The 201,510-nt window shown below is 67.1% G+C and carries 172 protein-coding genes and 2 pseudogenes; 82 read left to right on the top strand and 92 right to left on the bottom strand.

Features of this window, described 5'->3' with window-relative positions; genetic code table 11:
- Positions 1-282 (top strand): acyl-CoA dehydrogenase family protein (locus tag J2T47_RS23860; RefSeq protein ID WP_253452492.1); only part of this gene is annotated, 282 nt, incomplete at its 5' end.
- A gap of 13 nt (positions 283-295) precedes the next feature.
- A complete protein-coding gene (locus tag J2T47_RS23855) occupies positions 296-1,111 on the top strand; it encodes an HpcH/HpaI aldolase/citrate lyase family protein (protein ID WP_253452491.1) in 816 nt (271 codons plus the stop codon).
- A gap of 271 nt (positions 1,112-1,382) precedes the next feature.
- On the opposite strand, the gene J2T47_RS23850 is transcribed toward J2T47_RS23855, so the two are convergent.
- The gene (locus J2T47_RS23850) at positions 1,383-2,621 is read right to left on the bottom strand and encodes an OprD family porin (RefSeq protein ID WP_253452489.1); all 1,239 of its coding nucleotides are present in this window, start codon (positions 2,619-2,621) and stop codon (positions 1,383-1,385) included.
- Positions 2,622-2,910: 289 nt separating this feature from the next.
- Between J2T47_RS23850 and J2T47_RS23845 the strand changes: the two genes are divergently transcribed.
- From J2T47_RS23845 to J2T47_RS23790, 12 genes are all read left to right on the top strand, one after another.
- Positions 2,911-4,107, top strand: a complete 1,197-nt coding sequence (locus tag J2T47_RS23845) for an acetyl-CoA C-acetyltransferase (RefSeq protein ID WP_253452487.1) — start codon at positions 2,911-2,913, stop codon at positions 4,105-4,107.
- A 7-nt stretch (positions 4,108-4,114) separates the two neighbouring features.
- Positions 4,115-4,996 (top strand): alpha/beta fold hydrolase, encoded by an 882-nt coding sequence (locus J2T47_RS23840; RefSeq protein ID WP_253452485.1) that lies wholly within the window; start codon positions 4,115-4,117, stop codon positions 4,994-4,996.
- Positions 4,997-5,080: 84 nt separating this feature from the next.
- On the top strand, positions 5,081-5,971 hold the full coding sequence (locus J2T47_RS23835) for an MBL fold metallo-hydrolase (RefSeq protein WP_253452483.1): 891 nt from the start codon (positions 5,081-5,083) through the stop codon (positions 5,969-5,971).
- Between the two features lie 138 nt (positions 5,972-6,109).
- Positions 6,110-7,012 carry a LysR substrate-binding domain-containing protein gene (locus tag J2T47_RS23830; RefSeq protein ID WP_253452481.1) on the top strand — a complete coding sequence of 301 codons (903 nt, stop codon included), beginning with the start codon at positions 6,110-6,112 and terminating at the stop codon, positions 7,010-7,012.
- A 127-nt stretch (positions 7,013-7,139) separates the two neighbouring features.
- Positions 7,140-8,192 (top strand): cyclase family protein, encoded by a 1,053-nt coding sequence (locus tag J2T47_RS23825; protein ID WP_253452479.1) that lies wholly within the window; start codon positions 7,140-7,142, stop codon positions 8,190-8,192.
- A 12-nt stretch (positions 8,193-8,204) separates the two neighbouring features.
- Complete coding sequence (locus tag J2T47_RS23820) at positions 8,205-8,906, top strand: SDR family oxidoreductase (protein ID WP_253452477.1); 702 nt, start codon at positions 8,205-8,207, stop codon at positions 8,904-8,906.
- 189 nt (positions 8,907-9,095) lie between these two features.
- The gene (locus tag J2T47_RS23815; RefSeq protein ID WP_253452475.1) at positions 9,096-9,785 is read left to right on the top strand and encodes a 3-oxoacid CoA-transferase subunit A; all 690 of its coding nucleotides are present in this window, start codon (positions 9,096-9,098) and stop codon (positions 9,783-9,785) included.
- A 2-nt stretch (positions 9,786-9,787) separates the two neighbouring features.
- Positions 9,788-10,492, top strand: a complete 705-nt coding sequence (locus J2T47_RS23810) for a 3-oxoacid CoA-transferase subunit B (protein ID WP_301295666.1) — start codon at positions 9,788-9,790, stop codon at positions 10,490-10,492.
- 10 nt (positions 10,493-10,502) lie between these two features.
- Positions 10,503-11,390, top strand: coding sequence for an acyl-CoA thioesterase (locus J2T47_RS23805; RefSeq protein ID WP_253452471.1), 888 nt, complete (start codon positions 10,503-10,505; stop codon positions 11,388-11,390).
- Between the two features lie 192 nt (positions 11,391-11,582).
- Positions 11,583-12,881: an MFS transporter gene (locus tag J2T47_RS23800; protein WP_253452469.1), complete on the top strand. Its 1,299-nt coding sequence runs from the start codon at positions 11,583-11,585 to the stop codon at positions 12,879-12,881.
- 16 nt (positions 12,882-12,897) lie between these two features.
- Positions 12,898-13,176 carry a muconolactone Delta-isomerase gene (gene catC, locus J2T47_RS23795; RefSeq protein WP_253452467.1) on the top strand — a complete coding sequence of 93 codons (279 nt, stop codon included), beginning with the start codon at positions 12,898-12,900 and terminating at the stop codon, positions 13,174-13,176.
- A gap of 81 nt (positions 13,177-13,257) precedes the next feature.
- On the top strand, positions 13,258-14,514 hold the full coding sequence (locus J2T47_RS23790) for an acetyl-CoA hydrolase/transferase family protein (RefSeq protein ID WP_253452465.1): 1,257 nt from the start codon (positions 13,258-13,260) through the stop codon (positions 14,512-14,514).
- A 12-nt stretch (positions 14,515-14,526) separates the two neighbouring features.
- Here the strand turns inward: J2T47_RS23790 and mrdA are convergent, their stop codons facing one another.
- From mrdA to J2T47_RS23760, 6 genes are all read right to left on the bottom strand, one after another.
- Positions 14,527-16,419: a penicillin-binding protein 2 gene (mrdA, locus tag J2T47_RS23785; RefSeq protein WP_253452463.1), complete on the bottom strand. Its 1,893-nt coding sequence runs from the start codon at positions 16,417-16,419 to the stop codon at positions 14,527-14,529.
- Between the two features lie 794 nt (positions 16,420-17,213).
- On the bottom strand, positions 17,214-17,618 hold the full coding sequence (locus J2T47_RS23780; protein WP_253452460.1) for a heme-binding protein: 405 nt from the start codon (positions 17,616-17,618) through the stop codon (positions 17,214-17,216).
- Between the two features lie 80 nt (positions 17,619-17,698).
- Positions 17,699-18,598, bottom strand: coding sequence for a DMT family transporter (locus tag J2T47_RS23775; protein WP_253452457.1), 900 nt, complete (start codon positions 18,596-18,598; stop codon positions 17,699-17,701).
- Positions 18,599-18,646: 48 nt separating this feature from the next.
- Positions 18,647-19,915: an NAD(P)/FAD-dependent oxidoreductase gene (locus tag J2T47_RS23770; protein WP_253452454.1), complete on the bottom strand. Its 1,269-nt coding sequence runs from the start codon at positions 19,913-19,915 to the stop codon at positions 18,647-18,649.
- On the bottom strand, positions 19,912-21,018 hold the full coding sequence (locus J2T47_RS23765; protein WP_253452453.1) for a polyamine ABC transporter substrate-binding protein: 1,107 nt from the start codon (positions 21,016-21,018) through the stop codon (positions 19,912-19,914). Before J2T47_RS23765 ends, J2T47_RS23770 begins: the two co-directional genes overlap by 4 nt.
- Positions 21,019-21,097: 79 nt before the next feature.
- The gene (locus J2T47_RS23760; RefSeq protein ID WP_253452450.1) at positions 21,098-22,396 is read right to left on the bottom strand and encodes an NAD(P)/FAD-dependent oxidoreductase; all 1,299 of its coding nucleotides are present in this window, start codon (positions 22,394-22,396) and stop codon (positions 21,098-21,100) included.
- Between the two features lie 171 nt (positions 22,397-22,567).
- Here J2T47_RS23760 and J2T47_RS23755 point away from each other — a divergent pair, with 171 nt between their 5' ends.
- On the top strand, positions 22,568-23,476 hold the full coding sequence (locus J2T47_RS23755) for a LysR substrate-binding domain-containing protein (RefSeq protein ID WP_253452447.1): 909 nt from the start codon (positions 22,568-22,570) through the stop codon (positions 23,474-23,476).
- A 10-nt stretch (positions 23,477-23,486) separates the two neighbouring features.
- Here the strand turns inward: J2T47_RS23755 and J2T47_RS23750 are convergent, their stop codons facing one another.
- The 4 genes from J2T47_RS23750 to J2T47_RS23735 form a co-directional block, all read right to left on the bottom strand.
- The gene (locus J2T47_RS23750) at positions 23,487-24,587 is read right to left on the bottom strand and encodes a M14 family metallopeptidase (protein WP_253452444.1); all 1,101 of its coding nucleotides are present in this window, start codon (positions 24,585-24,587) and stop codon (positions 23,487-23,489) included.
- Positions 24,588-24,694: 107 nt separating this feature from the next.
- Positions 24,695-25,588: a LysR family transcriptional regulator gene (locus J2T47_RS23745; RefSeq protein WP_253452441.1), complete on the bottom strand. Its 894-nt coding sequence runs from the start codon at positions 25,586-25,588 to the stop codon at positions 24,695-24,697.
- Positions 25,589-25,687: 99 nt separating this feature from the next.
- A complete protein-coding gene (locus tag J2T47_RS23740; protein ID WP_253452439.1) occupies positions 25,688-27,067 on the bottom strand; it encodes an APC family permease in 1,380 nt (459 codons plus the stop codon).
- Between the two features lie 137 nt (positions 27,068-27,204).
- Entirely contained in the window at positions 27,205-27,375 is a 171-nt protein-coding gene (locus J2T47_RS23735; protein WP_253452436.1) for a hypothetical protein, read from the bottom strand.
- Between the two features lie 412 nt (positions 27,376-27,787).
- Between J2T47_RS23735 and J2T47_RS23730 the strand changes: the two genes are divergently transcribed.
- On the top strand, positions 27,788-28,765 hold the full coding sequence (locus J2T47_RS23730) for an alpha/beta fold hydrolase (protein ID WP_253452433.1): 978 nt from the start codon (positions 27,788-27,790) through the stop codon (positions 28,763-28,765).
- A gap of 51 nt (positions 28,766-28,816) precedes the next feature.
- Here the strand turns inward: J2T47_RS23730 and J2T47_RS23725 are convergent, their stop codons facing one another.
- The 4 genes from J2T47_RS23725 to J2T47_RS23710 form a co-directional block, all read right to left on the bottom strand.
- Positions 28,817-29,566, bottom strand: a complete 750-nt coding sequence (locus J2T47_RS23725) for an SDR family NAD(P)-dependent oxidoreductase (protein ID WP_253452430.1) — start codon at positions 29,564-29,566, stop codon at positions 28,817-28,819.
- Positions 29,566-29,988, bottom strand: a complete 423-nt coding sequence (locus J2T47_RS23720) for a MerR family transcriptional regulator (protein ID WP_253452428.1) — start codon at positions 29,986-29,988, stop codon at positions 29,566-29,568. Before J2T47_RS23720 ends, J2T47_RS23725 begins: the two co-directional genes overlap by 1 nt.
- A 70-nt stretch (positions 29,989-30,058) precedes the next feature.
- Positions 30,059-35,554 (bottom strand): trifunctional serine/threonine-protein kinase/ATP-binding protein/sensor histidine kinase, encoded by a 5,496-nt coding sequence (locus tag J2T47_RS23715; RefSeq protein ID WP_253452425.1) that lies wholly within the window; start codon positions 35,552-35,554, stop codon positions 30,059-30,061.
- Between the two features lie 69 nt (positions 35,555-35,623).
- Complete coding sequence (locus tag J2T47_RS23710) at positions 35,624-36,286, bottom strand: response regulator transcription factor (protein ID WP_253452422.1); 663 nt, start codon at positions 36,284-36,286, stop codon at positions 35,624-35,626.
- Between the two features lie 261 nt (positions 36,287-36,547).
- Here J2T47_RS23710 and J2T47_RS23705 point away from each other — a divergent pair, with 261 nt between their 5' ends.
- The gene (locus tag J2T47_RS23705; protein WP_253452419.1) at positions 36,548-37,561 is read left to right on the top strand and encodes a GlxA family transcriptional regulator; all 1,014 of its coding nucleotides are present in this window, start codon (positions 36,548-36,550) and stop codon (positions 37,559-37,561) included.
- 15 nt (positions 37,562-37,576) lie between these two features.
- On the opposite strand, the gene J2T47_RS23700 is transcribed toward J2T47_RS23705, so the two are convergent.
- Positions 37,577-38,512, bottom strand: coding sequence for a LysR family transcriptional regulator (locus tag J2T47_RS23700; protein ID WP_253452416.1), 936 nt, complete (start codon positions 38,510-38,512; stop codon positions 37,577-37,579).
- A 326-nt stretch (positions 38,513-38,838) separates the two neighbouring features.
- Here J2T47_RS23700 and J2T47_RS23695 point away from each other — a divergent pair, with 326 nt between their 5' ends.
- From J2T47_RS23695 to J2T47_RS23685, 3 genes are all read left to right on the top strand, one after another.
- Positions 38,839-39,228: a response regulator transcription factor gene (locus tag J2T47_RS23695; protein ID WP_253452413.1), complete on the top strand. Its 390-nt coding sequence runs from the start codon at positions 38,839-38,841 to the stop codon at positions 39,226-39,228.
- Between the two features lie 296 nt (positions 39,229-39,524).
- Positions 39,525-40,727 carry an NAD(P)/FAD-dependent oxidoreductase gene (locus J2T47_RS23690; RefSeq protein WP_253452410.1) on the top strand — a complete coding sequence of 401 codons (1,203 nt, stop codon included), beginning with the start codon at positions 39,525-39,527 and terminating at the stop codon, positions 40,725-40,727.
- An 84-nt stretch (positions 40,728-40,811) separates the two neighbouring features.
- Positions 40,812-41,735: an MBL fold metallo-hydrolase gene (locus J2T47_RS23685; protein WP_253452407.1), complete on the top strand. Its 924-nt coding sequence runs from the start codon at positions 40,812-40,814 to the stop codon at positions 41,733-41,735.
- Between the two features lie 67 nt (positions 41,736-41,802).
- On the opposite strand, the gene J2T47_RS23680 is transcribed toward J2T47_RS23685, so the two are convergent.
- Positions 41,803-42,831: an SDR family oxidoreductase gene (locus tag J2T47_RS23680; protein ID WP_253452405.1), complete on the bottom strand. Its 1,029-nt coding sequence runs from the start codon at positions 42,829-42,831 to the stop codon at positions 41,803-41,805.
- A 194-nt stretch (positions 42,832-43,025) separates the two neighbouring features.
- On the opposite strand from J2T47_RS23680, the gene J2T47_RS23675 reads away from it, so the two are divergent.
- Positions 43,026-43,973, top strand: coding sequence for an AraC family transcriptional regulator (locus J2T47_RS23675; protein ID WP_253452402.1), 948 nt, complete (start codon positions 43,026-43,028; stop codon positions 43,971-43,973).
- A gap of 96 nt (positions 43,974-44,069) precedes the next feature.
- Entirely contained in the window at positions 44,070-44,813 is a 744-nt protein-coding gene (locus J2T47_RS23670; protein WP_253452399.1) for a class I SAM-dependent DNA methyltransferase, read from the top strand.
- Between the two features lie 30 nt (positions 44,814-44,843).
- On the opposite strand, the gene J2T47_RS23665 is transcribed toward J2T47_RS23670, so the two are convergent.
- Positions 44,844-45,896, bottom strand: a complete 1,053-nt coding sequence (locus tag J2T47_RS23665; RefSeq protein ID WP_253452396.1) for a DUF2235 domain-containing protein — start codon at positions 45,894-45,896, stop codon at positions 44,844-44,846.
- Between the two features lie 299 nt (positions 45,897-46,195).
- On the opposite strand from J2T47_RS23665, the gene J2T47_RS23660 reads away from it, so the two are divergent.
- Together J2T47_RS23660 and J2T47_RS23655 are read left to right on the top strand one after the other, a co-directional pair.
- Entirely contained in the window at positions 46,196-47,359 is a 1,164-nt protein-coding gene (locus J2T47_RS23660) for a GGDEF domain-containing protein (RefSeq protein WP_253452393.1), read from the top strand.
- A 78-nt stretch (positions 47,360-47,437) separates the two neighbouring features.
- Positions 47,438-48,886: a PucR family transcriptional regulator gene (locus J2T47_RS23655; protein WP_253452391.1), complete on the top strand. Its 1,449-nt coding sequence runs from the start codon at positions 47,438-47,440 to the stop codon at positions 48,884-48,886.
- A gap of 57 nt (positions 48,887-48,943) precedes the next feature.
- On the opposite strand, the gene J2T47_RS23650 is transcribed toward J2T47_RS23655, so the two are convergent.
- The 12 genes from J2T47_RS23650 to J2T47_RS23595 form a co-directional block, all read right to left on the bottom strand.
- Positions 48,944-50,455: a CoA-acylating methylmalonate-semialdehyde dehydrogenase gene (locus tag J2T47_RS23650; protein ID WP_253452389.1), complete on the bottom strand. Its 1,512-nt coding sequence runs from the start codon at positions 50,453-50,455 to the stop codon at positions 48,944-48,946.
- Positions 50,456-50,541: 86 nt separating this feature from the next.
- Positions 50,542-50,892 (bottom strand): cupin domain-containing protein, encoded by a 351-nt coding sequence (locus J2T47_RS23645; protein WP_253452387.1) that lies wholly within the window; start codon positions 50,890-50,892, stop codon positions 50,542-50,544.
- A 12-nt stretch (positions 50,893-50,904) separates the two neighbouring features.
- On the bottom strand, positions 50,905-52,302 hold the full coding sequence (locus J2T47_RS23640) for an NAD(P)/FAD-dependent oxidoreductase (protein ID WP_253452385.1): 1,398 nt from the start codon (positions 52,300-52,302) through the stop codon (positions 50,905-50,907).
- Between the two features lie 78 nt (positions 52,303-52,380).
- The gene (locus J2T47_RS23635; protein ID WP_253452383.1) at positions 52,381-53,775 is read right to left on the bottom strand and encodes an amino acid permease; all 1,395 of its coding nucleotides are present in this window, start codon (positions 53,773-53,775) and stop codon (positions 52,381-52,383) included.
- A 187-nt stretch (positions 53,776-53,962) separates the two neighbouring features.
- Entirely contained in the window at positions 53,963-54,679 is a 717-nt protein-coding gene (locus J2T47_RS23630) for an SDR family NAD(P)-dependent oxidoreductase (RefSeq protein ID WP_253452381.1), read from the bottom strand.
- Positions 54,680-54,706: 27 nt separating this feature from the next.
- Positions 54,707-55,192, bottom strand: coding sequence for a DUF2165 family protein (locus J2T47_RS23625; protein ID WP_253452379.1), 486 nt, complete (start codon positions 55,190-55,192; stop codon positions 54,707-54,709).
- Positions 55,193-55,333: 141 nt separating this feature from the next.
- Positions 55,334-57,832: a TonB-dependent siderophore receptor gene (locus J2T47_RS23620; protein WP_253452377.1), complete on the bottom strand. Its 2,499-nt coding sequence runs from the start codon at positions 57,830-57,832 to the stop codon at positions 55,334-55,336.
- 134 nt (positions 57,833-57,966) lie between these two features.
- Entirely contained in the window at positions 57,967-58,953 is a 987-nt protein-coding gene (locus tag J2T47_RS23615; RefSeq protein WP_253452375.1) for a FecR domain-containing protein, read from the bottom strand.
- Between the two features lie 5 nt (positions 58,954-58,958).
- Positions 58,959-59,468: a sigma-70 family RNA polymerase sigma factor gene (locus J2T47_RS23610; RefSeq protein ID WP_253452373.1), complete on the bottom strand. Its 510-nt coding sequence runs from the start codon at positions 59,466-59,468 to the stop codon at positions 58,959-58,961.
- Positions 59,469-59,633: 165 nt separating this feature from the next.
- A complete protein-coding gene (locus J2T47_RS23605) occupies positions 59,634-60,728 on the bottom strand; it encodes an NAD(P)-dependent alcohol dehydrogenase (RefSeq protein ID WP_253452371.1) in 1,095 nt (364 codons plus the stop codon).
- Between the two features lie 248 nt (positions 60,729-60,976).
- Positions 60,977-61,645: a response regulator gene (locus tag J2T47_RS23600; RefSeq protein ID WP_253452369.1), complete on the bottom strand. Its 669-nt coding sequence runs from the start codon at positions 61,643-61,645 to the stop codon at positions 60,977-60,979.
- The gene (locus tag J2T47_RS23595) at positions 61,642-63,036 is read right to left on the bottom strand and encodes an ATP-binding protein (protein WP_253452367.1); all 1,395 of its coding nucleotides are present in this window, start codon (positions 63,034-63,036) and stop codon (positions 61,642-61,644) included. The genes J2T47_RS23600 and J2T47_RS23595 overlap by 4 nt, the downstream gene beginning before the upstream one ends.
- Before the next feature lie 154 nt (positions 63,037-63,190).
- Here J2T47_RS23595 and J2T47_RS23590 point away from each other — a divergent pair, with 154 nt between their 5' ends.
- From J2T47_RS23590 to J2T47_RS23570, 5 genes are all read left to right on the top strand, one after another.
- The gene (locus J2T47_RS23590) at positions 63,191-64,399 is read left to right on the top strand and encodes an efflux RND transporter periplasmic adaptor subunit (protein ID WP_253452365.1); all 1,209 of its coding nucleotides are present in this window, start codon (positions 63,191-63,193) and stop codon (positions 64,397-64,399) included.
- Between the two features lie 10 nt (positions 64,400-64,409).
- Positions 64,410-67,544 carry an efflux RND transporter permease subunit gene (locus J2T47_RS23585; protein ID WP_253452363.1) on the top strand — a complete coding sequence of 1,045 codons (3,135 nt, stop codon included), beginning with the start codon at positions 64,410-64,412 and terminating at the stop codon, positions 67,542-67,544.
- Entirely contained in the window at positions 67,544-68,923 is a 1,380-nt protein-coding gene (locus J2T47_RS23580; protein ID WP_253452361.1) for an efflux transporter outer membrane subunit, read from the top strand. Before J2T47_RS23585 ends, J2T47_RS23580 begins: the two co-directional genes overlap by 1 nt.
- 77 nt (positions 68,924-69,000) lie before the next feature.
- The gene (locus J2T47_RS23575) at positions 69,001-69,690 is read left to right on the top strand and encodes a GNAT family N-acetyltransferase (protein WP_253452359.1); all 690 of its coding nucleotides are present in this window, start codon (positions 69,001-69,003) and stop codon (positions 69,688-69,690) included.
- Positions 69,691-69,814: 124 nt separating this feature from the next.
- The gene (locus J2T47_RS23570; protein WP_253452357.1) at positions 69,815-70,276 is read left to right on the top strand and encodes a GNAT family N-acetyltransferase; all 462 of its coding nucleotides are present in this window, start codon (positions 69,815-69,817) and stop codon (positions 70,274-70,276) included.
- 147 nt (positions 70,277-70,423) lie between these two features.
- Here J2T47_RS23570 and J2T47_RS23565 read toward each other — a convergent pair whose 3' ends face one another.
- The 4 genes from J2T47_RS23565 to J2T47_RS23550 form a co-directional block, all read right to left on the bottom strand.
- On the bottom strand, positions 70,424-71,203 hold the full coding sequence (locus tag J2T47_RS23565) for a hypothetical protein (RefSeq protein ID WP_253452355.1): 780 nt from the start codon (positions 71,201-71,203) through the stop codon (positions 70,424-70,426).
- Positions 71,197-71,922: a hypothetical protein gene (locus J2T47_RS23560; protein ID WP_253452354.1), complete on the bottom strand. Its 726-nt coding sequence runs from the start codon at positions 71,920-71,922 to the stop codon at positions 71,197-71,199. Before J2T47_RS23560 ends, J2T47_RS23565 begins: the two co-directional genes overlap by 7 nt.
- Positions 71,923-72,321: 399 nt before the next feature.
- The gene (locus J2T47_RS23555) at positions 72,322-72,963 is read right to left on the bottom strand and encodes a DUF1109 domain-containing protein (protein ID WP_253452352.1); all 642 of its coding nucleotides are present in this window, start codon (positions 72,961-72,963) and stop codon (positions 72,322-72,324) included.
- On the bottom strand, positions 72,950-73,540 hold the full coding sequence (locus tag J2T47_RS23550; RefSeq protein ID WP_253452350.1) for a sigma-70 family RNA polymerase sigma factor: 591 nt from the start codon (positions 73,538-73,540) through the stop codon (positions 72,950-72,952). Before J2T47_RS23550 ends, J2T47_RS23555 begins: the two co-directional genes overlap by 14 nt.
- Before the next feature lie 232 nt (positions 73,541-73,772).
- On the opposite strand from J2T47_RS23550, the gene J2T47_RS23545 reads away from it, so the two are divergent.
- The 4 genes from J2T47_RS23545 to J2T47_RS23530 are packed head-to-tail and all read left to right on the top strand — an operon-like array spanning position 73,773 to position 76,140.
- Positions 73,773-74,060 (top strand): BufA1 family periplasmic bufferin-type metallophore, encoded by a 288-nt coding sequence (locus J2T47_RS23545; protein WP_253452348.1) that lies wholly within the window; start codon positions 73,773-73,775, stop codon positions 74,058-74,060.
- A 16-nt stretch (positions 74,061-74,076) separates the two neighbouring features.
- Complete coding sequence (gene bufB, locus J2T47_RS23540; RefSeq protein ID WP_253452346.1) at positions 74,077-74,910, top strand: MNIO family bufferin maturase; 834 nt, start codon at positions 74,077-74,079, stop codon at positions 74,908-74,910.
- Positions 74,907-75,662 (top strand): HvfC/BufC N-terminal domain-containing protein, encoded by a 756-nt coding sequence (locus J2T47_RS23535; RefSeq protein ID WP_253452344.1) that lies wholly within the window; start codon positions 74,907-74,909, stop codon positions 75,660-75,662. Before bufB ends, J2T47_RS23535 begins: the two co-directional genes overlap by 4 nt.
- A gap of 10 nt (positions 75,663-75,672) precedes the next feature.
- Positions 75,673-76,140: a DoxX family protein gene (locus J2T47_RS23530; RefSeq protein ID WP_253452342.1), complete on the top strand. Its 468-nt coding sequence runs from the start codon at positions 75,673-75,675 to the stop codon at positions 76,138-76,140.
- Between the two features lie 28 nt (positions 76,141-76,168).
- Here the strand turns inward: J2T47_RS23530 and J2T47_RS23525 are convergent, their stop codons facing one another.
- Entirely contained in the window at positions 76,169-77,752 is a 1,584-nt protein-coding gene (locus J2T47_RS23525; protein WP_253452340.1) for a GMC family oxidoreductase, read from the bottom strand.
- Positions 77,753-77,880: 128 nt separating this feature from the next.
- Between J2T47_RS23525 and J2T47_RS23520 the strand changes: the two genes are divergently transcribed.
- Positions 77,881-78,927 carry an AraC family transcriptional regulator gene (locus J2T47_RS23520; protein WP_253452338.1) on the top strand — a complete coding sequence of 349 codons (1,047 nt, stop codon included), beginning with the start codon at positions 77,881-77,883 and terminating at the stop codon, positions 78,925-78,927.
- A 15-nt stretch (positions 78,928-78,942) separates the two neighbouring features.
- Here J2T47_RS23520 and J2T47_RS29515 read toward each other — a convergent pair.
- The 4 genes and pseudogenes from J2T47_RS29515 to J2T47_RS23505 form a co-directional block, all read right to left on the bottom strand.
- Positions 78,943-79,131, bottom strand: a pseudogene (locus tag J2T47_RS29515) (response regulator transcription factor); the annotation flags it as partial.
- A gap of 114 nt (positions 79,132-79,245) precedes the next feature.
- Positions 79,246-80,382, bottom strand: a pseudogene (locus J2T47_RS29510) (helix-turn-helix transcriptional regulator); the annotation flags it as partial.
- Positions 80,383-81,614: 1,232 nt separating this feature from the next.
- Positions 81,615-82,985, bottom strand: a complete 1,371-nt coding sequence (locus J2T47_RS23510; RefSeq protein ID WP_253452334.1) for a DUF1329 domain-containing protein — start codon at positions 82,983-82,985, stop codon at positions 81,615-81,617.
- Between the two features lie 16 nt (positions 82,986-83,001).
- Positions 83,002-84,897 (bottom strand): DUF1302 domain-containing protein, encoded by a 1,896-nt coding sequence (locus tag J2T47_RS23505; protein ID WP_253452332.1) that lies wholly within the window; start codon positions 84,895-84,897, stop codon positions 83,002-83,004.
- 343 nt (positions 84,898-85,240) lie between these two features.
- Here J2T47_RS23505 and J2T47_RS23500 point away from each other — a divergent pair, with 343 nt between their 5' ends.
- Entirely contained in the window at positions 85,241-85,852 is a 612-nt protein-coding gene (locus tag J2T47_RS23500) for a hypothetical protein (protein WP_253452330.1), read from the top strand.
- Between the two features lie 60 nt (positions 85,853-85,912).
- Here the strand turns inward: J2T47_RS23500 and J2T47_RS23495 are convergent, their stop codons facing one another.
- The 5 genes from J2T47_RS23495 to J2T47_RS23475 form a co-directional block, all read right to left on the bottom strand.
- Positions 85,913-87,886, bottom strand: coding sequence for a BCCT family transporter (locus tag J2T47_RS23495; RefSeq protein WP_253452328.1), 1,974 nt, complete (start codon positions 87,884-87,886; stop codon positions 85,913-85,915).
- A 121-nt stretch (positions 87,887-88,007) separates the two neighbouring features.
- Entirely contained in the window at positions 88,008-88,541 is a 534-nt protein-coding gene (locus J2T47_RS23490; protein ID WP_253452326.1) for a PqiC family protein, read from the bottom strand.
- A 29-nt stretch (positions 88,542-88,570) separates the two neighbouring features.
- Positions 88,571-90,211 carry an intermembrane transport protein PqiB gene (locus J2T47_RS23485; protein ID WP_253452323.1) on the bottom strand — a complete coding sequence of 547 codons (1,641 nt, stop codon included), beginning with the start codon at positions 90,209-90,211 and terminating at the stop codon, positions 88,571-88,573.
- The gene (locus J2T47_RS23480) at positions 90,192-90,827 is read right to left on the bottom strand and encodes a paraquat-inducible protein A (protein WP_253452321.1); all 636 of its coding nucleotides are present in this window, start codon (positions 90,825-90,827) and stop codon (positions 90,192-90,194) included. Before J2T47_RS23480 ends, J2T47_RS23485 begins: the two co-directional genes overlap by 20 nt.
- A complete protein-coding gene (locus J2T47_RS23475) occupies positions 90,824-91,420 on the bottom strand; it encodes a paraquat-inducible protein A (RefSeq protein WP_253452318.1) in 597 nt (198 codons plus the stop codon). The genes J2T47_RS23480 and J2T47_RS23475 overlap by 4 nt, the downstream gene beginning before the upstream one ends.
- A 220-nt stretch (positions 91,421-91,640) precedes the next feature.
- Between J2T47_RS23475 and aspT the strand changes: the two genes are divergently transcribed.
- The gene (gene aspT, locus J2T47_RS23470; protein WP_253452315.1) at positions 91,641-93,329 is read left to right on the top strand and encodes an aspartate-alanine antiporter; all 1,689 of its coding nucleotides are present in this window, start codon (positions 91,641-91,643) and stop codon (positions 93,327-93,329) included.
- A gap of 29 nt (positions 93,330-93,358) precedes the next feature.
- Here aspT and J2T47_RS23465 read toward each other — a convergent pair whose 3' ends face one another.
- Positions 93,359-93,790, bottom strand: coding sequence for a glycine zipper domain-containing protein (locus J2T47_RS23465; RefSeq protein ID WP_253452312.1), 432 nt, complete (start codon positions 93,788-93,790; stop codon positions 93,359-93,361).
- 325 nt (positions 93,791-94,115) lie between these two features.
- Between J2T47_RS23465 and J2T47_RS23460 the strand changes: the two genes are divergently transcribed.
- Genes J2T47_RS23460 through J2T47_RS23450 form a run of 3 tightly spaced genes read left to right on the top strand, consistent with a single transcriptional unit; the run spans position 94,116 to position 96,362 of the window.
- The gene (locus tag J2T47_RS23460; RefSeq protein WP_301295664.1) at positions 94,116-94,706 is read left to right on the top strand and encodes a c-type cytochrome; all 591 of its coding nucleotides are present in this window, start codon (positions 94,116-94,118) and stop codon (positions 94,704-94,706) included.
- A 9-nt stretch (positions 94,707-94,715) separates the two neighbouring features.
- Positions 94,716-95,771 (top strand): c-type cytochrome, encoded by a 1,056-nt coding sequence (locus tag J2T47_RS23455; RefSeq protein ID WP_253452306.1) that lies wholly within the window; start codon positions 94,716-94,718, stop codon positions 95,769-95,771.
- Positions 95,772-95,831: 60 nt separating this feature from the next.
- The gene (locus J2T47_RS23450) at positions 95,832-96,362 is read left to right on the top strand and encodes a hypothetical protein (protein ID WP_253452303.1); all 531 of its coding nucleotides are present in this window, start codon (positions 95,832-95,834) and stop codon (positions 96,360-96,362) included.
- Positions 96,363-96,407: 45 nt separating this feature from the next.
- On the opposite strand, the gene J2T47_RS23445 is transcribed toward J2T47_RS23450, so the two are convergent.
- The 10 genes from J2T47_RS23445 to J2T47_RS23400 all read right to left on the bottom strand — a co-directional run bounded on the left by J2T47_RS23445 (position 96,408) and on the right by J2T47_RS23400 (position 109,215).
- Positions 96,408-98,918: a fused MFS/spermidine synthase gene (locus tag J2T47_RS23445; protein ID WP_253452496.1), complete on the bottom strand. Its 2,511-nt coding sequence runs from the start codon at positions 98,916-98,918 to the stop codon at positions 96,408-96,410.
- 124 nt (positions 98,919-99,042) lie between these two features.
- Positions 99,043-100,617, bottom strand: coding sequence for an arylsulfatase (locus J2T47_RS23440; protein WP_253452300.1), 1,575 nt, complete (start codon positions 100,615-100,617; stop codon positions 99,043-99,045).
- A 111-nt stretch (positions 100,618-100,728) separates the two neighbouring features.
- Positions 100,729-101,727 (bottom strand): HAD family hydrolase, encoded by a 999-nt coding sequence (locus J2T47_RS23435; protein WP_253452298.1) that lies wholly within the window; start codon positions 101,725-101,727, stop codon positions 100,729-100,731.
- Between the two features lie 13 nt (positions 101,728-101,740).
- Positions 101,741-103,063 (bottom strand): hypothetical protein, encoded by a 1,323-nt coding sequence (locus J2T47_RS23430; protein WP_253452295.1) that lies wholly within the window; start codon positions 103,061-103,063, stop codon positions 101,741-101,743.
- Positions 103,060-104,634 (bottom strand): VWA domain-containing protein, encoded by a 1,575-nt coding sequence (locus tag J2T47_RS23425; RefSeq protein ID WP_253452293.1) that lies wholly within the window; start codon positions 104,632-104,634, stop codon positions 103,060-103,062. Before J2T47_RS23425 ends, J2T47_RS23430 begins: the two co-directional genes overlap by 4 nt.
- Positions 104,634-105,641, bottom strand: a complete 1,008-nt coding sequence (locus J2T47_RS23420; protein WP_253452288.1) for a VWA domain-containing protein — start codon at positions 105,639-105,641, stop codon at positions 104,634-104,636. Before J2T47_RS23420 ends, J2T47_RS23425 begins: the two co-directional genes overlap by 1 nt.
- On the bottom strand, positions 105,628-106,125 hold the full coding sequence (locus J2T47_RS23415) for a DUF4381 domain-containing protein (RefSeq protein ID WP_253452286.1): 498 nt from the start codon (positions 106,123-106,125) through the stop codon (positions 105,628-105,630). Before J2T47_RS23415 ends, J2T47_RS23420 begins: the two co-directional genes overlap by 14 nt.
- A complete protein-coding gene (locus tag J2T47_RS23410) occupies positions 106,122-107,063 on the bottom strand; it encodes a DUF58 domain-containing protein (RefSeq protein WP_253452283.1) in 942 nt (313 codons plus the stop codon). Before J2T47_RS23410 ends, J2T47_RS23415 begins: the two co-directional genes overlap by 4 nt.
- 10 nt (positions 107,064-107,073) lie before the next feature.
- The gene (locus J2T47_RS23405) at positions 107,074-108,048 is read right to left on the bottom strand and encodes an AAA family ATPase (RefSeq protein ID WP_253452494.1); all 975 of its coding nucleotides are present in this window, start codon (positions 108,046-108,048) and stop codon (positions 107,074-107,076) included.
- A 219-nt stretch (positions 108,049-108,267) separates the two neighbouring features.
- A complete protein-coding gene (locus J2T47_RS23400) occupies positions 108,268-109,215 on the bottom strand; it encodes an AraC family transcriptional regulator ligand-binding domain-containing protein (RefSeq protein WP_253452280.1) in 948 nt (315 codons plus the stop codon).
- A gap of 90 nt (positions 109,216-109,305) precedes the next feature.
- Between J2T47_RS23400 and J2T47_RS23395 the strand changes: the two genes are divergently transcribed.
- Both J2T47_RS23395 and J2T47_RS23390 read left to right on the top strand, forming a co-directional pair.
- Complete coding sequence (locus tag J2T47_RS23395; protein ID WP_253452277.1) at positions 109,306-110,172, top strand: sterol desaturase family protein; 867 nt, start codon at positions 109,306-109,308, stop codon at positions 110,170-110,172.
- Positions 110,169-110,765, top strand: a complete 597-nt coding sequence (locus tag J2T47_RS23390; RefSeq protein ID WP_253452272.1) for an NADPH-dependent FMN reductase — start codon at positions 110,169-110,171, stop codon at positions 110,763-110,765. The genes J2T47_RS23395 and J2T47_RS23390 overlap by 4 nt, the downstream gene beginning before the upstream one ends.
- 62 nt (positions 110,766-110,827) lie before the next feature.
- Here J2T47_RS23390 and J2T47_RS23385 read toward each other — a convergent pair whose 3' ends face one another.
- A complete protein-coding gene (locus tag J2T47_RS23385) occupies positions 110,828-112,927 on the bottom strand; it encodes a TonB-dependent siderophore receptor (RefSeq protein WP_253452269.1) in 2,100 nt (699 codons plus the stop codon).
- A 416-nt stretch (positions 112,928-113,343) separates the two neighbouring features.
- On the opposite strand from J2T47_RS23385, the gene J2T47_RS23380 reads away from it, so the two are divergent.
- Positions 113,344-113,541 (top strand): hypothetical protein, encoded by a 198-nt coding sequence (locus J2T47_RS23380; protein ID WP_253452266.1) that lies wholly within the window; start codon positions 113,344-113,346, stop codon positions 113,539-113,541.
- Between the two features lie 173 nt (positions 113,542-113,714).
- Here the strand turns inward: J2T47_RS23380 and J2T47_RS23375 are convergent, their stop codons facing one another.
- A complete protein-coding gene (locus J2T47_RS23375) occupies positions 113,715-114,263 on the bottom strand; it encodes an AAA family ATPase (RefSeq protein WP_253452264.1) in 549 nt (182 codons plus the stop codon).
- Between the two features lie 493 nt (positions 114,264-114,756).
- On the opposite strand from J2T47_RS23375, the gene J2T47_RS23370 reads away from it, so the two are divergent.
- The 4 genes from J2T47_RS23370 (at position 114,757) to J2T47_RS23355 (ending at position 119,688) form a co-directional block, all read left to right on the top strand.
- Entirely contained in the window at positions 114,757-115,428 is a 672-nt protein-coding gene (locus J2T47_RS23370; protein ID WP_253452261.1) for an NAD(P)H-binding protein, read from the top strand.
- Between the two features lie 216 nt (positions 115,429-115,644).
- On the top strand, positions 115,645-116,154 hold the full coding sequence (locus tag J2T47_RS23365) for a sigma-70 family RNA polymerase sigma factor (RefSeq protein WP_253452258.1): 510 nt from the start codon (positions 115,645-115,647) through the stop codon (positions 116,152-116,154).
- Positions 116,151-117,107 (top strand): FecR domain-containing protein, encoded by a 957-nt coding sequence (locus tag J2T47_RS23360; protein ID WP_253452255.1) that lies wholly within the window; start codon positions 116,151-116,153, stop codon positions 117,105-117,107. Before J2T47_RS23365 ends, J2T47_RS23360 begins: the two co-directional genes overlap by 4 nt.
- A gap of 112 nt (positions 117,108-117,219) precedes the next feature.
- Positions 117,220-119,688 (top strand): TonB-dependent siderophore receptor, encoded by a 2,469-nt coding sequence (locus J2T47_RS23355; protein WP_253452252.1) that lies wholly within the window; start codon positions 117,220-117,222, stop codon positions 119,686-119,688.
- Between the two features lie 149 nt (positions 119,689-119,837).
- Here the strand turns inward: J2T47_RS23355 and J2T47_RS23350 are convergent, their stop codons facing one another.
- From J2T47_RS23350 to J2T47_RS23255, 20 genes are all read right to left on the bottom strand, one after another.
- Entirely contained in the window at positions 119,838-120,134 is a 297-nt protein-coding gene (locus J2T47_RS23350) for a YncE family protein (RefSeq protein WP_253452249.1), read from the bottom strand.
- On the bottom strand, positions 120,067-120,336 hold the full coding sequence (locus J2T47_RS23345; protein ID WP_253452246.1) for a DUF302 domain-containing protein: 270 nt from the start codon (positions 120,334-120,336) through the stop codon (positions 120,067-120,069). Before J2T47_RS23345 ends, J2T47_RS23350 begins: the two co-directional genes overlap by 68 nt.
- 164 nt (positions 120,337-120,500) lie before the next feature.
- The gene (locus J2T47_RS23340) at positions 120,501-121,166 is read right to left on the bottom strand and encodes a VIT1/CCC1 transporter family protein (RefSeq protein ID WP_253452243.1); all 666 of its coding nucleotides are present in this window, start codon (positions 121,164-121,166) and stop codon (positions 120,501-120,503) included.
- 90 nt (positions 121,167-121,256) lie between these two features.
- Positions 121,257-121,601, bottom strand: coding sequence for a cupin domain-containing protein (locus tag J2T47_RS23335; protein ID WP_253452240.1), 345 nt, complete (start codon positions 121,599-121,601; stop codon positions 121,257-121,259).
- A gap of 85 nt (positions 121,602-121,686) precedes the next feature.
- A complete protein-coding gene (locus tag J2T47_RS23330) occupies positions 121,687-122,487 on the bottom strand; it encodes a cyclase family protein (protein WP_253452237.1) in 801 nt (266 codons plus the stop codon).
- Positions 122,484-123,467 carry an NAD-dependent epimerase/dehydratase family protein gene (locus J2T47_RS23325; protein WP_253452234.1) on the bottom strand — a complete coding sequence of 328 codons (984 nt, stop codon included), beginning with the start codon at positions 123,465-123,467 and terminating at the stop codon, positions 122,484-122,486. The genes J2T47_RS23330 and J2T47_RS23325 overlap by 4 nt, the downstream gene beginning before the upstream one ends.
- Positions 123,458-124,450: a fumarylacetoacetate hydrolase family protein gene (locus J2T47_RS23320; protein ID WP_253452231.1), complete on the bottom strand. Its 993-nt coding sequence runs from the start codon at positions 124,448-124,450 to the stop codon at positions 123,458-123,460. The genes J2T47_RS23325 and J2T47_RS23320 overlap by 10 nt, the downstream gene beginning before the upstream one ends.
- Positions 124,447-125,019: a cupin domain-containing protein gene (locus J2T47_RS23315; protein ID WP_253452228.1), complete on the bottom strand. Its 573-nt coding sequence runs from the start codon at positions 125,017-125,019 to the stop codon at positions 124,447-124,449. The genes J2T47_RS23320 and J2T47_RS23315 overlap by 4 nt, the downstream gene beginning before the upstream one ends.
- A gap of 11 nt (positions 125,020-125,030) precedes the next feature.
- Entirely contained in the window at positions 125,031-125,804 is a 774-nt protein-coding gene (locus J2T47_RS23310) for an SDR family NAD(P)-dependent oxidoreductase (RefSeq protein ID WP_253452225.1), read from the bottom strand.
- Positions 125,801-126,865, bottom strand: a complete 1,065-nt coding sequence (locus J2T47_RS23305) for an aromatic ring-hydroxylating dioxygenase subunit alpha (RefSeq protein WP_253452223.1) — start codon at positions 126,863-126,865, stop codon at positions 125,801-125,803. Before J2T47_RS23305 ends, J2T47_RS23310 begins: the two co-directional genes overlap by 4 nt.
- Before the next feature lie 10 nt (positions 126,866-126,875).
- The gene (locus J2T47_RS23300) at positions 126,876-127,829 is read right to left on the bottom strand and encodes a PDR/VanB family oxidoreductase (RefSeq protein ID WP_253452221.1); all 954 of its coding nucleotides are present in this window, start codon (positions 127,827-127,829) and stop codon (positions 126,876-126,878) included.
- Positions 127,822-128,892, bottom strand: a complete 1,071-nt coding sequence (locus tag J2T47_RS23295; protein ID WP_253452218.1) for an aromatic ring-hydroxylating dioxygenase subunit alpha — start codon at positions 128,890-128,892, stop codon at positions 127,822-127,824. Before J2T47_RS23295 ends, J2T47_RS23300 begins: the two co-directional genes overlap by 8 nt.
- A gap of 22 nt (positions 128,893-128,914) precedes the next feature.
- Complete coding sequence (locus tag J2T47_RS23290; protein ID WP_253452216.1) at positions 128,915-130,099, bottom strand: MFS transporter; 1,185 nt, start codon at positions 130,097-130,099, stop codon at positions 128,915-128,917.
- A 119-nt stretch (positions 130,100-130,218) separates the two neighbouring features.
- Positions 130,219-132,705 (bottom strand): efflux RND transporter permease subunit, encoded by a 2,487-nt coding sequence (locus J2T47_RS23285; RefSeq protein ID WP_253452213.1) that lies wholly within the window; start codon positions 132,703-132,705, stop codon positions 130,219-130,221.
- A 3-nt stretch (positions 132,706-132,708) separates the two neighbouring features.
- Positions 132,709-133,770, bottom strand: coding sequence for a WD40/YVTN/BNR-like repeat-containing protein (locus J2T47_RS23280; RefSeq protein WP_253452209.1), 1,062 nt, complete (start codon positions 133,768-133,770; stop codon positions 132,709-132,711).
- A 159-nt stretch (positions 133,771-133,929) separates the two neighbouring features.
- On the bottom strand, positions 133,930-135,297 hold the full coding sequence (locus J2T47_RS23275; protein WP_253452206.1) for a DUF1329 domain-containing protein: 1,368 nt from the start codon (positions 135,295-135,297) through the stop codon (positions 133,930-133,932).
- A gap of 14 nt (positions 135,298-135,311) precedes the next feature.
- Complete coding sequence (locus tag J2T47_RS23270; protein ID WP_253452203.1) at positions 135,312-136,982, bottom strand: DUF1302 domain-containing protein; 1,671 nt, start codon at positions 136,980-136,982, stop codon at positions 135,312-135,314.
- Between the two features lie 96 nt (positions 136,983-137,078).
- Entirely contained in the window at positions 137,079-138,203 is a 1,125-nt protein-coding gene (locus tag J2T47_RS23265) for an FAD-dependent oxidoreductase (RefSeq protein ID WP_253452200.1), read from the bottom strand.
- 140 nt (positions 138,204-138,343) lie between these two features.
- Positions 138,344-138,691: a Rieske (2Fe-2S) protein gene (locus tag J2T47_RS23260; protein WP_253452197.1), complete on the bottom strand. Its 348-nt coding sequence runs from the start codon at positions 138,689-138,691 to the stop codon at positions 138,344-138,346.
- Positions 138,692-138,694: 3 nt separating this feature from the next.
- The gene (locus J2T47_RS23255) at positions 138,695-139,636 is read right to left on the bottom strand and encodes a VOC family protein (protein WP_253452194.1); all 942 of its coding nucleotides are present in this window, start codon (positions 139,634-139,636) and stop codon (positions 138,695-138,697) included.
- Positions 139,637-139,917: 281 nt separating this feature from the next.
- Between J2T47_RS23255 and J2T47_RS23250 the strand changes: the two genes are divergently transcribed.
- The gene (locus J2T47_RS23250; protein WP_253452191.1) at positions 139,918-140,856 is read left to right on the top strand and encodes a LysR family transcriptional regulator; all 939 of its coding nucleotides are present in this window, start codon (positions 139,918-139,920) and stop codon (positions 140,854-140,856) included.
- A gap of 181 nt (positions 140,857-141,037) precedes the next feature.
- The gene (locus J2T47_RS23245) at positions 141,038-142,195 is read left to right on the top strand and encodes an alpha/beta hydrolase family protein (protein WP_253452188.1); all 1,158 of its coding nucleotides are present in this window, start codon (positions 141,038-141,040) and stop codon (positions 142,193-142,195) included.
- Positions 142,196-142,443: 248 nt separating this feature from the next.
- Here J2T47_RS23245 and J2T47_RS23240 read toward each other — a convergent pair whose 3' ends face one another.
- Positions 142,444-142,824: a nuclear transport factor 2 family protein gene (locus J2T47_RS23240; RefSeq protein WP_253452185.1), complete on the bottom strand. Its 381-nt coding sequence runs from the start codon at positions 142,822-142,824 to the stop codon at positions 142,444-142,446.
- A gap of 262 nt (positions 142,825-143,086) precedes the next feature.
- Between J2T47_RS23240 and J2T47_RS23235 the strand changes: the two genes are divergently transcribed.
- Both J2T47_RS23235 and J2T47_RS23230 read left to right on the top strand, forming a co-directional pair.
- On the top strand, positions 143,087-144,430 hold the full coding sequence (locus tag J2T47_RS23235; protein ID WP_253452182.1) for a metal-dependent hydrolase family protein: 1,344 nt from the start codon (positions 143,087-143,089) through the stop codon (positions 144,428-144,430).
- A 2-nt stretch (positions 144,431-144,432) separates the two neighbouring features.
- A complete protein-coding gene (locus J2T47_RS23230; RefSeq protein WP_253452180.1) occupies positions 144,433-144,885 on the top strand; it encodes a GlcG/HbpS family heme-binding protein in 453 nt (150 codons plus the stop codon).
- On the opposite strand, the gene J2T47_RS23225 is transcribed toward J2T47_RS23230, so the two are convergent.
- Positions 144,876-145,805, bottom strand: a complete 930-nt coding sequence (locus J2T47_RS23225; protein WP_253452176.1) for a LysR family transcriptional regulator — start codon at positions 145,803-145,805, stop codon at positions 144,876-144,878. The genes J2T47_RS23230 and J2T47_RS23225 overlap by 10 nt on opposite strands.
- Before the next feature lie 88 nt (positions 145,806-145,893).
- Positions 145,894-147,822, bottom strand: a complete 1,929-nt coding sequence (locus J2T47_RS23220; protein WP_253452174.1) for an LTA synthase family protein — start codon at positions 147,820-147,822, stop codon at positions 145,894-145,896.
- Positions 147,823-148,106: 284 nt separating this feature from the next.
- Between J2T47_RS23220 and J2T47_RS23215 the strand changes: the two genes are divergently transcribed.
- From J2T47_RS23215 to J2T47_RS23195, 5 genes are all read left to right on the top strand, one after another.
- Positions 148,107-148,766, top strand: a complete 660-nt coding sequence (locus tag J2T47_RS23215) for a hypothetical protein (protein WP_253452171.1) — start codon at positions 148,107-148,109, stop codon at positions 148,764-148,766.
- A 91-nt stretch (positions 148,767-148,857) separates the two neighbouring features.
- Entirely contained in the window at positions 148,858-149,268 is a 411-nt protein-coding gene (locus J2T47_RS23210) for a hypothetical protein (RefSeq protein ID WP_253452167.1), read from the top strand.
- Positions 149,269-149,314: 46 nt separating this feature from the next.
- Positions 149,315-149,659 carry a VOC family protein gene (locus J2T47_RS23205; protein WP_253452164.1) on the top strand — a complete coding sequence of 115 codons (345 nt, stop codon included), beginning with the start codon at positions 149,315-149,317 and terminating at the stop codon, positions 149,657-149,659.
- Positions 149,660-149,773: 114 nt separating this feature from the next.
- Positions 149,774-150,748 carry a quinone oxidoreductase family protein gene (locus tag J2T47_RS23200; RefSeq protein ID WP_253452161.1) on the top strand — a complete coding sequence of 325 codons (975 nt, stop codon included), beginning with the start codon at positions 149,774-149,776 and terminating at the stop codon, positions 150,746-150,748.
- A gap of 43 nt (positions 150,749-150,791) precedes the next feature.
- A complete protein-coding gene (locus J2T47_RS23195) occupies positions 150,792-151,721 on the top strand; it encodes a LysR family transcriptional regulator (protein ID WP_253452158.1) in 930 nt (309 codons plus the stop codon).
- A 66-nt stretch (positions 151,722-151,787) separates the two neighbouring features.
- On the opposite strand, the gene J2T47_RS23190 is transcribed toward J2T47_RS23195, so the two are convergent.
- Positions 151,788-152,777 carry a zinc-dependent alcohol dehydrogenase family protein gene (locus J2T47_RS23190; RefSeq protein WP_253452154.1) on the bottom strand — a complete coding sequence of 330 codons (990 nt, stop codon included), beginning with the start codon at positions 152,775-152,777 and terminating at the stop codon, positions 151,788-151,790.
- A 170-nt stretch (positions 152,778-152,947) separates the two neighbouring features.
- On the opposite strand from J2T47_RS23190, the gene J2T47_RS23185 reads away from it, so the two are divergent.
- On the top strand, positions 152,948-153,838 hold the full coding sequence (locus J2T47_RS23185; RefSeq protein WP_253452151.1) for a LysR family transcriptional regulator: 891 nt from the start codon (positions 152,948-152,950) through the stop codon (positions 153,836-153,838).
- Positions 153,835-154,518, top strand: a complete 684-nt coding sequence (locus J2T47_RS23180) for a helix-turn-helix domain-containing protein (protein WP_253452148.1) — start codon at positions 153,835-153,837, stop codon at positions 154,516-154,518. The genes J2T47_RS23185 and J2T47_RS23180 overlap by 4 nt, the downstream gene beginning before the upstream one ends.
- Before the next feature lie 49 nt (positions 154,519-154,567).
- Here J2T47_RS23180 and J2T47_RS23175 read toward each other — a convergent pair whose 3' ends face one another.
- The 4 genes from J2T47_RS23175 to J2T47_RS23160 form a co-directional block, all read right to left on the bottom strand.
- Positions 154,568-155,464 (bottom strand): sterol desaturase family protein, encoded by an 897-nt coding sequence (locus J2T47_RS23175; RefSeq protein WP_253452145.1) that lies wholly within the window; start codon positions 155,462-155,464, stop codon positions 154,568-154,570.
- A gap of 121 nt (positions 155,465-155,585) precedes the next feature.
- Positions 155,586-155,954: a cytochrome c gene (locus tag J2T47_RS23170; RefSeq protein ID WP_253452142.1), complete on the bottom strand. Its 369-nt coding sequence runs from the start codon at positions 155,952-155,954 to the stop codon at positions 155,586-155,588.
- Between the two features lie 48 nt (positions 155,955-156,002).
- Positions 156,003-157,130 carry an MFS transporter gene (locus J2T47_RS23165; protein WP_253452139.1) on the bottom strand — a complete coding sequence of 376 codons (1,128 nt, stop codon included), beginning with the start codon at positions 157,128-157,130 and terminating at the stop codon, positions 156,003-156,005.
- A gap of 86 nt (positions 157,131-157,216) precedes the next feature.
- Entirely contained in the window at positions 157,217-158,074 is an 858-nt protein-coding gene (locus J2T47_RS23160; protein WP_253452136.1) for a LysR substrate-binding domain-containing protein, read from the bottom strand.
- Positions 158,075-158,185: 111 nt separating this feature from the next.
- Between J2T47_RS23160 and phnD the strand changes: the two genes are divergently transcribed.
- The 12 genes from phnD to J2T47_RS23100 all read left to right on the top strand — a co-directional run bounded on the left by phnD (position 158,186) and on the right by J2T47_RS23100 (position 177,419).
- A complete protein-coding gene (phnD, locus tag J2T47_RS23155; RefSeq protein ID WP_253452133.1) occupies positions 158,186-159,058 on the top strand; it encodes a phosphonate ABC transporter substrate-binding protein in 873 nt (290 codons plus the stop codon).
- Positions 159,055-159,855, top strand: a complete 801-nt coding sequence (gene phnC / locus J2T47_RS23150; RefSeq protein ID WP_253452130.1) for a phosphonate ABC transporter ATP-binding protein — start codon at positions 159,055-159,057, stop codon at positions 159,853-159,855. Before phnD ends, phnC begins: the two co-directional genes overlap by 4 nt.
- On the top strand, positions 159,852-160,670 hold the full coding sequence (phnE, locus tag J2T47_RS23145) for a phosphonate ABC transporter, permease protein PhnE (protein WP_253452127.1): 819 nt from the start codon (positions 159,852-159,854) through the stop codon (positions 160,668-160,670). Before phnC ends, phnE begins: the two co-directional genes overlap by 4 nt.
- A 216-nt stretch (positions 160,671-160,886) precedes the next feature.
- Positions 160,887-161,975 carry an iron-containing alcohol dehydrogenase PsrA gene (gene psrA / locus J2T47_RS23140; RefSeq protein WP_253452125.1) on the top strand — a complete coding sequence of 363 codons (1,089 nt, stop codon included), beginning with the start codon at positions 160,887-160,889 and terminating at the stop codon, positions 161,973-161,975.
- Positions 161,976-162,086: 111 nt separating this feature from the next.
- A complete protein-coding gene (locus tag J2T47_RS23135; protein WP_253452122.1) occupies positions 162,087-163,382 on the top strand; it encodes an MFS transporter in 1,296 nt (431 codons plus the stop codon).
- Positions 163,383-163,438: 56 nt separating this feature from the next.
- The gene (locus J2T47_RS23130; RefSeq protein ID WP_253452121.1) at positions 163,439-164,299 is read left to right on the top strand and encodes a LysR substrate-binding domain-containing protein; all 861 of its coding nucleotides are present in this window, start codon (positions 163,439-163,441) and stop codon (positions 164,297-164,299) included.
- A gap of 93 nt (positions 164,300-164,392) precedes the next feature.
- The gene (gene phnX / locus J2T47_RS23125; RefSeq protein WP_253452119.1) at positions 164,393-165,220 is read left to right on the top strand and encodes a phosphonoacetaldehyde hydrolase; all 828 of its coding nucleotides are present in this window, start codon (positions 164,393-164,395) and stop codon (positions 165,218-165,220) included.
- 437 nt (positions 165,221-165,657) lie between these two features.
- Positions 165,658-167,385, top strand: coding sequence for a ShlB/FhaC/HecB family hemolysin secretion/activation protein (locus tag J2T47_RS23120; RefSeq protein ID WP_253452117.1), 1,728 nt, complete (start codon positions 165,658-165,660; stop codon positions 167,383-167,385).
- A gap of 10 nt (positions 167,386-167,395) precedes the next feature.
- A complete protein-coding gene (locus J2T47_RS23115) occupies positions 167,396-167,914 on the top strand; it encodes a toxin-activating lysine-acyltransferase (protein ID WP_253452115.1) in 519 nt (172 codons plus the stop codon).
- A 43-nt stretch (positions 167,915-167,957) separates the two neighbouring features.
- On the top strand, positions 167,958-176,201 hold the full coding sequence (locus tag J2T47_RS23110; RefSeq protein ID WP_253452112.1) for a two-partner secretion domain-containing protein: 8,244 nt from the start codon (positions 167,958-167,960) through the stop codon (positions 176,199-176,201).
- A gap of 10 nt (positions 176,202-176,211) precedes the next feature.
- Positions 176,212-176,838, top strand: a complete 627-nt coding sequence (locus tag J2T47_RS23105; RefSeq protein ID WP_253452109.1) for a hypothetical protein — start codon at positions 176,212-176,214, stop codon at positions 176,836-176,838.
- Between the two features lie 14 nt (positions 176,839-176,852).
- Complete coding sequence (locus J2T47_RS23100) at positions 176,853-177,419, top strand: hypothetical protein (RefSeq protein WP_253452106.1); 567 nt, start codon at positions 176,853-176,855, stop codon at positions 177,417-177,419.
- A 10-nt stretch (positions 177,420-177,429) separates the two neighbouring features.
- Here the strand turns inward: J2T47_RS23100 and J2T47_RS23095 are convergent, their stop codons facing one another.
- Positions 177,430-177,720: a DUF6021 family protein gene (locus J2T47_RS23095; protein WP_253452104.1), complete on the bottom strand. Its 291-nt coding sequence runs from the start codon at positions 177,718-177,720 to the stop codon at positions 177,430-177,432.
- 194 nt (positions 177,721-177,914) lie between these two features.
- On the opposite strand from J2T47_RS23095, the gene J2T47_RS23090 reads away from it, so the two are divergent.
- Entirely contained in the window at positions 177,915-179,201 is a 1,287-nt protein-coding gene (locus J2T47_RS23090; protein WP_253452101.1) for an OprD family porin, read from the top strand.
- Positions 179,202-179,249: 48 nt separating this feature from the next.
- On the opposite strand, the gene J2T47_RS23085 is transcribed toward J2T47_RS23090, so the two are convergent.
- On the bottom strand, positions 179,250-179,819 hold the full coding sequence (locus J2T47_RS23085) for a hypothetical protein (RefSeq protein WP_253452098.1): 570 nt from the start codon (positions 179,817-179,819) through the stop codon (positions 179,250-179,252).
- A 623-nt stretch (positions 179,820-180,442) separates the two neighbouring features.
- Here J2T47_RS23085 and J2T47_RS23080 point away from each other — a divergent pair.
- Both J2T47_RS23080 and J2T47_RS23075 read left to right on the top strand, forming a co-directional pair.
- Positions 180,443-180,721 (top strand): hypothetical protein, encoded by a 279-nt coding sequence (locus J2T47_RS23080; protein WP_253452095.1) that lies wholly within the window; start codon positions 180,443-180,445, stop codon positions 180,719-180,721.
- On the top strand, positions 180,718-181,188 hold the full coding sequence (locus tag J2T47_RS23075) for a LasR-specific antiactivator QslA (protein WP_253452092.1): 471 nt from the start codon (positions 180,718-180,720) through the stop codon (positions 181,186-181,188). Before J2T47_RS23080 ends, J2T47_RS23075 begins: the two co-directional genes overlap by 4 nt.
- 53 nt (positions 181,189-181,241) lie before the next feature.
- Here the strand turns inward: J2T47_RS23075 and ycaC are convergent, their stop codons facing one another.
- On the bottom strand, positions 181,242-181,868 hold the full coding sequence (ycaC, locus tag J2T47_RS23070) for an isochorismate family cysteine hydrolase YcaC (protein ID WP_253452090.1): 627 nt from the start codon (positions 181,866-181,868) through the stop codon (positions 181,242-181,244).
- Between the two features lie 384 nt (positions 181,869-182,252).
- On the opposite strand from ycaC, the gene J2T47_RS23065 reads away from it, so the two are divergent.
- Positions 182,253-182,627 carry an NUDIX hydrolase gene (locus J2T47_RS23065; protein WP_253452086.1) on the top strand — a complete coding sequence of 125 codons (375 nt, stop codon included), beginning with the start codon at positions 182,253-182,255 and terminating at the stop codon, positions 182,625-182,627.
- Positions 182,628-182,700: 73 nt separating this feature from the next.
- Positions 182,701-183,273, top strand: a complete 573-nt coding sequence (locus J2T47_RS23060; RefSeq protein ID WP_253452083.1) for a hypothetical protein — start codon at positions 182,701-182,703, stop codon at positions 183,271-183,273.
- On the opposite strand, the gene J2T47_RS23055 is transcribed toward J2T47_RS23060, so the two are convergent.
- Positions 183,260-183,904: a histidine phosphatase family protein gene (locus tag J2T47_RS23055; RefSeq protein ID WP_253452080.1), complete on the bottom strand. Its 645-nt coding sequence runs from the start codon at positions 183,902-183,904 to the stop codon at positions 183,260-183,262. The two genes, J2T47_RS23060 and J2T47_RS23055, sit on opposite strands and share 14 nt — an antisense overlap.
- A 294-nt stretch (positions 183,905-184,198) precedes the next feature.
- Between J2T47_RS23055 and J2T47_RS23050 the strand changes: the two genes are divergently transcribed.
- From J2T47_RS23050 to J2T47_RS23030, 5 genes are all read left to right on the top strand, one after another.
- Positions 184,199-185,170 (top strand): sensor domain-containing diguanylate cyclase, encoded by a 972-nt coding sequence (locus tag J2T47_RS23050; RefSeq protein WP_253452077.1) that lies wholly within the window; start codon positions 184,199-184,201, stop codon positions 185,168-185,170.
- 196 nt (positions 185,171-185,366) lie between these two features.
- The gene (gene aceE / locus J2T47_RS23045) at positions 185,367-188,015 is read left to right on the top strand and encodes a pyruvate dehydrogenase (acetyl-transferring), homodimeric type (protein ID WP_253452074.1); all 2,649 of its coding nucleotides are present in this window, start codon (positions 185,367-185,369) and stop codon (positions 188,013-188,015) included.
- Positions 188,016-188,026: 11 nt separating this feature from the next.
- Positions 188,027-189,955: a dihydrolipoyllysine-residue acetyltransferase gene (gene aceF / locus J2T47_RS23040; protein ID WP_253452071.1), complete on the top strand. Its 1,929-nt coding sequence runs from the start codon at positions 188,027-188,029 to the stop codon at positions 189,953-189,955.
- Positions 189,956-190,912: 957 nt separating this feature from the next.
- Positions 190,913-193,690, top strand: coding sequence for an autotransporter outer membrane beta-barrel domain-containing protein (locus J2T47_RS29360; RefSeq protein ID WP_253452068.1), 2,778 nt, complete (start codon positions 190,913-190,915; stop codon positions 193,688-193,690).
- A gap of 161 nt (positions 193,691-193,851) precedes the next feature.
- The gene (locus J2T47_RS23030; protein WP_253452065.1) at positions 193,852-195,123 is read left to right on the top strand and encodes a TAXI family TRAP transporter solute-binding subunit; all 1,272 of its coding nucleotides are present in this window, start codon (positions 193,852-193,854) and stop codon (positions 195,121-195,123) included.
- Positions 195,124-195,141: 18 nt separating this feature from the next.
- Here J2T47_RS23030 and J2T47_RS23025 read toward each other — a convergent pair whose 3' ends face one another.
- The 3 genes from J2T47_RS23025 to J2T47_RS23015 form a co-directional block, all read right to left on the bottom strand.
- Entirely contained in the window at positions 195,142-196,005 is an 864-nt protein-coding gene (locus tag J2T47_RS23025) for an MBL fold metallo-hydrolase (RefSeq protein WP_253452060.1), read from the bottom strand.
- A gap of 89 nt (positions 196,006-196,094) precedes the next feature.
- Entirely contained in the window at positions 196,095-197,198 is a 1,104-nt protein-coding gene (locus J2T47_RS23020; protein WP_253452057.1) for a WD40/YVTN/BNR-like repeat-containing protein, read from the bottom strand.
- A 28-nt stretch (positions 197,199-197,226) separates the two neighbouring features.
- Entirely contained in the window at positions 197,227-197,496 is a 270-nt protein-coding gene (locus J2T47_RS23015; RefSeq protein ID WP_253452054.1) for a MoaD/ThiS family protein, read from the bottom strand.
- A gap of 232 nt (positions 197,497-197,728) precedes the next feature.
- On the opposite strand from J2T47_RS23015, the gene J2T47_RS23010 reads away from it, so the two are divergent.
- The 3 genes from J2T47_RS23010 (at position 197,729) to J2T47_RS23000 (ending at position 200,982) form a co-directional block, all read left to right on the top strand.
- A complete protein-coding gene (locus J2T47_RS23010) occupies positions 197,729-197,917 on the top strand; it encodes a hypothetical protein (protein ID WP_192432950.1) in 189 nt (62 codons plus the stop codon).
- A 173-nt stretch (positions 197,918-198,090) separates the two neighbouring features.
- Positions 198,091-199,455 carry a glutamine synthetase family protein gene (locus J2T47_RS23005; protein WP_253452052.1) on the top strand — a complete coding sequence of 455 codons (1,365 nt, stop codon included), beginning with the start codon at positions 198,091-198,093 and terminating at the stop codon, positions 199,453-199,455.
- Positions 199,456-199,668: 213 nt separating this feature from the next.
- Positions 199,669-200,982, top strand: a complete 1,314-nt coding sequence (locus J2T47_RS23000; RefSeq protein ID WP_253452049.1) for an NAD(P)/FAD-dependent oxidoreductase — start codon at positions 199,669-199,671, stop codon at positions 200,980-200,982.
- Positions 200,983-201,510 lie beyond the last annotated feature (528 nt).

The following is a 201,510-nucleotide window of genomic DNA, read 5'->3' as shown; positions in this document are numbered from 1 at the left end:
ATCGAGGCGGCCGACCTGATGCGCTGGCGCGCCTGCCAGGAATACGACAGCGGCAAGAACGCCGGCGCTGCCGCCAACATGGCCAAGTACCTGGCGGCCAAGGCCAGCTGGGAAGCGGCCAACGCCTGCCTGCAGACCCACGGCGGTTTCGGCTTCGCCAACGAATACGACGTCGAGCGCAAGTTCCGCGAGACCCGTCTGTACCAGGTAGCGCCGATCTCCACCAACCTGATCCTGTCCTACGTGGCCGAGCACCTGCTCGAACTGCCGCGCTCGTTCTAAGGGAGGCTTGCCCATGGACATGCCCCTGGAAAAACTGCGCAGCGCACTGTTCGTGCCCGGCGACCGACCGGAGCGTTTCGCCAAGGCCCTGGCCAGCGGCGCCGACGTGGTGATAGTCGACCTGGAGGACGCCGTGCAGGCGTCCGCCAAGGCCCAGGCGCGCGAACACCTGCGCGCCTTCCTCGACGCCACGCCGGACGCCGGCGTGTGGGTACGGGTGAACATGGCCGGCCATCTGGAGCACAACGACGATCTGGACCTGTGCCGCCATCGCGGCGTGCTCGGCGTGCTGCTGCCCAAGGCGGAAAGCGTCGAGCAGGTGGTCAATGCCGCCGCCCTCGGCAAGCCGGTGCTGCCGATCATCGAAAGCGCCCTGGGCCTGCTGGCCCTGCCGGAAATGGCCCGCGTGCCCGGCGTGCAGCGCCTGACCTTCGGCGGCCTCGACCTGTGCCTGGACCTGGGCATGAGCGCCGGCAGCAGCGCCGCCGCGCGCCTGCTCGACCAGGTGCGCTACGACCTGCTCCTGCACACTCGCCTGGCCGGCCTGGCGGCGCCGCTGGACACGGTGTTCCCGGACATCGCCGACCTCGACGGCCTCGCCCGCTTCGCCCGCGATGCCCGCGACACCGGCTTCGCCGGCATGCTGTGCATCCACCCGCGCCAGGTCGTCGGCGTGCACCAGGCACTGGCGCCGACCCGCGAGCAGCTGGACTGGGCGCAGAAGATCGTCAGCGCAACCCAGGGCAATGGCGCCTTCCAGCTCGACGGGCAGATGGTCGATGCACCGGTGATCGAGCGCGCTCGCCGCCTGCTCGCCCTGCACGACTGAGCTCTCCGAAACCGAGCTCACCGACCTCGCTTTTGCCGGCTCACGTGGCCGGCTTTTTTATGCCCGCGATTCATGCCTGCCAGGCCGGCGGCAAAACTGCGCAAACAACAACGCCCGGTCCATCGTGGAGACCGGGCGTTGAGGTACCGCAGGGTGGGGATTCCGGTGGCGGCGACGGATGCTTCGCCGCCCGGATGACGCACCGTGCCGCTCGCTGAAGCGGCCCGGTGGGCCGACCGGCCACCCTCTTGTGGAGGGTGGCCGGCGCGACTCATTTGAGCGGCAGCGTGTAGGAGAGGATCAGGCGATTCTCGTCCAGCTCGCCGGCGCCATCGGAGCGCACCGTGGCGTTGCGCCAGCGCACGCCGAGGTTTTTCAGCGGGCCGCTCTGCACCACGTAGGTGACGTCGAGGTTGCGCTCCCATTCCTTGCCGGACTGCCCGCCGATCTCGTAGCCATCGCCGCGGATGTAGCGGTTGATCATGGTCAGGCCAGGCACGCCGAACGCGGCGAAATCGAGGTCATGGCGCAGTTGCCAGGAGGTCTCGCGGGCGCGGGTGAAGTCGAGGATCTGCACCACGTTGGCGCCGTAGGTGTCAGCGTCCTGCAGGTAGGGGAAGGGGCTGTCGCCGCTGTTGTCCTGGTAGCCGACGCGGAAGGTCTGCGCGCCGTAGTTGGCCGAGAGCATCGCGGTGGTCAGGCCGTTGTCGATGTCGCCGCCGCGGGCTGCGCCGTTCTCGGAGGAATCGAAGTAGCCCAGGTTGGCGCTCAGCACCCAGTCGCCAGCCTTCTGGCTACCGTTGAAGCCCAGGTAGTTCTGCTGGTAGACGTCCTGCAGCTCGGCGCGCCAGTAGGCGACATTGACTGTCGGCGAGAAGGCGTAGGTGGCGCCGAGGTAGTCGAAGTGATCGCCGCTGACGCCGTAGTTGCCGGCGAGAATCTTGTCGTGGTTGCCGCTGGAATTGCGGAAGTTGACCTTGTCGAAGCGGCCCAGGTCCAGGGTCAGGTTGTCGATGTCGGTGGAGCTGACGGTCGCGCCGTTGTAGATCGGCGGCAGCAGGCGCGCATCGCTGGAGAGCAGGATCGGGGTCTTCGGGGTGAAGCCGCCGACCTTCAGTTCGGTCCTGCCGATCTTCATCTTCGCCACACCGGACAGGTCGCTGTAGCTGCCCGGCCCGGAGTCGCCGAAACGGTTGGGCAGCAGGCCGGTGCCGGCGCGCGCATCGGAGGAATCCAGCTTCACGCCCAGGGCGCTGTAGAGGTCCAGGCCAACGCCCACGGTGCCCTCGGTGTAGCCGGACTTGGCGCTGAACATGAAGCCCTGGGCCCACTCCTCGCGCTTGGATTGCGCCGCGTTGTCCTGGCGGAAGTCGCGGTTGAAGTAGACGTTGCGCAGGCTGAGGCTGACGCTGCTGTCCTTGATGAATTCGGCCTGGGCCAGGGTTGGCAGAGCGAGGGCCGGCGGCAGCGCGAGCAGACCGAAGAGCTGCGCCAGGGAAGGATTCTGCATGGGGGTATCCGTGTTGGTTGTTGTTGTTTTGCGAAACGGGAAATGACCCGGAGGGGGAACGCCGGGATGCGCAGAAGGATGCAAAGGCGAAGGCGCGAGCAGGTATTGGGTTTTGCTTAAGGAGCCGTTTCAGGAAAACGAAGAGCGCCGCGCAGCCCCGGCGGGCGCGGCGACTTAAGCAATGTCGAAGGCAGGCTTTCGCGATGCGAAATTCCCGCACCGCGTCGCCTTGCCCATGCTGGCCGGCATTCCCCTGCCCCTCCCCCTTTCCAGGAACAAGGCCGACCCCATGCACGACGCGCTGATCGTTTCCCCCCTGCGAACCCCTATCGGCAAGTTCGGCGGCGCCCTCGCCCCGCTGACCGCCGACCAGCTCGCTGCCGGCATCATCCAGGCGCTGCTGCAGCGGGTGGACATCCCGCCGGCGACCCTCGACGAGGTGATCGTCGCGCAGTCCTATGCCTCCAGCGAGGCGCCCTGCATGGGCCGCTACGCCGCGCTGGCCGCCGGCCTGCCGCTGGAAGTGCCCGGCTACACCCTCGACCGCCGCTGCGGCTCGGGGTTGCAGGCAGTGATCGACGCCGCCATGCACGTACAGACCGGCGCCGCCCAGGCGGTGCTGGTGGTGGGCGTGGAGAGCATGAGCAACATCGAGTACTACAGCACCGACATGCGCTGGGGCGCCCGCGCCGGCAGCGTGAAGTTCCACGACCGCCTGGAGCGCGGCCGCGAGCGCTCGCAGCCGCAGGAGCGCTTCGGGCGCATCTCCGGCATGCCCGAGACCGCCGAGAACCTCGCCCGCGACTACGCCATCAGCCGCGAGGAAGCCGACCGCTTCGCCGTGCGCAGCCACCAGAATGCCGCCACCGCCTGGCGTGAGGGCCGCTTCGCCAATGAAGTGGTGCCGGTGACCGTGCCGGGCAAGCGCGGCAGCCAGACCCTGGTGTCGATGGACGAAGGCATCCGCGAGGACGCCAGCCTCGACGGCATGGCCGGCCTGCGTACGCTGCTGCCCGATGGCGTGTGCACCGCCGGCAACTCCAGCCAGCAGAACGACGCCGCGGCAGCCTGCCTGGTGGTGTCGCCGGACTACGCACGGCGCCACAACCTGCAGCCGCTGGCGCGCCTGGTGGACTGGGCGGCCGCCGGTTGCGACCCGGCGCGCATGGGCATCGGCCCGGTGCCGGCGGTGGACCACCTGCTGCAACGCAGCCAGCGCACCCTGGCAGAGATGGACCTGATCGAGGTCAACGAGGCCTTCGCCGCCCAGGCCCTGGCGGTGCTCAAGGCCTGGGGCCTGGAGAACGACGAGCGGGTCAACGTCAACGGCTCGGGCATCTCCCTCGGCCACCCGATCGGCGCCACCGGCGTGCGCATCATGACCACCCTGCTCCACGAGATGCAGCGCCGCGGCTCCCGCTTCGGCCTGGAGACCATGTGCATCGGCGGCGGCCAGGGTCTGGCCGCGTTGTTCGAGCGGGTGTGAGGTCGCCATGTCGAAAAAACTGAGCTGGATCGAAGTCAACCAGACCGCCCTACGCTACCAGCTGTTGCCCGCCGACAGTGCGGACGCGCCGGTACTGGTGCTGGTACACGAGATGGGCGGCAGCCTGGAAAGCTGGGATGACCTCTGCGCCACGCTGGCCGGCGAACTCACCCTGCTGCGCTACGACACGCGTTGCGCCGGGCTGTCGGAGAAATTCCCCGGCGAGCTGGCCATCGACGACCACGTCGCCGACCTGGCCGCGCTGCTCGATGCGCTGCGCATCGAGTCACCCGTCGCGCTGATGGGCGTGGCGGTCGGTGCGGCCATCGCCATTCGCTTCGCCGCCCGCCACCCCGAGCGCTGCCAGCAGCTGATCGGCCTGGCGCCGGCCTGCGGCGTCGCCGCCACCGCTCGCGAGGCTACTCGCCAGCGTGCCGCTGCGTTGCGCAGCGAAGGCCTGGGCGAGCTGGTGCCGGCGCTGCTGGACAAGACCTGGCCCGAACCGCTGCGCACCGATTCGGAGGTCTTCGAGGCCTTCCGCCTGCGCTGGCGCGCCGCCGACCCACAGGGTTTCGCCGCCACCTTCGCCATGCTCGCCGACCTGGAACTGGAGGCCGACCTGCCGCGCCTGCCGGCGCGCACCCTGCTGGTGTCGGGCGAATACGACGCCCTGCGGCCTCCGGCGGAGATCGACCGCCTGGCCGGTTTCGCCCCACAGATCGAAGCGTTGCAGGTAGCCTCCGGGCACTTCATGCCCTTGCAGAGCCCGCGGCTGGTCGCGGCGCTGGTGCGCGGCCATGTGTGCTCCGGGCTGTCGGGCGCGGCGATCTACCGCGAGTTCATCGAGCAGCCACAGCACCGCGTCGGCGCCAGCCGCCACGCAGCCTGACTACCACCGTGAGCGGCCCTGCCCGGCCAGCCGCGCAAACAGCCCAGCAATCAAGCAAAGAACAACAATGAGGAACACCGCGCCATGATGCAGTCCCGCATGATCGGTGACATCAAGGTCACCCGCATTCTCGAGTACGCCGGCCCCACCCACGACCCGGCCTTCCTCTTTCCGCAGATGGACCAGGACGTGCTGGCCGAACACCGCGAGCTGATGGCGCCCAACCACTGGATCGAGCACATGAACAAGCTCATCGTCACCATCCAGTTCTGGATCGTGCATGTGGGCAACGAGATCGTGGTGGTCGACACCGGCGTCGGCAACTTCAAGCCGCGCCCCGGCATCGCGCGGATGAACATGCTCAACGGCCTGGTGCGCGAATGGATGATCGCCGCCGGCGCGCCGCCGGAGAAGGTCACCCACGTGGTGATCACCCACCTGCATTCGGACCACGTCGGCTGGAACACCACCTGGAAGGATGGCCGCTGGGAACCGACCTTCCCCAACGCCACCTACCACTTCCCCAGGGACGACTTCGACTTCTGCCACCAGGGCAAGAACAGGGAAGGCGGCGTCATCGACGTGTTCGGCGAATCCTTCTTCGACAGCGTGATGCCCATCGTCGATGCGGGCCTTGCGAAGATGATGCAGCCCGGCGAGGAAATCGCCGACTGCCTGCAGGTGCAGGCAGCCCCCGGCCACAGCCCCGGCCAGGTGATCTTCAAGGTGCGCTCCGGCGGCGAGGAAGGCATCTTCTGCGGCGACATCCTGCACAGCCCGGTGCAGATCGTCCGCCCGGAAATCAATTCCGGCTACTGCATCTGGGAGGATACCGCCCGTCAGACGCGCCTGGCCTTCCTCAACGAAGCGGCAGACTCCGGCGCGCTGATCCTGCCGGTGCATTTCGGCGAACCGCACTGCGGCTTCATCCGCCGCCAGGGCTCGGGCTTCGCCTTCGAGGCCGCTCACTGGTGATCCGGCAGCCCGTGCCGGCGTGCTCCCGTTGCGCGCCGGCGTGGGCTACCAGAACGGCGCCGGACTGACGAATGCCGTCTATGCAGGCTATTCGCCAGCCAGTACCGTGGTATACCACTTGGCAAGAAGTACCAGACCATGGCGATGCATTTCGATATCACGGATTTCCGGCTGTTCATCAACATCGCGGAAACCAGCAGCCTCACCCGCGGCGCGGAACGCTCCTTCCTCTCCGTGCCGGCCACCAGCAACCGCATCAAGAACCTCGAGGACAACCTCGGCATGCGACTGCTGGAGCGCTCGCCCCAGGGCGTGACCCTGACCAACGCCGGCAAGACCTACCTGCAGCACGCGCGCATCATCCTCTCCCAGCTGGAGATGCTCACCGGCGATCTGCAGCAGTACGCCGAAGGGCTCAAGGGCCAGCTGCGCCTGCTGGCCAACACCACCGCGATCACCGAATACCTGCCACCGGTGGTGGGTGAGTACCTCAAGACCCACCCCGACGTGCACATCGACATGCGCGAGCGCCTCTCCGACGACATCGTGCGCTGCATCCGCGATGGCAGCGCGGACCTGGGCATCGTCTCCGGCAGCGTGGTCACCGACGGCCTGCAGAGCGTGCCGCTGGTAAGCAGCCGGCTGATGGTCATCGCCCCGGAGGGCCACCCGATCCTCGAAGGCGGCGAAGTGCACTTCAAGGAAGCCCTGCAGTACGCCTTCGTCTCGCTGCTCGAAGGCAGCGCCATCCACGTCTTCCTCAGCCGCGCGGCGGCGGCACTGCACATCCCGCTGACCATCCGCGTGCAGGTCGCCAGCTCCGACGCGATCTTCCGCATGGTGGAAGCCGGCGCCGGCATCGCCATCGTGCCCCAGGCCGGTTTCGAACGCTTGAAGGGCAGCCAGAAGATCGGCTCCTGCAAACTGCTCGATCCCTGGGCGGTGCGCACCTTCCAGCTCTGCGCGCAGGACTTCGACGGCCTCTCGGCCTTCGCCCGCGACTTCGCCGACAGCCTGATCGACTGCTACCGCGCGGCTTAACCCTGGGTTAAAGCCGCCTTCCAAAGAGGCCAATTGTCCGCCTCCAACGAGTCTGGGAGCCTTGCCGCACAAGGACGCGCCGCCATCCCGGGCGACCCGCCACCGACAACAACAAGGACCATCGACCATGGCCGAACCACGCTGGAAGAAACGCCCCGAGGGCTCGAACTGGGGCGATTTCGGCCCAGACGACCAGAGGGGACGACTGAACCTGCTGACCCCGGAAAAGGTGCTGCAGGGCATCGCCGAGGTCCGTGAAGGCCTGGCCTTCTGCCTCAGCCTGCCGCTGGACTACCCGGGCGGCAATGCGATGAACGTCAACCGCCTGCCGCCGATCCTGCGCCCGCTGCTGCGCAAGGGCGGGGTCAACATGAACTACCAGTACCAGTGGATCCAGGAAGGCCGGCCGGACGTGCTCAGCGATGACCTGGCGATCCTCCACCTGCAGTACTCCACCCAGTGGGATGCGTTGTCCCATGTCGGTGCGCTGTTCGATGCCAACGCTGATGGCGTGCCCGAGCCGCTGTACTACAACGGCTTCAGCGCCGGCGGCGACGTCGAAGGCCCCAGCGAGCTGGAGGACTGCGGCATCGCCGGGCCGATCAAGCCGCACAGTACCTCCTGCGCCCACGCCCTGGGCATCGAACGGATGGCCGAGACCTGCGTGCAGGGCCGCGGCGTGATGATCGACCTGCACCACCACTACGGCCTGGGCCGCACCCATGTCGGCTACGACGAGCTGATGCGCGTGCTCGAAGCCGACCGCGTGGAAGTGCAAGCCGGCGACCTCGTCTGCCTGCACACCGGCTACGCCGAAGCCCTGCTGGGGATGAACCGCAACCCCGACCCGGCGGAGCTGGAACGCCTGGCTGCGGTGCTCGATGGCAACGACAGCCGCCTGCTGAACTGGATCACCGACAGCAACCTGGTGGCCATCGCCGCCGACAACTACTCGGTGGAAATCTTCCCCGCCGGCCACGCCGGCGACTGCTGCTCGGTGATGCCGCTGCACCACCACTGCCTGTTCAAGCTCGGCGTCCACCTGGGCGAGCTGTGGCACCTCACGCCGCTGGCCCAGTGGCTGCGCGCCAATGGCCGCAACCGCTTCCTGCTCACCGCCCCGCCGCTGCGCCTGCCCGGCGCCGTGGGCGCACCGCTCAACCCCATCGCCACTGTCTGACGGAGTCCCACCGTGCCCAAAGAACGCGTACTCATCACCGGAGGCGCCTCCGGTATCGGCGCCGCCATCGCCCAACGCTGCCGTGAAGACGGCTTCGAGCCGGTGATCATCGACCGCATCGGCGACGGCCTGATCGCCGACCTCACCGACACCGCCGCCACCGCCGCCGCACTGGAACAGGCGCTGGCCGACGGGCCGATCACCCGCCTGGTGAACAACGTCGGCATGGTCTGCCCGAACCCGGCGGACGAGCAGAGCTTCGAGGAGCTGGAGCGGGTCTGGGCACTCAACGTGCGCTGCTCGCTGCAGTGCATGCAGGCGCTGCTGCCAGGGATGAAGGAAGCCGGCTTCGGGCGCATCCTCAACATGTCCTCGCGCGCCGCCCTGGGCAAGGAACTGCGCACCGCCTACGCCGCCACCAAGGCCGGGCTGCTGGGCATGACCCGCGTCTGGGCGCTGGAGCTGGGCCGCCATGGCATCACCGCCAATGCCATCGGCCCGGGGCCGATCCGCACCGAGCTGTTCGAGCGCGCCAACCCACCGGACAGCCCGCGCACCCAGGCGATCATCGACAGCGTACCGGTGAAGCGCCTCGGCGTGCCGGACGACATCGCCCAGGCCGCCTCGTTCTTCCTCGATGCCCGCGCCGGTTTCGTCACCGGCCAGGTGCTCTACGTCTGCGGCGGCATGACCGTCGGCGTAGCCGCTGTATAAGCCGCTCGCGAAGCGCGCCAGGCCGCACCACACAAGGCCGGCGCGCCCTCTTAACCGGGGGTTAAACACCCCTTCCGCAGACTGAAATTGTGACCCTCCAGGCGCACTGGCAAGCTGGTTTCCAGGCGGCGACAAGGGCTTTCGAAAGCCGCGTCCGTCCGCGATAAAAACGACAAAGGACCCGCAGTCATGATCGACAAGCTTTGCCCCAGTGCCGCCCAGGCGCTGGCCGAGATTCCCGACGGCGCGACCATCGCCGTGGGCGGCTTCGGCGGTGCCGGGATGCCCGAGGACCTGATCGACGCGCTGATCGCCCAGGGCGCGCGCGACCTCACCCTGGTGAGCAACAACGCCGGCCAGGGCGATACCGGCCTGGCCGCCCTGCTCAAGGCCGGCCAGGTACGCCGGATTCTCTGCTCCTACCCGCGCATGGTCGGCTCCCACGTCTTCGAGGAGCTGTACCGCTCAGGCTTGATCGAGCTGGAGATCGTCCCCCAGGGCAACCTCGCCGAACGCCTGCGCGCCGCCGGCTGCGGCATCGGCGGCTTCTTCACCCCCACCGGCTACGGCACCCTGCTGGCCGAGGGCAAGGAAACCCGGCTGATCGACGGCCGCCACTACGTGCTGGAGTCGCCGATCCATGTCGACTACGCGCTGATCAACGCAGAACTCGGCGACCGCTGGGGCAACCTCACCTACCGCAAGACCGCGCGCAACTTCAGTCCGGTGATGGCCATGGCCGCGCGCCACACCATCGCCTCGGTGGGCCGCGTCTGCGAGCTGGGCGAGATCGACCCGGAGCACGTGGTCACCCCCGGCATCTTCGTCAAGCACATCGTGCAGCGCAGCAGCGCCGTCAGCCAGAGCAAGGCAGGTTGAGCATGGACAAACAGACCCGCAACGCCATGGCCACCCGCGTGGCCCGCGACATCCCCGAGGGCGCCTACGTCAACCTCGGCATCGGCCTGCCGACCCTGGTGGCCAACCACCTGCCGGCGGACAAGGACATCTTCCTGCACAGCGAGAACGGCGTGCTCGGCCGCTGGACCGGGGCCAGGCCCGGTGAGGAAGACTGGGACATGATCAACGCCGGCAAGGAGCCCATCTGCCTGGCGCCGGGGGCTGCGTTTTTCCACCACGCCGACTCCTTCGGCATGATGCGCGGCGGCCATCTGGACATCTGCGTGCTCGGCGCCTTCCAGGTCGCGGCCAACGGTGACCTGGCCAACTGGCACACCGGCGCGCCGGACGCCATCCCCGCCGTCGGCGGCGCCATGGACCTGGCCATCGGCGCCAAGCGCATCTTCGTGATGATGGAACACCTGGCCAAGGACGGAGCCTGCAAGCTGATCGAGCGCTGCACCTACCCGCTCACCGGCATCGGCTGCGTCAGCCGCGTCTACACCGACCTCGCCACCCTGGAGATCACTGCCGATGGCGTGCAGGTCATCGAGCTGGTGGGCGAGACCACGGCCGAGGCACTGCAAGCCGTCACGCCGATCCCGCTGGACTTCTCCAGCCTGTCCGGCCGCCCCGCACGGGCCCTGAGCCCGAGCGCCGAGCGTGCCCTGGGCAGCTCCGCCTGAGGACGACACCGTGGGCACCTTCGACCGCGCCAGAGCCTGGGACCAGGCCGATCTGACACAGCTGCTGAGCCTGGAAGACGGCCCGCAGGACACCTTCCGCGCCGCCGTCAACGACAGCAACGTCAACGGCCGCGTGTACGCCGGACAGCTGCTCGGCCAGGCTCTCTGGGCCGCCGCGCAGACCGTGCCGAACCGCGTGCCGAGCACCCTGCAGGCGACCTTCCTGCAGGGCGCCCGCCCCGAGGACGCGCTGGAGTACAAGGTGGAAGCGCTGCAGGATGGCCGGCGTTTTTCCAGCCGGCACATCTATGGCGTACAGGGCACCGCCGTGGTGCTCAGTGCCCATGCAACCTTCCAGCTCCCTGGCGAGAGTGCCGAATCGGCGCCGCGCCTGGAGGGCGATATGCCGTCGCCGGAAAGCCTGCCGGACCTGCGCGAACTGGCCGAGCGCTACCCGGGCCAGGGCGAGGCGACGCAACTGCGCTTCACCGGGCAACCGCTGCTGGATATCCGCCCGGTGAACCCCGAGGCGTATCTGGGCAAGGCACCGCCGCAGAACGAGATCGCCTACTGGGTTCGCTTGCTGCAACCACTGACGGCCGAGGGCTGCCTGCACCACGCGGCGCTGGCCTACCTCTCCGACTGCTGGTTCAACGGCGCGCTGGCGCCGCCCGCCAGCGCGAACGAACTGTGGCAGGGCCACTACATCGCCAACCTCAACCACACCCTGTGGTTCCACACCCCGGACCCCGTCTGCGACGACTGGCTGCTGTTCGTCAGCCAGGGCACCCGCAGCCTCGCCGGGCGCGGCCTGGCGCTGGCGCACATCTACCGCCGCGACGGCCGCCTGATCGCCAGCATGGCCCAGGACCTGCTGATTTCGCCAAGGACCGACTGAGAACTTAACCCGACCCAAAGGCAGGCTTTCGCAAAGGCAAATGGGCGCGCGAAGCAATCTGCCGCATGCTCGATCCACGAACTGACACCCCGCCCGCCTGGCGGTCAGCTCGCACGACGAGCACCACCCAAACGCTGCAATCGTGGCCCCGCCACGAACCGACACCCAATAACAATAAGGACGGTAATCCCCATGTTCGACTGGTACAAAACCGGCTCCCGGCAGGAGCGCAAGACCTTCTGGGCCTGCTTCTCCGGCTGGGCGCTGGATACCTACGACGCGCAGATGTTCAGCTTCCTGCTGCCGGCACTGATGGCGGTCTGGCAGATCTCCAAGGGCGAAGCCGGCATCGTCGGCACCGCCGCGCTGCTCTCGGCCTCCCTCGGCGGCTGGATCGCCGGCATCCTCAGCGACCGTTACGGCCGCGTGCGCATCCTGATCTTCACCATCTGCTGGTTCACCCTGTTCGGCTTCATCGCCGGTTTCGCCCAGAGCTACGAGCAGATGCTGGTGATCCGCACCCTGCAGGGCCTGGGTTTTGGCGGTGAATGGGCCGTCGGCGCGGCGCTGATGGCCGAGGTCATCCGCCCCGAACACCGTGGCAAGGCGCTGGGCTTCGTGCAGAGCGGCTTCGCCCTGGGCTGGGCCGCGGCTGCGGTGATCATGACCGGCCTGCTGGCCTGGCTGCCGCAGGAACTGGCCTGGCGCGTGGCCTTCTGGGTCGGCGTGATCCCGGCCGGCTTCGTACTGTTCATCCGCCGCCACGTGAAGGACCCGGAAATCTACCGGCAGGCCACCGCCAAGGTCGAAGAGAAAGCGTCGATGCTCTCCGCCTTCCGCCCCGCCGTGATCCGCCTTACCCTGCTCGCCGCCGTGCTGGTCACCGGCCTGCAGGCCGCCGCCTACACCATCATGGCCTGGCTGCCGACGCTGATGGTCTCCGAGCGCGGTCTCAAGCCCGGCCCGGTGATCTTCACCATGCTGATCATGTGCGCAGGTGCCTTCGCCGGCTTCATGGTCACTGCCTGGATCGCCGACCGCTACGGCCGCCGCCCCGCCCTGCTGCTGTTCAGCGTCGGCGCGTGGATCTTCACCGTGGTCTACATGCTGGTGCCGATGAGCACCGAGCTGCTGATGCTCATGGCCTTCCCGGTGGGCGCCTTCGCCACCGGCATCTTCGCAGTGCTCGGCCCGTTCCTCAGCGAACTGTTCCCGACCCACGTGCGTACCACCTGCATGGGTTTCTCCTACAACCTGGGCAAGTCCCTCGGCGCGCTGTCCATCGCCGGCGTCGGCGTGCTCTCCGAGAAGATCGGCCTGGCCCAGTCCATCGGCACCTTCTGCCTGGTGGCCTACGCCCTTTCCGTCACCGCCGTGCTGCTGCTCCCGGAAACCCGTGGCGTGCGCCTGCAGGACGTCGACGCGAAGATCCTGAACGACGACGACAGCGAGCCCGCCAGCGGCGCGCAGCTGTCCCAGAGCAAACTCTGAAACCCGAGGAATCACCATGCTGTACTGCGTAAGAATGGACGTGAACATTCCCCGCGATATCCCGGCCGAGGAAGTCGAGGCGATCAAGGCCGCCGAGAAGGCCCGCGCCACCGAAATCCAGCGCTCGGGGAAATGGCCGCACCTGTGGCGTGTCGTCGGCCAGTACTCGAACATCAGCGTGTTCGATGTGCAGAGCAACGACGAGCTGCACGCCCTGCTCTCCAGCCTGCCGCTGTTCCCCTACATGACGATGCAGGTCACCCCGCTGGCGAAGCACCCCTCCTCGATCATCTGACGCCTTCGCCATCTGCTGTACGGCGGCCCGCAGCGGGCCGCCGCTTCCCTCCTCCAAAGAATTTCAGGATGCGGCCCAGCCATGCCCAAGCTGCTGCAAGCGGATTCGCTCGACCTCCGTGAACTGATCCGCCCCGGCGACACCGTGCTCTGGGGCCAGGCCAACGCCGAACCCCTGCCGCTGACCGAATCGCTGATGGCCCAGCGCGCGCGCATCGGGCGCTTCCGGGTGATGCTCGGCATCGCCAACCACGCCACCTGCCGTCCCGAGCACGCCGACCAGGTCGACCTGCTCGCCTATTGCGGTGCCGGCGCCAACCGCGAACTGGGCAAGGCCGGGGTGCTCGACATCCTGCCCTGTCACTACTCGCAGCTGCCGGCAATGCTCGAAAGCGGCGCGCTGCGCATCGACGTTCTGCTGCTGCAACTGGCCCCGGCGGACGCCAATGGCCGCTACAGCCTGGGCATCGCCCACGAATACCTGCTGCCGGCGCTGGAACGCGCGCGGGTAGTCATCGCCGAGGTCAACCGCCAGGCGCCGCGCACCTTCGGCGAACGCACCCTGGGCGCGGAAGACCTCGACGCCATCCTCCACACCGACCGGCCGCCGCTGGAGAATCCGCCGGCACGCATCCGCGAGGCGGACAGCCGCATCGCCGCGCACATCGCCGGGCTGGTCGACGACGGCGCCACCCTGCAGATGGGCATCGGCGCCATCCCCGATGCAGTGCTTGGCGCCCTGCACGACCGTCGCGACCTGGGCGTGCACTCGGGCAGCCTCGGCGACAGCGTGGCGCAACTGATGCAGGCCGGAGTCATCACCAACGCGCGCAAGAGCCGCGACCGTGGCGTGAGCATCGGCGGCCTGCTGCTGGGCAGCCGGGTGATCCACGCCTATGCCCACGACAACCCGCTGATCCAGCTGCGCTCCACGGCCTACACCCACGACGCCGAGGTACTGGCGAGCCTGAACCAATTCGTGGCGATCAACTCCGCGGTGGAAGTGGACCTCAGCGGCCAGGTCAACTCGGAAGTCGCTGCCGGCAGCTACGTCGGCGCGGTGGGCGGCGCGCTGGACTTCCTCCGTGGCGCCGCGCGCAGCCGTGGCGGCCTGCCGATCATCGCCCTGCCTTCCACGGCCGGCGCCAGCAGCCGCATCGTCGCCCGGCTCAACGGCCCGGTGACGATACCGCGCAGCGATGCCGGGCTGATCGTCACCGAATTCGGCGTCGCCGACCTGCGCGGCAAGAGCCTGCGGCAGCGCACGGAGTGCATGCTGGAGATCGCCCATCCGCAGCACCGGGCGATGCTGGAAGAACAGCTGAAGGCGGCGGGCTGACCCCGCCGCGCTTCAGGCGTGCTTGCCCGAGCCGGTCTCGGCGGGCACGGCGTACTGCGGCTTGAGCTTGCCGTCCGCATCGAGCAGCCAGGCATCCATGATCTCGCGCACCACCGGGCCGGCCACGCGGCCGCCGGCCTCACCGTTCTCGATGGTCACCGAGACCACGATGGAAGGCTCGCTGGCCGGCGCGAAGCCGACGAACAGCGCGTTGTCGCGGTGGCGCTCCCTGGTCTTCAGGCGGTTGTAGCGTTCGCCCTGGCGGATCGCGACGATCTGCGCGGTACCGCTCTTGCCGGCGATGCGATACAGCGCCCCCTGCCCCGCCGCCCGCGCGCCGCCGCCCGGATCGTGCATCACCAGTTGCATGCCGTAGTTCACCGCATCCCAGTCGCGGGGGTTGCTCAGGTGGATGTCGGGCATGGGGTTGGCATCGACAACGTCCTCGCCGCCCACCGACTCGGCCAGCCGCGGACGGTGCCAGGCACCCTTGCTGGCGATCAGCGAAGTCGCCTCGGCCAGTTGCAGCGGCGTCACCTGCATGTAGCCCTGGCCGATGCCGAGGATCACCGTCTCGCCGGGGAACCAGGCCTGGCGCCGGGTGGCGCGCTTCCATTCGCGGGACGGCATCAGCCCCGGGGATTCCTCGGCCATGTCGATGGACACCTTGCTGCCCAGCCCGAAGCGGGTCAGGTAGTCGTGCATGCGGTCGATGCCCAGCTTGTGCGCGACGTCGTAGAAGTAGGTGTCGTTGGAGCGCTTGATGGCAGTGTCCAGGTCCACCCAGCCATCGCCGCTGTGGTTCCAGTTGCGGTACTTGTGGTCGTAGTTGGGCAGCTGGAAATAGCCCGGGTCGAACACCCGCGAGGCCGGCGTGATGGTGCCGGTATCCAGCCCGGCGATGGCCACCACCGGCTTGATGGTCGAGCCCGGCGAGTACAGCCCGCGCAGCGCCCGGTTGAACAGCGGCCGGTCGATGGAGTCGCGCAGCTGCGCGTACTGCGCCGAGCTGATGCCGTTGACGAACAGGTTCGGGTCGAAGCTCGGGTTGCTGACCATCGCCAGCACCTGCCCGGTGTTCGGGTCCAGCGCCACCACCGAGCCACGGCGGTCGCCCAGGGCCTTCTCGGCGGCGACCTGCAGGTCCACGTCCAGGCCCAGCACGATGTTTTCGCCGGCCACCGGCGGGACCTTCTTCAGCACGCGCATGACGCGGCCCTGGGCGTTGGTCTCGACCTCCTCGTAGCCCACGTGACCGTGCAGCTGCGGCTCATAGAAGTGCTCGACACCGGTCTTGCCGACGTACTCGGTGCCCCGGTACTCGGTGCTGTCCAGGCGCGCGGCCTCGCGCTCGTTGATGCGCCCGACGAAGCCGACCGAGTGGGCGAAGTGTTCGCCGTAGGGATAGTGGCGGACGAACTCGGCATCCACGTCGATGCCCGGCAGCTTGTAGCGATTGACCTCGACGAGGGCGATCTGCTCCTCGCTCAGGTCATGCAGGATGGTGACCGGTTCGAAGGGATGGCGGCTCTTCTTCAGCGCCTTGTCGCACTGCAGGCGCTGCTCGGGGCTCAGGTGCAGGATATCGGTGACCTGATCGAGCACCGCCTGGGAATTGCCGGCGCGCTCGCGGGTCAGGGTGAGGTCGAAGCTGGGCAGGTTCTCGGCGAGCACCTTGCCGTTGCGGTCGAAGATCAGCCCGCGTTCCGGGGGAATCGGCAGGACATGGATGCGGTTGTTCTCGGAGACCGTGGCGTTGGTCGCGTAGTCGGTGACCTGGAGGAAGTACATCCTCGCCACCAGGCTCACGCTCATCAGGGCCACCAGCGCGCCGCAGGCGATCAGCCGGCGGTTGACCAGCGCCGACTCCTGCTGGTGGTCCTTGAGTTTGATCGGATCGTGCATCGGGATTCCAGAAGGTCCATCGACCCTGTGGAAAGCGTTTCGCCCCCGCCGTGCAGGGGGCTTTCCGATCGATGCGACCTGGTTGCAGCAGAGTGGGAACGAACAGGAACCGGCACGCCGGGCGCGGGGCAAACACGCGTCATCTGGCATACCGGCGCGGCATGGTAGCAGACTGGCGGGACGGATTCTGACCGGTAGTCGAGGCGGTGCCCTGGCTTCGCATCGCGCCGGATGCCAGTCCGCTCCTGCGCAGCCGCCTAACACCGCATCAAATTGCAGGAGCGCGCCATGCGTGTGATCGCGGGCATGGCCTGCTCCTACACGACAACTCTGGCGTTGGGCGGTTCGCGAGCAAGCTCGCTCCTACGAAGAGCCGGACACCAGCTCTGGCTCTGGCTCTGGTTCTGGCTCTGGTTCTTAAGACTTCCAGAGAAATACCAGCGCACTCCGACTGCCCCGTTCAGGAGGCCTCGTTGAAGCGGAGTTTCAGGGGTTGAGCGACATGGATGTCGCGAGAGCTGCGACGGGCCAGGGATGGCCCTTCGCAGCGTGCCCCTGAAACTTCGCTTCAACGAGGGAATTTTTCGCCTAAGCGAAAAACCGGATGTCCGGGGCAAGACCTTTGCCCACTTTGGGTCGTTTGCCAAAGTGGGTCGCCCGAGGGGGCGAAACAAGAAGTCCGCGCGTACGCCGAAGCGGCGCAGAAACTCCCAAGCTAACGCAGCAATACAGGACCAACATCGGAGCAGAGGAAGGCGCCGGCCCTGCCGGCGGTTCGCGGGCAGGGCCCGCTCCTACAAGGTGAGGCTGGCGATCCCCGCCCTGGCAACCTGCGCATCCTGCTCCGCATGGACGCCGGACACCCCCACCGCGCCCACCACCTGCCCGTCCACCAGGATCGGCACACCGCCCTCCAGCGAAGTCAGCAGCGGCGCGCTGAGGAAGGCCATCCGGCCGCCATTGACCATGTTCTCGTACTCGCGGGTTTCCCGCCGGCCGATGGCCGCGCTGCGCGCCTTCTCCGTGGCGATGTAGGCGCTGGCCTGGGCGCAGCCGTCCAGGCGCACCAGCGCCAGCGGGTGGCCGCCGTCGTCGGCCACGGCAATGGTCACCGCCCAGCCCTGGCGCCGGGCCTCGTCGGAGGCGGCAGCGAGGATGCGGTTGACGTCGAGTTGGTCGAGCACGGCTTTGTGTTGCATGGAAGCTCTCTGTGGATGCGGCATCGGGCGCCGCGGGTCTTGTGAAACGGCGCGCGGCGCCGGACGGGAATCCCGGGGAGTCAGACCACCGCCCCTTCCGGCGGCTGCTCCAGCACGGCCACGACCACGGCACTGCCGACGATCAGCAGGATGCCGACCAGCGACAGCAGGCTGAGCACCTCGCCCCAGATCACGTAGCCGAACAGGCTCGCCCAGATGATGCTGGTGTAGGTGTACGGCGCCAGCGTGGCGGCATGGGCGCGGCGCACGGCGATGGTGAACAGCAACTGGCCGAGGGTTGCGAGCAGGCCGACGGCGAGCATGAAGCCGAGGTCCGGCAGGCTCGGCGTGCTCCAGGAAAACGGCAGCGTGGCGCCGGTGACCAGGGTGCCGACCACGGTGAAATACAGCACCGTGGTAGTGGAGTCGTCACTCGCGCGGATGCGGCGGATCTGGATCATCGACAGCGCGCCGAAGAACGCGCTGGCCACCAGCAGGCCCGGCCCGAGCAGGCTGGCCTCGGCGTTGTCCGGCTTGACCACCATCAGCACGCCGATGAAGCCCAGCACCGCCGCCAGCGCATTGCGCGGCAGCAGCCGCTCGCCCAGCAGCAGCGGCGCCAGCACGATCACCAGCAGCGCCTCGGAGTAGGCGATGGAGATGGCCTCGCTCAGCGGCACGTACGGCAGCCCGGCGAAGAACAGCGCCGAGGAGCCCAGCAGGGTCACCGCGCGGATGCTCTGCCCGCGCAGGTCCAGTTGCCGCCAGCGTTCGGCCAGCGGGCGACCGCGCAGGCAGAGGAGAAAGGCCGGCAGCACGCCGAAGGCCATGCGGAAGAAGGTCACCTCGTTGGCCGGGTACTTCAGCGCCACCACCTTGGCCAGCGCATCCACCAGGGCGAAACAGAACATGGACAACAGCATCAGGCCGACGCTGCGCAAGGCATGGCTGCGGGGGACGGCGAGGGTCAGCTGGGGCATGTCGTGATCTCCTGTTGTTCGGCGTGAGGCCGGGGTGAATGCCAGTGCTCAGCGCGAGCCGAAGCGACTGGCGAGGAAAGGTGTCAGCGGCACGCTGGTGACCTGGTCACTGGCCTGCTCGGCGAGCAACTGACCGGTGATGGCGCCGAGGGTCAGGCCGATGTGGCCGTGGCCGAAGTTGTAGAACACCTGCGGCAGGCGCCGGGACGGACCGAGCACCGGCATGCTGTCCGGCACCGAGGAGCGGAAGCCCATCCACTGCGATACCGGCTCGTGCTGCAGGCGCAGGAAGCGCCTCGCACCACGGGTCAGGTAGCGGTAGCGTGCCGGGCTCGGCAGCGCCTCCAGCCCGGCGAACTCCACCGTGCCGGCCACGCGCAGGCCCTGGGCCATGGGCGTCATGTAGAAGCCACCAGCACCCCAGCAGACCGGGCGATTGAGTACCTGCCCGGCGTGGCCGAAGAGCACGTGGTAACCGCGTTCGGTGTCCTGCGGCACGCTATCGCCCAACTGGTCCACCAGAGTCCGCGACCAGGCCCCGGTGCACAGCGCCACGCGGTCGGCAGGCAGCTTCTCGCCGCTCGCCAGTTGCGCGTTCACCGCGTCCCTGCCCTGCCCGGCCGGCTCCAGGCCCAGCAGTTCGCCACGGCGGAACTCGCCACCCATGGCCAGGAAGCGCTCGAACAGGCGCAGGCTCAGCGCGTACGGATCGAGGGTGCGGCTCACGCCGGGCAGCTCCACCGCGCAGCTGGCGCGGGTGTTCAACGCCGGTTCCAGCTCGCGCAGCTCGGAGCCTTCGACGAAACGGATCGGCACCTCGAAGCGCCGGTGGTAATCCACCATGGCCTGGGCGTCGCCGCGCTCATGGTTTTCGAAGATGTACAGCGAGCCGTCGTGGCGGATCAGGTCGTTGGCGCCGGCGGCGTCGAACAGCGTCTGCCAGGCGTCCATGCAGGGGCGCAGCAGGGTGTTGAGGTCGTGGCCGATGGCTTCCACCCGCTCGCGCCGCGAGGCCGCGAGGAACTGCAGCAGCCAGGGTGCGATGCGCGGCAGGTAGGCGGGGCGGATCGCCAGCGGGCTGTCCGGGCGCAGCAGCATGCCCGGCGCCTTGCGCCAGATGCCGGGAGTCGCCACCGGCTCCACCGAGTAGGTGGCGAAGGTGCAGGCGTTGCCGAACGAGGTGGCCAGGCCTGGCGGGTTGCGGTCCAGCAGGGTCACGCGCAGGCCGGCACGCTGCAGTTGCAGCGCGCTGGCCAGGCCGACCACGCCGGCGCCGACCACCAGGGCGTGGCGGCGCGTGTCGTGGGTCTGGGTCATTTGCCGCTCATCACGCGGGTCCACAGGCGGGTGCTCATGCGCATGCCGGAGGGCGACAGGGTCTTGATCGGGAACAGGGTGTCGAGCACTTCCTGCGGCGGGTAGACGGCCGGGTTGCTGCGCAGCTCGGGCTTCACGTACTGGGTCGCGGCGGCATTGCCGTTGGGGTACTGCACGGCATTGGTGATGTTGGCGATCACTTCCGGTTGCAGCAGGTAATCCATGTAGGCGTAGGCGTTATCCAGGTGCGGTGCGCCCTTGGGAATGGTCACGGTGTCCACGGCGATGGTGCTGCCTTCGCGCGGCAGGCTGTAGTTGATCTTCACCCCGTTGCCGGCCTGCTGGGCGGTGGTCATGGCCTGCAGCACGTCGCCGCTGAAGCCGATGGCGACGCAGATGTTGCCGTTGGCCAGGTCGCTGACGTACTTGGACTGGTGGAAGTAGCGGATCGACGGGCGAATGGCCTGCAGCGCGGCCTCGGCGGCCTTGAAGTCGTCCGGGTTCTGGCTGGCCGGGTCGCGGCCGAGCACCTTGAGGGTGATGGGCACCATCTGGGTGGCGTTGTCGATCACGGCGATGCCGCACTGGGCGAGTTTTTCCGCGTTCTGCGGATCGAACAGCAGCTGCCAGCTGTGGGTGACGTCGGTATTGCCGAAGATGGCCTTGATCTTGTCCTCGTTGTAGCCGATGCCCACGGTCACCCACAGGTAGGGAATCGCGTAGCGGTTACCCGGATCGCTGGTTTCGAGGATCTTCATCAGCTTCGGGTCGAGGTTGTTCCAGTGCGGCAGCTTGCTCTTGTCCAGTTCCTGGATGGCGCCGGCCTTGATCAGCCGCGGCAGGAAGTGGTTGGACGGGCTGGCCAGGTCGTAGCCGCTGGCGCCGGTCATCAGCTTGGCTTCGGTGGTCTCGTTACTGTCCACCAGGTCGTAGGTGGTCTGGATGCCGGTCTGCCGGGTGAAGTTCGCCAGGGTGTCGTCGGCGATGTAGCTGCTCCAGTTGGCAATGGTGACGGTCTGCGCCGCGTGGACGGAGCCGGTGCCTGCCGCAAGCGCGAGGCCGGCCAGGGTGAAACTGGCCAGGGACTTGGAACGATTGATCATGCTGCCCTCGTATTCTTTTTCTTGGAGATGGTCGTGGCGGATTGTCGTGATGGATCGTTTTGCGTGGGTAAACGGTTTGTCAGGCTTCGGCGCGCGCGCGGCGCACTTCCCAGGCCATGCGCAGCGAGGCGCCGATATCGAAGAACGGGCTGGGCGGCAGGTAGCCGGGGCTGGCCTGCGCCAGCACGTCGGCCAGCACGGGCGAGCTGTCGCCCGCGGCCATTTCCACCAGCAGGCGGCCCCACAGGGTGCCGCGCGCCACGCCCGAGCCATTGCAGCCGGCGACGGCATGCAAGCCGTCATCGACCCGGGCGAAGTAAGGTTCGCCAGAGCGGGTGCCGCTCAGGTGGCCAGTCCAGCTGTAGGCGATGTCCGCTTCGACGAGGCCGGGGAAACGCTTCTGCAGACCCGTGAGGTGACGGCGGCGGCGCCCGGCCAGCGCGTTGTCGTCGAGGTCGCGATGGCGGTACTCGACGGTGTTGCGGATCAGCAGCCGGCGCCCCGGCAGCAGGCGCACGGTGCCGCCGCCCGGCAACGGCGCGAGCACGCCCCATTGGTTTTCGCCGAACAGCGACTGCCAGCGCGGCTCGTCCAGCGGGCGGGTGATGCTCGCGCTCAATTCGAGTGGGAAGGCGCCGCTGTCGCGCAAGCCGGCGCGGGCTATGAAGGCGCCGAGGCAGACCAGCACCTGCGGCGCATGGACTTCGCCCTGCTCGGTACGCGCCACCCAACCCTGGCCGCTGCGGCGCAGGTCGGTCACGCCGCTCTGCTCGAAGACTTCCACCGACGCCGGCAGGTTCTCCGCCAGGCCTTTCACATAGCGCCCCGGTTGCAGCAGCGCATTGCCGCCCGAACAGTGAATGGCACGGTCATAGAAGGCGCTGCCGAGGCGTTGCTGCAGCGCCGCGCCTTCGTAGTAACGCGCGCTTGCGCCGACCGAGGCCAGCGTGGCGAGGATGCCGTCGATATCGCCCAGATGCTCGGCGCGGTGCGCGGCAAAGTGGTAGCCGTCGTCGTACAGTTCACAGTCGATGTTCAGGTCGGCAATGCGCTGGCGGACTTCCTGCGCCGCCGCGATGCCGATGCGCGAGGCGACCTGGTACGCGGCGTGGCCGGGCTGCCCGAGGCGTTCGCTGGCTGCCGGCAACTCATGGGCGACGACGAAGCCGGAATTGCGCGCCGAGGCGCCCTGGGCAATGCGCTGGCGTTCCAGCAGCACCACGCGCTGCTGCGGGAAGCGTGCCGCCAGGGCATGGGCGGCAGACAACCCGGTGATCCCGCCGCCAATGATCAGCCAGTCCGCCCGCTGGGTGCCGCTCAGCGCCGGCCGCGCGGGCAACTCGCCCGCCAGGGCGATCCAGCCACAGTGATTGTTCATTGCCCGGCACTCCTTCACAATCCATGCGCCGGGCGTATCCAAGCGATTTCCCCTGATGGCGCGTCATGACCAGAATCTACGGGCAGTTACGCTGAGCGCACCAACGCTCATTTTTCATCCTGATATTCCCATCTCGCATAGATGGGCGCATCGATCGCGGACGAGAGAACCATGGACAAACTGCTGCGCGTTCCCTCCCTGCAGGCACTGCAGGCCCTGGTGCAGGTCGCCGACTCCGGCAGCTTCACGGCCGCCGCGCAGCAGCTGCACCTGACCCAGAGCGCCATCAGCCGGCAGGTGCAACAGTTGGAGGAGTACTACCGCGTGCCGCTGTTCGACCGCACCAGCCGCAAGGTGGCGCTGACCGATGCCGGCCGCGAGGTGTACACGGTGGCCGAGGGCATGCTGCAGCAACTGCTGCGCCTGGAGGAACGCCTGGCTCCGCCCTCGGCGGAGCGGCCGTTCCGCATCCGCATCTTCGTCTCGCTGGCGGTGCGCTGGCTGCTGCCGCGCCTGAGCTCCTTCTACTCGCGGCACCCGGAACTGTGCCTGTCCATCGAGACGGTGGGCGGTGAGGTGGTGGACGATGGCGGCGACTGCGACGCCTATGTGCTCTACCTGCCCAGCGGAAGTGACCCGCAGGGCCGCACGCTGATGCCGCTGTACGACGAATACCTGATCCCGGTCTGCGCCCCGCGCCTGGACGATGGCCAGGAACCGCCGCGCTCGCTGGAGGAACTGGCGCGCCACCCGCTGATCCACGCCTCCAGCGGCGGCCTGGAATGGCCGCAGTGGCTGCGTGCGCAGCCCGCTCCGCCGCCCACGCCGTTCAAGCACATGCTCTTCAACCTCGACGACCTGGCGCTGGACGCCGCCACCCGCGGCCTGGGCGTGGCCATGACCGACCGCCTGCTGGCCCACGACGCCCTGCAGCGCGGCGACCTCATCGTGCCCTTCGGTGATGCGCTGAAAACCGGCGGCCGCTACGCCCTCTGGCTACGCGACAGCGGCGCCGCCCACCCGGCCTGCCGGCCGGTGCTCGACTGGTTCGAGGAACAGCGCAACCAGCTGGAAAGCTGACCGGCGGAACTCAGGCCAGCGGCGCCGGAATCTCGCTGCACAACCCGTCCACCGCGCGCCAGGCAGTATCCCGCGCGCGGGCCAGCACCGCGTTCTTCCACTCGTCCGTGTCGATGTAGAAGGCGTCGCGCAACTGCTGCTTGATCCGTTGCACCTTGGCCGCCGGCGCATCGGGCGTCCTGTGCAGCCACTGGTCCGCACGCAGCGCCTCGAGGACCTGCGGGCCGGGCACGGTGCCGAATTCCAGACTCATGGAGACCAGCAGCGCCTGCGGGCATTCCTCGAACGCCGCATGCACCAGCTTGCCGCTGAGCTTCACCGAGACGCTGTTGCCCTCCTCCGTCGAGCGCACTTCATCACCCCACCAGGCACGGGCGCGGACCAGCGCTTCGGGGCGCGGGTCGCCCGAGTAGATGTACTCGCCGTAGCCCGCCGGGCCGAGACCGGTGTGCACATCGATCCAGGCCATTTCGCGGCATTGCCGGCCATGCTGGCGCAGCACCTCGCGCACGGTGCGGTTGCTCCAGGTCGGCTGTGAGCCGGAGAAGAACAGACCATCGGGATGACTGGCCTGACCGGACGAGATCGCCTTCTGCAACTCCCAGCGGCCGTGGCGCAGCGCATAGCCGAGCAGCCGCAGGCGCCCCAGCGGGCTGGGCCAGCGACGGGGCGCGAGCACCGGGTCGAGCAGCGCGTAGCCGGGGTTCTGCGGCGCTGCCTGAGAGAAGTCACGGAAGTTGCGGTTGAGGTCGACGTTCTCCTGGGTCCAGCGGCGCCACCAGGAAAAGCCGTAGGGGTTGGCGGCGTGCAGGTAGAGCACCGCGCAGTCGTTGCGCCGCGCGTGCTCGCGCCATGCGGTGTCGGCCAGCAGCGCACTCTGCACGCCCGAACCGCAGAAGCCTTCGACGCCGTGGCAACCGCTGCTGATGATCAGCAGGCGCTTGGCATCCAGCGCTCCTTCACGGGCGATGTCCACCGCCAGCGTCTCGCCGTCGCGCCCGGTGAGCGGATGGACATGGGACTCCACCAGCAGGCCGGCGGCCGCACTGGCGTCGAGGAACTTGCTGCACGCCTGGGCGTAGCTCTGGGAGAAGTACGACGATGCAGTCATGGGGGCTCCGGCCGTTTCAGGTGACATTGGGCGGCCGGCAGGATGCATCAGCGCGAAAGCGCGGAGTAATGACCTCTACACATGAGCATTGAGACTGGTTATGCCGGTCACGCCGGTTCCGTACGGAAAGCGGCCACCATTTCCTCGGCCAGCAGCTGGGCTTCGCGGGTCATCAGTTGCTCCGGCCGGGTAACCAGCGAGATGTTCGCCACCGGCGTGGCCTCGGCGATCTGCAAGGGCTCCAGCACCTGGGCCACCATCGGCAGGCCGAGCATGCGCTGCGACCAGAAACTCACCGCATCGGTGTTGGCCGCCAGCTCCAGGTAGAGCAGCGACGAGGAGCATTCGGTGATGCGCTTGGGGGGCGCCACCTGGCGCTCGCGGAAGAACTGCCCGGCCAGGGCCACTTCCAGCGGGTCGGAAAGCAGCCATTCGAGGTCCAGCAGCTCGTGCAGCGATTGCGCCCCCGCCAGGGGATGGCCCTTGCGCACCGCCAGCGCCGAGGGCTGCGGTGCCAGCTCGCGCCAGACCTGCCCATCGCCCGCTTCCGCCTCGGGCTGGGTGGTCAGCACCAGGTCCAGCCGGCCTTCCTTCAACCCTTCGAACAGCTGCACCGAACGCAGCTCGAAGATCTGCAGTTGCACGTGGGGGTACAGCTCGCGGTAGCGCCGGAAGCAGTTGGCAAAGGCGCGATTGGGCGTCACCGGCGACACGCCGATGGCCACGCGGCCGGCCATCTCGCCCTTCAGGGTGTCGATCTCGTCGCGCGCGCGGCGCACTTCCTCGGTCACCAGGCGGGCCATGCTCACCAGCCGCTCGCCATAAGGCGTGACCGTCACGCCACGATTGGAGCGCACCAGCAGCGGCACGCCCAGCTCGCCTTCCAGCTCCTTCACGGCCTTGGACAGTGACGGCTGGGTGACATCGAGCAGGCGCGAGGCCTCCTGGATGCTGCCGCTCTCGGCGATGGTGCGCAGGGCGCGCAATTGATGCAGTTTCATGGCGAGATCCGGCCAGTTCCTCGAAGTCGCGCCACCTTAACCACTATCGGCCTTGCATGAAAGAAGCCGGGCAACGCCCGGCTTCGCGCAGAGCGCCGATCACTCCGCCATGTTCAGGTCCGGCAGCGGCTGCTGGAACATCCGCGTGGCGCTGGCCAGGCAGATGAAGCCCAGGCACATCCAGGCGAAACCGATCATGAAGGACATGCCCGACAGGCTCGACCACAGCCAGATGGTACTGAGGAAGCCCACCGCCGGCAGTGCGCCGTAGCGCAGGTAGTTGCCCTTGCCGGTGAGGCGCTCGTCGACCAGGTAGTGCTTGATCACCGCCAGGTTCACCGCGGAGAAGGCGAACAGCGCGCCGAAGCTGATCATGTTGGCAACGGTGTCCAGGGTGACGAACAGCGCGATCAGCGACAGCAGGCTGATCAGCATGATCGCCGTGGCCGGCACGCGCTTCTTCGTCACCAGCTTGCCGAACACGCGGGGCAGCGCACCGTCGCGGCCCATGGCGAACAGCACGCGGGAAACGCTGGCCTGGGACACCATCGCCGAGGCGAAGCAGCCGGCCACGTAGGTGGCGGTGAAGAAGGTCACCAGCCACTCGCCGCCGATACGCCGCAGTACGTCCAGCGACGCCGAGTCGGCATCGGTCAGCGCCTGCCACTCGGGGAACACCAGCTGGCCGAAATAGGCCATGACGATGAACAGCACGCCGCCGATCAGGGTCACCAGCATGATCGCCGCGGGAATCTGCCGGCGCGGTTCGGGAGTCTCCTCAGCCATGGTCGACACGGCGTCGAAGCCGAGGAACGACAGGCACAGCACTGCCGCGCCGGACATCACCAGCGGCAGGCTGAAGTGTTCGTCATAGAACGGCTGGACCAGCGGCACCGGCTCGGCCTGAGCGCCCAGGTGGCTCAGCGACAGCGCGATGAACACCACCACGAAGACCATCTGCGCGACGATCAGCACCCAGTTGACGCGGGTGATGGACTCGATGCCGACGAGGTTGAGCAGGGTCACCAGCACGATGGAGCCGAGGATCCACACCGACAGCGGCACCGAGGGGAAATAGTCGACCATGTAGATGCCGATCAGCAGGTAGCTCAGCAGCGGCAGGAAGATGTAGTCCAGCAGCAGCGTCCAGCCCGCCAGGAAGCCGAATGCCGCGCCGAAGGTCTTGCGCGTGTAGCTGTAGACCGAGCCCGAATACGGGTGTGCCTGCACCATGCGCCCATAGCTGTAGGCGGTCAGCAACATGGCCGCCAGGGTGAAGAGATAGGCCGCAGGCAGGTGGCCCTTGCTCATGCGGGTGACCAGGCCGTAGGTGGTGAACACCGCCAGCGGCACCATGTAGGCCAGGCCGAACAGCACCAGCGCCGGGATGCCCAGCGATTTGCGGAAGGACCGTGCAGACGGTTCGTGAGGTTGATGGGCAGGCAAGGAGGTATCGGTAGCGCTTGTTGTTTTTTTCATGGCTGACTCATGGACGGCGAGCGACGGGCGCTCGTTGGACAGGAACGGCGTGATGCCGGTCGAGGCTTCCTGCGCAGCGGTCGGACGCCCGGCGATATAAGCCGGACGAAGCCTTGGGCAGCCGCTGCGGGAGGGATTCAGCGGCGGTCGTTCGGGCCTGCCCGGCGCGATTGCGCGGCCAGGCAAAGCGGCAAGCGTTGCGCCCAATGCGCAGCCTCCCGCGCGGCAAATCCGGAGTCGCCGTTCACTGCGTCATCGATGAAAGTCTGCGCTGCAGAACACTGCCGCCACTCGTTGAACGCTTGCACCTGGACACTCCTGCTGGCCGCCTCGAAGGACGTTGTTGTTGGAATGGGGGCGCATGGTGCTTGAGCTCGTCGCCGAGGAAAATTAGTAAAAATATCTTCGAGCCCAATGAAAAAAATGGCCGTGCGGAACGCACCCGACGACCCGATCAGCTGTCGCGCGAGATTGCCTCACCCCCTGTCGCCACCTCTCGAAACAGGCGCTCGGATCGGTTCCGACACACTCCGGTGCAGTCCCGCGAAACCTAAGTATGGTGGTGCGATACCCATGGACGATGGTGAGGGTCCCCGGCCAGCGAATAGGGTTTGTCTACCGGCAATCCGGCCTTCGCAACGACCGCCAGGTCGCTTCGAGGGCCGCATCGGACCGGCCCCCATTCGCCGCGCGAGCGGTCCCCTGACGAGAGCTTTCACCATGACCGACGAGACCCAAGGAACCACCCGCCGCGCCCTGATGAGCGCCGGTGTAGCCGCCGCCACCCTGGCGGTGGCCGTCCCGATGCTGGCAAGCCAGGCGAGCGCTGCCCAGGCCCCGGCCGCAACAGGTGCACGGCGCAAGGAGCAAGGCTCGGGCTACCTCACCCTGCGCGACGGCACCGAGCTGTTCTACAAGGACTGGGGCAGCGGGCAACCCATCGTGTTCCACCACGGCTGGCCGCTCTCGGGGGATGACTGGGACAACCAGATGCTGTTCTTCCTCGCCAGGGGCTACCGCGTGATCGCCCATGACCGCCGCGGCCACGGTCGCTCCACGCAGACCGACAAAGGCAACGACATGGACACCTATGCCGCCGACCTTGCGGAGCTGGCTGCGCACCTGGACCTGAAGAACGCCGTGCACATCGGCCACTCCACCGGCGGTGGCGAGGTCGCCCGCTATGTTGCGCGCCATGGTGCTGGCCGCGTCGCCAAGGCGGTACTGATCGGCGCGGTACCGCCGCTCATGCTGCAAACCGCGAAGAACCCCGGTGGCCTGCCGCTGAAAGTGTTCGACGGCTTCCGCGATGCGCTCGCCGCCAGCCGTTCGAACTTCTACCGCGACGTCGCGGCGGGCCCCTTCTACGGCTTCAACCGGCCGGGCGCCAAGGTCTCCGAAGCGGTGATCGACAACTGGTGGCGTCAGGGCATGAACGGTGGCGCCAAGGCCCACTACGACTGCATCAAGGCCTTCTCGGAAACCGACTTCACCGAGGATCTGAAGCAGATCTCCGTGCCGACCCTGGTGCTGCACGGGGAAGACGACCAGATCGTCCCCATCGACGACTCCGCGCGCCTGTCCATCAAGCTGCTGCGCCACGGTACGCTGAAGACCTATCCCGGCCTGCCCCATGGCATGTGCACGACCCACGCCGACACCATCAACGCGGACCTGCTGGCCTTCATCAAGGGCTGACGCCGCTGCAAGCGAAAGCCCCGGGGCACAGTGCCCTGGGGCTTTTTCCGTTCAGAGCTGCGACAACCCGCCATCGACGCACAGGTCGACGCCGGTGATGAAGCTGCTGTCGTCCGAAGCGAGGAACAGCAAAGCATTCGCCAATTCTTCCGGGCGACCGAGCCGACCCAGCGGAATCAACCCTGCCAGCTGCTTTTCGAACGCTCCGAACTGCGCCTCACCAATGCCCATCTTGCCGATGATCGGGGTCAGCACCGGGCCGGGGCTCAGGCAATTGACGCGGATGTTGCGGCCCTTGAGTTCCGCCGCCCAGCTGCGGGCGAAGGAGCGCACCGCCGCCTTGGTCGCCGCATAGACCACGTGGGCCTCCAGCGCCTTCAGGTGGGCGATGGACGACACCAGCACGATGGAGCCGCCGTCACGCAGCAACGGCAACGCTTTCTGGATGGTGTAGAAGACGCCCTTGACGTTGATGTCGAATTGTTCGTCGAACTGTTCTTCATCGACCTGATCACCCGGTGCCGGGCGGATCACGCCGGCATTGGCGACCAGCACGTCGAGGCGGCCGAAGCGTTCGCCGATCTGCCGGTACAGGGCGTCCAGGTCCTCCAGTCGACTGGCGTCGGCACGAATGCCAACGGCGTTGTCACCGATCAACCCGACCGCCTCCTCCAGCGCGTCCGGGCGGCGCCCGGTGATGACCACCTCGGCGCCTTCCTGGGCGAATCGTTGCGCGGTGGCCAGGCCGATACCGCTGTTGCCGCCCGTGACCAGGGCAACCTTGTTGCTTAGCTTTCCCATCATCTCTCCAACGTGGCTTGTGCATGAGCTCGTTCGGGAGGTCGCAAATCGGGAGCACGCAGCAGGCCGTCCTGCAGCGGCAGATAGCGTTCGATCTTTTCCGCCAGACGTTCGCGGCGCTCGGCCAGCTGCGCCTGCAGCGCATCCAGGGCCACCAGCTTTTCCAGGTGCTGCTGCAGGCAGGCGAGGAAGCCTTCGCTGTCCTCTTCCTCCTCCAGATACTGCAGCAGGCCGTGGATCTGCCGGGTGCTGAAGCCGCATTCGAGCAGCTCGCGAACCCAGAGCACACGTTGCACCATGGCCGCGGCGTAGTCGCGATAGCCATTGTCCAGGCGCACCGATTCGATCAGCTGCCGCGACTCGTAATGGCGCAGCGCACGTGTACTGACGCCGGCGCGCAAGGCCAGCTCTCCGATTTGCATATCGACCTCCGATGGGAGAACTCTGGGGGCTTGACGCTAGTGTCAAGGTCAAGCCCCCCTTGTGCTTTTTTCAGGTGCTCGGCACGGGATGCGCCGGCAAGGTGAACTGCACCACCGCGCCGCGTGGCGGGTTGGCGCTGGCCCAGAGGCGACCGCCATGGCTGTCGATGATCGAGCGGCAGATCGACAGGCCCATGCCCATGCCGGTGGCCTTGGTGGTGTAGAACGGCGCGAAGAGCAGGTCGGCATTGTCCTCGGCGAAACCTGGCCCGCTGTCGCACACGCGCACCCGCACGCCACCTTCCTCGGGCTCGGAGCAGACCAGCAGGTGGCGCTCACCGGCAGGCACGCCGCCCATGGCCTCCAGGGCATTGATGATCAGGTTGAGCATCACCTGCTGCAACTCGACGCGATCGCCCTCCACTTCCGGCAAGCCGTCGGCCAGTTCGATGCGCACCACAGCGCCATACTTGGCTACTTCGCCACGGGTGAACTCGACCATCTCCCGCAGCGCCGCGCTGACGTCCACGGGCTGTTTCTGCGGCGGGGTCTTGCGGATCAGCTGGCGGATGCGCCCCAGCACCTCGGCGGCACGGTTGGCATCCTTGATGATGCGCCCCAGCACCTGGCTGACCTCGCCCAGCTCCGGCGGCTGCGCCCCCAGCCAGCGCAAGGCGGCATTGGCGTTGGTCACGGTGGCGGCGATCGGCTGGTTCACCTCGTGGGCGATGGACGCTGCCAGTTGCCCCATGGTCGCCACGCGGTTGGCGTGGGCCAGTTCCGTCTGCACCTCGCGGTAACGACGCTCGCCCTCGCGCACCCGCTCCTCGGCCTGCTTGCGCTCGGTGAGATCGAGCACGAAGGCCACCCCTTCCTGCAGGCTCGCCTCGAAGGCCGCCAGGCCGACGATCACCGGCACCCGGCTGCCATCCTTGCGGATGTACTCCTTCTCGAAGGGCTGCGCATGCCCGGTACGAATGGCGGTGGCCAGATGCGCCTGGCTCAGTGCCAGGGATTCGGGCGGAGTCATGTCGTGCCAGCGCACGCGCCCGGACAGCAGGTCGTCGCGCTCGTAGCCGACCATGCGCAGGAAGGCGTCGTTGGCCTCGGCGATCTCGCCGCCCGCACTCCAGACGATGATGCCGATGATGTTGGCGTCCACCAGCCGGCGGATCTTCGCCTCGCGCTCGGCGGCATCGCGGTACAGGCGCGCGTTCTCCAGGGAGATCGCCGCCTGCGAGGCCAGCAGCCGCAGCACGGCGATCCGCGCCGGGCTGAACACGCCGGCCGAGAGGTTGTTCTCCAGGTACAGCGCGCCGGTGAGCTTGGCCTGGTTCATCAGCGGCATGCAGAGGATCGAACGTGCGCCGTGCTGGCGGACATAGGGGTCGGTGGTGAACGCCGGGTCGGCCAGGGCGTCTTCCAGGCACAGGCTCTCGCCGGTGCGCAGCACCTGGTAGAGCACCGTTTCCGCCAGCGCCGCCGCGCTGATCGGTTCATTGCACAACAGCATCGCGCCGTCGCCGACAGTCGCCAGCGCCGCTATGCGCGGCTCGCCCGCCTCGGCGAGGACCAGCACGCCGCGCTCGGCGCCGGCCTGCTCGATGGCGGTGCGCATCACCATGTCGATCAGCTTCTCCAGGACGATCTCCCCCGAGGCGGCCTGGGACACCTTGAGCACCGTGGCCAGATCCAGATGCTCCACCGGGGTGGCAATGGTCGCGGTCGGCCCGGGCGCGGGCTCCTCGTTGCGCAGGTAGCGATGGCGCCCCTCAAGCTGACGCACCTTGCCGTCGGCGCCCCAGCGCAGGTAGCCGTAACGCGCGTCCTGCAGGTAGACGCGGGCGATCTTGGCCAGACCGCGCGCGCCGTAGAAGCGTCCCGCCAGCTCGTTGGCCAGCGCCTCGATCTGCACGAAACCGTTGTCCTGCGCCTGGCGGATGGCCTCTTCGTAAAGCAGCTCGGCATCGACCAACCGCCCTTCGACGCGGGCGATTTCCGCGCCCACCAGCGCCACCCGGCAGGCAAAGGATTCGGCGCACTGCTGCGCCCACTCCTGCAACTTCGCGTGATGGCCGGCCAGCTCCCGCAGAAGGCCGGGCTGCTCGCCGACGCCGATGGCATCGAAGCTGGCTGCCAGGGTCAGTGCCGCATGGAAGTGGTACTCGGCCTCCTCGGTGAAGGACTCCACCACCCACAACAGCGCCTTCGCCTGCGTCACGCACTGCATGGCCGCGGCGTAATCGCCCGCCATGCAGCGTGCCTGCAGCTTGCGCGTCCAGTACTTGGCCGCTGCCAGCGCCAGGCCCGGCGTGCTGTCCAGGTGCGCTTCGAAACGCGCCTCGTCGAACAGCTCATCATCGAAACTGCCGAAGGTCGGGGTCTGCCCGCGCAGCGTGCGGATCAGCGCCAACTGCGTGCTGATGAAATCCACCACCAGGCCGAAACGCACCTTCTGCGCATAGGCCAGGCCCTGCCCGGCTTCTTCGTGCACCTGCGCCAGCGGCTCGCCGAGGAACAATACATCGGCGATATGGCCGTTGCCGGCATAGGCGGCGTAAGCCAGGTCGCCGACCCGATTGGCCGCGACGAAAGCACGGCGCAGCAGCTCCCGGCACTCGCGCACCGGGCGCATCCAGCGCGCCACGAACATCGAGAAGCACAGGTAGGTGCGCGCCTCATGGCGATTCAGCCCGCGCCGGTCGACCAGATCGCAGCCCAGGCGACCGAAGCGGTAGCCGGCTTCGTAGTCACCGAAGCGGCGGCCGGCGACGCGCCCGACGTTCGCATAAAGCATGCAGGAAGCGTCGCAGTTGCCGCGCTCCAGACTCAGGCTGACGGCCTTGCAGATGGTCAGGCTGGCCAGGTTGGCGTCGCTCTGCAGGGCCGGGGCGAACAGCTTGCCGAGGGCATCGAGGGTCGCCAGGGTGGCGGCGTCTTCCATCAGCGGCAGGTCGATCAACTGCTCGATGCTGCGCTCGCCCAGCTGCGTCCAGATCTGCTGGTATTCCTCGCGCACCTGATCGTCGTCGGGGTGCGCCGACCAGTGGATGCCGACCGCCTCCAGGTAGGCCAGGCACACGGCGACCGCCCTGTCGCTGCGGTCCTGCAGCAGGCACACGTCCATCTGCAGGCAGGCCACCGCCGCTTGCTCCAGCGTGGTAGCGGCACGCGGCGTCAGCGCGGTGAGGCGCTCGTCGGCCTGTACCAGCTGGCCGGTGAGGAATTCGCACTCGGCGCGGTTGAGTTCCAGGCCGAAGCACAGGTCGTGGCGACGTTGCCAGCAATCGTCGTCGAGCAATTCCATACCGGCGCGCAGATAGGCCAGCGCCGAGCTGTAGGCGCTGGAGGCCTTGGCGCGCTGCCCGGCCAACAGGTTGTACTCGGCCAGCTGTTCGCGCTCGGCGCGGGCCTCGATCAGCCGGGCGCCGCGGTTGAGCTGGCCGACGATCTCGAAGATCGCCTCTTCACGCCGTTCCGCCGGCGTCTGCTCGGCGAGCAGGCGACCAATGCGCAGGTGCGCCTCGGCACGGGCCGTTTCGGCGATCAACGAGTACGCCGCTTCATGGATGCGGTCATGGGCGAAAGCGCAGGCGCCTTCCAGACGTTCCAGCAGCTCCTGGCGCACTGCCGACCAGAGTATCGAATGCACCTTCGCCGGCGGCAGGTCGAGCACGGTCGCCAGGGTATCGATCTGCGCGGTGTTGCCCAGGCAGGCCAGCTGCTGCAGCGCCTGGCGGGTTTCCAGCGGCAGCCGCGCGAGCTTGCCGACCATGAGGTCGACGACGTTGTCGGTAAAACCCTTGGCGTGGATGCGCTCCGGCTCCCAGCGCCAGCGCCGCGCCTCGTGGTCGTAGGTCAGCAGCTCCTCCTCGGCCAGCGCCTGGAGGAACTGGATGACGAAGAACGGGTTGCCGGCGGTCTTGTCCTGCACCAGCCGGGCCAGCGCCACGATGCTCGGCGGCGGACAGCGCAGGGCCTCGGCGATCAGCTGCTCGATGTGCGCGCGGGCCAGCGGCGCCAGGCGGATCTCGTCGATGCGCACGCCGGCCTGGCGGATGGCCTGCAGCTTGCGCGTCAGCGGATGGCTGGCATCCACTTCGTTGTCGCGGTAGGCGCCCACCAGCATCAGGTGGCGCAGCTCCGAATGGGTGAGCAGGTCTTCGAGCAGGTCGAGGGTCGCCGCATCCAGCCATTGCAGGTCGTCGAGGAACAGCGCCAGCGGGTGATCGGCGCGGGCGAACACCCCGATGAAGCGACGGAATACCAGCAGGAAGCGACGCTGCGCCTGCTGCGGCTCCAGCTCGGGTACCGGCGGCGGGTCGCCGATGATCAGCCGCAACTCGGGAATCAGGTCGGTGATCAGCCGGGCATTGGGCTCCAGCGCTTCCAGCAGCGCGCTGCGCCAGCCCTCCAGCACGTCACCGCTCTTGCCCAGCAGCGTGCGCACCAGCCCCTGGAAGGCCTGCACCAGCGTCGAGTAGGGAATGTCGCGCTTGTACTGGTCGAACTTCCCGGAAGCGAACAACCCGCGCGGCGGCACCAGCACCTTGTGCAGTTCGTTGACCACCGAGGACTTGCCGATCCCGGAATAGCCCGACACCAGCACCAGCTCCGGCGTGCTGCTGGCGACGATGCGCGCGAAGGCCTCGACCAGCACCTCCACCTCACGCTCACGGCCATAGAGCTTCTCGGGTACCAGCAGGCGGTCGGGCGTGCCCTGCTCGTCCAGGCTGAAGGCTTCGATGCTCCCCTGCCGTTGCCAGTCGTCCAGGCAGCGGCGCAGGTCGTGCTCGACACCGGCGGCACTCTGGTAGCGCTCCTCGGCGGTCTTCGCCAGCAGCTTGAGGACGATCTGCGAGAGCATCGGTGGCACGCCGGCAACCCGTTCGCCGGGCGGCGTCGGCTTGCGCGCGATGTGGCAGTGCACCCATTCCATCGGATCGCTGGCGGTGAACGGGAGCGTGCCGGTGAGCATCTGGTAGACGACCACGCCAAAGGCATAGAGGTCGCTGCGCGAGTCGATGGAACGGTTCATCCGCCCGGTCTGTTCCGGCGCCATGTACGCCAACGTGCCGGCAATGGTCTCCGGCGGTTCGGGCGCCTGGCGCTCGCGCGGCAGCCGCGAAGCGAGGCCGAAGCCGGTCAGGCGCGCCTGGCCATCGCTGCAGTTGACCTGGATGTGGTTGGGCTTGAGGTCCTTGTGCACCAGGCCGCGCTGGTGCAGGTGGCGCAGCGCCACGGCGATGTCCACGGCCAGGCGCAGGCAGGTGCCGGTTTCCAGCGGTTGACGCAGCAGGCGTGACAGCGGCTCGCCGCCGGGATCGTCGAGCAGCAGGCGGGTCTTGCCGCCTTCGCGGTGCAAGGCATGCGGGCGCAGCGCCCAGGCGCTGTGCAGTTCATCGCGCAGGCTGTATTCGTGGGCCAGCCGTTCCAGCGTGGCGGGCAACGGATGTTCGGCGGCCGGGCGCACCAGCAGCACGCTGGCGCCGCCATCGCCGGATGGGCGGGCGCGGCAGAACACCCGCTCGCCGTCGTCCCACAGGATCTTCTGTTTGCTGGCCATCGGCTCGGCAACCTCTGAAGGGGTTTCTGCTGCCCCCCAGTGGCGGTCAGCGACTGTCTTGCAATCGGTTCAGGTCGTGCGCTGCAACGGCTCGACGCCCAGGGCCTCGGCCATGCGCACCAGATCGGCGACGGAGCGCGCGGCCAGCTTCTTCATCACCTGGCCGCGGTGCACCTTGACGGTCACTTCGCTGAGGTTGAGCTCGGCGGCGATCTGCTTGTTCATCAACCCCGCGACGACGAAGCGCAGCACTTCGCGCTCGCGCAGGGTCAGCGCCTCGAACGCCTGGCGCAGCGCCGCGCCGGACTGCTCGGCCAGCAACCGCTCGCCATCGCGGGCCAGGGCGCTGGCCACCGCGTCGAGCATGTCCTGGTCGCGGAAGGGCTTGGCGAGGAAGTCCACCGCGCCGGCCTTCATGGCCTTCACCGTCATGGCGATATCGCCATGGCCGGTCATGAACACGATGGGCATGCGCACCCCGCTCCTCTCCATCTGCTCCTGGAAGGCCAGGCCGCTCTCGCCGCGCAGGCGCACGTCGAGAACCAGGCAACTGGGAACCTCACGCCGGGCAAACGAAAGAAAACCCTGGGTGGAATCGAAGGTCTGCACCTGCAGGCCGATGGAGCGCAGCAGGCCATCGAGGGCGAGGCGCATGGACTCGTCGTCATCGACCACATAGACCACCGGCTCCTTCGGGCCTTGCGGCGGATTGGAATGCGCCGACGAGCTCATCTTGCCTCCTTGGGGGACCGCGACACTCGCGGTGTGCAGGTCAAAAAATCTAGTCCATGATGGGACCCGCGGCAAAATGCCAGCCCAATGGTCATGAGGGCCGGACCGGCGCCTGCGGATGTCGGTCATGGCGCGCGCCATGACGCTGCTGCGAGCAAGGCTAGCCTGGCGCAGCGAAGCGCCGCCAGGCCATAAACCCCTGAATATCGGCCACACCTCCGGTCCACTTTCGACCGGCCACCCGAACAGGCAGAACCCCCGATGGCAAGCGCCTCTGCTCCCCCCTACCCGCTCCCGGCGACAACGCCGATCACCGTCGTCTTCGTCGCCTACCCGCAGATGGGCCTGCTCGACCTGAGCGGCGCCCAGACCGTGTTCTGGGCTGCCAGCAAGGCCCTGGCCCAGCGCGGCCTGCCCGGCTACCGACTGCTGACGGCAAGCCTGCGCGGCGGGCTGGTGAGCACCGTCGAAGGACTGTCGGTGGATACCAGCATGCTGGCTGAACTCGATCTGGCCGAAGTCGATACCCTGGTTGTCCCGGGCGCCCCGGACATCGGCGAAACCCTCGACAGCCACGGCGAACTGGCCGCCTGGCTGAACCGCGCCGCACCCGGAGTGCGCCGCGTTGCATCGGTCTGCAGCGGTGCCTTCCTGCTGGCCAAGGCCGGGCTGCTCGACGGCCGCCGCGCCGCGACCCACTGGGCCCTGTGCGACACCCTGCAGCAGCGCTTCCCAGCCCTGGAGGTGGACGCCGATGCGATCTTCATCCAGCAGGGCGCTGTCTGGACTTCGGCGGGGGTCACCGCCGGCATCGATCTGGCACTGGCGCTGGTGGAAGCCGACTGCGGCCGCGAGGTCAGCATGCAGGCGGCACGCGAGCTGGTGGTCTACCTCAAGCGCCCCGGCGGGCAGGCGCAGTACAGCACCCTGCTGCAATTGCAGACCCAGGACAGCCCGGCCTTCGACGAGCTGCACCTCTGGCTGGCGGAGAACCTGGGCGATGCGGAGCTCACCGTGGAACGCCTGGCCGAGCAGGCGAGGATGAGCCTGCGCAACTTCTCCCGCGTGTACAAGGAGCGCACCGGGCGCACGCCGGCCAAGGCCATCGAGCTGTTCCGCCTGGAGGCGGCGAAACGCCTGCTGGAAAACTCCTCGCGCAACATCGAGCAGATCGCCCGCGCCTGCGGTTTCGCCGACGAGGAGCGGCTGCGCAGCACCTTCCAGCGCCATCTGTCGATCTCCCCGCGGGACTACCGCAGCCGCTTCAGCCGCTGAGTCCTGCTGTCGCGCTCAGGCCACGGCCAGCGCCAGCGAACGCTCCGGCTGCAGTTCCAGGTGGCGGGCAAAGCAGCCACGCAGCCAGCGTTCACGCGGGTCGGCATGGCTGGTGCCGCGCCAGGCCATGGACAGGTCCGGGCTCGACAACGGCAGCGGTGCGTATTCGGCGCGCAGGCCTTCCACCCGCGCCATCGCCTGGGCCACGTAGTCGGGCACGACGGCCAGCATGTCGCTGCCGGCCAGCAACGCCGGCAAGGCGCTGAACTGCGGCACTGCCAGCACCACCCGGCGCTGCCGGTCATGGCGCGCCAGCGCGCGGTCGACGTCGTCGGTCACCTTGCCCAGGGCGGATACCGCCACATGGGGCCGCCGGCAGAACTCCTCGAGGCTCACCGGCCCGGCCGCCGAGTCCGCGCGCAGCAACATCGGCTGCACCGGGCGCAGGCTGCGGCAGTGGGCGCTGGCCGGCAGCTCCTGGGCCTGGCCGATGCCCAGGGAGATGTCCCCGGCGACCAGCAGTTGCGGCAGTTGCCAGGCATCGACCCGGCGCACCACCAGGGTGATGTTCGGCGCCTCGGCACGAAGCTGTTGCATCAGCCGCGGCAGCAACGCGTATTCGACTTCGTCGCACAGCCCGACGTGGAAGGTTTCTTCGCTGGTGCGTGGGTCGAACTCCCGCGCGCAGCTCAGCGCCAGGGCGATGCCCTCCAGGGCTGGCCCCAGGCGCACGTGGATTTCCTCGGCCCGCGCGGTGGGCTCCATCGCCCTCCCGCTGCGGATGAACAGCGGGTCGTCGAACATCGTCCGCAGGCGATTCAGCGCACTGCTCACGGTGGTCTGGCAGAGGAACAGGCGTTCGCCCGCCCGGGTCACGTTGCGCTCGCGCATCATGGTTTCGAAGACCACCAGCAAGTTGATGTCGGCATGTCGCAGGTCATTTCTGTTCATGGTTTCGCCCGCCTGGTGAAGTTGCATCCGAACAGCCTTTCGCTGGGCCCGCTCACTTCTCCAGGCTTGCGATGTGATTGCAGAGTATTCAGGCGAAACCTTCGAGTCAGTTGTACATGGGTGCAATATCGCCACCCGTTGGTTATCCGAACCGATACCTGGGTATTGTTCCGGCAAACTTGTCGACGTCAATATCGTCGAGATCAGACTGCGCGCCGGAATATCCATACTCAGGTGTTGCCCGACTATACCTAGGTATACTTCTCCGACTTGTTCGACGGCGTATCTTGCAAGTACGGCAGGCGCCGCCACGAGCGCCCCACTGGATGCAAAAGACGCAAATGCGCAACAAGGCTGTCATTGCAGTAGTCGACGACGATGAATCCCTTCGCACCGCGCTGGAGAGCCTGCTGCGCGCCACTGGCTACCTGGCGCGCACCTACGGCGGGGGCCGCGAGTTCCTCGACTCGGACGGCCCGCAGCTGGCCAGCTGCCTGATCTCCGATATCCAGATGCCGGGCATGTGCGGCGTGGAGCTCTACGAAGCGCTGCGCGCACAGGGCCTGGACCTGCCGGTGATCTTCATGACCGCCTACCCCGGCGAAAAGCCGCGCATCAGCACCGCCATGCCCGGCGTCATCGCCTGCCTGCCCAAGCCGTTCGAAGCCGACCAGTTGCTGAACTGCATCGAGACCGCGCTGCTGCCCGACTGCTGAACTCCCGAATTCCCCGCCAGGTTACCGCCAGCTTCTTCTGCGCGATAAGTCACTGCTCGAAAAAGTACTGCGCGCGAGCTCTTCCGATACCTTCGTATAGTTCTCTTCCACACATGCGTAATTCCCGCACACCGATGTAGAAGTGCGCCCGGAAGTTCTCCTCTCTAGCATGGATTCACAGCGGACGACTGCAGACAGAACAACGCGAACCGCAGTTTGCGAAACCCCGTCAGCGTCACGCCGAACTTGAAGAAGTTACTTCAAGGCAATTCATCCATTCGAGTCAGGAGCACATGATGAAACAGCAACTTCTGGTTATTGGCGCGGGCTTCGGTGGACTGTGGAGCGCCCTGAGCGCCGCCCGCCTGCTGGACATGCACGGCCGCAACGATGTGGAGATCACCCTGCTGGCACCGCAGGCGGAACTGCGCATCCGCCCGCGTTTCTACGAACCCGATGTGCACAGCATGTTCGCACCGCTGACCGAGCTGTTCGATGCCGTGGGCGTGCGCTTCGTCAAGGGCACCGCGCAGAGCATCGACGAGCAGGCCCGCAAGGTCGGCTACCGTGACGAAACCGGCCGCGCCGGCGAGCTGAGCTACGACCGCCTGGTGCTGGCCAGCGGCAGCCAGCTGTCCCGCCCGCCGGTGCCGGGCCTGAAGGAGCACGCCTTCGACGTCGACCAGATCGAATCGGCAGCGCATCTGGAAAGCCACCTGATGTCGCTGCGCAACCAGCCGGCCAGCCGCGCACGCAACACCGTGGTGATCGCCGGCGGCGGCTTCACCGGTATCGAGACCGGCACCGAAATGCCGGCTCGCCTGCGAGCGGTGCTGGGTGAGGACCAGGACGTACGCGTGGTCATCGTCGACCGCGGCGAGCGTATCGGTGCGGTGATGGGCGATGGCATCCGTCCGTCGATCATCGAGGCCTCCGACAGCCTGGGTATCGAGTGGATCACCGGCGCCACGGTCGCTGCCGTGGACGCCAACGGCGTGACCCTCGCCGACGGCCGCCACATCGAGAGCCACACCGTGATCTGGACCGTGGGCTTCCGCGCCAGCCCGCTGACCGAACAGCTGACCGCCCAGCGCGATGGCCAGGGCCGCCTGCACGTGGACGGCAATCTCAAGGTGCAAGGCCTGCAGAACGTCTTCGCCGCTGGCGACGTGGCCTACGCCGCCACCGACGACATCGGCAACTTCGCCGCGATGTCCTGCCAGCACGCCATCAGCCTGGGGCGCCATGCCGGCAACAACGCCGCCGCCGACCTGCTGGGCGTTGCCCCGACCCAGTACCGTCAGCCCAAGTACGTCACCTGCCTCGACCTGGGCGCCTGGGGCGCCGTGTACACCGAGGGCTGGGACCGCCAGCTGAAGCTGGTGAAGGCCGAAGCCAAGGAACTCAAGACGCAGATCAACACCCTGTGGATCTACCCGCCGGCTGCCGACCGTCGCACCGCCCTGGCCGCCGCCGACCCGCTGATCCCGGTGGCCTGATCGCCGCTCTGCCCGCACTCCCTCACGCTGAGGGAGTGCCATTCGCCTGATGGACTCGACCCAACAAGCAACAGGAGAACCACCATGACCATGCACCTGAATACCTTCGCCCAGCCCGACGCCGCCACCCCGGCCCAGGAACTGGTGCCCTCGCGCTATGCCCTGCGCGTCGGCGAGATCGACGTGCTGGTGGTCAGCGATGGCGTGCTGCCGCTGCCGACCGAAACCATGTCGACCAACGCAACCCCGGAAGAGCGCGCGGCGTGGTTCAAGGAGATGTACCTGGGCCCGGACATGTTCGACTGGGCGCTGAACGTCCTGGTGGTACGCAGCGGCGAGCAGACCATCCTGGTCGACGCCGGCCTGGGCAACCAGTTCCCCGGCTTCCCCCGTGCCGGGCAGTTCCCCAAGCGCCTGAAGGATGCCGGCATCGAGCTGTCGTCGATCACCGATATCGTGATCACCCACATGCACATGGACCACATCGGCGGGCTGCTCACCGACACCGTGAAGAACGGCCTGAGCCCTGAAGTGCGCATCCACGTCACGGCCACCGAAGTCGACTTCTGGAAGATCCCCGACTTCAGCCTGACCGAGATGCCGCAGCCGGTACCGGACGTCCTGCGGCGCACCGCCAACGAGTTCATGGCCCACTACGAGAGCCGCCTGCGCATCTTCGAGGACGAGCTTCAGGTAGCCCCAGGCGTGGTGGCGAAACTCACCGGCGGCCACACCCCCGGTCACTGCATCGTCTACGTCGACTCCGTCGGCGAGCGCCTGACCTTCGCCGGGGACGCTCTGTTCCCGGTGGCCTTCGACCATCCGGAATGGCACAACGGCTTCGAGCATGACCCGGAAGAATCGGTCCACGTGCGGGTTCGCCTGCTGCGTGAGGCGGCAGCGAGCGGCGAACTGTTCGTCGCCACCCACCTGCCCTTCCCCTCGGTGGGCCGCGTGGCCATCGACGGCGATGCCTTCCGCTGGATCGCCGGCTTCTGGGACTACTGACAGCCAGCGCCGGACAGCCCCGCCCCGCTCACACGGGGTGGGGCTTTTTTGCACTATCCGGGCCGGCTCAATCGAGCAACCCGAGCTTGTCCAGGCTTCGCGCGGTGGCCACGATGGCCTCCTCGGCCGGCCGCGGCGACCAGCCCAGGAGCTTGCGCGCCTTGGCGTTGCTGGAGTTCATCCGCAGCCCGAGCAGGGGCACGGAACCCTTGAGCGCGGGGTCCTTCAGCGCGCCCAGGCGTACTACCCAGTTGGGCAGCACACGCGTCGAGACCTTCGCCGCCACGGCGCCCATGCGCTCCTTGAGAACCCTTGCGACATCGCCCAGCCACAGGCTGTCGCCGGCGGTGGCGATGAAGCGCTCGCCGCCAGCGGCGGCATGGGTCATGGCCAGCACATGAAGGTCCGCCACGTCACGCGCGTCGACAAAGCCGCAGTTGATCTTCGGACTGCCCGGCTGGCCGGCGAGCAGGCTTTTCACCAGGCGGATGGAGTGCGAGTAGTCGGCGCCAAGCACCGGGCCGAGCACGGCCACCGGATTGACCGCCGACAGCTCCAGCCCCTGCCCTTCGCGGGCAATGAAGTCCCAGGCGGCACGTTCGGAGAGGGTCTTGGATTTCTGGTAGAGCCAGACGTTGCGGCTGCTCAGGTCGCTCCAGTCGGTCTCGTCGAAGGGCCGCTTCATCTGCCCGTGGCCGGCGCAGATGGCGCCGAAGGCCGAGGTCAGCACCACCCGCTTCACCCCGGCATCGCGGGCGGCGCGCAGCACCCGCAGGTTGCCATCCACCGCCGGGCGCACCCACTCCTCTTCACTTCTCTGCATGCCTGTCGGTGTCGGCGATGCACCATGGATTACATAGCGGCAGCCGGAGACGGCTTCGGCCCAGCCGTCATCCCCGTTCAGGTCGGCCACCACGAAACTCAGGCGCTCTCCCGCCTCGATTCCGCCTTCGCGCAGGTGCTCGCGCACTTCGGCTTCCCGCGCCAGCGAACGCACCGTGGTGCGCACCTGATAGCCGTCGCGCAGCAGGGCGAGGAGGCAATGCTGGGCAATGAAACCGGTCCCGCCGGTCACCAACACCAATTCGTCTTTCATGGATTCTCTCGGGCAAGGCTGTAGTCGGACGCCGGGAAAATTACGCCCGCGCCGTCGAACCGTGAATGCGCTGGAGTGCGCTTTACTTGCGCGAAAGTTCGAATCTGCCGGCAGCGCGGTGGGTCGTTGCCCCGGCGAGTGTCCGGTGCGATTCTGAGCCGCATCCGCTTCCGGCACGCCAAGGCGCCCTCGACATGACCCAGCATTCGGCTCCCCGCTCCGACCCGCTCTCCGACTTCCTGCGCGTGGCCGATGCGCAGCTGACGGTGGCCGGCGGCTTCAGCGCCGGCGGCGACTGGAGCCTGCGCTTTCCGCCGCCGCAGCACCTGAAGTTCTTCGCGCTGATCAAGGGCAGTTGCTGGCTGCAGATCGAGGGCGACGAGGAGCCGGTGTGGATCAAGCAAGGCGACGTGTTCATCCTCTGTTCGCGCCGCGCCTTCGTGCTGGCCAGCGACCTGTCACTGAAACCGCTGGAGGCCATGGACGTGTTCAGTGGCGGTGAGAACGAACGCACCGCCGTCCTCGGCAGCGGCGAGGACTGCATCCAGCTGGGCGGGCATGTGCGCCTGGACCCGACCAGCGAGGAACTGGCGTTCCGCCTGATGCCTGCGGTGATGCAGGTGCATGCTGGCACGCAACAGGCCGAACGGCTGAAATGGCTGCTCGACCAGATCGTCGAGGAGCGCAACCAGTGGCGGCCGGGAGTCAGCGCGGTATCCGCGCAGCTCACGCAGCTGCTCTTCGTGCAGACGGTGCGCGCCTACCTGGAATCCGCCGACTCAGTCTCCTGCGGCTGGCTCCGCGCAGCCGGCGACAAGCGCCTGGCCCCGGTACTGGGGCTGATGCACAGTGAGCCGGGCCGCGCCTGGCAGCTGGGGGAATTGGCCAGGGCCGCGGGCATGTCGCGCACCAGCTTCGCCGTGCACTTCAGGACCATCACCGGCATCCCGCCGCTGACCTACCTGAGCGAGTGGCGCATGCTGCTGGCCCAGCAGGCTTTGCGCGGCAGCGACGTGACCCTGGCGGAGCTGGCCAGCGAACTGGGCTACAGCTCCGAAAGCGCCTTCAGCAATGCCTTCAAGCGCATCACCGGCAGTGCGCCACGGCACTACCGCAACCAGTGGCGCCAGGGCGGGGAATGAGCGGCGCTGCTGGGCGTCCGATTTCAGCGGAGAACGTCCCCGGCTGATGTACCATGCCGCGCCGAAACCTCCGGCGAACCCTCTGTCTGGCTGCCTATGTCCTCCAACGCGCTGTACACCGACCTGTCCTCCTACTACGACCTGATGTGCGCCGACATCGACTATCAGGCGCAGAGCCACTGCGTGCGTCGCCTGCACCAGCTGTTCGGCAATCAGGGTCGCCGGCACCTGGACCTCGCCTGCGGGACCGGTCCCCACGTGCGCCACTTCCTCGACTTCGGCTACGCGAGCGCCGGCCTGGACATCAACCAGCCGATGCTGGACATCGCCAGGCAGCGTTGCCCCGAGGCACATTTCAGCCGGCAGGACATGGCGAGCTTCCGCGTCGACGAGCCCCTGGACCTGATCACCTGCTTCCTCTACTCGATCCACTACAACCCCGGCATCGAGCAACTGCAGGCGTGCCTGGCGAGCGTGCATGACGCCCTCGCAGATGGCGGCGTGTTCTGCTTCAACAGCGTCGACAAGGGGATGATCGACAACCGCTCCTTCGTACGCCATTCGGTGGAACACGCAGGTAGCCAGTTCAGCTTCGGCTCGGGCTGGTACTACAGCGGCGCGGGCGAGCAACAGGCGCTGCGCCTGAGCATCGAGAAGACCACGGCCGGCGAGACCCAGGCCTGGCAGGACGAACACGCGATGGTCGCGCTGACCTTCGCCGAGCTGCAACGCCTGCTGGAGCCGCTGTTCGAGGTACAGCTCTGCGAGCACGATTACGAGCGCATCACGCCCTGGGCCGGCAGCTCGGGCAACGCACTGTTCGTCTGCGTGAAGCGCTGAAGCACCCGCCCCGCTGCGCCGCCCGTCCCCTCAGCGAATCTTGCCCACGGGGGTGAAATTGCCGGTGAGATTGCCCCCTACCGTGTTCTTCGGCTTGTACTGGGCATCGTGCTTGAGGCGCTCCTCCACGCTCGGATCGATGGCCTCCTGGCCGAAGGCGGTGTTGCCGATGTCCCGGTAATACGGCGGGGTGAGCTGGCTGTAGGCGCCACCGAGGAACTCCTTGTAGGAGTTGGTGATGGGCGGAGTCGTGGTCGGCAGGCTCGGAGTCTTGCCGGTGTCCACCGCCAGCCCGCACTCGATGGCCTTGTTGATCATCCACACCAGGGCAATATCCGACAGGCTGTTGTTCGCGTAACCGCCTCCAACATTGGCGTGCGCACCGCAGAACCAGACCTGCTCCACCCGCTGGTTGGGCTTGCTCTTCGGGTCCCAGAGGGTGCACTGGTAGTTCTTGCGCCACTCGTCGATGGCCACTGCGTGGAAGGCGTTGTGGACGATCGAGCTGAGCTCGGTGTCGTGGAACTCGTAATACGACTTGTTGAACCAGTCGAACGACTCCAGCGGCACGCCCAGGGCGCCCACGGTGTCCCAGATACCCAGCATGTGGATGGTGATCTCTCGCGAGAAACTGTCCCGGAAGAGCCTGGCGCTATCGGAATCGGCACCTTCGTCGCGAGTGCGGTAGAGGCCATAGGCCTCGTTGGTCAGGTCGATGTGCTCGGGCTTGAGCAGCCCGGCGTTGCGGATCAGCCCCACCAGGCTGCGAGCCGTATAGGCGCCGCGGCTGAAGCCGAAGAGATAGACCTGGTCGCCGGCCTCATAGGTGCTGACCAGCTGTCGATAGCCATCGAGGATATTCTCCGATAGCCCCACGCCGAATGCCCCGCCGGCCAGGCGGTCGTACCAGGCGGTGCCGACGCCCTGGTCGTACCACTTGTTCTGGGTGGTGCCGTTCTTGTCGGTGGGGAGGATGGAGGCGTGCAGCTTCCAGACGTTGGTGCTCTTGCTGCCCTTGATCTCGGACTTGGCGTCCGGGGTATTCCAGGTCCCGTCAAAGGAAATGATGATTTTCTTGGGCATGCCCATTCTCCAGGGTCAGTGGTTCTGACTGCTCGGAACGTCCCGGTGCCAGGCCCATCCCCCGGTATCGCCCTCGACAGTGAACTGTAGCCCCAGGCCCGGACTGTCGACAGAATCGGGGAGACCGCCCCGAGCGCATCCCCTGCTGGCGGATTGCCTTCCCGCTATACATATGGTTAGGTGCCGTGGCCCCGAACGACTCCGCCGAGTACGCCAGATGCGGCCTGGAGCGCCAGGTTCGCGCCCGCCACAGCTCCGCTGCCCGGCTCCCTTTGCTACGCCTTCACTGACGCGAACCCATGGTCACCACTGTCATCCTCAGCATGCTCTGCGTGCACCTGCTGTGTTTCAGCATCATGTTCCTGCTCATCAGCACCCGGCTGAACGGCAAGAAAATGGGCATGGAAGTCTTCGCCCTGGGCAATTTTCTCCTGGGGCTCGCCTACATCCTGCAGTTGCTCGGCGGCCCGGCACACTGGGGCGCGATGAGTGTCATCAACCACACGATGACCCTCTGCGCACCCGTCGCCTACACCCTTGGCGCCCTGCGCTTCTTCGATCGGCCGACCGCCGTGTGGCAGCCATTGCTCACGCTGGCCGTCCTCTACACGGCGCTGCAGCTCATGGTGCAGTTCACCCTCGGAGGTGAAGCGCGGCACGCGCTGCTGGCGGCTTCCTGCGCCCTGCTGTTCCTGGGCATGAGCGTGGCAGTGCTCTACGCCCGGCAGAACGTCGCCAGGGATCTGCGCGTCGAGATGATCGTGTTCGCCGTGCTGATCGGTGGCATCTGCGCGCTGAACGCCGCGAAGTTTGCGATGATCCTCCAGGGCGGGCTGGCGGCGCTGGACATGAACAGCGGGTTCCAGAAAGTCTTCTACCTCTACATGTCGTTCCTCGGCACCGTGCTGCCGCCCTGCGCCGTCTGGCTGGTGCTGCGCCGCCTGACGGACGAGCTGCGCAGCATGGCCGCCCAGGACCCGCTCACGCAGTTGCTCAACCGCCGCGGGCTGGTCGAGGGGCTGGATGCTCACTTTCGCGCGCGCAACGCACGTCCCGCGTACCTGCTGATCGTCGACATCGATCACTTCAAGCAGATCAACGACAGCCATGGCCACAAGCTCGGCGACCTCGTGCTGTGCCATGTGGCCCAGGTGCTCAAGGCCACCGCGCGCAAAGGCGACCTGACCTGCCGGCTGGGCGGCGAGGAGTTCGTCCTCGTCGGCCTGGACATGGACAGGGCTGGCGCCCTGCAGCTGGCGGAGCGCGCCCGTGCGGCCATCGAGCAGAGCGAGGTGCCGGGCGCGACACCGGATCAGGTGATCCGCTGCACGGCCACCATCGGCGTCTCGGAAGCCTTCACCAGCACCCGGGCGCTCGACGAGTACCTGCAGCAGGCTGACCGCGCGCTCTACCGTGGCAAGACTGCCGGGCGCAATCGCGTGGAGTGTGCTGTCTCGTCCTAGCCCGGGCACTGCCGACATGGCCTGCCAGGGCGTTAGCCGGTAGCATGCAGCTCTCGCCAACCGGGGACCGCAAACACCATGCTGACGGTGCAGGACCTGATCGACATCCAAGCGCTGAAACTGCAGGCCGTCGCCGGCCTGTCAGGCACCAGCAGACTGATCACCTGGGCCCACGCCGTCGACCTGCCGGACCCCTGGCGCTGGATTTCGCCAGGCGACCTGGTGATGACCACCGGGCTCGGCATTCCCGCCGGCGCAGATGAGCAGGTGAACTGGCTGGAACAGCTGGTGCAGAGCAACGCCAGTGCACTGGTGTACGCTGCACGGCCGGATGCACCCAGGCTCTCCGCCAAGCTGCTGAAGGCCGCCGACCGCCTGCTGTTCCCCGTGCTGCACGCCAGTTTCGAACTGGAATTCAACAAGCTTTCCCACCATGTCATCGAGAGCGTGCTGCAAGCCCAGCGCGAGCGCTTCAATGCCAGCGAGCGGCTGTTCCGGACCTACGCCGAAGCGTTGCGCAAGGAGCCGGACATGGCCGGTCGCCTGTCGATCCTCGCCGCGACCCTGGACCTGAGTCTGGCCATCGAGGATGCGGTCAGCGGCCAGACTGTGGTCGAGTCCCGCGCGGCGCGCCAGCCGGCTCCGGAGCAGGTCGAGCGCATCCCCATCGGCGGCCGCACGCGGGCCAACCTGGTGCTCGCGCGCCGCGGTGAGCGCACGCTGGATGATCCGATCCTGGTGCGCTCGCTGGTGGGCCTGCTGGGTGTCGAGCTGGAACGCCTGATGATTCATCGCGACACCCAGCGCGAGGAAGGCGCGGCGCTGCTGCGCAGCCTGCTGGAGAGCGAGACCGAATTCAGCCTCGCCCGTCCGCTGCTGGAACAGCGCGGGCTGGTCGGCAGCCTGGTGTGCCTGGCGATCCGGCCGGGCAGCCGCGGAGCCTGGAGCGCCGACGAGCTGCACCAGGCACCGGCACTGCATCACGCCGGCCCACTGCTGCTCAGCGACAACGGCCTGCTGCTCGCGATCAGCCGGGACGACACCACCACCTTCGAAGCACTGCGCAGCAACCTCGGCGAAGGCACGCTGATCGGCGTCAGCGGCGCCATCGCGGCGGCCACCGGTTTCCGCGAAAGCGTCCGCCAGGCACGCCTGGCGCTGACCCAGGCGCAGGAAGTCGAGATCGTCGTGCTGCGCTACGGCGAAGCGGAAACCGGGCTGATCATGGCACCCAAGTCCCTCGCTGAAGCCCGTGCGCTGGTGGGCCGCTACCTCGGCCCGCTGATCGAGCACGACCGCACCCAGGGCGCGGCACTGCTGAAGACACTGCTGACCTTCCTGGAAAACGACGGCAACTGGAAGGCCACCGCCTTCGACCTGGGCATCCACCGCCAGACCCTGGTCTATCGCCTGAAGCTGGTCGAGCAGCTCACCGCCATCAAGCCCACCACCACCCAGGGCATCGCGCGTTTCTGGATCGCCATCCAGGCCGGGCGCAACACCGAGTTGTTCGATAGCCTGAACTGAATGCACAACGGCCCCGTACCGAAGTAAGGGGCCGTGGTCGGTCACTCGCTGACGGGATCAGTTACTGGTCGGCATGGCGAACTCGGCGCCCTTGGCGATCGCCTGCGGCCAGCGCTGCATGATGCTCTTCTGCTTGGTGTAGAAGCGCACGCCCTCCTCGCCGTAGGCATGCATGTCGCCGAACAGGCTCTTCTTCCAGCCACCGAAACCGTGCCAGGCCATGGGCACCGGGATCGGCACGTTGATACCGACCATGCCCACCTGGATGCGCCGGCCGAACTCGCGGGCGACGTGGCCGTCGCGGGTATACAGGCTGACGCCGTTGCCGAACTCGTGGTCGTTGATCAGCTGCACCGCTTCGGCGAAATCCTTCACGCGGATGCACGCCAGCACCGGGCCGAAGATTTCCTCCTTGTAGATACGCATGGCCGGGGTGACGTTGTCGAACAGCGTGCCGCCCAGCCAGAAGCCGTCACCGCAGCCTTCGCCGGCCACTTCGCCATGGAAGCCACGGCCGTCCACCAGCAGGGTGGCACCCTCTTTCACGCCCTGATCGATGTATCCGGTGATGCGTTCCAGCGCGGCGCGGGTAACGATGGGGCCCATCTCGGCTTCGAGGTTGGTGCCGTCGAGCACCTTCAGGCTGCGGGTACGCTCGATCAGTGTCGGCATCACTTTCTCGGCAGTCTCGTCGCCGACGAACACCGCCACGCTGATCGCCATGCAGCGCTCGCCGGCCGAACCGTAGGCCGCGCCGATCAGCGCATCGACGACCTGGTCGATGTCTGCGTCGGGCATCACCACCAGGTGGTTCTTCGCTCCGCCCAGGGCCTGCACGCGCTTGCCGTGGCGCGCTCCGGTCTCGTAGATGTGGTTGGCAATCGGCGTGGAGCCGACGAAGGACACCGCCTGCACATCCGGGTGCTCCAGCAGCGCGTTGACCGCCTCCTTGTCGCCCTGCACCACGTTGAACACGCCGTCGGGCAGGCCGGCCTGCTTGAGCAGCTCGGCGATGAACAGGCTCGGGCTGGGGTCGATGGGGCTCGGCTTGAGGACGAAGGTGTTGCCGGTGGCCAGGGCCACGGGGAACATCCACATCGGCACCATCACCGGGAAGTTGAACGGAGTGATACCGGCCACCACGCCCAGCGCCTGACGGAGGGTCCAGTTGTCGATGTTGGTGCTGACCTGGTCGGTGAAGTCGGTCTTCAGCAGCTGCGGCGCACCGCAGGCGAACTCGACGATCTCGATGCCGCGGGTGACTTCGCCCTGGGCATCGGTGAAGACCTTGCCGTGCTCGGCGGTGATCAGCCGGGCCAGGTCGTCACGGTGCTCGTTGAGCAGCGCCAGGAAGCGGTTGAGGATGCGCGCGCGGCGCAGCGGCGGCAGGTTGCTCCAGGCCGGGAACGCGGCCCTGGCGGAGGCGACGGCAGAATCCACGTCGGCATGGCTGGCCAGTTGCACCTGGCCGGTGACGACACCGGTGGCCGGGTTGTAGACCGGCAGTTGCTGGCCGCTGGTGGATTCCACACGGGTGCCGGAAATCCAGTTGAGGATGCTGTTGGTCATTGCGTTTTCTCGTTCAGTGGGCGCTGCACGGCGCCCGGACAATCAGGGTCGGCAGGGTGAATTTCCCGCCGGCGAAATGGCTGCGGTCAGTAGATCGCGTAGACCTTGCGCACGGTTTCCAGCACGTCCCAGCGGCCGGTCCAGCCCGGCGGCAGGATGATCAGGTCACCGCCGCCGACCTCGACCTGCTCGCCGCTGGCGTCGTCGGTCAGCACGGCACGGCCGGAGAGGATGTAGGTGAACTCGGTGTCCGGACGGTTCACCACCGGCCAGCCGCCGGGCTGGCATTCCCAGACGCCGAGGTTGCCGGTGGCCTCCGGCGCCAGCTGCTGGATGGCGATCTGCGGATCGCCCCGGTCGGCGCCGGCGCGCTGGCCGGCCTTGACCAGCGGCAGCGAGTGCAGGGCGGCGGACTTGATGATCGTGAAAGTGGTCACGGCAGACTCCTGTTAGTGCGCACCGGTGAGCTTTTCCAGCAGCATCGCGGTGCGGGATGGACGATGGGTGACGCGCTCTTCGATGTCGCTCAGCGAGGCGGCGGCAAGCCCGCTGTTGACACCCAGCCAGCGCAGCGGCTCGGGCTCCCAGGACGGCGAGCGGTGGTTGACCAGGGGCAGGCGGTTGATCGCCTCCTCCCGGCCCTGGATCAGGTTGCGCAGGATGCGCCCGGCCAGGTTGCTGGTGGCGACACCGTCGCCGACATAGTTGCCGGCCCAGGCGATGCGGTTGGCGCGGTCGATGCTCACGGTCGGGCACCAGTCGCGCGACACGCCCAGCGCGCCGCCCCAGCGGTGGGTGATGCGCGTGTCACGCAGCGCGGGGAAGAACTCCAGCAGCGTCTGGTGGATCTTGCCGTGGATGCTGTCCACCAGGTCGGCGTCCTCGGTGATCCGCGAGCCCCAGCGATAGGGCGCGCCGCGCCCGCCGAAGACCAGCCGGCCCTCGGCCGTGACCTGGCCGTAGACGCGCAGGTGGCGCATGTCGTTGAAGGCCAGGCGGTGGTCGAGGTTGAGCTGGCGGCGCAGCTCCATCGACAGCGGCTCGGTGGCCAGCACCAGCGAATAGAGCGGGATGACGAAGCGCGAGAAGCCCGACTGCTGCGAGGTGAAGGCCTCGGTGGCGCGCACGGTGAAACCGGCCTTGACCGAGCCGCGCTCGGTGCGTACGACGCCCGGCGCCATCTCGGTGACGGCGGAGTGTTCATGGATGGTCGCGCCCATGGTTTCCACCAGCCGCGCCAGACCGCGCACCAGCTTGCCGGGATGGATCAGCGCGCAGTGCTCGGTATAGAGCCCGCCCAGGGTGCCCTCGGCGCCGACCCGTGCGGCGGCCTGCGCGCCGCTGAGCAACTGCCACTGGTTCGGCAGGCCGAAGCGTGCGGAGCCTTCCACCGCCGCCCGCGCACGGGCCAGTTGTGGCTCGCTGCGGGCCAGGGAAAGAAAGCCCTGCTTGGCGTAATCCGCGACGACGCCTTCCAGCGCCAGCACGCGGCCGATCTCGTCCACCGTCTCGTTCATCGCCGCCTGCAGTTGCAGGGCGGCGTCGTGGGAATACAGCTGGGCAACGCGGTCGAGGGAGATGGGGAAGATCGCCGAGGCCCAGCCGCCGTTGCGCCCGGAGGCGCCGAAGCCGACTTCACGCTTGTCCAGTAGCACCACGCGCAGGGACGGGTCGCTCTTGAGCAGGTAGTAGGCCGTCCACAGACCGGTGTAGCCGGCGCCGACGATGACGACGTCGGCCTCCGTCGCGCCTTCGAGCATCGCCCGGGAAGGGCCCGGTTCGAACCACAGGGGCTTGTTGGGTAGCTGGGTCAGATCGCTTTTTGTGGTCATGGGGCTTGCGGTCATGGGCTTGGCTTCCAGTTGACGGCCAGGGAACAGGGAATGAGTCGGCGGCGAACGAGGGCAGGCGCTGTGCGCCAGGATTTACGTGGCGCTTCCTGCGGGGGTCGCAGCGCCCTGCTGACGGACGCGGGACATGCGCAGCAGCACGTAGGAGGCAGCGATCGCGGCGATGGCGATCAGGCACTGCAGCAGGCTGATCCGCATGCTCGGGTCAAAGGCCATGCTCACCAGCACCGCGATGATCGAGGCGGTCACCAGCAGCGGCAGCCAGGGGTGGCCCCACATGGCGAACTTCAGGTTGCCCTCCTCCACCCAGCGCTGGCGCAGCTTCAACTGCGACAGGCAGATCACCAGGTAAACGAAGAGGAACACCGTGCCGGAGGAGTTGATCAGGAACTGGAAGACGGTGTCCGGCCAGAGCGCAGCGATCACCACGCAGCCGTAGCCAACGATGGTCGAGGCGATGACGCCGCGCACCGGCACGCCCTTGCGGCTCACGCCGGCGATCCAGCACGGCGCCTCGCCGTTGGAAGCCAGCACGTAGAGCAGGCGCGAGGAGGTGTAGAGCCCGGCGTTGAGCACCGACAGCACTGCCACCAGGATCACTGCGGTGAGCATGTGGCCGGCGCCGGGGATGCCGATGTGCTCCAGGGTCGCCACGAACGGCGACTTGCCGGCCTTGATCTCGGTCCAGGGCTGCGCCACCACGATGAAGAAGGTCGCCAGCACGAAGAACACCAGGATGCGCAGCATCACCGTGTTCACTGCCTTGCGGATGTTGCGCGAGGGGTCTTCGGACTCGGCGGCGGCCAGGGTCGCTACCTCGACGCCGGTCATCGAGAAGATCACCACCACCACGCCGGTGAACAGCGAGGACACGCCGTGGGGCAGGAAGCCGCCGTGCTCGGTGAGGTTGGCGAAGCTGGCGGTGGAGTTCGGCCAGAAGTGGAAGGCATAGGCGCCGGCGACGATCAGGAAGACGATGATCGCTGCCACCTTGACGCCGGCGAACCAGTACTCGGCCTCGCCGAAGGAGTGCACCGACATCAGGTTGAGCAGCGTCATGCCGACCATCAGCCCGAGGGCGATGACCCACACCGGCAGGTCGGGGAACCAGCCGTTGATGATCTGCCCGCCGACCACGGCCTCGAAACCGACCACGATCACCCAGAAGTACCAGTACAGCCAGCCGGTCATGTAGCCGGCCGGGCGGCCGAAGGCCATGCGCGCGTAATCGACGAAGGAACCCTTGGCCGGATGCGCGGCGGCCATTTCGCCGAGCATGCGCATCACCAGCGCGACGATGATGCCGGTGATGGCGTAGGTGATGAAGGCACCCGGCCCGGTGGCGGCGATCACCGCGCTGGAGCCGACGAACAGCCCCGCGCCGATGACGCCGCCCAGGGCCAGCATGCTGATGTGTCGCGTCTTGAGGGCACGCTTCAAGCGCGGGTCGTGCTCAGTCTGAATAGGCACAGGTTGTCTCCTTTTATTATTAGTCATCAACGCCGCCTGTCCCGAGATTAGGGACGCCCAGCCAGGCTGAACATCGACGAAATCCAAGCTGGGAGAGACTGCGCTGTACAAATGTATGAAGGAGAACTTCAGAGCAGAGCGGCGGACCGGGGCGCCGCTGATTGCACCCCGGTTTCCGAGGTAGCGGTCAGAAGCGCTCGTCGCGGATGGCGGGCAAGGTCAGCTCGCGCACGAACGAGGAAGCGGACAGGCGCAGCAGTGCGTCGACCAGGGTGACCACGTCGTGTAGCGGGATCAGTTGCCCTTCCCCGCGCACGGCGGCGTCGGCCAACGGCATGGCGAGCGGATCATCGGTGTTGAGGTTGCCCAGTTGCAGCACAGTCACCGCCAGGCGCTGCTCGCGGAAGCTTTCCCGCAGCGCATCGGCCATGCCGTTGAGGGCGAACTTGGAGGCGCCGAAGGCCACTTCCGGGCGGCCGCTCTGGCGCAGCGCCGAGGTCGAGCCGGTGAGGATCAGCTGCGGCCGGGCGGAGCCGAGCAGCCGCGGCACCAGGCGCTTGAGCAGCAGCAAGGTGGCGGAGATGTTGACGTCGACCAGCGTGGCGATGGATTCGTCGCTGTCGCCGAGGAACGAGTACTGCTCGCTAAAGGCGTGCTCCTCCCAGATGCCGACGTTGCAGATCAGCACATCGAGTTCGGCCGGCGTTTGTGCCTCGATCTGCGCGACCGCTTCCACCGGCTTCGCGAGGTCCGCTTCGATCCACTGCAGATCGATGCCCGGCGCCAGCGCCAGGGTTTCCGGCCGCCGGCGCGATACGCCGATCAGCGAATCTCCCGGTTGGCCAAGCCCTTCGAGCAGGGCGCGTCCCAGCCCCCTGCCCGCTCCCACGATCAGCATCGTCATGGGTTTTCTGCGTGCATCCATGGCGCATCAACTCCAGCGAAGGTTGAGGACGAGGAAGTTCAGCAGCATCCAGACGACCAGCACCAGGTGCGTCAGTTGCAGCCCTTCCTGGCGAATCCAGTAGCCGAACCAGAGCCCACCCAGCAGCATGGCGAAGAGGAAGGCCAGCGCCGCGCTGAGGGCGAGGTTCAGCCAGGGTCTGGCGGAGTCGAGGCCATCGCCCAGCAGCAGTTCGTAGCAGCCGGCCCAGGCCGCCAGCACCGCAGCCACCTGCAGCAGGACGACGGCGATCAGCGCGAGGCGATGCAGCGCTGGCGAGGCCAGGGCGCGCGTGAGCAGGGGGAAGTCGATGGCGGGTGGCTGGCGCAGCGGCGCCATCGCCATGGTCGCGCCGACCGCCGCGGCCGAGCTGGAGAAAGCGTGCAGGTTGTTGATCAGCGCGATGCTCAGCCAGAGACTGAAACCCAGGAAACAGGTGGCCTGGAACATCATCAGTGAAGTGTGGGTGTCCATACCGGGTCCTTGTGCGGTCATGTTCCGAAAGTGCCTGCCCGCCGCCCCGAAAACAGCGGCGGCAGGCAGGCCCGGACGGACTCTAGGACCTCAACCTAGGTTGAGGTCAACACACCGCATGACCAGGGTTCGACCCCCGTGTCAGAACGCACCCTGCAGGGTGACCATGAAGTTGCGCGGCTCGCCGTAGAAGTTGCCCCAGGAAACGGCACCCACGCTCTGGTAGTACTTCTTGTCGAACAGGTTGTTGCCGTTGAGCGCGACGGTCCAGTGGTCGTCGATGCGATAGCCCAGGCGGCCATTCCAGATGGCGTAGTCCGACTGCACCGAAGTGACGCTCCCACTGCGCACGGAGACGTCGCTCTGCGCCGTCACACCCGCGCCCACGTTCCAGCGGTCCAGTTCTCCGGCCAGTTGGTAATCAGCCCAGGCACGGAACAGGTGGCGCGGAAAGTACGTGGTGGTGAAGGTCGGTTCCTGCGGGTTCTCCTCAGCGCTGTTGAGGTACTTGGTCTGGGTGTAGGTGTAGCCGGCCAGCAGCTGCAGCCGGTCGATGACCTCGCCGCTGACTTCCGCCTCGAAGCCCTGCGCCCGGACCTTGCCCACGTCGGTGTAGCAGTAGCCGTCGGAGGAGCCGAGGCAGGTGGTGTCGTAGTTGGCTTCGGCGCGATGCTCCTCGACCGTACGGAAGAGGTTGAAAGCCGTGTTGACGCGGCCATTCAGCAACTCACCCTTGATGCCCAGCTCGTAGCTGGCCCCGGTCTTGGGTTGCAGCGGGCTGCCGGACTCGTCGGTGTAGGTGCTCTGCGGCTGGAAGATATCCGCGTAGCTGGTGTAGACGGACCACTGGTCGTTGAGGTCGTAGATCAGCGCCGCAAACGGCGTGACCTGGCCGTTCTCCTGGCTGCGGTCGTGCTGCCAGTAGTCCCACGCCTGGGTGTAGGAATCGCGACTGTTGCGATACCAGCTGACACGGGAGCCGAGGACGAAGGTCAGCGGCTCGGCCAGCTTCAGGCGCAGGGTGGCGTAGGTGCCGAACTGCTTCGTGTCCGACTCGGTGGGAATCGGGCCGCCACGGTAGGAGTTGGGCGCATAGAAATCATCCGCCGGCTCGGGAATGTGCGAATTGGGGTGAAACGGATCCTGGGTAGCGCCCAGCAGGCTCGACATGTTGATCAATGCCCAGCGGTCGTGGGTCTTGGCGCGGCTGGCGTTGGCGCCGACTGTCAGTTCATGCTGCAGGCCGAAGGCATCGAATTTGCCATCCAGGTAGGCATCGAAGCCATAGTCGGTCTGGTCGTAGTCGAACAGCCCGGAATACACCGAGGATGGCGCCGAGGTAGCGCCCGGCGTCACGCCGCCGGAGGTCTCGGACAGCGCGTATTTCATGTTCTGGTCGTTGTGGGTCCAGACGCCGGCGAACTTGAAGGCCCAGTCCTCGTTCAACTGGTGGGACAGATCGGCGAACAGCGTGGTGCGCTCGCTCTCCCAGTTGTTCCAGGAGGCGCCCAGGCAGGTCGAGCGACTGAGCTTCAGGTCCTTGCCATTGCTGTAGCGCGGCAGGCCGTGCCAGCAGGGTGTCGCGTCGAGCTTTTCGTAGGCGACGCCCAGGCCCAGCGTTGTGTCGGGGCTGACGTCGTAATCCAGTGCGCCATAGAGAATCTGGTCGTTGCGCTTGCCGACATCGTAGAAATACTGGCGATCCTGCAACGCCACCACGGTGCGGCCACGCAGGGTGCCGGACTCGTTGAGCGGCCCGCCCACGTCGACCTGGCCCCGGTAGTTGTCCCAGCTGCCGGCCGACAGCGACAGCTTGGTCTCCGGCACGGCCTGGCCGCGCTTGCGCACGAAGTTGACGCCACCGGTGCTGCTGCCCGAGCCCTTCATCATACCCGCCGCGCCCTTGAGTACCTCAACGCGATCGTAGAAGGCCATGTCGCCGGAAAAGCTGTTCGCCTGCACGTACTCGCCGCCGACATCCAGCGGTACGCCGTCGTACTGGTACTGCCCCTGCATCATGAAGCCACGGGAATAGAAATACTTGCCGCCCATGGGCGACTCGTACACGGCGATGCCCGGCGTCTTCTCCATCGCCTGCTCGATGGTGGTGATGTTCTGGTCATCCATGTAGCGGCGAGTCAGGACGGTGACCGACTGCGGCGTCTCACGCAGGCTGTGTGCGCCCTTGCCGATGGTCACCGCGCGGGCGCTGTAGGAGTTGGTGCCCTCGGTGGTCGGGTCCAGCAGTTGGCTGGAGACAGTGGTGGCGTCCATCTCCAGCACCGCGTCCGACGGCGCGGGCACCAGGCCGTAGCCGCCGTTGTCCAGGTGACGCACCGTCAGCCGGGTTCCGGAAAGAATGCGGGCGAAGCCATCCTCGATGCCGTACTCGCCGTTCAGCCCGCCACTGCGCTTGCCTTCGGTCAGGCCCGCATTCACCGAGATCGGGATGCCGGCGCGGCGGCCGAACTCGCCGAGCACCTGGTCCAGCGGGCCGGCGGGGATGGCGTACTGCTGGGTGCGGCTGGCGGTCGATTCGGCCTGCACCGGCATGGCCGGCAGCAGGGTGAGCGTGGAGCAGGACAGCAGGGCCAGGCCGAGTGACTGGCGCAGGGCGCGGGAAATGGGGTGAAGCGTCATGGGCAGAGGGTCCGTTTCTCGTTGTTGGCCCGCGGTTGCGAGCAGGGATTTCTCCCTAGGCCACGCGAGAAACGAAAACCTGCCGACTTTTCGAGAATTATTTTCATTGGCGCATTCTGGCGGTCCTCAAGGCCTCAGCGCGGGCCTACCGTCACCCAGTAACGGGTGCGGCGCCGGATGCTCACCGGCAGGCTGTCCTGCAGCATCGCCAGCACCTGGTCGGTGTCACCCAGCGGGTAGGAGCCGCTCAGACGGATGCCAGCGACGGCGGGGTCGCAGCGCAGCAAGCCGGGGCGATAGCGATCCAGTTCGGCGAGAAAGTCCGCCAGGCGCATGCGTTCGGCCACCAGATAGCCGTCGACCCAGGCACCCTCGTTCAGGTCCAGCGCCTGTGGTGCGCTGACGCCTGCCGCACCGATACGGGCCTGGGAGCCAGCCTCGATCACCCTCGCCTCGCCGCCGGCCAACGAACTGGCGGCGACGCGCCCCTGGGTCACGGCCAGCAAGGTGCCACGGCCGTCGTGCTCGCGCCGGACGCGAAAGCGCGTGCCCAGCGGTTGCAGCACGGCGTCGTCGCTGACGACCCGCAACGGCCGCCCGGCGCTGTCGCGGGCAGTGAGGATCTCGATCTCGCCGTAACGCAGGCGCAGCTCACGAACGCGGTCGGTGTAATGCAGGTCGACCGCCGTGGCGGTGTTGAGCCAGAGCCGGGTGCCATCGGGCAGTGTCCGCTCGGTACGCTCCCCGGTTGCGGTGCGGTAATCCGCCATGGCGCCCTGTACCCAGGACCTGTCGCGCCCCTGCCAGGCCAGGCCACCGAGCAGGCCGAAACCGACCAGCACCTTGAGCGCCTTGCGCCGGTCCATCTCGTCGTAGTGCCGGCGCCCGGCCAGTTGCCGCGCCAGCGGATCGGCCAGCCGGTCGGCGTGGCGCTGCAGGCCGAGCGGGATGCTGCTCAGGCGCTGCCAGGCGCGCTCATGCTCGCTGCTCGCTTCGCGCCAGACCAGCAACTGGCGTTGCTCGACATCACTCATGCAGCCGGATTGGGCCAGGGTGAACCAGGCAATCGCCTGGTCGCGGATAACGGCGGAGATCGGGCGGGCATCGCTGTCGCGGGACATGGCGCTCACTCGAACCGGCTCGCGTAGCAGGCGGCGAAGGCCTTGCTCATGGCCTTCTGCACCTGGTTGACGCTCAGTTCCAGGTGCAGGGCGATCTGCGGGTAGGTCAGGCCGTCGAGCTGCGACATCAGGAAGATTTCCCGCACGTGCGGCGCAAGGCCGTGCAGGAGTTCGTCGATGTCCACCAGCGCTTCGATCAGCAGCAGGCGCTCTTCCTCGGACGGCGCCAGCGCTTCCGGGCGCGCGGCCAGTGCTTCCAGGTAGGCGCGCTCGACCGCCTGGCGGCGCCAGCGGTTGATCAGCAGGCTGTTGGCAATGGTGGCGAGGTAGGCCAGCGGCTGGCGCAGATCGGCGATGGCGCTGCGCGAGCGCATCACGCGCACGAAGGTATCGTGTGCCAGGTCTTCGGCATCGGCGTGTCCGCCCAGGCGGCGGCGCAGCCAGCCCTTCAACCAGCCGTGGTGGGCAATGTAAAGCCGCTCAACATCCCTTTCGAATGCCCGCTCGCTGTCCATGAACGTCCAGTTTTGTTAAACATGATAATCGTTCTCAACAATACTGGATTTGCCCTGCCCTGCGCAATTCGGCTGCGCGGGCTGGTGGATCAACGAATCGAACAGCGCGGGAAGAGCCCTTCTGCCGGCAACGAGATCCGGCAGAAGGTCATGCCCTGCCCCGCTTCAGGGCTTGATGGCGATCTTCAGCACGCCGTCGCGCTGGTGGGCGAACAGGTCGTAGGCGTTGACGATGTCGTCGAGCGCATAGTGGTGCGTGACCAGCGAGCCGAAGTCAGCGCGGTTCGACTCGATGATGCTCATCAGCCGGCGCATGCGCTCCTTGCCGCCGGGGCACAGCGCGGTGTTGATCCGGTGGTCGCCCAGGCCGGCGGCGAAGGCGGACAGCGGAATCTGCACGTCCTTGGAATAAACGCCCAGGCTCGACAGCGTCCCACCCGGCTTGAGCACTTTCATCGCCTGCTCGAAGGTGCTCGGCAGGCCCAGGCATTCGATGGAAGAGTCGGCGCCACGGCCGCCGGTGAGCTTCATCACCTCCTCCACCACGTCGCACTGCGTGAAGTCCAGGGTGCCGTCGGCGCCCATGCTGCGGGAGATGTCCAGGCGGTGCGCGTTGCCGTCCACCGCAATGATGGTCGAGGCGCCCAGAAGACGCGCGCCGGCGGTGGCACACAGGCCGATCGGCCCCTGGGCGAAGACCACCACGGTGTCACCGATGCGGATGTTGGCGTTCTCGGCGCCCTTGAAGCCGGTGGACATGATGTCAGGGCACATCAGTACCTGTTCGTCGGTGAGGCTGTCGGGAATCGGCGCAAGGTTGCCTTCGGCGTCCGGCACCAGCACGAACTCGGCCTGGGTGCCGTCGATCAGGTTGCCGAAGCGCCAGCCGGCGGTGGCCTTGTAGCCGTGGCAGGCGCAGCGGCCGCTGTCGATCAGGTAGCTGCCGTCCTGGGAGGGGACGCCATCCTGCGCGGCATAGGAGTTGAAGTTCGGGCAGATCGCACCGGCAATCACCCGCTGGCCTTCGCGGTAGCCCTTCACGGCGCTGCCGAGCTTCTCGATGATCCCGACCGGCTCGTGGCCGACGGTGAGGCCCTTCACCACCGGGTATTCGCCCTTGAGGATATGCACGTCGGTGCCGCAGATGGTGGTCGTGGTGATGCGGATCAGCGCGTCGTTGGGGCCGATCTCCGGGATGGGCTTGTCCGCCAGTTCGATTCGCCCCGGCTCCACGAAGATCGCCGCTTTCATCATTGCCATCGCTCTTTCTCCTTGCTCGGAATGCGCCATGGGTGCCCATGGCCGGAGACGGCGCGGGCCGCTGGATCGCCGCGGGCCGGCCGACCGGACCAGTGTGCTCGGCCAGGGCGAAACCCCGTTGATGCATATCAAGCGCGGGGAAAGCTCGCTCATCGGCCACTTGCCCGCCAGGCGATTGCAGGGCCCTGGCGGAGCGATAGAGCATTGACCGGAATCGGCACAGGGCAAGCCGCGATCCGCCCGCCGGTCTACTCGCACTCCAGGCTGTAGCCCACTCCGTACACCGAGCGGATCGGGTCGACCGCCGGGGTGATGGCGGTCAGCTTGCGCCGCAGGTTCTTCACGTGGCTGTCCACGGTACGGTCGGCCACCACGCGATGGTCCTGGTAGATGTGGTTCATCAGCTGGTCGCGCGACAGCACCTGGCCCGGCCGCGCCGCCAGCGCGGCGAGCATGCGGAACTCCACCGGCGTGAGGTCCAGCACGATGCCCTGGTAGCGCGCGTGGAAGGTGCGCGCATCCAGCTCCAGGCCGAAGCTCGACGCCTGGGTACCGGTGCGCCGCAGCACGGCCTTGACCCGCGCCACCAGCTCGCGCGGCGAGAAGGGTTTGCAGATGTAGTCGTCGGCGCCCAGTTCCAGGCCGAGCAGACGATCGATCTCGTCGACCCGCGCGGTCATCATGATGATCGGCAGGCGGCTGAAGCCGCGCAGCTCGCGGCAGATGTCGAGACCGTCGCGGCCCGGCAGCATCAGGTCGAGCAGCATCAGGTCGTAGTGATTCTGGCGAACCGCCGGGACCACCTGCAGGCCGTCGGCGATGTGTTCCACCTCGAAGCTGGCGGCGCGCAGGTAGTCACCCACCAGCGCGGCCAGCTTGGGTTCGTCTTCCACCAGCAGGATATTGCCCTGGCTCACGCTTCACCTCCGGCGACCGGCAGTTCCAGTGTCAGCAGCAAACCGCCCAGCTCGGATGCCCTGGCGCTCAGCCGGCCGCCGTGCACCTCGGCGATGCCCCGGCAGATCGCCAGGCCGAGCCCGGTGCCGCCGCTGGCGCGGTTGCGCGAACGTTCGGCACGGTAGAAGCGTTCGAACAGCCGCTCCAGCGAGGCGGCGTCCACGCCCGGCGCGCTGTCCTCGCACTGCACCAGCACCCGCTCGCCGTCGCGCAGCGCGCGCAGCACGGTCTGGCCGCCGCTGTCAGTGTAGCGGCGACTGTTTTCCAGCAGGTTGTGCAGCAGCTGGCCGAGGCGCGACTCGTCGCCCAGCACCCACAGCGGCTGTTCCGGCAGCTCCACGCGCAGGCTCAGGCCGCGCTCGGCGAAGCCCGCCTGGAAGGCCTCGGCCACCACCGGCAGCAGCACGCGCAGGTCGATGCGCTCGCGGCGGTAGGTCGGCCCACCGACTTCGGCCAGGGACAGCTCGAACAGGTCGTCCACCAGTTTGGTCAGCGCGCCCACCTCGCCCTGCAGCGAGCGCAACGCGGTGGCGTCCAGCGGGCGGATGCCGTCTTCCATCGCCTCCAGTTCGGCACGCATCACCGCCAGCGGCGTGCGCAGTTCGTGGGAGATGTCGGCCATGAAGTCGCGGCGCATGCGCTCGTTACCGGCCAGGGTGGAGGCCATGCGGTTGAAGTCGCCGGCCAGTTGCCCGGCTTCGTCCTGGGAGCGCACCGGCACCTGGATCGCGTAATCGCCGGCGGCCAGCTGATGGGTGGCGCGGGCCACCTCGCGGATCGGCCGCAGCAGCGCTCGGGTCAGCCACCAGGCGATCACCGCGGTGCCCAGCAGGCAGGCCAGGCCCACCAGCAGGCTGGAGCGCAGCTGGTTGAGCTGGAAGCGCCGGTCGCCGACGCTGGTCACCGACTGCAGCGGCGCCAGGGCCATCCAGCCGACCACGCGGCCTTGATAGTTGATCGGCCGCAGCAGCATGTCGCCGGCGGCGGCGCGGTAGCCGATGATCGACCGGCGCTGCTCGTCCAGCAGGGCGAAGCGGACGAAGGCGCCGGTAAGGTCGGAGACGGTGAGCAGGCTGGGGTCGAAGGTCTTGTCGTCCTTGATGTCGTCCGGACGCAGCAGCTCGAACCACTGGTCCTGGTCGCGGCGGATGAAGTCCCAGCTGCCGTGCTGCGCGTAGGCCTGCTCGATGCGCGGGACGATGCGCTCCATGCGCTCCTCGGCCTGCTGGTTGAGGTAGCCGAGGAAGCCGTACTTCAGGCTTAGGTAGGCGGCGAACACCATGCCCAGTACGGCGAAGGCGCACACCGCGAGCATGGCCAGGAAGAACTTGCTGGAAAGGCTGACTTTCATGGCACCGCCGGGGCAATCGAAACTGCCGTCATTGAAGCGCGGCCCCCCGCACGGGGCAAGGCAGCGCGGGCAATCTCCCACTTTTCTGCACAGTTGCTGCACATTTGCCGAGCAGTCTGGACCGTGAAAATCATTCCGGTCCGGAGTCCCACGGATGTCCTCCTTCTTCCCCTCCCTTTCTCCGCTCTCTCCATTGACCCGCGCGCTGTTGCTGGGCGCCGGCCTGTTCGTCCTCGGCGGTTGCCGCGACGAGAGCGCCACCGCACCCGGCCTGCCGGTGCAGGAAGTCGCGGTGTACCACGTCGCCAGCGCACCCCAGGCCCTGAGCACCACCCTGCCCGGCCGCGCCAGCGCACACCTGGTCGCCGAGATCCGTCCGCAGGTGGGCGGCATTCTGCTCAAGCGCCTGTTCGAGGAAGGCGAGACGGTGAAGGCCGGCCAGGCGCTCTACCAGATCGACCCGCAGACCTACGAGGCCGCCCTCGCCCAGGCCGAGGCCAGCGTCACTTCGGCGCGCGCCACGCTCAAGGCGGCCGAGCTGAAAGCCAAGCGCGATGCGCAACTGGTGAAGATCGACGCCATCAGCGCCGAGGACAACGAGAGCGCCCAGGCCTCCCTGCTCGAAGCCCGCGCCAGCCTGCAGTCGGCCCAGGCCTCACTGCGCACCGCGCGGATCAACCTCGGCTACACGAAGATCAATGCGCCCATCGCCGGCCGCACCTCCACTTCGTCGGTCACGCCCGGCGCGCTGGTCACCGCCGAGCAGACCACTGCGCTGACCACCGTGCAGCAGCTCGACCCGATCTACGTCGACTTCACCCAGCCCAGCACCACCCTGCTGCGGCTCAAGCGCGAGCTGGCCGAAGGCAAGCTCACCCGCGCCGAGGAGAAGGACGCCGCACGCATCAGCCTGCAGCTGGAAGACGGCAGCACCTATGCCCATGACGGCACCCTCACCTTCAATGGCGTGAGTGTCGACGAGAGCACCGGCAGCGTGACCCTGCGCGCCCTGGTGCCCAACCCCGACGGCCTGCTGCTGCCGGGCATGTACATCAAGGCGACGTTGCAGGAAGGCGTTCAACAGGACGCCATCCTGGTACCGCAGCAGGGCGTCAGCCGTGACGAGCGCGGCGGCGCCAGCGCACTGGTGGTGGTAGATGGCAAGGTCGAGCAGCGCGAGCTGACCCTGGACCGCGCCGTGGGCAACCGCTGGTGGGTGAGCAAGGGCCTGGAGGACGGCGACCAACTGATCGTCCAGGGGCTGCAGAAGGTCCGCGTCGGCCAGCCGGTGCAGGCCATCGACTGGAAGGACGGCAACGCCGGCGACGCCAGCCTGACCGCCCGCAACGACAGCACCGACTGAGGCCCACGCCATGGCACGCTTCTTCATCGACCGGCCGATCTTCGCCTGGGTCATCGCCATCCTGGTGATGCTCGGCGGCATCCTCGCCATCTACCAGCTGCCGCTGGCGCAGTACCCCAACATCGCGCCGCCGCAGATCAGCCTCAACGCCACCTACACCGGCGCCTCGGCCAAGACCATGGAAGACTCGGTGACCCAGGTCATCGAGCAGCAGATGACCGGGCTCAACGGCCTGACCTACATGTCCTCCAGCAGCAGCTCGGCGGGCAGCGCCACCATCACCCTGACCTTCGAGGCCGGCACCGACGTCAACACCGCGCAGATGCTGGTGCAGACCAAGCTGGAGCAGGCCAAGGCGCGCCTGCCGGAAACCGTGCAGCAACAGGGCATCGAGATCCGCAACTCGGCCAGCGACTTCCTGATCATCGTCTCGCTGGTCTCGGACAACCCCGAGGTCAGCGCCACCGACATCAGCGACTTCATCTCCAGCACGCTGTACGACCAGATCAGCCGGGTCAACGGCGTCGGCGAAGTCACCACCCTGGGCTCCAGCTACGCCATGCGCATCTGGCTCGACCCGGACAAGCTCAAGCAGTACTCGCTGATGCCCTCGGACGTCAGCAGCGCCCTCACCGCGCAGAACGTCGATACCTCCGCCGGCCAGCTCGGCGCCTTGCCCGCCCGTCCCGGCCAGCAGCTCAACGCCACCATCAGCGCGCGCAGCAAGCTGCAGACCGCCGCGCAGTTCCGCGACCTGGTGCTCAAGTACTCCAGCAACGGTGCGGTGGTGACCCTGGCCGACGTGGCCCGCGTGGAACTGGGCAGCGAAAGCTACGACGTGGTCGCCGAACACAACGGCCGGCCCTCCGGTGGCCTGGCCGTGAGCCTGGCCACCGGCGCCAACGCGCTGGACGTCTCCGAAGCCGTGCAGGCCAAGCTCGATGAGCTGGCGAAATTCTTCCCCAGCAACCTGCAACTGCGCAGCGAAGTGGCTTACAACACCGCACCCTTCGTGAAGATCTCCATCGAGGAAGTGGTCAAGACGCTGTTCGAGGCCATCGCCCTCGTCGTGCTGATCATGTACCTGTTCCTGCAGAACATCCGCGCCACCCTGATCCCGGCCATCGCCGTGCCGGTGGTGCTGCTGGGCACCTTCGGCGTGCTCGCGCTGATGGGCTACTCGATCAATACCCTGACCATGTTCGGCATGGTCCTGGCCATCGGCTTGCTGGTGGACGACGCCATCGTGGTGGTGGAGAACGTCGAGCGGATCATCGCCGAGAAGGGCCTGTCGCCCCGCGAGGCGACGCGCCAGTCGATGGGCGAGATCAGCGGCGCACTGGTCGGCATCGCCGTGGTGCTCTCGGCGGTGTTCGTGCCGATGGCCTTCTTCGGCGGCTCCACCGGCGTGATCTACCGACAGTTCTCGGTGACCATGGTTGCCGCCATGGCGCTCTCGGTGCTGGTCGCCATGACCCTCACCCCGGCGCTGTGCGCCACCCTGCTCAAGCCTGACGCGCAGCACGGCGAACCGCGCCGCGGCTTCTTCGGCTGGTTCAACCGCACCTTCGAGCGTGGCTCGCGCGACTACCAGCGCGGCGTCGGCGCCGTGCTGGCGCGACCGCTGCGCGCGCTGGTGATCTATGCGCTGGTGCTGGGCGGCGTGGGCGTGATGTTCCACAAGTTGCCCACCGCGTTCCTCCCCGACGAGGACCAGGGCATGCTCATGATGATGATGACCCTGCCGGTGGGCGGCACCGACGAACGCCTGCAGGACGTCACCCGCGAAGTGCAGCAGTACATACTGCAGCAGCCGGAAGTCGCCTCGGTGCTCACCGTGCGCGGCCTGGGCAACGGCGGCAACGCGCAGAACTCCGGGCGCGGCTTCATCAAGCTCAAGGACTGGAGCGAGCGCCAGGGCGAGGAACACAGTGCCGCAGCGGTGGCGCGCCGCGCCAACATGGCGCTGTCGAAGATCCTCGACGCCAACGTCTTCGTCATCTCGCCGCCGGCCATCCAGGGCCTGGGCGAAAGTTCCGGCTTCGACATCCAGCTGCAGGACCTCGCCGGCCTCGGCCACGCCGAACTGCTCAAGGCCCGCGACACCTTCCTGCAACTGGCGGCCAAGGACCCGCGCCTGGCCAACGTGCGCGCCCAGGGGCTTGAGGACACCCCGCAGCTCAACGTCGACATCGATGACCGCAAGGCCGGCGCCATGGGCGTGGCTTCCGGCGACATCAACGACACCCTCAGCGCAGCCATGGGCGGCAGCTACGTCAACGACTTCCTCGATGCCGGGCGGGTGAAGAAGGTCTACATCCAGGGCGACGCCGACAAGCGCATGCAGGCCGAGGACATCGGCGACTGGTACGTGCGCAATTCCAGCAGCGCGATGGTGCCGCTGTCGGCCTTCACCAGTACCCGCTGGAGCACCGCCTCGCCGCTGCTGGAGCGCTACAACGGCTTCGGCTCCTACGAGCTGGTAGGCGAACCGGCAGCCGGCGTCAGCTCCGGTGATGCCATGGCGGCGGTCGAGCAGATCATGGCCCAGCTGCCCGAAGGCATCGGCTACGCCTGGACCGGCCAGTCTTATCAGGAGCGCCTCGCCGGCAACCAGGCACCACTGCTCTACGCCATCTCCATCCTCTTCGTATTCCTCTGCCTGGCGGCGCTGTACGAGAGCTGGTCGGTGCCCTTCGCGGTGATGCTGGTTGTGCCGCTGGGCATCCTCGGCGCACTGCTGCTGACTGGCGTGCGCGGGCTGTCCAACGACGTCTACTTCCAGGTCGGCCTGCTCACCACCGTGGGCCTGGCAGCGAAGAACGCCATCCTCATCGTCGAGTTCGCCAAGGAGAACCACGAGCGCGGCCAGGACCTGCTGGCGGCCACGCTGGAAGCGGTGCGGGTGCGCCTGCGCCCGGTGCTGATGACCTCCCTGGCCTTCATCCTCGGCGTGCTGCCGCTGGCGCTGTCCAGCGGCGCCGGCGCCGGCGGGCGCCAGGCCATCGGCACCGGTGTGCTCGGCGGGATGCTTGCCGCCACCCTGCTCGGCCTGTTCTTCATTCCCCTGTTCTACGTGCTGGTGCAGCGCCTGGCCTCGCGCCGCAAAGCCACCAGCGACGTCACCGCTGAAGGAGAAGCCTGATGCGCCTGTCCCCCCTTCCCCTGGTCCTGGCACTGATGCTCGGCGGCTGCGTGAACCTCGCCCCCGATTACCAGCGCCCCGCGGCGCCGGTGGCCAACCAGTGGTCCAGCGCCACGCCGGCCGGCCAGGCCAGCGCCGATATCGTCTGGCGCGAGCTGTTCGTCGATGCCCGCCTGCGCGACACCGTCGCCCGCGCCCTGGCCAACAACCGTGACCTGCGCGTGGCGGCACTGAACGTCGAGTACCAGCAGGCGCAGTACCGCATCCAGCGCTCGGCGCTGTTCCCGGCGGTCTCCGCCACGGCCGACGGCACCCGCCAACGCTCGGTGTCCGACGGCAGCAACGCAGTCAGCAGCCAGTACAGCGTCGGCCTCGGCGTGAGCAGCTACGAGCTGGACCTGTTCGGTCGCCTGGGCAACCTCAAGGACGCTGCGCTGGAGGACTACCTGTCCCTGGAGCAGACCCGCCGCAGCACGCAGATCAGCCTGGTGGCGGAAGTCGCCAGCGCCTGGATGACTCTGGCCGCCGACCAGCAACTGCTGACTCTGGCGAAAGAAACCTACGCCAGTCAGCAGAAGACCTACGAGCTGACACAGCAGAGCCATGGCCTGGGCGGCCAGTCCGGGCTGAGCCTGGCGCAGTCGCTGAGCACCGTGGAGTCCGCGCGCGCCGACGTGGCCAACTACGCAAGCCAGGTCGAGCAGGACCGCAACGCGCTGGAATTGCTGGTGGGCGAGCGCCTCGACGACAGCCTGCTGCCCGGCGACGCCAGGCTCGACGCGGCGCTGCTGGTCAACGTCCCGGCAGGCTTGCCCTCGACCCTACTGCAGCGCCGCCCCGACGTACTGGCTGCCGAGCACACGCTCAAGGCCGCCAACGCCGACATTGGCGCAGCGCGTGCGGCCTTCTTCCCCAGCGTCACCCTGACCGCCAGTGGCGGCAGCGCCAGCAGCGAGCTGTCCGGCCTGTTCAAGTCCGGCAGCCGCGCCTGGAGCTTCGCCCCGTCGATCAACCTGCCGATCTTCAACGCCGGCAGCAACCAGGCCAGCCTCGACGCGGCGAAGATCACCCGCGACATCGACGTCGCCCAGTACGAGAAGACCCTGCAGACCGCCTTCAGCGAAGTCGCCGACGCCCTCTCGGTGCGCGGCCACATCAGCGAACGCCTGGATGCCCAGCGCAGCCTCACCCAGGCCACCGAGAAGAGCTACGACCTGTCGCTGGCGCTGTACAAGCAGGGCTCGCAGAGCTTCCTCGAGGTGCTCGACGCACAGCGCTCGCTGTACTCGGCGCAGCAGACGCTGATCAGCCTGGAGCTCTCCGAGCAGGTCAACCGGGTGACCCTGTACAAGACCCTCGGTGGCGGCTGGCAGGGTTGAATGCCAGGCGGATGAATCGGTCGGCGCCGGCGGAGGTTACAATGGCGCCCACACCGATGCCCCGGAGCCCGCTGCAGATGTTCACCCTCGCCATCCTCGACACCTCTCCTCCCGAATCCCTGAAGAGCCAGGTGCTGCAGATGGTGGTGGACTACTTCAGCGACATCAGCCCGGTGCCGCTGACGCCGAGCAACCCGCTGTTCCAGCTGTACCAGTACGTGATCGGCTTCGAGGTGCACCTGTACCTGCAGGCCATGGACGGTTCCCCGGAAAGTCCCGCACGGCTGATCCTCGCCCTCGACGACGAAGACCCGTCGCAGGTGCTCGGCTTCGCCCTCTACCTGCCCAGCCAGGACGACGCCGAGGCCTGCACCCTGGCCTACCTCGCCGTCCAGGCCAGCCACCGACGCAAAGGCATTGCCCGCGCCCTGTTGCAGAAGATGATCGAACACCGCCCCCACGCCGAACTGGCCTGCGCGGCGGCCAAGGCGCCGCTGTTCGAGGCCATGGGTTTCCAGCTGCTGGCGGCGCAGGGCCCGCACGTGCTGCTGAACACCCGCGACCACCGCTCCGACGGCATGGTCGCGGTGCAGGACCTCGCGCCGATCTACCAGTCCAAGGAAGTGCGGCAGATCCACACCTACCTGGTGAAGCAGAACGGCAGCAAGGCGATGCGCGAAGCGGAGAAGAAACGCGACCGCCTGCTCGACCAGATGGCCTGGCAGGCCCGGACACTGGTGAAAGAGCGCTTCCCGACGATCCACTGAGAGCCAGGGCGGGCGATCTGCTATCGGCGTCCGCTATCGGCCAGAAGCGGACGGTCAGTCTCTTCCGTTAGCGGGTATGGTTAACTGGTGCCCCACCTTCAACCCGAAGCCTAGCGAGAGATCGATGAGCTACTCCGTTCGTCCAGCCACTGTCAGCGACTTGGAAAAACTCGTGCAGTTCACCATTGCCGAAGCCGTAGATGCGGAAGGTTCCGAGATCGGAGCCAACGTCCGCGAGGGCGTGCTTACCGCTCTGGAGGACAACTCCTATGCGACATACTGGGTCTTGGAAACCGCCGGTGTCGTCATCGGAAACGTCTCCGTGGTAAAGGAGTGGAGCGATTGGAATGCGGGGCACTACTGGTGGATTCAGAGCATGTTCATCGAGCCGGATCATCGCGGAAAGGGTTTGATCAAATTGCTGCTCGATACTGTTCAACAAGAGGCCACACAAGCAAAAGCGCTTGAACTCCGCCTGTACGTACACAAGGAAAACTCAGCGGCCATCAGTGCCTATCTGAAAAATGGCTTCGGCCCTTCCGACTATCAAATCATGACGGCGAAGGTCGCAGACCAGGAGGGATGATCAACCGGGTGGCTGCTTTCAGTCGCTATAACACCGCATTGCTTACTTGTTAGCTGCCTTGGCAAAGTTAGCTATGGGTCGGTAACTGCCTTCCGCCAGAGGCAGCTACCGGCCAGAAGCAGACGCTCCAGGAGATGGGCTCTGACCTTATGGGTTGCAGGCGGTAATGGCCTTCTGGCGCAGAGCAGGATTTTGAACTGCCAGAGCGGCCTCTACGCAGGCATCGGTATCCCCCGAGACGGCGCTCTGCCTTCCGGGCTGCTCAACGAAGCTGTCGAGCTTGGTGCCCCACTCCTCCAGCGCAGCGACGCGCACCTGATGGTTGGCGCGGAAAAGATCGACTCCATGCGGGCCACTCGCGCCACTCCTGACAGCCGTATCGCGGTAACTGCTAACGTCGGCGATGTGCTGTTGGCGCGCATCATAGAATTGCGTAGTGAAACTCGCGGTCGCGCTGTCCTTTCCCCAGGTAGTCGTCAGAAAGACTGCGTCGAGCACGACCAGGTAGTCGTAGTGTGATGCGCCCAATTGTGCAGGGCTGGACACCAACTTGACCGTTCCGAACTCGGTCTTGAGCTTCTTGGCCATCCAGTTGAGAGCGAAGCTAGGGTCTAGTGCTTCTGCGAATGCGTCCAGTGTGGCGCCCTGTCCTACTGCCCGCAGCACCGCGCTGTCTTCCTTGCTGGATTTGCGCTCCTTGAGATATTCGACGTTCGCCTTGGTGTTTTCGCTGATCAGGACTACTGCGATCTTGTCCGCTCCTCCCACCACCCGCTTCTCAGGCGACTGCGCCGGCGCACCCTCGAAGATGCCTTGGGTAATAGGCCTTTGAGCCGGTATCGAAGCACACCCTGCCAGGCTCAAAATCGGGATAAGGAGCAGGCCAATGAAGGGAGCAGTTCTCTTTTTCGTTAGCTCTTTCAGCATACTCCCTCCCCTGGGATGCCACGGCATTTCACTTGTTTCACATGCTGAGTTGTCTCTTCGCCTTGGAGCTTTTTACCAGCGCCCTGCGAGCTGGCAGATCCTCTTTGCCGGGCCGCCTCGACCTCCCGCTGCGCGTCCTTCAATGCGTTCAGCGCTGCCGCCTGCTGCTCCTGAATCTGCACGGCACCCTGGATCTGCTGCACGGAACTCGTGAGGCCCATGAGAGACGCCGAACTGGGCATAGGATTGTTCGCCTCGATCTCTTCGAAACGCCTGTCCTTTGCGCTCGCATCGAACTGCTGATCGGCGTCCAAAGCATTGCCGAAAATGTCCTCGGCCGTAGAGCTCCCACGGTCTGAGCTCTGCTGATTCGTCGACTTCTGACCCTTGGTCGCACAGACCACACAGCGCTCGACTTGCACGCGCTGGGATGACAGTGGCTCTGCCGATGTCCCTTGAATACGATCTTCGCCAGCCCCACGCGGTAGGACGGTGAAGTAAGGAGTACTGTCGACGTGATACTCGACCTTGGCGCACTGACTGACACTGGTGGAGATACCAAGATCAGCGCTATACAGGCCCTTGGTCGTACCGGTCGGTGAAACCTGAATGCTGGCCGTGCACCGGCCCTGCTCTAGGCTGCAATCACACTCATCTGCAGCCGCTACCTGAGCCAAGGCAATCCCTGAGAGGAGAACCCCAATGACTCGACTCTTCATGATTGCACCTTGGTCGGCTAGATCGTTGCCCACCCATGCCTTAGCTTCTCAAGCGCACGAGTGAAATCAAAACGCCACTAGCATCGCGTGCTTTCACGAGCATTGCATCATCTAGATGAATGAGCCGACGAAATCCCCTTGGGCGCGTCTCTGAAGAGGCATGTCGTCCGAGAGGCAGCGACACTCCAGCGTCCGTTTTGGGTCGATAGCTTCCGCTGAATGCAGACAAAGCCTCGAAGGACATCAAAAGCCACTTGGGCAATCCGCGTCGGCCTGCACGACGCATTTCACTGCGGCATTACCGTTCGGCCCCGCGCCTGCAACGCAAAACCCCGGTGCCCGCTGGCGCGGCAACACGCAAGGCGCCGCAACCTCCCACGGGCAAATCCGCTGGCGCAACTACCAGCGCAACAGGCGCGGCCCGAGCACTGCACCCAGCCCGGTTGGCAGTAGCATGCCGAGCAGGTACCAGACACCCCAGAACGGAATGCCCATTTCAGGGCAGTGCAGGCAGTACGCCAGGGTCGCCGTGGCTCCCGCCAGCAGGCCACCGGCTGCGCCGGCAATACGCAGACGGGTTGGCGCAAGGCCGCGCAGGGCCCAGAACACGCCGATGAAAGTCGGCACCGAGAGCAGCGCAATATTCAGCGGACAGGTACGCCAGGTCTTGCCGAGGATCAGGCTGGTGCGGGCGTCGGCGGGTACTCCGGCCAGCTCTACCGCTCCGCCTATCCACACCAGCAGCACGGGCAGCGCCAGCAGCACCCAGGCCGCTCCGCCACTCACGCCCGGTCGCGCCAGACGGCTGCTCAGCCACAGGGCGAGCGGTGCCAGGCTGCCGGGCAGCGCGACCTTGGCCCAGAACAACGGAGTGCGTGCGACCTCGCCCAGGTCGGGCCGCACGCCGAACAGCGCCGCCATCAGCAGCAGAGCACCCAGGACACCAGCGGCCAGGGCGATGGCGAAGCGCTTGCCCGAGACGTGACGGTCCACTGCGCCTTCGCCTGTGCTCAGCAGGTCGATCAGTTCATTGGTCTTCATCGCTTCGCAATCCTCGGATGATAGTCGCCAGGGCCTTGAGCCCGCGGTGGATGCCGACCTTCACGGCAGAGCTGGAAAGCCCGGTCAGACTGGCGGTTTCCTCCACCGAAAGACCTTCCAGCTTCACGTGGACGATCGGCAGGCGCTGCTTGTCGGGGAGCTGTTGCAGCAGCTTGCCGAGATCGCGGCTGGCCTGTGCAGGTTCGCCCTCCTCGACGGCGAACAGCTCTCCCTCGTCATCCGCCAGCGGATCGTGGAGCGCCTCCCGGCGCGCGAAGGCGCGGAAGTGGTCCGCCAGCTTGTAGCGCGCGATGGCCTGCACCCAGGCGGTCAGCGGCTGATCGGCACGGTAGGTGTGGCGGGCATTGTGTACCGCCAGCAACACTTCCTGCAGCAGGTCCTCGACCTCACCGGGGCGTTGACTCAGGCGCCGGCCCAGGAAGGCCCGCAGGTGCGTACCCAGCGCACTGAGGAACTCGCGGTAGGCCCTGCCGTCACCATCCATGCCGCGCAGCAGCAACGCCTGCAGCTGCGCCTCGCGCGCGATCAATGCTTCCTGGCTGGTAGTTCGTTGCATCGACCGTCCTGGTTACACCGAAGGTGAATTCTTTTCCGATCTCGCCCCCAGCCCGCTGGCGAATCGTCCGCCTGCGAAAAAAACAGGCCTTCGTTCAATACGTTAGGGCCGCGCCGAAAATTTCTCAAAAAAAATTTCGCGCGGCTGTAACCGGACCGCCTCCCCCGGCGAACTACTCATCGAGCCGCCGGAAAGCCTTCCGCGGCCCCACAACCGAACGGGAGACCGCACCATGAAAACCCTGACCCTCGCCACCGCCGCCCTCGCCCTTGCCGCCATCACCGGCACTGCCCTGGCCGACGACATGAATACCAAGGCCAGCAATGGCGCGGCCATGGAGAAATGCTACGGCGTTGCCATGGCCGGCAAGAACGACTGCAAGGCCGGTGCCGGCACCACCTGCGCCGGGAGCGCCAAGAAGGACTACGACGGCATGCACTGGAAGAACGTCCCGGCCGGCACCTGCACCACCATCAAGACGCCCCATGGCATGGGCTCGCTGACTCCGACCAAAGCCTGAGCCCAGGCCGCCGACCATGAACGCATTCCATCAACCGGGCGCCGGGCTCGGGCTCAAGGGTGAACACTACGCCCAGGCCCTGGCCTGCTCCGCCCAGGGTCTCTGGTTCGAAGTTCACCCGGAGAACTACATGGTCGGCGGTCCCCGCCTTGCCTGGCTGGAGCGGATCGCCGGGCGGCATCCGCTGTCGCTGCACGGGGTCTCGCTGTCCCTGGCGGCCGACGCCGCGCCTGACGAGGCACACCTTCAACGCCTGCGCGCACTGGTCGAGCGCGTGCAGCCGCAGCTGATTTCCGAGCACCTGGCCTGGTCGACCTGGCGCGGCCAGTACCTGCCGGACCTGCTGCCTTTCCCGCGCAGCCAGGCAGCCCTGGTGCGCTTGACCGAGAACATCCAGCGCACCCAGGAAGCCCTGGGCCGACGCATCGCCATCGAGAACCCCAGCCATTACCTGCGCCTGGAGGGCCACGACTGGGACGAAATCGAATTCCTCACGGAGCTCGCGCTGCGCACCGGCTGCGGCCTGCTGCTCGACGTCAACAACGTACATGTCAGCGCGCAAAATCTTGGCTTCGATGCCAGGCGCTACCTCGACCGTTTCCCCGCGGCGGCCATCCTCGAAATCCACCTGGCCGGGCACAGCAGCGACGAGGGCGGCGAACTGCTGATCGACTCCCATGACGCGCCGATCGCCGAACCGGTCTGGGCGCTCTACGAGCACCTGATCCAGCGCATCGGCCCGAGGCCGACACTGATCGAGCGCGACGACCATCTGCCCGCCTTCGACGAACTGCTGGCCGAGCGCGAGCTCGCGCAGGCGATCCTCAACCTGACGCAGGTGAAGCCATGAACCGCTCGCTCGGCAGCTTCCAGGACGACTTCGTCGAAGCCCTCTATCGCCGCCCTGCCCCCGCGCTGCAAGACGTGATTTCCCAGGCGGCCTTCGAGGTGTATCGCAACACCGTGTTCAAGGGCTGCGTCGATGCCCTGTGCGACAACTTCCCGACCATAGAACGTCTGGTCGGCACCGACTGGCTTCGCGCCGCAGCGGCCATCCACGCCCGCGAGACGCCGCCAGGCGACGCCCGCCTGATTCTCTACGGCGAGGGCTTCGCCGACTTCCTCGACGCCTTCGCACCCGCACGCGAGCTGCCCTACCTGGGCGCCGTGGCACGCCTGGACCGGCTGTGGACCGAGGCCTTCGTCGCGCCGCAGGAGGCACTGCTCGACCTCACCAGCCTGGCCGGCATGACGGCTTCCGACCTCGCCACCTGCCACCTGGAGCCGCGCGCCTGCGTACGCTGGCGCTGGTTTGCCGAGCAACCGATCTACAGCCTCTGGCGTTGCAACCGCGAAGCCCTGCCGATACCGGAGGAGCTGCCCTGGCAGGGTGAAGGTGCGCTGCTGGTCGGCCATGCCGAGGGCGTCGCCTGGCACGCGCTGGAAGTCGGGAGCTGCGCCTTCCTCGACGCTTGCGCGAGCGGTAGTGACCTCGACCGGGCTTCGGCCCTGGCACTCGACGCGCAAGCGGATCTCGACTTCCACGACCTGTTCGGCCGCCTGCTCGGCGCCGGTGTTTTCCGTCCCATCCACCTCGCGTGAGGAGGTCATCATGGACATCGCCCGCACTACCCATCCCCGCGCCGGCCTGCGCCAGCGCTGGAATCGCCTTGCCGACTTCCTCCAGCACCTGCTCGGCGACACCTTGCTCTGCCTGGTGGCGCGAATCGGCATCGCCGCGACCTTCTTCCTCTCCGGGCGCACCAAGGTCGACGGCCTCCTGACCATCACCCCGAGCACCTACGAGCTGTTCCGCACCGAGTACCGGCTGCCGCTGCTGCCACCGGAGATCGCCGCGCACCTGGCGACCTACGCGGAACACTTCTTCCCCCTGCTGCTGGTGCTCGGCTTGTGCACCCGCCTTTCGGCCCTGGCACTGCTGGGGATGACTACGGTGATCGAAGTGTTTGTCTATCCGGACGCCTGGCCCACCCACCTGGTCTGGGCGGGTCTGCTGCTGTTGCTGATCGGCCGCGGCGCGGGCAGCTGGTCGCTGGATCACGCGCTGGGGATTCGCTGACGGGCCCACCTGGCCAGGCAGGCGTAACTCACGCCGCGATGATCCACTCCGCAGCCCGCTCGGCGATCATGATCGACGGGGCGTTGGTGTTGCCGCCGACCAGGGTGGGCATGATCGAGGCGTCGACGACGCGCAAGCCTTCGATGCCGTGCACGCGCAGTTGCCCGTCCACGACCGCCATCTCGTCGCTGCCCATCTTGCAGGTGCCGACCGGGTGGTAGACGGTGTCGGTGCGCTTGCGCAGCAGCTCGATCAGTTGCTCGTCGCTGGAGAGGTTCTGGCCGTACATATCCTTCAGGCCGTATCGGGCGAGCGGCGCCTGGCCGGCGATGTCCTGGACCATGCGGTAGCCCTTGAGCAGCGTGCTGACGTCGTCGTCATGGCCGAGGAAGTTGGGGTCGATGCGCGGCGCGGCGAAGGGGTCGGCCGAGTTCAGGCCGACGCTGCCGATGCTTTTCGGTCGCAGCACGCAGACGTGGCAGCTGAAGCCATGCCCCCAGTGCAGCTTGCGGCCGTGGTCGTCGATCGGGCCGATCACCGCGTGAAGCTGGATATCCGGGCGCGACAGGTCCGCCGAGGTCTTGAGGAAGCCGCCGCTCTCGGCGCAGTTGCTGGCGAAGGGGCCGGTGCGCTGGCGGGTGTAATCGATGAAGGCCTTGCCCATGCGCACCGTGCCTCGGACGGAGATGCCCAGCAGGCTGGTGTCATGGCTCTTGTAGCAGGCGACGAAGTCCGGGTGGTCCTGGAGGTTCTTGCCCACGCCGGGCAGTTCGTGCTGCAGGGCGATGCCGTGGGGCTTGAGATCGGCCTCTGCGCCGATACCCGACAGCATCAGCAACTGCGGGCTGCCGAACGCCCCTGCGCTGAGCAGGACTTCCTTGCGCGCCTTGAGCTCCAGGCGCTCGCCCTTGACCGACACCTGCATGCCCACGGCGCGTTTACCCTGCAGCAGGATGCGCTGGGCCTGGGCTCCGGTAATCACCGTGAGGTTACCGCGCAGCTCGCGGATGGGCTTGAGGAAGGCCGAGGCGGTGCTCCAGCGGCGCCCCTCGCGGATGGTCACGTCGTAGTGCCCCACCCCTTCCTGCTCGACACCGTTGAAGTCGGCGTTGCGCGCGTGCCCGGCCTGTTGGGCCGCATCGAGGAAGGCATTGGTGACCGCGTGCGGCTGCACCCGGCCGACATAGAGCTCGCCATCGCCACCGTGGTAATCACAGCCACCGAGGTGATGGCCCTCGCTCTTGCGGAAGTACGGCAGCACGTCGTCATAGCCCCAGCCTGCGTTGCCCAGGTCCTGCCAGTCGTCGTAGTCGCTGCGATGCCCGCGAATGTAGATCATGCCGTTGATCGAGCTGCTGCCGCCGAGGGTCTTGCCGCGCGGCTGGTAGCCCACACGCCCGCCCAGGCCGGGTTGCGGAACCGTCTGCAGCGCCCAGTTGACGTGGCGGGTCGGCAGGATGGCGGCGACGCCGATCGGCGTGTGGATCAGCGGCGAGGTGTCTTCCGAACCGGCCTCCAGCAGGCACACCCGGACCGAGGGGTCGGCGCTCAGACGATTGGCCAGTACGCAGCCGGCCGAGCCGGCACCAACGATGATGTAGTCGAATTCCATACTTGTTCTTCTCGGTTCGCGGGCGATACGCGCCGAGCAGCAGTTCTCGGCGCAGACCGCTGGAATTCTTCGCCGCCGAGGCGCACATTAATTGACTTTCAACGACTGATTTTTGATTTTAAACGACTGTGACCGCCCTCATCCGCACCACCTCGTTCATTGGCTTTCCGCAGCTGGTCGCCCAGCTCGGCGGGGATTGCGAGCACCTGCTGCGGCGCTTCCAGATCGCCCCCGCCGCACTCGAAGACGACGAGGCGCGGGTGCCGCTGCGCGCCCTGGTGGGCGTGCTCGAATGCGCCGCGAATGAACTGAATTGCCCCGACCTGGGCCTGCGCATGGCGGAATACCAGGACCTGCAGGTGCTCGGCCCGGTGGCGCTGATTGCGCGGAACTCGGCCACGGTGGGCCAGGCGCTGGAGGAGATCTCGCGGTTCATCGGCTATCACAGCCCCGGCATCGATGTGCAACTCGATCGCAGCGATCGCCAGGCGCCGCGGCTGCTGATCGAGATTCGCCTGCCCGGCCCGACGCGGCGCAGACAGATGCAGGAACTGGCACTGGGGGTTGGCCACAACACCCTGAAGCTCCTCTGCGGCAGCCAGTTCAGCGCCCGCACCCTGCTGCTCAGCGGCGCCGGCGCGCTGCCTCCTGCCCGCTACCAGCGCTATTTCAGGACGGCGGCGTACTTCAACCAGGACTGCAACGCCCTGGTCCTGAGCAACGAGCAACTGGCCATGCGCATCGAGCAGCAGGACCCGCAACTGCACCGGGTGATGCTGGATTACCTGCGGCCCTTCGACGCCCAGGCCGCGGCCGGCCTGGTCCTGCAGGTGGAAAACCTGATCCTGCGGACCCTGCCCACCCAGCGCTGCCGGATCGGCCTGATCGCCGAGCAGCTCGGCCTGCACGAGCGCGTACTGCAACGGCGCCTGGCGGAACTGGGCACCGGCTTCGAGCAGGTGCTGGAGCAGGCCCGACGCTCCTGCGCGCAACGCTACCTTGCCGAGCGCCACATGCCGATGTCCCAGGTCGCGGGACTGCTGGGCTACAGCGAACAGAGCGTGTTCAACCGCGCCTGCCGCCGCTGGTTCGACGACACGCCCCGGGCGATAAGGCGGCAGTTGCTCGACAGTGGCAACCCGACCGACCCCGAGGCCCCGCCCGGCTATCGCTGACGGCTGAGCCCGGGACTAGCGCACCAGCCCCAGTTCCTTGGCCCGGACAATGGCCTGGGTGCGCCGGGCCACGCCCAGCTTCACGTTGATCTTCTGCGCATGGCTCTTGACGGTGTGCAGGGAGATGAACAGCTGCTCGGCGATGTCCTGGTTGGACAAGCCCTGGGCAATCATCTTCAGCACCGACAGCTCGCGCGGACTGAGCAACACGGCGGAGGTCTGCTGGTCCTTGGGCCTGAGCGAGTCCTTGCCCCAGCGAATCAGACCGGGATTGCGCAGGCTGCAGCTGTGCTCGGCGCCGAGCATGCCGATCTGCCGGGACAGCGCCATCGCATCGAGCAGGGCCCGCTGCGCCCCGCCCTGCTGGCCGCTGGCATAGAGTGCTTCGGCCATACCGAACCACAGCTCGGTGGCGAGGCTGCGGCGATCCTGGCGCAGGGCCGTCTTGAGCATGTCCTCGAAGGCACCGCTGACCTCCTCGCCCATCGCCTGACGTGCGTGCAGCAGCGCCAGCTGGAGGTTCTGGACCAGCTCCGGATTGCCGTACGGCGGTCTGTTGCGTTCATCACCGCTGTACTGCCGCAGCCCCTCCTCCAGGGCGGTACGAGCCCGGCCGGGATTGCCTTCCTGAATCCACAGCCGGGCGTAACCCAGCAGCAGCAGGCTCTGGTACAACGGCTCGGTGATATTGCGGAACTGCAACAGCCGCTCCGCATCGGCCAGACGCTGATGAGCCTGACCGAGCGCCTTCTGCATCGCATCGAGTTCGGCCAGGCCGATGTAACCCCAGGAAGCAGCCGGGTCTTCGCAGTCCAGACACTCCTGCAACCCGGCTTCGTAGTGGCCACGGGCAATGGCGTAGTCTCCTCGCCGCGCCAGCAAGGCCCCCAGGCGCAGGCGCGTCCGGCCGCGCAGGGGGTTGGCCTCGCCCTTGCCCTCGGCGCACAACTCCCGGTGCAACTGCTCGGTCAGATGCAGCGCCTGACCGAGTTCGCCGCGCATTTCCAGCAGCTGTACCTGCTGCAGCAGCAGCACCGCCTCGAGCATGCGACTGCCGTGACGGCGCGCCATCTTGATGGCATCGCGATAGAACTGCTCGGCCGTCTCCATGCGCCCGTCGACGATTTCCACTTCGATCAGCGCAGTGAGCACGATCACGTGCTGCGCCCAGGCGGATTCCGGCAGGTGATCCAGCGCCTCGCGCATGTGCCGTGCGTCGGCCTTGCCCCGATGGTATTCGAGCTTGCCGGACAGCGCCTGGCACTGCGCGAGCAGCTCGCGCTGGCGCTGCGCCGTCGGCTGCGGCAGGAAGCGTTGCAGCTGTGCCGCACAGACTTCCGCCTCATCCAGGCGTCCGCTGATGAGCAGCGCCCAGGAATTCAGGATCAGCAGGCGCGGCGTGCTGGAGATCAGCTCGCCCGGCAGCAGATTGCGCCACCTGAGCACCCTCGCCATCTGGCTGCCGTGCAGCAGGCGGTCGCGGGTGAAGTGCTGCAGCAGGCTGGCGGCAATCTCGGGCTGTTCCGCGAGCAGCGCGTAGTCGATGGCCTGACGAACCTGTTCGCGCCCGGCAGACCACTGGCAGGCGTGGCGGTACAAGGCACGCTTCAGGCCCTGGGCCACTTCCGCCGCGAGAATGCTGCCCACCGCCGGACGAACGCGATGCAGGCCGAGGTCGGCGTCGAGCGTCTCGATGAACACGCCAGCGTCGAGCAGCTGCTGCAGCAGTTGCTTGCCCTCCCCGGCCCCCAGCACGTGATCGCACAATGAGTCATCGAAGTCCTGCAGGCAGGACAGCTTGCACAGCGCATCACGCAACTCGCCCGGAAGCTCCGCCAGCACCTCCTGCTCCAGATAACGCCGCACCAGGGCGTTGCCCTGCATCGCCTCGGGCAGCTGTCCGGGATCGCGGCCATGCAGACGCAGGCGGATGCCGGCGAACCAGCCATCGGTCTGCAGCATCAGGGTCTGCACGCTGGTCACCGGCACCTCGCCATACAGGCTGCCGAGCAACTCGCTCAATTCAGCGGCAGTCATGGCCAGGTCTTCTGCGCCGAGTTCCAGCAGCTCGCCGTCGAGCAGCAGGCGCTCCAGCTTGCACGCCGGCCGGCGGCGACTGGCGATCCACCAGGATACGTTCGGTGCCGACGCCCGCAGCAGCAGTTCGAGGAGGCGGTCGATGCGCTCGTCCGTCGCCCGCGGCAGGTCGTCGAGCATGATCCACAGCGCGCCTTCACGTTGCGCCAGACCGTTGAGCACGCAGAGGGGATCGCTGTCGGCCAGTTCCAGCGCCGAGGCCAGCAGGCGCAGCAAGGCCGCGTCATCCAGCACCAGGCCCTTGAGGTCGAGCCACAGCACCTGGGTCTGTTCGGGGCGCGCCAGTGCGCATTCGCGCAGCAGCACGCTCTTGCCGCTGCCGGCCGGAGCGCAGATCAGCCGCAGGCGGCAGCGCGCAGCCAGGAGGGTCTTGCTGAGACGGGGGCGTGGCAGAAAACCGGTGGGCAACGAGGGAACGCGGCACGGGTCTGAGTAGATATTCGCCGTGGGCATGGCGTTACTCGCTGATACAAAGTCCGCCATGGTACGACTTGCCCCCTGTGACTGTATTGGGCTAGCCGACGATCAGGCATAAAAAAGGGCGGCCGTCAGGCCGCCCAACACGGAGTTGCTCGGTGAAACTGCTGACGTCAGCGAACACCCGTCTGGCGCAATGCTGCCGGGGTGTAGTCCGCGGCAAGCGCCTTGGCGCCGAACACGATGCTCTGCTTCTCTTCGTTCTTCAGGCCCATGACCGAGTAGCGGCCGGAGATGACATCGTAGAGAGTCTCGGCGGTGTAACCAGGCACCTTCTGGTTGTAATACTGCTGCGCGTGGCCCTCGCCGACACGCCACAGCTGGCCACGGCCGTCGTAGTGGTCGACCTCGGCCAGTTGCCAGGTGTCCTCGTCGAAGAACATGTGGCGCTTGGCGTAGATGTGCCGCTCACCGTCCTTCAGCGTACCCACCACTTCCCACACCCGGTGCAGCTCGTAGCGGGTCAGGTCCTGGTTGATGTGCCCCGGCTTGATGATGTCGTCGTACTTGAGCGACGGCGAATCGAGCTTGTAGCTGTTGTAGGGGATGTACAGCTCCTTCTTGCCGACCAGCTTCCAGTCGTAGCGATCCGGCGAGCCGTTGTACATGTCGTAGTTGTCGGAGGTGGCCAGGCCGTCGGCGGCGGTTGCCGGGCCGTCGTAGGCAACCTGCGGCGCACGGCGGACGCGGCGCTGACCGGCGTTGTAGAGCCACGCCTGGCGCGGTTCCTTGACCTGGTCGATGGTCTCGTGGACCAGCAGCACGTTGCCCGCCAGACGCGCCGGCGCGGTTACCCGCTGGATGAAGTAGAAGAGGATGTTGTCGCCCTTGGCCTTGTCGAAATCCGGCAGGTTGGCGGGATAGGACACTTCGTCCTCGAAGTGCACCATCGAGAACGAGCCATCCACCTGCGGCTGTACCCGGGTGATGTAGCGATGGATGTTACCGCCGCGGTAACGGGTTTCGTGGTTCCACACCAGCTCCACGCCGGTCTTCGGAATCGGGAAGGCGTAGTAGTGGCTGTCGAAGTTCTGCAGGCCGTTACCGCCGCCGACCAGCTCGGTGTGCTGGGCGCTGGTCTTGATCGCGGCGTAGATGTCGTCCGGCAGCGCCGCGGTACGGTGCGTCGGGTACACCGGGATCTTGTAGCTGTCCGGATAGCGCTTGAACATCGCCATCTGGCCTTCGGTGAGCTTGTCCTTGTACTGCGCCGCGTTGGCCGCGGTGATGACGAACAGCGGCTTTTCGCTGGCGAACGGATCGGCCAGGAAGCCCTTGCCGTCCACCGCACCGGCATTCGTCGGCAGGCCGCCGGCCCAGGCCGGGATGCTGCCGTCGGCGTTGCCGGCCTTCTCGGCGCCCATGGGCGTGAGGGTGCCGCCCAGCTGCGCCACTTCGGCGGCCGGGGCGGCCGCCATGACGCTGCTGGCCAGCAGCGAGAGGGCCAGTACGCCGGATTTCAACAAGGTTTTCTGAGTCTGCATGGCAGGGTCCTCCGGGTTAGAAGTTCACGCCGAAACTGAGGGCGACGAAGTCCCTGTCGACCGACGTGTTGTAGTCGCCGCCAAAGAAGTCGGTGTAGGAAAGGCTGGTGGTGTAGGTGTTGGCGTAGTCCGCATCGATGCCGAAGCTGACCGCCTTGCTGCCTTCGTTGAACAGGCCGTTGGGACCGTAGCCGTGGACGTCGTGCGACCAGCTGATGTTCGGCCGCAGGTTCACCCCGGCGAAGACGCTGTTGTAGTCCCAGATCGCGCGGGCGCGGTATCCCCAGGAGGTGGCGGTGACGTAGCCGTCATCCGTGCAGTTGCTGGTCAGGTTGGTGTAGTCGTTGTTGCCGACCGCGCCGGCGATGGTGGTCTGATTGAGCGCGCGGCAGGTGTCGACCGAGCCGGTGGCCGGCAGCGGCCCCGGACCGTAGACCGGATCGCGGCCGTAACGCGCCTCGCGGGTCGATTCGAGCCCGCCGACATGCACTACGCCCACCTCCCCCACCAGGGTCAGGCGCTCGGCGCCCATGACCTGATCGAAGAAGTGCGTCAGGGTGGTCTGGAACTGGGTGATTTCCTTGCGACGGTAGCCGTGCAGGTCGCCGCCCGGAGTGGCCTGGAGCACCGAGGCGTTACCGTAGGCCGCATAGGCCACCGGGTTGATCGCCGCGAGCGGGCCGACGCCGGAGAACAGCAGGTCGGTGGTGTTGAGCTGCACCGGGGCGTTGGGGCGGTAGCTGATCTCGCCGCTCCAGGCGGTACCGGTGGGCAGCGTGGTGGAGAAGCTCAGGCCGTACAGGTGGATGTCTTCCGGGTACTCCATGAAGTAGCTGGAGTTCCCCGCCACCACCAGGGGCGCGGCCGCGCCAGTGCGTCCCGCCACGTTGTACAGCCCCTGCGAAGGTGCAGTCACGCTGAGGAACGGCGCGCGGCTGTGGTAGTTCATGAAGTACGCGCCGAACTCGGTGTTCAGCGGGTCGAACATGTAGCGCAGCGCCAGGCCCCACTGGCCGCCATCGCGGGCATCGCGGTCCGCACTGCGGTGCACCAGGGTGCCTTCGCCGTTCTGGTCGATGTCCATGGTGGTGCCGGGCAGCGCGGCGTTGATGGCATTGCCGGCGGCCAGGTTGTTGGTGAGCAGACGCAGGTTGTTGCTGCAGCCGTCGGCCACCACGTCGGCCTGGGAGAAGAAGGTGCCGCAGTTGTCGACCACCGTTTGGTCCCACTCCAGCTGGTAGAAGGCTTCGGCCGAGAGACTGTCGGTCAGGCTCTGCGAGACGTAGAACATGTTTACCGGGATCAGGCCTTCCTTGATCTCGGCACCGGGGCGGCGGAAGGCGGCAACGTCGATCGGGTTGATCGAGTTGATGCTGTTGAGGATGAAGGTGCTCTCCCCCCAGCTCACCACCTGCTTGCCCAGGCGGACCGAGCCCGGCTGATCGGCAATGGTGTAGTTGTGGTAGACGAAGGCATCGAGCATCTGCGCGCCGGAGGATTTCGCGCCCTCCTTGCGACCGCTGTCGTCGATGTCCTTGAACGGCCGGCTTTCGTCCTTGAGTTCGAAGTCGTACCAGTACTTGCCACGCAGGAACACGCCGGTGTCTTCGTACTTCAGCTCGAGGTCGTGGATGCCCTTGAAGATCTTCGAGAAGGTCTCGCCCTTCTTGAAGTTCAGGTGCCCGTCATCGGTGGTCTGCGACAGGCCCTTGCCGCCGTTGTTGACGCCGATGAGGTCCGGATCGCCACCGCGTAGCGCCCAGCTGGCCCCCACGGACAGGGACGAGTCGAAGGTTCCTTCGACCTCGCCGATATTGAACGTGACGGCCTGGGCCTGTGCGGCACAGCCCAGTGCAACGGCAAGCGCCAGGGCGTTGGGGGCGAATCCGGCGCGCGCTTTTGTTGTTGTCATGCGGCTTTCCCGTGGTTGGTGTTGGCCCGGGAAAACTAATCAGTACGAGAGCACGACGTAAGCGACGAAGTAGGGATTCAGAAACTCATACTTAGGTATGAGTGCAGTGGATTGCACTGCCCGCACGCGACAGCAATTGCCGGGTCTGTCTGCGAGGAAAAGAGCGGCGGAGCCCCTTCCCCAGGCTCTCGCCTGGCGCGTGCCCTGTCGTGAAATGCTCACTGCACCGATCGACTGGCAGGCAGATCCGCCGGGTACTTGCCGACCGTGCGTCTAAGCTCTTGCGACACAGGGGCCTGGAGCGATTCCATGGAGTCGGGCCGCAAAGCCAAGGAGACTGCGCATGTTCAGATTCATCAAGACCACCATTGCCGGTGGGCTGCTCTTCATACTTCCGCTGGTACTGCTGTTCATCCTCATCGAGAAGGCCATCCATCTGCTCAGCGGCCCCCTGCAGAAGGTGCTGCCGATCTTCGAGGGTTTCTCGGTCGCGGGAGCCACCTCCGTCACCCTGGCGGCCATCGTCCTGCTGCTGATCTTCTGCTTCCTCGCCGGCCTGCTGGCCAGGACCGCCGTGGCAGCAAATGCCTTGCAGGCGCTGGAGGACAAGCTGCTTGGCAACCTGCCGGGCTATCAGCTGCTCAAGGACGCAACGGCCCGCTTCACTGGCATGGAGAACATCGAGGGAGCCCGGGTCGTGATGGTCATCCAGGACGCCGGCTACCGGTTTGGCCTGTCGCTGGAAAGCCGCGGTGACTGGCTGCTGGTCTACATGCCCGACGGCGGTCCGGCCGGCGGCACCGCGGGAGAGATACAGACGCTTTCCAGCGATGCCGTGGTGATGACCGACATTCCCTGGCTGTCGCTTCTGGCCTGCCTTCGCCGGGGCGGCCGGGGAGCGCTGGAGCTGGCCGCCCCCTACCTGGACGCAAAGGCCCCGGCCGGCGCTGCATAAGCCCTTCCCGCAGCGCCTCTCGACGGGCCCCGCCAGCGGCGGCGGAACCCATGAGTGCCCTCAGCGCACCACATGCAGGTAGTGCAGATGGCGCTCGTACTGATCCAGGATGTCGGCAATCACGTCGTCGCGGCTCCAGCCCATGATGTCGTAATCCTGGCCACCCTCGCGCAGATGCACCTCGGCGCGGAAGTACTTGCGGGCCTCGCCACCATCGCTGTCGTCGAGCACCACGAAGCTCGGGCTGGTGAAGGCTCGCGGACGAACCTCATAGCGGAAGTGCGCTTCACCCGAAGGCGAGAGGTCGAGGCTGACACGGCCATCATCCAGCTCCACCACCGTGACCTCCTGCCCCTGCTTGCGCAATTCTGCCGCCACTTCGTCGCAGGCCGGGCGGACTACCTCGCTGATGAAGCGGGTGACGTGGGCGCGGCGGGGCTTCATGGCAATGTTGCGCAGGCGACGCTGCCAGCCGCCCTCGTGGTGGGGCGCATGGCGCGGGGCGGGCAGCGCCTGGTTGCGCAAGCCGCGCCGGGTGGCGTCCAGGTTCAGCGCGCGGAACAGCCCCCAGATCGACGCCAGCAGGATCACCGAGAACGGCAGTGCGCTGGCAATGGTCGCCGTCTGCAGCGCCTTGAGCCCATTCGCCAGCAGCAGCGCCACGGCGACCACGCCGATGCTCACCGACCAGAAGATGCGCTGCCACAACGGCGAATGCGCATGCCCCGAAGAGGCCAGCATGTCCACCACCAGGGCGCCGGAATCGGCCGAGGTCACGAAGAACACCACCACCATCAGCACTGCCACCATGGACACCACGCCTGACAGCGGGAAGTGTTCGAGGAAGGCGAACAGCGCCAGCGAGCTGTCCTGGTCGACCACGCTCGCCAGGTCGCGCACCCCGTCGTTGAGGATCATGTGGATGGCCGAATCGCCGAACACCGTCATCCACAGCAGGGTGAAGCCGGCCGGCACGAAGAGCACGCCACAGACGAACTCGCGGATCGTCCTGCCACGCGAGATGCGCGCGATGAACAGCCCCACGAAGGGCGACCAGGACAGCCACCAGCCCCAGTAGAGCAGCGTCCAGCCGCCGATCCAGTCGGTGGGCTGATAGGCGTAGAGGTTGAAGGTCTTGTTGACGATGTCCGACAGGTAGGCGCCGGTATTCTGCACGTAGGTCTGCAGCAGGAAGACGGTGGGGCCGAGCAGCAGCACGAAGAGCATGAGGATCACGGCCAGCGCCAGGTTCAGCTCGGACAGGATGCGGATGCCCCGGTCCAGGCCGCTGGCGACCGAGAGCGTGGCCAGGCCGCAGGTCACCGTGATGAGGATGATCTGCACCGTGGGATTGACCGGCAGGCCGAACAGATGGTGGAAGCCACTGTTGATCTGCAGCACGCCGTAGCCCAGCGAGGTGGCGACGCCGAACACCGTGCCGATGATGGCGAAGACGTCCACTGCATGGCCGATGGGCCCGTAGATGCGCTCGCCGATCAGCGGGTAGAGCGCCGAACGCAGGGTCAGCGGCAGGCCCTTGCGAAAGCTGAAGTACGCCAGGATCAGGCCGACGATGGCGTAGATCGCCCAGGCGTGCAGCCCCCAGTGGAAGAAGGTGATCTTCATCGCCTCACGGGCGGCGGTGACGGTGCCCGCCTCTCCCACCGGCGGGCTGGTGAAGTGCATGATCGGCTCGGCGACGCCGAAGAACATCAGGCCGATGCCCATGCCGGCGGAAAACAGCATGGCGAACCAGCTGCTGCTGCGGTACTCCGGCTCGCTGTGATCGGGGCCAAGCTTGATGTCACCGTAGCGGCTGACCGCGAGGAACACCACGCTGATCAGGATCAGCGCCACGGCGAGGATGTAGAACCAGCTGGCATTGCCGAAGATCCAGCGCTGCACGCTGTCGAACTGCGCCTGGGCCTGGGCCTGGAACACCACGGCGTACAGCACGAGCAGGAAGATCAGCGCGGCGCTGGTGTAGAAAACCGGTGGATTGAGGGTGCTGCGGGGGCGGGACGAAGTCTCCATCAAGTGTTATCTCCTGTAACGCATCAACCTGCGCCAGAAGCGGGCGCAAGCGCTGCCAAGGGTAACCTTTTTCGGCATCGAAGATTCTCGACGGGGCAGCGCTGCCCTTCCCCGCCGGAACTCACGGACAGGTGCGCGCGCCCCCGGCACTGGCCCGCGCCACCTGCTCCGCCAGCTTGTGCAGGTTGCTCTGATGCGCGAGGACCAGGCTGTCCACACTGTTGTCCGCGCGGGTCTGCAGGCTGCTGCGACAGGTCAGTGACTGATCGCTGCCGCGCTTCTGCAGGCGCCATTGCGCGTCCAGCAGCGAATACTGCCCCGGTACCGAGTCAAAACGCTGCACCTCTACCCGCAACAGCGCCGCACCGGGCCCCGGCGCGCCGAGCTGGTCCTGCAGGGCGTTGCCGAACTCGTCCACCAGGTTGGCGCCCCACCACTCGGTCTCGAGAATGACCAGGCCACTGCCACCCTGGCGAATCACCATCTGCGAGCGATCCACCTGCGGCGGCAGGATGACGCGCTCGACGCGCACCTGAGCGCTGGCGGGGGTGCCGGGCTGGGCCGGCAGCAGCGTGTGATAGTGCACGGGCGCGCTGCTACAGCCCCAGAGCAGTGGGAACAATCCTGCCAGCAGCAGCAAGGATGACTTCGGCATCGGCTTTATCTCCTGTGTACGGTGCTGGCTCATGGCTGCAGGTTGTCCGCGTCCGCACCCTTGGGTTTGCCGCGGATGAGCGATTCGGGGTGCCGTCCGAGGTAATCGGAGAGATCGCGCAGCGAGCGTGACATGCGATCCAGCTCATTCAGGGTGTCGCTGAGTTTTTCCCGCTGCGGCGAGTTCTCGCCCAGCGCCGCGTTGGCCGTGGCCAGGGTCGAGCGCACCTCGGCCAGGGTACTGGTCACCCCGGGCAAGGTCTGGGTATTGAACTGCTTGAGGCTGCCCTGCAGTTCGCGCAGGTTGCCGTCGAGATTGTTGGCGATGCGCTCCAGCGGCAGCTTGCGGATACGCTCCACCACCGCCTGCAACTGCTCCTGGAGTTTCTCCAGGCTGCTGGGAACCGTGGGGATCAGCAGGGGCCGGGCAGTGCCATCGAAGGCCACGGGCTTGGCATCGGGATAGAAGTCCAGGGAAATGTACAGCTGGCCGGTCAACAGGTTGCCGCTGCGCGCCTGGGCGCGCATGCCATGTTCGACGAAGCTGCTGATCACGCGGCTGACGCCGGCCTCGTCCCCGGTGGAGCTCTTGAAAGCCCGCAGCATCTTCTGATGCACCGGGCCCAGTCGCTGCGGATAGATGACGGCATCGACCAGCACCGGGAAGCTCTGTTGTTTCTCGTCATAGTCCAGCTGGATGCCCGTGACCTTGCCGAATTCGACGCCCATGAACTCCACCGGCGCCCCGACGCTGAGCCCGCGCATGGACTGGTCGAAGCGCAGGCGCAGGTACTGGGCGATACCCGACGGCGGCGCCAGCGCGCCCTCGCGGTCGGCGTACAGGTCGAAGGCCTGGTTGTCGTTGGCAGCCGCTACGTCGTCGCTCCCTTCCGGCGTGCCGAAGGCCAGCCCGCCCACCAGCAGCGCCGAGAGCGACTCGGTATTGACCTTCAGGCCATTGGCGCCCACATCGACGTCCACGCCGCTGGCGTTCCAGAAACGGGTGTTCTGGGTGACGAAGGCGTCGTTCGGCGCCTCGACGAAAATGCCCAGGTCCACCCCCTTGCCATCGCTGCGCAAGGCATAGGAGGTCACCTGCCCCACCGGGATCTTGCGGTAATAGATCGGCGAGCCGATATCCAGCGAGCCGAGGTCTTCAGCGCGCAGCACGAAGCTCTTGCCCTTCTCGCCATAGGTGATCGGCGGCGGGGCCTCCAGGCCGGTGAAGCGTTTCTGCGGAGCCCGCGACTCCCCGGCATCCGCGCCGATGAAGTTGCCCGACAGCAGGGTGTCCACGCCGGTGACGCCACCGGCGCCGATACGCGGGCGCACCACCCAGAACTTGGCGCCCTGGGTGGCGAAGGATTCCGCTTCCTTGTTGAGTTTCACCGTGGCATTGACGCTGTTCTTGTCGTTGGCCAGCTCCACCGCCTCGACCTCGCCGATGACCACGCTGCGGTACTTGACCTGGGTCTTGTGCGCAACCAGGCCTTCGCCGGTCCTGAAGGAGATTTCGATGGTCGGCCCCTGCTCCATCCAGTTGCGCACGATCAGCGAGGCGCCCACCAGCAGTGCGACTATCGGCACAATCCACACCATCGACACGTTCCAGCGCCGCGTGCGTACCGGTGCGGGCCCCGGAGTGCCTGGCTTAAGGGTGTCCTGCTGCATCAATAGGGTCTCCGTCGTCCCAGATAAGCCGTGGATCGAAACTCATGGCGGAAAGCATGGTGAAGACGACCACCAGGCCAAAGAAAAGAATGCCCGGGCGCGGCTCGATGGTGCCCAGTTCGCGCATCTGCACCAGGGCGGCCACCAGCGCGACGACCAGCACATCGAGCATCGACCAGTAGCCGATCAGTTCGACCAGGCGATACAGCTGCGAGCGCTGACGTTGTGCCCAGCTGCTGCGTCGCTGCACGGTCAGCAGCAACATGCCCATGGCGAGGAACTTGATCGCCGGTACGCCGATACTGGCGATGAAGATGATCAGGGCGATATCCCACGCCCCGCTTTCCCAGAATTCGAGCACGCCGCCGCCGATGGTGCTGTCGATGCCCTGGCCGAGCATCTCGGTGTGCATCACCGGCAGCAGGTTGGCGGGGATATAGAAGATCAGGGCGGCGATGAGAAACGCCCAGGCGCGCGTGACGGCATCGCCCTTGCGAACATGCAGCGGCGCGCCGCAGCGCCCGCAGTGATGGCCGTGCTCATGGACGTCGCAGGCGAGGCCGCAGCCATGACAGAGGCACAGGTCGAGTTCGGTCGCCAGAGGGGGCCGGCTCATACGCGCTCCCAGAGTTCGCGGATATCCTTCCCGGCGATGTAGAGGATCAGGACGCTGAGCGCCGCCATGGCCAGCAGCCCGATGCCGGGGATCACGTCGAGCAGGCCGGCCAGCTTGATCACCGCGACCATGGTCCCCAGCAGGCAGACTTCCAGCATGCTCCATGGGCGCAGGGCCTCCAGCCAGCGCATGCTGAAGGCGAAAGCGGGTGCCCGGCGCCCTGCCTGGGCGAATGCCAGCACCCAGATGAGCAGGGCGATCTGCAGCACCGGGGCGAGGATGATCGCCAGCGCCACGACCAGCGCGATGAGGGTGATGCTGCCGCTGCTGAGGATCATCACCGAATCCCACAGCGTCGCGGAGTTGGTCAGCCCCTGCATGCTGATGGTCATCACCGGGTAGCTGTGGGCGAAGGCCAGCAGGATCGCCCCGGTAATCGCCAGGGCCAGTCGTTGCTGAATGCTCAGCGCATTGTGCCGGTGCAGGAGTCCGCCACAGCGTTCGCACAGGGCGCGCTGATGGCGCTGCAGCGGCTCGCGCCGATACACCGCGTCGCAGTATTCGCAAATGATCAGATCGTTGGAGGTCGACATCCGGACTCTCGAGTTTCCGTGTGCGCGCTACTGCCCCCGATTCGCGCCACGGTCATGTCGGGGAAGACTAGTCGAATAATCCATGGGCAGTCGCAATACAGCCGAGAAAATGGCGTTCTTGAAGGCTCGGTGGAGCGGCTCACAGATTCTCCAGGGCCAGCCATACTGAGACCCGACCCCGGTTTCCAACAGCGGCCCATTACGAGAGGGAGAGTCGTCGATGGTCGATTTCGTGTTGCATGCACTGCGCGCCAACCCCGAAATGGCAGTCTTTCTGGCCATCGCACTGGGCGTGCTCCTGGGCCGCGTCCGCATCGGCGAATTTCACCTGGGCTCGGTGGCCGGTGCGCTGCTGATGGGCCTGCTGATCGGGCAGATCGGCCTCGAAGTACCGCATGTCCTGAAGTCGGTGTTCTTCGCACTGTTCATCTACGCCGTGGGCTTCAAGAGCGGGCCGGAGTTCTTCGGCAGCCTCAACCGCGGCACGCTGAAACTGGTCGTGCTGTCCGTCGTGCTGTGTGGCACGGCGCTGGTCACCATCCTGGTCATGAACCGCCTCTTCCAGTTCGACGCGGGCTTCACCGCCGGCCTGGGGGCAGGCGCGTTGACCGATACGGCAATCATGGGGACCGCGAGCAGCGCGATAGCGCAACTGGCCATCGATGAAGCCGCCAAATCCCAGCTCAACAGCCACATGGCGGTCGCCTACGCCATCACCTATGTATTCGGCACCATCGGGCTGGTGGTCTTCGTCGGCACCATCGCCCCCAGGCTGCTGCGGGTCGACCTGAAGGATTCGGCAAGAGAGCTGGAGCTTCAGCTGGGCATCGAGCGGGAGGAGAACGCCATCAGCATTCCCTACACCCGCATCGTCGTACGCGCCCACTGCCTGAGCGTGCCCGCCGCCGTTGGCCAGCGCATCGCGGACATCGAAGCACTGCATGCCTCGCTGAGTATCGAGCGGGTCATTCGCGACGGGCAGATACTGGAGCGCTCACCGGACCTGAAGCTCAGCGCCGGCGACATACTCGCGGTCTATGCCCTGCGCGAGGCCGTGCCACAGCTGAACCAGTGGATCGGCCCGGAAATCGACAACCCGGAAAGCATGTCGTTTCCCACCCGTGATGCCGACATCGTGCTCACTTCCCGCAAACTGGTCGGCAAGACCATTCACCAGATCAAGGCCATGCTGATCGGCTCCGAGCGCATGGGATGCTACATCCGCACCATCACCCGCCAGGGGCTGGAGCTGCCCCTGCTGCCCGAAACGGTGCTGTACCGGGGGGACGTCATTACGCTGGTGGGCCGCACCGCGAGCGTGGAGGCCCTGGCCGAGCAGATCGGCCTCATCCGTACCAGCAATTACAAGAGCGACATCGCCATCCACGCCCTGGGGATGGTGGTCGGCTCCCTGGCCGGCATGCTGTCGACGCATATCGGCATGATTCCCGTGGAGCTGGGGATTGGCGGCGGCGTGCTGCTGGCGGGCCTGCTGATCGGCTGGTTCAACTCCCGACACCCCGAACGGGGCGCCTTGCCGCCCGCCGCGCAATGGGCCTTCTCCGAGTTCGGCCTGACGGCATTCGGCGCCGTGGTCGGCCTGCTGGCCGGACCCGCCGCCATCACCGCCATCCAGGAGCAAGGCGCCGCCCTGCTGATCGCGGGAGCGATCGTCACGATCATTCCGCCGCTGGTGACGCTCTATTTCGGCCGCTACGTGCTCGGGCTGCACCCGATGATCCTGTTCGGAGCGCTGGCCGGAGCCCAGACGGAAGCCGCGTCGATGAACAAGATCATCGAGCAGTCCGGCAGCAACACCCCGGTCATCGGCTTCACCGTCTGCTACGCGATTTCGAACGTGCTACTGGCCGTCTGCGGGCCGATCATCGTGGCCTTCACTGCGCCCTAAAAAGTCGCTCGCCGAAACCGGGGCGACGGTCAGTGGTGGTGTTTGTGCTTGTGGTGATTGTCGTGGTGATCGTGGTGGTCGTGATTGTCATGGTGATCATGGCCATCGTCGGCCAGGTTGTTGCCGATGGCGCTGCCCGCCGCGCCGCCCAGCCCCGCACCCACCAGGCCGCCGGTTGAACCGCCCACCTTGCTGCCGATGACCTGGCCACCCGCCGCACCGAGACCACCACCAATGGCCGCCTCGGTCTTCTTCCCGTCCTTCGCCGACATCGCGCCGCCCGCTGCACCGCCGACTCCAGCGCCAATCGCGGCGCCAGTGCTGCCGCCGACGGCATTACCCACGACGCTGCCCAGGGCGCCTCCGACACCGCCACCGAGTGCCGTGGTCGTGGTCTCGCCGGCCATGACGCCTTGTGACGCCAGGATGGTTAAAGCAAGTGCTGAGAGGGACTTTCGCATCATTGACTCCAGGAACTGTATACAAGACGACCAGTCTGTAGGACGCGAAACTTGCGGACAAACCGATCTTCACGGTGCATGGACCTGCGTCAACGAATCGGCCCGCCACACCCCCGCCCGTCGCTTCGCCGAGCGCTCCGCCACACCCGGCGACGAGTCGCCCAGCGGTTCACCAGCGATGCCTGGCAGGCGCATCCAATCCTGCCCGCCACCCGCTTGCATGCCACCCGGTGCTTGTAAAGGCAGGCAGCGCAGTGGAATGTCTCGCGGCTGACGATGCCGTCTACACTCAGCGCAGTCGCAGCATGTAGAGGCGGGAAACTCGATGCTCAGATGGCCTTCTGTCGTACTACTTTCATGTATTGCCGGAGCGGCCGTCGCCGACGAAATACCGGATGCCGTTCAAACCTGCGCGGTCTGCCATGGCATGCAGGGCCAGGGGACCGCACAAGGTCCGGTACTGGCCGGGCTGTCAGCCAGTTACATCAGCGCACAGGTCGCGAACTTCAACGCCAGGCGGCGCAGCAATGCCCTGATGGGACCGATGGCCGAAGCCTACGCCTCGGCCGATCTGCTGCAGCCTGCCGCCGCCTACTTTGCCGCCCAGGGCAAGCCGCCCGCGCTGCAGGTGCGGGGCCAGAACCTGGCCGCCACGCCGGCGGAGAAGCTCTATTACCAGGGCGACATGGCTCGCGACATCCCGGCCTGCTTCAGCTGTCACGGGCCCTCGGCCATCGGCGGCGGGCCCTTCCCGCGACTCGCCGGACAGCAGACGGCGTACCTGGAGGCCCAGCTGCACGCCTGGCGCAAGGGCGAACGCAGTGGCGATCCCGACGGCATGATGGCAGCCATCGCCAAGCGTCTGAACGACAAGGACATCACCGCGCTGGCCAGCTATCTGGCGGCGATTCGCTGAGGAGCGCTCATGAACAGGCCCTTGCTCTACCTGTCGCTGGCGGGATGCATCGCGCTGCCCGTCCAGGCGGCCGACCCGGTGACCACCGCCATGGAAGAAATCACCGCGCAACCCAAGGCCCGGGACGCCCACTACTTCACTCCGCGCGACCTTTCGCGAATCCCGGACGGCGCCTTTGGCGACAAGGTCCGCCGCGGCTACCAGCTGATCGTCGACACCCAGCAGCTCAAGGGGCGCTATGTGGGCAACCAGCTGAACTGCACCAACTGCCACCTCGATGCGGGCACCAAGGCTTACGCCGCCCCGCTATGGGCGGCCTACCTGGCCTACCCGGCCTTCCGCAAGAAAGACAACCGGGTGAACAACTTCGCAGAACGCGTGCAGGGCTGCTTCAACTACTCCATGAACGGCAAGGCCCCCGAGCTGGGCTCGACCGAGCTGGTGGCGATCTCCGCCTACTCGTACTGGCTGCTCATGGGCGGCCTGCTGGACATGTACGGCATGCAGGACAAACCAGTGCCCGAACTCAGCGATGAAGCGCTGCAACGCGGTGGTCGGGACGAATCCTTCAAGCTGCCCGGACCGCTGACCGGCAAGGTGAAGATGGAGGGCCGCGAACGGATGCCCGGACGTGCCTTCGCCGCCCTGCCCGCGCCACCGCAGGCCTACTCGCCGCAGCGCGGCGAAGCGGTTTACGCGCAACACTGCGCCGTCTGCCACGGCGCGCAGGGCGAAGGGCGCAGGATGGCCGACGTGCCGGTAATCCCGGCGCTGTGGGGAGCCGACTCGTACAACTGGGGCGCCGGCATGCACCGCGTCAACACAGCGGCCACTTTCATCTACGAGAACATGCCGCTGGGCAAGGCCGTGCAGCTGAACGTCCAGCAGGCCTGGGACGTGGCGGCCTACCTGAACAGCCGGGAACGGCCGCAGGACCCGCGCTTCGACGGTAATGTCGCCAGCACGGCCAAGCGCTTCCATGGCTCGGATCAGGGCTACTACGGCCAATCCGTCGACGGTGTGCTGCTCGGCAGCCAGGCATTTCCGGCCGGCGTCGGACATTGAGCCGGCTGGCTCTGCCAGCGCCCACCCGTCCGAGCAACCGACAACCAGAAGGGGGACCCCATGACATCGATATTGCAGAAGGCCAAGCACGAGTTCATCAAGGCGCTGCCGCCGACCATCTTCTTCTTCGTCATCCTGCACATCGTCGCCGCCATCCGCGCGCTGATGATCAAGGGCAGCGGGGTTCCGCTGCCCGTGACGGCCTCGGTACTGATCGCCTCCCTGGTGCTCGGCAAGTCGGTACTGGTGGCCGACATGCTGCCCTTCATCAATCGCTTTCCCGAGAAGCCGCTGATCTGGAACGTGACCTGGAAGACCGTGATGTACGCCCTGGTCGCCCTGTTCGTGCACTACCTGGAGCGGCTCTACGAGTACTGGAAGGAAGCGCCCAGCCTGCTGGACGCCAACTCCATGCTGTGGACGTCGATGAACTGGCCGCGCTTCTGGGCAGTGCAGATACTGCTGGTCACGCTGATCTTCATGTACTGCGTCATCTCGGAGCTGGCACGGGTGATCGGCCATGAGCGACTCAGGAAAATGTTCCTGGGCCCCTTGCCACCCCGCCCCGCAGACGACCACCCGCCGCAGTGATGACCAGCGCCGGTGGCAGGTCCTTTACCTGCTACCGGCGGACGCTCAAGGCGCCCCCAGGAACCAGCGGTAATAGGGGTTGTCGCCATCATCCAGGGCCACCTGCCGGGCATCCTGCGCCCAGCTCTTGCGGTCGCCGCGGTAGGCACTCAGGCTCAGGTCGTAGAAGCGCCGCAGCCGCAGCCAGTTGTCGTTGACCGAGGCCTGCACCGACGGCAAGGCATTTTCCAGCGGCGGCGCGGTGCGCAACGCAAGCAGTGTTGGCAGCACCCGGGCGATCTCCTTCGGACGTACCCACGGCGCGTACTCGATGCGCGGGTGATCGTCGGTCACCGGCAGCGCGTCGCCGGCGTATCGTTCCAGCCCGGCGCGGTCGGTGACCCAGGTGGCCAGCAGCGCTTCGACCGAGTCGACCCCGACCTCCCCCAGTGCAGCGGCGACTTCCGGCTGTTCGAAGCGCTGGCGGATGGTCGTCACGTCCAGGTGCAGCGGCTGCAGCGAACCCACCAGCAGCATCTCGTGGAACTCGGTGGTCCACAGCGTCGCGTAGGGGAAGACGTCGATGAAGCTGCGCACCAGCGAGCGGCTTTCCTCGTCGTTCTGCGTCGGCAGAGGCAGCCACTGGGCGACCACCCCGCCCTCCTCCAGGCGCGCGGCGGCCAGCTGGTAGAAGTCGCGGGAATACAGGTTGACCACCCCGGCGGCCGAAGGCGGCGGCGGTTCCAGGGTGATCATGTCGTAGCGCTCGGCGCTGCGCAGCAGCTCGCGGCGACCATCGCGCAGGCGGATGTCCAGGCGCGGATCGTGGATGGCGTCGAAGTTGCCCTTGAAGTTCGGCGCGGCGGCCAGCACTTCGGGCAGCAATTCGGCCACCACCGGATGCTGCAGGTCGCGGTAGCGCAGCATGGCGCCGGCAGTGATGCCGGTGCCGAAGCCGATCACCAGCGCCGAGCGCGGCTCGCCATTGTGAATCAGCAGCGGCAGCAACGCCTGCAGGCGCATGTAGCGCAGCGAGGGCATGGCATCGCCGGTGTTGGACACGCCCTGGATATAGAGGCGGTTGAAGCGGTTGTCGCCACGCCCCTGCTCCACCACCGCGACGGTGCCGCCGCGGCCTTCGGCGTAGTAGCCGATGCGCCCGTTGCGCGCGCCGGGCATCAGCTCGGCCAGCAGCTGCGGCGGCGTCGTGGCGCCTATGCCCACTGCCAGTACCGCCACGCCGGCAACGCCCAGGCGCAGCTTCCTGCTCACGCCCTCGCCGCGCCAGACGGCCAGCAGGCCGATGACGGCAGCCAGCGCGCCGAGCACGGCCAGGGTGCGCACCAGTCCCAGGCCGGGGACGAGCACGAAGCCGGTCAGCATCACGCCGACGATGCCGCCCAGGGTATTGAGCGCCACCACCACGCCGACATCGCGGCCAACGTGGTCGCGATCCACCGACAGGCGCAGGGCAATGGGGAACGCCGCGCCCAGCAGGGTCGTCGGCAGGAACACCACGCACAGCGCCGCTACCGCGAAGCGCGCGCACATGCCCGCCAGCTCGCTGCCACCGGCCTGCATGACCAGCCATTCGGCGCGGGTCTGCAGGCCGAACAGCCAGTCGCCCAGGCCGGCGATCTGCAGGATCGCCAGCAGCCCGGCGGCGGCGATGAGCAGGCCGAACAGGCCCCAGGGATCGCGGATGCGGTCGGCGCGGCGGGCGTACAGGGCGCTGCCCAGCACCAGGCCGCAGAGGTAGGTGGCCAGCACCACGGCGAAGGCGAAGGTGCGGGTGCTCATGAACTGGACGATGGACTGCGTCCAGACCACCTCGTAGCCCAGCGCCACGCCACCGGCGACGCAGTACAGCGCTATGGCCAGGCGCGCCGCACGGCTGCGCGGGCCGGCTGCCGGTGCATCCTGCGCCTGGGTCCGTGCCGCCTGCTGGCGAATCAGCAACGCGCCGCCAGCAGCGAACAGGTTGAACACGGCAGCCGCGCAGGCACTGGCCAGGACGCCCAGCCAGGGCAGCAGCACGAAAGCCGCCAGTAGCGTGCCGGCGATGGCGCCGGCGGTGTTGGCCGCATACAGGCCACCACCGGCGCGGCCCATCTGCCCTTCGGCGGGCTCCAGCGCGCGCACCAGCACCGGCAGCGTGCCGCCCATGAAGAACGCCGGTACGCCGACCAGTACGAACGGCAGCCCCCAGGCCAGGGCCCCGACAGCTTCCTCGAGAAACGCGAAAGCGCTGGCGGCGTTGGCCAGCGCGAGAGTAGCGGCGACGCCCAGCAGCGCCACCAGGAATTCCAGACCGGCATACAGGCGCAGGGGCCGTTCCAGACGGTCCGCGAGTCGGCCGAAGGCCAGGCCGCCCAGGGCCAGGCCGGCAAAGAAGGCACTGATTGCGGTGGTGACGGCATACACCTCCACCCCCACCACCAGGGACAGCTGCTTGACCCACAAGACCTGGAACACCAGCGCCGCTCCGCCCGAAGCGAACAGCAGCAGTGCCGGCACCCAGGCCGCGAGCCCAGGTTGCGAACGATGCTGCGTCGACGTGGCGCGACGGGAGTTCATCGGGGACGAGCTGACCGCTGGAGGCATCGAATCAACCTTGTCTGACAGTAAAGCCCCCGCGACAGCCAGGCTGTCGCGGGGGACGGGAGGAGCACCCGCAAGCGGGCGCTCCGGCTGGCGATCACTACTTGGCGCCCTGCTTCATCTTCGCTTCGATCTTCGCATCAACATCCCTGCGGATCTGGTCGATGCTGAAGCTGGCCGGGCGTTGGCTCGGCGGATAGTCCACGAAGGTCTGCAGGAAGGCTGCCGCCTTGCGAGTACCCTGGAACAGCAGGTAGTCGTTCTTGGTCAGCCAGTCGTAGTACTGGTCGGAGACCACGTCAGCCCGCTCGTAGGGGTCCATGCGCAGGTTGAACAGCTTGGGTACCCGCAGGCAGGTGAAGGGCTCGCTCCAGACTTGCAGGCCACCCGGTGCGCGTTGTTCGCACCAGACGATCTTCCAGTTGTCGAAACGCATGCCCACCAGCTCGGCCTCGTCGTTGAAGTAGTAGAACTCGCGGCGCGCGCCCTTGTCGGTCTTGCCAGTCAGGTAGTCCAGCTGGTTGTAGCCGTCCAGGTGCACCTTGAAGTTCTTGCCACCCACATCGGCACCCTTGAGCAGGCGCTCCTTGATGTCGGTATCGCCAATGGCGGCCAGCAGGGTCGGGAACCAGTCCAGCCCGGAGAACATCTGCGTGGAAACGCTGCCCGGCTTGATGTGATTCGGCCAGCGGATCATCGCCGGCACCCGGTAGGCGCCCTCCCAGTTGGAGTTCTTCTCGTTGCGGAACGGGGTGGTGGCGGCATCCGGCCAGGACCACTGGTTCGGGCCGTTGTCGGTGGTGTAGACGACGATGGTGTTGTCGGCGATCTTCAGGTCGTCCACTGCCTTGAGCAGCTTGCCGACGTCGCCGTCGTGCTCGAGCATGCCGTCGGCGTACTCGTTGCCCGGCATACCGCTCTGCCCCTGCATGGACTCGCGCACGTGGGTGAAGGCGTGCATGCGCGTGGTGTTCATCCAGACGAAGAACGGCTTGTCCGCCTTCACCTGCTTGTCCATGAAGTTGATCGCGGCCTGGGTGGTTTCGTCGTCGATGGTCTCCATGCGCTTGCTGTTCAGCGCACCGGTGTCCTCGATCTTGCCGTCGGCGGTAGCCTTCAGCACACCACGGGGAGAAGCGGCCTTGACGAAGGCTTCGTCATCCTTGGGCCAGTACGGACGCTCGGGCTCTTCCTCGGCGTTGAGGTGATACAGGTTGCCGAAGAACTCGTCGAAGCCGTGCTTGGTCGGCAGATATTCGTCCTTGTCGCCCAGGTGGTTCTTGCCAAACTGCCCGGTGGCATAGCCATGCGCCTTCAGCGCCTGGGCAATGGTCACGTCACGGTCCTGCAGGCCCACCGGCACACCCGGCATGCCCACCTTCGACAGACCGGTACGCAGGATCGACTGGCCGGTGATGAAGGTCGAGCGGCCGGCGGTGCAGCTGTTCTCCGCGTAGTAGTCGGTGAACATCATGCCTTCCTTGGCGATGCGGTCGATGTTCGGCGTCGTGTAGCCGACCACGCCGAAGGCATAGGCGCTGATGTTGGTCTGACCGATATCGTCACCGAATATCACCAGGATGTTCGGCTTGTCCGCCGCGCTGGCGATTGAGCACCCCATTATCGCCGTCGCCGCCAGGGCGAACCGCGATATCCATCTTCCCGTGCGCTTCATTGGTGTTTCTCCATTCCAGTTACTGGTCGTTTTGCCACGACTGCGTTCACTGGAGATGCCGACTGCCTGGCTGGAAATCCCCGTGTCCCTGCGGTTTTGCTTGTTGGCTTGCTATTGATCGAACGGATAGATCCGCTTCCACTCCCTTGCCATGTCCACTACCACCCATTCCTTGCTCTTCGCCATGTCGAGCGCCTTGTCCAGGCGCCCGACCTTGCTCTGCCGGTCGTAGGCCCATTCGCGCTTCTCGTCGGTGTGGTGCACCAGTCCGGCGAAACGCAGGCCTTTGCCAGCGGTGGTCCATTGCAGCATCTGCAGGTCGCCGTCGGAGTTGCCGAAGGCCAGGATCGGCCGCCGGCCGATGATGCTGTCGATGCTCTCCGGCTTGCCCGGGCCATCGTCGTTATGTACCAGCTGCGGCAGGCGCTGGATCGACAGCTTGCCGTCGCGGTCCTCGAAGCGGCTGCCCAGGGTGGTGCCGATCACCTGCTCGGGCGGAATGCCGTAGACCTCTTCGGCGAAGGCGCGCATGAACGCCACTTCGCCGCCAGAGACGATGTAGGTCTTGAAGCCGTTGGCGCGCAGGTAGCCCAGCAGCTCCAGCATCGGCTGGAAGACCATCTCGGTGTAGGGCTTGTGGCTGCGCGGATGCCGGGCGCTGGCCAGCCAGCGGCGGGCATTGGCGATGAACTCGTCGGTGCTCACCCCGGCATGGGTCGCGGCGACTATCTGCAGGATGCCCGGCATGCCACTGTCGGCCAGGGCCTTGTGGTCGCCTTCGAGCACCGCCTTGAACGGCTGCACTTCCTTCCAGCGCGGGTGCTGCGGCGCCTGCCGCTTGACCTCGTCGAGGGCGAAGAGCACCTGGAAGTACATCGGCTGTTCGCTCCACAGCGTGCCGTCGTTGTCGAACACCGCGATGCGTTCGGCCGGCGGCACGAAGTCCTTGCCGCCCTCCTGGGTCACCGCCCCGACGAAGGCGATGATCGCCTGCCGCGAGGGTCCGTCGTTCCAGGATGGCAGTGGCTCGGCGGCCTGCGCCAGGAATGGCAGGCCGAGCAGCAGCAGGAGCATCCAGCGGGCTATCGGTTGAGCGGGGTTCGAATGCATGCGCGTCCCTGGATCACGGATTCAAAGGTTTGAGAGCGTGGGCCGGCAAGCTCGCTGGCTCGCCCTGCACCACTTCCCGGCGGATATCCGGCAGCGCCTGGATCAGCGGCTCAAGCCCCGAACCCGACTGCGTACCTGGGCGGCCGTAACGGCCCCTGAGAAAAGCTAGCAAAGGATTGGCGACTTTGACGCTCTGTTCGGGAACCGCTGCACTCATTTCACGACAGCCGTTGGTCCGGCGAAGCCAGAGATAGAGCGCCCCCAGCTGCGGCGGGTCGCCTGCGAGCTCATGGCGCACCTGGCGCCAGGCATAGTTCGGCGAATCGAGCCACTGCTGGCGACGACGCTGGAAAGCGCCTTTCGCCGCCGCGCTGATAGCGCCGCCCCAGAGCCGAACAGCGTAGCCAACGCCTGCCAGCACCAGCAGCGCAGCGAGCAGGACCAGCCAGTGGCCGGCGATGCGCACCTGCGCCTTGCGGCCGAGCGCGCGCAGATCCTCGCTGATGGAAAATGGTGCCTGGTAGACCGCAGCCGCCTGGGCCGACAGCTTCAGCTCCGGCACCGACACCGAGCGCTGCTCGCCGCTGTCCGCCGCCCACCAGTGCAACTCGATGGCCGGCAGCCGGAAGTCGCCGGGCTGGTTGACCACATAGGTCACCGCATCCACCCGCTCGCCGCCCAGCACGCCGCCACGGCCATCGCTCAACGGCTGCACGGTCGGGGTCTGCAGGTAACGGCGCAGGCCGTCCACCTCGGCGAAGTCCGGCGCGGGAATCAGCATGGCCTGCGCGTCTTCCGCACGGACGTGCAGCGTGCGCGTCAAGCTGTCCCCCACCCGCAGCGGCTCGTGGGAGGCCTTGAGTTCCTGGCTGACGGTCACCGCGCTGGCCACCAGGCGCTGTCCGGCTTCTGCGCTGGCACCGGCGGGCTGGCTGGCGCTGAAGTGCAGCGCCGGGCTGCGCACCTGCACCGGGCCGCTGGCCTGCCCCGGCTGCACCTGGATATCCAGCGCCGGGATGTCGAATTCGCGCGCCGCTTGCGGGGTGATCCGGTAACGGAAGCGCAGGCCGAAGAACGGCTTGCCGTCGATCGTCTCGTTGAGATGGGTGGCCTCGCTGGAAGGTTCGGAGACCACCGCCCCTGCCAGTTGCAGTGGCGGCAATTGTGGCGGCTGGCTGAACCAGGTATCCACCAGCAGATCGATCTGCAGGCTGAGCGTACCGCCGACCATCACCGACCCCGCCGGCTGCAGCTCGGCACGCACCTTCACTTCGGGCTCGGCCGCCAGCCCGAGCAACGGCAGGCACAGCAACAGGATGGCCAGTAAGCGCTTCATGATCCGGCCCCCGCCGCGGCATCCTGCAGGCTGAACTTGCGGCGCAGGAACTGCGCCGGCGATGTGCTCAGGTTGTTCAGCCACTGGTCGTCGGACTCGGCCTCGCCGGCCTTGCGCTGCACGTCCTTGCCCTTGCCGGCGGTGTTGTCGAAGACTTCCTGGTCGGGCTTCTCTTCGGGCGGGCCGGCCTTCTCCTGCGCCTCGCGGTCCTTCTCCAGCGCCTCGGCCAGCGCCAGGTTGGCGGTAGCCTGGGGGAAATCGGCCTGGCGCTTCAGCGCCTGTTGATAGGCGCCGATGGCCTGATCGAACTTCGACAGGCGCACGTAGGTGTTGCCCAGATAGAAATAGGCCTGCGCCGAATCCAGGCGGGCGAAGCTGGCCAGGGCCAGCGGGTAGTCGGCCGCGTGATAGGCGGCCACGCCCTTCCAGAACGGGTCGCGGAAGTGCTCGGCGGCCTGCGGGTAATGTTCGTGTTCGAACGCCCAGCGCCCCTGCTGGTCGGCGGTGAAGAAGGCATCGGCGAGCGCTCCGGCGCGTGCGGGCTGTGGCATGCCGCCCAGGCTGGCGGCGAGCAGCAAGGCGCTCAGCCAGTGCACCTTCCAGCCTTTGCGCACGCTCAGCAGCACGAGCAGCAGCAAGGGCCAGCAGAGCCAGTAGCCGGCATCCTTCCAGTGCAGCTGCTTCTCGTCGCCCTGGGCGGCCTGGAAGTGCTGCTGGGCGTGCAGCTCGATCCAGTCCAGGTCATCGTCGTTGAGGGTCAGGCTGCCCAGCGGCGCATCCGCGGCGTCCGCCAGGCCCTTGAGGCCCTCGGTATCGAAGGTGGCGAGCAACGGGCGGCCGGCGGAATCCTGCTGGCCCCCGGCAAGCAGGCCACCATCCTGGCTGCCGACCGCCAGCACCAGCACCTGCAGGTCGCTGCCGCGCAGGGCCTTGTCGATGGCGTCGAACTGCTGCTTGTCGGCACCATCGGTGAGCAGCACCAGGGTGCCCGGCGACTGCTCGGCGGCCAGCAGCCGCCTGGCCAGTTCGATGGCGCCCAGCGCGTCCTTGCCGCTGCGCTGGATCAGCCCCGGCGCCAGCGCCTGGAGGAAGCTGTCGAGCAGCGCCGCATCCTCGGTCGCGGGCAGCACCAGGTGCGCGCTGCCGGCGTAGGCGATCAGCGCCGTGGGGCTGCCCGGCCGGCGGGCGATGAGGTCGTGCAGCTTGTGCTTGGCCGCCTCGATGCGCGAGGGCGGCACATCGTTGGCGGCCATGGACGGCGACAGGTCCAGGGCGAGGATCAGCGGCGCGCGGTTTTCCATGAAGGCCGGGCGATCCTGCTCCCAGGTGGGCCCCGCGCCGGCGACGGCGCCGAGCACCAGCACGGCGCCAAGCCACTGCACCGGGCGCACGCGGTGCTGGTCGACCGGGGTGATCACCAGGTGCTGCAGCAGATGCGGCGCGATGATCCCGTCCAGGCGCCGCGCCAGGTCGTGACGGCGGCTCCACAGCAGCGGCAGCAGGACGCCCGGCACGATCAGCAACAGCCACCAGGGGCGCAGGAAATGGAAGGCACTGAGATCGATGTCCATCAACCCTCCGCTTCCTGGCTGGCCGGCGTGCTGTGAGACACCGCCAACCGCCCGCCGATGGCTGCCAGCACATGGCCGACCAGCAGCAACAGCAAGGCTGCGCCCAGGGGAATCCAGAACAGGTCGCGCTTGGGCTGGTGGCTGAGGGTCTTCACCTGGTGCGGAGTGATCTGGTCCAGCGTCGCGTAGACCGCCTGCAGCGCCTCGCGGTCGCCGGCCCGGAAGAACCGCCCGCCGGTGGTCCGGGCGATGTCCTGCAGCGTGCGCAGGTCCACCTTCGCGTCACCGCTGGCCTCGGGATCGCCGATGCCGATGGTGTGCACCACCACGCCACGCTCATGGGCCAGCGCCGCGGCGTGACTGGGCGTGATGGCGCTGCCGGTATCGTTGCCGTCGGTGAGCAGGATCAGCACCTTCTGCTGCTCCGGCGCTTTCTCCAGCAACTTGATGGTCAGGCCGATGGCATCGCCCAGCGCGGTATTGGGCCCGGCCATGCCGATACCCACTTCGTCCAGCAGCATCAACAGGCTGGCGTGGTCCTGGGTCGGCGGCGACTGGGCGAAGGCGCCGGTGCCGAAAACGATCAGGCCGATGCGGTCTTCCTTGCGCTGGCCGATGAAGTCACGCACCACGCCCTTGACGATGCTCAGGCGGTCGACGCGGTTGCCCGCGGCGTCCCGATAGTCGTTGGTTTCCATGGACTGGGAGATGTCGATGGCCAGCATCAGGTCGCGGATCGGCTGCACGCGCTGGATGGGTTTTTCCACCAGCACCGGGCGCGCGCAGGCCAGCAGTAGCAGCACCCACAGCAGCAGGTTGAGCGGCAGTTGCCAGCGCTCGCCGGCCGCGCCGCCCCGGCCCGGCTCCTGGCCGGCGGCGTGGCTCATGGCGGCGAAGAACGGCACCCGCAGGGCGCTGCGCGACTCGCGGTAGGCCGGCAGGTAGCGCCAGGCGAGCCAGGGCAGCGGCAACAGGAGCAGCAGCCAGGGGTATTCAAGCTGCCACATGGTGCACCTCGACCCATTGCCGGCAGGCCGACAGCAGGGCTTGCGCGTCCTGCTCGCCGATGGCCTGGAGGCGCGTATCCAGCGCGTAGGCCAGCAGCGCCAGCTGCCGTTCGAGATCGGCCGGCAACGCCGTCGGGCTGCGCTTCTGCAGGAACGCCTGCCAGTCGGCGCCACCCAGCGGCGCCGCAGCGGCGCCATCGGGCATCGACAGGGCGACCCGCTTGATCAGCACCGGCACCTGGCGCAGCGCCGCGAGCCGCTGTGCCGGATCGTGCAGCGCCACACCGAGGTCGTCGAGCAGGGCCAGCGCCTCGCGCCGGTAGAGATCACGCTGCCATTTGCGGTAACGCCAGACTCCCCATGCCGCCAGGAGCAGCAGCAGGACGATGGCGAGCCACACCCAGGCCCAGGTCTGTGGCCAGTAGCTGACCAGCGGCGGTGGCGGTGGCAGCTCCTGGAGTTGATCGATGCTGGGAATGCTCATCTGGCCAGGCGCCCGAGTTCGCCACGCAGCTGCTCCAGCGCGTCGCGCCCGCTGCTGAACATCATCAGCGGCACCTGGCTGCGGCGCAGCAGGGTCGCCACGTTCTTCAGGCGCCCGGAGAGAAATTCCCCCAGCGGCCGGTGGACCTGGCGCCGGCCGACCTCCAGCTCGACCTGCAGCTCGCCCTGGGTGACCGTCACCCGCCCCCTGTCCGGCAGCTTGATGGCGATGGGGTCGAACACCTGCAGGGCCAGCACGTCGTTGTGCGCGCTCAGCTGCCGCAGCAGTTGCAGGGTCTGCTCGGTCACCCCGGCGAAGTCGCTGATGATCACCACCAGGCTGTCGTGCCCGGCCACGCCCAGGCACTGGCGCAGCACGCGGTCGAGTTGCCCCGGGGAGTCATCGTCGCTGCGCGTGGCATGCAGCGCATGGTTGTGGCGAACGATCGCGGCGCACAGGGCCTCTACCCGCGCCCGGCTGCGCAGGGGGCGGATGTACTCGATCTGGTGGTCACCGAATACCAGGCCGCCGACCCGGTCGCCGGCCTGCAGTGCCATCCAGCCACCCAGCGCGGCCAGCTCGGCGGCGAGCACCGACTTGAAGCTGCGCCGGGAGCCGAAGTACATGCTCATGCGCTGGTCCACCAGCAGCAGGGTCGGCCGGTCGCGCTCCTCGGTGTAGCTGCGCACGAAGGGTTTTCCATAGCGCAGCGAGGCGCGCCAATCCAGATGACGCAAGTCGTCGCCGGGGTTGTACTGGCGCAGCTCGTCGAAGCTCAGCCCGCGCCCGCGCAAGCGCGCGGCATGGCTGCCGGAGAGGATGCTGGAAAGCGGTTGCCGCGACACAAAGCTCAGGCCGCGCACGCGGTGCTCCAGCAGCATCAGCTGGTCCAGCGAGGCGTAGACAAAGCCATCGGCAACCGGTTGCGATTCGGCCATGGATACCTCCTCAGGCCGGGATCGCCACTTTGTCCAGCAACCGGTCGATCACCTGATCGGCACTCACCCCGTCCGCCACCGCGTCATAGGACAGCAGCAGGCGATGGCGCAGCACCGGGTGGACCACGGCGCGCACATCGTCGGGCGTGACGAAGTCGTTGCCCGCCATCCAGGCATGGGCGCGGGAAACCCGGTCGAGGCTGATGCCGCCACGCGGGCTGGCCCCCACCTTCAGCCAGCGCGCCAGGTCGGCGTCGTAGTCGGCCGGGCGGCGGGTGGCGTTGATCAGGTCGATGAGGTAGCGGTCGATGGCCTCGGAGACATGCACATCACCGACTTCCTGGCGCGCGGCGAATACCGCCTCCTGGGCCAGCGGCGTGATCGCCTCGGCCGCCGCGCCGGACTGCTGGCTGCGCTCCTCGGCGCGCACCAGCTGGAGCACACGGGACTCGTCCTCGACCTTGGGGTAGTCGATCAGCAGCTTCATCAGGAAGCGGTCCATCTGCGCCTCGGGCAGCGGGTAGGTGCCTTCCTGTTCGATGGGGTTCTGCGTCGCCAGCACCATGAACAGCCCCGGCATGCGGTGGGTCTGCCCGGCCACGGTGATCTGCCGTTCTTCCATGGCTTCGAGCAGCGCCGCCTGGACCTTGGCCGGCGCGCGGTTGATCTCGTCGGCGAGGATGACGTTGCCGAACAGCGGCCCGGGCTGGAATTTCAGCTGGTTGCCCTGCTCGGTCTGCTGGAGGATTTCCGCGCCGGTGATGTCCGAGGGCAACAGGTCGGGGGTGAACTGCACGCGGCTCATGCGTGCGTCGAGGTGCCGCGAGAGGGTCTTCACGGTGCGGGTCTTGGCCAGTCCCGGAAGGCTTTCCAGCAGCACATGACCATTGGCCAGGAGGCCCAGCAGGATGTGCCGGACGGTGTCTTCCTGACCCAGTACCTGCGCCGAAACGGCGGCTTCCAGACCTGCAATCTGTTCACGCATGGACACGGGTTTGTTCCTTGTTCCGTCGATTCGGATTCCTTGCCGATGGCGTGCTGGAGCTGAGCGCTCCGCAAACTGCCGTGCCACCGCCTGCGGGGTAACTGTAGCTCCTGTGAAACGCCGCGCCATGCTGGCACTTGTCGTGAAATGAGCAGGCCGCCACAAAAGCAGGCTGCTCTGCGCGGGAGCATGGGGGGGTGCGCCCCGCCCCAGAGCCGCTCAGTCGGGTTCGCGCCAGCGTCGGCGGGCGTGCAGGTAGGCGTCCTGATCGCCGTAGCCCAGGCGCGTGGCGATCTCGCCAGCCGCGAGCCCCTGCAGCTCGAAGTGCTGCTCCAGCTCACCGCGTACCAGGTCGAGCAACTGGCGGAAGCTCAGGCCCTGCTCTTCCAGGCGCCGGCGCAGGGTCCGCGCGCTCTGGTGCAGGGCCGCTGCCTGTTCCTCCAGCCCCGGTACCCGCCCTTCGGCCAGCGCCCGGCGCATGTTCCGCGCCAGCCTGGCGGCCCAGCCGCTGAGCTGGCGCTGGCGGCCCAGGCGGCGGTCGAGTTCCTGGCAGATGATCTCGAGCATGCCGGCATGCCGGCTGAGCAGCGGCAGGGCCAGGTCTTCGGTGGCGTAGTACAGGCGATTGCCGCCGCTGCCGAATTCCACCGGCACGCCGAATGCCTCGGTGTACTGTGCGTGATAGGCCGGGCGTGGGTGACTGAACTCCACCCGTAACGGCTTGAGGGCGCGGCCAGTGGCCTCGCGCATCACGGTGAGACTCATGACGAAATAATGCTCGACGGTGAAACGGGCGAGATCACCGGGGGCATCGATCATCACCTCCACGCCGGCGCCCCTGTCGTCCTCGAGGTAGTCGATGGTGTCCATGTCCGACGCCAGCCGCCCGTAGCGCGCCCACAGCTGCAGGGCCTCGCCCGCGCTGGCGCAGTAGCCGGCGGAGAGCGCCAGGATGTGCCGGTCCTGCGTCGTGAAAAGCCCGAACAGGCGCAGGCCGATGGCCGGGTCATGCTGCTGCGCCTCGGCCAGCAGTTCCTCCAGGGCGACCATGCTGTAGTCGCCTTCACGATGCCGGCGCATGCCCAGCAGGTAACGCTCCAGTACCAGTCCCAGCGAACCACGGTGGTAACGCTGCGGATTGGCCACTTCTCGGGGATTTCTGTCCATTTCACGCCTGACGCGGGCCGGGCCCTTGTTTTCTTATTGTGCTTGCCGCGCCCCGAGGGGCAATCAAGAAGCTAACAAGAAGAGAGTGCCATGAACTCTGAACTGCTCGCCAATAATCCGACCCCCGTGGTGGTCGCGATTTTCCTTGCCTTCATGCTGCTGGAAATGGCCTGCGCACGTTTCCGCCAGCCCGCATCCAGGCGTCGCGACACCATGCTGGAGATCTTCGGCTCGGGCGTCCTGCTGCTGGTCACCTTCCCGCTGATCCTGTTCACCACCAACCACCTGCTGGGCCACTTCGCCCCGCAACTGCAGGGCCGCCTGGCGGACATTCCGTGGTACGCCGCCCTCGGCCTGTTCCTGGTGCTGGATGACATGACCCAGTACTGGTGGCACCGCCTGACCCACCGCGTGCCCTTCCTCTATGCCCTGCACCGCGCCCACCATTCGGCGCCGTACATGAGCATCCGCATCGTCTATCGCAACAACAGTTTCTACTACCTGCTGATGCCCGGCATCTGGCTGACCAGCGCGCTGGTCTACCTGGGGCTGGCGAACTTCTACTACGGCTACCTGATCGTGAAGATGCTGGTGATCTTCGGCGCGCACAGCAGCGTCGCCTGGGACGAAAAGCTCTACAACATCCGTGTGCTGCGCCCGCTGATGTGGCTGCTGGAGCGGACCATCTCCACCCCGGCCACCCACTCGGCGCACCACGGCCTGAATGCCGAAGACGGTGTAACGAACTACAAGGGCAACTTCGGCAACCTGCTGTTCTTCTGGGACGTGCTGTTCGGCACCGCGAAGATCACCCGCCGCCGCCCCCCGGCCTACGGCATCGAGGACATGCAGCCAGTGAGCTGGCAGCAGGAAGTGTTCTGGCCGCTGGTACGTGATGCACGACCCCAGACACAAGCACAGCCGCAGTTGCAGGAAAGCACGGAGATCGCCCGATGAACCTGAACGTCACCCTGATTGCCGGCTCCAGCCAGCAATCCAGCCAGTCCGCCAAGGTCGCCCGCTACCTGGCCGAGCGCCTGCAGGCGCTGGAAATCTGCCAGAGCGCCAGCGTCATCGACCTGGGCCGCACGCCGCTGCCACTCTGGCCGGCACCGATCGAGGACAGCGCCTGGGGCGAGCAGACCGGGCAACTGCAGAGCGCCGACGCGCTGGTGGTGATTACGCCGGAATGGCACGGCATGGCCTGCCCGGCGCTGAAGAACCTGTTCCTCTATGCCGGCTACCGCGAGCTGGCCCACAAGCCGGCGCTGCTGGTTGGCGTGTCGGCGGGCCTGGGCGGCTCCTACCCGCTCTCCGAGCTGCGCGCCTCCAGCTACAAGAACTCGCGCATCTGCTACCTGCCCGAGCAACTGGTGATCCGCCAGGTCGACCAGGTGCTGAACGGCGCCGAACCGGCCGGGGAAGACGATATGCGCATCCGCCGTCGCGCCGACTGGTCGCTGCGCGTACTGAGTGAATACGCCCACGGCATGCGTGGCCTGAGAGATCGCATCCAGCTTGAGCACAGCGACTTCCACAACGGGATGTAGCTGTTCGCTTCGCTGCCTCGCAAGGTCGCCGGGCACTCACTGCGAGCCCGGCGACCTGCCCGTCAGTACTTCCAGGTGACCGACGCGGTGAGGTTGCGCGGCGCGCCGTAGTTGGAGGTGCTGCCACTCTCCAGCGAGAGCAGGTACTTGCGGTCGGTGAGGTTGTTCAGGTTCAGCGAAGTGCTCCAGTTCGAGTCGATGTCGTAGCTGGTCATCAGGTCGACCAGCGCGTAGGCGCTCTGGCGCACTGCGCTGTAGCTGTCGCTTTCGACGCCGCTCTGCCAGCTCACCCGCGAACCGACCTTGACCTGCGGCAGGCCCGGCAGGCGGTAGGTCGCGGAGCCGCGCACGGTGTGCTTGGGCACGTACTTGCGGGTACGGTCGCCGTTGTCATCATCGATGCGCACGTAGGTGTAGCCGGCCAGCAGGTCCAGGCCGGGCAGTGCCTCGCCGGAAGCCTGCAGCTCGATGCCTTTGCTCTTGTTGTCGACGCCGTTGTAGACGTAGTGGCCATCCACCAGCCCGGCGTACTCCTGGACGTTGCGCTGCTCGGTCTTGAACAGTGCCGCGCTGACGCTCATGCGGCTGTCGAGCAGGTCGCCCTTGATGCCGACTTCCTTGCTGGTGCCTTCCAGCGGATCGAGCAGGCCGCCGTCGGTGGCGATCACGTACTGCGGGGAGAAGATCCGCGTCCAGCTGCCATAGACCGCCCATTCCGGGTTCAAGTCGTAGACCAGGCCGGTGTACGGGGTGACCTTGCCGTGCTCGCGGGTGTCGTGCGCAGCGCCATAGCTGTCGCCGCTGCCGTCGGCGCTGAGCATGCGTGCGCCGACGATCCAGTGCAGGTCATCCATCAGGCTGAAGCGCGCGCCGGCGTAGACGCTCTTCTGCGTGTCCTCGAAGTTCTGCGCGTTGGTGGTGTCGTTGGTGTACGGCATGGCCGGGCGCTGCAGGTTGCCGGCCAGGGCGTCGGACAGGTTGGCGCTGTAGTAGCCGTTCTCGCCGATGGTGTTGGCGCCGGCCTTGAGGTGGGTGCGGCCGTAGTTCACCCCCACCGTCAGCTCATGCTCGCGGCCCAGCAGCTGGAACGGTCCGGAGAGCTGGCCCTCGCCGATCACCTGGTGCTGGGTGCTGGCGGTCTGGTTGGAATAAGCGGTGCCGGCGTCGTCGGTGATGCCGTAGAGGTAGAACAGCTGGGTGTCCTGGTACTGGGTGATGCCGGTCAGCGTGAGCTTGCCGTTCCAGCCGTTGCCGAAATCATGGTTCAGCTCGGCGAAGGCACGCTGGGTGTGCAGGTTCCAGTAGGTCCAGTCCTGGCCGACGCTGGAGCTGCGGCTGCTGTAGTGGATCGGGTTGCCGCTGCTGTCCACCAGCGGCAGGTTGCCCCAGGTGGTGCCGTTGGAGTCGGAGTTGTGCTGGGAGAAGCCGACGGTCAGGGTGTCCGCGTCGGACAGGTCGAAGGCCAGCAGGCCGGCGGCGACGTTGACCTCGTGGCTGTAGCGGTCGAGCCAGGAGTTGCCCTTGTCGTGGGCGTAGATGAAGCGCCCGCGCACGTTGCCGCTGTCGGTCAGCGGGCCGGATACGTCGGCCTCCACGCGGCGATTGTCCCAGGAACCGACGCTGCTGCCGATCTTCGCCTGGAAGGTATCGGTGGGCCGCTTGCGCACGAAGTTGACGGTGGCCGAGGGGTTGCCGGTACCGCTCATGAGGCCGTTGGCGCCGTGCAGCACGTCGATCTGCTCGTACTCGGCCAAGTCCTGGGCGCCACCCAGCAGCGTCTGGGCGAACGGCAGCCCCATGCCGTCGTACTCGAAGGTGTCGATCTGATAACCGCGCGAAGTGAAGATGGTGCGGTCGGTCTCGAACTGCTCCACGGTCACCGTGGGAGCAGAACGCAGCGCATCGCGCACGTCGTTGAGGCCGAAGTCGTCCATCTGCTGACGGGTGATGGTGGTGATGCCCTGCGGCGTTTCCTGGTCGCTCAGCTTCATCCGCGTGGTGCTGCGCGACGGCTTGGTCTGGTAGCCCTCGCTCGGCACATCGGAGCGGTCGGGAGCCTGGATCACGCTGTCGGACAGGTTCAGTACATCGTCTGCGGCGTAGGCCGCAGGCGTGGCGCTGCAGGCTCCGGTGAGCAGCAGAACAGGAAAACGGGACTTCATGGAGGACGGCCTTGTGTCGGAAGTGGCAGGTAGTGATTATTTGTCGCAAATGGTAATACATCCCATTTGATAATTCTTCCTGCGTTTGCTCCTACCGTGTAACGCCGTCGATACACGGCCTTCGCGCGCCACCCTCAGAACGCCGAGCGAGGGCCCTGCGTGCCCCCGGATGCCCGGCCGGATGCCTTCGGCCTTGAGGGAATCGCAACGGGCAGTGCGCCACTTCGGGATGGCCGCCATTGCCCGGCGCTCGACCTTTTCTGCGCTCCCCGAGTGTGTAATCACTTTCCTACAGGTGGTGACTGGGATTCGCATATCTGCCCGTTGAGCACCGGCGAATACTGCCTTCCAGGGAGCCCACCTCCCTTCGAGCATTCACTTTCCTTTCCCGCTGATCGCCCCTGGAGGGCAGTCCGATGCGCGCCGTACTCGCAGTCACCGTCACCGTCACTGCCCTGCTCCTGGCTGGCTGCTCCAGCCCGGCGCAGCGGATGTCCAACTGCCAGGCGCAGGGCGTCAGCCGCGACGCCTGCTACCTCGCCGAGCAGAATCGTCAAGCGGCCATTAGCGCTGCGGCAGAGAAGCAGGCCCTGGAGAACGCACGCAGCCAGTAGCCAGGGTTCGTACCTTTGCAGGTGCCTGCGCAGTTTGTGCGTTTCCGGGCAGAAGCAGACGCTCCTGGATGGAACTGATGCGCTGAGCGCTTCGGACCAGCCGCCAAACAGCTCGCTTCAGTCAGAGGAAACAGTGCCCGCTCCGGGTCGACTGCAGCCAGCGATCGGGGACCTCAGTCGGCCTCTTTCCCCCATTGAGCAGACCGGCAACCGTCACTCCGACAGTTGGCCAGAACAAAGTCGGCGCGAGCGCAAACCGTCTCGCAGGGCAGCAGGATCGGATGGTATCCAGCGTTCAGGTAGGCCAGCCGGACACGCTCATAATCACGCAAGGCCGCTTCGAGGCTGTGCCGGCGGTCAGCGTCGTTCTCGTAGATTTCAGGCCATGGCGGCGCGAGAAAGAGTCGATCGTAGCGATGGGTTGCGATGGCGCTCGCCGGCAGATCACCACCCCGCGCGGTGATCGCCACGGCCGCATCGACGATGCCCCGGTCAAAAAAGGTGAGCCCTTGCGCCGTCTCGTGGTCTGCCATGGACATCGCCAGCGCGCGCCGCCCGAAGGCCTCTGCATCCACCCAGGGCAATGCGCTTCCCTCCCCCGCCCGCGTCTGCGCAATGATGCGCCGGCCAGGCTCTTCGACGACGGCATGGCCGCGACGCGCAAGCTCGGCCAGCAGCGTCGACTTGCCACCCCCCGAACACCCCGAAATCACTACAAACATGCGAGCCCCCGCCCTGCCCGGTCGTGATGCATTGTGCCTTTCCACCAGCGGCCCCTGCAGCTTTTCCAAGCCGCCAGGATCGCCGAAAGAACCTCCAGCGGATCGATGGCCAGCGGGCAGACACGCGTCCGGACTGCCTTCGGAGCCGTGCCCGCGTGGCTCATCAGCCTGTCGGAGCCCGATCCAACTGCGCAGGTGCGCGAGTTGCTCGGGATCGCTCATCTGCCGGCGCGCAGCAAAGGCCTGGCATGAGCAAGCGCACGCTGCAACGCCATTTCGAAGGCGAAGAGGAAAGCTTCCGCGCCCGGGTCAATGCCCTCGCGAAAACCTGGCGCGCTACTATCTGGCGAACACCACCGTGTCGGGCGCGGAGATTACCTTCCTGCTCGGCTTCGAAGATCCCAATTCCTTCTACCGTGCATGTCAGGACTGGAGCGGGCAGACGCCCGACGGCACCCCACATGCCCCGAGCCCGAACCGAGGAGCCGCAAACGTGCCCACCCCTGACGATCAACGCAAAGTGCTGCTGGCCGGCGCCACCGGCCTTGTGGGCGGCCAGATACTCCAGGCACTGCTGGCGGACGGCTCCGTCGGCGAGGTGCATGCCCTGAGCCGTCGGCCATTGAGTCTCAGCCACCCCAAACTTCAGGTTCACAGCGTCGATTTCGGCCGCCTGCCTGTGCTGCCGCCGACCGACGAGGTCTACCTGGCGCTCGGCACCACGATCAAGGTTGCCGGCAGCCAGGCGGCATTCCGCGCAGTCGACCTGGACGCCAATCTCGCCGTGGCCAACGCCGCGCTCGCGGCGGGAACCCGGCGCGTGGGACTGGTCAGCGCGGTAGGGGCCGACGGGCAATCCTCGGTGTTCTACAACCGCGTCAAGGGTGAGCTGGAGGATGCCCTCAAGGCGATGCCACTGACGGCGCTGGTGATCGCGCAACCCTCGCTCCTGCTGGACTACCGCGACGGCCTGCAGCAACCGCCGCGCCTCGGTGAACAGCTCGCGATCCCGGTCGCGAAGCTCCTGGGGCCGCTGATGCCAGGGAAATATCGGCCCGTCCATGCACGGGCGGTCGCGCAGGCGCTGGTCAGGACCGTCCCGACGGCAGGCGGCGTGGTGGTGCTGGCCTCCGATGTACTCGTCAGGCTGGGCGACCAACCCTGAGCGCGCCCCGGGCCATGCAGCGCCAGCGCTCGCGGCGGCTGGCGAAGCCCGCCTGAGTCCACGCATGACAGGTCCGCTCCGGGCCGCAAGCTGCCCTGCGCAGCGGGCAGCGCACGGGCAGAAACGGACCATCGCCAACCTGCAGTTTTCAAGCAATCCCACATCCCGTATATTTGATAACGATTGTCGTTTGCAAATTGTTCTTAGGGGATTGCAATGCAGGGGGATTCGTCGCTGCAGGCGGTAGGGATGCTTTACCGCGACCATCATGGCTGGTTGCGTGGCTGGCTGCGCAAACGCCTCAACGATTCCGCCGACGCCGCCGACCTGGCGCAGGACACCTTCGTTCGCGTGCTGATGGCCCGGAGCGCCGAGGCGATCCGCGAGCCCCGGCACTACCTGCAGACCATCGCCCGCGGCCTGGTCATCGACCTGTACCGCCGCCGTTCGCTGGAGCGCGCCTATCTGGAGGCGCTGGCGCTGCTGCCCGAGGCGGTTCAGCCGTCCCTCGAGGAACAGGCCCTGCTGCTCGAAGCGCTGACGGAAATCGACCGCATGCTCGATGGCCTGGGACCGAAGGTCCGCCAGGCGTTCATCCTTTCCCAGCTCGAAGGGCTGACCTACAACCAGATCGCCGAGCGCCTGGGGATTTCCCTGCGCACGGTGAACAAATACATGGCCAAGGCCATGGAGCACTGCTGCCTGGCCATGGCGGGGGTCCTGTGAACGACACCCTGCCACCCAATGAACGGGCAGCCATCAGCGAAGCGGCCCGCTGGTACGCACGCCTGGCCAACGCGACGCCGGGAGACGGCGATCAGCGCGCCTGGCAACGCTGGCTGGCGGCCGACCCGATCAACCAGCGCGCCTGGCAGCGCATCGAATCGGTGAACCTGCAGATGGCCCGCGTACCGGGTCGCCTGGCGGCTGCCACGCTGGCCTCGGCCGGGCAGTCCCGGCGCCAGGTGCTGCGCAGCTTCTTCGTGGTCGCGTCGCTGGGCGGGCTGGCCACCCTGGGTTGGCGCAGTGATGCACGCCAGCGCTACAGCGCCGGCTACAGGACGGCGGTGGGCGAAAGCCGTCACTTCACCCTGGCGGACGGCAGCCGGATGCAACTGGGCACCGACAGTGCGGTGGATGTGCTCTTCGATGCCAATCAGCGGCTGATCCTCCTGCGTGCCGGCGAGGTGCTGGTGAGCACCGCGAGCGATAGTCTCGACAGACCCTTCCGCGTACGCAGCGCTGATGCCACCGTGCGCGCGCTGGGTACTCGCTTCAGCGTGAGCAGCTGGGGGAACGCAACCGAGGTGGCGGTACTGGAGAAAGCGGTCGAAGTCTCCGTGCCCGGCCAGGCGGCTCCCCTGCGCCTGGAGGCCGGCCAGCACACTCGCATCACCTCCGGCACCATCGAACCCGTAGGGGTCAATGATGCGTCGGTGGGCGCCTGGGCGCAGGGCAGCCTGATTGCCATCGACCGCCCGCTGGGCGAGTTGCTGGAGGAACTGGGGCGTTACCGCCACGGCTGGCTCAGATGCGATTCGCGCATCAGCGGGCTGCGCATTTCCGGCGCCTTCCCGGTGGATGACACCGACCTCGCGCTCAGGGCCCTGGAACGCAGCTTCCCGGTCGCGGTGGTGTATCGCACGGGGTACTGGGTCACCGTGGTACCGCGCGGCTGAGCCCGCATGGAGCCGGTAAAAGATTTTTCCAACCACCGTGCACTTTCTTCGTCCCTGGTTCGGCTACTCCGGCATCAGTGACCCACTTGGTCACCACCACCGGGGAGAGACCATGCTGTATCCGTTCGTTCGCCACCGGCTTGCCATTCACGTGCAGGCTGCCCTCTTCAGTGTCGTCGTGGGCGTGCCCGTCGTTCAGGGCGCAGAGCCGGCAGCATCCAGCGCAGTGCAGAGCATCCGGCAGTACGACATCGCCGCCGGTTCGCTGACCGAAGTGCTCAGCCGCTTCGCCAGCGAAGCCGGGGTCGCGCTCTCGTTCGACGCCAGCAAGACCGCCCATCTCCAGTCAGCCGGCCTGCACGGCAGCTACTCGCGGGAGGCCGGCTTCGCCACGCTCCTCTCCGGCACCGGGCTGCGAGCGGTGGACCAGGGCGGCAGCTATGTGCTGGAAGAGGTTCCAGCGGCGCTGGCGATGAGCGACACCGTCGTCACCGGCCAGGGCCTGGGGCCGACGACAGAAGACTCCGGCTCCTACACATCCGGCGAAGCCACCATCGGCAAATCCACCCAGCGCCTCAAGGACATTCCGCAGTCGGTCACCGTCATCACCCGCAAGGCGATGGACGACCAGCGCCTCGACACCCTCGACCAGGTGCTGGAGAAAACCACCGGCATCACCACCTACCAGAGCCCCTCCGGTGGCAAGTACATCTACTCGCGCGGCTTCGAGGTGGAGACCATCCAGTACGACGGCGTCCCCCTCGACCGCCGCTACTACGCCATCGGCAGCAGCTTCACCTCCGACACGCTGCTCTATGACCGCGTCGAGGTGCTGCGCGGCGCCAACGGCCTGCTGCAGGGCAGCGGCAATCCCGGCGCCGCCATCAACCTCGTGCGCAAACGCCCGAAGGCCGAACCGTCGCTCTCGCTGACCGCCAGCGCCGGCTCCTGGGACACCTACCGGCAGACCCTCGATGGCAGCGCGCCGCTTACCGAAGACGGCAGGCTGCGTGGTCGGGTAGTGGCCGCCCACGAGGACCGCGACTACTTCTACGACACTGCGGACAGCCGCAAGAACGTGCTCTACGGCATTCTCGAGTACGACCTGACCGACGACACCCGAGTGGCCGCCGGCGCCAGCGTGGAAGACCTGCATTCGACACCGTCCTTCGGCGGGCTGCCGCGCAACAAGGATGGCAGCGCGGTGAACGCGGGGCGCTCCACCTTCACCGGGGCGGACTGGAACAAATGGAACAACAAGCAGACCACCTACTTCGCCGACGTCACCCACGACTTCAACGATGACTGGCGCCTGAACGCCTCGGGCAGCTACATCCGCGAGACCAACGACATCCTCTACAGCTTCGGTCGCGGCGCCGTCGACCCGGCTACCGGCGACGGCATGCAGTCGCGCGCCTACCTCTACGACTTCGAGAACATCAACCAGGGCGCCGACATCAACCTCGCCGGCAAGTGGCGCGCCTTCGACCTGGAGCACCAGGTGGTGGTCGGCGCCAACGCCAGCGACCTGAAGACCGACGATGTGCAGGGCGGCCTGCTCAACCTCGGGCCGATCAACATCTACGACCCGGTCTCGCCGCGCAGGCCCACCGAGGAAGAGATGCTTAGCACCACCTACGCCGGCGCCTCCAAGGGCCATATCCGCCAGAACGGCCTCTACGGCGTGGTGCGCTACAAGCTCGCCGAGCCGCTGACCCTGGTCCTGGGCGGGCGTACCAGCAACTACCAGTACGACTACGAACTCAACCGCTTCACCACCTCCTCCCCCGCCCCGGCGCATTCGAAGGAAACCGGCGAGTTCACTCCCTACGGCGGCCTGATCTACGAGCTGAACAACCAGTGGTCGGTCTACGCCAGCTACACCGACATCTTCAAGCCGCAGACCGAGCTGACCCAGGACAGCGCCCCGCTCAAGCCCATCGAAGGTTCGAACTACGAGATCGGCCTCAAAGGCGAGCTGATGGATGGCCGCGTCAACACCAGCTTCGCGATCTTCCGCGTGAACCAGGAAAACCGTGCGCAGTACGACTACGCCTCGGAGTGCGGGCAGAACGGCGAAGACAACTGCTACGTGGCGGGCGGCAAGGTTCGCGCCGAGGGCTTCGACGCGGAGATCAGCGGCGAGGTGCTGCGCGACCTGCAACTGTTCGCCGGCTACACCTACACCTCGACCAAGTTCCTCAACGACCCGGGCGACGGCACCTCGTCCTCCGGCTCCACCTTCAACAGCTATACGCCGCGCCACCTGCTGCGCTTCTGGGCCGACTACAAGCTGCCGGGCGAGCTGAGCCAGTGGAGCGCAGGCGCCGGCGCCAGCATCCAGAGCGAGAACTACAACACCAACTTTGGCGGCACTGGCGGCGTAGGCGATATCAAGCAGTCCGGCTACGCCATCTGGAACGCGCGCCTGGGCTACCAGATCAACAGGAACTTCAGCGTCGCCCTGAACGGCAACAACCTGTTCGACAAGAAGTACTACTCCTCCATCGGCTGGCTGAACGCGAGCAACCAGTACGGTGACCCGCGCAACTACACCGTCACCCTGAAGGCCGACTTCTGAGCTGATACGGCAGGGCTCCCTGCCCTGCACCGGCCGCCTCGCCAGTGCGGCGCAAACGGACAACGCCCGATGCCAGGCAGCGGGCGTTGCAGTGGATCGGCATGCGCCCGCTCGGCTCCCCTTGCCGGAGCGAGCGGGTCGCAGGCGCCTTACGGCGTCATGTTGATGCCGTTGGGGTTCTTCGACACCGGAACCGTACCGACCACCTTGCCCGCCTTCACGTCGACCTTCGACACGGAGTCGGCGAAGGAATTGGTGACGTAGGCATATCGCCCTTCGCGGTCGATCACCACACCGTGGGCACCGGCGCCGGTTTCCACGGTTTTCGTGACCTTGAAGCCTTCAAGATCGACCACGCTGACCGAATTGCCGGGCTTTTCACGGGAGCCCTGGTTGGCGACCACCAGGGTCCGCGAATCCGGCGTGACGAACAGCTGGATGGGCATGCCGCCGACCGCCCAGGGGATTGCCGAACAGGAACAGCCGCGTCGGCCGCAGGCTGGTGCCCGCACCGCTGGCCGCGGCGCTCTGGTCGATATCGGCGAACAGCGTGACACCATGGGATTGCAGGGCATCCTGCAGCCGCGCCACCGTGGTGGAAAAGTCGAACTGGCTGGTGAGCGTCTGGGTGCGGGCCGGGTGTGCCATGGAAGCGCCTCGTTGGTCACGTCTTGATGAGTCCAGCAAGACGATAGACGCTGAACGCGACCGATCAAGCTCGCCGAAACAACTTCGACGCGGACAATCCGTGCCGGATATTTCAGCGCAGCCGCTTGCCTCCGCAGAGGCCGGGGCAGGCAGATTCGCGCGGTTCAACCGCCCAGCGCGATGATGGCGAACAGCAGCGCCGTTCCCACTACCGCCAATGCAATCCCGCCCGCCCAGGGCGAACCGCCGGAATAGCGGGCGAGCATCCAGCCGGAGATGAACAGCATCACCAGCGCCACCGCATTGGAGGCACGGATGGCCGGGCCGGTCTGGTCGATCAGCAGGAAGGGAATGACCAGCGGGAAGGTCGCCAGCACCACCAGCAGGAAGGTGGCCAGCGCGCCCTTGATGTCTGCCCAGCCGATGCGTGCCGGAGCCGCGGCGCCAGCGGCTTCTCGCAGCAGGTGCAGGCGCAGCATTTCCAGCCCGTCCGCGCGGACTGCCGTGGCTATCCGCGGTGGTAGCTCAGCGGCGATCAGCCCCTGGCCATCGCGCGGGTCGGAACTGCCCTGCAGGCGCTCCATCAGCGTGCGGCTGCGGGTACGTTCGGTCCAGGTACGCATCAGGAAGATCACGGCGTCGGCCAGGCCCCAGGCGAGGTTGCAGCCCAGCGCGGCGATCAGCATGGTGCGCACCTCTTCCCGCCCCGAGGTCGCCACGCTCAGCGAGCCGATGAAGGTCATGGCCATCAGCAGGCCGAAAATCACTTCGGTGATGCGGTCGATCGGTTCCAGCACCCGCTGCCAGGTGCCCCTCTCGGCTTTGTCCATCGCTGCCCTCCTGATCGGCTCGTCGTCCCTCGTCCATGCCATTGGGTGAGCGCTCGCCAGTGCTGGTCGAAGCAACGCCTCCGGCCGGGACTAGCCCAGCCGGACGATGTCGACCGAAATCTCCACGGCGATGCTGCTGCCGCGGTTCTCCAGCCAGTGCGTGGTGGTGTGGTCCTCGGGCCAGCCGACGCCCGGCCCGTAGTCAGTGGCGATACCGTCGCGATGGTCGGTGATGGTGCCCTGCAGGATGAATACCGTGCCGGGGCGGTCCACGTGGTCATGCACCGGCCCGAAAACGCCGCCGGGCGCGATGGTCACCCGGCGCATCCGCAGTTGTCGGCCGGCCATGCCGTCGATCTCCGGGCCGAGGTCGACCGAGGACAGCAGTTCCACCGTCACACCTCTTGTCTCGGGTGCCACCTCTACGCTGTTCATCACGCCGGCCTCGCTGAACGACAGGTTCTCTGTGCCAGTAAAGACCCTGCATGGCGCGCCTCCAAGCGAGGCGACAAAGGGTCGTTCAGGTCACGGCCGGCGGGGCTTCCAGGATCGCCACAGCGCGCACGAAACCGGCAGAGGCATGGCGGATCTTGTAGGGGAAGCAGCTGACCAGGAAGCCGTGGTCGGGCAGTTGCTCGAGGTTGGCGAGCTTCTCCATCTGCCCGTAGCCGATGTCGCGCCCGGCCTTGTGGCCTTCCCAGATGATCGAAGCATCGCCGGAGGCCGTGAAACGCTCGCGGGTGAACTTGAAGGGCGCATCCCAGCTCCAGGCATCGGTGCCCACCACCCGCACGCCGCGCTCCAGCAGGTACAGCGTTGCCTCGCGGCCCATGCCGACGCCGGCTTCGAGGTAGCCCGGCTGGCCGAACAGGCTACCGGCGCGGGTGTTGACCAGGACGATGTCCAGCGGCTGCAGCAGATGGCCGATGCGCGCCAGTTCGGCCTCGACCTCGGCAGCGCTCACCACATGGCCGTCCGGGAAGTGACGGAAGTCCAGTTTCACGCCCGGTTGCAGGCACCATTCCAGCGGCAGCTCGTCGATGCCGAAGGCCGGTTTGCCACCGTCGGTGGTGGATGCGTAGTGCCACGGCGCATCCATGTGGGTGCCGCTGTGGGTGGTGATCTGCAGGCGCTCCGCCGCCCAGGACTCGTCGCCGGGCAGGTCTTCCTTGCGCAGGCCAGGGAACATCGCGGCCATCTCCGGCCAGCCCTGCTGGTGATCCATGTAGTCGATCTTCGGCAGCAGCGGCGGCGGGTCGGTGTAGGGGTTGTTGTCCAGGGTCACGGACAGGTCCAGCAGGCGGCGTTGATTCAGGCTCATGCGGAAACTCCTTTGCGGATGGCGGCGCGGCTGCGACGCGGCGGAAGGTCGAGGGCGTTGCGCAACAGGCCGGCCACCGAACCGTCGTGGCAGAAACCCAGCTCACGGGCCTGCGGCGTGCGCAGCGGCGGGTAGGCGCCGAACAGCGCTTCCAGCTGTGGATCGGGTTCGAAGGCGATGCGCTCGCAATGGGCTTCGCCGAAGCAGGCGGCGAGCCCGGCAAGCACCTGCGCGATGGTCAGCTGCAGCACCGGCAGCTGCCACACCCGCTGGCTGCCGGGCTCCCTGAGTTCGGCGGCGTGCAACAGGTTGTCCACGCAACAGCGGGCCGACATCCACCAGGCGCCGGCCTGCGGCGAAACCGGGCAGGTGTAACTGTCCCCCGCCGCACAGGCGTGCAGCAGGTCGCTCATGAAGGCCGAACGCAGTCCATTGGGCTCGCGCGGCCGGGCGACTATGCCGGGCAGGCGCAGCGCGCGCCCGTCCACTTCGCCGCGGCGGGACAGGTCCTGCAGGGCAATCTCCACCATGCGCTTGTGCGCCGCATAGGACAGCTGCGGCGCCGTCGGCTGTTGCTCGTCCATCCGCGCTGGCAGCTCGCTGCCATAGACCGCCACGCTGCTGGCATAAACCAGCACCGGCGGTCGCGCGGCATTGCGCAGCTGGTGCAGCAGCTCCAGGCTCGCCTGCAGGTTGACCTGGTAACCCAGCTCATACTGCGTCTCGGCGGCACCGCCGGGCACACTCACCAGGTGGAACACCACGTCGACGCCATCGGCCAGCACCCGGCGCAACAGGGCCGGATCGGTGACGCTGCCGTAATGCCGGCGCAGGCGCGAATCGTCGGGCAAGCCTTCGAGTTTCTGATCCAGCAACAGCAAGGCCTCGATCCGTTTCCCGCGCAGCTCACCCGCCTCCAGCAGGCGATGCACCAGCAGGCGGCCGACGAAGCCATTGGCCCCGCTGACCATCACGCGCATCGCCAGCCTCCTTGCACCACGCGCTGGTCGATGGCGCCGAACAGCACTTCACCTTCGCTGCCGCGGGCTTCCATGCGCACGCGGTCACCGAAGTGCATGAACGCAGTGCGCGGTGCACCGTGGGCAATGGTCTCGATGGCACGGCGCTCGGCGATGCACGCCGAGCCCACGGAGCGATCGGCGTTGGACACGGTGCCCGAGCCGATCAGCGTGCCCGCGCTCAAGCGCCGTGTCAGGGCGGCATGGGCGATCAGCTCATGGAAGCCGAAGTGCATGGCGCCGCCGTGGGGATGGCCGAACCATTCGCCGTTCCACTCCACCTTCAACGGCAGGTGCACGCGACCATCACGCCAGGCGTTGCCCAGCTCGTCCGGGGTCACCGCCACCGGGGCGAAGCTGGAAGCGGGCTTGGCCTGGAGGAAGCCGAAGCCGGTCTTCATCTCCCGTGGCGCCAGGGCGCGCAGGCTGACGTCGTTGAGCTGCAGCACCAGGCGCACATGCTGCAACGCCTGCTCCGCCGGACAGCCCATGGGCACTGCGTCGAGCAGCACGGCGAACTCGCCTTCGAAGTCGATGCCGTGGGCTTCGCTGGGCAGCGGGATATCCGCGCGCGGGCCGAGGAAGTCGTCGCCAGCGCCCTGGTAGATCAGCGGAATGCGCTCGACGCCTTCGATGGGTTCCAGGTTGAAGGCCTTCTGCATCAGCTCGCCGTGGCTGAGGAAGCAGGAGCCGTCCAGCCATTGCCAGGCGCGTGGCAGCGGCGCGGCAAGCTGCGCCGGGTCGAGCTCGAAGGCGCCGGCGACGGCATTGGCGTTGAGCCGCTGGTAAAGGCGCTGCAGGTCGGCTTCGACCAGGCTCCAGCGGTCCAGCGCGGCCTGCAGGGTGGCGGCGATGCCACTGGCATCCACCGCCCGCGTCAGGTCGCGGGAGACCACCAGCAGGCGGCCATCACGGCTGCCGTCATCGAGAGTGGCGAGCTTCATGGCAGCAACTCCTGCAACTCGGCCGCGTAACGGCCATCGAGAAGAATGAAGACCATCCGCGCCATCGCTTCGGTGCGGTTGCTCCACGCGTGATTGGTGCCGCGCTGCACCACGATGTCGCCGCGCTTGAGGTGCACCTCGCCGTCGTCCAGCACCAGCCAGACCTCGCCCTCGGTGACGATGCCGTAGTCCAGGGTCTGGGTGCGGTGCATCAGCTTGTGCTTCGAATCGGCCTTGCCGGTGCCGGCATGGGACTCGCCGATTTCGGCGAAGACTGCCGCGGCGTCTTCGGCGCTGACCTGGTTCTGCACGCTGTCCGGCGGGATGTCCACCACGCGGATGACGCTGCCCAGCGCACCCGGGCTGAGCTGCAGCGGCTGGGCGGTGGGGTCGTCGCCATTGTCCAGTGGCGCGGGGCTGCCGAGGCTGTTCCACACCTCGTAGAACAGGGTCCCGGGCACGGCCTTGAGCGGAAAGTTGTTCGGCGTCGGGCCGCAGCTGGCGACCACCGCCTGGCCCTGGGCGTCGTGGCCGGTGACCACGCGTTTGAAGGTGGGAAGCTGGTGCATGGTGTCTCCTTTCAATTGCCGTCGCCGATGGTCGTACCACCGTCGACGATGAGGTTCTGCCCGCTGATGAAGGCGCCACCGGGAGCGGCCAGCAGCAATGCCAGGGCCGCCACTTCCTCGGGCCGGCCGACCCGGCGCAGCGGCGTAAGCGCCAGGCGGCGCTGCAGGACGTCGGGGTTGCCGGTGAGCGGGCGGGCGAATTCGGTGTGGATCACGCCGGGGCTGATGGCATTGACGCGGATGTTCGCCGGCCCCCACTCCACCGCCAGGTTGCGCGCCAGTTGCGCCAGACCCGCCTTGGACAGCCCGTACAGGCCCAACCCCTTGTTGCCGCGCACGCCGGCGATGCTCGCCATCAGCACCACGCTGCCGCCGCCACCTTCGGCCATGGCCGGGAGCAAGGCGCTGGTCAGCCACAACGCGCTGCGCAGGTTGACGCTGAAGGTCAGGTCCCAGTCGGCATCGCTGGCCGTGCCGAGCGGCCCCATGTGCGGTGCAACGCCGGCATTGCAGACCAGCGCATCGAGCGTGCCGAGGTGTTGCAGAGCCTGCTGCGCGAGTGCCTGCACGGCGCTCGCTTCGCGCAGATCGGCGGGCACGGCGATCACGTCGATGCCCTCTTCGGCCAGCGATTCGGCCACGCGCCCACAGTCCCCGGCGTTCTCGCTGCTGATTACCAGGCGCGCGCCAGCGCGGCCGTACTCGCGGGCGATGGCCAGGCCGATGCCGCGGGTGGCGCCGGTGATCAGCGCAGCCTTGCCGGCGAGGGAGAACAGCGCGCTCATGCCTGGCCCGCCAGCAGGCTGGCGATGATGCGCCGGGCACGGTTGGCGCCGGCATCGACATGGATGTCGACCATCGGCCGCTCGCCGAAGCGCAGCAGGTTGGCGTACTGCGCCTCGATCACCTGTTTGTCCTCGTCGAAGGTCAGGCGGGTCTGCTCCAGTACCCGGCTCAGGTTCTCTTCCGGGTCGGCCTGGGGGTTGGTCGCCTGGGTCCAGAAGTAGTGGCAGGTCTCTTTCGTCTCCGGCGTCACGCCATGGAAGCCACGCAGGTGGAAGCCGCCCCGCTCGGCCTTGTCGATGGGCTCGCTGCCGGCCTCCACCGCGCCGGTCCAGATGCACAGGTGCGAGGGCTGGAATTCGATCTCCTGCCAGCGGTCGATGCGCCCCTTGAATGGATAGGCGTCGCGGTAGGTGGGCGGCGGCTCGGAGTCGAGCATGTGGCGCACCACCCTTACCGACTGTTCATCGCCGCTGACCTGCATCTGCGCGTTCATGTGGATGCGCGCATTGCCGCCGATGGTGCGCAGGTGCACGTAGCCCAGATGGCTGAGGTCGAGCAGGTTGTCGTGGATGAGCTGCCAGGGCGCCGCGTAGTGGTAGACGTCGCCGCCGAAGCGGTACTGGCCGCTGTCGTGGTGCGGGTAGGCCGGCGGCTCCCGGTCGGGTGCGGCGCTGCCGTGCCAGAGCCAGAGGATCTGGTCCCGCTCGCGCAGGGTGAAGGCCTTCACCAGCGCCTTGCCGGGCACCTTGGCCTGGCCGGGGATCTCCAGGCAGCGGCCGTCGCCGGCGAACAGCAGTCCGTGGTAGCCACAGCGCAGGCCGTCCTGTTCGAGGGTGCCGAGTGACAGCGGCAAGGCGCGGTGGCAGCAACGGTCCTCCAGGGCGGCGACGCTGCCATCGGCGCTGCGGAACAGCACCAGCGGCTGCCCGAGCAACGTGCGCGCCAGTGGCTTGTCACCAAGCTCCCAGGCGAAGCCGGCAACGTACCAGCAGTCCTGCGGGAAATCGGGCTGGCCACTGGGCGCTGCGGGATCGAAGGTGGCGATGGGGCTGGAAATCATCGGTGGCTCCTCAGAGATCGAGTACCAGGCGCGGGCTCTTCGAGCGCGAGCAGCAGGGCGTGAACTGGTCGTTGCGGGCGTGTTCGGCAGCGGTCATGAACAGGTCGCGGTGCTCCGGCTCGCCGGCCAGCACGCGCGTCACGCAGGTGCCGCAGATGCCCTGCTCGCAGGACAGCGGGATGTCCACGCCGGCCTCCAGTAGCACATCGGCGACGCTGCGTTCAGGCGGAATCCGGAAGCACTGCCCGCTGCTCGCCAGTTGCACCTCGAAGCTGTCGCTGGCGGTCTCCGGCTCGGGCGCAGCGGCGAAGTACTCGCGGTGCAGGCGGGACTCGTCCCAGCCGGCCTGGCGCGCACTGTCCAGCACATGGGCCATGAAGCCGCCGGGCCCGCAGACGTAGAGGTGCGTGTCGTCCGCCGGCGCTGCCAGCAGGCGCGCGGCATCCAGGCGCTGCTCAACGGGGCCGTCGTCGAAATGCAGCTGCACCTGGTCGGCAAAGCTCGACCGGTTCAGGCGTTCGAGGAAGGCCGCGCGGTCGGCCGAGCGACAACAGTAGTGCAGCTCGAACGTCGCGCCGCTCTGCGCGAGCCGTTCGGCCATGCAGAGGATCGGCGTGATGCCGATGCCGCCGGCGAACAGCAGGCTGCGGCCAGCTTCATGGGCGAGCGGGAAGAGGTTGCGCGGTTCGCTGATGCGCAGCTGCATGCCCTCTTCCACTGCCTCGTGCAGGCAGCGCGAACCGCCGCGCGAGGCCGGGTCGAGGAGCACGCCGATCTGGTAGCGGTCGTGCTCGCGCGGGTCGTTGCACAGCGAGTACTGGCGCACCAGCCCGTTGGGCAGGTGCACGTCGATGTGCGAGCCGGCGCTGAACGGCGGCAGGCTGGCACCATCCAGCGAGCGCAGTTCGAAGCCGAGGATGTCCTGTGCCTCGTGCTGGCGGCGGCTGACGCGGACCTCAAGCATGGCCGGCCTCCTTCGCCACTTCGGCGGCCGAGCGCTCTTCGGCGATCAGCCGGTCGAGCACGCGACGGGCACGGATTGCTCCGGCATCGCCCACCAGCAGCACCGGCTTGAGCGACCAGAACTCAGCGTCGCCCATCATCTCCTGCTGCGCTTCGAGCATCGGCAGGTCCTCGGCAGCGAACGGTTGGCGGATCGCCTCGACCTGTTCGCGGGCCAGCTGCTCGCCCATCGGGCCCATGGCCTTGGGGAAGCACATGGCGAACCAGTAGTGGGTGGTCCTGCCGGTCTCGGGAGTGAACAGGTGCGGGATCGGGTTGTTCACCCCTTCGCTGCGCGGCCGCCCGGTGGGCACCGCGCCGGCGTACAGCAGCATGTTGGCGGGGGCGTCCCAGCGCACGTCGATCCAGCGGTCGACCGGGGTGCCGTGGGGGATGTTCAACGCCTGGTAGAGGAAGTCCGGCATGATCTCGGCCACGGTCTGGCGGTTCGACCAGACGCTGTCACCTTCCTGCTCGACGCTGGTGATCGCACTCTTCACGCCCTCGCCGCCGAGGGTCGCGGGGTGCAGGAACTCGACGTGGCTGAGGTCCATGATGTTGTCGGTTTCCAGCACGTAGTTGGCCTTGGCGTGCAGGTAGCCCTTGCCGACGTACCAGTGCTCGGCATCCATGCAGCTGAAGTCGGGAATGCGCTGCGGATCGGCCAGCGCCGGATCGCCCATCCAGATCCACAGCAGGCTGTGGCGCTCCACCAGGGGATAGGCCCTGACCTTGGCCGCCCGCGGGATGACACCGTCGCCATGGGGGTTGTGGGTGCAGGCGCCGCTGCTGTCGAAGCGCAGGCCGTGGTAGGCGCACTGCACCTCGTCGCCCTTCAGGCAGCCCATGTGCAGCGGGGCGAAGCGATGCGGGCAGCGGTTGCCGATGGCCCGGGCGATCCCCTGGCTGTCGCGGTAGAGCAGCACCGGCTCGTCCAGCAGGGTGCGCGGGAACAGTTGCCCGGCTTCGACTTCGGTGTCCCAGGCAGCGGCGTACCAGGTATTGCGCAAGTAGCTCACGGTCATGTCCTCTTTCTTGTTGTCGTGATCAGGCCAGCGCCTGAGCCTTGATCTGCCGGCCCAGCAGCACCAGGCACAGCGGCGCCAGTGCAAGCTGGGCCAACGCCACCAGCAGCAAGGCATGGGGCAGCTGGGTGGCGATGCCGCCGGTGAGCGCCAGCACCAGTAACGGGCTGACGAACTCGCCGGCGAATATCGATGCGGTGAAACCACCGGTGGCGCGGCCACGCTGGTCGAAGCCGACCTGCTGCATCACCTGGGTGATCAGCGTCGGCAGCAGCAGACCCACGCCCAACCCGTTCAACAGCACGGCAAGGACCACGGGCGCATGGCTGGACGACAGCGCCATCAGCCCGCCTCCCAGGCCCGCCGTGGCGAAGCCCAGGGCCAGCAGGCGACGCGCCGGCAACCCGGCGAGCAGACGGAAGGTCAGCGCACCGGCCAGCACGCCGAGCTGGTTGGCGCCCATGGTCAGGCCGATCTGCTGCGGGCCGTCGACGTGCAGCAGTTGCAGCAGGTAGCCCGCCTGCACCGGCACGATGAACAGGCTGACGCCGGCCAGCCCGGTGAGCAGGTACAGCGGCGCCAGCGCCCCCCAGGGGAAGCGCGAGGTGCTCGACGGCTCCTGCTCGACACGGCGCGCCTGCGGTTCCCAGAGCAGCAGCGCCATCAGCGGCAGGCACAGCACGCCCACGGCGTAGAGCGCGAACGGGGTGCGCCAGCTGCTCTCCCCCAGCGCGCCGCCCAGCCCCATGAACAGCGCGGCGGAAAGCGAGGTGGCGACCATCTGCAGGGCGAACAGGCGCTCGCGACGCTGGCCGTCGAAGTAGTCGCCCATCAGCGTGGTGCAGCAGGTCATGATCCCCGCCTCCGCCAGGCCGATACCCGCGCGGCTGGCGACGATCAGGCCAAGCGAATCCAGCCACAGCGGCAGCACCCCGCAGAGGCTGTAAAGCAGCATGCTGGCGAGCAGCAGGGAGCGCCGTCCCACGCGGTCCGCCAGTACACCGGCCAGCGGCGCGAGGAAGGCGATCACCAGCGCCGGCAGGGTCAGCGCCACCGGCACCAGCACGGCGGCACCGGGGGTCTCGGCGAAGTGCGTCTGCATACGTGGCAGCACCGGCGCGATGAGCACCGCACCGAGCACCGGCAGGCAGCTGCCGAACAGCAGCAACAGGGCTTGCGCGCCGCCGGCGCGGCGTTCAGCGCTCATGGGGCGCCTCCACCAGCAGGCAGTGGCTGGCGCCGTACTGGATCAGGCCGGCGCGCAGCTCGCACCACAGGGTCTTCAGGCAGGGCATGGTTTCGTCCTCTTGTTTTCGTTGTGTGGACTCAGCGCGCCTGGCCACAGGCCAGGGGCGTGGCGGCGTGCTGCTGGCAGCAGTCGCGGTCGTGGTGGACTTCCTGCAGGTGGTGCGCCGGCAAGGCGGCTTGTGCCTCCACGCGGGCCTGGCGCTGCGGCAGGAGGAAGTACGCCAGCGCCGGCAGCAGGATCAGCGCGCCGACCATGTTCCAGACGAACATGAAGGCCAGCAGCACGCCCATGTCGGCCTGGAACTTGATGGGCGAGAAGATCCAGGTGCCCACGCCGATGGCCAGGGTCACGCCGGTGAGCATCACCACCTTGCCGGTGAACAGCAGCGCGCGGTAATACGCCTCGGACAGGCTGGCGCCCTGGCGCAGCTGTGCCAGCACGATGCTCATGACGTAGAGCGCGTAGTCCACGCCGATGCCGACGCCCAGGGCGATCACCGGCAGGGTCGCAACCTTCACGCCGATGCCCAGCGCGACCATCAGCGCCTCGCAGAGGATCGAGGTGAGCACCAGCGGCAGCACTGCGCAGAGCACCGCACGCCAGGAGCGGAAAGTCACCAGGCAGAGCAGGATCACCGCGCCGTAGACCCACCAGAGCATGTCGCGGTTGGCCTGCTTCACCACCTGGTTGGTGGCGGCTTCGATACCGGCGCTGCCGGCGGCGAGGAGGAACTTCGCCTGCTCGCTGTCGTTGTCCCGGGCGAAGGCCTGCACGCTGGCCACCACCCGGGCCAGGGTGTCGGCCTTGTGGTCGGTGAGGTAGGCGTAGAGCGTCAGCAGGCTGCAGTCGTCGTTGTACAGGCCGCGCGGGGCGTTGGCGGTGACCATGTTCAGGGTCGCCTGGTTGTTCACCAGCTCGTACCACTTCGGGCTGCCTTCGGAGAGGCCGACCAGCACCCGGCGGTTGAGCAGCGCCAGCGAGTTGGTCGAGTCCACGCCCGGCAGGCCGCGCAGCTGCCAGTCCAGGTCATCCACGCGCTTGAGGGTGTCGTAGGCCGAGCAGGCGCCGGCAGGAGTCTGCACCATCACCGCGAAGACGTCGCTGCTGGCGCCGTAGTGTCGGGTGACGAAGGCGTTGTCGCGGTTGTAGCGCGAGTCCGGGCGCAGCTCGGGGGCGCCGGCGTCGAGGTCGCCAACCTTCAGGTGCAGGCTCACGGCATAGCCGCCAGCAGCCATCAGCGCAGCCACGACAATGCACGCGGCGGCCCAGCGACGCCGGGTGAACAGGTCGAGGAAGCGCCACAGCGCATGCTTGTCCGCCCCGCTCGCCTCGGCCTCTTCGGCGCGCAGGCTGCGCCGCGCCGCGCGGGCGCTGACGCCCACGTAGGAGAGCAGCACTGGCAGCAGGATCAGGTTGGTGAAGATCAGCACCGCGACGCCCAGGCTGGCGATCACCGCCAGGTCCTGGATCACCTGGATACGGATGATCATCAGCACGGCGAAACCCACGGCGTCGCAGAGCAGCGCGGTGAGCCCGGCGAGGAACAGCCGGCGGAAGGTGAAGCGCGCCGCCACCAGGCGGTGCATGCCACGACCGATGTCCTGCATGATGCCGTTCATCTTCTGCGCGCCGTGGCTCATGCCGATGGCGAACACCAGGAACGGCACCAGCACCGAGTACGGGTCCAGCTCGTAGCCCAGCAGCGGCAGCAGGCCCAGCTGCCAGACCACTGCCACCAGCGAGCAGATCACCACCAGCGCGGTGCTGCGCACGCAGCGGGTGTACCAGTAGAGCACCGCGGCGGTGATGGCGATGGCGGCGGCGAAGAACAGCAGGATCTGCTTCAGCCCGTCGATCAGGTCGCCCACTACCTTGGCGAAGCCGGTGATGTGGATGTCCACGCCCTGCTCCTGGAAGCGCGCACGCAGGCTTTCCAGTTCATGGGAGAAGGCCGTGTAGTCCAGCGCCTGGCCGTCCGGGGTCTTCTCCAGCAGCGGCACGTAGACGATGCTCGAACGCTGGTCGAAGGCCACCAGCTGGCCGATCTCGTTGGAGCGCTCGACGTTGCGCTTGAGCTCTTCGAGCTTCGCGGCGCCGCCATCGTAGCCGTCGGGGATGACCGGGCCGCCTTCCAGGCCGTCCTCGGTCACGCCGGTCCAGCGAGTCGAGGGCGTCCACAGCGACTTCATCGCCGCGCGGTCGACGCCGGGCAGCAGATACACCGCATCGTTGAGTTGCTGCAGGCTGTGCAGGTAGTCCTTGTCGTAAATGCTGCCGCGCGGGTTGGCCACGGCAATGCGCACGGCATTGCCCAGCCCGGCCAGCTCCTGGCGGTGCTCCAGGTAGTTGTGGATGAACGGGTGTTCGCGCGGGATCATCTTCTCGAAACTGGCGTTGAGCGTCAGGCGGGTGGCCTGCCAGCCCAGCAACAGGGTCGCCGCCAGGCACAGCAGCAGGACCAGTGCGCGGTGGTTGAACAGCGCGCGTTCCAGCAATGAGCCGGAAGCACTGTCGAAGTCGTCGAGGCGGCCGCTGGACGGCGCAGGGGAAGTCGTGGCGTGCATGGCTCAGTCCGCGCGAGGGGGTTGGGAAGAAGGCGCCAGGCGGCGCACACCGGCCATGCCGACGGCGACAATGGCGCCATCGGCGGCGCTGGTGGCGGCGGTCAACGGCAGGCCGTCGGAGACCGGCAGCGGCTGCACGGCGACGGCGTCGAGGCCGCTGCGCAGCAGCATCCCGGCCTGATTGGCGAGCAGCAGCTGGCCACCGGCGACGCGGATGCCGTTGAGCGATGCGGGAATCGGATTGGCCAGCGGCTGGAAGCTTTCGCCGGCATCGTCGGAAGCCAACAGCGTGCCACGCAGGCCGCCCACCAGCAGGCGCCCGCCGGGCAGCACGGCGGCGGCGAAGTAGCTGCCGTCGTAGGGACTCTGCAGGGCCTCGAAGTGGACGCCATCATCGCGGGAACGCAGCAGCAGGCCCTGCTCGCCAGCGACATACAGGTCACTGCCGGCGCGGGCCAGGGCATACAGGTGAAGGCCACGCTGGTTCGGCAGCCGGCCTATCTCGGATTGCCAGCTGCGGCCGCCATCGGCAGTGCTCAGGGCCAGGCCGTAAGCGCCGACCACCAGACCATGACGGGTGTCGGCGAAGCTCAGCGCCAGCAGCGGTTTGTCGGCGCCGTCGGCCACCAGCCTTTGCGCGGCGGCGACACGCGCCGCGTCACCGGACAGCTCAGCAGCCTGCTGCTCCAGGGCTGCGCCACGCTTGCCGTCGAGTTGCAGGGTCCAGTGCTCGCCGCCGTCCTCGCTGTGCAGCACCACGCCGGCGTGGCCGATGGCCCAGCCAGTTTGCGCATCGAGGAACTGCACGGCCGTCAGGCCGACGCTCACCGGCACCGCCGCGGCCTGGCGCCAGGTAGTGCCGTTGTCGTCGGAGAGCAGCACCACACCGCGCTCACCCACTGCCACCAGGCGCCCGCCGGCGCGGGCCACATCCTGCAACACCGCGCGCAGGGCCTGCGGGCCCTGCACGGCGGGCTGCGCCAGGACATCCACGCTGCCACCGGCAAACGCCGCGGGCACCGCGCAACAGGCTGCCAGCAGCCAGGCGGAGAGACTCTTCTTCATCGCACGCAACCTTTCTTTTTTTCTTGTAATCGCTACAACGGTTTCGCTACGGAGCTCCCTGCAGGAGCGAGCCATGCTCGCGAATCGCGGGCATGGCCCGCTCCTACAGGGTTCCCGGAGCTGGGCGAAGCCCGAGACGTCGGGCCGGCCCGCGGACGATCAGCGCACGCCCTCACCCGCCATGGCATCGGCGGTGAACACCGAGTCCTTGTAGGGCGGCACGATGCGGTACTGCTCGCTCTTGCCGGCGAACAGGTCGCCGGCGAACCAGGCCCCGGAGAGCAGGTCGTAGAAGCCGTTGGTGAGGGTCACCACGCCGGGCAGGTCGGGCATCACCACCGGCGAGGTCCAGACCACCTTGGCCAGTTGGTTGCGGGCGTCGTAGCGCTCGCCGAGCACGGCGGCCCAGGTGTCCTCGTCGAGGTAGTAGGTGCTCTTCGGCATCACGTGGCGCTGGCCGTCCTTCAGGGTTGCCTCCACCACCCACACGCGGTGCAGCTCCCAGCGGATGGCGTCGGACTTCAGGTGGTGCGCATCGAGCATCGATTCGGCGTTGGCGGCGGTGAACACCTTGTTGGCGTTGTAGGGGATGTACATCTCCTTCTTGCCCACCAGCTTCCAGTCGAAGCGGTCGACGCGGCCGTTGAACACGTACAGCTCGTCGAAGCTCATGACCCCGGCGGTGGCCGGCGTCGGGGTGTCGCAGCAGGCGTTGGGCAGGCGGCGCACGCGGCGCTGGCCGGGCAGGTAGGTCCACACGGCAGCCTTGTCGGCGTTGAGGTTCTCCAGACCGGTGATGGCCTCGCCGGCGCGCAGCGGCGGGCCGTCGTTGATCATGCGGATGGACCAGAACACGCCCTTCTCGCCGCTGCCGCCGGGCAGGTACCAGGGCATCTGGAAGTCCCCGCGCGAGTCGTTGGTCAGCACGTGCTTGCCGTCGGCGGTGGTCAGGTACTGGTTGAAGTTCGAGTGCCAGGAAGCCCCGCGCCAGCGCAGCAGGTGGTTCCAGATGGCCTCCACGCCGTTGCCCGGAATCGGGAACGGAATGCCCCCGGCAGCGCCTTCGGGCATCGGCCCGGCGGGGCCCTCCACCAGCTTGCCGCTGGTGGCGTTGGCGAAGGTGGCGTCGTACACCGACTGCGGTGCGGCGGCGCTGCGGTGGGTCGGGTAGACCTCCAGGCGGTAGCTGTCCGGGTACTTCTTCAGCATCGCCTGGATGCCCGGTGTCAGCTTGTCGGCGTACTGCGCCATGTTCTGCGCGGTGATGGTCAGTTGCGGCTTCTCGCTGGCGAAGGGATCGCCGCGCTTGCCGCCGTCCTGGTAGGCCGGGTCGACCTGGGTGTAGCCGCCGGTCCAGGCCGGGATACTGCCGTCGGCATTGCCGGCGCGCTCGCCACCCAGCGGGGTCAGGGTGGTTTTCAGCTTGCCCGCCTCCTCGGCGGACACAGCGCCAAAGGCGCCATGGGCAAACAGCAGGGAGGCACTCAGGGCGGTGAGCAGGGAAACGACTTTCTTGTTGTGTTTCATCGGGCAGTCCTCGGTCAGAAGGTGCGGCTGACGGTGAAGGCGATGAAGTCGCGGTCTTTCAGCGACTGTTCGAAGGTGTAGTGGTTGTCGGCGTCGAGGAAGGTGTTCTCCGGGCCGTAGTAGTGCGTGTAGGTCAGGCCCAGGCTCCAGGTGTTGAGGTAGTTGCCCTTCAGGCCGATGTTCATGTCGCCGCCGTGGTCGGTGCCGAAGCCGGTACCCAGCGCCTCGGAGGCGCCGTTGGTGTAGCTCGCGCCGATGGGCACCGAGAGGTCGAGGCCGGGGTAGATCTGCCGGTACATCGGTTCGAACACCAGGCGCAGGCTGGTGGCGTCGCGGTCGGCATTGGGATCGACCGCGTCGGCGTTCTGGCTCACGCTCATCACCCGGTTCCAGGCGATCTCGCCTAGGAAGGTCGACTCGGCGGCGACGAAATTCGGCTCCAGGCTCGCCAGCCAGGAGAAGTTGGCGTGCAGCGTGCGGCCGGTGGCGTAGACCGGGTCATCGTCGTTGTCGATCGCCTCGCCCACCGCCAGCGCATGCTGGCTGGTGGAGGCCAGCGGCTGGTTCCAGCGGGTGGACAGTTCGCCCGCCACGTTGAAGTTGCCCAGGGTGGTGGAGAAGCTCGCCCCCAGCGCCTCGATGCCCTCGGGGTAGACCCAGTAGAACTCGCCGGCCTTGCCGGTCACCGGGTTGAGGCTGGCGAAGTCCGGGCGCACGTTGAGCTGCGGGTTCTTGTCGTGGAAGCGGATGGCGTAGACGCCCCAGTCCACCGTCTCGGTGCGCCAGCGCAACTGCACGCCGCCCTGCCCCGAGTCCTTGGCCTCCTTGTCGTTGCCCCGGTAGAAGGCCAGCGGCTGACCGCCGGGCATCACCGGCGAGCCGATGAACATGCGCTCGCCGCCGTCGCCGAAGAAGTCGTCGCTGGAGAAGTAGCTGCCGGCGGCCGGCAGGCGGTTGGCCTCCCACTCGAACTGGTAGTAGGCGCCCAGGGACACATCCGGGGTCAGCTGCAGCTGGCCGGAGACCTGCTGCACCGGGCGGATCAGTTCCTTGAACTGGGTGTTGGGCACCGACAGGCCCTTGACCACGTCGATCGGCGCCATGCCGCCGGCGATGCCGTTCATGCCGTAGAACAGGCTCTCGCCCCACTGCATGGCGTAGCGGCCCAGGCGCCCGGAGACCGGCATCTCGCCGATCTCGGTCTTGCCGAAGACGAAGGCATCCAGCAGCTCGCCCTTGCGCCCGTGGAGGGTGCGGGTGTCGTCGGTGAACTCGTCGTAGTCCACCGAGTAGCTGTTGGCTCGGCTGGGATCGTTGTTATCGGTGCCGCGGTTGTAGACGTCGTCGTACCAGGCCGCGCCGCTGACCCGCGCGCCGACGTTGCCGTAGGTGATGTCCAGCTCGGAGAGCAGGTCCAGGCGGTTGGAGATCAGGCCCTTGTCGAAGTTGCGGTCGCCGTCGTCGAGATTCAGCGCGGTCTGGCCTTCGGTGAGCTTGCTGCTCGGGTCCTGGGTGCGCCAGGCGGCGCTGTACTTCAGGGTATTGTCCCAGCGCGCCCGCAGGTCGGGGTTGCCGGTGTCGAATTCGAAGGCCTGGGCGTGGCTTGCGGCCAGCGCGAGGAGCGCCAGGGTGATGGGCTTGAGCGGCGGCAGCGGCCGCGCGGTTGCACGCGTGCGAGTCAACATCGGGGTTTCCTCTTTCTTGTTCTTGTGCGTCGGTGTTGGCGGTGGTTGGCCTGGGCCACGGCGCGCCATCAAGGCAGGGCGCGCCGGGCGGGGACATCAGATGGGGCGCGCGGTGACCTCCAGCATCTGCTTGACCAGGCCGATGCGGTCGAAGGACGGGTCGCGCTGGATCTCCTTCTCACCGGCCAGCAGGGACATCTCGCTGATGAACCTGCAGCGCTCGAAGCGGCGGCCCATGAAGCGCTGCAGCTGGTCTTCCAGCTCGCCGCCGGCGGTGAGTTCCTCGGCCAGCACCACGGCATCCTCGATGGCCATGCCGGCGCCCTGGCCCAGGTGCGGCGTGGTAGCGTGGGCGGCGTCGCCGATCAGCAGCACGCGGCCGCGGTACCAGGGTTCGTCGACGAACACGGCCTCCAGCGGCTTGTAGATGACCTCGCTGCTGTCGCCGATCTGCTCGCGCAGCTCGCCGATCAGCCCGCCGAAGCCGGCCAGGCGCTGGCGCAGGCCGTCGGCCAGGCTGGCCGGGTCCATCCAGGGATTGCCCGGCTCGTGGGAAGTGGTGAAGAGGTACATCAGGTCATCGGCCAGCGGCACCAGGCCGGCGTTGCCCGACGGACCCTGGTAGTTGGCCAGGTGATCGATGCCGGCGGCACGCGGGAAGTTGTGGCGCCATACCGACTGGCCAGTGAAGTGCGGCTGGTACTTGTCGCCGAAGAGCAGGCCGCGCACCCGGGAGAACAGGCCGTCGGCACCCACCACCAGCGAGTAGCGTCCCTGGCTGCCGTCGCTGAACAACACGTCGACGCCGCTGGCGTCCTGTTCGAGGCTTTCCACCGAGGTGCCCAGGCGCACCTGGGTGCCCAGTTCGATGGCGGTCTCGCTCAGCACCTTGTGCAGCGCACGCCGGGAGATGCCGACGTTGGCCGGGTACTGCGGGCCGGCCAGGCGCTGGCCGGGAATGCGCGCCAGCTGCTGCCCGCCGGTGGTGTAGATGGCCACGTCCTCGAAGGCGTAGGCCGCGTCCAGGTAGGCGTCGAGCAGGCCGAGGCGGTGCATCTCGCGCACCACGTTGCTCTGCTGGATGATGCCGACGCCGTAGACCGTCCACTCGGTCTTCAACTCGACCAGATCGACCGCGACTCCCTTGCGGCGCAGGGCGATGGCGGCGCACAGCCCGCCAATCCCGCCACCCACGATCAGTACATTGCTCACAGTATTCATGGCATCTCTCACGTCTTGTTCTTGTTGTCCGCCACGATCTGCGCGGCGGCCGTTCTGCGTGCCCGTGGCACAGCTTCCCGGCAGGGCCGGGCTTTGACTAATCGAGTCCGCGGATGCGACCTATCGCGCGGCGCGATACCTCAGGCGTCCAGTTGCGCCAGCGGCAATAGCAGCCAGCCGTCCGACTCGCGGTGTTGCAGCGCCGGCAGCACTTCCCCGCGACAGGGCCCGTGCACGCAAGCGCCGTCCTCCGGGCGGAAGCGCGCGCCGTGGGCATAGCAGATGACCCACTGGCCATCGGCGCTGAGGAAGCGGTCCTTGCGGTACTCCAGCGGCACCGACAGGTGCGGGCAGAGGTTGCGGTACACACGCACCTGACCCTGGTGGCGGAGAGCGAACAGGCTGTCCGCTCCCCTGCCCTGCGGGTCGAATCCGCGCGACTGCCCCTCGCCCAGCTCGTCGAGCCGGCACAGCGCCACGCAATCCAAGGCTCAGCCCTGCTTGGGCGGCGGGCCGCTCGGCGCCCATTTCTCCCGCGAGGTGAAGAGGAACAGCTGCGAGTTGTCCGCCGACATCGGCGCCTGGCGCGCAGCCCAGGCGCCGTCGTGCTTGTCCATGTCGGCGTCGTACTCGATGTGGCAGCCCAGCGGGCTGTTGAAGTACCAGAACCAGTTGGAGCCCAGCAGGTGGCGGCCGGGGCCCCAGAAGCTGGTCCAGCCCTTCTGCTGGAAGCGCGTGCCGGCCAGCAGCACTTCGGTGCCGCTGCCCATGTGGAAGGTGAAGTGCTCGCAGCCCTGCATGTGCGGCGGGGTCTGGATCATGAACAGGCAGTGGTGGTCGTCCATGCCGGCAGTGCGCATGAAGGGGCCGACGCCGACGAAGCTGTCGGTGGTGACGAAGCCCAGGCGGTCGCGGTAGAAGGCTTCGCCCCTGGCCGCGTCGGGCACGAAGTAGACGACGTGGGACAGGGTGCGCGGCAGCGCCGGCATGTCCGGGGTGATGCCCAGCTGGTTGAGCGGGCGCTGCGGCGCGCTGCCGGGGGCGTTGGTCAGGTCGGCCGGCGCCTCGAAGGTGCGGCGCCAGGACACCTGGAAGGCGATGGCGAAGCCCAGGTCGTCGACGCTGTGCAGCGCGCCGTTCTCGTCGCGGCGCACCTCGCGGTCGCGCCCCAGCTCGTCGGCGATGGCTTCCAGGTCCGCAGTGGACGCCACGCCGTAGACAGTTTCGCGCAGCGACGGGGTCGGTCCGAGCGCCGGCGGCAGGCTCGGATCATCACCCCGGCGGATGATGATCGCGGTGCCGTCCAGTGCCTCGAATCGGCCACCGTCGGCATCCAGTTGGGCGGCCGTGAGGCCGTAATCACGCAGGCAATCGGCACAGGCCTGGATATCGTCGACGCCGAAGACCAGCGCGTCGAGTCCAAGAATGTTCATGGCTACCACTCCATTGAAATTATGTTCGGCGCCGGGCAGGGGGTCGCCGGTGGTGGGTCGCCGCGGCTCGTTGGCCGCTCGACTGGAGCGCAGGTTGATGGCCCGCCCTGATGGCTGACCAATCGCGTGTGGGGATGCGAGGCATCGGCAATCGCGATACCTGCGTGGCAGCCCATGACGCAGGGCGTTAGCCGCACGGAGGAGGCAGGGTGCTATTGACGTATCGGCAATGCGGCCCGAAGGTATCGCGAAAATAACTACAAGAACCGTGAGCCATCGCCATGCGTTTTCACCACCTGGACCTGAACCTGCTGGTGGCGCTGGATGTGCTGCTCGAAGAGCAGAACATCACCCGTGCCGCCGAACGCCTGCACATGACCCAGTCGGCCACCAGCGGCGTGCTGGGGCGCCTGCGCACCTTCTTCGAGGACGAACTGCTGGTGCAGGTCGGGCGCAAGATGCAGCCCACGCCCTATGCCCTGGAGCTGGCCGTGCCGGTGCGCGAAGTGCTGCTGACCATCCGCTCCTCGATCACCTCCAAGCCGGTGTTCGACCCCGCCAGCAGCAAGCGCCATTTCCGCCTGGTGACCTCGGACTACCTGATCAGCGTGCTGTTCGCCCAGGTGATCCAGAAGATCCACCAGGAGGCGCCGCACATCACCTTCGAGATGCTCAGCCCCGGCGACAACACCGCCGAGATGCTGATGCGCGGCGAGCTCGACCTGATGATCGCGCCCGAGCGCTACGTCATCGACGGCCATCCGGCGCAGCTGCTGTTCGAGGAGGATCACGTCTGCGTGGTCTGGCGCGACAACCCCGAGGTCGGCGACGCCCTGACCCTGGAACAGTACATGCAGATGGGCCACATCTCGGTGGGCTTCGGGCGCAACCGGCACCTGAGCATCGAGGACTGGTTCATGAGTCAGTACGGCTTCAATCGCCGCCTGGAAGTGATCACCAACGACTTCAACACCCTGCCGCAACTGCTGGTCGGCACCCAGCGCGTGGCGACCATGCACCGCCGCCTCGCCGAGCTGTACGGACGCTACCTGCCGCTGCGCCTCCTGCCGCCGCCGGTGAAGATTCCGGTGATGCGCGAATTCATGCTCTGGCATCGCAGCATGGAGGGCGACCCCATGCACCGCTGGCTGCGCGAGCGCATCCGCGACTTCATCCAGAGCGTCGACCAGCAGCCAGACGCCCTGCGCGCCAGCGCCTGACGCCAGTTATCACCCCGGCCGCCGCAACGGCGCCGGGGCATCGCGTTTCACGATACCTCGCATCCCCACTCGCGATTGGCCCCGCTCCACCTCGCCTGCGTACCTTGCCTTCGAACCGCGCCCTGCGTGCCTGCCGCTGTTTCCGGGCGCCGGACTCAACGACCGCAGAAGGACAAGAAGAATGTTCCGTTACTTCCCCACCAATTACGTCTGGAATCTCTCGGTGGACCTGGCCATCGAGATGGGCGCCCGCCTGGGCGAGATCGAGGAGATGTGCGCTCCGCTGCAGGAAGCCGCCAAGCAGCCTGACGCCGCCGGCACCCGGGCCTTCCGCGAGACCTGGGCGAAGATGGCCGACAAGCTCTGCGCCCTCGCCGAGGAAGACGAGGCCGCCGGCCGCCGCCTCTCCGCCGGGGAGAAATACAACCGCGCCGCCACCTACTACCTCACCTGCGAACGCCTGCAGGCCCACGGTGCACCGGGTCGCGAGGCGCTGTACCGGCGCTTCCTGGAAACCTTCGCGCGCGGCATCGACCTGTCGAAGGAAAACTGCGAGCGGGTGGAAATCCCCTACGAGGGCAAACACCTCTCCGGCCTGCTGGTGCGCGCCGAGGGCGTCGACGGCCCGGCGCCGCTGCTGGTGCAGGTCAACGGCCTGGATTCGACCAAGGAAATGAAATACCGCGTCGGCCTGCCGGCCTGGCTGGCCAGACGCGGCGTGTCCTCGCTGATCATCGACCAGCCCGGCACCGGCGAAGCGCTGCGCCTGCATGGCCTGACCGCGCGCTACGACAGCGAGCACTGGGCCAGCCGCGTGGTGGACTGGCTGGAGACCCACCCCGCAGTCGACCCCAAACGCATCGGCCTGGAGGGCGTCTCCCTGGGCGGCTACTACTGCCCGCGCGCGGTGGCCTTCGAGCCGCGTTTCGCCTGCGGCGTGGTCTGGGGCGCCAACCACGACTGGCGCGACGTGCAGAAGCGCCGCCTGGAGAAGGAAGGCAACTTCCCGGTGCCGCACTACTGGGCGCATGTGCAGTGGGTCTGGGGCGCCAAGGACATGGACGAGTTCATGACGATCGCCGAGAACGTGCACCTGGATGGCGTGCTCGAGCGCATCCGTGTGCCCTTCCTGGTCACCCATGGCGAGAAGGACTCGCAGATTCCGCTGAAGTGGGCGCAGCGCACTTACGAACAGTTGGTGAACAGCCCGAAACGCGAGCTGAAGATCTTCACCGAGCGCGAAGGTGGCGTGCAGCATTCGAGCTTCGACAACAGCATCAACGCCGGCCACTACATCGCCGACTGGATTGCCGAAACCCTCGGCGGCCACACCGCCTGACCGCCCTTGCGCCGGTCACCCGGCGCTGCTCCTGCGGGGCATCGGCCCCGCCCTCCACGGCGCCCGTTGGCGCCGTTTTCTTGCTGCTCGCTCCCCGGCCGCCCCAAGGGCGCGATTGCGGGCATGGCCCGCTCCTGCAGGTTCGCTACGACGCCGGCGACGGGTGTTCTTCGTAGGAGCGAGCTTGCTCGCGAACGGCCCCGGCGCAAGGCTCTGTTCGCGATCAAGCTCGCTCCTACAGGTTCAGGTCAGGCCGGGGCGCGGGTGCCGTGGAACGACGCGATGCGCCAGCCCTCCTCGCCTTTCACCCAGAGCTGCGTGGCAAAGCCTTCGGCACGCACCGGCTCGCCGCCGCCACGTTTCTGCAGCAGGTTGCACTGCGGGCCGCTCATCAGCGCCAGGCCATCGCCGAACAGGCGGACCGCCAGCTCGCCACGCTCCACCGCCAGGTAGCGCACGGCATGGCGGGCATAGTCCAGGTACTGCGCCTTGTCCTGCACCAGCCCGGTGGTGTGCACGTACAGCAACTCATCGGCGAACAGTTCGTCCAGCCGCCTGTGGTCCTCCTCGACCAGGGCGCGCTGGCGTTCGGCTTCCAGGTTCAGCAACAGATCACGAATAGCCTTCATGGGATTTTCCCTTGGTGGTTGATGGGCGGGCGCATCCTCGCCTTCACCACGGCCGCAGGAAAAATCGCCGATCGCCATGCCAGGCATCACCACTCCCGATACCCGCCCGGCAGTGCCGCTCACTCCGCTGAACCCCGCAAACCATCAGGTCTGCGCCACGTATCGAGGGCATCGATGGGTGCCCATCGACAGCATCTGATAGTGCCGGCCGCCCCACCCGCCCTAGCCTGCCGGCAAACAACAAGACGAGGAGAGTCCGACCATGGGCGCCCTGCACCTGCACTGTTCCACCCTGTTCGATGGCACCGGCCTGGAAACGCGCCAGCGACAGACGCTGATCATCGAGAACGGCGTGATCCGCCACGCCGGGCCGACGGCCGAGGCGCCGCGCCCGGCAGCCGGCGATCGCGAAGTCCACGGCGACTTCGTCATGCCGGGGCTGGTGGACGTGCACACCCACCTGGCCTTCGGCAACGCCCAGAGCGAGGAGGACATCGATATCTGGACCAGCGACGAGTTCCGCGCCCTGCGCGGACTGTTCTTCGCCCAGCACGTGCTGGCCGCCGGCGTCACCTCCATGGTCTGCCCCGGCGACAGCGGCCAGCTCAGCATCGCCGTGCGCAATACGGTCAACGCCGGGCTCTTCGAAGGCCCGCGCATCGCCGCCAGCAGCCGCGTGATCACCAACCGGCAGAGCCTCAACGACTGGTTCCCCAGCCGTGTCGGCGCACCGGAATACTTCACCGCTGCGCTGGTCACCAGCCGCACCGAGGCCATCGCGGAAATCCGCAAGCAGGCCAAGGACGGCGTCGACCTGATCAAGATCGCCATGGACGGCACGCACCGCCGGCCCAATGGCGAGATCATCGCCGCCTTCACCGCCGACGAAACCCGCGAGATGGTCGAGGAGGCCCACCGCCTCGGCTGTCGCGTGGCCACCCACGCCTACGGCCGCGAAGCAGTGATGTACGCGGCGAAGGCCGGGGTCGACCTGGTCTTCCACGCCTTCTACATGGACGACGCCTGCATCGAGGCGCTGCTGGAAGCCGGCAGCGTGCTCGCGCCGACCATGACCTTCCCGCAGAACACCGTGGACTTCTGCCAGCCCCACGACCCCGCCATCGCCACCGGCTACGCCGGCTACTGCGCACGGACGCTGGAGCTGGGCACCCCGGTGCTCAAGCGCGCCAAGGCTGCCGGCATTCCCTTCGCCTGCGGCAGCGACAGCGGCTTCGCCGTGACACCCTACGGCGAATGGCATGCCCGTGAACTGGAACTGCTGGTGCGCCGGCTGGACTTCACCCCTGCCGAGGCGCTCTACGCCGCTACAAATGTCGGCTCGCGCCTGATGCCCCGCGGCGAAACCCTCGGCACCCTGGAACCGGGCAAGCAGGCCGACCTGCTGATCCTCGACGGCTCGCCGCTGGAAGACATCCGCATCCTCCAGGACCGCAACCGCCTGCAGGCCGTGTACAAGGCCGGCGAGCCGGTGCGCCTGCAACGCACCGCCTACAACCCCAAGCAGGTGTCGGACTTCAACTCGCTGAAGTGGACCGATCTCTACACCCGCGATCGCGTCGCCCAACTGGGCAAATGGAGCCAGTGAGCATGATCCTCCTCGACTTCGAACTGGCCGCGCGCCTGGCGGCCGCCACCCTGCGTCACGCCCGCACCCAGGGCGTGCGTCCGCTGGCCGCCGCCGTGCTGGATGCGGCCGGTCACCCGCTGGCCGTGCTGCGCGACGAACAGGCCAGCTTCCTCCGCCCGCAGATCGCCACCGGCAAGGCGCGCGGCTGCCTGGGCATGGGCTTCGGCGGCCGCGAACTGGCGCGCCGCGCCCAGGCCATGCCGGCGTTCTTCGATGCGATCAACAGCCTCACCGGCGGCGAAGTGATCCCGGTGCCTGGCGGCATTCTCCTGCGCGATGGCGAAGGCCGGCTGCTGGGCGCCATCGGCGTCAGCGGGGATACCTCGGACAACGACGAGCGCTGCGCCCTGCTGGCCATCACGGAACTCGGCCTGCACGGCGAGACGGGCGAGACGGGCGAGACTCAATCCTGATCGAGCAACGCGGCCTGCTCCGCCAGCACCTGGCGGAGCCAGGCCAGTGCGGGGTCGAGCGCCTGTTGCGGGTGCCATTGCAGCACCTGCACCGCCGCCGGGAACTCGATGGGCGCCGGCAGTACGCGCAGCGGATAACGCCTTGCCAGCGCCTGGGCCTGGCGGCGGAACAGCGTGGCGATTCGCGGCGTGCCGACGACGAACTCGGCCATCAGGGCAAAGCTCTGCACCGCCACCGCGACCCGCCGCTCGATACCGATTTCCCGCAGGTGCTGGGTATCCAGCGACAGGTTCCGGCCATCGGTGAACTCGCGCAGCACATGCCCGGCCGCGCAGTACGCAGCGAGGCTCAGCGACGCTTCGTGCGCAGGATGAGCAGCGCAGACGATGCAGCACAGTTCATCGCTGAGCAGCGCCTCGTGGGAGTAACGCGGGTTGACCCGCCGCTGCGGGACTATCACCAGGTCGCTGCGCCGGTACTCCAGCGCCTCGGCCACCACATCACCGTCGCGCGGCAGCGGCAGGTCACGCAGCACCAGCGAGGCAGCAGGGGCCCGACGCGCCAGTTCACGGCTGACCGCCGGCAGCAGGGTCGCCGCCACATAATCCGAAGCCACCAGGGTGAATCGCCGATCACAGCGGGCGGGATCGAAGGCGGCGGAAGTCTCCACCACCTCCCCGGCCAGGCTCAGCACCTCGCGCACCTTCGGCGCCAGCTGGCGCGCCAGTGCCGTCAGCTCCAGGCCCCGCCCCAGGGGCACCAGCAGCGGGTCCTGGAAATGTTCGCGCAGACGGCCCAGCGCGGCGCTGGTCGCCGACTGGCCGAGATTGAGACGCTGCGCCGCCCGGCTGACGCTGCCCTCTTCGAGCAGCACATCCAGGGCGACCAGCAGGTTGAGGTCCAGACGTCGGTAGCGCATGGGCGACTTATACCCAAGCGCCGCCCCGGCAAGTGGCGTATTTCGCACTGCCAGGTATCGCATTGCGCGATACCTGGCAGATCGGGACTTACTGCCCCGCCGCCGGTTTCCAGTCCAGCAGGTGGTGGGTGAAGCCGTAGCTCGCCGACTGGTAGTAGCTGATCGCCCGCTGTACCAGCGGGTCGTCGGCCTTCGCCGGCACTTCGGTGCTCGCGCCCAGCGCCTGGTTGTGCCGGCGCAGTTCGCCGCGCGGACTGAGGATCGCCAGGTCCTGGCCGTCGAACAGGCCCAGGTGCTGGTAGTTGCCGATCACCACGCGCGGTGGCAGGGCGTTCGGCACCATCAGGTCGCGCCCGTAGAAGGTCGAGGTGTAGCTCAGGTTGAGGATCGACAGCAGGCTCGGCGCCAGATCCAGCTGGCTTGCCAGCTCACCGCGCTCACCACTGGGCAGCAGCCTGGGCGCGTAGATGAACAGCGGGATCTGGTAGTTCGCCACCGGCAGGTCTTCCTTGCCGGCGCTGCCTGCGGTGTGGTCGGCGACGAACACGAACAGGGTGTTGTCGAACCAGGGCTTGCCCTTCGCCGCCTTGAGGAACTGGCCGATGGCGTAGTCGGTGTACTTCACCGCACCATCGCGGCCCTCGCCGGAGGGAATGTCGATACGGCCGTCCGGATAGGTGTACGGGCGGTGGTTGGAGGTGGTCATCAGCTGCAGCAGGAATGGCTGCTGACGCGCGTGGTCCTCGTCCGCCAGCTTGATGGTCTGGGCGTAGAGGTCTTCGTCGCTCATGCCCCAGGCGTTCTTGAAGTGGATGTCCGACTCCTGGACGCTGGACTGATCAACGATGCGGTAGCCGTTGCCGCCGAAGAAGGCGTTCATGTTGTCGAAGTAGCCGCGGCCGCCATACAGGAACACGGCGTCGTAGCCGACGTTCTTCAGTTGCTGACCGAGGCTGGCGAAGCCGCTTTCGCGGCCGACGCGCTTGACGATGGAGCGGCCCGGCGTCGGCGGGATCGACAGGGTGATGGCTTCCAGGCCGCGGTCGGTGCGGGTGCCGGTGGCGTAGAAGTTGTTGAAGTAGAGGCTGTGCCGGCGCAGCTCGTCGAGGTTGGGGGTGAGGTTGCGACCGTCGCCATTGCTGCCCAGGTACTTGGCGCTCAGGCTCTCGATGGTCACCAGGACGATGTTGTAGCGCTTGGGCGTACCTGCGCTGGCGACCGTGCGGCGGATGTCCATCGGATCATTGCCAGTGAAGCGGGCGTTGGGCTCGGCCAGTTCCGCGCGAATCTGCTGGGTCACCTGTTGCGCCGGGAGGGTGGCGTAGAACTGCGGGTAGTCCAGCTCGTTGTTACGGAAGGCGGCGAAGAACTGATAGGGCCCGTTGCTGCCCAGCTCGCGGGCATAGGTATTGCCACCCTGGCCACGCGGGGAATCCTGATCCACCAGCAGGCCGGCCACCAGCGCCAGCACCACCAGTCCGGCACAGCCCAGCAGACGGCGCGGCAGGGACGCCACCTCGGCGTCGCGCAGACGGCCGACGGCCTTGAACAGCGCCAGGGTCACGACCAGCGAGATGGCCGCCAGGATGCTCAGCAACAGCCCGATGGGATAGGACTCGAGGATGTTGTTGAGCACCTCGTCCGAGTACACCAGGTAGTCGACCGCGATGAAGTTGAAGCGCACCCCGAACTCGTCCCAGAACAGCCATTCGGCCACTGCGGTGAAAAGCATCACGTAAACGCTGACGAACAGCGTGGCCGTCAGCAACCAGCGCCAGGTGGCGCTGCGCCAGACACGCGCGGGCATCAGCAGCAGGACCACGCCCATCGGCAACAGGGCATAGACCAGGAAGCTCAGGTCATAGAGCAGGCCGATGACGAAGACCCCGACATGGCCGCTGCCCACCTCGGGCAAGTGGCTTACCAGAAGGACCAGGCGGGTCAGGAAGAAGACGATCAGCCAGAGCAAGGCAACCAGCGCCAGGAAGCGCGTAGGGGCCGAGCGGAAAAGTTGCATGGGGTGTCCCTTGTAATGGTCCGTCGTACTGGACGAAAGGCAGCGCAGGAGGAGGCCGAAAGCGGCAGTCGGAACGGGACTCTACAAGTCGAAAGGAAAAGAATTCGTCAAAAGGACCGGAAAATTCCGCAATCAAGCCAGGAGCAGATGGCACAAACCGCCGAATTCGCCAGCAAACGTTCGAATGGCGCAACCGCCCACTGTCACAACGTCTTTTTCACAAGCCCTTGACGAGTCCTTGATCGCGCAACTCGACAATGACGGTAACTGACGAGTCCGTGCCCATGAACGACCCCCAACGCCTGTTCGCTTCCGCCCCCCCTCACAGCCGCGATACTCATTCCGGCAGCTCGCTCGGCAGTGGCCTTTGCCAGCGGATTCGCCAGTGGCGAAACAAACGCCTGCTGCGCCTGGCCCTGCGCGTGGCGGAAGAACCGATCCTGGTGCTGGAGGTTTCGCAGTCGCCGGGCGCCGCCTGGCCGGTACTGCTGGAGCACAGCAACCGCATCATCGTGGCGACCTGCCCGTCCGGCGACGCACTGGCCGAAGCCCACCAGCGGCTGCCCGAGGCGATGAAGCGGCGGATCAGGGACCTGCCAGCCCCGCAGGAAAACGCCGAACTGCGCAAGGGCTCGGTCGATTGCCTGCTGCTCCCGGAAATCCCGCAAAGCGCCTGCAACCGGCAGAACATCCGGCTGCTGAACCAGTGGATTCCGGTGACCCGCGACAGCGTGATCCTGTTCGCCCGCGTCGATCACTCCAGCGCCGCCGTCCCCACGGACCTGGCTTGCCCCTGCGGCCCCGATCCCCATCCTGGTGGCCCGGACTTCGCCAGCACCCGTTCCCTGGAGCGCGAGTTCCAGCGCCTGGGTTTCTCGCAGATACGCCATTACAAGGTCATCCCCGGCGTGGACGGCGTGCGGATCTACATCCTGCGCAAGTGAGCGTTACCGCCTTGCGTCGCTGAACCGGCGAACACCGGGGCCCCCGCTATACTGCTCTTTTGCCATCACCCCTCTCTCGGGAACCCTGCCGGTGCAGAACAGTCCGGGTTTGCGCTATCTCCCCTGGTTCACCGCCGCGCTGCTCCTGGGCAGCCTGTGCGGCTGGTCCATCGGCAACGAGCTGGGGCTCAACGGCAACCAGTGGTTCGCCGAGCCGGAACTCCTCTTCGAGGTACTGGTTGGCCTGAGCGGCGCGCTCTGCGGCGCGCTGCTGGCCTATGCCAGCGAGCGCGGGCTGGCCTGGCGGTTAGCCGGAGTTCTCGCCGGCACCTGTTTCATCGTGGCAGTTCTCGCTTACTGCCATCACAGCCTGGGCGTGCCCGCTGCAGACATGAGCCTGCTCACCTACGCCCGGCAATTCATCCTCAAGACCTTCGGCATCTGGTTCTCGCCGGTTTTTGGCGCGGCGCTGGTGGCGCTGTTGCGCGTGATTCTGCGCTGATCCCTGTGCCATGATTCGCCGCTCCGCGCCCACCTCCGGAGCTCCCATGTCGCTGACCCTGCTGCTGCGCTGCCACGACCTCGCCATCACCCGCGAGCACTACCGGGACACACTCGACTTCACCGTGACCGACTCCGCCGAGGGGACGCTCACCGTGCAACTGGCAGACTGCCGCCTGCTGTTCACCGCTCAGGACCTGTGGGGCCGCGAGGTGGGCTGCTCCGGCTCGATTTACCTGCAGCTGGCCGACGTCGAGCGCTACTACAACGCGATAAGGAATCGCGCGCAGATCGCCTGGCCCCTGCAGGACATGCCCTACGGCTCGCGGGAGTTCGGAGTACGCGACTGCAACGGCTACCACCTGGCTTTCACCCAGCGCACCACAGCCTGAGCGAGTTCGGCGCATTGCTGCATGGTATGCAGCAATATCCTGCACCAGACCTGTCTGGTGCATTACGATCACAGCCCTAGACTGGCGGGCACCATCACCAGTCAGGGGAAAAGCATGATCAACCGACTATCGCTCGCAGCCTTCGGCGGCCCGGAAGTCCTCCGTCTCGAACAGACCGCGGTGCAACAACCCGGCCCCGGCGAAGTGTGGCTGGAACAGGCCGCCATCGGCGTCAATCCGCTGGACCTGAGCCAGCGCTCCGGCGCAGTGAAGGTGCCACTGCCCTCCTCGCTCGGCCTGGAAGGCGCGGGCACCGTCGCCGCCATCGGCAAAGGCGTGACCAGCGTGCAGGTCGGCGACCGCGTCGCCTACGCCACCGGCCCGCTCGGCGCCTATGCCAGCGCGCGCCTCTACCCGGCGGAGCGTCTGGTCAAGCTGCCGGACTCGGTGAGTTTCGAGGATGCCGCCGCCGTGCTGTTCAAGGGCATCACCGCGCAATACCTGCTCAAGACTACCTGGCCGGTCGGCCCCGGCTCCCGCGTGTTGATCTACGGCGCCGCCGGCGCGCTGGGGCAGTTGATGGTGCCCTGGGCCAGGCACCTGGGAGCCCTGGTCATCGGCGTGGTGTCCAAGGCGCAGAGCGTCGAACGTGCGCGCGCTGCCGGCTGCAACGAAGTGCTGGTGTTCGATGCACAAACGCTGGCCGGGCAGGTCCGTAGTCTCACCGACGGGCAAAAGGTCGACGTGGTCTACGATCCCATCGGCCGCGCCTCCTTCGAGGCCTCGCTGGACTGCCTGCGCCCCCGCGGCCTGCTGGTCAGCTTCGGCATGGCCTCCGGCGCGCCGCCGGCCGTGGAAGTCGCCACGCTCAACGCCAAGGGCTCGCTATTCCTCACCCGCCCCTCGCTGGCCGCTCACACCGCCACGGCCGAGGAATATCAGCAGCGCGCGCAGGACGTTCTGCAAGCCATCGCAGACGGTATCATCCAGCCTCGCGTGTGGCGTCGTTATCCGCTGGCGGAAGTCGCCCAGGCCCACACCGACCTGCAGGAAGGCCGCTCCGCAGGGGCCATCGTCCTCACGCCATGAATGATGCCCGCCGCCACGGCGGATTCGCCGAATCGGGAGCCCTATGGATCTGTTCGATAGTCGCCAGGCCGACGAACTCGCCACCCTCCTGGCGCTGGCCGAGCACGGCTCCTTCGCCGCCGCCGGGCGGGCGCTGCAACGCCACCCGTCGGTGCTGTCCAAGCGCCTCGGCGCCCTGGAACAGCGCCTGGGCGTGCGGCTGGTGGAGCGCACCACGCGCCAGCTGCGCTTCACTGACGAGGGCCAGCGGCTGGTGGAGCGACTGCGCCAGGCCGCCAGCCTGATCGCCGAAGCGCAGGCCGAGGCAGCCCGCAGCGCCGCCCAGGTGCAGGGCCGCCTGCGCATCGCGCTGCCGGCTGCCATGGGTCGCCAGTGGCTGAGCCCGATCCTCTCGCGCTTCGCCCTGGCGCACCCGCAGGTGACGCTGGAAGTGGAGTACGCCGAACGCTTCGTCGACCTGGTCGCCGAAGGCTTCGACGCCGCCATCCGCATCGGCGAGCTGGCCGACAGCCGCCTGCTGGCCCGGCGCCTGTGCGACCTGCGACGCATCCTCTGCGCAGCCCCCGCTTACCTGGAGCGCCACGGCACGCCGCAGACCCCGGGGCAGCTCGCCGAGCACAACTGCCTGGGCTTTACCGGCCTGCACTCCTGGCCCGACTGGAAGCTCGCGCGCAACGGCCGCCAGCACACGGTGCGGATGCGCGGCAGCCTCATCAGCAACGACAACGAGGCACTGCTCTGCGCCGCCCGCCTGGGCGTAGGCATCCTCGCCGGCGGCGAGTGGCTGATGCGCCAGGACCTCGACCGCGGCCGGCTGGTGCGGGTGCTGCCGGAATGGCAGCTGGGCGCCGCCGGTGGCATCTACTTCGTGCGCCCCTCCGCCCGCCACGGCTCGGCCACCAGCGCAGCGTTCAAGGCGTGGATCGAGGCACAGTTCGCCGACGGCGCGCCGTGGGAGCGGCCGCCGCTCTGATCGGGCGGGCACAAAAAAGGGTGCCGGACATTTCAATGCCCGGCGCCCTTTTCCTGTCGTCCGTCATCAGACCGTGACGACTATCTTGCCCACCTGCTGGTTGGCTTCGAGGAAGCGATGGGCGTCCTGGATCTGCTCCAGTGGGAAGGTCCGCGCGATCACCGGGCGCAGCGCGCCGGACTCCAGGCCCTTGACGATGAATGCCTTGGCGCGCTCCAGCGCCGCCGGGTCGGCGACGATCTCGGCGTAGAGGTAGCCCTTCAGCGTCAGGCACTTGCCCAGCACGGTGAACAGCGGGAAGGGCGTCGGCTCCGGGCTCAGCGCACCGTATTCGAGCAGGATGCCGCCACGCGCCATGGCCTGGGTGAGCACCTCGAAACCGGGGCCGCCGATGGGGTCGAACACCACGCGGGCGCCCTGCCCGGCGGTCAGCGCCATCACCTGCTCGACGATGTCCTCGTCGTCGCTGACGATCACGTGATCGGCGCCGGCCTCCAGCAGCGCCTGCTTCTTCGCCTGGGTGCGGGTCACGGCCATCGAGGTGGCGCCGACCATGCGGGCGATCTGGAAGGCCGCGAGCCCTACGCTGCTGGACGCGGCGGTGACCAGTACGAAGTCGCCCTGCGACAACTTCGCCTGCTCCACCAGCGCCCCCCACGCAGTCACGTACTGCATCCAGGACGCGGCAGCCTGTTCGAAGCTGAGGTTCTGCGGATGCTTCACCACCAGGTGTGCCGGCACGTTGGCCACTTCGCCGTAGGTGCCCCAGCGGGCGATATCCAGCGGCGGGATCAGGCTCACCGTATCGCCCACCGCGACGTCCCCGACGGCGCTGCCCACCGCGCTCACCACACCGGCAGCCTCATAGCCCAGGCGGCTGGGGAACTCGGCTTCCTGCAGGTAGGCGTGATTGCGGAACATCACTTCGGCGCGGTTCAGGCCGATGGCCTTGACCGCGATCTGCACCTCGTCCGCCGCCGGGGCAGGCACATCCACCGCCTCCAGCTTCAGGACGCTGGCGTCACCGTATTCGTGGATTCTGACAATGCGGGCCATGGCAACCTCTCTTCAAGCGAGGGCCGGCGCACAGAACGCCGGCCGGAATGGGAGTGTAGAAAGTCACGGGAGCGCTGCTCGGCCCATTCGCGACAGGGGAAAAATCTAGGCGTTGGCCGGGCTCGGATAAAGGCCTAGGATGGCCAGACACTTGAAACACAGGGTTTGCAATGGACCGTCTCGAACAGATGGCCACCTTCGTCCGCGCGGTGGAACTGGGCTCCTTCAGCGCTGCCGCCGAGGAACTGCAGATGTCCTCCCAGCTGGTGGGCAAGCAGGTGAAGATGCTCGAACAGCACCTGGGCCTGTCGCTGCTCAACCGCACCACGCGGCGGCAGAGCCTCACCGACTTCGGCCGGGCCTTCTACCAGCGCGCCAAACTGATCCTGGCGGACATGGAGGCGGCGGAAAGCCTCGCCGCCGTCACCCGTGGCACGCCCAGCGGACGGCTGCGGATCAACGCGCCGGTGACCTTCGGCATGCGCGTCCTGTCGCCACGCCTGCTGGAGTACATGGTGCGCTACCCGCAGGTGGCGGTGGACCTGACGCTCTCCAACGACCTGGTGGACCTGGTCAACGACGGCTACGACGTGGTCTTCCGCATTGGCGAGCTGGCCGACAGCCGCCTCAAGGCGGTGCCGCTGGCGCCCTATCGGCTTGTGCTGTGCGCCGCGCCAGCGTACCTCGCACGGCGCCCGGCGATCCGCACGCCCGGGGACCTGAGCCAGCACGAATGCCTGGGCTTCGCCTTTTCCGATGGCCGCTCCAGCTGGACCTTCGACGGGCCGGAAGGCCGCATCGAGGTGCCGATTACAAGCCGTTTGACGATCAATCAGGGCGACCCACTGCTGGCCGCAGCCGTGGCCGGGCTGGGCGTGGTGCTGCAACCCCGGGAGCTGGTCGGCGATGCCCTGCGCAGCGGCACGCTGGTGCAACTGCTGCCGCAGTACAGCGTTCCCACCTCGCCGATGCACATCCTCTACGCCCCGGACCGGCGCCTGACGCCCAAGCTGCGCAGCTTCCTCGACTTCGCCATTGCCGCTTTCGGGCGTGACGCATGAGCGTGCGTGAACAGGCCTGGCAGGGCGAGCTCTGGCTCGGCGCGGACTTCTGCCTGGTCGCCGGCACCACCGGCCACGCGCGTCCCCACGCGCACTACGCGCACCAGTTGCTGTTGGCCTGCGCGGGCGAAGTGACGGCGCTGATCGACGAGCAGAAGCAGCAGGGTTCATTGCTGGTGATCGCCTCCAATCAGCGTCACGCGATCCTCCCTGGTGAGCAGCGCGTCATCACCCTGTTTGCCGAACCGCTGGCCTTCGAACTGGCCGACCTTGAGCGGCTTTGCCGGCAGATCGGACCAGACCTGCAGCGTCTCGCAACAGGCCTGCGCGAACTGCCGCGCCGACAGCTCGACCCGCGCCTGGAGAAAGCCCTGCAACGCATCCGCGCGCTGGACGACGGCGCCCTGCCTGCCCAGTCGCTGGCCGAGGCAGCCTCGCTGTCGCTGAGCCAGCTGGAACGCTTGTTCAGCGGCACCCTTGGCCTGTCGGTGCGCCGCCTGGTGCTCTGGCAACGGCTGCGCCAGGCGCTGCGGCTGGCCATGGCCGGCGACAGCCTGACCAACGCTGCCATCGCGACGGGCTTCGCCGATTCCGCGCATTTCTCCCGCAGCGTGCGCAGCCAGTTCGGCATCCGCGCCGACCTGACACTGCGCCAGCTGAAACTGCGGCTGCTGAGCTGAATCCAGCGCCGGAGTCCCCCTGTAGGAGCGAGCTTGCTCGCGAACCGGGCTATCCGCGCACACCAACTCCCGCACGCTGCAACTCCGCCGGCAACGGTGCCGGCGGATGCGCCACATCCACACGACGGAACGGCTCGGCGAGCTGATCGAAATACGCCAGCGGATAGTCAGGCCGGTCGCCGATTCCCAGGTCATCCTCCGCCAGTGCATAGCCCGGCAGATGCAGCGCAGTGCCCAGCAGGCGATCCCAGAAGCTGAAGAACAAGGCGAAATTCACATCCCCCGCCGTGCCGTACTTCAGGTGGTGCAGGCGATGCAGCGGCGCCCAGGCGAACAGGTGGCGCAGCGCGCCGATGCGCATGTCGACGTTGCTGTGCTGCAGCAGCAACTGGATGGCAATGGCGAACGCCAGCAGCGCCGCGACCTCCACCGGGATGCCCAGCAACAGCAGCGGCAGCGTGCCGCCCAGGGCTTCGAGCATCTGGTGCAACGGATGCTTCATCAGCCCGTTGAAACCGTACATGCGGGTGACACTGTGGTGCACCGCATGCAGGCGCCACAGCAGCGGCGAACGATGGCTGGCGTAGTGCACCAGGGTGATGCCGAGGTCGGCGATCAGCAGCGCCGCCAGCAGTTGCAACGCCAGCGGCCAATCGCTTGGCCACAGCCCGAAATGCGGCAGCCACAGGGCCAGCAGCGGAATCGCAGCGATGCCCAGCGCATTCAGCGTCTCGTTGACCAGCGCATGGATCAGGTCGCGGGCACCATCGCCGTGGCTCTCGTTCCAGCCTGCGCGATACGGCCAGCACCGCTCGGCGAGGAAGGCCAGCAGGATCGCCAGCGGCAACAGCGCCGGCAGGCAAAGCAGCGATACGCCTGCACCGATCAGGTACAGGGCCAGGCCGATGAAGCCGAGGAAGAACGCGGGGGCGTAGAGGTAGCGCATTGGGGGCAGCTCCAATTCAGGAAGAGCCGCCAGTTTTCCTGCCGGGCCGTCAGCCGCGCTTGAACAATCCGCGCATTCGGCGCCGCCCTCGCGTGCGGATTTCCGTGCCCCACGGGCAGCCTCAGCGACTCTTCGAAATCACCCCGACCATGTATTGATTCAGGTCGCGCAGGTCGTCGATGCTCCAGGCATGCGGCGCGATCTTCACGCCGTTCTCGCGCAGGGTCCGGGGGATCAGGCTGCCGTTGGGGCGCAGCACCACCGACGCGACGATGACGCCCGGATACTCGCTCAGCCGCTGCTTGAAAGCAGCCGTCGTGAGGTCAGGTGTGGGTGGGTTGCTCTTGCGCGCCAGCGGCCCGGTCGCCTTGATGTCCGCGCCGTGGCAGACCGCGCAGCGCTGGGTGAAGAGGGTCTTGCCGTTGAGGTTATCCGCGAGGGCCGGCGCCACTTGCGCGAGCGACAGAATCCCGCTCAGTGCGATGAACATTGCTTTCACTTTCCTGCTTCCTTGCCGTGCCAATCCATCCTGGTTCAGTCAACGTCGCCAGGCACAGCCCAGCGCGCTGAGCGCCAGTATCGCAGCCGCACCGGCGTAGGCCCAGAGCGCCGGCACCTGCGGCAGCAGCACGCCAGCCAGGATCGGCCCGAGCCCCGCGCCGATGTCGCGCCACACCGCATTGCCAGCCAGCGCCTGGATGCGCGCCTGCGGGTTGCGCTGCGCCACCAGCGTGACCACCAGCGGCAGTTGCAGCGCGCGCAGCACCAACACGAAGAAGGCGCCGACGAACAGCCAGTAGCTGCCGAACATCAGCAGCGCCAGCGAGGTGGCCAGCGACAGCACCACCAGCATGCGCAGCGCGCCGAAGCGGTCGGCCAGGCGCCCGCCGAAGGGGCTGAAGAGCATCTCGCTGAGATACCGCACCGCCATCAGCACGCCCGCCACCAGCACGCCGGTGCTGCCCAGGTGAGTCTGCGCGTAGAGCGACAGGCCGAAGATGAACAGGCCGTCGAGGGTCACACCTTCGATGAAGGACCAGGTGGCGATGCTGTCCGGCAGGCGCAGGCGCCGGCCGCTGTTGGCGGGGATGTCGTGGCCCTTGTCAGGCAGCGCGCGGGCACGCCAGAGGCCGCACAGGGCACTGACGCAGAGGGCGAAGAAGATGTTGCGCGGGCCCAGCGCCTGAGCCATCAGCGCGCCCAGCGGCAGGAACAGCATCGGCCCGATGGAAAGGGTCGCCCGCGAGCGCCCGGCGCGCCGCGCGGCACCCTGTGCTTCGGCGGTGGCGAGGGTCTGGGTGCTGAGGTTGAACGTGGCGAAGCACAGGCCCCAGACCAGCCGCAGCACCAGCAGCGCGGCGAAGCCGGAAAGGGTCGCGTTGCCCAGCGCGCAGGCCGCCGCCGCAAAGGCCGCGAGGCTGCACGCGGCACGGTCGCCATGGCGAGCGTAGAAGCGCACCACCCAGCCGTAGCCGACGATGCGCACCAGCCGGTTGGCCGCCAGCAGGATGCCCGCCTCCACCAGGGTCACGCCGAAATCCGCCGCGTACATCGGCAGCAGCAGGTACAGCAGCACGTCGCTGGGCAGGCACAGGCTGAGCACCTGGGCGGAGTGGCGCGAATCTCGGTCGGCTCGCTGCAGGGCAGGCTCGGTAGCGGACGACATGACAGCCTCGTGACAACGACGGGGGCCGCAGGATAACCCGCGCCCCGCCCCGCACCACAAGCCTTACGCCGGCGCCGGCAGCTGTGCTATTGCGCGAGCGAGCGCAGGAAGGAGGCGATCACCTGGCTGCTGCGGCGCTCGGCCAGATAGTACAGATAGGTCTCGGTGCACACCGGGTCGCCACTGATGCGGATGGCCTTCAGGCGCGGGTCGGCGATGTACTCGGCCTCGGACACCACGCCGATGCCGATGCCGCGGATCGCCGCCTCGCGCAGGGCTTCGCGGCTGCCGATCTCCATGGCGATGCGCGGCGTGACGTCGGCCTTGTCCAGCTCGCGCTCCAGCGCCACGCGGGTGGTCGAGCCCTGCTCGCGGCGCAGCAGCGGCTGGCCCTGCAAGGCTTGCAGGCGGACTTCGGTGTGGCGTGCAAACGGGTGGTCGACATGGGCGAAGAGGATCACCGGGTGCCGCGCGTACAACTGCGCGACGAACGCCGGGTCGTCATGCAGCCCGGCGAGCACGCCGACGTCGGTGACGTAGTTTTCCAGATCGGCGAGCACCGAGGCGGAGTTGCCGATGCGGATCGACACATCGATCTGCGGGTAGTCGCGGCGGTACAGGTCGACCATCTCGATCACATGGAACGGCCCTACCGCGCCGACCTTCAGCTGTCCGCGGTTGAGCTGGCCGGAATCGCGCAGCAGGTTGGTCGCCTCGGATTCGAGCATCGACATCTGCTGGGCGATGGGCAGCAGTGCGCGGCCCACGGCGGTCAGTTCGATGCGCCGGCCCCGGCGGTGGAACAGCTCGACGTTGAACTCGCGCTCCAGGCCCTGGATCTGCGTGGTCGCGGTCGGCTGGCTGAGGCCGATGGCCCGAGCCCCGGCGCTGAAGCTGGCGTGGCGGGCCACGGCGAGGAAGGTGCGCAGGCGGGCGGTGGACATCCATAGCTCCTGTCAATGGATTAGTGCTTTAACCCATATTGATTTGATGGCGTGACTGTCACATGACAGCCCTAGCTTTGGCGCTACCGAACACAACCTCCGGGTAACGCCATGACTTCGCTGACCAGACTGTTCCGCTTCGCCGTGCTGCCGCTCGCCTTCGCCTCCGCCCTGGCTTCCACTGCCCAGGCGCAGGACGTCCTCACTGTCGGCCTGATCCCCTCCGAGGATTCCCAGGCCATGATCAAGAGCAGCCAGCTAGTCCTCGACCAGCTGCAGGAACGCCTGGGCATGCCGGTCAAGCCGTTCGTGGCCACCGACTACAACGGCGTGATCGAAGCGCTGCGCGCCGGCAAGCTCGACGTCGCCTACCTCGGGCCGTTCTCCTACGTGCTGGCGCACCAGGTGGCCGGCGCCGACGCCTTCGCCGTGGCGGTGACCAAGAAGACCGGCACCAGCGCCTACCACAGCCTGATCATCGCCCGTCAGGACAGCAGCATCCGCAGCCTCGACGACCTCAAGGGCCACACCTTCGCCTTCGTCGACCCCAGCTCCGCCTCCGGCCACCTGTTCCCCAAGGCGGGCCTGGAGCAGTCCGGGCATGACCCGAAGGCGCTGTTCTCGCGGGTGATCTTCTCCGGCTCCCACGACGCCAGCATCCTCGCCGTGGCGAACCGCAAGGTGGACGCCGCCGCCGTGGCCGACCGTATCCTCGCCGGCGCAATCAGCTCGGGCCAGGTCAAGCAGGACGATATCCAGGTCGTGTGGAAGTCCGACGACATCCCCGAATCGCCCATGGTCTGGCGCAAGAACCTCGACCCGGAACTGCAGCAGAAACTGGTCGCCGCGTTCGCCTCGATCAAGGACGTGCCGTGGGGCGACCAGGGCCTGCTCAACGGCTTCCAGCCCACCAACGACGCCGCCTACAACGTCGTGCGCGACACCGCCAAGGTGCTCGATCTCGACCTGCGGAGTCTGAAATGATCCGTGTCGCCCAACTGACCAAGGGCTACGGCGACAACCCGGTGCTGCGCGGGATCGACCTGCGCATCGAGCCCGGCGAGTTCGTGGTGATCCTCGGTCAGTCCGGCGCCGGCAAGTCCACCCTGCTGCGCTGCATGAACCGCCTGGCACAGGCGGACGGTGGCGAACTGCAGGTGGCCGGCGTCAACGCCATGCAGGCGCGCGATACCCGCGAACTGCGTCGGCGGGTGGCGATGATCTTCCAGCACCACAACGTGGTGCCGCGCCTGTCGGTGCTGAAGAACGTGCTCACCGGACGCCTGGGCTGCGTCGGTACCCTTGCCTCGGTACTGCAACTGTTCAGCCGCGAGGACGTCGCCCTGGCCCGCGAATGCCTGCGCCGGGTGGAGCTGGAACACAAGGCGGAAGCGCGCACCGATTCGCTCTCCGGCGGGCAGATGCAGCGCGTGGGCATCGCCCGCGCGCTGGCCCAGCGGCCGCAGGTGATCCTCGCCGACGAACCGGTGGCCAGCCTCGATCCGAAGACCGCGCAGCTGGTCATGCACTACCTGCGCGAAGCCACCCGCAAGCTGGGCATCACCGTGGTGTGCAACCTGCACCAGGTGGACCTGGCGCGGGAATTCGGCGACCGCATCGTTGGCCTGGCCAACGGCCGCCTGGTGTTCGACGGCAGTCGCGAGCAACTGGATGACGCTGCCCTGCAGCGCATTTACCAGCAACGCCCGAACAGCGAGGCAACCGCCTACCAGGCAGCCGCCCGCGCGGTCTACGCCAGCGAAACAGGAGCCGGAGCATGAACCTGCGCAGCCACCAGTGGATGGTCGAAACCCCGCAAACCAGGCGCGGCTGGCTGACCACCGGCGCCGCCGTGCTGGCGGTGCTCTACCTGCTGCACTGGAGCGCCGAGGGCGCGCAGTTGAGCTGGAGCGAACTGGCCAGCGGCCTGCCGCAGATCGGCGACTTCCTCAGCCGCTCGCTGCCGCCGGACCTGAGCATCCTGCCGAGCCTCTGGGGCCCGGCGCTGGAGACCCTGCAGATCGCCCTCTGGGGCACCCTGCTGGGCATCGTGCTGGCCGTGCCGCTGGGCTTTCTCGCCGCGCGTAATCTGCACGGCAACCGCTGGCTGTACCTCGCCACGCGCCAGCTGCTCAACGTCATCCGCAGCATCAACGAACTGATCCTGGCCCTGGTGTTCGTTTCCGCCGTGGGCCTGGGCCCCTTCCCCGGCGTGCTGGCCCTGGCGCTGCACGGCGTGGGCATGCTCGGCAAGTTCTTCGCCGAGAGCATCGAGGAGATCGACCAGGGCCCCATCGAGGCGTTGCAGGCTACCGGTGCGCGGCCGTTGCAGGTAATCGTCTTCGGCGTGCTGCCGCAGGTGATCACCGCGTGGATCGCCGTGGTGCTCTACCGCTTCGAGGTCAACCTGCGCTCGGCCACCGTGCTCGGCATGGTCGGTGCCGGCGGCCTGGGCTTCGAGCTGGTCAGCAGCCTGAAGCTGTTCAAGTACCAGGAGACCGCCACCTGCATCGTCGTCATCACCGTCATGGTGGTGCTCGCCGACCTGCTGTCCAACCGCCTGCGCCACGCCATCCAGGGTAACGGGCGGCACTGACCGCCCTGGCCCCCACCCTCTTCCCTTCCGCCCCAACCTCCTGCCGCGTGCGCCTTCCGGGCGCGCGCCGGGCAGGCGCACGCCCGGAGTTTGCCCAAGATGCCCGCACCTGCCGTTATCGGTCTGGCCGATGCCCACCTGCGATCAATCGATTGGAACGAAACCGACGAGGCCCCGAGCATGGCCGCACGTTCAAACAACAACAAGGAACTGCCCATGCCTGCCCGATTCCACAATCCGGTCGCCACCGTTTTCGGCGGCGGCAGCCTGGACCGCATCGCCGACCTGTGCGAAGGCAAGGTCGCCCTGGTGACCTTCCCCGAAGCCGCGCAACTGGGGCTGATCGACCGCGTCCGCAGCCTGCTCGGCGAACGCCTCGCCTACGTCATCGACGACGTGCAACCCAACCCCGACGTGGCCTGGCTGCGCGATGTACACGAGCGCTTCTGGCGCGAAGCAGCCGACTGCAGCACCGTCTTCGCCCTCGGCGGCGGCAGCGCCATCGACACCGCCAAGGCGCTGATCGTCGGCACCGAGTCCGGCCATTTCAACGAACTGCTCGACCTGCTGGCCGCCGGCAAGCCCTTCACCCCGGCGCACAGCAAGACGCTGATCGCCGCGCCGACCACCGCCGGCACCGGCAGCGAAGTCACGCCCTGGGCGACCATCTGGGACGCGCAACAGCAGAAGAAGTACTCCCTGCACCTGGACTGCACCTGGCCGAAGGTCGCGCTGATCGACCCGGACCTGATGCTCAGCGTGCCCGCCGGAGTGACGGTTTCCACCGGGCTGGACGCGCTGTCCCACGCGCTGGAATCGATCTGGAACCACAACGCCAACCCGATCTCCGACACCTTCGCCCTCTCCGCCATCGAGGACATCCTCGACTGCCTGCCGCGCCTGCAGCAGGACCTGGCCAACCGCGAACTGCGCTCGCGCATGGCTCTGGCCGCGCTGAAGGCCGGCATGGCCTTCTCCAACACCAAGACCGCGCTCGCCCACTCCATCTCCTATGAGATGACCCTGCGCCACGGCCTGCCCCACGGCATCGCCTGCTCCTTCACCCTGCCGCTGGTCCTGGGCCTGGCCTGGGGCCGCGACGCCGATCGCGACCGCACCCTGCAACGGGTGTTCGGCAGCGACCTGGCCGGCGCGCAGAAGCGCCTGCGTGAATTCCTCCATCGTCTCGGGGTCAAGACCGAGTTCGGCGACTACGGCGTGACGGCCGCCGAAGCCGAAGCGATGATCGACTTCGCCATGCAGGGTGCCCGCGGCCGCAACTTCATCGGCTCGCAGGCCGCCTGACGCCGCTCCTCACCGGGCGGCCCTGGCGGCCGCCTTTTCCTGTTGCACCGAATAAGAGTGCCGACACGCCGAGCCTTGCGCCGGCGCGAGCGAACAAGAAGGAAAACCACCATGAACCGTGCACAAACCCTGTCTGGCCCCGTCTCCGCCGTCACCCCGTTTCGCCTCGCCCAGTGGCGCATGCTGCTGGCCGCGATGTTCTGCTACCTGTTCTTCTACACCGGCCGCCAGACCTTCGGCTTCGCCATCCCCGGCATCCAGGCCGAGTTCGGCCTGAGCAAGGAAACCCTCGGCTGGGCCTCCAGCGCCATGCTGTGGATGTACGCCATCGGCCAGGCCATCAACGGCAACCTCGCCGACAAGTTCGGCGGCCGGCGCATCATGAGCCTCGGTGCGGCGCTGTCCTGCGCGGCCAACTGGGTCACCAGTTTTGCCGGCGGCTTCGGCAGCCTGATCCTGCCCTGGGGCATCAACGGCTACTTCCAGGCGCTGGGCTGGGCACCGGGCAGCCGCCTGCTGTCGAACTGGTGGAGCGCCGCCGAGCGCGGCAAGGTCTACGGCTTCTACGTGTTCGCAGCCGGCTGCGCGTCGGTGCTGTCCTACGTCACCTCGGTGATAGTCATCGACGTGATGCACCTGGAGTGGCGCTGGATCTTCCGCCTGCCGGTGCTGCTGATGCTCGCCGGCGGCATCGTGTTCTACCTGGTGGCCCGCGAGCGACCGCAGGACATGGGCTTCGAACCGCTCGCCGACACAGGCGTGGCCAACGCCGAGGACCGCGCCAGCGAAGCCGCCCACGGCGAGGAAGAAACCTCGACGCAACGCTACCTCGCCGTGCTGAAGAACCCGCGCCTGCTGGTGGCGGCGCTGTCGCTGGGCTTCCAGAACGCCGCGCGCTACGGGCTGATCGTCTGGGTGCCGGTGCACTTCCTCGGCGCCGACTGGCAGAAGGGCCAGAGCTTCATCGACCCGAAGTGGATCACCATCGCCCTGCCGGTCGGCATGGCCGTGGGCGCGCTGAGCAACGGCTGGGTCTCCGACCGCCTGTTCGGCAGCAAGCGCTACCGCGCGATCATGCTCTACATGGTGCTGGGCGCCCTCACCAGCCTGTGGATGTGGAGCCTGCCGGCCCACAGCGGCGTCGGCCTGCTTGCGCTGTTCCTCTGCGGCTTCTTCGTCTACGGCCCGGCGTCGAGCTTCTGGGCGCTCTGCCCGGACCTGGTCGGCGCCCGTCGCGCCGGCACCGCCACCGGGATCATGAACTTCTCCTCCTACCTCTTTGCGGGTCTGGCCGAACCCCTGATCGGTCGCATGCTGGATACGACCGGCAATACTTCACTGATCTTCATCGTGGTCACCACGGCCTGCGTGTGCAGCGCGGTGGTCGCCGCTTTCGTCCGGCGCTGAGGGCAAGGCCATGCGGCAAGCCCTGATGCCAGACGCCCCCGATAAAAAGAGAAGCCATGTACCAGTACCACAAGTGGTTGCGCTCCTTTCATGCCGTGGCCCGCACCGGCAGCTTCACCCAGGCCGCGGCGCTGCTGAGCGTCGGCCAGCCGACCATCAGCGAGCAGGTCAGCGGCCTGGAGAAGCGCTTTTCGGTAGAGCTGTTCCACCGTCGCGGCCGGTTCATCGAACTGAGCCCGGCCGGGCAGCAGCTCTACGCGATCACCCAGGGCCTGTTCGGCCAGGAGGACGAAGCCTTGCAACTGCTGCAGAGCTTCCAGCAGCGCAAGCAGGGCATGCTGCGCCTCGGCGCGGTGTCGCCACCGATTGCCATGAGCCTGACCTACTCGCTGATGCAGCGGTATCCGGATATCGAGCTGGAGACCTCCTTCACCAGCGAGGCCGGAACCCTGGAGCGGCTGTACAACTTCGACATCGACGTGGCGATCCTCGCCCTCTCCGAATTCGACCAGCGCCTGAGCACGCAGCTTTATCGCACCTGCCCGATTCTCGCGGTGGTGCGCGACGACCACCCCTGGGCACGGCAGGACTCGGTCAGCGTGCAGGAGATCGCCAGGGAGCGTGTGGTGCTGCGCGAGCCGGCCTCGCGTACCCGCCAACTGGTGGAGGAAGGCTGTCGCCGGCACGGCGTGGAACTGGACTGCGCGATGCAGCTGAACAGCCGCGAGGCCATCGTCCATGCGGTGGTGCACGGCATCGGCGTGGGCTTCGTCTCGGCGGTGGAATACGCCGACCGGCCGGGCACGCGCTCCATCGCCTTCGCCGAGGACCCGTTCCACATCAGCTACTACCTGTGCTGCCTGGGCATCCGCCGCAAGCGGCCGATCATCGCCGAGCTGTTCGACTCCACGGCCTGACCCTCACCCCGAATAAACCCTGACACCGCGAGCCCGCCACGACGCCGGGCGGGCCGCACTCAGCCTCAAGAATCCCCTCACAGGAGCATCACCATGCACTACCAGCAACCCCAGCAACTGCAAGCCGCCATCCTCGACTGGGCCGGCACCGTGGTCGACTTCGGCTCCTTCGCGCCGACCCAGATCTTCGTCGAGGCCTTCGCCGAGTTCGGCGTGCAGGTCAGCCTGGAAGAAGCCCGCGGCCCGATGGGCATGGGCAAGTGGGACCACATCCGCACCCTGTGCGACATCCCGGCCATCGGCGAACGCTACCGCGCCGCCTTCGGCCACCTGCCCACCGATAACGACGTCACTGCCATCTACGAGCGCTTCATGCCGCTGCAGATCGAGAAGATCGCCGAGCACTCGGCGCTGATCCCCGGCGCGCTGGATGCCATCGCTGCGCTGCGCCAGGGCGGTCTGAAGATCGGCTCCTGCTCCGGCTACCCGGCGGTGGTGATGGAGAAGGTCGTAGCCCTGGCGAAGACCAACGGCTACGTCGCCGACCATGTCGTTGCTACCGATGAAGTCCCCAATGGCCGTCCGCACCCGGCTCAGGCACTGGCCAACGTGATTGCCCTGGGCATCAACGACGTGGCGGCCTGCGTGAAGGTCGACGACACCTGGCCGGGCATCCTCGAAGGGCGCAGCGCCGGGATGTGGACCGTGGCGCTGACCTGCTCGGGCAACGCCCTGGGCCTGACCTACGAGCAATACAAGGCGCTGCCGGCGGAGAAGCTGGACCAGGAGCGCCGCCGCATCGGCCAGATGTTCGAAGGCTCGCGCCCGCATTACCTGATCGACACCATCGCCGAACTGCCAGCGGTGATTGCCGATATCAATGCGCGCCTGGCGCGGGGGGAGATGCCGCAGGGCAGCTGACGCCTGATGTTCATCCAGAAAGGCCCGCTTGGTGCGGGCCTTTCTGGTTGGCACAGGTCTCTGCGCAGGAGTGAGCTCGGCATTCCACTGCAGGAGCGAGGGGGCCTGTGCCCACCCGGCCGGCCCCGCCCCGGCAAAAACAAACTGATATCACCGCAATGGCATATCAGACCGTTCGTCAGCCCTTGGTAAAAATTCGGAACAAATTTTCCGTCCTTCATCTCGAACCGTCGGAACTGTCATATCCGCGTTACACATCGGACACCGGTGTATCAACGGATTTACAGCGATTAGAACGGATTCACGGTCAGATTCAGGACCGGTCGTCATAATTCGACGAGTTTTTGCAAGATATTTCACAAGGACGCGAAATGGCTCTTCTCTCCTGTCGTAGAGAGCTGCCGGTAGATGCCGGCCCTGCTCCACGAGCCCCATGGATGGGCACCGATCTCCCCCTTCGCAAGGCGCTGCACCTGGCCATCCTGGCTCCTTTCGCGATGGCAGCCTGCACTAGCGTGGCCCTCGCCGCCGACCCGCTGCCCGCCCAGCAACTGCTGCAGCAACAGGAACGCGACCGCGCCCTGCGCGATCAGCTGGAACCCTCGCCCGACGTGCGCCTGAAGCTGCCGCCCAGCGGACTGGACGCCAACCGGCTGGCGAAGGACGAAGCGCCCTGCTTCGCCATCCGCCAGATCACCCTGGTCGGCGATGCGGCCGAGCGCTTCCAGTGGGCGCTGCGCGCCGCCGATCCGAAGGATGACCCGGCCACCGGCCAGTGCCTGGGCGTCAATGGCATCAACCTGACGATGAAGCGCATCCAGAACGCGATCATCGAGCGCGGCTTCGTCACCTCCCGCGTGCTGGCGCAGCCACAGGACCTGAAAAGCGGCACCCTGGAGCTGACCCTGGTGCCCGGGCGCATCCGTTCCATCCGCTTCGCCGAAGGCACCTCACACCGCGCCAATGCGTGGAACACCGTCCCGGCCAAGCCCGGCGACCTGCTCAACCTGCGCGACATCGAACAGGCGCTGGAGAACTTCAAGCGGGTGCCCACCGCCGATGCCGATATCCAGATCACCGCCGCCGAAGGCGCCGGCGCGCAGCCCGGCGAGAGCGACCTGGTGATCGCCTGGCGGCAGAAATTCCCGATCCGCTTCAGCCTCTCGGTGGACGACTCAGGCACCGACGAGACCGGCAAGTACCTGGGCACCACCTCGGTGTCCTTCGACAACTTCCTGACCCTCAGCGACCTCTTCTACTTCAGCTACAACCACGACCTGGGCGGCGGCGACTCCGGCGACCGTGGCTCGCGCGGGCACACCCTGCACTACTCGGTGCCCTTCGGTTACTGGCTGCTGGGGGTAACCTCCAGCGAGTACGACTACCACCAGACCATCTCCGGGGCGAACCAGGACTACAGCTACAGCGGCGAGAGCAAGAACGACGAGATCACCCTCACCCGCATGCTCTACCGCGACGCCGTGCGCAAGACCACCGCCAGCCTCGGCGGCTGGACCCGGCGCTCGAAGAACTGGATCGACGACACCGAGATCGAGATCCAGCGCCGGCGCATGGCCGGCTGGTCGTTCGGCCTCACCCATACCGAATACATCGGCGCCTCCACCCTCTACCTGAGCACCGGCTACCGCCGCGGCACCGGCGCCGGCAACGCCATGGCGGCACCGGAAGAACCCTTCGACGAAGGCACCTCGCGCTCCAAGATCATCACCGCCGAAGCCCAGCTCAGCGTGCCCTTCGCCCTGGGTGACCAGCGCCTGCGCTACAGCAGCTCCTGGCGCGCGCAATGGAACCGCACGCCGCTGGTGCCCCAGGACCGCTTCACCATCGGCGGCCGCTACAGCGTGCGCGGCTTCGACGGCGAGCAGATTCTCTCCGCCGACCGTGGCTGGCTGACCCGCAACGACCTCGGCCTGGCGCTGGGCCAGACCGGCCAGGAAGCCTACGTCGGCGTCGACTACGGCGAAGTCGGCGGGCAATCGAGCAAGTACCTGATCGGCACCCACCTCGCCGGCTACGTGCTGGGCCTGCGCGGCGGCTATCGCGGCGTGTCCTACGACGTCTTCGTCGGCCAGCCGATCAGTAAGCCCAGCGGCTTCGACACCGCCAACACCACCGGCGGCTTCAACCTGACCTGGTCCTTCTGAGGAGGCGCCCATGCATATCGACGGATTCGACATCACCGCGCCGGGCTTCTCCGACGAGCCCTGGAGCGAAGCCGAGGTACTCGGCTCGGCGGTCTGGCTGTGGCTGCACTCGGCGGCGCACCGCGACATCCCGCTGCACGCCCTCAACGCCCTGCTGCTGCCGGCGATCAGTCACCGCCAGTTCATCCTCGGCCGGCAGGACGGCCGGCCGGTGTTCTACGTCGCCTTCAGCAACCTCAGCCTGGAGGCCGAGGCGCGCTACCTGAGCCAGCCGGCCATCTGCATGCCGGCCGCCGACTGGAACAGCGGCGAGCGCATCTGGTTCAACGACTGGGTAGCCCCGTTCGGCCACTCCGTTCCGGTGTCGCGCGTGTTGCAGCGGCACTTCTTCGCCCATCGCTGCGGCCGGGCGCTGTACCACCGTGGCGATCAACGCGGCCTGAGGATCAAGACGTTCCAGGGTGTCGCGGTCATGCCCGCCGAAGGGCGCGCATGGTTCTCCGACCACCCGCTGGCCATCCAGCTCTGAGCGCGCCCCGCGGCCTGCGCCAAGAACCGACAAAGGGATTTGTATGAACAAGCACCTCTACCGCATCGTTTTCAACAAGGCTCGCGGCCAGCTGATGGTCGTCGCCGAGAATGTCACCAGCCAGGGCAAGGCGCCGGGCACCACCGACGGCCCGCTGGGCGTCGCCTCGCTGCTGGTCAGCCTGCGTCCGCTGCGCTTCGCGCTGATGGCGGCATTGGGGCTGGTCAGCCTGGCCCCACTGGCCCACGCCGACATCGTCGCCGACCGCGGCGCGCCGCAGAACCAGCAGCCGGGCGTGATCAACTCGGCCAACGGCGTGCCCCAGGTGAACATCCAGACACCCAGCGCCGCTGGCGTCTCGCGCAACACCTACAGCCAGTTCGACGTCAACCAGCAGGGCGCGATCCTCAACAACTCGCGCACCAGCGTGCAGACCCAGCTCGGCGGCTGGATCGACGGCAACCAGGCGCTGGCCAACGGCACCGCGCGGGTCATCCTCAACGAGGTCAACGGCAGCAACCCCAGCCAACTGCGCGGCTACGTGGAAGTGGCCGGCGACCGCGCCCAGGTAGTGATCGCCAACCCGGCAGGCATCGCCTGTGACGGCTGCGGCTTCATCAACGCCAACCGCGCCACCCTCACCACCGGCACCGCGCAGATCGTCGACGGCCAGCTGCAGGGCTACGAAGTGCGCGGCGGCCACATCGCCATCACCGGCAAGGGCCTGGACGCGAGCCAGACCGACTTCACCGACGTGATCGCCCGCTCCGTGGAGGTCAACGCCGGCGTCTGGGCCAAGGACCTGCGCGTCACCGCCGGGGCCAACCAGGTCAATGCCGACAACAGCAGCGCACGGGCCATCGAAGGCAACGGCGAGAAGCCCTCGGTGGCCATCGACGTCGCCCAGCTCGGCGGCATGTACGCCGGCAAGATCATGCTGGTGGGCACCGAAGCCGGCGTTGGCGTGCGCAATGCCGGGCAGATCGGCGCCAGCGCCGGCGACGTGGTGATCAGCGCCGACGGGCGCATCGGCAACAGCGGCCAGATCAACGCCACCGCCAACGTCCACCTGGACAGCAACGGCGGCATCGACAACAGCGGTTCGCTGTACGCCAAGGGCGATACCACCCTGAGCAGCCGCGGCGACATCCACAACAGCGGCATCGCGGCGGCGCAGCAGAACGTCAGCCTGAGCGCCAGCGGGATCGTCAACGACAGCAAGGCCACCCTCGCCGCCGGCGTGCAGGCCGACGGCAGCATCGGCACCAGCGGCCGACTCGATATCAAGGCCGCCCAGCAGGTGAAGAACCAGGGCGCGACCCTGGCCGGCGGCGACCTCGACATCGCCGGCGCCAGCCTCGACCTCAAGCAGGGCCAGGCCGGCGCGCAGAACGTCCGCCTCAGCGCCAGCAACGGCAATGCCGACCTGACCGGCGCCCAGGTGGACGCCGGCAATGCGCTGGCGGTCAGCGCCTCGCAGAAGCTCACCAGTGACGCCGCCCGCCTGGCTGGCGCCAGCGTGCAGCTGCAGGCCCACGACCTGTCCAACCGCAAGGGCGAGATCATCCAGACCGGCAGCGGCGACATGACGATCGCCCTCCCCGGCACCCTGGACAACAGCGACGGGCGCATCGCCAGCAACGCCACCAATCTCACGCTCGACTCGTTGAACCTGGACAACCGCCACGGCAAGGTCGAGCACGCCGGCAACGGCACCCTGAATGTCAGCGCCAACTCCGCCGATGGCCGCGACGGCTCGCTGGCCAGCAACGGCCAGTTGCAGGCGAAGTTCCACGACGCCCTGCTCGACGGCGCCAGCACCGTGGCCCGGCAGATCGCCATCGACGCCGCGTCGCTCTCCAACCGCCAGGGCGAAATCCTGCAGACCGGCGCGGGCACCCTGCGCGTGAGCACCAGCGGCCTGCTGGACAACAGCGGCGGCACCCTTGCCGGCAACGGCGGCGTGCAACTGGACGCCGGCACCCTGCTGAACCAGTCCGGCACCGTGCAGGCTGCCGGCGGCGACCTGCAGGCCAAGGCCAAGAGCAAGCTGGACAACGGCGCCGGTACCCTTGCGGCCACCGGCAACTCGCGCGTGGAAGCCGGCGAGCTGCTCAACGCCAAGGGCAAGGTCACTGCCAGCGGTACGCTCGACGTCAACGCCGACAAGCTGAACAACGACACCGGCACCCTCGCCGCCAAGGGCGCCCTCACCGCCCGTGGCGGCTCGATCAGCAACCAGGACGGCACCCTCGGCTCGGTGGACGGCACGGTCGCGGTCGATGCCACCCAGGGCAAGCTCGACAACCGTGGCGGCCGTATCGAAGGCCAACAGCAGATCACCCTCTCCGGCCAGGGCGTGCTCAACGCCAACGGCCTGATCAGCGCAGGCAACCTCAAGCTCGACAGCAACGGCGCCACCCTCGACAACCAGGACGGCGTGCTGATCGCCAGCGACGGTGTCGAGCTGCAGACCGGCGCCCTGAACAACCAGGGCGGCCTGGTCCAGGCCTCCGGCCTGCTGCGCATCGACGCCCATGGCCAGGCCATCAGCAACACCGACTCCGGCGCCAGCGGCGGCCTGCTCGGCAAGGGCGGAGTCATCCTCGCCAGCGGCAACCTGGACAACAGCGCCGGCTTCATCGGCGGCAAGGGCGACCTCGACCTCAGCAGCGCACAGATCACCAACAACCGTGGCGGCCTGTTGACCAGCGAAGGCAAGGTGCGGATCCAGGCCAGCGGCCTGGACAACCGTGGCGGCCAGCTGCAGACCCTGGGCGACGCGGTGCTCGACCTCGCCAACGGCCGCCTCGACAACGCCGGCAGCCTGCTGCGCGCCGGCGGCAAGCTGGTGGTCAGCGCCGGCACCATCGACAACCGCAACACCCAGGGCGCCGACCAGGGCCTCGAAGGCCATTGGCTCACGCTCAACGCCAGCCAGATCGACAACCAGTCCGGCGCGTTGCGCGCCGACGAGACCCTCACCCTCAACAGCAGCGGCCAGCTGGACAACAGCGCAGGCCTGATCAGTTCCAGCAAGGACCTGAACATCCTCGATGGCGCGGCCAGCAAGTCCCTCGCCATCCTCAACCACGACGGCAAGCTGATCGCCGGGCAGAAGCTGAGCATCGACAGCAGGAGCCTGGGCGGCGACGGCCAGACCCTGAGCCTGGGCGACATCAGCCTGAAGCTGCGCGACAGCTACGTGCACAGCGGCCAGTTGCAGGCCAACGGCAGCATCGACCTGCAGACGGCCGGCAATCTGGACAACCAGGCCCGGCTGGTTGCCGGGCAGGCCCTGAAAATCCGCGCCAGCGACGTGACCAACAGCGCCGCCGGTGAACTCAGCGCCACCCACCTGACCGTGGACGCCAGCGGCACCCTGACCAACCGCGGCCTGCTCGACGGCCAGACCACCCGCGCCAACGCCGGCACCCTGAACAACCTGGGCAGCGGGCGCATCTACGGCGACCAGCTGTCGGTCTCCGCCGGCACCCTGCGCAACGACGTGGAGGACGGCAAGGCCGCGGTGATCGCCGCGCGCAACCGCCTGGACATCGGCGTCGGCTCGCTGCTCAACCGCGAGCATGCCCTGCTCTTCAGCGCCGGCGACCTCTACCTCGGCGGCACGCTGGACGCTGCCGGCCACGCCACCGGCAGCGCCAACGAAGTCCGCAACGCCAGCGCCACCATCGAGGCCCTGGGCGACATGGGCCTGGCCAGCGCGGTGCTGCGCAATACCAACGAGCACTTCAGCACCCAGGAAGTGGAAGTCGGTCGCGAAAGCGTCCTCGAATACCAGCTCACCGGCTCCACCCTGCGCTACAAGCCAGAGCAGATTTCCATCTACAACTCCGAGGTCGATCACCTGGTCACCCCGGAAGGCATCCGCGACGACTGGAACCTCTACAGCTATACCCGGGTGACCCGCGAGACGCAGATCCTCAGCTCCGACCCGGCGCAGATCCTCGCCGGCGGCAACCTGCGCCTGGACGTCGCCGACGCGCTCAACGACAAGAGCCGGATCATCGCCGGCGGCACCATCAGCGGTAACCTGGGCCGCCTGGAGAACACCGAGGCGCCCGGTGCGCGCACCACCACCGAAAGCGGCATCGTCACCCACTTCTACCGCATCCAGAAGAAGGGCCGGGACAAGCAGGGCGCCGACGGCGCGGCCTACAACCCGGCCGCCAGCATCGTCGACATCTTCCTCAAGCCCGGCGCCTACCAGCAGAACACCGCCCATGCCGGCAGCGGCACGCAGATCGGCGACCTCAACCTGGGCCGTGTCGACCAGCCCGCCTCCGGCGCCGGCGCCGCCCAGGTCAACGTCGGCAATGGCCGGGTGATCAGCCCGGTGCTGGAAGTCACCGCCGTGCAGAGCAAGAACACGGCCGGCGTCGCCGAGTCCATCCGCACCGGCGGCATCGACACCCGCGTACCGGACAACAGCCTGTTCCAGGTCAACCCGCAGGCCACCAGCGGCTACCTGATCGAAAGCGACCCGCGCTTCACCAACTACCGCACCTGGCTCTCCTCGGACTACATGCTCGAACGCCTCAGCGTGGACCCCGGCCTGACCCTCACGCGCCTGGGCGACGGTTTCTACGAGCAGAAGCTGATCCGCGAGCAGATCGCCCAGCTCACCGGCCGGCGCTTCCTCGATGGCTACGGCAACGACGAAACCCAGTACCGCGCCCTGCTCGACAACGGCCTGACCTACGCCCAGGCCTGGAACCTGGTGCCCGGCATCGCCCTGACCCCGGAGCAGATGGCGCAGCTCACCAGCGACATCGTCTGGCTGGTGGCCAAGGACGTCACCCTCCCCGACGGCAGCGTGACCCGTGCACTGGTACCGCAGGTGTACGTGCGCGTTCGTCAGGGCGACATCGACGGTTCCGGCGCACTGATGGCCGGGCAGAACGTCGACCTGAACATCCAGAACGACCTGGTCAACAGCGGCACCCTGGCCGGGCGCAACGTGCTGTCCATCACCTCGCAGAACATCCAGAACCTCGGCGGCCGCCTCACCGGCACCGACGTGGGCGTGAAGGCGAGCGGCGACCTGAACAACCTCGGCGGCCTGATCGACGCCAGCCACAGCCTGACCGCCGTGGCCGGCCGCGACATCAACCTGACCTCCAGCACCCAGGACACCCAGAGCGCCCAGGGCAGCGCCACCCGCGTATCGCGCGTCGCCGGGCTGTTCGTCTCCGACCCGGCCGGCGAGCTGATCGCCACTGCCGGGCGCGACCTCAACCTGAACGCCGCCCAGGTGGTCAACAGCGGCGAAGGCGGCAAGACCACCCTGGGCGCCGGCAACGACATCAACCTCGGCACCGTGGCCGTCCAGGACCAGCAGAGCATGACCTGGAACTCCAGCAACTGGCGCAAGGAGTCCAGCGCCGGCGAAGTGGCCAGCAGCGTGCAGGGCCAGGGCGATGTGCGCCTGATCGCCGGCCACGACCTCAACGCCCGTGGCGCCAGCGTCACCAGCGAACAGGGCGCGGTACAGGCCGCCGCCGACCACGACGTCAACCTCACGGCCAGCCAGAACAGCGCCATGGCCGACGAGGCGCACAAGGTGAAGAGCAAGACCGGCTGGTTCTCCTCCAAGACCATCGTCACCCGCGACACCGTCGACGAGACCCTGTCCCAGGGCGCCACCTTCAGCGGCGAGACCACCTACGTCAGCGCCGGCAACGACCTCAAGGTGGAAGGCAGCAACGTGGTCTCCAACGGCGATACCACCCTGGTGGCAGGCCGCAACGTGACCATCGCCTCCGCCACCGACCACCTCAACGAACAGCACAGCCGCGACGAGAAGAAGAGCGGCCTGTTCAGCGGTGGCGGCATCGGCTTCACCATCGGCAGCCAGCAGCAATCGGTGAAGAACACCGACGATGGCGACAGCGCCGCCGCCAGCACCGTCGGCTCGATCAACGGCAACGTCAGCATCAAGGCCGGCGAGGCCTACCGCCAGGTCGGCAGCAAGGTCAGCGCGCCTAACGGCGACGTGAACATCGAAGGCCGCACGGTGGACATCGTCGAGGCGCAGAACGCCCACCTCAGCACCCAGGAGAGCAAGTTCAAGCAGAGCGGCCTCTCCGTCACCCTGACCAACCCGATCATCACCGCCGTGCAGACCGCGCAGCAGATGAAGAAGTCCGCGGAGCGCACCGACGACAACCGCATGAAGGCCCTGGCGGCCGCCAACGTCGCGATGGAAGGCGCCGGAGCCGCCTCCGCGGTCATGGCCAACCCGGCCCAGGCCGGCGGCATCAACATCAGCATCTCCATCGGCGCGAGCAAGAACGAGAGCCGCAGCGAGCAGCGCGGCAGCACCGCCGCCGGTTCCAGCGTGAGCGCCGGGCGTGATGTGAACATCGTCGCCAGCGGCGCCGGCAAGGACAGCGACATCACCGTGCAGGGCAGCCAGATCAGCGCCGGGCGCGACGCCAACCTCAAGGCCGAGGGCGACATCGCCCTGCTGGCGGCGAAGAACACCGTCGAGCAGCACAGCACCAGCAAGGGCAGCAGCGCCAGCATCGGCATCGGCTTCGCCGTGGGTGGCACGCAGAACGGCTTCACCATCAATGCCGGCGCCTCGCAGAGCCGCGGCAACGCCGACGGCAAGGACCTGGTCTGGAGCAACACCCACGTCGACGGCGGGCGCCAGGTCAACCTGCAGTCCGGCGGCGATACCCAGCTGCAAGGCGCGGTGGTCAGCGCACCGCAGGTCACCGCCGACGTCGGCGGCAACCTGAGCATCGAGAGCCTGCAGGACACCAGCACCTATGACGCCAAGCAGTCGAGTAAGGGCGTGGGCGTCAGCCTGTGCATCCCGCCGTTCTGCTACGGCGCCTCCAGCGGCAGCGTCAGCAGCAACACCGCCAAACAGAACTCCAACTACGCCAGCGTCACCGAGCAATCGGGGATCAAGGCCGGCGACGGTGGCTTCGACATCCGCGTGAACGGCAACACCGACCTCAAGGGCGGGCTCATCGCCAGCAGCGACGCCGCCATCGAGGCCGGCCGCAACCAGCTCAGCACCGGCACCCTGACCCAGGCGGACATCCACAACCAGGCCGACGCCAAGGCCACCAGCAGCGGCGTCAACCTCAGCAGCGACATGCTCACCCAGGGCAAGTACGGCGTCGGCAAGGCCATCGTCGGCAACGCGCTGAACTCCGGCAAGGATTCAGGCTCCTCGTCCGGCGACACCCGCAGCGCCATCAGCGCCGGCAGCGTGGTCATCACCGACGACGCCCTGCAGCAGGAACTCACCGGCAGGAACGCCGCGGACACCATCGCCAGTCTCGACCGCGACACCGCCAATGCCCACACCGCCGCCGAGCGCCAGGATGTCGACGAGATGCGCCGCACCGCCGAGGCGGAACAGGCGATCAAGAACGAAACCTACCGCCAGGCCGTGCAGTTCACCGACGACGCCTACCGCAAGATGTTCCTGGAGAAGGCGCGGATGTTCGTCATCCTCACCGACGACCAGGGCAACGTGCTGCGCGACAAGGACGGCGTACCGCTGCGCCGCGAACTCGACGACAGCGAGAAAGCCAACCTCAAGGCCGGCGGCGACGGGCGCGTGCACATCGCCAACAACGGCATCTTCAACGACGAGAACGGCGCGGCCCGCTACGCGGCGCAGCACAGTACCGCCGACGGCCCGCAGTACTTCATCTGGTTCCCCGATGCCAGCAACTCCGTGTCCGAGCTGCTCATCGCTGGCTACCAGAAGTACCTGGAGAACGACTTCTGGGGCCTGGCCAACGCCACCGTCGAGACCCGCGACGCCCTGCTGCGCTATGGCGAAACCGGCCTGCACATCGACGGCCACAGCCGCGGCTCGATGACCACCGGCAACGCCATGGAGTCCATCGCCCGCCTGCCCGACCCCAGCGGCAGCCTGAGCAACACCACCCTCAACTTCTACGGCCCGGCCTACAGCGCCGCCAAGGCTGACGACCTGCTGGCCATGCTGCAGAATCGCGACTCGATGAGTGACGAGAAGAAGAACGAGATGGTCGTCCAGCTGCAGAACCACAAGACCGACCCGGTGGGCGGCTGGATCGGCTGGAACCCCGACACCGGCGGCACCATCCCCGACGACAGCAACGCGCTCAAGGAGATCAAGAACGTGGCCGGCGGCAAGTACACCGTGCACAACTGCTATGGCAACGGCGACCCCGCCTGCCAGAAGTTCTGGCAGGACATGCCCGACAAGAAACCGGTGCTCACCCCCGTGAAGACCTACCCGCAGACCCCATGAGAGCGCTGACATGCTGAAGCGCCACGGCGCCCTGGCCGTCCTCCTGCCCTGCCTGCTCCTGGCTGCCTGCAGCCAGGCCCGGCCATTGCAGCCGCCACCGCCGCTCTTCGAGCTGTGGGGCAAGTCCGGCATCGACCAGCAGGGCGTGCGCAACGCCCTGCTGGCCTGCGGATTCCCGGATGCCGCCTACGTCGACAGCACCAGCATCACCAGCAACGACTACGCCCTTGCCGAGCAGTGCATGCTCGGCAAGGGCTTCGCCTACCAGGACCGCTACACCCTCTGCGACACCAGCCCGCAACTGCCCGCCTGCCGGGCGGCCGGCGGTGTACCGAAGGCCGGTGCCAGCCAGCGCCCGCCCGCCTACACGCAATGGACGCAGGCCGGCAGCGACAGCCAGGGCGTGCAGCAGGCCATGAAAGGCTGCGGCTACACCACGGTCATCGAGCCCGTCGACGAGATGCTGCTCAACGACATCGCCGCCGCGCAGTTGTGCATGCTCGACCGCGGCTTCCACTACACCCGCCCGGCCAGCAACCTGCTGTGCAAGAACCCGCCCATGCTGCCCGCATGCCGCGGCAAGGTCATCGACACGCGCAACTGCTGCGCGCCGCCCAAGGCCGCCGGACAGCGCTGAGACCAGGAATCTCCATGGACATCAACCTCTCCCCCCGCGCCGCTGCTCTGGCGCTGGGAACCCTGCTGCTTACCGGCTGCGGCAACCTCGCCAACGTGCAGTCGTATTCCACGCCCTACTCCGCACCCAGCGGTGGCGATACCGCGCGGCTACGGGTGATCACCAACGGCATGGCCCGCGGCGTCCCCGCCAGCGCCTGCATCGACTGGCGCCGCGAAGGTGCCGGGGTGATCGCCGTGGCGCAATCGGGCTTCGCCAGCCGCAACGGCCAGAGCCTCGGCATGCCGCCCAGCCGCCAGGCCGAGCAGCTGGGCCAGGGCGGCTTCGCCAGCAGCGAAGTGCAGATACCGGCGGGCCAGCCCTTCGCCTTCAACTTCCAGAGCCGGGGCATGGTCAGCAGCGGCTATTCCTATAGCTGCCAGCAATCCATGACCTTCACCCCCGAAGCCGGGCAGGACTACGAACTGCTGCTGGTGGAAAGCGGCCAGTGCCTGGCGCGGCTGGTGCGCCTGGGTGACGGCCGCAACCTTAGCGGCAGTCTGCAGGACACCCGGCTGTGCAAGGCTGCCGACGCGTTCTGAACGAGCCGTTTCAGCGGCGCGAATAGGGCGGGTACTGGTCCCCCGGCACGCGCCGCTGGCCCTGCGGGTCCGGCCCGTCGTGGGGAATGTGCGGCGGATGCGGCGGGTCGACCTGCGGGTCGGCAAGGTCCGGGGAATCCGGATCGAAACCCAGCTCCGGGTCGATATGCCGCGAACCGCCAAGGGGCACCTGGCGCTGCGGGTAACCGGGCACCCCGCGCCTGTCGCCGGCGCCGGACCGGTCCGGCCAGCGTTCGCGGGCAACGCCCGGACGCTCGCTGATTTCACCATGGCCTTTCATGCTCACCTCCAGCGGTTCGGGGAATGGCATGACGGTGGACGCGGGGTTGGCCCGAAGGTTTCAGCCGACCGTCCGACGGTACCGCCGACGGACCCGCCCGGGCGAAACCCGCGATCTAGACCATGGTCGCAAAGACCCGACTGCCCTTCTGTGACACCTTCGCGCGCTTTTTCAGCGCCCCCCGGAGTCACCGCATGCCCTCGCCCCTCTCCTCCAGCCCGCTCACCCGCCTGAGCGCCCTCGCCCTGCTCGGTGGCATCGCCGCCCCGGCCAGCGCCGACTTCCTGGAGGACAGCAGCACGCGCCTGGAGTCGCGCACTTTCTACTTCAACCGCGACTTCCGCGACGGCAGCTCGTCCAACCCGCAGGGCGCCTCCAAACGCGAGGAAAGCGCGCAGGGCTTCATCCTCAACCTGCAGTCGGGCTACACCGAAGGCACCGTCGGCGTCGGCGTCGATGCCCTGGCCATGCTCGGCGTCAAACTCGACTCCAGCCCCGCCGACAGCAACAGCGGCCTGCTGCCCTCCAGCGGCCACGACCCGCGTCACTCTGCAGACCAGTACGCCAAGGCCGGCGTCACCGGCAAACTGCGCGTCTCCCACACCCGGTTCAAATACGGCGCGATGCTGCCGGACATGCCGCTGCTCAAGTACAACGACGGCCGCCTGCTGCCCAACATGTTCCACGGCGCGCAACTGACCAGCGAGGAGATCGCCCGCCTCAAGCTCACCGCCACGCGTCTGGAGCGCTACACCGCGCGCGACTCCACGGATGCCCAGGACCTGCGCCTGAACTGCAAGAACAAGCGCTATGCCTGCGACACCACCGGCAACCGCTTCGACGCCTACCAGGCCGACTACCCGGTCAACGACCAGCTCCTGCTGCAATACGCCCAGGGCGGGTTGGAGAATGTCTACCGCCAGCGCTACGTCGGCATGGTCGGCAAGCAGGCGCTGGGCGCCGGCAAGGTCACCGCCGACCTGCGCTGGTTCGACAGCGACGACGACGGCTCGGCCCGCGCCGGCCAGATCGACAACCGCGCCCTCAGCCTGCTGCTGTCCTATGCCCAGGAGGGCCACATCCTCAGCGCCGGCTGGCAACGCATGACCGGCGACAGCTCCATGCCCTACCTCGACGGCAGCAACCCCTACCTCGCCAACTACCTGCAGGTGAACGACTTCGCCAATGCCCGGGAGCGTTCCTGGCAACTGCGCTACGACTTCGACCTGCGCAGCGTCGGCGTGCCCGGTCTGAGCTTCATGACCCGCTACGTCAACGGCGACCACATCGCCCTGGCCAATGGCGACGAGGGCAAGGAATGGGAACGCGACGTGAAGCTCAAGTACGTGATCCAGGCCGGCACCTTCAAGGACCTCAGCCTGCGCCTGCGCAACGCCACCTACCGCACCAACTACGAACAGTCGGCGCGCGATGTGGACGAGGTGCGGCTGATCGCCAGCTACCAGTTCGCGGTTTTCTAGGACGAGGCCCCAGCCATGACGCGCCCGGTCCGACGGCGCGTCGCCAGATCAGATCAGATCATCGATGCTGAAGAAGATCAGCAGGACGCTCAGAACGAGATACGTCGATACCAGCAAATACTGGACAAGTCGGTTGCCAAAGAAAGCTGCCAACGGCAGCAAAGCGAAGACCATCATGAGGACATTCCTCTTGGCCAGAACTCCCTCGTGCCAATACCGCATCGATTCGACCACGCCCTCGACGTGGTAGAAGAACAGCGCTATCAACGCCCAATGGCCGTGAGATTCGAATATTTCGCGGTGGCTTTCCCCCGGCTTGAGTTCGGACGACGGCATGACCATCGCCGCGGCAAAGAACAGTGCCAGCGGCGAAATCAGTAACTGCAGGAAAGCCGGGTAGGTCCACTGCGGCACCGTCTCCTTCAGCTCGTACAGTGCCCACCAGTAATCCAGTTGCGTCAGGAAGATCGACGCGCTCCAGAGAATTGGCAGCCAGTCGAGCTTCGCGACCGCCCGCGAACGCATGGCCGCCGCGCCATTGGACAGCAAGCGGGTAACGCCCAGGCCCGTCAGCATGGCGAAGACGACGGCCAACCATGGAAAATCGGAAGCGGGCATGGGCGGTTGCACTCCTGGCGCGATGAAAAACGCGCAATGCTACTGCCCGCCTGGGCACGCAGCAGGAGTCGGAAAGCGCCCGCGACGGGACGATTGCCGAATTGCGGCTTGGGTCCCGCGCAGCAGCCCCCGGCGCGCTCCACGACCTGGCCCGGCCCTGCAGTCCTACGTGTTGGGGAACGGGATGAGACCCGTTTCATTCTGTCGGCAATGTCCTGCCTCGGGATCGCTGTCAGCAACCGAAAAGTCCCACGGGTCATTAGCCTTGCAGGCCTACAGGCGCCGTCTCTAGCCTCTGATTCGCCGCAGTTCATCGCGGACGGGCGTAGGAACCCGGGAAGTAAGGATCAAGGTACGGCAACTCTGTAGTCACGATTGCAGGCGAAATCCGCTTTGCACTTTCGTGTGTCTATGGCGGCCGTGCTTGGAGGCTTCGGCCTACCGGTTCCTTGGTCCCGGCATTCCTACCCTTGCACGGTCCGCCTCTCTTTACCCGTAGGAAGGTTGATTGGCGGCTTCTTGATCCCTAGACCAAGTAGTGGCTGACATGAACTATCCCCTTTTTACCCTCGCGCCCCGCCCTACCCTGCGCCACGCGCCGCACCTCAACCCGGAGGTGCCCCATGCGTGAATTCCTCCCAGTCCCCTTGACCGGCCAGTTCGGCGAGGAAGTCCTCTTCGTCAACGCCCTGGCCCCGGTCGAGCACCTGCGCGAAGCCGCCCTGCGCCGCATCACCGCGGTCGAGGACCTGCTGCAACTGATGGAAGACGACAGCGACAGTGGCCTCATCCGCGCCACCGCTCGCCTCGCCTCCGCCCTGGCGCCGCTGGTCAGCGAAGCCCGCCAGCTCTACGAACTCGCCATGGAACGCAGCGCCCGGGCGCCAGGGAGGCCGACATGAACGTCAATCCGACTTCGCTGGAGCACTTGCGCAATGCCCAGCGCAGCTTCGATTCGCTCTACGGCATCCTGCGCAAACGCGGCGATACGCACCTGCTGCCGCTGCTGCAGAAGCTCATGACCGAGGCCGAAGAGGCCTACTGGATGGCAGATCTGGGCCAGCGCTGCCGCCCGAGTGAAATACCCCCGCTGCCCTTCTGCCGGCGTATCCCGCTGACCCCGGTGCTGCACCGGCACCTGGATTCGTTGCGCCACGGCATGCACGAAGCGCAGAACAGCATGAAGCCGCAGGACCGCTCGGCGCCCTGGAATGCGTTGTTTTCGATGCGGCAGACCTACCCCAATGGTGCGGCGCGCCTGGGCTTCGAGACCGGCTTCGTGATCCGCCTGTTCCAGTTGCTGCTCGACGCGCAGCACGGCGCCGGCCGCTGGTCATTCGTGCGGACGCAGCCGGTGCCGCTGCAATAGACCAGGGGCAATAGACCGGGAGCCGGCGAGCGAGGCACCCGCCGGCCGGTGCCTCACTTCTTGGCCGTCAGCGTGCTGTAGCTGGTGATCAGGTTGCGGTAATCCGGGATGTGGTTGGAGAACAGCGCGGCGAGGCCTTCGATGTCGTTGCGCCAGTCGCGGTGCAGCTCACAGGCCACGCCGAACCAGGTCATCATCTGCGCGCCGGCGGCTTCCATGCGGCGCCAGGCGGCGTCACGGGTCACTTCGTTGAAGGTACCGGAGGCGTCGGCGACGACGAACACCTCGAAGCCTTCTTCCAGTGCCGACAGCGCCGGGAAGGCCACGCAGACCTCGGTGACCACGCCAGCGATGATCAGCTGTTTCTTGCCGGTGGCCTTCACCGCCTTGACGAAGTCCTCGTTGTCCCAGGCGTTGATGTTGCCCGGACGGGCGATGTAGGGCGCGTCGGGGAACAGGTCCTTGAGTTCGGGAACCAGCGGGCCGTTGGGGCCGCTCTCGAAACTGGTGGTGAGGATGGTCGGCAGCTTGAAGTACTTGGCCAGGTCGGCCAGGGCGAGGACGTTGTTCTTGAACTTGTCCGGTTCGATGTCGCGCACCAGCGAGAGCAGGCCGGCCTGATGATCGACCAGCAACACGGCGGCCTGGGTCTTGTCGAGACGGACGTAGGGCTTGCTCATGGCATTTCCTCCTGCGGATGGCTCTTGAGGGTGTCGCCCGGCGCACGGCGGCGGGCCGGTGGTGGGTCAGCGGGACTACAGGCTCGCTCCCTCGCCGTGACCTCATGGAAAAGTCCGGCGAAACGGCAGGAATCAAGCGTAGGCCATGGAAACTGGTACGCCGGTGCAGAAAGTTCGCACTTCAGGAAGCAGCGCCGGTCCACCTTGAAGCCTTTTCGAGTCGAGAAGATGACGGGCGATTCTTCAGAAAGGCCTGACATACCTTTCCAGCGACCAATCCTTACCATTTGTCGACATAAACGCCGTAACCAGTTCATCTGGTTGGGAATCTCAGATTAATGTCTACCCTGAAACCTGTTGGAAGAGTGTCGAGGAGCAGCCGGTATGGCTAAGAACCTGAAAGAGCGTGCAACGGTCATCTGCCGCCTCGACGACAAGATTCTCTTCGTGCGCAAATCCAAGTCGAAATGGAACCTCCCCGGCGGCCGCATCGAGGCCGACGAACGCCCCGGACAGGCCGCCACCCGCGAGCTGATCGAGGAAACCGGGCTCACCATCGAGCAGATGAACTACGTGGCGCCGCTGGAGCTGTACCAGACGCTGCACTACGTGTTCGAGACGCCGGTCGACCCGGCGCAGCAGCCCACTCCGCTGAACGAGATCGCCGACTGCCGCTGGTTCGCTCCCGAAGAGCTGGAGCGCCGCAGGGTGAACAAATCGGCGCGGCGCCTCCTGCGCACCTGTCTGAAGGCAAGCTGACGGGCTGACGGACGGCGCGTATCAGGGTATCGTCAGCGCCTTCCTACAAGACTCCCGTACAGGATTCACCCCCATGCTTCGCGCTGCCCTGCTCTGCACCCTTGCGCTGTCCTCCAGCCTTGCCTCCGCCCAGGTCGAGGTGAAGCCGGTGCAGCACGCCAAGGTCGGCGAAGTGCTGGCGGTACGCATCAGCGAGGACATCGCTCCGGGCGACTACGAGCGCCTGTTCAAAGGGCTGCTGGCCAATCCGGGCAAGTTCGCCCGCAAGGTGGCCCTGCTCGACAGCATCGGCGGCAGCGCCGCCGAATCGATCAAAATGGGCCGCCTGCTGCGCGAATCCGGCTTCGAAACCCTGGTGCCGACCAACAGCGTCTGCCAGGGCTCCTGCGTCTACCTGCTGGCCGCCGGCAAGCACCGGACGGTGCGCGGCTACGTGGGCCTGCATCGCCCCTACTACCCCGCTGGCGATTCGTCCCAGGCGGCAGGCAGCTACAACGCCCGCACCTATTTCCGCGACATGGACATTCCACTGGAACTGGCCGACACCATGCAGAGCATCGATCCGCAGCGCATGCGCGTGCTGACTCCGCAGGAATTGCAGCGTTACCGCCTGGGCGCCACGCCCAGCCAGATCAGCGCCCGCTGACCTTCAGCGGCCACTGGTCGGCATCGAGGTAGCCGAGCAGGCGCGGAGACTGGTCCTGCTCGCTGAGCACGAAGAGTGTCGAGGCGTAGTCCGGGGTCGCCGGGTCGTCCACGCTCACCGAGTGTTCCAGGTCCTCGATGCATTCGCTGTGGGTCACCAGGATCAGGTTGCGGTGCGCGACCTTGTGCTGCAGCGCCTGGTCGAGCATCGAGCCCTCGCACTTGTACAGCCAGGGCTGCTCTTGCGGCGTACGGCCGAACATCGAGGAAGCGGTCTGGATGGCCCGCAGCTGGTTGCTGCTGAGGATGTCGGCGTTGGCCAGGCCGAGTGCGGCGAAGTCCTGGCCGATCTCCTGGGCGCTCTGCCCGCCCCGCACGGTGATACCGCTGACATCGGCCATGCACGGCGCGCTGGAGCGATCGCAGCGCTCGGCATGGCGCACCAGCACGATCAGGTCGCCGTTCTGCCAGTGCTCGCGCAATTCCGCCTGGCGCTGGGCGTCACCCACCAGCGGCGTCGGCCGCGAGAAGTCCAGCGGCAGAAAGCCACTGAGCAGCGCGATGACGGGCAGTATCGCCAGAAGCGACAGCCAGCCGCGGGACAGTGATCTGAAGAGCTTCGGGATGGGCATGATTCAGGCCGTGCAGCTGAAAAAGGGTCCGCGTCCGTTCCCTCTCTTCGCAGGAGGGAGGCCCGACCCATCCTTGGGATTACCATCGCACTGCGGGGTTGTCAGATGGCGGGCGATCAAACCCTATCCCCGGATTCGTGAAGAACCCGTTATGAATTGCTGAAGAATCCGTCTCACTCGGAAACGACCGTCTGTCGCCCAGCCGCTTTCGAGGCGCCAGGTGGCGCGTTCAACCGGTTTTCCGACACCGCACTGTGGTAGAACAAGGCACAGTGCCATCAGCGAGCCGCCGCCATGCCGTACGACGCCGCCCCGGAAAATCCCGTCTACCAGACACTCCTCGAATCCACCCGCGCCATTCCGTGGAAGATCGACTGGAAGTCCATGACGTTCTCCTACATCGGACCACAGATCGAAGAACTTCTAGGCTGGAGCCAGGCCAGTTGGGTCAGCGCCAACGACTGGGCCGAACGCATGCACCCCGAAGACCGCGAGCGGGTAGTGAACTTCTGCATCTCGCAGTCCCGCGAGGGCACCGACCACGAGGCGGATTACCGCGCCCTGACCTCTTCCGGCGACTACGTGTGGATCCGCGATGTGGTGCACGTGGTGCGCGATGACGACGGCGAGGTGGATTCGCTGGTCGGCTTCATGTTCGACATCAGCGAGCGCAAGCGCGCCGAAGAGCAGCTGATCATGCTGCAGCGCCAGCTGGAGGAGTATTCGTACAAGGATGGCCTGACCGGCGTCGCCAACCGCCGCATGTTCGACTCGGTGCTGGACACCGAGTGGGGCAGCGCCCAGCGCAGCGGCCAGCCCGTCTCGCTGGTACTGCTGGATATCGACTACTTCAAGCAGTTCAACGACCACTACGGGCACATCCAGGGCGACGACTGCCTGCGCAGCGTCGGCAAGGCCCTGGCCGGCGCGCTGCACCGCCCACGGGACTTCATTGCGCGCTTCGGCGGCGAGGAGTTCGTGCTGGTGCTGCCGGAAACCGACAGCGAGGCCGCCCGGCAGATCGCCGAGCGTTGCCGCAGCGTGCTGCACGACCAGGGCATCGCCCATGCGAAGTCCGCCGTCTCCGACCGGCTGACCATCAGCCTGGGCGTCGGCACCGCCGTGCCCTCCTCCAGCGACCGCCCGCTGGACTTCGTCGCGGCGGTGGACCGCCTGCTCTACCAGGCCAAGCAGGCCGGGCGTGATCGGCTGGTGGCCGCGCAGTGGAACCGCGGTGACGATCTGCGGCGTGACTCGCTTCGCTAACCCCGCTGCGACGTCCTGACTCGACCAACCGGGCGGGCGCTGGCGCCAGAGCTGTCTAAGCTCTATAGCCACACGCGCGTGCCGGCGGCAGCGCGGCGGCCTCACGAGGGCCGTCGCCCACTGCGCCAACCCGATGGATCACCTGGCCCGGAGCCGGCACTGCGCAGAGCCGACCCCGTAACCAGGATCCCTGACCATGCACGATATCGACCCCGTCGAAACCCAGGAATGGCTGGACGCGCTGGAATCCGTACTGGAACAAGAAGGCGAAGAGCGCGCCCACTACCTGATGACTCGCTTAGGCGAGCTGGCCAGCCGAACCGGCACACAACTGCCCTACGCCATCACCACGCCCTACCGCAACAGCATCCCGGTAGGGCACGAAGCCCGCATGCCGGGCGACCTGTTCATGGAGCGGCGCATCCGCTCGCTGGTACGCTGGAATGCGCTGGCCATGGTGATGCGCGCCAACCACAAGGACCCGTCGCTGGGCGGGCACATCTCCACCTTCGCGTCCTCGGCGACCCTTTACGACATCGGCTTCAACTACTTCTTCAACGGCCCCACCGAGGAGCACGCCGGCGACCTGATCTACTTCCAGGGCCACGCCTCTCCGGGCTTCTACGCCCGCGCCTACATCGAGGGCCTGCTCAGCGACGAGCAACTGGAGAACTTCCGCCAGGAGGTCGACGGCAAGGGCATTTCCTCCTATCCGCACCCACGCCTGATGCCGAAGTTCTGGCAGTTCCCCACCGTGTCCATGGGCCTGGGGCCGATCCAGGCGATCTACCAGGCGCGCTTCATGAAGTATCTGGAGAGCCGCGGCTTCATTCCTGCCGGCAAGCAGAAGGTCTGGTGCTTCCTCGGCGACGGCGAGACCGACGAGCCCGAATCCCTGGGCGCGATCTCCCTGGCCGGGCGCGAGAAGCTGGACAACCTGATCTTCGTGGTGAACTGCAACCTGCAGCGCCTGGACGGTCCGGTGCGCGGCAACGGCAAGATCATCCAGGAGCTGGAAGGCGTGTTCCGCGGCGCCAACTGGAACGTGATCAAGGTGATCTGGGGGCGCTTCTGGGACCCGCTGTTCGCCAAGGACCACGCCGGCCTGCTGCAGGCGCGGATGGACGAGGCGGTGGACGGCGACTACCAGAACTACAAGGCCAAGGACGGGGCCTTCGTCCGCGAGCACTTCTTCGGGGCGCGACCGGAACTGCTGGAGATGGTCAAGGACCTCTCCGACGAGGAAATCTGGAAGCTCAACCGCGGCGGCCACGACCCGTACAAGGTCTACGCCGCCTACCACGCGGCGGTGAACCACCAGGGCCAGCCCAGCGTGGTGCTGGCCAAGACCATCAAGGGCTACGGCACCGGCACCGGCGAAGCGAAGAACATCGCCCACAACATCCACGAGATCGACGTCGACAGCCTGCGCGCCTTCCGCGACCGCTTCGATATCCCGATCAAGGACGCGGACCTGGCCAAACTGCCCTTCTACCGTCCCGAGGAAGGCAGCGCCGAAGCGCGCTACCTGAAGGAGCGCCGCGCCGCCCTGGGCGGCTTCATGCCGCATCGCCACGGCAACAGCCAGCGCATCCCGGCACCACCGCTGGAGACGCTCAAGGCACTGCTCGACGGCTCCGGCGACCGCGAGATTTCCACCACCATGGCCTTCGTGCGGATCATCTCGCAGCTGGTGAAGGACAAGGAACTGGGCCAGCGCATCGTGCCGATCATCCCCGACGAGGCGCGCACCTTCGGCATGGAGGGCATGTTCCGCCAACTCGGCATCTACTCCTCGGTGGGCCAGCTGTACGAGCCGGTCGACAAGGAACAGCTGATGTTCTATCGCGAGGACAAGAAAGGCCAGATCCTCGAGGAAGGCATTACCGAGGCCGGTGCCATGTCGTCGTTCATCGCTGCCGGTACGGCCTACAGCAACTACCGCCAGCCGATGCTGCCGTTCTACATCTTCTATTCGATGTTCGGCTTCCAGCGCATCGGCGACCTGGCCTGGGCAGCCGGTGACAGCCTGACCCGCGGCTTCATGCTGGGTGGTACCGCCGGGCGCACCACGCTCAATGGCGAGGGCCTGCAGCATGAAGACGGCCACAGCCATGTGCTGGCCTCGGTGATCCCCAACTGCCGTACCTACGATCCGACCTACTCCTACGAGCTGGCAGTGATCATCCAGGAAGGCGTGCGGCAGATGATGGAAGAGCAGCAGGAGGTCTTCTACTACATCACCGTGATGAACGAGAACTACCCGCACCCGCCGCTGCCCAAGGGCGCCGAAGCCGGCATCATCAAGGGCATGTACCTGCTCGAAGAAGACCAGAAGGCCGCCGCGCAACACGTCCAGCTGCTCGGCTCGGGCACCATCCTGCGCGAGGTCGAGGCGGCTGCGCGGATACTGCGCGAGGACTTCGGCATCGGCGCCGACGTCTGGTCGGTACCCAGCTTCAACGAACTGCGCCGCGACGGCCTCGCGGTGGAGCGCTGGAACCGCCTGCATCCGGGGCAGAAGCCACGACAGAGCTATGTCGAACAGTGCCTGGGTGGACGCCGCGGGCCGGTGATCGCCTCCACCGACTACATGAAGGTCTACGCCGACCAGATTCGCCAGTGGGTGCCGACCAAGGAGTACAAGGTGCTGGGCACCGACGGCTTCGGCCGCAGCGACACCCGCGCCAAGCTGCGCCACTTCTTCGAGGTGGACCGCCACTGGGTGGTGCTCGCTGCGCTGGAGGCCCTGGCCGATCGTGGCGACATCGAGCCGAAGATGGTGGCCGAGGCCATCGCGAAATTCGGTCTCGACCCGGAAAAACCCAATCCGCTGGACTGCTGAGGAGAGGCACGATGAGCGAGACCATCCGCGTACCCGACATCGGCAACGGCCAGGGCGAAGTCATCGAACTGCTGGTCAAGGTCGGCGACCGTATCGAGGCCGAGCAGAGCCTGCTGACGCTGGAGTCGGACAAGGCCAGCATGGAGATTCCCGCGCCGAAGGCCGGCGTGGTGAAGGCCATCAAGGTGAAGGTCGGCGACACCCTCAAGGAGGGCGATGAAATCCTCGAACTGGAAGCCGAAGGCGGCGCTGCCGAAAGCAAGGCCGCGGAGCCGGCCAAAGCCGCCGCCGAAGCACCCAAGCCTGCCGCCGCGCCGACGTCTCAACCTGCACCTTCCGGTGGCGGCGTGGAAACCATCAAGGTGCCGGACATCGGCAATGGCCAGGGCGAGATCATCGAGCTGATGGTCCAGGTCGGCGACCGCATCGAGGCTGATCAGAGCCTGCTGACGCTGGAGTCCGACAAGGCCAGCATGGAGATTCCGGCGCCGAAGGCCGGGGTGGTGAAGGCGATCAAGGTGAAGGTCGGCGACACCCTCAAGGAGGGCGACGACATCCTCGAACTGGAAACCGAAGGCGGCGCTGCGCCTGCTGCCACGGCGCCCTCCTCTGCTCCGGCTGCCGCTGCTGCGCCGGCCAGGGAAGACAAGCCTGCGCCCGCTCCGGCCGCCAGCGGCGGCGTGGAGACCATCCGCGTGCCGGACATCGGCAACGGCCAGGGCAACGTCATCGAGCTGATGGTCAAGGTGGGCGATGCCATCGAGGCCGACCAGAGCCTGCTGACCCTAGAATCCGACAAGGCCAGCATGGAGATTCCCGCACCGAAAGCGGGTGTGGTGAAGGCGATCAAGGTGAAGATCGGCGACACCCTCAAGGAAGGCGACGAGATACTGGAGCTGGAAGTTGCCGGCTCTGCTCCGGCATCTGCATCCGCCACGGAAACAGCCGCTCCTGCGCCAACGGCCAAGGGCGAGCCGGAAAAAGCGCAGGACGTCGCCCCTGTGGGCGCACCCAGCCGCGACGGCACCAAGGTGCACGCTGGCCCCGCGGTGCGCATGGTCGCCCGCGAGTTCGGCGTTGACCTGGCGCAGGTCACCGGCAGCGGACCCAAGGGCCGCATTCTCAAGGAGGACGTGCAGGCGTTCGTCAAGGAACAGCTGCAACGCAGCAAGTCCGGCGCTCCGACGGGCGCGAGCGGTGGCGCGGGCATTCCGCCGATCCCGGAGATCGACTTCAGCAAGTTCGGCGAAACCGAGGAAGTGGCCATGACCCGCCTGATGCAGGTCGGCGCCGCCAACCTGCATCGCAGCTGGCTCAACGTCCCCCACGTCACCCAGTTCGAATCCGCTGACATCACCGAGGCGGAGGCCTTCCGCATCGCACAGAAGGCGGCGGCGGAAAAGGCCGGCACCAAGCTGACCATCCTGCCAATCCTGCTCAAGGCCTGCGCCCACCTGCTGCGCGAGCTGCCGGACTTCAACAGCTCGCTGGCCCCCAGCGGCAAGGCGCTGATCCGCAAGCGATACGTGCACATCGGCTTCGCCGTGGACACCCCGGACGGCCTGCTGGTGCCGGTGATTCGCGACGTCGACCAGAAGGGTCTGCTGCAGCTTGCGCTGGAAGCCGCCGAACTGGCGGAGAAGGCGCGCAGCAAGAAGCTCTCCGCCGACGCCATGCAGGGCGCCTGCTTCACCATCTCCAGCCTCGGCCACATTGGCGGCACCGGCTTCACCCCGATCGTCAACGCGCCGGAAGTGGCGATCCTCGGCGTGAGCAAGGCAACGATGCAGCCGGTGTGGGACGGCAAGGCCTTCCAGCCACGGCTGATGCTGCCGCTGTCGCTGTCCTACGACCACCGGGTGATCAACGGCGCAGCAGCGGCGCGGTTCACCCGACGGCTCGGTGAGGTGCTCGGGGACATCCGCAGCCTGTTGTTGTAGGCAGCCGGCCGGCAACCAGCCGGCCCTCCCCCTCGCCCCGGCACGCCAGTACGTGCCGGGGCCATTCTCATTGGTATATCGGGCTGATTCCGGAGTATTGCCGGCACGAAAAAGGCCTCACGGAACAAGCCACTCGCTCTTAGTCCTGAATAATAAGAAGTTGATTGCAGCATTGCCGTGCTCGCCGCTGGACACTCCCAACTTGGATTCAGAGCTGCAACGTCACTTAATCCCTACAAGCAACAAGCCTTTATTCAAGAGCATGGGAATACACTGACACCAACAGTCTCCGTCACCGACATATCAGCCCCGGAACTTCTCTGACAATCAGCAGTACACCAGAACCCGCGCAAGGCCCATTACAGAGCCTTACCAGGAAATAAAGGGTGTATTGAAAATTGATTGGAGAAATCTGCCGTGAAGAAAAAAAGAACCCTCATTCGCAACAAACTGGCCTTGGCCGTCTCGATGGCCACTGCGGCTCCCTGCCTGTCTCTTTATGCGCAGGATAACCACCTTATTTATACACCCCAGGGTCAACCGATATTCGAAGCGAGGTTCTTCGAAGTTGGGGATGGAACTTTCATGCTCAACGGAGAAACACCCATTTCCTCGACCTGGAATATGGATGAACAACAGAAGAAACAAATTCTGCAAGGCTTCGATTATTGGGCACGGGTCATCAACCCGCAGAACGGAGAATTACCAGCAATCTTCAATATCGGTACCGACGGCACCCAGGGGAACGCAGGTGCAAGCAGCGACCCAGCGCCAACGACCAGCAACGTCTATGTGACCCAGGTCCAGGCCGCCCTGACGAACCTGCCGCCAGGCTCGCCCGCCTACGGTTCCCAAGGCCAGGTCATGTTCGGCCCCCCGGATCGTTTGATCACCCCCTACGTTCCGAGCCAAATCCCGGGTACCACGGACGAATACTTCTCTACCACGGTGCATGAGGTGGCTCATGCCCTGGGGATCTCAAACTCGGTAGCCGACAAGTATGGCCAGGGCACACCGTACTTCAGCGAAAGCCTCAGTCAATGGGCATCGCACCTGCGCGATGACAATGGCAACCCTGCACGTCCCGACCAGGTCGTGCTGTGTTCGCAATGCAACAATGCCTATGACCCGAATGGCTTCGATCTGCGCCAGGACCAGGGCTACTTCACCGGCGAACACGTCAACGAGGTGCTCGCGGGCGCGATGCCCGGCATTCCGGTCAAGATTCTGGGCGAAGATGGGAGCTTGGACGCTGACTACATGAGCCACATCGAGCTGAAGAACAGCCAGATGAGCCATCAGGGCTACCGCAACTACAACGTCTTCATGGAAGCCGAACTTGCCGCCCTGCAGGACCTGGGCTACCAGATTGACCGGCGCAATTTCTTCGGTTACTCGGTCTATGGCGATGGCCAGACGCTCTACAACCAGCACGGCTATTACCAGCGCAACGCCGCCGGCACGGACTACCTGGTCGGCGCCTACAACACTGCGGCACAAGGCCTGGGCCTGCATGTCTACGGCAGTAACAACCTGATATTCCAGCAGGCCAATCTGCTGACTCGCGGCGACGGCGCCGCAGGCGTACGCGTCGACGGCGAAGGCAACACCCTGGTGGTGGAACCGGGTACTCGCATTCACGCCGACGGCCTGAACGGCCGCGGGATGCTCGTCGCCTATGGCAAGGACCATAACGTGATTCAGCGCGGCGACGTCCAGGCGCTGGGTGAGAAAGGCATCGCCGCCGAGTTCAACTTCGGCAATAACATGCTGGGCAATGACAGCGAATACCGAGGTTCCTATATCTATACCGTCAAAGGTGATGAGGATGAACTCCTGCCTGAACTGGCCGGCCCCCTGGTCGACAACTTCGACGTCAGCGGCCGCCTGGCCGGCAAGGCGGCGGCCATTTCCATCTCCGACAATGCCCTGGTGGGCAACATCAACATCCTCTCCGGCGCGCGCATCGAGGGCGATATCCTCTCGGCCTACGACCAGCAGGACGAGAACGACGCGCAACGCCTGACCCAACTGACCTTCGGCCGCCTGAACGATGGCCAGGGTCGTGCACTGGACCAGGCCGACCCGAACTTCCACCTGCGCTACAACGGCAACATCCAGGGCATCAACAACCTCGCCCTCAGCCTGCGCGGCGGCGAAACCTCGCTGGGCGGCAACAACCAGGTCTACAGCGTTGAAGTGGCAGAAGGTGCGACGCTGGCCGGCAATAGCCACTTCGTTCTTAATCAGCGGGGCGAATTCATCAACCGTGGCACGGTCGCACCGGGCGGCTCCTTCGGCGTCCTCAAGATCGATGGCAACTTCCAGCAGACCCGTACCGGCCGCCTGCTGATGGAGGTCAACGACGTCGGTGCCCACGACACCCTGCAGGTCACCGGCAAGGCCGAGATTGCCGGCCGCCTGAGCATCGTCCCGCACCGCGGCTGGTATTCCCCGACCTGGACGATGCAGTCCAGCCAGTTGCTGCAGAGCAGCTCCCGCAGCGGGGCCTTCAACGAGGTCGAACTGCTGTCCGCCTCCCCGACCCTGTCCCTGCTGGCCACGCCGCAGGCCAACAACAACCAGCTGCTGAGATTCGTCCGCGCCGACGACGCGTACAGCCAGTACGCCCTGAGCCGCAATGGCCGCTCGGTGGGCGAGGCCCTCAGCCGTGGCATCAGCGCCGCGGCCAGCCCCGACCGCCAGCAGCTCTACACCACCCTGGACTTCTCGGTCCCCGATGGCAGCCAGATCGGCCGCGCCCTGGAGCAGCTCTCCCCGGCCGCCTACAGCGCCATGATGGCCAGTTCCCTGCAGCGCGAGCAGCAGGTCGCCGACGCCATCAGTGCCCGCGAACCGGGCAAGCTGCGTGACGACGAGTGGCAGGCGTTCATCCAGCCCTTCGGCGGCAACAGCCGGCAGAACAATGAAAACGACATGGTCGGTTACACCACCAACAGCTATGGCGTGATCTTCGGTGCCGAAACCGCCGCTTCCAGCGACGGCGCGCTGATCATCGGCCTGCACGGCGCCGCCAGCCAGCAGAACCTCAACCTCAAGGACCCGCTCAACGGCGACGGCAACACCTCGGCCCTGGAGCTGGGTGTGCACGCCCGCTACGCCCAGGACCCGATGGCCGGGAGCTTCCTGCTGGGCAGCGCCCGCGTCGGCTATGAAAGCGGCGAGCTCAAGCGCAAGATCGACATCGACGACTATTCGGCCCGCAACAAGGCCGACTGGACCGGCAAGAGCGCGTCCCTGGTCGGCGGTGGCGGCTATCGCTTCCAGCTGAACGAAAACGTCAGCACGGGCCCCATCGCCACGCTGACCTACACCAGCCTGTGGCGCGACGGCACCCACGAGAAAGGCGACGACGGCTCGACGCTGAAGCTCAAATCGCAGCAGTTCGATTCGCTGCGCTCGAGCATCGGCCTGAACACCGCGATGCACTTCCCGCTCGAAGGCGGCCGTGCCATCAAGGCCGAGACCCAGGTCACCTGGAACCACGAACTGCTGGATACCGACCTGACCCAGGACGCGACCTTCGCCAACTACCAGGACGCGAAGTTCAGCAGCAAGAACACCTTGATGGACCGCGACTCCATGGGCCTGCGCGGCAACGTCCGCTACTCCCTCAGCGAGAACGTCGATATCGGCGCCGGGGTCGCCAGCGACCTGTTCCGCACCGGCTACAACTCGGTGTCGGGCAACCTGTCGCTGGACTGGCGCTTCTGAACCAATCTCCCCGCGCCCTGCGCGGGGAGACTCCCCCTTCAGCAGCACGCTGCCCCACCAGGCCCCGGCTACCCGGACAGCTTCATCGCCAGGCAGCCAGCTGCGTGGGGCTCCTGCGGAACAAACCAGAATCGACCCCTTGCCGCGTCATGAACATTGCATTGAAACACGTCAATCTGCCGGCCTGCCTGCGCGCCCTTGCCGGCGTCCCGGGGATGCTCGCCATCGCCCTGGGCGTCATCCTGTACGCGCTGATCGGTTACCCGGGCAAGACCATCGTCATCGCCACAGGCCCCGCTGGCGGCTACTTCCAGAGCACGGCCCTGGCCTATCAGGCGTACCTGCAGGGCAAAGGCTTCAAGGTCCGCCTGCTCGAACAGAAGGACACCCTGTCGCTGGTCGGCCTGGTGGACGATCCGAAGTCCGGCGTGGATATCAGCTTCATCGCCCAGGAAGTGAACGCGGACAACTACCCCAACACCCGGGCGCTGGGCGTGATCAACTACAAGCCGGTACTCATCTTCTACCGCAGTGCGCTCGGAAAACTTTCCAGCCCGAGCGAACTGAAGGGACTGCGGGTCGCCGCCAACCCTCCCGGCAGCGGTACGCGGCAGATGGCGGAGTCGCTGCTGGCAATGTACGGCGTCACGCCGAAAAACACGGATTTCCTCCCCTACAACCTGAACGCCACCGCCAAGGCCCTGACCGAAGGAAAGGTCGACGCCGGCTTCCTCCTGCAACCCCTCGACCAGCCGGTGGTCACCGCGCTGGCCGACACTCCGGGCATCGCCATACTCGACCTGCAATACAGCGCCGCCATTGCGCAGCGCCTGGCGGAGGGGCGGGTCCTGAAGGTCATGACCGTCCCCCGGGGCTATTTCGACCTTCGTACCGGCGTGCCGAAAAAGGATCTGCAGGCACCGGCCGAAGCCGTGACCGTGGTGGTGAAGAAACGCATGGACCCCGGCATCCTCCACCACATCCTGCTGGCCATGAAGCAGGTACATGGCGGCTCTGCGGCCTCCTCCACCGGCGATGCGTACCCATCGACCAAGGGCACCCAGATACCGCTGCATGAAGTGGCGGAGTCCTACTACAACAACGGCCTGCCGTTCCTCTACAAGTACCTGCCCTTCCAGCTGGCCAACACACTGTTCAACCTGTTCCTGCTCATTCTGCCGCTGAGCATCATCGGCCCGGCCCTGAGCTTCCTGGGCGTGCCCAAGCCTATCTGGTTCCTGCAGGAACTGCGCTGCCAGCTGTGGCTGATGGAAATGCGCCACATGCTCAAGGTGCTGTCCAGCACAGGCGACCTGACACCCAGGCAGTTGAACCGTCTGAAGCGCATTTGCGCCAATGTGGCCCGGCAGAAACGGGCGGTGGAGCGCTGTCGGGAGATACTCGAACGGTTCCCGGACAAGCTCATCGGCTGAGCCGCTGCACGGGTGCCGTTACATCCGGTCCAACGGAATCCGCAGGTAGCGCACTCCGTTGGTCTCGGCCTCCGGCAGCTCGCCCGCACGCATGTTCACCTGGATCGACGGCCAGATCAGCGCCGGCGCCTGCAGCCCGGCATCGCGCTGCGTGCGCATCGCAACAAAAGCCTCCTCCGACACGCCATCGTGCACGTGCACATTGTCCTGGCGTTGCCGCGCAACGCTGGTTTCGAACACATGCTGATCGCGATTGGCGGTGAGGTAGTCGTGGCACATGAACAGCCGCGTCTCGTCCGGCAAGGTGAACAGTCGCTGGATCGAACGGTAAAGCTGCCGCGCATCACCGCCGGGAAAGTCGCAGCGGGCGGTACCGTAGTCGGGCATGAACAACGTATCGCCAACGAACGCGGCATCACCGACCAGGTACGTCATGCAGGCCGGCGTGTGCCCGGGCGTGTGCAACGCCTGGGCCTGCAGCTCGCCGATGCGGAAGCACTCGCCATCCTCGAGCAGGTGGTCGAACTGGCTGCCGTCGCAGGGGAAGTCTTCGCCCAGGTTGAGCAGCCCGGCAAAGGTGCGCTGCACCTGGGCGATGCTCGCACCGATGGCCAGCCGGCCACCCAGCTCCCCCTTGAGCCAGGCCGCGGCGGACAGGTGATCAGCATGCAGGTGGGTCTCCAGCAACCACTCCACCGCCAGCGCCTGCTCGCGAACGTACTCGAGCAGGCGGCGGGCACCGGTATTGCCAACGCGACCGGCCGCGGGATCGTAGTCCAGTACCGGATCGATGATGGCGCAGCGCCCGGTGCTGTGATCCGCCACCACATAGCTGTAGGTGGACGTGGGCGGATCGAAGAAATGCTGGATGGTGGCGCTCATGCGGGCCTCCCTGGAGCCGATGATTCCCCGCTCACCGGGAAACGCCAGGGAGTATAGGAAAGCCCTGGCCTGCGACGGCGCTATCCGGCTCAGCCGAAGCGCACGCAGTAGATCGGCGGCAGGTTGGCCGACAGGCACTGCCAGTGATCGCCGCCGTTCTCCGACAGCCACAATCCGCCGGTGGTGGAACCCATGGCCAGGCACACGCCATCGTCGTCCACCGCCAGACCGTGGCGGTACACCAGGTCGAAGGCCGCGCCCTGCGGCAGGCCGCTGTCGAGCACTTCGAAGCTGGCGCCGCCATCACGGGTACGGGTCACGACGAAACGGGCATCCACCGGAATCCGGCAGATATCCTTCACGGCGGGGACGAACCAGGCGGTATCCGGCCGGGTCGGGTGGACGGCAACCGCAAAGCCGAAGCTGGACGGTTCGACCTGCACGTCGCTCCAGCACGCGCCGCCATCGGTGGAGGTGAAGATGCCGTTGTGGTGCTGCACCCACAGGCGCTGCGGCTGCGCAGGGCACTGCACCAGGCGGTGCGGGTCCTGGATGGCGCCCTCCTCGCGCAGCTCCGGCGGCATGTAGTCGGCGTACAGGCCGCGGGTGGTCACACGCCAGTTGGCGCCGCCATCGTCGCTCTGCCAGACACCGCCGCAGGACACGGCGACGGTCAGGTGCTGGCTGTCACGCGGGTCGACACTGACCGAGTGGATGCCCGGCCAGTCGTAGCCGCCGCCCATCCAGCGCGAACGCTCGGGGCGGTCCCAGAGCGGGCGATTGAGCTCCCAGCTGTCGCCACCATCGCCGCTGCGGAACAGCCCGCCGGGAATGGTCCCGGCCCAGAGCACGCCGGGCTCGGCAGCGCCGCCAGTCTCCAGGCACCAGATCTGCTGCAGGACCCAGGGCGCGGGCGGGGCTTCCCCCTCCCAGGACGCAGGCAGTGGGTCGGGTTGCGGCGGGTACGTCGGCACGGCGATCTCCTGCCAGTCCTCGCCCGGACGCTGACGCCAGAGCTTGCAGCCGAAGTGGCCGAGGTTGAGGGCGGCATAGAGGGTTTCATCGCGTGGATCGGCAAGCACCGTGCTCAATGGCTCGCCGAGGAAATCACGGCGGGTTTCCTGCCAGCCGTCCGCGCCACGCTGAAAGGTGAACAGCCCCTTGCGGGTCGCCACCAGCAATCGATCATCCATCCTGTTCTCCTGAAATGCCGCGTGGCCCTCAGCCGCCACTCAGGGCCTGGACCACGTAGACCTCGCTGCCCGCCGCCAGCACATCGCTGAGGCTGGCACGGTCACGCAGGCGCAGGCCGTCGATGAAGATGGTCAGGTGCCGGCGCAGTCCGCCCTGGTCGTCGAGCAGATAGCCACGCAGTTTCGGCGCCTCGACAAATACCGCTTCCAGCGCGCTGGCGAGGGTCACGGCAGGCAACTCGCGCTCCTCGATGGGAACGTGACGCTGGATCGACGGGGCAAAGACGATGCGGCACATGGACGAGCCCGTGGCGGACGCTGATTGCACCAGTCTAGGGCAGACACGGCCGGCTCTCCGGGCCCCTCGACAGGATGCGCGAAAGGCATCGCAAAGGCTCTGGAGCAGCCTTCACACCGACCACAAACGCTCATTCAGTTTCAACTTTTCAAATCTGAACGTCGTGAAAATCACATTTAACAAACCCATGCGCCGTGCGAGTCTGCGGAAATCGTCAGCCAAATCCTTCGACATGCACCTGCTCGTTTCGCCCGCACCGCTGGAACCCGTCGCCGCCCGCAAGGCCGGCAGCGTCGTCCGCCTGCCGCGCAAACATGCCCGCTGGCTCGAACTGCAACCGCTGACCCTGCCTCTGGAACTGGCCTTCTGGGCGCTCTGGCATTGCCGCCACGCGCGCCCGCCCGATACCACCTCTCGCTGACCGGGCACCCCGCCCGACTTCGCCCGACGGAACTACGCTCACTCAAGGTCCCCGTGCCTTCAGAACAAGATGTAGCCCGTTGCATCGCTTGCCTGCCTTCAACCCCATGCCCTTCGGCGTGGCCCTGGCCTGCAGGTCGTCAGCGCATCCGCGTGGATGCTAACGAGAGCCCCATGAATTTCGCCTCCGTGCAAGAAGCCCAGTATTTCCTGGCCCAGAACCCCGATATCGAGATGGTCGAGCTGTTCATCCTCGACGCCAACGGCGTGCCGCGCGGCAAGCTGCTGCACCGCGAGGAGCTGCTCGCCGTGTACCAGTCCGGCCGGCCGCTGCCCAGCACCATCCTCGGCCTCACCGTGCACGGTGAGGATGTGGAGGATTCCGGGCTGGTCTGGGACGTCGGCGATATCGACTGCCGCGCCTACCCGCTGCAAGGCAGCCTGGTGCGCCTGCCCTGGCGGCAGATTCCCACGGCGGCGGTGCAGGTCAGCATGCACCCCGAGCAGGGCAAGCCGGCGGACATCGCCGACCCGCGCCATGTGCTGCTGCATGTGATCGACGGCCTGAAGGCTGACGGCTACTACCCGGTGATGGCCTGCGAACTGGAGTTCTACCTGCTGGACGCCAAGCGCGACGCCAACGGCCGCCCGCAACCGGCGCTGGATGCCGACGGCGGCCGCCCGCGTGCCACCCAGGTCTACGGCCTGCGCGAGCTGGAGCAGATCGAACCCTTCCTCGCCGACCTTTATGCCGCCTGCAAGGCACAAGGAATTCCGGCGCGCACGGCTATCTCCGAATACGCGCCGGGCCAGGTGGAAATCACCCTGGAGCACGGCGACGCACTCCTCGCCATGGACCAGGCCGTACGCTACAAGCGACTGGTGAAAGGCGTGGCGCACAAGCACGGGATGCAGGCGTGCTTCATGGCCAAGCCGTTCGACGACCTGGCCGGCACCGGCATGCACATGCACGTTTCCCTGGCCGACGCCGCGGGCAACAACCTCTTCGCCAGCGAAGACCCTGCCGGCACTCCCCTGCTGCGGCAGTCCGTGGGCGGCATGCTGAAAAGCCTGCTCGATTCGCTGCTGCTGTTCTGCCCCAACGCCAACTCCTACCGCCGCTTCCAGGCCAACAGCTACGCGCCGCTGGCGCCAACCTGGGGCTGCGACAACCGCACCGTGAGCCTGCGCGTACCCGGCGGCCCGGCCAACACCCGCCATGTCGAGCACCGCATCTGCGGCGCCGACGCCAACCCCTACCTGGCCGCTGCGGCCATTCTCGCCGGCATCCATCGCGGCATCCGCGAGGAGATCGACCCGGGCGCGCCGGTGGAAGGCAACGGCTACGCCCAGGCCAAGGAACTGCTGCCCACCGACTGGCTCACCTCGCTGCGCGCGCTGGAGCGCTCCAGCTGGGCACGCGATGCGCTGGGCCACGAATTCCTCGGCGTCTACCTGAAGGTCAAGCAGGCCGAGTACCGCCAGTTCATGGGCGAGGTCGGCGAGCAGGACTGGCGCTGGTATCTGACGCAGGCTTGAGGTGACATGTGCTGAGCTGAAAAACCCTCTCCCCAGCCCTGGCTACGCGCCCCGCTCCTCAAGCGGTAGAGGGGGCCGAATGTGCCGAGACGAGTTTTTCGCTCATTGGAATCTCAGGCTGAAACCTATTTTTCAGCCCACTCCAATCAGCCCCCTCTCCCTTCAGGGAGAGGGCTGGGGAGAGGGCAACCGAACAACAACAGGAACACCGAAATGAACGCTGCACTGAACCCCGCCACTCCCGCCCCCGAGCGCGCGAAGTCCTACTACTCCGCGAGCCTCAACGAGGAAACCAGCTACCCCACGCTGCAAGGCGAGGTGAACGTCGACATCGCCATCATCGGCGGCGGCTTCACCGGCGTCGCCACTGCGGTGGAACTGGCCGAGCGCGGCTACAAGGTCGCCATCGTCGAGACCAACAAGGTCGGCTGGGGCGCCAGCGGGCGCAATGGCGGGCAGGTCACCGGCAGCCTCTCGGGCGACTCGGCCATGGAGAAGCAGATGCGCCAGTGGCTGGGCGACGATGTCGACGATTTCATCTGGCACCTGCGCTGGCGCGGCCACGAGATCATCAGGAGCCGCGTGGAGAAGTACGGCATCCAGTGCGACCTGAAGTTCGGCCACCTGCACGCGGCGATGAAGCAGTCGCACATGGACGAGCTGAAGGCCACCTTCGACGACGCCAAGCGCCGCGGCATGGGCGACGAGATCAGCCTGCTGGACGGCGCCGGCGTGCGTGCGCACCTGGAGAGCGACCTCTACTGCGGTGCCATCAAGAACACCCGCAACATGCACCTGCACCCGCTCAACCTGTGCATCGGCGAGGCCAAGGCCGCCGCCAGCCTGGGCGCGCTGATCTTCGAGCACTCCGAGGTGCTGGACATCATCCACGGCCCGCGCCCGGCAGTGGTCACCTCCGGCGGGCGGATCAACGCCGCCCAGGTGATGCTCGCCGGCGACGTCTACCACAAGCTGGAGCGCAAGCAGCTCAAGGGCATGATCTTCCCGGCCATGGGCGGCATCGTCACCACCAAGCCGCTGGGCGAGCTGGCCAAGCGCATCAACCCGCAGGACCTGGCGGTCTACGACTGCCGCTTCGTGCTCGACTACTACCGCATGACCGGCGACGGCCGCCTGCTGTTCGGCGGCGGCGCCAACTACTCCGGCCGCGACTCGCGTGATATCGCCGGCGAGCTGCGTCCGTGCATCGAGCGCACCTTCCCGGCACTCAAGGGCGTGGACATCGAGTTCCAGTGGAGCTGCGCCATGGGCATCGTGATGAACCGCATCCCGCAGCTGGGCAAGCTGTCGGAGAACGTCTGGTACTGCCAGGGCTACTCCGGCCACGGCGTGGCGACCACCCACATCATGGGCGAGATCATGGCCACGGCGATGAGCGGCGACCTGGAGAAGTTCGACACCTTCGCCCAGTGCAAGCACATCCGCGTGCCCATGGGCGACGTGTTCGGCAACCCGATGCTGGCGGCGGGCATGTGGTACTACCAGATGATGGAGAAGCTGCGCTGATAGCAGGCTTCGCGGTCGACCTGTAGGACCGAGGGGGACGCCTGGTCCTTGCTCGCGAACAGCACTCTGCCGGTATAACCGGGGGGCCCAGTCATCGATGGGTATCGCTGCGCTCCATGCCATCCTACGTCCGTGCTTCGCCCTGGTTTCGATGTGGATGGGAGCGCTGATCGCGGGCATGGCCCGCTCCTACAGGGAAAGGCCGTGCCATGGCGGTTCGCGAGCAAGCTCGCTCCTACGAGGAGCCCGACACCCACTCCATTCCTGCACTGGCTTTGGCTCTTGAAGGCTTCCAGAAAAATATCCGCGCACACCGAATGCCCCGTTCAGGAGGTCTCGTTGAAGCGGAGTTTCAGGGGTTGAGCGACATGGATGTCGCGAGAGCCGCGATGGGCCAGGGATGGCCCTTCGCGGCGGGCCCCTGAAACTTCGCTTCAACGAGGGAATTTTTCGCCTAAGCGAAAAACCGGATGTCCGGGGCAAGCCTTCTTGGTTACTTCTTCGGCGTTTGGAAGAAGTGACTCGCCC

The sequence above is a fragment of the Pseudomonas nitroreducens genome (assembly GCF_024170165.1).
GTDB lineage: Bacteria > Pseudomonadota > Gammaproteobacteria > Pseudomonadales > Pseudomonadaceae > Pseudomonas > Pseudomonas nitroreducens_C.
This window is presented reverse-complemented; position numbering and strand designations above follow the sequence as displayed.

Excerpts from the sequence above, each read along its gene's own strand:
- J2T47_RS23855 (WP_253452491.1), top strand. The coding sequence starts at position 296 with ATGGACATGCCCCTGGAAAAACTGCGCAGCGCACTGTTCGTGCCCGGC.
- J2T47_RS23850 (WP_253452489.1), bottom strand. The coding sequence starts at position 2,621 with ATGCAGAATCCTTCCCTGGCGCAGCTCTTCGGTCTGCTCGCGCTGCCG.
- J2T47_RS23845 (WP_253452487.1), top strand. The coding sequence starts at position 2,911 with ATGCACGACGCGCTGATCGTTTCCCCCCTGCGAACCCCTATCGGCAAG.
- J2T47_RS23840 (WP_253452485.1), top strand. The coding sequence starts at position 4,115 with ATGTCGAAAAAACTGAGCTGGATCGAAGTCAACCAGACCGCCCTACGC.
- J2T47_RS23835 (WP_253452483.1), top strand. The coding sequence starts at position 5,081 with ATGATGCAGTCCCGCATGATCGGTGACATCAAGGTCACCCGCATTCTC.
- J2T47_RS23830 (WP_253452481.1), top strand. The coding sequence starts at position 6,110 with ATGGCGATGCATTTCGATATCACGGATTTCCGGCTGTTCATCAACATC.
- J2T47_RS23825 (WP_253452479.1), top strand. The coding sequence starts at position 7,140 with ATGGCCGAACCACGCTGGAAGAAACGCCCCGAGGGCTCGAACTGGGGC.
- J2T47_RS23815 (WP_253452475.1), top strand. The coding sequence starts at position 9,096 with ATGATCGACAAGCTTTGCCCCAGTGCCGCCCAGGCGCTGGCCGAGATT.
- J2T47_RS23810 (WP_301295666.1), top strand. The coding sequence starts at position 9,788 with ATGGACAAACAGACCCGCAACGCCATGGCCACCCGCGTGGCCCGCGAC.
- J2T47_RS23800 (WP_253452469.1), top strand. The coding sequence starts at position 11,583 with ATGTTCGACTGGTACAAAACCGGCTCCCGGCAGGAGCGCAAGACCTTC.
- catC (WP_253452467.1), top strand. The coding sequence starts at position 12,898 with ATGCTGTACTGCGTAAGAATGGACGTGAACATTCCCCGCGATATCCCG.
- J2T47_RS23790 (WP_253452465.1), top strand. The coding sequence starts at position 13,258 with ATGCCCAAGCTGCTGCAAGCGGATTCGCTCGACCTCCGTGAACTGATC.
- mrdA (WP_253452463.1), bottom strand. The coding sequence starts at position 16,419 with ATGCACGATCCGATCAAACTCAAGGACCACCAGCAGGAGTCGGCGCTG.
- J2T47_RS23780 (WP_253452460.1), bottom strand. The coding sequence starts at position 17,618 with ATGCAACACAAAGCCGTGCTCGACCAACTCGACGTCAACCGCATCCTC.
- J2T47_RS23775 (WP_253452457.1), bottom strand. The coding sequence starts at position 18,598 with ATGCCCCAGCTGACCCTCGCCGTCCCCCGCAGCCATGCCTTGCGCAGC.
- J2T47_RS23770 (WP_253452454.1), bottom strand. The coding sequence starts at position 19,915 with ATGACCCAGACCCACGACACGCGCCGCCACGCCCTGGTGGTCGGCGCC.
- J2T47_RS23765 (WP_253452453.1), bottom strand. The coding sequence starts at position 21,018 with ATGATCAATCGTTCCAAGTCCCTGGCCAGTTTCACCCTGGCCGGCCTC.
- J2T47_RS23760 (WP_253452450.1), bottom strand. The coding sequence starts at position 22,396 with ATGAACAATCACTGTGGCTGGATCGCCCTGGCGGGCGAGTTGCCCGCG.
- J2T47_RS23755 (WP_253452447.1), top strand. The coding sequence starts at position 22,568 with ATGGACAAACTGCTGCGCGTTCCCTCCCTGCAGGCACTGCAGGCCCTG.
- J2T47_RS23750 (WP_253452444.1), bottom strand. The coding sequence starts at position 24,587 with ATGACTGCATCGTCGTACTTCTCCCAGAGCTACGCCCAGGCGTGCAGC.
- J2T47_RS23745 (WP_253452441.1), bottom strand. The coding sequence starts at position 25,588 with ATGAAACTGCATCAATTGCGCGCCCTGCGCACCATCGCCGAGAGCGGC.
- J2T47_RS23740 (WP_253452439.1), bottom strand. The coding sequence starts at position 27,067 with ATGAAAAAAACAACAAGCGCTACCGATACCTCCTTGCCTGCCCATCAA.
- J2T47_RS23730 (WP_253452433.1), top strand. The coding sequence starts at position 27,788 with ATGACCGACGAGACCCAAGGAACCACCCGCCGCGCCCTGATGAGCGCC.
- J2T47_RS23725 (WP_253452430.1), bottom strand. The coding sequence starts at position 29,566 with ATGGGAAAGCTAAGCAACAAGGTTGCCCTGGTCACGGGCGGCAACAGC.
- J2T47_RS23720 (WP_253452428.1), bottom strand. The coding sequence starts at position 29,988 with ATGCAAATCGGAGAGCTGGCCTTGCGCGCCGGCGTCAGTACACGTGCG.
- J2T47_RS23715 (WP_253452425.1), bottom strand. The coding sequence starts at position 35,554 with ATGGCCAGCAAACAGAAGATCCTGTGGGACGACGGCGAGCGGGTGTTC.
- J2T47_RS23710 (WP_253452422.1), bottom strand. The coding sequence starts at position 36,286 with ATGAGCTCGTCGGCGCATTCCAATCCGCCGCAAGGCCCGAAGGAGCCG.
- J2T47_RS23705 (WP_253452419.1), top strand. The coding sequence starts at position 36,548 with ATGGCAAGCGCCTCTGCTCCCCCCTACCCGCTCCCGGCGACAACGCCG.
- J2T47_RS23700 (WP_253452416.1), bottom strand. The coding sequence starts at position 38,512 with ATGAACAGAAATGACCTGCGACATGCCGACATCAACTTGCTGGTGGTC.
- J2T47_RS23695 (WP_253452413.1), top strand. The coding sequence starts at position 38,839 with ATGCAAAAGACGCAAATGCGCAACAAGGCTGTCATTGCAGTAGTCGAC.
- J2T47_RS23690 (WP_253452410.1), top strand. The coding sequence starts at position 39,525 with ATGAAACAGCAACTTCTGGTTATTGGCGCGGGCTTCGGTGGACTGTGG.
- J2T47_RS23685 (WP_253452407.1), top strand. The coding sequence starts at position 40,812 with ATGACCATGCACCTGAATACCTTCGCCCAGCCCGACGCCGCCACCCCG.
- J2T47_RS23680 (WP_253452405.1), bottom strand. The coding sequence starts at position 42,831 with ATGAAAGACGAATTGGTGTTGGTGACCGGCGGGACCGGTTTCATTGCC.
- J2T47_RS23675 (WP_253452402.1), top strand. The coding sequence starts at position 43,026 with ATGACCCAGCATTCGGCTCCCCGCTCCGACCCGCTCTCCGACTTCCTG.
- J2T47_RS23670 (WP_253452399.1), top strand. The coding sequence starts at position 44,070 with ATGTCCTCCAACGCGCTGTACACCGACCTGTCCTCCTACTACGACCTG.
- J2T47_RS23665 (WP_253452396.1), bottom strand. The coding sequence starts at position 45,896 with ATGCCCAAGAAAATCATCATTTCCTTTGACGGGACCTGGAATACCCCG.
- J2T47_RS23660 (WP_253452393.1), top strand. The coding sequence starts at position 46,196 with ATGGTCACCACTGTCATCCTCAGCATGCTCTGCGTGCACCTGCTGTGT.
- J2T47_RS23655 (WP_253452391.1), top strand. The coding sequence starts at position 47,438 with ATGCTGACGGTGCAGGACCTGATCGACATCCAAGCGCTGAAACTGCAG.
- J2T47_RS23650 (WP_253452389.1), bottom strand. The coding sequence starts at position 50,455 with ATGACCAACAGCATCCTCAACTGGATTTCCGGCACCCGTGTGGAATCC.
- J2T47_RS23640 (WP_253452385.1), bottom strand. The coding sequence starts at position 52,302 with ATGACCGCAAGCCCCATGACCACAAAAAGCGATCTGACCCAGCTACCC.
- J2T47_RS23630 (WP_253452381.1), bottom strand. The coding sequence starts at position 54,679 with ATGACGATGCTGATCGTGGGAGCGGGCAGGGGGCTGGGACGCGCCCTG.
- J2T47_RS23625 (WP_253452379.1), bottom strand. The coding sequence starts at position 55,192 with ATGGACACCCACACTTCACTGATGATGTTCCAGGCCACCTGTTTCCTG.
- J2T47_RS23620 (WP_253452377.1), bottom strand. The coding sequence starts at position 57,832 with ATGACGCTTCACCCCATTTCCCGCGCCCTGCGCCAGTCACTCGGCCTG.
- J2T47_RS23615 (WP_253452375.1), bottom strand. The coding sequence starts at position 58,953 with ATGTCCCGCGACAGCGATGCCCGCCCGATCTCCGCCGTTATCCGCGAC.
- J2T47_RS23610 (WP_253452373.1), bottom strand. The coding sequence starts at position 59,468 with ATGGACAGCGAGCGGGCATTCGAAAGGGATGTTGAGCGGCTTTACATT.
- J2T47_RS23605 (WP_253452371.1), bottom strand. The coding sequence starts at position 60,728 with ATGGCAATGATGAAAGCGGCGATCTTCGTGGAGCCGGGGCGAATCGAA.
- J2T47_RS23595 (WP_253452367.1), bottom strand. The coding sequence starts at position 63,036 with ATGAAAGTCAGCCTTTCCAGCAAGTTCTTCCTGGCCATGCTCGCGGTG.
- J2T47_RS23590 (WP_253452365.1), top strand. The coding sequence starts at position 63,191 with ATGTCCTCCTTCTTCCCCTCCCTTTCTCCGCTCTCTCCATTGACCCGC.
- J2T47_RS23585 (WP_253452363.1), top strand. The coding sequence starts at position 64,410 with ATGGCACGCTTCTTCATCGACCGGCCGATCTTCGCCTGGGTCATCGCC.
- J2T47_RS23580 (WP_253452361.1), top strand. The coding sequence starts at position 67,544 with ATGCGCCTGTCCCCCCTTCCCCTGGTCCTGGCACTGATGCTCGGCGGC.
- J2T47_RS23575 (WP_253452359.1), top strand. The coding sequence starts at position 69,001 with ATGTTCACCCTCGCCATCCTCGACACCTCTCCTCCCGAATCCCTGAAG.
- J2T47_RS23570 (WP_253452357.1), top strand. The coding sequence starts at position 69,815 with ATGAGCTACTCCGTTCGTCCAGCCACTGTCAGCGACTTGGAAAAACTC.
- J2T47_RS23565 (WP_253452355.1), bottom strand. The coding sequence starts at position 71,203 with ATGCTGAAAGAGCTAACGAAAAAGAGAACTGCTCCCTTCATTGGCCTG.
- J2T47_RS23560 (WP_253452354.1), bottom strand. The coding sequence starts at position 71,922 with ATGAAGAGTCGAGTCATTGGGGTTCTCCTCTCAGGGATTGCCTTGGCT.
- J2T47_RS23555 (WP_253452352.1), bottom strand. The coding sequence starts at position 72,963 with ATGAAGACCAATGAACTGATCGACCTGCTGAGCACAGGCGAAGGCGCA.
- J2T47_RS23550 (WP_253452350.1), bottom strand. The coding sequence starts at position 73,540 with ATGCAACGAACTACCAGCCAGGAAGCATTGATCGCGCGCGAGGCGCAG.
- J2T47_RS23545 (WP_253452348.1), top strand. The coding sequence starts at position 73,773 with ATGAAAACCCTGACCCTCGCCACCGCCGCCCTCGCCCTTGCCGCCATC.
- bufB (WP_253452346.1), top strand. The coding sequence starts at position 74,077 with ATGAACGCATTCCATCAACCGGGCGCCGGGCTCGGGCTCAAGGGTGAA.
- J2T47_RS23535 (WP_253452344.1), top strand. The coding sequence starts at position 74,907 with ATGAACCGCTCGCTCGGCAGCTTCCAGGACGACTTCGTCGAAGCCCTC.
- J2T47_RS23530 (WP_253452342.1), top strand. The coding sequence starts at position 75,673 with ATGGACATCGCCCGCACTACCCATCCCCGCGCCGGCCTGCGCCAGCGC.
- J2T47_RS23525 (WP_253452340.1), bottom strand. The coding sequence starts at position 77,752 with ATGGAATTCGACTACATCATCGTTGGTGCCGGCTCGGCCGGCTGCGTA.
- J2T47_RS23510 (WP_253452334.1), bottom strand. The coding sequence starts at position 82,985 with ATGCAGACTCAGAAAACCTTGTTGAAATCCGGCGTACTGGCCCTCTCG.
- J2T47_RS23505 (WP_253452332.1), bottom strand. The coding sequence starts at position 84,897 with ATGACAACAACAAAAGCGCGCGCCGGATTCGCCCCCAACGCCCTGGCG.
- J2T47_RS23500 (WP_253452330.1), top strand. The coding sequence starts at position 85,241 with ATGTTCAGATTCATCAAGACCACCATTGCCGGTGGGCTGCTCTTCATA.
- J2T47_RS23495 (WP_253452328.1), bottom strand. The coding sequence starts at position 87,886 with ATGGAGACTTCGTCCCGCCCCCGCAGCACCCTCAATCCACCGGTTTTC.
- J2T47_RS23490 (WP_253452326.1), bottom strand. The coding sequence starts at position 88,541 with ATGCCGAAGTCATCCTTGCTGCTGCTGGCAGGATTGTTCCCACTGCTC.
- J2T47_RS23485 (WP_253452323.1), bottom strand. The coding sequence starts at position 90,211 with ATGCAGCAGGACACCCTTAAGCCAGGCACTCCGGGGCCCGCACCGGTA.
- J2T47_RS23480 (WP_253452321.1), bottom strand. The coding sequence starts at position 90,827 with ATGAGCCGGCCCCCTCTGGCGACCGAACTCGACCTGTGCCTCTGTCAT.
- J2T47_RS23475 (WP_253452318.1), bottom strand. The coding sequence starts at position 91,420 with ATGTCGACCTCCAACGATCTGATCATTTGCGAATACTGCGACGCGGTG.
- aspT (WP_253452315.1), top strand. The coding sequence starts at position 91,641 with ATGGTCGATTTCGTGTTGCATGCACTGCGCGCCAACCCCGAAATGGCA.
- J2T47_RS23465 (WP_253452312.1), bottom strand. The coding sequence starts at position 93,790 with ATGCGAAAGTCCCTCTCAGCACTTGCTTTAACCATCCTGGCGTCACAA.
- J2T47_RS23460 (WP_301295664.1), top strand. The coding sequence starts at position 94,116 with ATGCTCAGATGGCCTTCTGTCGTACTACTTTCATGTATTGCCGGAGCG.
- J2T47_RS23455 (WP_253452306.1), top strand. The coding sequence starts at position 94,716 with ATGAACAGGCCCTTGCTCTACCTGTCGCTGGCGGGATGCATCGCGCTG.
- J2T47_RS23450 (WP_253452303.1), top strand. The coding sequence starts at position 95,832 with ATGACATCGATATTGCAGAAGGCCAAGCACGAGTTCATCAAGGCGCTG.
- J2T47_RS23445 (WP_253452496.1), bottom strand. The coding sequence starts at position 98,918 with ATGAACTCCCGTCGCGCCACGTCGACGCAGCATCGTTCGCAACCTGGG.
- J2T47_RS23440 (WP_253452300.1), bottom strand. The coding sequence starts at position 100,617 with ATGAAGCGCACGGGAAGATGGATATCGCGGTTCGCCCTGGCGGCGACG.
- J2T47_RS23435 (WP_253452298.1), bottom strand. The coding sequence starts at position 101,727 with ATGCATTCGAACCCCGCTCAACCGATAGCCCGCTGGATGCTCCTGCTG.
- J2T47_RS23430 (WP_253452295.1), bottom strand. The coding sequence starts at position 103,063 with ATGAAGCGCTTACTGGCCATCCTGTTGCTGTGCCTGCCGTTGCTCGGG.
- J2T47_RS23425 (WP_253452293.1), bottom strand. The coding sequence starts at position 104,634 with ATGGACATCGATCTCAGTGCCTTCCATTTCCTGCGCCCCTGGTGGCTG.
- J2T47_RS23420 (WP_253452288.1), bottom strand. The coding sequence starts at position 105,641 with ATGTGGCAGCTTGAATACCCCTGGCTGCTGCTCCTGTTGCCGCTGCCC.
- J2T47_RS23415 (WP_253452286.1), bottom strand. The coding sequence starts at position 106,125 with ATGAGCATTCCCAGCATCGATCAACTCCAGGAGCTGCCACCGCCACCG.
- J2T47_RS23410 (WP_253452283.1), bottom strand. The coding sequence starts at position 107,063 with ATGGCCGAATCGCAACCGGTTGCCGATGGCTTTGTCTACGCCTCGCTG.
- J2T47_RS23405 (WP_253452494.1), bottom strand. The coding sequence starts at position 108,048 with ATGCGTGAACAGATTGCAGGTCTGGAAGCCGCCGTTTCGGCGCAGGTA.
- J2T47_RS23400 (WP_253452280.1), bottom strand. The coding sequence starts at position 109,215 with ATGGACAGAAATCCCCGAGAAGTGGCCAATCCGCAGCGTTACCACCGT.
- J2T47_RS23395 (WP_253452277.1), top strand. The coding sequence starts at position 109,306 with ATGAACTCTGAACTGCTCGCCAATAATCCGACCCCCGTGGTGGTCGCG.
- J2T47_RS23390 (WP_253452272.1), top strand. The coding sequence starts at position 110,169 with ATGAACCTGAACGTCACCCTGATTGCCGGCTCCAGCCAGCAATCCAGC.
- J2T47_RS23385 (WP_253452269.1), bottom strand. The coding sequence starts at position 112,927 with ATGAAGTCCCGTTTTCCTGTTCTGCTGCTCACCGGAGCCTGCAGCGCC.
- J2T47_RS23380 (WP_253452266.1), top strand. The coding sequence starts at position 113,344 with ATGCGCGCCGTACTCGCAGTCACCGTCACCGTCACTGCCCTGCTCCTG.
- J2T47_RS23375 (WP_253452264.1), bottom strand. The coding sequence starts at position 114,263 with ATGTTTGTAGTGATTTCGGGGTGTTCGGGGGGTGGCAAGTCGACGCTG.
- J2T47_RS23365 (WP_253452258.1), top strand. The coding sequence starts at position 115,645 with ATGCAGGGGGATTCGTCGCTGCAGGCGGTAGGGATGCTTTACCGCGAC.
- J2T47_RS23355 (WP_253452252.1), top strand. The coding sequence starts at position 117,220 with ATGCTGTATCCGTTCGTTCGCCACCGGCTTGCCATTCACGTGCAGGCT.
- J2T47_RS23350 (WP_253452249.1), bottom strand. The coding sequence starts at position 120,134 with ATGCCCATCCAGCTGTTCGTCACGCCGGATTCGCGGACCCTGGTGGTC.
- J2T47_RS23345 (WP_253452246.1), bottom strand. The coding sequence starts at position 120,336 with ATGGCACACCCGGCCCGCACCCAGACGCTCACCAGCCAGTTCGACTTT.
- J2T47_RS23340 (WP_253452243.1), bottom strand. The coding sequence starts at position 121,166 with ATGGACAAAGCCGAGAGGGGCACCTGGCAGCGGGTGCTGGAACCGATC.
- J2T47_RS23335 (WP_253452240.1), bottom strand. The coding sequence starts at position 121,601 with ATGAACAGCGTAGAGGTGGCACCCGAGACAAGAGGTGTGACGGTGGAA.
- J2T47_RS23330 (WP_253452237.1), bottom strand. The coding sequence starts at position 122,487 with ATGAGCCTGAATCAACGCCGCCTGCTGGACCTGTCCGTGACCCTGGAC.
- J2T47_RS23325 (WP_253452234.1), bottom strand. The coding sequence starts at position 123,467 with ATGCGCGTGATGGTCAGCGGGGCCAATGGCTTCGTCGGCCGCCTGCTG.
- J2T47_RS23320 (WP_253452231.1), bottom strand. The coding sequence starts at position 124,450 with ATGAAGCTCGCCACTCTCGATGACGGCAGCCGTGATGGCCGCCTGCTG.
- J2T47_RS23315 (WP_253452228.1), bottom strand. The coding sequence starts at position 125,019 with ATGCACCAGCTTCCCACCTTCAAACGCGTGGTCACCGGCCACGACGCC.
- J2T47_RS23310 (WP_253452225.1), bottom strand. The coding sequence starts at position 125,804 with ATGAGCGCGCTGTTCTCCCTCGCCGGCAAGGCTGCGCTGATCACCGGC.
- J2T47_RS23305 (WP_253452223.1), bottom strand. The coding sequence starts at position 126,865 with ATGATTTCCAGCCCCATCGCCACCTTCGATCCCGCAGCGCCCAGTGGC.
- J2T47_RS23300 (WP_253452221.1), bottom strand. The coding sequence starts at position 127,829 with ATGCTTGAGGTCCGCGTCAGCCGCCGCCAGCACGAGGCACAGGACATC.
- J2T47_RS23295 (WP_253452218.1), bottom strand. The coding sequence starts at position 128,892 with ATGACCGTGAGCTACTTGCGCAATACCTGGTACGCCGCTGCCTGGGAC.
- J2T47_RS23290 (WP_253452216.1), bottom strand. The coding sequence starts at position 130,099 with ATGAGCGCTGAACGCCGCGCCGGCGGCGCGCAAGCCCTGTTGCTGCTG.
- J2T47_RS23285 (WP_253452213.1), bottom strand. The coding sequence starts at position 132,705 with ATGCACGCCACGACTTCCCCTGCGCCGTCCAGCGGCCGCCTCGACGAC.
- J2T47_RS23280 (WP_253452209.1), bottom strand. The coding sequence starts at position 133,770 with ATGAAGAAGAGTCTCTCCGCCTGGCTGCTGGCAGCCTGTTGCGCGGTG.
- J2T47_RS23275 (WP_253452206.1), bottom strand. The coding sequence starts at position 135,297 with ATGAAACACAACAAGAAAGTCGTTTCCCTGCTCACCGCCCTGAGTGCC.
- J2T47_RS23270 (WP_253452203.1), bottom strand. The coding sequence starts at position 136,982 with ATGTTGACTCGCACGCGTGCAACCGCGCGGCCGCTGCCGCCGCTCAAG.
- J2T47_RS23265 (WP_253452200.1), bottom strand. The coding sequence starts at position 138,203 with ATGAATACTGTGAGCAATGTACTGATCGTGGGTGGCGGGATTGGCGGG.
- J2T47_RS23255 (WP_253452194.1), bottom strand. The coding sequence starts at position 139,636 with ATGAACATTCTTGGACTCGACGCGCTGGTCTTCGGCGTCGACGATATC.
- J2T47_RS23250 (WP_253452191.1), top strand. The coding sequence starts at position 139,918 with ATGCGTTTTCACCACCTGGACCTGAACCTGCTGGTGGCGCTGGATGTG.
- J2T47_RS23245 (WP_253452188.1), top strand. The coding sequence starts at position 141,038 with ATGTTCCGTTACTTCCCCACCAATTACGTCTGGAATCTCTCGGTGGAC.
- J2T47_RS23240 (WP_253452185.1), bottom strand. The coding sequence starts at position 142,824 with ATGAAGGCTATTCGTGATCTGTTGCTGAACCTGGAAGCCGAACGCCAG.
- J2T47_RS23235 (WP_253452182.1), top strand. The coding sequence starts at position 143,087 with ATGGGCGCCCTGCACCTGCACTGTTCCACCCTGTTCGATGGCACCGGC.
- J2T47_RS23230 (WP_253452180.1), top strand. The coding sequence starts at position 144,433 with ATGATCCTCCTCGACTTCGAACTGGCCGCGCGCCTGGCGGCCGCCACC.
- J2T47_RS23225 (WP_253452176.1), bottom strand. The coding sequence starts at position 145,805 with ATGCGCTACCGACGTCTGGACCTCAACCTGCTGGTCGCCCTGGATGTG.
- J2T47_RS23220 (WP_253452174.1), bottom strand. The coding sequence starts at position 147,822 with ATGCAACTTTTCCGCTCGGCCCCTACGCGCTTCCTGGCGCTGGTTGCC.
- J2T47_RS23215 (WP_253452171.1), top strand. The coding sequence starts at position 148,107 with ATGAACGACCCCCAACGCCTGTTCGCTTCCGCCCCCCCTCACAGCCGC.
- J2T47_RS23205 (WP_253452164.1), top strand. The coding sequence starts at position 149,315 with ATGTCGCTGACCCTGCTGCTGCGCTGCCACGACCTCGCCATCACCCGC.
- J2T47_RS23200 (WP_253452161.1), top strand. The coding sequence starts at position 149,774 with ATGATCAACCGACTATCGCTCGCAGCCTTCGGCGGCCCGGAAGTCCTC.
- J2T47_RS23195 (WP_253452158.1), top strand. The coding sequence starts at position 150,792 with ATGGATCTGTTCGATAGTCGCCAGGCCGACGAACTCGCCACCCTCCTG.
- J2T47_RS23190 (WP_253452154.1), bottom strand. The coding sequence starts at position 152,777 with ATGGCCCGCATTGTCAGAATCCACGAATACGGTGACGCCAGCGTCCTG.
- J2T47_RS23185 (WP_253452151.1), top strand. The coding sequence starts at position 152,948 with ATGGACCGTCTCGAACAGATGGCCACCTTCGTCCGCGCGGTGGAACTG.
- J2T47_RS23180 (WP_253452148.1), top strand. The coding sequence starts at position 153,835 with ATGAGCGTGCGTGAACAGGCCTGGCAGGGCGAGCTCTGGCTCGGCGCG.
- J2T47_RS23175 (WP_253452145.1), bottom strand. The coding sequence starts at position 155,464 with ATGCGCTACCTCTACGCCCCCGCGTTCTTCCTCGGCTTCATCGGCCTG.
- J2T47_RS23170 (WP_253452142.1), bottom strand. The coding sequence starts at position 155,954 with ATGTTCATCGCACTGAGCGGGATTCTGTCGCTCGCGCAAGTGGCGCCG.
- J2T47_RS23165 (WP_253452139.1), bottom strand. The coding sequence starts at position 157,130 with ATGTCGTCCGCTACCGAGCCTGCCCTGCAGCGAGCCGACCGAGATTCG.
- J2T47_RS23160 (WP_253452136.1), bottom strand. The coding sequence starts at position 158,074 with ATGTCCACCGCCCGCCTGCGCACCTTCCTCGCCGTGGCCCGCCACGCC.
- phnD (WP_253452133.1), top strand. The coding sequence starts at position 158,186 with ATGACTTCGCTGACCAGACTGTTCCGCTTCGCCGTGCTGCCGCTCGCC.
- phnC (WP_253452130.1), top strand. The coding sequence starts at position 159,055 with ATGATCCGTGTCGCCCAACTGACCAAGGGCTACGGCGACAACCCGGTG.
- phnE (WP_253452127.1), top strand. The coding sequence starts at position 159,852 with ATGAACCTGCGCAGCCACCAGTGGATGGTCGAAACCCCGCAAACCAGG.
- psrA (WP_253452125.1), top strand. The coding sequence starts at position 160,887 with ATGCCTGCCCGATTCCACAATCCGGTCGCCACCGTTTTCGGCGGCGGC.
- J2T47_RS23135 (WP_253452122.1), top strand. The coding sequence starts at position 162,087 with ATGAACCGTGCACAAACCCTGTCTGGCCCCGTCTCCGCCGTCACCCCG.
- J2T47_RS23130 (WP_253452121.1), top strand. The coding sequence starts at position 163,439 with ATGTACCAGTACCACAAGTGGTTGCGCTCCTTTCATGCCGTGGCCCGC.
- phnX (WP_253452119.1), top strand. The coding sequence starts at position 164,393 with ATGCACTACCAGCAACCCCAGCAACTGCAAGCCGCCATCCTCGACTGG.
- J2T47_RS23120 (WP_253452117.1), top strand. The coding sequence starts at position 165,658 with ATGGGCACCGATCTCCCCCTTCGCAAGGCGCTGCACCTGGCCATCCTG.
- J2T47_RS23115 (WP_253452115.1), top strand. The coding sequence starts at position 167,396 with ATGCATATCGACGGATTCGACATCACCGCGCCGGGCTTCTCCGACGAG.
- J2T47_RS23110 (WP_253452112.1), top strand. The coding sequence starts at position 167,958 with ATGAACAAGCACCTCTACCGCATCGTTTTCAACAAGGCTCGCGGCCAG.
- J2T47_RS23105 (WP_253452109.1), top strand. The coding sequence starts at position 176,212 with ATGCTGAAGCGCCACGGCGCCCTGGCCGTCCTCCTGCCCTGCCTGCTC.
- J2T47_RS23100 (WP_253452106.1), top strand. The coding sequence starts at position 176,853 with ATGGACATCAACCTCTCCCCCCGCGCCGCTGCTCTGGCGCTGGGAACC.
- J2T47_RS23095 (WP_253452104.1), bottom strand. The coding sequence starts at position 177,720 with ATGAAAGGCCATGGTGAAATCAGCGAGCGTCCGGGCGTTGCCCGCGAA.
- J2T47_RS23090 (WP_253452101.1), top strand. The coding sequence starts at position 177,915 with ATGCCCTCGCCCCTCTCCTCCAGCCCGCTCACCCGCCTGAGCGCCCTC.
- J2T47_RS23085 (WP_253452098.1), bottom strand. The coding sequence starts at position 179,819 with ATGCCCGCTTCCGATTTTCCATGGTTGGCCGTCGTCTTCGCCATGCTG.
- J2T47_RS23080 (WP_253452095.1), top strand. The coding sequence starts at position 180,443 with ATGCGTGAATTCCTCCCAGTCCCCTTGACCGGCCAGTTCGGCGAGGAA.
- J2T47_RS23075 (WP_253452092.1), top strand. The coding sequence starts at position 180,718 with ATGAACGTCAATCCGACTTCGCTGGAGCACTTGCGCAATGCCCAGCGC.
- ycaC (WP_253452090.1), bottom strand. The coding sequence starts at position 181,868 with ATGAGCAAGCCCTACGTCCGTCTCGACAAGACCCAGGCCGCCGTGTTG.
- J2T47_RS23065 (WP_253452086.1), top strand. The coding sequence starts at position 182,253 with ATGGCTAAGAACCTGAAAGAGCGTGCAACGGTCATCTGCCGCCTCGAC.
- J2T47_RS23060 (WP_253452083.1), top strand. The coding sequence starts at position 182,701 with ATGCTTCGCGCTGCCCTGCTCTGCACCCTTGCGCTGTCCTCCAGCCTT.
- J2T47_RS23055 (WP_253452080.1), bottom strand. The coding sequence starts at position 183,904 with ATGCCCATCCCGAAGCTCTTCAGATCACTGTCCCGCGGCTGGCTGTCG.
- J2T47_RS23050 (WP_253452077.1), top strand. The coding sequence starts at position 184,199 with ATGCCGTACGACGCCGCCCCGGAAAATCCCGTCTACCAGACACTCCTC.
- aceE (WP_253452074.1), top strand. The coding sequence starts at position 185,367 with ATGCACGATATCGACCCCGTCGAAACCCAGGAATGGCTGGACGCGCTG.
- aceF (WP_253452071.1), top strand. The coding sequence starts at position 188,027 with ATGAGCGAGACCATCCGCGTACCCGACATCGGCAACGGCCAGGGCGAA.
- J2T47_RS23025 (WP_253452060.1), bottom strand. The coding sequence starts at position 196,005 with ATGAGCGCCACCATCCAGCATTTCTTCGATCCGCCCACGTCCACCTAC.
- J2T47_RS23020 (WP_253452057.1), bottom strand. The coding sequence starts at position 197,198 with ATGGATGATCGATTGCTGGTGGCGACCCGCAAGGGGCTGTTCACCTTT.
- J2T47_RS23015 (WP_253452054.1), bottom strand. The coding sequence starts at position 197,496 with ATGTGCCGCATCGTCTTTGCCCCGTCGATCCAGCGTCACGTTCCCATC.
- J2T47_RS23010 (WP_192432950.1), top strand. The coding sequence starts at position 197,729 with ATGCACCTGCTCGTTTCGCCCGCACCGCTGGAACCCGTCGCCGCCCGC.
- J2T47_RS23005 (WP_253452052.1), top strand. The coding sequence starts at position 198,091 with ATGAATTTCGCCTCCGTGCAAGAAGCCCAGTATTTCCTGGCCCAGAAC.
- J2T47_RS23000 (WP_253452049.1), top strand. The coding sequence starts at position 199,669 with ATGAACGCTGCACTGAACCCCGCCACTCCCGCCCCCGAGCGCGCGAAG.